Origin of the sequence: Streptomyces sp. NPDC005262, from assembly GCF_042872425.1 — a bacterium.
GTDB lineage: Bacteria > Actinomycetota > Actinomycetes > Streptomycetales > Streptomycetaceae > Streptomyces.
On the sequence record NZ_JBIAKK010000001.1, the window covers coordinates 687925 to 914442 of the forward strand.

The following is a 226518-nucleotide window of genomic DNA, read 5'->3' on the forward strand; positions in this document are numbered from 1 at the left end:
GATGCTTCGCCCCGGGGCCCTCCATACGGGAGAGGGGCCCCCGGACGAGCCTGCGGCGGAGCCCTCGGCCCGGCCCCCGGGAGGACCCTCGCCAGGGTCTTCGTCACAGGAATCGCCGCTCGCGGGGCCACCTCCCGTACCCTCGATCCCATGTCGCTCTACGCCGCGTACGCCGGCAACCTCGACGCGCGGCTGATGACCCGCCGCGCACCGCATTCCCCGCTGCGCGGCACCGGCTGGCTCAACGGCTGGCGGCTGACCTTCGGCGGGGAGCAGATGGGCTGGGAAGGCGCGCTCGCCACGGTGGTGGAGGCGCCGCGTTCCCAGGTCTTCGTGGCGCTGTACGACCTGGCGCCGATGGACGAGGACTCCATGGACCGGTGGGAGGGTGTCGGCCTCGACATCTACCGGCGGATGCGGGTGCGGGTGCACACCCTGGACGGCGAGGAGCCGGCCTGGATGTACGTGCTGAACGCGTACGAGGGCGGGCTGCCGTCCGCCCGGTACCTGGGCGAGCTGGCGGACGCCGCCGAGTCGGCGGGCGCGCCGCACGACTACGTGATGGAGCTGCGCAAGCGCCCCTGCTGAGCCGCACACTTCCCCATGTTTTGTGTGAAAGTACGAAGAGGCGTGTGCAGACTCTCCGCATAGGCATCTACGCGCGTAGGGATTCACCGGCTACGCTCATCCGCGTGAACGCATCTGTTATTCCGGACAACATCCAGGGCGACCCGCACGCCGCCGCTGCCGACGCCGCCGCCCGACTGCGCGAGCTGACCGGCGCCGAGACCCACGACGTCGCGCTCGTGATGGGTTCCGGCTGGGCACCTGCGGGCGACGCGCTCGGCGCGCCGGAGGCCGAGTTCCCGGTGACCGAACTGCCCGGCTTCCCGGCGCCGGCCGTCGAGGGCCACGGTGGCACGATCCGCTCGTACCGGATCGGCGACAAGCGCGCCCTGGTCTTCCTCGGCCGCACGCACTTCTACGAGGGCCGTGGCGTCGCCGCCGTCGCGCACGGCGTGCGCACCGCCGTCGCCGCGGGCTGCAAGACCGTCGTCCTGACGAACGGCTGCGGCGGGCTGCGCGAGGGCATGCGCCCCGGGCAGCCGGTCCTGATCAGCGACCACATCAACCTGACCGCGGCCTCGCCGATCATCGGCGCCAACTTCGTCGACCTGACCGACCTGTACTCGCCGCGGCTGCGCGCGCTGTGCAAGGAGATCGACGAGACGCTCGAAGAGGGCGTGTACGTGCAGTTCCCCGGCCCGCACTACGAGACTCCGGCCGAGATCAACATGGTGCGGGTCATGGGCGGCGACCTGGTGGGCATGTCGACCGTGCTCGAAGCGATCGCCGCGCGGGAGGCGGGGGCCGAGGTGCTGGGTATTTCGCTCGTCACGAACCTCGCCGCCGGGTTGAGCGGGGAGCCGCTGAACCATGAAGAGGTGCTGCAGGCGGGGCGGGACTCGGCGACCCGGATGGGGTCCTTGCTGGCGCGGGTCCTGGACCGCATCTGAGCGGGCTTCACGCCTGCGGCGGGCGGTTCCCCCTACCCGCCCCTTGCCGAACCGGGGCCAGGCCCCGGGCCCCGCGCCTCGAACGCCGGCGAGGCCGAAAGGTCGGCCCGTCCGGCGATTGAGGAACGGGGGACCGGGGGCAGCTCCCCCGTAACCCACCCCACCCCCGAAAGGCGGACACCGTGCAGCAGGACCTCATCGCGCAGGCCAGGACCTGGCTCGCCGAGGACCCCGACCCCGAGACCCGCGACGAGCTCGCCAAGCTCATCGACACCGAGGACCTCGACGCGCTCGCGGCACGGTTCGCCGGCACGCTGCAGTTCGGTACCGCCGGGCTCCGTGGTGAGCTGGGGGCCGGCCCGATGCGGATGAACCGGTCCGTCGTCATCCGCGCCGCCGCCGGGCTCGCCGCCTATCTCAAGGCGCAGGGGCGGACCGGCGGCCTGGTCGTCATCGGGTACGACGCCCGCTACAAGTCCGCCGACTTCGCCCGCGACACCGCGGCCGTGATGACGGGCGCGGGCCTGCGGGCGGCGGTGCTCCCCCGCCCGCTGCCCACCCCCGTCCTGGCGTACGCCATAAGGCATCTGGGTGCCGTCGCCGGCGTCGAGGTGACCGCCAGTCACAACCCGCCGCGCGACAACGGCTACAAGGTCTACCTCGGCGACGGCTCGCAGATCGTGCCCCCGGCGGACGGCGAGATCGCCGACGCGATCGCCGCGGTCGGCCCGCTGGCCGGCGTCGACCGGCCGGAGAGCGGCTGGGAGATCCTCGGCGACGAGGTCCTGGACGCCTATCTGGCCCGTACGGACGTGGTCCTCGCCGCCGGGTCCCCGCGCACCGCCCAGGTCGTGTACACGGCGATGCACGGCGTCGGCACGTCCGTCCTGGCCGCAGCCTTCGCCCGCGCCGGCTTCCCCGCCCCCGTGCTCGTCACCGAGCAGGCGGAGCCCGACCCGGCCTTCCCCACCGTGGCCTTCCCCAACCCGGAAGAGCCCGGCGCGATGGACCTCGCCTTCGCCACCGCCCGGCGCGCGAACCCGGACCTCGTCATCGCCAACGACCCGGACGCCGACCGCTGCGCCGTGGCCGTGCCGGACGCCGCCGCGGACGGCGGCTGGCGCATGCTGCGCGGCGACGAGGTCGGCGCGCTGCTCGCCGCGCATCTGGTCGCCCGGGGTGCCACCGGTGTCTTCGCCGAGTCGATCGTGTCGTCGTCGCTGCTCGGCCGGATCGCCGAGAAGGCGGGCAACGGCTACCAGGAGACGCTGACCGGTTTCAAGTGGATCGCCCGCGTCGACGGCCTGCGGTACGGGTACGAGGAGGCGCTCGGCTACTGCGTCGACCCCGACGGCGTACGCGACAAGGACGGCGTCACGGCCGCTCTGCTCGTCGCCGAGCTGGCCTCCGTGCTCAAGGAGGAGGGCCGTACGCTCCTCGATCTCCTCGACGACATCGCGGTCGAGCACGGGCTGCACGCGACCGACCAGCTGTCGGTCCGGGTGGAGGACCTGTCGGTCATCGCGGACGCCATGCGGCGGCTGCGCGACACCCCGCCGACCGCACTCGCGGGTCTCGCCGTCACCTCGGCCGAGGACCTGTCGGAGGGTACGGAGCAGCTGCCGCCCACCGACGGGCTGCGCTACCAGCTCGATGGGGCCCGGGTGATCGTCCGCCCGAGCGGCACCGAGCCCAAGCTGAAGTGCTATCTGGAGGTCGTGGTGCCGGTCGGTTCGGCGGACGAGCTGCCCGACGCCCGCGCGAAGGGCGCCGAGCTGCTCGCCGGGATCAAGCGGGACCTGTCGGCGGCCGCCGGGATCTGAGCGGAACCGGACACCGTCATTCACGCATGCGGTACGTGAAGCCGGTGTCCGGTCCCACGCAGGTGCCCGGCGTATACCGGCCGAGTCCGAGGACAACACCCCCACACCTTCGAGGTGTTGGGGGTGATCGGGGCCGGAGCGCGGCAGCGGCCGCGCAGCCTGCGCCCTCAGCCGACCGCGAACAACACCACGAGCGCCACCGCGCCCACGACCGCCGGCGCGATCACCTCGTACGCCCATCGGACGACGACCGCCCCGGCGCCGTCGGCGCCGCCGTCCCCGGCCCGCTCGGCCATCTCCCGCAGGTCCCGCACCGTCTGGTCGGCCCCGGCGATCCGCGCCTTCGTGTCCCGCACATCCGCGTGCACGGACGTGCGCCGGTACGGATCGTCCTGCGCCTTCTGCGTCTGCTGCCGCGCCGCCTTCTTCCGCTGCCGCAGCGACACAGGCACCGCCCACAGCTGGAACTTCGTGCCGTCCTGCGTGAACAGTTCGCTGGAGTACCCGGCCCGCACATCCGCGACCGCCGTCCACGGCGCCGTGATCGTACGGAACGGGTTACGGATCCGGATGCGCCGGTCGTTCACGAACACCACCGGCCGCAGCGTGAACGCCACGATCAACGGCACGGCCGTCAGCAGCCCGGCGAGCGCCAGCCACGGCACCCGGCCGGAACCCCGGTACACGGCGTCGCCGCCGATCCACCCGACGAGCAGGAGCAGCAGCACACCGCCCACCAGCCCGGCGGGCGACCGGAACGTCCGGTCGGCGTAGGTCGGCTCGGCTGGGGGCGTGGGGCTCGTCATGGGCCCGATTCTGCCTGATGCGCGTAGGGCCCGCCGGAGCGGCCACCCGCCCACCGGTCCGGCACCCTCGCAAACCCGGAATGGGGGTCCCCCTGTACAGGCCGCTACGCGCGTAGATATGCTCATGTGGTGACCATGCCCACGACTGCACCCTCCACCACGGCCGAACGCGTGGGAGGTACCCCCCTCTCCGACGTGACCGCGTCCGACAGCGCGCTGCGCCGCTTCCTGCACGGGCTGCCCGGCGTCGACGCCGTCGGCCTCGAAGCGCGCGCGGCGTCCCTCGGCACCCGTTCGATCAAGACGACGGCCAAGGCATACGCGATCGACCTCGCCATCTCGATGATCGACCTGACGACGCTGGAAGGCGCGGACACCCCGGGCAAGGTCCGGGCTCTCGCCGCCAAGGCCGTCAACCCCGACCCGACCGACCGCACGACCCCGCACACCGCCGCGGTCTGCGTCTACCCCGACATGGCGGCGACGGCCGCCGTCGCCCTGGCCGGTTCCGGCGTGAAGGTGGCGTCCGTCGCGACGGCCTTCCCGGCCGGGCGCGCCGCGCTCGACATCAAGCTCGCGGACGTCCGCGACGCCGTGGCCGCCGGGGCCGACGAGATCGACATGGTGATCGACCGGGGCGCGTTCCTCTCCGGCCGCTATCTCAAGGTGTACGAGGAGATCCTCGCCGTGAAGGCCGAGTGCGCCCGTGCCGACGGCACCGACGCCCGCCTCAAGGTCATCTTCGAGACCGGCGAGCTGTCCACGTACGACAACATCCGCCGCGCCTCCTGGCTCGGGATGCTGGCGGGCGCGGACTTCATCAAGACGTCGACCGGCAAGGTCGGCACGAACGCCACGCCCGCGAACACGCTGCTGATGCTGGAGGCCGTGCGCGACTTCCGGGAGCAGACGGGTGTGCAGATCGGCGTGAAGCCGGCCGGCGGCATCCGCACCTCGAAGGACGCGATCAAGTTCCTCGTCCTGGTCAACGAGACCGTCGGCGAGGACTGGCTGGACAACCACTGGTTCCGCTTCGGCGCCTCCAGCCTGCTGAACGATCTGCTGATGCAGCGTCAGAAGCTCAGCACCGGCCGTTACTCCGGCCCCGATTACGTGACGGTGGACTGATCCCCATGGCATCTGCATTCGAGTACGCACCCGCCCCCGAGTCGCGGTCGGTCGTCGACATCGCTCCCTCGTACGGGCTGTTCATCGACGGTGAGTTCACCGACGCGGCCGACGGCAAGGTCTTCAAGACGGTCTCCCCGTCGTCCGAGGAGGTCCTCTCCGAGGTCGCGCAGGCCGGCGCCGCGGATGTCGACCGGGCCGTGAAGGCGGCCCGCAAGGCATTCGAGAAGTGGTCGGCGCTGCCCGGCTCCGAGCGCGCCAAGTACCTCTTCCGGATCGCCCGGATCATCCAGGAGCGCAGCCGCGAGCTCGCCGTTCTCGAAACCCTCGACAACGGCAAGCCGATCAAGGAGACCCGCGACGCGGATCTGCCCCTGGTCGCGGCACACTTCTTCTACTACGCGGGCTGGGCCGACAAGCTCGACCACGCCGGCTACGGACCGAACCCCCGGCCGCTCGGCGTCGCGGGCCAGGTCATCCCGTGGAACTTCCCGCTGCTGATGCTGGCCTGGAAGATCGCCCCGGCGCTCGCCACCGGCAACACGGTCGTCCTGAAGCCCGCCGAGACGACCCCGCTCTCCGCGCTGTTCTTCGCGGACATCTGCCGCCAGGCGGGCCTGCCCAAGGGTGTCGTGAACATCCTCACCGGGTACGGGGACGCGGGCGCGGCCCTCGTCGAGCACCCTGACGTGGACAAGGTCGCCTTCACCGGCTCGACCGCGGTCGGCAAGGCCATCGCCCGCCAGGTCGCGGGCACCGACAAGAAGGTCACCCTGGAGCTGGGCGGCAAGGGCGCGAACATCGTCTTCGACGACGCCCCGATCGACCAGGCCGTCGAGGGCATCGTCACCGGCATCTTCTTCAACCAGGGCCAGGTCTGCTGCGCGGGTTCGCGCCTCCTCGTCCAGGAGTCGATCCAGGACGAGCTGCTGGACTCCCTGAAGCGCCGGCTGTCCACGCTGCGCCTCGGCGACCCGCTGGACAAGAACACCGACATCGGCGCGATCAACTCCGAGGAGCAGCTCTCCCGGATCACGGCCCTGGTCGAGACGGGCGAGGCGGAGGGCGCCGAACGCTGGTCCGCCCCCTGTGACCTCCCGTCGTCCGGTTACTGGTTCGCCCCGACGCTGTTCACGAACGTCACCCAGGCGCACACCATCGCCCGCGACGAGATCTTCGGCCCGGTGCTGTCCGTGCTGTCGTTCCGTACGCCGGACGAGGCGGTCGCCAAGGCCAACAACAGCCAGTACGGCCTGTCGGCCGGCATCTGGACGGAGAAGGGCTCCCGCATCCTCGCGGTGGCGAACAAGCTCCGGGCGGGCGTCGTCTGGGCCAACACGTTCAACAAGTTCGACCCGACCTCGCCGTTCGGCGGCTACAAGGAGTCGGGCTTCGGCCGCGAAGGCGGCCGTCATGGCCTGGAGGCGTACCTCGCCCCGTCGAGCCCGGAGGGCGAGCGTCGATGAATGCAGCTGAGCACACTGACCGACTGAGCGTCTTCAAGACCTACAAGCTGTACGTCGGGGGCAAGTTCCCCCGCTCCGAGAGCGGCCGGGTGTACGAGGTGACGGACTCCAAGGGCAAGTGGCTGGCGAACGCCCCGCAGTCGTCCCGCAAGGACGCGCGTGACGCGGTCGTGGCCGCCCGCAAGGCGTTCGGCGGATGGTCGGGCGCGACGGCGTACAACCGCGGCCAGATCCTCTACCGCATCGCGGAGATGCTGGAGGGCCGCAGGGGCCAGTTCGTACGCGAAGTGGCGGATGCGGAAGGGCTGTCGAAGTCCAAGGCGGCGGCCGTCGTGGACGCGGCCGTCGACCGCTGGGTCTGGTATGCGGGGTGGACCGACAAGATCGGCCAGATCGTGGGCGGGGCGAACCCGGTCGCGGGCCCCTTCTTCAACCTGTCCACGCCCGAGCCGACCGGCGTGGTCGCGGTCGTGGCCCCGCAGGAGTCGTCGTTCCTGGGCCTGGTCTCGGTCGTCGCCCCGGTGATCGCGACCGGCAACACGGCCGTCGTCATCGCGTCCGCCGACGCCCCGCTGCCGGCGCTGTCCCTGGGCGAGGTGCTGGCCACCTCCGACCTGCCGGGCGGTGTGGTGAACATCCTGTCCGGGAGGACGGCGGAGCTCGCGGCCCCGCTCGCGGCCCACCAGGACGTCAACGCGATCGACCTGACCGGCGCCGACGCCGAACTGGCGAAGGAACTGGAGATCGCGGCGGCGGACAACCTGAAGCGAGTTCTCCGCCCGTCCGTCTCCCGCCCCGGGAAGGAGACGCAGGACGCCGCTCATCCACAGGCTGTGGACGGAGACTGGTCGGCCGACCCGGGCACCCACCGCCTGACGGCCTTCCTGGAGACCAAGACGGTCTGGCACCCCACGGGCGCTCTCGGCGTGTCGGGTTCGTCCTACTGACCGACGCGGCTGCGGCCCGCCCCTCCGGAACACTGCGGAAGGGGCGGGCCGCAGCCCTGTGCGCCGGGATCAGCCGTGCAGCAGTCCGGTGACCTGCCCCACCACCGGCAGGTCCTTCAGCGCGCCACCACTGGTCAGCGGATCGGTGGCGACGCCCGTGGAGAGCGGCTTGAAGTCGGCGACCTGCGTGCCCACCCCGTTCGCCAACGGGTCCACGCCCGTGTTGGCCAGCGGATCGAGCTGCAACTGCGTGATGGGCGAGACCGCGTGACCGAGCGCCCCGGTCGCGCCGCCGGTCGCCCCGCGGACCGCACCGAGACCGCTGTCGGCGCCCGAAGCCGGCGCGACGGGCAGCGGCGCAGCCTGCGCCGCCGCACCCCCCGCACCGAGCGCGGCGCCCACCGCGGTGACGGTCAGACCTGCGCGCAGCAGCGCACGGCGCCGGGACCTGGAAAGTGCATGTCGTGCCATGGAGTTCCCACCTGATCGAACCGATCGAGTAATCATCTGGGCACTCAGCGTAGTTGAGGTGTGATGCTGGATACCAACAAGGGCACCGGGGGGGTCCCTGCGCGGGGCGATGCCTCACACTGGTGTCCCGTGAGTCCCCAACCGATCCCGACCCGCGTCGTGCTGCTCGCGGGCCCCTCCGGCTCCGGCAAGTCCTCCCTCGCCGCCCGCACCGACCTTCCGGTGCTACGCCTGGACGACTTCTACAAGGAGGGCGACGACCCCACGCTGCCGCTGGTCCCGGGCAGTTCGGACATCGACTGGGACTCCGCACAGTCCTGGGACGCGGACGCGGCGGTCACCGCCATCACGGAGCTGTGCCGCACGGGACGTACGAAAGTCCCGGTGTACGACATCTCCACCAGTTCCCGGGTGGACCACGAGGCGCTCCACATCGAGCGCACGCCGCTGTTCGTGGCCGAGGGCATATTCGCGGCGGAGATAGTCGAGCGGTGCCAGGACCTGGGTGTCCTGGCGGACGCCCTGTGCCTGCGCGGCCGCCCGACGACGACGTTCCGCCGCAGGCTGCTGCGGGATCTGCGCGAGGGCCGGAAGTCGGTGCCGTTCCTGCTGCGGCGGGGATGGCGCCTGATGCGGGCGGAACGACGGATCGTGGCGCGCCAGACGGCGCTCGGCGCGTATCCCTGCGGGAAGCAGGAGGCACTGGGACGACTGGCCGCGGCAGCCGCCGGCCGCTGCCGCCGGGCCCCGGCGGCACGTGGCGTGGCCTGAGGGCTCACCGCGGTACTTCACACGTCCCGCAGCCTGAGTGCCAGCCCGCCTCCGAGCAGCGCGGCCACCGTCCATCCGGCGAGCACCCCCAGCCCGGCCCACGGGCCGATGGGCAGCGTGTCGAGATCGACGGTGGCCTGGACGGCGAGGCCCGCCGTCATCGGGGCGATCTGCTGCAGGTGCCGGTGCCAGTCCGGGTCGGTGACCAGTTGCGTGAGAATCGGCAGGACGAAGAGCAGGCCGAGCACGACCCCGACTGCCGCCGCCGAGTCCCGGACCGCGGTGGCCGTGCCCAGGCCGAGCAGGGCGATCAGCACCAGGTACAGCACCGACCCGGCTGCCGCGCGCAGCGTCGGACCGTCGGCCAGGGACAACAGCGCCTGGTCCTGCCCCGTCGTGAAACCGTTGCCCGGCAGTATCCGTCCCGCCACCAGCAGGCAGCCGAGCACCGCGACCGTCCCGGCGGCCAGCACCACCCCCATGAGGACCACCGCCTTCGCGGCCAGGACCGTGGACCGGCGCGGTGTCGCCATCACGGTGGTGCGCATCATGCCCGTGCCGTACTCGCCACTGATCATCAGCACGGCCAGGACGGCGACGACCGTCTGTCCGAGGTGGATCCCGGTCAGGCTGAGCCTGACGACGTCCTGATGACAGCCCGTCGACGGGCACTGCGCGGCCGCGGCCGTCGCGGCGCTCACCGCCACCGTGCACACGACGGTGGCAAGGAGCAGCCACCCCGGGGCCGTCACGGTGCGCAGCTTCGTCCACTCCGCGTGCAGGGTCTGTTTCATACGTCCCTCCGCCGCATCATGAACACCGCCGCGCCCAGCGCGACGGCCGTCCACCCGCAGAGCACCGCGAAGCCGCCCCACGGAGGCAGCGGGAAGTAGCCGAAGGCCGGTGTGTAGTCGCTGTCCACCTGCGCGTACTGCGGCATGTTCTGCTGGATGGCGAAGCCCGCCGCCGGGGTGAGACGCAGCAACCACTGCGAAGGGCCGGCCGGCAGGATCGAGGCGGTCGCGAGGATGTACGGCAGGACGATCGCCGCGAAGACCAGAGTGACGGCCCCGGCACTGCGCCGCAGCACGGTGCCCACGGCCATGGCCAGCACCGCGGCGACGGCGAGCAGAGCCGCCGTACCGGCCACCACACGCAGCTCCGTGAGCGTGCCGACCGGGAATTCGAAGCCGCCGGGGCGCACCAGCCACTCACCGGCCAGCACCGCTGCCGCCGCGGCGGGCAGCCCGGCCGCAAAGGTCACGGCACCGAGGACGACGGCCTTCGCCATCAGCGCCCCGCCCCGCCGCGGGCTCGCCATGAGGGTGGTACGGATCAGTCCGCGCCGGTACTCGGCGGTGATGAACGTCGCTCCGACGACGAGCACCAGGATCAGTCCGACGAACGTGCCGACCAGGCTGCGCTCGATGGTCAGCCCGCCCGCGGTCATGGGTCCGCCCACCACCGGTGCGATGTCGCCGGACCCGGTGACGGTGAAGGCTCCGCCGTCCCGGTGGAACGTGCCGTCCGACGCGAAGTCGTCGGCGGGTCCGCCCATCTGTTCACCGTGCCACGTCGCGTCCCCGGACTCCGCGCCGTCGAGAGCGACATGGTCGAAGACGCCGGTCGCCCGGGTGGGCGACCCGCGGTTGCTCAGCCCGCCGAACTTCTGGCTCGTCGACTGCGTGGCGGGCGGCGAGGCGGTGAACAGTCCGGCCTGCACCTGCGACGGCAGTCCGGTCAGCCGCACGGCGCCGATCTCGGTCCAGCGCGCCCCGTCGGACGACCGGTAGCCGGTCAGTGTGTCCCCGGACCGGGTCAGCCGCAGCCATTGCGGGGACGCGGCGGACACGGCGCCGGGGGAACCCGCCGTGTCGTGCATGTAGTTGTGCTGCATCCGCACGCCATGCCCTGCGGTGGCCATGACGGCCGCGTACGCCGACCCCGCCCGGCCGTCCGCCTCCAGGACGATCCCCCCCTTCGCCCACGGCGGCAGCCCGCCCTTCGCGCCGTCCGGGGCCAGCGACGTCATCCGTACGGTGATGCCGCCGTCCCCGGTCAGCGGCCGGTGCACGAAGTAGAACCGGTCCGTCACCGCCTCACCTCCCGGCCCTCTGGGGCCGGTGCAGGGCTGGTTCGGGTCCTCGCAGGTGGGCCGCCCGGTGTGGGCACCGCCGATCAGCCCGATCAGTACGGTCAACAGTGCCGCAGCCGCGAGACCGGCGACCCAGCCCCGCACCGTACGGAACTTGGTCCACTCCGCCCGCAGTTGCTGCGCGAATCCGGCGTGCCCGACCTGTATGCCGGAGCGGTACGAAGCAGGGGCAACGGTCGTCGTGCCGCTCATCGGGCCGGCTCCTCGACCGTCACGGCACGGAACTCGACGGCGTCCCTGGTGAGTTCCATGTACGCCTCCTCCAGCGTGGCGCGGTGCGCGGACACTTCCGAGAACGGCACCCCGCTCTCGCCGAGCAACGTCACGACGTGCTCCGCCGCCAGCCCGGAGACGGTGAGCGTGTCGCGGTCGGTGGCCGCCACCGTGGCTCCCGCGTACGCCAGCGCCGTCATCGCCTCCGACTGTGCCGAGGTCCGCAGCGTGACCCGGTCGCCGGACGCGGTCCCGATCAGCTCGCGCACACTGGTGTCGGCGATGACCCTGCCTCGTCCCACCACCACCAGATGATCGGCGGTGTCCTGCAGTTCGCTCATCAGATGGCTGGACAGCAGCACCGCCCGGCCCTGTGCGGCCAGAGCGCGCTGGAAGTCGCGCATCCACACGATGCCCTCGGGGTCCAGACCGTTGAACGGCTCGTCCAGCATGATCACCGGGGGGTCGCCGAGCAGTGCGGCAGCGATCCCCAGACGCTGCCGCATGCCGAGCGAGAAACCCGCCGTCCGTCGCCCGGCGACCGGACCCAGACCGACCTGCTCGATGACGTCGTCGACCCGCCGCGCGCCCAGGCCCTGCGAGTGGGCCAGCCACAGCAGGTGGTTGCGGGCGGTCCGGCCGGGCTGCAGTGCGGCGGCGTCCAGCAGCGCGCCGATGTGGTTCAGTGGATTCCGCAGTTCCCGGTACGGCTGACCACCGATCAGCGCGGTACCCGCGTCCGCGGTGTCCAGGCCGAGGACGACCCGCATCGTGGTGGACTTGCCGGCTCCGTTGGGCCCGACGAAACCGGTGACCTGTCCCGGCCTGACGGTGAACGTCATCCCGTCCAGCGCGAGGGTCGGCCCGTAGCGCTTGCGCAGGCCGGTGACTTCCACGGTTGCTTCCATGCCCGGCAGACTAGGCAGCACGGTGCCGCGCGGTCGTCACGCCGGACAGCGACCTCCGCCCTCCCTGACACGAGGGATGTCCGGCGCCACGGGTCCCTCACGAGAGGGATGCGAGGCCGCGCACCTGCGGCAAGAATGACCGACGTGGACGAACACCGGCAGAGCGGATGGGCCGAGCGGGGGCGGCGCATCGGTGCCGATCCCCGTACGCCTGCCGTGGCCGGAACGGCCCTGGCGCTGCTCGCGGTGACCGAGTCGTTCGCGCGGACGGCGGACAGCGGCGTCACGGTCCGGTTCGCCCTGTTCCTCGGCCTGCTCGCCCTGGCCACCACACTGCCGTCGGCGTTCCTGCGCCCTGCCGCGGCCGCGGCGTCGGTCACCGGGGCGACCGTGCTGTCCCTGGCCCCGTTCCGCTCCCTGACCGTCGCCGGACTCTGCGCCCAACTGCTCTTCCTGTACCGGCTGGGCCGTGCGGGGTCACCACGGTCGGCGGCTCTCCTCGCCATGCCGTTCCTGCCGCTCGCCCTCGCCCGGCTCGCGCCTTCGCACTCCGAGGCCGGCGTTCTCACCGTGCTGCTGACCTCGATCGCCCCGGTCGCGGCGTGGGCGGGCATCGCCCGCCGGACCCGCGGCGAGGCACTCACCCACAGCGCCGCGCACCGGGCGATGACCAGCACCCTCCTCGAACACACGGCACGCGGTGAACGCGCCCGGATCGCCCGCGAGTTGCACGATGTCGTCGCCCATCACATCTCGATGGTCGCCGTGCAGGCGGAGACGGCCCGGCTGACCACCCCCGGGATGCCCGCCGCCGGTGCGCAGCGGCTGTCGTCGATCGGCGACACCGCGCGGGCCGCGCTGACCGAGATGCGACGGCTGCTCGGCGTGCTGCGCGAGGACACCGGGTCCGACACGGCCGACCGGCAACCGCAGCCGGGCCTGCGACAACTGGTCGACCTGCTCGACGAGGCACGGGACGCGTCCGGGACGGGCACCCGCCTCATCGTCCGCGGCCGGCAGTCGGTGCTCGACCCGGGTGTCGAACTCGCCGCGTACCGCATCGTCCAGGAAGCTCTCACCAACGCCAGGCGGCACGCACCGGGCGCCGCCGTGGATGTGGAACTGCACTACACCGCCGACGGCGTCGCCCTGCGGATCCGCGACAACGGCCCGGGCCCGCCGACTCCGCCCCCGGCCGGCGGACACGGACTGGCCGGCATGCGCGAACGTGCCGCCGCGGTCGGCGGCGAACTGCGTACCGGCCCCGCGCACGGCGGCGGCTTCCTCGTCGAGACCGTACTGCCGACCCGGACGGAGGCCACCGGATGAGCGCCGAACCACAGCCCGCCGTACGGATCGTCGTCGCCGACGACCACCAGGTCGTACGCACGGGCTTCGCCGCCCTGCTGGACACCCAGCCGGACTTCGGAGTGGTCGGCACGGCGTGCGACGGGGCGGAGGCGGTACGGACCTGCGCCGCCCTCCGGCCCGACGTGGTCCTCATGGACGTGCGGATGCCGGGCACGGACGGAATCGAAGCGACAAGACAACTGGCCGCGTCGGTTCCGGACGGCCCCCGCATCCTCATCCTGACCACGTTCGACCTGGACGAGTACGTGTACGACGCCCTGCGCGCCGGAGCCAGCGGCTTCCTGCTCAAGGACGTCACCGCCGAGCGGCTCTTCGACGCGGTACGCGTCATCGCGGCCGGCCAGGCGTTGCTGGCACCGACGGTCACCCGCCGCCTGATCAGCGAATTCGCCGGCCGGTACCGCAAGCCGAACCCCGCACCCCCGGCAGCCCTCGCAGCACTCACCCCCCGGGAGACCGAGGTCCTGCGCCTGGTGGCGGAGGGCCTGTCCAACCCGGAGGTCGCGACGCGCCTGCTGATCACGGAGGAGACGGTGAAGACACACGTCAGCCGAATCCTGACCAAGCTGGCTCTGCGCGACCGGACCCAAGCGGTGGTGACGGCCTACGAATCAGGCCTGGTCGTCCTGGGCTCCCGCGGCTGAGCGCAGCACCTTCGAGCCCGCCGGCCCCATCCGGCCCGTTCCGGCGATCGGACGCCTCTCCGCCCTTCTGCGCTTGAGGACCGGCGTCAGGCGCAGAGCCCGGCAAGGACGCCACCCCCGCGCCCGCCGCCCCGAGAACACCTCAGGGCCGGACAGGACCCCCCGGCCCGTCCGACCCTGCTGTGTTCCCCCGTGAACCCCCGCTTCCCCCGAAGCGGCGGTCCCTCTTTCCCCCGGTTCCCCCCGCTGCCTTCAGGCCACCAGCTCGCCGAAGGACTCCTCCTCGTCACGGCCGAAGCTCAGCACCTCGTCCTCGCGCAGCCGTCGCAGCGACCGCCAGATGCTCGACTTCACCGTGCCGACACTGATGCCGAGGATCGACGCGATCTCCGGGTCCGTGCGCCCCTCGTAGTACCGCAGGACCAGCATCGTGCGCTGGAGTTCCGGCAGCCGCGCCAGCGCCTGCCAGAGCACGGCACGCAGTTCCGTACCGCGCATCGCGTCCGTGTCACCCGCCGTCTCCGGCAGCTCCTCGGTCGGGTATTCGTTCAGCTTGCGCCGACGCCAGGCGCTGATGTGCAGATTGGTCATGGTGCGGCGCAGATACCCGCCGACCGCCGCCTTGTCGCTGATCCGGTCCCATGCCCGGTACGTCGAGAAGAGGGCGCTCTGCAGGAGGTCCTCGGCCTCGAACCGGTCACCGGTCAGGTGGTAGGCGGTTGCGTACAGGGAGGCACGGCGCTCCTGGACGTAGGCCGTGAACGCCGCTTCGGCGTCCGCGGGCTCCGCCAGGGGCTTCCGCTCCCCCGGGCTCTCCCCGTGCACCGCTCCCCCATTGCCCCCCGCAGACGCGTCGACCACCGTCATGTACGACGTGTGCTGACGCCCGGCGCCACGAACACACCCCCGACCCGCGGCGCCGGACTTCTCGGTGCCCCTGCCGACGTCGTGGAGACGCGTGACAACTGCGCTTGAGGTGGTGCTGTGCAGTGCGTTCATCTCGCGCCCCCCGTCGGTGGAGTCCGTCCGTTCCATGTGCCAATGAGCTTGCCCGGGCAGTTTCATGGCGCTGTCCGCCGACTGTCACAGACCTGTCACAGGCCCTCCGACCGGCGTGCCGTCCGAATGAGAGGCCTCCAACGGTCGAACTGAGGCTCTCCCATGGGCCAGAATGACCCCCGTGCCTTTCCTGTTGCTGATCGAGGACGACGACGCCATCCGCACGGCCCTCGAACTCTCGCTGTCACGCCAGGGCCACCGTGTGGCCACCGCGGCTACGGGAGAGGACGGCCTGAAACTGCTGCGCGAGCAGCGGCCGGACCTGGTCGTGCTGGATGTGATGCTGCCCGGCATCGACGGTTTCGAGGTGTGCCGGCGCATCCGGCGCACCGACCAGCTGCCGATCATTCTGCTCACCGCGCGCAGCGACGACATCGACGTCGTCGTCGGACTGGAGTCCGGCGCCGACGACTACGTGGTCAAGCCCGTGCAGGGCCGGGTGTTGGACGCCCGGATCCGTGCGGTGCTGCGCCGCGGCGAGCGCGAGTCCACCGACTCGGCGACGTTCGGCAATGTGGTCATCGACCGTTCCGCGATGACGGTGACCAAGAACGGGGAGGACCTGCAGCTCACGCCGACCGAGCTGCGGCTCCTGCTGGAGCTGAGCCGCAGACCCGGACAGGCCCTGTCGCGGCAGCAGTTGCTGCGGCTGGTGTGGGAGCACGACTACCTCGGAGACTCCCGGCTCGTCGACGCCTGTGTGCAGCGGCTGCGCGCCAAGGTGGAGGACGTTCCGTCCTCGCCGACCCTGATCCGTACCGTGCGGGGCGTGGGCTACCGGCTGGACTCGCCGCAGTGACCGCTGCTGCCAAGCGCAGCCTGCTCGCCGGTCTTCGCTGGACCAGTCTGCGGCTGCGGCTCGTCGTCGTGTTCGCGCTGGTGGCGCTGACCGCCGCGGTGTCCGCGTCGGGGATCGCGTACTGGCTCAACCGCGAGGCCGTGCTGACGCGTACGCAGGACGCGGCGCTCGGGGACTTCCGGCAGGAGATGCAGAACCGGGCGGCGTCGCTGCCGTTGCACCCCACCAAGGACGATCTGCAGAACGCCGCCGTGCAGATGGCGAGCAGCAGTCCCGGCTACAGCGTGCTGCTCGTCGACAAGCGCGACGGCGACAAGCCGATCGTGGGCAACTCCAATCTGGACACGTTCACCCTGGACAACGTGCCGCTCTCGTTGCAGCAGCAGGTCAACCGGAAGCAGCCGGCGGAGGCGGGCAACACGTACCCGTACCACCTGTTCTGGCAGCGCACCTCGATCCGCGGTACGCCGTACCTGGTGGCCGGCACGAGGATCATCGGTGGTGGTCCGACCGGCTACATGCTGAAGTCGCTCGACCAGGAGCGGCAGGATCTCAACTCCCTCGCGTGGTCGCTGGGGATCGCCACCGGACTTGCCCTGGTCGGCTCGGCGCTGCTCGCGCAGGCCGCCGCGACGACGGTGCTGCGGCCGGTGCAGCGGCTCGGTGACGCGGCGCGCAAGCTCGGTGAGGGCAAGCTCGACACCCGGCTCGTGGTCTCCGGCACCGATGAACTCGCCGATCTTTCCCGTACGTTCAACAGAGCCGCGATCTCTCTGGAGAAGAAGGTCGCGGACATGAGCGCTCGGGAGGAGTCCAGTCGCCGGTTCGTGGCCGACATGTCGCACGAACTGCGCACCCCGCTCACCGCGATCACCGCGGTCGCCGAGGTGCTGGAGGACGAGGCCGACAGCCTCGACCCGATGATCGCGCCCGCCGTGCATCTGGTGGTCAGCGAGACCAGGCGGCTGAACGACCTGGTGGAGAACCTGATGGAGGTCACCCGCTTCGACGCGGGTACGGCCCGTCTCGTCCTCGACACGGTCGATGTCGCCGACCAGGTCACCGCCTGCATCGACGCCCGCGCCTGGCTGGACGCGGTGGATCTGGACGCCGAGCGCGGCATGATGGTCCGCCTCGATCCGCGCAGGCTCGATGTGATCCTGGCGAATCTGATCGGCAACGCGCTGAAGCACGGCGGATCGCCGGTACGCGTCGCGGTACGGACCGACGGCGACGAACTCGTCATCGAGGTGCGCGACCACGGCCCCGGCATCCCGGAGGACGTCCTGCCGCACGTCTTCGACCGCTTCTACAAGGCCAGTGCCTCCCGGCCGCGTTCGGAGGGCAGCGGGCTCGGTCTGTCGATCGCCATGGAGAACGCGCACATCCACGGCGGTGATATCACGGCCGCGAACTCGCCGGACGGCGACGGCGCGGTGTTCGTGCTGCGTCTGCCGCGCGATGCCGAGGATCTCACCCGCACCGTGCGGGACCGAGGAGCCGGGGCCGGCGACGAGGAGGGGGACGCGACGTGAGGCGCAGCAACCGTGGTACGCGCCGGGCGCGCCGCGCGGCCGGAGCGGTGGCCGGAGCCGTCGTCTGCGCCGTGCTGGCCGCCGGGTGCGGGATCAGGACCACGTCGGTGCCGGTCGACGCCGGGGCCGCGCCGTCCCGGGTGCCGTGCTCGATGTCCGCGGAGGACGTCAGCACACAGGCGATGCAGGGGATCCCGGTGCAGATCTATCTGATCTGTGCCTCTCAGCTGGTCACGGTGGACCGTTCGGTGCAGATCCACGAGGCGAAGTCCGACCGGATCCGGGTCGCGCAGGCGCTCCTCGACGAGCTTCAGGAGGAGCCGGCCACCGATGAGCGGCAGGCCGGCTTCTCCACGGACGTACCGGCGACCCTGCAGATCAGCGGGGCCCGCGGGGACGATCCGGCGGCCGTGCTACGGCTCAGCGAGCAGCCCGAGGACCTGCCGTCGGAGGCTCTGGCACAGATCGTGTGCACGTACGCGGAGAGCGAGTCGCTGGCCTCGGACGGCACGGTGCTGCTCGGCGGGCCGGGGAATTACGCGCCGCGCGCCTATCTGTGCACCTCGGAGACCAAGGCCCGGCCGGAGGCCGTGCCGACGCTCGGTGCGGCCAAGCTGTCCTGAGCGCCGGATCCCGCGTTGTCGTGTGGTCTTCGAGTCATCCTGGGGCGGGGCGGAACCGATCCTGCCGGTAGCCGCGTCTTGGGGGGCGTGCGTCAAGGTTCGGGCGGCCAAGCCGTCATCCGCTTCCGCGCGGTCGGGGTGTTCCTCCTCCTCGCGCATCTGCTGCTTGTCGGGTGGCTGACTCTGCGCCCGCTGGATGTGCCGTGGATGACGGCCGCCAATCTTCGTCCGTTCGCCGGCATAAGGACCGACCTGTCCCTCGGCCCGGCCGAGGCGGCGCACCGGATCGGTGAGGGGCTGCTGCTGCTGGCGCCGCTGGGGGTGCTGCTGCCCATGGCCGGGGGGCGGCTCCAGGTGTCTCCGTGGGCCTCGCTGGCCCGTACCGTCGCCGCCGGGTCGCTGATCTCGCTGGCGATCGAGCTGGCGCAGACCGGAGTGCCGGGTCAGGTCGTCGATGTCGACTCGCTGCTGCTGAACACCGTGGGGGTGGGGCTCGCCCATCTGCTGGTCGTGCCGGTGTGCCGGAAGCGGCTGCGCCGTCGCGGGCAGGACGGGGTACGACTGGTTCCGCGCCCCAGGGAGGAGACGCCCCAGGGGTCGACCCCGACGATTTCCAGGGTCGGTATCGCCCCGTAGAGCGACGCTTTGCCCCCGTTCGCCGGGCCACCATGGATACATGGGGAGCACGACGGAGCTGCTCCTCGGCAACGGTTCGCGAAGGAGCCCACCATGGCCGCACTTGCCCGCCCCCGTGACGGACGCATGATCGGCGGAGTGTGCGCAGCGCTGGCACGGCGCTTCGGCACGTCCGCGGGGACCATGCGCGTGATCTTCCTCGTCTCGTGTCTGCTGCCCGGCCCGCAGTTCCTGCTCTATCTGGCGCTGTGGCTGCTGCTGCCGGCCGAGAAGGCGTCGGCGGCCACCACCGCCTGGTAGCCCCGGGACATACGTGAGTGGGGCGGACACCCTGACCGGGTGTCCGCCCCACTCACGTATGTGCGAGGGTCAGCCGCCGAGCGGAAGACCGTTGGTCGACAGACCGCTGGTGCTCACACCACCGGCGGGCAGCCCGCCGAGCAGGCCCTTGGCCGGGGCGGCGGCGGCGTTGAGGATCTCGGTCTGGCCGCTGCCGAGGAGCTTCGCGGCCGTGTCCTGAACCGGCAGCGACTGCGTGGCGGTCCCCAGTGCGGAGCCGGCGATCGGCAGGGCGGTCGGCAGAGCGGAGTTCGCGGCGTCGACGGGAAGCGCGGCGGCGGAGGCCGTACCGGCGGCGGCAGCGGCGAAAGCGGCACCGAGAGCGGCGACACCGAGAGTCCTGGCAGCAGACTGCTTCATGTGAAATTCATCCTTGGGGAAGGGGATGCGAGCGGCTCTGCAAAATAGCCAGCACGCCACCGGTCCCGCAAACAAGGCGGACGCAGCAAACGGCCGGGATCTGATCTTCCCGGCCGTTTGTCACATAGGAGTAATTCAGCCCGCGGAAGCGGAAGATGCGCTGGTCGCAGAGGTCTGCTCGAAAAGCCACTCCGACTTCAGCTCGGCGTATCCGGGCTTGATCACGTCATTGATCATCGCCAGACGTTCATCGAAAGGAATGAACGCTGATTTCATCGCATTGACTGTGAACCACTGAATGTCGTCGAGCGTGTATCCGAAGGTCTCGGTCAGCCGCTCGAATTCCTGGCTCATGGTCGTACCGCTCATCAGCCGGTTGTCCGTATTCACGGTGGCCCGGAAGTGCAGCCTGCGCAACAGCCCGATCGGGTGCTCGGCGTACGAGGCGGCGGCGCCGGTCTGGAGGTTGGAGGTCGGGCACATCTCCAGCGGGATGCGCTTGTCCCGTACGTACGAGGCGAGACGGCCGAGCGTCACACTGCCGTCCTCGGCGACCTCGATGTCGTCGATGATGCGGACGCCGTGGCCGAGCCGGTCGGCGCCGCACCACTGGAGCGCCTGCCAGATCGACGGCAGCCCGAAGGCCTCGCCCGCGTGGATGGTGAAGTGGTTGTTCTCGCGCTTGAGGAACTCGAAGGCGTCGAGGTGACGGGTGGGCGGGTAGCCCGCCTCGGCACCCGCGATGTCGAAGCCGACGACGCCCAGATCCCGGTAGCGGTTTGCGAGTTCGGCGATCTCAAGGGCACGGGCGGCGTGCCGCATGGCAGTGAGTAGGGCACCCACCCGGATCCGGTTGCCGTCCAGCCGGGCCCGGCGCTCACCCTCGCGGAAGCCCTCGTTGACCGCCTCGACGACCTCTTCGAGGGTCAGCCCGGCTTCCAGGTGCTGCTCGGGGGCGTACCGCACCTCTGCGTAGACGACGCCGTCCGCGGCGAGGTCCTCGGCGCACTCCGCGGCCACCCGCACCAGGGCCTCACGGGTCTGCATGACGGCGCAGGTGTGGGCGAACGTCTCCAGGTAGCGCTCCAGCGAGCCGGAGTCGGCCGCCTCGCGGAACCAGATGCCGAGCTTGTCCGCTTCGGTCTCGGGAAGGGCCTCGTAGCCCGCGTCACGGGCCAGGTCGATGATCGTGCCGGGACGCAGACCGCCGTCGAGGTGGTCGTGGAGCAGCACCTTGGGGGCACGCCGGATCTGGTCGGGGCCGGGCACATGGAGGGTCGGGCTCATCATCTGGGCACTCTAGCGCCTACGCGCGTAGAGCGTCGCTCGCCGATACGTAACAGTGACCGCGAATACGGGTGGAGTACACCTGTCCTTCTGACACTGTTCTGTCATGGCACAGCGCGCACTCCCCCTGCCTGCTGCGAGGCTGGGACGGGCCGTGAAGACGGCCGGAGCACAACCTGCGGTCAGCGGCGTGGTCCTGCTGCTCCCGGACGGCGAGGCCGATTCGCACCGCCGCCCTTCCCCTCTGTCGTACGCGCTCCAGCTGCCGCTCGCCCGTACCCTGGCCCGCGCCGGCCAGGACGACGGGCTGGCCGCGCATGTCGTGCACTACCGCTGCCGCGGCTGGAACGCCACGGACGCGCAGCTCGCGGCGGACGCCGAGTGGGCGGTGGAGGAGGTCGTACGGCGGTACGGCGACGTCCCCGTCTGTCTGGCCGGACACGGCATGGGCGGCCGTGCGGCGCTGCGCGCCGGCGGCCATCCGGCGGTCAACTCGGTTCTGGCGATGGCCCCTTGGCTGCCCGAGGATCGGTCGTTGGAGCAGGAGCCGGTGAAACATCTGCTGGGCCGCCAGGTGTTGCTCGTCCACGGCACGAACGACGCACGCTCCGACCCCGAGTTGTCGTTCCGCCTGGCCCAGCGCGCCAAGAAGGCCAACCGGAACACCTGCCGCTTCGAGGTCCACTCGGACGGCCACGCCCTGCGCCAGCACCGCGCCGAAGTGGTGGCGCTGGCGGTGGACTTCGTACGGGGATCGCTGTTCGGGCGGACCTACGCCCGCCCGGTCGCCGACGCCCTGGCGGCGCCCCCGCCGCTGGGGCTGCGGATGCCGCTGGCCGCGGGGTTCGGGCGGTCGTTGGGGTCCTAGGGCGCGCGGGACGCCGTGGACACCCGGGACGCGCTGCGTGACGTCGTGCGCACTTCCGCCCGTCAGTCGGGCAGCAGATGCCCCCGGCGCGACAGCAGGAACTGTTTGAACGCCGCCACCGGGGGTGTGTCCGGGTGGCCGTCCAGCCAGGCCACGCCGATCTCGCGGGCCGCACGCGGGGCCGTGACCGTCAGCTCGACGACGCCCGGGCGGGCCACCGCGGGCGGCGGCAGCAGGGCGACGCCGAGGCCGGCGGCCACCAGGCCGCGCAGGGTCTCCGTCTCCTCGCCCTCGAACGCCACGCGGGGCCTGAAGCCCGCCTCCGCGCACAGGTCGTCGGTGATCCGCCGCAGGCCGTATCCCGGCTCCAGGGTCACGAACGCCTCGTCGGCGGCCTCGGCCAGGCGAATACGCCTGCGGGAGGCGAGCCGGTGGTCGTCGGGGACGACCAGGCGCAGCCGCTGCTCGTCGAGACGGCGAGCCACCAGGTCGGGGGCGTCCGGGACGGGTGAGGTGAGGCAGAGGTCCAGGCCGCCGGCCCGGAGCCGCTCGATCATCGCCTCGCCGTAGTTCTGCACGAGTTGGAAGCGCACGCGGGGGTGGTCGGCGCGGAAGGCCCGGATCAGTGCGGGAACGGTCTCCGAGCCCATCGTGTGCAGGAAACCGAAGGCCACCTTGCCGGCGGTCGGGTCGGCGTCGGCCCGTACCGAGTCCGCGGCCCGCTCCACCTCGGTGAGGGCCCGCTCGGCGGAGCCCAGGAAGGTGCGGCCCGCCGGGGTGAGGGAGACGGTACGGCCCCTGCGGGCGAACAGGGCGACGCCCAGGTCCTGTTCCAGCCTGACCATCGCCCGCGACAGCGTGGACTGCGGGACGCCGAGCTCGTGTGCGGCGCGGGTGACGTGCTCGTGGCGGGCCACCGCCTCGAAGTACGCGAGCCGCGGCGCGAGGACTGCGCGAATGTCTTCTTCGTAACTACTCGGTGACAGCCGAGGCTGTGAGCTGCGTTCATGCACCATGGGATTGATTATGGCTAGTTCGTGCATTGGACGCATGAATCAGAACGATCTACTTTCGAGATATGTCTCCTGCCAGTACCCAGGCGTCCACCCTCACGCTGGACGCCGCAGCCCCGTCATCGCCCGTCGTCCCCGCTGCCGCCGCCGTTCCGGACCGGCTGGAGCCCGGCGGCCCCGGCTACCGCCGGATGAGCTTCGCGCTCTTCGCCGCGGGTGTCGCGACGTTCGCACTCCTCTACTCCACCCAGGCGCTGCTGCCCGCCGTCTCCGCCGGTTTCGGCGCCACGGCCGGCCAGGCCAGCTGGACGGTCTCCGCGGCGACGGGTGCGCTGGCGCTGTGTGTACTGCCGATGAGTGCGCTCTCCGAGCGGTTCGGACGGCGGCAGCTGATGACCGCGTCGCTGACGGTCGCCGTACTGGTGGGTCTGCTCGTGCCGTTCGCCCCCTCGCTCGGCTGGCTGATCGCGCTGCGCGCCGTCCAGGGCGCGGCCCTGGCCGGGCTGCCCGCCTCCGCGATGGCGTACCTGGCCGAGGAGGTACGGCCGAAGGCGCTGGTGGCCGCGATCGGACTGTTCGTGGCGGGCAACAGCATCGGCGGCATGAGCGGCCGCATCCTCACCGGCTGGATCGCCCAGCTGTGGGGCTGGCGGGCGGCGCTCGGCGCGGTCGGGCTGCTGGCCGTGGCCTGCGCGGTCGTCTTCCACTTCATGATCCCGAGGGCCCGTCACTTCACGCCGGGCACGCTGAACCCGAAGGCCCTGGCGAAGACGGTGGGCGGACACCTCGCCGATCCGCTGCTGCGCAGGCTGTACGCGATCGGCGCCCTGTTCATGACGGTGTTCGGCGCGGTCTACACGGTGATCGGCTACCGGCTGATCGGCGAGCCGTTCAACCTCCCGCAGGGCGTCATCGGCTCGATCTTCCTGGTCTACCTCGTCGGTACGGTGTCGTCGGCCGCGGCCGGGCGGCTCGTCTCCCGGCTCGGCCGCCGGGGCGCGCTCTACCTGGCCGTCTCCACCACGGCCACCGGTCTGCTGCTCTCGCTCGCCGACCAGCTGGCCGCCGTACTGCTCGGCCTGGTCCTGATCACGGCGGGCTTCTTCGCCGGGCACGCGGTCGCCTCGTCGTCCGTGAGCCGGACCGCGACGAAGGGCCGGGCGCAGGCGTCGGCGCTCTACCAGTCCGCGTACTACCTGGGCTCCAGTGCGGGCGGCACGCTCGGCGCGATCGCCTTCCACGCCGGTGGCTGGGCGGGCACGGTGTCGATGGGACTGCTCGCGGTCCTCGGCGTCGTCTCGATCACGCTGTACGGGTCGCGGGTCGCCCGCGCCGAGCGACGCCGGCTCGTACCGGTGGCGTCCGTACAGAACTGAGACATAGGGCGCACAACCATCCACTCCCCGACGCGCGTCTAGCAGGCGGAACCACCGCACTGCGCGCGAAGGGGAGTTGGCGTACATGGGAGTCGTAAGGAACATACGGGGAGTCCGGATACGGCGCGCGGTCGCGCTGTCCGTCGCCGGACTGATGGCAGCACCGGCGCTCGTCCTCGGATCGGGCGCCTCCGCGCAGGCCGCATCCTGCACCACGTCCACCGGGCCGTACCAGAAGCAGGTCGAGAAATACCTGCACCGGACGGTCGACGGCAAGCAGTCGGCGGCCGACTGCAAGGCGATCCAGTCGTTCCAGCGCACCTACGGGATCACCCCGGACATCGGGTACGCGGGACCGATCACCTGGCGGACGATGCAGACGCTGACCGCCCAGAAGGCGGCCGGCAAGAACCCCAACAAGGCCGGGAAGTGCCCCACCAACAAGGGGCGCATCGCGTGTGTGGACCTGACCCGGCAGCTGAGCTGGATCCAGGACGGCGCCAAGCTGAAGTACGGTCCGGTGCCGATCCGCAGCGGGCGGAACGGATACGAGACCCGCACCGGGGCGAAGAAGGTCTACCTGCGGCACATCAAGCACTGGTCGTCGCTGTACCACGTGTGGATGCCGTACTCGCAGTTCTTCGACGGCGGGCAGGCGTTCCACTCGGTCGGTCTGAAGATGTGGAACCCGCCGGGGTCGCACGGCTGCGTCAACATGCGGGACGTGGACGCCAAGGCGTATTGGAATCTGCTGAAGAACGGCGACGACGTGTACGTGTACGGGCGCAAGCCCGGAACGTGACCGGAACGCGAGCGGCTTCGGCACTTCCACCCCTGTTGTCAGTGGCCTCCTGTAGCTTCCGAAGTGCCGGGTGAGCAGTGACACAACGCAACAGGGGTGGAGCGATGAGTGATCTGACGGCAGCAGCGGACATCGACAGCCGACTGGAGGGACACCGGGTCGAGCTGACCGGTTACTGCTACCGGATGCTCGGCTCGGCCTTCGAGGCGGAGGACGCCGTACAGGACACGATGGTGCGCGCCTGGCGCAACTTCGAGAAGTTCGAGGGTCGTTCCTCGCTGCGCTCCTGGCTGTACCGGATCGCCACCAACGTCTGCCTCGACATGCTGAACGCGGGGAAGAAGCGGGCCCGCCCGGTCGACCTGACGGGCCCGACACCGCTTGCCCGGGCCGCGCTCAACCCGCTGCCGGAGAACACCTGGCTGGAGCCGATGCCGGACGGGCGGATCCTGCCGTCGGCGGCCGATCCGGCGGAGGCCGCGGTGGCACGGGAGTCGGTGCGCCTCGCGTTCGTCGCCGCGCTGCAGCATCTGCCGCCCAAGCAGCGGGCCGTGCTGATCCTGCGCGAGGTGCTGGCCTGGCGGGCGAGCGAGGTCGCCGAGCTGCTCGACACCTCGGTCGCCTCGGTCAACAGCGCCCTGCAGCGGGCCAGGGCGACCCTCGCCGAGACCGGGGGACTGACCGCCGACACCGCGGACCCGCTCGACGAGGAGCAGCGCAAGCTCCTCGAGCGGTACGTGGCTGCGTTCGAGGGCTACGACATGGCGGCGCTGACCGCGCTGCTCCACGAGGACGCCGTGATGACGATGCCCCCGTTCGACCTCTGGCTGCAAGGGCAGCACGACATCACGGGCTTCATGGTCTCCCTCGGCGCGAGCTGCGAGGGCTCCCGACTGGTGGCGACCGCGGCGAACGGCACCCCGGCGTTCGCCCACTACAAGCCGGATCCGGACGGCCCCGGCTTCGTGCCGTGGGCGGTGCAGGTCATCGACATCTCGGACGGTGCGATCACCGGAGTGCACTGCTTCCTGGACACACCCCGCTGGTTCCCGCTCTTCGGTCTGCCCGACCACCTCGACGCAGGTGCGGCGTGAGGCACGGCATACGGCTGCGGCACGCGCTGGTGGCGGGCTGGGTGGTGCTGGCGGTCGGCGGCTGGGGGGCCACGCAGTGGCTGGGGGAACCCGTCGCCACCGAGGGACCCGGCCCGTCCCGTCCCCCTGCCTCCGGCGCCGAACCGGGACCTCAGCCGGAGCACGCCTGCGACGCCCACGCGGTGGCGACAGCGATGCCGGCACCGCGCCCCACGGCCCCGGCAGCCCCGCTGCTGGTCGTCTGCGCGCGGACCCACTGACCCGGAGGAACGGGACCCGGCACCTCAGCTCCGCTCCCCCGGAGTCACGACATCGCCGAGCCCCACCAGATCCAGCAGCGCCTGCAGTTCGGGCGGCGCCCTGCGCAGCCGCAGCTGTCTGCCACCGGCGCGGCGCGCGACGAGCCCCAGCCGGACCACTGCCTCGACCAGGGCCAGATCCGCCTGTATGACCCCGCCCACGTCGCAGTCCACCCCGGCACCCGGGTCACGGATCACGCCCTCGGCGTCGTACAGCAACGACTCCAGCTCGGCGCAGAGTGCCGGCACGGCGGCGCGTGTGACACGGCCGGTGACGACGAGAACGATCGAGGGCGTGGCTTCCACGTCAGGAAGACCGGCCGGGCAGCCGGAACTCATCGCTGAGCGGTCCCGCTCCCGGTGACGCTTCTCAGCCGGCGGGGAGGACCCCGGTGTCCTGGCCGTGGCCCGGCACGGGTCGGCACCGAGTGCGCCCACGGCGGTCACGGGGCCGACGGCGAGTGCGTCCACGGCGGTCCCCTCCTGGCGGGGCGTCACCGGGTCCAGCATGCCGAACGGGACCGGCGGCAGTCCACCGGTCCCGTTCACCCGTACGGGAAATCCCCAGGTCAGGCGATACGTTCCCGCACCACGGGGGTGGCGGTGAAGTCCGTGCCGGCCGGGTCGATGTCGAACGACCCGGGCAGGGCCTTCAGCGCGTACTCGAACTTCTCCGGGGTGTCCGTGTGCAGCGTCAGCAGCCGCTGGCCCTTGGTCACCGTGTCGCCCGGCTTGGCGTGCATTTCGATGCCCGCGCCCGCCTGCACCGGGTCCTCCTTGCGGGCCCGGCCCGCGCCGAGGCGCCAGGCGGCGACGCCGATGTCGTACGCGTCGAGACGGGTCAGTACGCCGGAGGTGTGGGCCGCCACCACGTGCTGCTCGCGGGCGACCGGGAGCGTGGCGTCCGGGTCGCCACCCTGGGCGGAGATCATCCGGCGCCAGACGTCCATCGCGGAGCCGTCGGCCAGGGCCTTCTCCGGGTCGGCGTCCTTGAGTCCGGCCGCGTCGAGCATCTCGCGGGCCAGGGCGAGGGTGAGGTCGATGACGTCCTTGGGGCCGCCGCCGGCCAGGACCTCGACCGACTCGCGGACCTCCAGGGCGTTGCCCGCGGTCAGGCCGAGCGGGGTGGCCATGTCGGTGAGGAGCGCGACCGTCCGTACGCCGCTGTCGGTGCCCAGCGCGACCATGGTGGAGGCCAGTTCACGGGCGTCCTCGATGGTCTTCATGAAGGCGCCGGAGCCGACCTTGACGTCCAGGACGAGCGCGCCGGTGCCCTCGGCGATCTTCTTGGACATGATCGAGCTCGCGATCAGCGGGATGGCCTCGACGGTGCCGGTGACATCGCGGAGCGCGTACAACTTCTTGTCGGCCGGGGCCAGACCGTCACCGGCGGCGCAGATCACGGCGCCGGTGGTGTCCAGGACGTCGAGCATCTCGGCGTTCGAGAGGTGGGCACGCCAGCCGGGGATGGACTCCAGCTTGTCGAGGGTGCCGCCGGTGTGGCCGAGACCGCGGCCGCTGAGCTGCGGCACAGCGGCTCCACAGGCCGCGACCAGCGGAGCCAGCGGCAGGGTGATCTTGTCGCCGACACCGCCGGTGGAGTGCTTGTCGGTGGTGGGGCGGGAGAGCGAGTCGAAGTTCATCCGCTCACCCGAGGCGATCATGGCGGCGGTCCAGCGGGCGATCTCCGTACGGTTCATACCGTTCAGCAGGATCGCCATGGCCAGTGCGGACATCTGCTCGTCGGCGACCTCGCCGCGGGTGTAGGCGTCGATGACCCAGTCGATCTGCTCTGGGGTCAGCTCGCCCCGGTCGCGCTTGGTGCGGATGACGGAGATGGCGTCCATGTCCTGGGAGTCCTTCCGGCCGGTACGTACGCAGGAGTCCCGAATGACTCTACGCGCATAGAGGGTGGATACGGGTGTGGCCCTCCCAGCGGACGGGAGGGCCACAGCAGTTCTACTTCAGATGGTCCGGACCGAAGGCCTGCGGCAGCATCTCGTCGAGCGTGCGGAGGCCGTCCGGGGTCTCCAGGACGAGCTCCGGTCCGCCGAACTCGAACAGCAGCTGCCGGCACCTGCCGCACGGGACCAGGATCGCGCCCGTCCCGTCGACACAGGTGAAGTGGGTCAGACGGCCGCCGCCGGTGGCGTTGAGCTGCGAGACCAGGCCGCACTCGGCGCACAGGCTCAGTCCGTACGAGGCGTTCTCGACGTTGCAGCCGACCACCGTGCGGCCGTCGTCGACGCGCGCCGCGACACCTACCGGGTAGCCCGAGTAGGGGGCGTACGCCCGGGACATGGCGTCCCGGGCGGCGACGCGCAGCGCGTCCCAGTCGACGTCGGCGGCCGCGGTCACTTGCCCTGCCCCTTGCGGTACCGCATGCCGTCCGCCTTCGGCATCCGCAGCCTCTGTGCGGAGAGCGAGAGGACGAGCAGCGTGACGACGTACGGGGTGGCGCTCACGAACTCGGTGGGCACCGTGTCCGTGGCGAGGTACCAGACCAGTACGGCAGCGGCGATGACGGCGCTGATCCCGCCCTGGACGAAGCTCTTGCGGTAGAGCTTCCAGGCGGCCAGCACGGCCAGCACGACGAACAGCAGGAGCAGCAGCGCATGGACGGACTCGCCGCCGTTGCGCAGCTGGAGCGCGTCGGCGAAGCCGAACAGGCCCGCGCCCATGGCGAGCCCGCCGGGCCGCCAGTTGCCGAAGATCATCGCGGCGAGACCGATGTATCCGCGGCCGCCGGTCTGGCCCTCGTTGTAGATGTGCGAGGTCACCAGGGAGAGGAAGGCACCGCCGAGTCCGGCCATGCCGCCCGAGATGATCACCGCGATGTACTTGTAGCGGTAGACGTTCACGCCGAGCGACTCGGCGGCGACCGGGTTCTCGCCGCAGGAGCGCAGCCGCAGTCCGAACGACGTCTTCCACAGGACGAAGAACGTCCCGACGAAGAGGATCACGGCCAGGATCGTCAGCAGCGACACATTGGTGACCAGACCGCCGATGATCCCGGCCAGGTCGGAGACGAAGAACCAGTGGTGCTTCTCGATCGAGTGCAGCCAGTCCGACAGGCCGGGGATCGTCACCGAGGTGATCTCGTCGGCCGGTGGCGACTGCTTGGGGCTGCCGCCCTTGGCCGCCGCCTCGCCCGTGTTGAACCAGAGCTTGGCGAAGTAGGTGGTGAACCCGACCGCCAGGATGTTGATGGCGATACCGGAGATGATGTGGTCGACGCCGAAGGTGACGGTCGCGACGGCGTGCAGCAGCCCGCCGACCATGCCGCCGATGACGCCGGCCAGCACGCCCAGCCAGGGGTTGGTCTGCCAGCCGGCCCAGGCACCGAAGAAGGTGCCGAGGATCATCATGCCTTCGAGGCCGATGTTGACCACACCGGCCCGCTCGGCCCACAGGCCGCCGAGACCGGCGAGCCCGATCGGCACGGCCATCGCGAGCGTCGCGCTGATCTGCCCTGCCGAGGTGACGTCCTCGGCGCCGGTGACGGCGCGTACCGCGGACAGCGCGAGCAGCGCGCCCGCGACGATCAGCAGGACGACGGGGAAGGACAGGCGGGTGCGGCCGCCCTTGCCACCGGAGACCCTGGGGGCCGCGGGCGGCGGGGTGGAAGTCGCCGTGGCGGTCACGCCGACACCTCCTGCTGGTCGGAGTTACGGGCGGCCTGTGCGGCGAGTTCCGCGCCGACCTTGCTCTGCTGGCGCTTGAGTCCGTAGCGGCGGACGACTTCGTACGCGATGACGACGCACAGGACGATGACGCCCTGGATGACGCCGACGATCTCCTTGTCGTACCCCTCGAACTCGAGCTTTCCGGTGCCGCGCTCCAGGAAGCCCCAGAGCAGCGCGCCGAGCGCGATGCCGACGGGGTGGTTGCGGCCCAGGAGTGCGATGGCGATACCGGTGAAGCCGATACCGATGGGGAAGTCGCCGCTGTACTCGTAGCTGTCGTTGAGGAGCGTCGGCATGCCGATCAGGCCGGCCACCGCGCCGGAGATCAGCATCGAGGTGACGACCATCTTCTTGACGTTGACACCACTGGCCTCGGCCGCGGAGTCGGACTGGCCGACCGTCCGCAGATCGAAGCCGAACCGGGTGCGCGAGAGCGTGAACCAGTAGGCGACGCCCGCGACGATCGCGATCACGATGAAGCCCCAGACGGGCGTCGGGGTGGTCGGGAACTCGAAGAAGTGCGAGGACTCCGGGAGCGGCTTGGTGGAGATCTTCGTGCCGGCCTCGTCGAGGTGACCGAGGCGGCCCTGCTGGAGCAGATAGCCGATGATCGCGGTCGCGATGGAGTTCAGCATGATCGTCGAAACGACCTCGCTGACACCCCGGGTGACCTTGAGGACACCGGCGATCCCGGCCCACATCGCGCCCACGATCATCGCTGTGAGGATGATCAGCGGGATCTGGAGGGCGCCCGGCAGCGTCAGCGCGCCGCCGAGGGCTGCGGCGAAGAAGGCGGCGAGGCGGTACTGGCCGTCCACGCCGATGTTGAACAGGTTCATCCGGAAGCCGACGGCCACCGCGAGACCCGCGAGGTAGTACGTCGTCGCCTTGTTCAGGATGTAGACCTGGCTGTCCGACTTCACCCCGTAGTCGAACATGATGCCGAACGCGCTGAACGGTTCCTTGCCGGTGAGGGCCAGCACGAGGGCGGTCACCAGGAACGCGACCACGATCGCGAGTACCGGGGCCGCGATCCCCAGGAGCAGCCGCTCCTTGTCGAACTTCTTCATCGGTCCTCTCCCCCGTCCCGGGGGTCGGTGTCGGCGGTGTCCGGACCGGACTCCGCATCCGTACCGGACTCGGCCGGCGCTTCGAGATGGCCCCTGGCCGCTCCCGTCATCGCCGAGCCCAGCTCCTCCGGAGTGATGGTCGCCGGATCGGCGTCCGCGACCAGCCGGCCGCGGTACATGACACGCAGGGTGTCGGAGAGCCCGATCAGCTCGTCCAGGTCGGCGGAGATCAGCAGCACCGCCAGACCCTCGCGACGCGCCTCGCGGATCTGGTCCCAGATCTGCGCCTGCGCCCCGACGTCCACACCCCGGGTGGGATGCGCGGCGATCAGCAGCTTCGGGGAGTGGCTCATCTCGCGGCCGACGATCAGCTTCTGCTGGTTGCCGCCGGAGAGCGAGGCCGCGGTGACCTCGATGCCGGGCGTTCGGACGTCGTACTCGCGCACGATCCGCTCGGTGTCGGCACGCGCGGCCTTGAGGTCGAGGAACGCGCCCCTGCTGTTGGGCTTCTCGGTGACGTGGCCGAGGATCCTGTTCTCCCACAGCGGGGCCTCGAGCAGCAGCCCGTGCCGGTGGCGGTCCTCCGGAATGACGGCCATGCCGTCCTCGCGGCGCTTGCGCGTGGGCGTACGGGAGATGTCGGCGCCGTCCAGGGTGAGCACCCCGTGGTCCGGCGAGCGCATGCCCATGATGGCGTCCACCAGCTCGGACTGGCCGTTGCCCTCGACGCCCGCGATGCCGAGGACCTCGCCCTTGTGGATGGTGAACGTGATGCCGTCGAGCACGGCACGCACCACTCCGTCCGGGTCGGTGGCGGTCAGACGCAGGTCGTCGACGGTGAGCATCGGCGTGTCGGTGACGGTCGACTCGCGGGTCTCCGGCGACGGCAGCTCGCTGCCGACCATCAGCTCGGCGAGCTGCTTGGTCGTCGTGTTCGCCGGGTCGGCGGTGCCCACCGTCGTACCGCGCCGGATCACCGTGATCTCGTCGGCGACGGAGAGGACCTCGCCGAGCTTGTGCGAGATGAAGATGACCGTCAGGCCCTCGGCCTTGAGCTCGCGCAGGTTGTCGAAGAGTGCGTCGACCTCCTGCGGTACGAGAACGGCGGTCGGCTCGTCGAGGATCAGGGTGCGGGCGCCGCGGTAGAGGACCTTGAGGATCTCCACGCGCTGGCGGTCGGCGACCCCGAGGTCCTCGACCATGGCGTCCGGCCGGACGCCGAGGCCGTACGCGTCGGAGATCTCCTTGATCCTGGCGCGGGCCCGGTCGCCGATCCCGTACAGCTTCTCGGAGCCGAGGACGACGTTCTCGAGGACGGTGAGGTAGTCGGCGAGCATGAAGTGCTGGTGCACCATGCCGATGCCGCGGGCGATGGCGTCGCCCGGGTTGTGGAACGAGACCTGCTCGCCGTCCACCGCGATGGTGCCCTCGTCCGGCTTCTGCATGCCGTACAGGATCTTCATCAGAGTGGACTTGCCGGCACCGTTCTCGCCGACGAGAGCGTGGACGGTGCCGCGGCGCACGGTGATGTCGATGTCGTGGTTGGCCACGACCCCGGGGAATCGCTTGGTGATACCGCGGAGCTCCACGGCATGAGGACTGCTGGACGCGTTGATGACGCACTCTCCTTGACAGGAGCGGAGGGCGGAGGCGGTGGGAGCGAGAAAAGGTACCGCGCCCGGGCGACGCTACGCGCGTAGCGCCACCGAATCGTTGGCCACCCGACAGCAGGTGGCGGACCGTGTGCGCACGGCTACGGAAAGGCGGGGCCCGGGCGCGTACGCGAAATCGGGGCCCGGGCGAGCAACCGAAGCAGCTCCCGCCGGGCCCCGATCAACAGAACGATCAGAGCGTGGTCTTGACCGTGATCGTGCCGTCGACGATCTTCTTCTTCGCCTCGTCGAGCTTCGCCTGGATGTCCGTGAGGTGGTCACCCGTGGTGGTCAGCGACACGCCGCCCTTGGCCAGGGAGTACGTCTGGACACCGGTCAGCGGCTTGCCGTCCTTGACGGACTTGACCAGGTCGTAGACACCGGCGTCGACGTTCTTGACGACCGAGGTCAGGATCGAGTCCTTGTACTTCGACAGCGCCGGGTCCAGAGCCTGGTCGGAGTCGACGCCGATGGCCCAGGCGCCCTTCTGACCCGCGACGGCCTCGATCGTGCCGGCACCCGAACCGCCCGCGGCGGCGAAGATGACGTCCGCACCCTTGTCGAGCATGCCCTTGGCGGCGGCCTTGCCCTTGTCGGGGCTGCCGAAGCCGGACAGGTCCGAACCGGTGGACAGGTACTGGATCTGCACCTTGGCCTTCGGGTTCGTGTCCAGGACACCCTGCTGGTAACCGGCGGCGAACTTCTTGATCAGCGGAAGGTCCACACCGCCGATGAAGCCGACCTGGCCGTCCTTCGACTTCAGCGCGGCCGCGACACCGGCGAGGTACGAGCCCTGCTCCTCGGTGAAGACGATGGAGGCGACGTTCTTGGCGTCGGAGACCGAGTCGACCAGACCGAAGTTCACCTTCGGGTACTTCGGGGCGATCTTGTCGACCGCGTCCTTGTACGCGAAGCCGATCGCGATGACCGGGTTGTAGCCGCCCTCGGCGAGCGACTCCAGACGCTGCTCGCGGTCGGCCGGGGTCTCACCGTTCTTGGCGGTGAGCTCCTTCGTCTCGGCGTTGAACTCGGCCTTGGCCTTGTCCAGACCACGTGCGGCGGAGTCGTTGAACGAGTTGTCGCCCCGGCCGCCCACGTCGAAGGCCATGCCGATCTTCATCTGGCCCTTGTCGGAGCTGGTGCTCTCGTCGGAGGACTCGCCACACGCGGTGGCGGTGAGCGCGAGAGCCGCAGTGATGGCACACGCAGCGGTGATCTTGGATACCCGGCGCAAGGGAAGGCTCCTTCAAACCTGACCGAAGCGCCTCTTCCGGCGCTGGTTTCGCCGCGATCGTAACGCGCGTAGATGTCAGATAAAGCCCTGTACGGAAGCCGTTATCGGATCGTCGCGAACCGGGGGTGACCTGTCCGGTTACGAACGGTTGCCGTCGAGCAAAGCCGCGGCGGTGAACAGCTCCACGCCAACGGTGATCGCCTCCTCGTCCGCATCGAAGTCTCCACGGTGCAGGTCCAGGCGCCGAGTGTCCCCCGGCGTACGCACTCCGAGCCGTGCCATGGCCCCCGGAACGTGCTCCAGATACCAGGAGAAGTCCTCCCCGCCGAGGCTCTGCTCGGTGTCCTCGATCGCATACGGTCCGCGGCGCACGGCCATGGCGGCGGCCAGCAGCTCGGTCGTCCCCGGGTCGTTCACGACCGGCGGGACCCCACGGACGTAGTTGATCACGGACTTGGCCCTATGCATTCCGGCCACCTCGTCGATGGCGGCATGGACCAGATCCGGCGCCTCGCGCCACGCCGCCAGATCCAGGCAGCGGACGGTCCCGGACAGTTCGGCGTGCTGCGGGATCACATTGCACGTGTGCCCGGCCACCAGCCGCCCCCAGGTGAGCGCGAGCCCCCAGCGGGCGTCGACCCGGCGGGCGAGCAGCGCGGGCACCTCGGTGGCCACCTTCGCGGCGGCGGTGACCAGGTCGGTGGTCAGATGCGGACGGGCGGTGTGACCGCCGGGTCCGTCCAGGGTGACCTCCAGCCGGTCGCACGCCGAGGTGATCGGCCCGGCCCGCAGCCCGACCCTCCCCACATCGACCCTCGGGTCGCAGTGCACCCCGATGATCCGCCCGACGCCTTCCAGCACCCCGGCCTCGATCGCATCGGCCGCCCCACCGGGCAGCACCTCCTCGGCCGGCTGGAAGATCAGCCGCACGGGGTGCGGCAGCAGCCCCTGCCGGTCGAGCTCGGCGAGGACGAGTCCGGCGCCGAGGACGGTGGTGGTGTGGATGTCGTGCCCACAGGCGTGCGCCCGGTCGGGAACGGTGGACCGGTAGGGGACACCGGTCTTGGTGTCCGGGATGGGCAGTGCGTCGATGTCCGCGCGCAGGGCGAGCATGGGCCGCGGGTCGCCCGCCCGCCGGTCATCGCCCTCGTCCGAGCTCCGCGCCCCTCCCGATGTGCCCACGTCGCAGATCAGCCCGGTCCCGGTGGAGAGCACCCGGGGTTCGAGCCCGGCCTTCTCCAGCCGGGCCTTGATGGCCGCGGTGGTGCGGAACTCCTGGTTGCCGAGCTCGGGGTGCATGTGCAGATCGCGCCGGAAGGCGATCAGCTCGGCCCGCAGGGGCTCGGGCAGCGTTCCGGGCAGGGCGGCGTCCTCGGGCGGCTCGGGATCGGACTCGCGGGACATCAACTGGTTCACCTGTTGAAGGGTAGGCCCCTTGCCCCCTCAACTGACCACAGATCAACAAAAGTTCAGCCGCATAGAGGAACAAAATACGGCGTCGGAGCGTGTGACGTGAGATGGAGGTGGGTAAACTCACCCGTTTCCCCCGAAGGTGTGCGCGATGCCCCCCGGACGGACCGGACTCCGCACGGCTTACGCTGCGTCGCCGGCCCGCTCGGTCCGAGTGTGCCGTACACCTGGGCGGGGCCGCGGGACGAGGGGCCTCCGGGCGGTAGCACCGGTCGCTGCCGGTCCGCCGTCCCGGGAGCCGCGTGAGGAAGACGGCCGGAGCGACGGAAATGACCGGTCCCGGGAGGCAGCCTGTCCGCTCGCTCCGCGAGCATGCGTTCCCATGCCCCCGATGCGGGCCGCACCGCGGAAATGTATTGCGTCATCGATGAAAAGGATCTCCTCCGGTGGGCGACACCGTGGAGAGTGCCTGCTCGAAAGCGGGTGACTCCGGCCTTTTCGTGGCGCGTTCGCAGGAGACAGCCGGCCGATCGACGCATTCCGCACCGTCCGGCACGAAGCTGGAGAGTGCGTGGGCAGCAGTGCGTCGTCGATGGAGGACAGGGCCGTGCGCCTGGCACGCCCCGCCGGCCGCTACGCCTCCGTGACCGCCGTCGCCCGCCACGGGGCCAGCCGCTGTACGTCGCGCGCCGTCTCCGTGACTCCGCTCAGGAATCCCTGCGCGCGCGGCGAAGCCGTGTCCCGCAGCCATTCCGGGGCGACGTCGCAGACCGCGACCTTGACCTCCGTGCCGACCAGCGCGAGTGGCAGTGTGTGGACAACCGTGGACGGGAAGCTCAGGACCGTGCGGCCGATCGGGCCGCGGCGTGCGATGAGTTCCAGAGGGAGGTCCGGACGGACGATCTCCAGGCCGGTGGCGGCTTCCAGGGCGTGGAGTTTGTCGGCGGACTCCCGGCGGTGGGCGAAGTAGCGGGTCGCGCCGTGGGTCCGGGCCAGGGCGGAGACCGCCTCCAGGTACTGCTCCTGGTCGATGACGCCTGTCTCGACCAGGGATGTACCGACCAGGTCCGAGCCCCGGGTGAGCAGTGGCGGACCGAAGCGGGCACGGGTCCAGGAAAAGGTGTTGGGGGTGACCGTGATGCCGGCCGGAGCCTCGACCGGCATCGCTGTGAATACCTCGACCGTACGGGTCCTCGACGGGGTGAAACGGCGGCGGGCGGTGGCCGTGACCGGAGCCAGGACCAGATCGCGCGCACCGGAGCTGCCCCGCCGGTGCCAGCGCACCAGTCTTTCGCCGCGCGCCAGTTGGGCGACGAACTCCATCGTGGCCGTGCCGTCGTCGACCACCGTGAGGTGGCGGGCGCGGACCATCGTGAGGAGCAGCTGCACATAGCGGGAGAACGGGTCGCCGATCACGATCCGGTCCGCCCTGCGCAGCAGTCCCGTCAGTGCGCGCAGGGTCTTCAGCGGCGCACCCGCGCCGCCGCGCGCCTCCTGCCAGCGCACGGTCGCGCCTTCGTCGCGGGCCAGCTCCGCCATCCGGCGCAGCTGCCCGCGCGACATCGGGTCGACCGGGGAGAGGACGACGACCGTCATGTCCGAGCGGACCAGGTCGTCGCCTCCCTCTGTGTAGGCCCACTCCAGGACGTTCAGGAGCTGGACCGGGCTCTCGACGAAGGCGAGGTTCACCGGTCGGCCCGTCAGACCGCGGCCGGCTCGGCGGCCGGGGCCGCCTCGGCGACGACGCCCGCGACGCGGCGGAGCTTCTTCATCGGGCCGAGCTCGGACTCGTACACCTTCTTGACGCCGTCACCGAGGGAGGCCTCGATCGTACGGATGTCGCGGACGAGACGGGTGAGACCCTGCGGCTCGACCGAGGCGGCCTGGTCGGAGCCCCACATGGCGCGGTCGAGGGTGATGTGACGCTCGACGAACGCGGCGCCGAGGGCGACGGCGGCGAGGGTCGTCTGGAGGCCGGTCTCGTGGCCGCTGTAGCCGATCGGGACGTTGGGGTACTCCTGCTGAAGGGTGTTGATGACGCGCAGGTTCAGCTCCTCCGCCTTCGCGGGGTACGTCGAAGTGGCGTGGCAGAGCAGGATGTTGTCGCTGCCGAGGACCTCGACCGCGTGGCGGATCTGGCGCGGTGTCGACATGCCGGTGGAGAGGATGATCGTGCGGCCGGTGGCGCGCAGCGAGCGGAGCAGCTCGTCATCGGTCAGCGAGGCCGACGCGACCTTGTGGGCGGGGACGTCGAACTTCTCCAGGAAGGCGACGGCCTCGGTGTCCCACGGGGAGGCGAACCAGTCGATGCCGCGCTTGGCGCAGTGGTCGGAGATGGCCTGGTACTCGGCCTCGCCGAACTCGACGCGGTGGCGGTAGTCGATGTACGTCATCCGGCCCCAGGGGGTGTCGCGCTCGATGTCCCACTGGTCGCGCGGGGTGCAGATCTCCGGGGTGCGCTTCTGGAACTTGACGGCGTCGCAGCCGGCTTCGGCGGCCACGTCGATCAGCGCGAGGGCGTTGTCGAGGTCGCCGTTGTGGTTGATGCCGATCTCGCCAGTGATGTAGACGGGCTGGCCGGGGCCGGCGGTGCGGGTGCCGAGGGTGCGCAGACGGGAGGTGCTCATGGGGGTGTTTCCTTACTTGGTGGTGTTGTTGGTGGGGGTGGACTGGTGGTTTGTGAGAGTGGGGCCGAGCAACCAGGCCGCGATTTCGCGGATGGCTCCGAAGCCGCCGGGGGTGGTCGTGACGGCGCGCGCGGCGGCGCGTACCGAGTCGTGGGCGCTGGCGACGGCGACGGGCCAGCCGGCGAGGGCGAAGCAGGGCAGGTCATTGACGTCGTTGCCGACGTAGAGCACCCGCTCGGGCGCGATGCCCTGCTCGTCGCACCACTGCTTGAGCGCGAGGTCCTTGCGGTCGATGCCGTGCAGGACGGGGATCCTGAGCTTGTTGGCGCGGGCGGCGACGACCGGGTTCTGCTCGGTGGACAGGATGAGGAGGTCGAGCCCGGCCTTGCGCAGGGCCGCGATGCCCAGGCCGTCGCCTCGGTGGACGGCGACGATCTCGCGTCCGTCGGCGTCGATGAGGACACGGTCGTCGGTCTGGGTGCCGTCGAAGTCGAGGACGACCGCGTCGATGTCGTCGCGGGTCGGCAGCGGCGACGGGTCGAGGAGCGGCGCGAGGGCGCGGGCGCGGGCCAGGTCGTGCGGGTCGTCGATCTCCAGGACCCGGGCGGGGTCGGTACGGACCAGCGCGGTGTCGCCGAAGAAGCGGTGGCGGTGGGTACGGAACCCGGCGACGTTCATCGCGTACGCCGCGCCGGTCTCCAGCAGGTCCTCGGGGCGGTCCTGCCGCATCTGCCGGACGCCCTTGTCGTGGTTGACACCGTAGGCGTGGTCCTCGACGGCGGTGCCGTCGCGCCATATGAAGCCGTGGAAGGGGGCGACGGTGACGGCCGTGTCGGCGCCTTCGCGGGCGACCGCCGCGGCCACGCCGTCGACGTCCTCGCGGGTGAGGAACGGGCTGGTGCACTGGACCAGCAGCACCACGTCGACGGTGCGGTCGCGCATCGCCTCGTACGCGTCGAGGGCGTGCAGCACGGCGTCCTCGCTGCTCGACCTGTCGCCCGCGATGGCCGCGGGACGCTGCACGCAGTGCAGCCGTTCGGAAGCACCCAGCGCGTCACCCGCGGCCCGTGCGGCAGCGGCGATGGCCGCGTCGTCGGTCGTCACGACCACGTCGGTGACCTCAGTCGATCCGAGACAGGCCTGCACCGCGCGGGCGACCAGCGGTATGCCGCCGACCTGGGCGATGTTCTTGGCAGGGACGCCCTTGGATCCGCCGCGGGCGGGGATCACGGCGAGCACGGTCGGGGTCGGGGTCATCTCTGCTCCTGAAGTGGTGTTCACAGTTCGCCCATCCGCCGGATCACGGGGGCGACCCGCTGGACTCCCTGCCGGTACGCCCCCCGCGCCGCCTCCCGGACGGCGTCGCGGACCGCGCCCCGCACCCCGCCGGTCTCGCGCGGCGCCGCTGCGCCCGGCAACGGGTGACCGTCCGGGGCCAGGTGGTGGCGGGCGAGGATGCCGGGGAGGTAGCCGGGGGCGGTGGCGGGTGTGTAGTACGGAGTCAGGTCGGGAAGGCGGTGCTCGGCCAGCAGCGCGTCGACGCGGGCACGAGCGGTGTCGTACGCCGTGTCGTACGTGCCGTCGGCGGCGACACCCTGGCCGGCCAGCCACTTCTCGTCGGGCTCCGGGTGGGAGCCGCCGTCGAGCCGGTCCCACGAGGTGAGCAGGCCCGAGCCGATGAAGTGGTGGTTGCCGAGGGTCTCGCGGACACCGAGGTCGGTGAGGACCGCGGTCGGGATGCGCCGGTGCAGGGACTCCAGCGCGGCGGTCGAGGAGACCGTGACCAGCAGGTCGGTGCGGTCGAGGACCTCGCCCATGTGCCCGTACACCAGGCTGAAGTTCGGCGGCAGCCCGCCGGGAAGCTTCTCCGCGAGCCGCTGGTACGGAAGTTCTTCGATGTGTGTGGTGTGCTCACCCGGCTTGGAGCGCAGCTTCAGCAGCACCTCGCGGTCGGGGTGCAGCCTGGCGTGCTCGACGAGCCGGCGCAGCAGGTACGTCCGGTCGGCCCGGGAGGCCGGTACGGAGGGCTGGGCTGCGAACACGACCGTGTCGCGGCCCTCCTGCCGCCGGTGCGGCGCGCCGCCGAGGAACGGCAGTGCGGCCTCCGTGACGGCCGAGGCGTCGGCGCCCACTCCCTCGTACACCGCGCGGAAACGCTCCGCGTCGTGCCGGGAGTTGGCGAGGACGACGTCCGCCCCGTGTCGCAGCAGCAGCCCGTCGGCGAGCTTCTCGTAGACGACACCGACATAGCCGGTGACGACGACGGGCCTGGCGGCCAGCCGCAGGGCGGCGAGGCCGTGCAGCATCGCCTGGACGGCGCCGCCGACCAGGGCGAGGACCACCATGTCGTACCCCTCGTTGCGCACGGTGTCCAGGAACTCGACGGCCGTCACCTCGCGCACCCGGCCGGTCTCGATCCCGACGTCGCCGACCTCGGCGAGCTGGCGCGGGGTCGGGGTGGCGCGGCCGCGCAGCAGCAGGCCGCTGATCTCGACCGGCCGGTCCGCTGCCCGGGGCGCGTCCGGGGCCCCGGTGGTCAGGCGGCGCGCGGTGAGCGCGCCCCATTTCCACCGGGTGTCCGAGTCGGCCAGTACGGCTACCCGGAGCGCCGTCGTCTTGCTGGTACGTGGGGGCACGTCCTAGAAGTTAGGAAGGCATTTCGATTGGCGGCCCAACGTGGCGGCAACAGATGGTTAACAGCCCGCCGACTGTTGGCGAATCAGCTCCACAAAAGCCCCGTAATCCACTCGGATTCGGGCCGGTTCACCATTCCGACATTCGTCGTTCACCTGCCGTCCCTCCTGGGGCCAGTGCAAATGACGAGCGCCCCCCTAGCGTGTGAAGGGTGGTTAAGCTCTCCGTAATCGTGCCGTTCTACAACGTGCAGACATACGCTCCCGACACCCTGAGAAGCCTGCGGGCCAACGCCCGCGAGGACTTCGAATTCATCCTCGTCGACGACTGTTCGACCGACGGGACCGCGGACATACTCCGCCGCGCCGAGGACGAGATTCCGGGGGTGGTCGTACGCAGACACAAGCAGAACGGCGGACTGGCCACCGCCCGGAACACCGGTCTGGACGCGGCTCGCGGTGAGTACCTCACCTTCCTCGACGGCGACGACTGGCTCGCACCCGGCTTCTACACCGACCTGCTCGCCCGGACCGAGGCGCTGGGCTGCGACTTCGTCCGTACCGACCATGTCCAGGCCGACGGCAGGACCCGTACGGTCCACCGGGTCCCGCACGGCCGCAGGGGCGAGGTCATGGACCCGCGGGACGCGATCCTGCCCGCCGGGCGCACCACCTCGGTCGACTATCCGTACGCCTGGGCGGGCCTCTACCACCGCCGGCTCCTGGACCGCGGTCTGCTGCACTTCACGGACGGTCTGCGTACCGCCGAGGACCGGCCGTGGATCTGGCGGCTGCACCGCGAGGCGGATTCCTTTGCGGTGCTGGGGCTTCTCGGCATTTTCTACCGGCGTGGCGTCGCCTCGTCACTGACCCAGATCGGCGACGTGCGCCAGCTCGATTTCATCCGCTCATTTGATCAAGTCGTACGGGAAACAGCGACGGACCGCGATGCGCAGGCACTCCTGCCGAAAGCGGTCCGTACCTATTGCGCGATCATTTCGCATCACATGAGTTCGATGGAAAGGTTCGAACCTTCTGTGGCCCGTGCCCTGAAATCGATGAGCGCCGGAGCGCTCAAGCGGATGCCGCAGGACGTGCTGGACGACGCCCTCGACTCGATGGACCTGCAGCGCGCGAGCCTGCTGCGCCGGCTGCGCCGGCGGCCCGTCACCGCCAAGGAGGTGGCGGCCGCATGAGCAGCAGCCGGACCCGTACGACACAGATCTTCTTCGCCTCCACCCTCTACGGCGCGGCCACGCTCACCGCCGCCCTGGACGCGGGCGTCTTCGCGGACGCCGACCGCCGCATCCTGCTCGTCTCCAACAACGCGGCGATCCCGGAGACGACACCCGCCGTCGACGCGATGCCCGGGTTCGACGCGCTGCGCGGCCGGTTCGACGACGTCGTGTCCTGGAACGCGACCATCGCCCCCCACCATCCGAGCGGCTGGGCCCCGCGCCCCGACGACGTACCGCTCTGGGAACGGCATCTGCGCCTCGCCTGGGGCCTCGGCGACGACGACATCGAGCTCGCCATCGAGTCGATCCAGGTCAACCCGGCGATGGCGATCGCCGAGATCTTCACCGGCGTACCGATCGATGTGTACGCGGACGGGCTGATGAGCTACGGCCCGACCAGGAACAAGATCGACCCGCTGATCGGCACCCGGGTGCGGCGACTGCTCCACCTCGACCTCGTGCCGGGGCTGAAGCCGTTGCTGCTCACCGAGTTCGGCGTGACGTCGCAGATCGTGCCGACCGAGGCGTTCCTCAAGGTGCTCGGTGAACTGGGCGACGCCCACGATGTCGCGGCGAACGTGCCGTCCGTGGACGCGCCCGCGCTGCTGCTCGGCCAGTACCTCTCCGCGCTCGGCCTGATCAGCGCGGCGGAGGAGGAGAAGCTGCACCTGCGGATGATGCGGGGCGCGGTCGAGCTCGGCCACACCCGGCTGGTGTTCAAGCCGCATCCGACGGCCCCGGCCCAGTGGTCGCAGGCCATGGAGACGGAGGCGGCCGAACTCGGCGCGGAGCTGACCGTGCTGGACTCGGGGGTGCTGACAGCGCCGGTACTCGCCGAGGTGCTGTACCAGCGGATGCGGCCGGCGCTGGTCGTCGGCTGCTTCTCGACCGCGCTGCTCACGGCGTCCGCGTTCTACGGACTGCCGGTGGCACGGGTCGGTACGGAGACGCTGCTGGAGCGGCTGTCCCCGTTCGAGAACAGCAACCGGGTCCCGGTCACGCTGGTGGACGCGGTGGTACCCGACCTCGGCGACCGGGGCGCGGTCACGGAAGGGGTGGCGGTCGCGCCGGCCGAGTTGAACGAACTGATCACCGCGGTCGGCTTCACGATGCAGCCGAAGATCTATCCGCAGCTGCGGTCGGCCGCGGAGCGGTATCTCTCCGCCCATCTGACGGCCACGACCTGGCGCTATTTCAAGCGCAAGCGGCTGACTTCGCTGGGGCTGCCCGGCGGGGTGCCCGCGCAGTTCGCGTTCCTGCCGCGGAATGCCGCGGTGCGCAGGGTCGCGCGACGGGCGAAGTCGTTGCGGAGGGTCGTGCGACGGTAGGTGGCCGTGCGGCCACCGGAGACGGGGCCGGTCGACCGGGGCCGCTGTCTCCTCGATCGCCGGGCGGGCTTCGGGCCCGCCCGGCGATCGACGGCAAGGCGAAGGGGGCGGGGTGCCCGGTCGGCGCCCCGCCCCCTTCGTCGTGTCGTCAGACGCGCACGCCGCCCTGGATCACTCGGAGGTCCGCGGCGTTCGCCTCGGTGACCTTCCACAGTTCCTGCTGCCGCCCGTGCACGTCGGCCACCGCCGCCGCATGGTCGTCCAGCAGCCCGGCCGCCCGCTCCACGAGCCGCGCCCCGAGGTGCCGGTCATGGACGGAGATACCCCACTCGGGCCGCTCGATGTCGGACAGGAAGTACGCCATCTTCGGGTGCGAGATCAGGCTGATGATCGGCGTCCCGCAGCCGAACGGGATCATGCCCGCGTGCCCGCGCATCCCGATGACCAGCTTGGTCCGGGCGTACGTGGACCGGATCTCGTCGTTCTCGAAGTCGTACATCGGGATCACCGGCAGCGCGATGCCGTGCTCGCGGCGCAGGTCGAACGCGATGCGCTCGTCGTCCAGCGAGTGGGCCGCGCACTGCACCTCGGCGCGCTTGCCGAGCTCCTTCACCGCGGTGGCCATCTCGGCGAGGAAGTGCGCGTAGTCGTGGCCGAAGCGGAGTCCGGACCGGTCGTACGCGGCGTTGATCAGCACCGTGTTCTCGCGCTCCACGGGGTCGGTCCAGCCGTCCACCAGCTGCCGGGTGACCGTGGTCGGGCAGGGCTGGAAGCGGACCTTGTCGTGCAGCGACGTCGGCAGCAGCTCGCGGACCTTCTCGATCGAGCCATGGTTGCGCAGCCCGAAGAACGAGGCGCGCTCCACCAGCTTCCGCAGCGAGGAGAGGAACCGGTCCCGGCCGTGGCCGTACGCCTGGCCGTCGAAGGCGTTGAACCCGACCGCGTACACCATGACGGGTACGTCGATACGCTCCAGCAGTTCGTCGGGGACGTTCCACTGCCAGCCGCTGTTGCCGTTCGGCGCGGTGTCCGGGATGAAGAGTCCGCCGCCGCCGATGACCAGTCCGCGGCGGGCGTTGACCCGTTCCAGTGCGGCCTCGTCGAAGAGCCGGTGGGCGTGGACGGAGTGCCAGCGGGCCGGGCCGGTGTCGCGGCCGAAGGCCAGCCGGACGCTCTCCGGGAGCAGCTTGTCCCCGGCGTTGCCCTGTCGGTCCATGTAGAAGGCGACGTGCGCGAGCTGCTCGGCCGCCGGTCCCTCGACAGGGGCCGCGACGTCCTTGGTGCGCTTGTACATCAGCCGGTTCGCCCGGTGCGTCGGGTCGACGCCGAGCCCTTCGAGGGCGTACTGCGCTGCGGTGGCGTCGTCGCCGTGGATCCAGGCGATCTGGGCGAGGCGGGAGAAGGCGGTCGCGGCCCGGTTGGGGGCGGCGCTTGCCAGCAGGAGCTGGGCGCGGGCCTCCTCGTAGCGCGAGACGCTCATCAGCGCGTGGCCGAGCACCTCGTGCGACCAGGCCTCGTCGACGGGGATCCTGACCCCGCCGAGCAGGTCGGCCGCCTCCTGGTACTCACCGGCACCGATGTGTGCGGCGGCGACCCGGCGGGCGTTCTCGGGGTCGGCGGTGCGCCGGACGTGCGCGGTGCCGTAGTGCACCAGCAGGTCGTGGTGCTTGGCGCCGGGCAGCGCCAGGTACGCGGCGTGGAACTCGGCGTCGGACAGTTCGAATTCGCGCCAGCGGTCCTCGGCCTGGCCGTAGCCGGCCTCGCCGCCCTGCCAGGGCTTGTGCCGACCGGTGAAGTGCAGGATCGCGGTGGTGTCGGGCACCGGCAGGTCGCCGGAGAGCCGCCGCTTGACGAAGTTGTAGCGGGCGTCGAGCTGCACGAAGTCACCGTCGAGCACGGCGTTCAGGATGCCCTGGTCGTGCTTGTCGAGTTCGTACGTGCCCTTGCGGCCGACTTCGTCGATCTTCGCGCAGAAGTCGTCGCTCAGATACTCGCGCTGGATGACCAGCAGACCGCTGTTGAGTTTGTGCTGCCCGTAGAAGAACTGCGGAACCGCGGCAAGCCCGTCGCGCAGCGTCAGCAGTTCGCCCAGATCGCCGAGGACCACCATGTCGGTGTCCAGGGTGATCACGGTGTCGTAGTCGCGCACCCGGAAGACGTCGAGGATGAAGTACGCCTTGCGCACCAGGTAGTTGTCCTGGTCGCCCTTGGCGTACGTGTCGTAGTGCGCGGCGTCGACCCGGCGGAAGTCGATGCGCGGGTGCAGCGCCCGGATCTGTGCGACGGAGGCGGGGCGCAGCCCGTCGTGCAGGACGATGAAGTCCTCGCAGACCGCCGGGTTGGACAGGGCGAGGCTGCGCAGCAGGGCGAGGAAGCCGGGCAGATAGTTCTCGTCCACGAAGCTCGCGAAGGCGACGCGGCGCTTTCCGGTGAGTGTGTTCGCGGGGGCGGGGGCCTGGGGTACGGGCGCGCCGGTCGTGATGGGCGTCGTCGTCATCGCAGTCGGATCCTCATATCGGTGACGCTCTGGGCGCGTTCCATGACCCACGCCTTTTCGCTGGTGTACTCGTGCACGGAGGTGATGGGCATCTTCATCGCGGCGGGCAGCCGGTAGGCGCCGCTCTCGTAGAAGTCGAAGCCGATCAGGTCGAGCTGCGTGCTGACGTCCAGGTAGTCCAGCAGCCACAGCATGTTGAAGCCGCTGGTGGGGATGGCCGGCCAGACATCCGCGCCGACCTTGCCGATGTCGCGGAGCGGCCAGCGCAGCGATTCGTCGCCGAGGTACTTCTGGGCGCCCGGCACCAGCCGGTTACGCAGCGAGTACTTCCAGTCGCCGGAGGTGCCACCGAAGACCAGCCGGGTGTGGACCTTCTGGTCCCAGTTGAACCCGTGCTTGTGGATGGTGGCGTGGATGTCGGTGCGCTTGCCGGTCGCCGACGGGTCGATCTTGTACGAGTTGAAGCGCACGACCAGGTCGTACGCGTCGATCTCGGCGCCCATCGAACCGGTACCGACACGCTGCGAGTTGGCGATCAGGCAGATCGACTTGCCCGCGATGCGGTTACGGAACTCGCCGAGCGTGGTCCATTCGACGCCGCCGAAGGTGGGGTCGCCGATCGGTCCGCGCATCCGGCTCCGGCGCTGCTCGGCGTAGAGCGCGATGAGGTCCGTGAGAGGGGCGACGTCGCCGGTGCCCGCGCTGCCTCGGGGGCTGCCGCCGCTGCCCGCCGCGCCGCTGACCTCCAGCGCGAGGCCGAGGTACTGGGCCAGGGCCTCCTGGATCTCCGGCACCGGCGCGCCGGCCCGGTCCTGGGTCAGAAGTGCGCCGATCAGCCGGGGCCGTGCCTCGTTCCAGGATCCCCGATCGTGCAGCTCCAGTCCCTCGGCCCAGGAATCGGTGACGGAGCCGCCGACGAAGGCCGCGGCCTCGGGGCAGTCACGCTCCAGCCTCCGCAGCAGCTCGCTCTGGCGCTCCGCGCCCACTCGCAGTCCGGCCGTCTTCGCCGCGACCCCGAAGCCGTCCTCGTCGGTGAGGTCCAGGTAGTGCTCGTACGCCTCGACCGCGGCGGTCTCCGCGCCCATCGCCTCCAGGGTCCGGGCCCGCAGCCGCCAGCCCGCCCGGGAGCGCTTGCGCTGGGTGAGCACGGTGTCCGTGATGAGGATCGCGAGCTTCAGCTCGTCCTCGTAACCGCAGTCCAGCGCCTTGTTGCCGACCGCGAGCAGCGGGTCGAGCAGCTTGTCGCCGAGCACCAGAGCGGAGCCCGCACCACCCTTGGCGGTGCGCCGCAGCAGCGGGATCGGGGAGACCGCGGAGGACGTCTGCTCCATGCCGGCGTGGGTGGCCAGCAGATTCCGCAGGGCCTCCGCGAGCGCCGTACGCCGCCGGTCGAGCCCGGCGACCAGCTTCCCGCTGTGCGCGGCGCAGGCGCGCAGGCAGGTCTCCAGTTCCGTCGGCTGGACGGTGGCGAGGTGGGACGTGCCGCCTTCGGGCGGGAGCGAGTCCTCCGCGTCACGCTGCCGTGGCCAACGGGTGCGGGCTTTCGTCATGGCGCTCCAAGCGTCTGGTGCCCGTGGGGGGATGGGGCATATGGAGGGGTGCAGATGTTCGGCAACCGTTTGAGGTTCCGTAGCACGGTAAGAAACCTGAACGGCCGCAAGATGAACTCGCCCTGTCAGCACGGGAAACTGCTCCCCTCTCGTCCGTTTCGGGGCCTCGGAGCGCCCTAACCTGTCCCTTCGCCACTGTGGGAAGGGAAGGCCGTGACCATCACTCCGGAGAATCCGGGCAGGACCCTCGAGCGGGTTCTTGCCGCACCGGCGCCGGTTCCGGCGCCACCGCGCCCGTCGTCACCGCAGCAGCCGGACGGCGCGGACCGCCGGCCGGCGCGATCCAGGCCCCGTCTGCGCGCTCTGGACGGGCTGCGGCTGGTCGCCGCGCTGATGGTCGCCGCGTACCACTACGGCGGCCGGGGCGGCGACATCACCAAGGCGTGGGGGACCTCCGCCGCTTCCCTGTTCCCCACCGCCCACACCTGGTTCGCCTACGGCTGCCTCGGGGTGCAGATCTTCTTCGTCATCAGCGGCTTCGTGATCTGCATGAGCGGCTGGGGGCGGTCGCTGACCTCGTTCTTCGCCTCCCGGGCGGCCAGGCTGCTGCCCGCGTACTGGGCGGCGGTCCTGCTGGTGACACTGGTCTTCGCGCTGCCCGCGGTGGCGTACAACGCGGTCTCTCCCAGCGATGCGCTGGTGAACCTGACCCTGCTGCAGCAGCCACTGGGCGTGGACCGGGTGCTCGGTGTGTGCTGGACGCTGTGGGCGGAGATCCGCTTCTACGCCCTCTTCGCCGTGTGCGTGGTGCTGCCGGGGGCCAGCAGGCGACGGATCGTGCTGTTCTGCGCCGCGTGGACGCTGGCCGCGGCGCTCGGCAAGGCCTCCGGCGAGCCGCTGGCCGATGTGGTCCTGATGCCCGAGTACGCCCCCTTCTTCATCGGCGGCATCGGGCTCTACCTGGTCCACCGCAACCGGCGGGACGCCACGGCCTGGGGCATCGTCGGGGTCAGCTGGCTGCTCGGCCAGCACTTCGCGGTGGACGCGCTGTGGCACCCGGCGGGCCCCCACGACTTCTCGTACCGCTCGTCACTGGTCATCATCGCGATCGTGACCGCCGGCTTCGCCGCGGTCGCCGCGATCGCGCTCGGCGCCCTCGCCCGCTTCGACCGCCCTTGGCTCACAGTCGCGGGAGCGCTGACGTACCCCTTCTATCTCGTCCATGAACATCTGGGGTGGGTGGTGGTGAGCGCGTTGCACCGGCGGCTCGGCATCCCGGCGGCGGTGACGGCGGTGCTCACGGTGGCGCTGATGCTGGCGCTGGCGTGGCTGCTGCACCGGTACGTGGAGCGGTGGTGCACCCCGCTGCTGCGCCGGTCCCTGAGCGGCGGGTCGGGCCGCCCGGCCTGACCACGGATCAGCGCACCCCGTACGGTGCCTCGATCCCTGCGACGATCAGCCGCAGGCCGTCCTCGAACCGTTCCTCGTAGTGGGCCGCGGGCTTCGTCACCCTCTGCCCGCTGCCCGGCACGGCGGACTTCCAGCTGGTGGCGCAGTTCAAGGAGGGCGAGCCGGACACCTCCGTCGAGGGTGTACGCACTCTGGTCGCCGCCCGTACCCATCTCGACGTGGACGACATCACCGAGGTGCGCTCGGCGCATATCTGGCACCGCTCGGCCTCGGCTCCGGGCGCGGTTGGGTTCCCGTGTTCGAGGCCGTGGAAGGGCGAGCGCGGGGGTCCGCCGGGAGATCCCCGGCGAGGAGTACGTACGCGCCCTCATGCTCCCGCAGCGCAAGATCCGCAACGTGGGCGACGGCGCGTGGCACCGGTGAACCGGCCCGCCCGCCTCACACGCTGCTGAGCGAGAGCTTCGCCGCGAAACCGAGGAACAGCACACCGGCAGCCGAAGTCGCGCCCGCCGACAGCCGCTTGCGGCGGCGGAACGCGGCGGACAGCCGGGTGCCGCCGAATATCAGCGTCGACAGGTAGAGGAAGCTGGCGATCTGCAGCAGTGTGCCCAGCAGCAGGAAGGACAGCGCCGGATAGGCGTACCCGGGGTCGACGAACTGCACGAAGAAGGAGATCAGGAACAGGATCGCCTTCGGGTTGAAGAGGCTCACCACCAGCGCCCGCCGGTACGGCCGCTCCACCGTCCCGGCCGCCGTCTTCGCCCCGTCCGGTCCGGCCGCGTCGTCGGTCAGCTCGGCGATCTGCCGGTGCCGCTCGCGCCACATGGACACCGCGGCCCGCAGCATGCCGATCGCCAGCCAGGTCAGATAGCCCGCGCCCGCGTACTTGACGATGGCGAAGAGCACCGGCGTGGTCTGCAGCAGGGAGGCGGCGCCGAGCGCGGACAGTGTCATCAGCACCGTGTCACCGGTCCACACACCGGCCGCCGCCACATACCCGGTCCGCACACCGCGGCGGGCGGCGACGGAGAGCACGTACAGCGAATTCGGCCCCGGCAGCAGAACGATGAGAACAAGGCCGACGAGGTAGGTCGGAAGATCAGTGACACCCAGCATGAGAACGAGTGTCGCACGCGGGTACGACACTCCCCTCGGCCGATGTTCCCGCCCGGTGACCGTGCCGACGGATCAGAACGCGTCCGTCGGCACGTACGTCCCCCACACCTCCCGCAGCGCGTTGCACACCTCGCCGACCGTCGCCCGCGCAGCCAGTGCGTCCTTCATCGGGTAGAGGACGTTGTCCGTCCCCTCGGCCGCCTTCTTCAGCCGGCCCAACGCCTCGTCGACCGCGCCCTGGTCGCGCTCGGCGCGCAGCTTCGCCAGCCGGGCCGCCTGCTGGGCCTCGATCGCCGGGTCTACGCGGAGCGGCTCGTACGGCTCCTCCTCGTCGAGCTGGAAGCGGTTGACGCCGACGACGACGCGCTCCCCGCTGTCCGTCTCCTGGGCGATCCGGTAGGCGCTGCGCTCGATCTCGCTCTTCTGGAAGCCGCGCTCGATCGCGTTGACCGCCCCACCCATGTCCTCGACCTTGAGCATCAGGTCCCTGGCCTCGGCTTCGACGGCATCGGTCATCGATTCGACGACGTACGAACCGGCGAACGGGTCGACGGTGGCCGTGACGTCCGTCTCGTACGCCAGGACCTGCTGGGTGCGCAGGGCCAGCCGCGCGGACTTGTCGGTCGGCAGCGCGATCGCCTCGTCGAACGAGTTGGTGTGCAGCGACTGCGTACCGCCGAGAACCGCGCCGAGCCCCTGGACGGCGACGCGCACCAGGTTGACCTCGGGCTGCTGGGCGGTCAGCTGGACGCCCGCGGTCTGGGTGTGGAAGCGCAGCATCAGCGACTTGGGGTTCTTCGCACCGAACTCCTCCCTCATCACCCGGGCCCAGATCCGGCGGGCGGCACGGAACTTGGCGACCTCTTCGAGGATCGTCGTACGGGCGACGAAGAAGAAGGAGAGACGTGGGGCGAAGTCGTCGACGTCCATGCCGGCCGCGACGGCCGTACGGACGTACTCAATGCCGTCCGCGAGAGTGAACGCGATCTCCTGCGCGGGCGAGGCACCGGCCTCCGCCATGTGGTAGCCGGAGATCGAGATGGTGTTCCACTTCGGGATCTCGGCCTTGCAGTACTTGAAGATGTCGGCGATCAGCCGCAGCGAGGGCTTGGGCGGGAAGATGTACGTGCCGCGGGCGATGTACTCCTTCAGGACATCGTTCTGGATGGTGCCGGTAAGCCGGTCGGCCGGAACACCCTGCTCCTCGCCGACCAGCTGGTACATCAGGAGGAGCAGCGCGGCGGGCGCGTTGATCGTCATCGAGGTGGAGACCTTGTCGAGCGGGATCCCGCCGAACAGGACCCGCATGTCCTCGACCGAGTCGATAGCCACCCCGACCTTGCCGACCTCTCCCGACGCGATCGGCGCGTCGGAGTCATGGCCCATCTGGGTGGGCAGGTCGAAGGCGACGGACAGGCCCATCGTGCCGTTGGCGATCAGCTGCTTGTAGCGGGCGTTCGATTCGGAGGCCGTGCCGAACCCGGCGTACTGACGCATCGTCCACGGCCGGCCGGTGTACATCGACGGGTAGACACCACGGGTGAAGGGGTAGGCGCCCGGCTCGCCCAGTTTGTCGTCGGCGTTCCACCCGTCGAGTGCGTCCGGCCCGTACACCGGCTCGATGGGCAGTCCCGACTCCGACTCGCGCGTCATCTGCTGTGCCTCCCGCTGGAGCTACTTACTGGTAACCAACGACCCTCGCGACGGACTGTAGCGGCGGGCGTGCGACCCATGGAGAGGCACGGGCTGGGACCTTGCTCACAAGGTGCGTCCTACGGCCTTCCCCACCGCACTCACCATCATGCGCGGGCTTTGGCAACCGAGCAGAGCGGGAATTCGTCCCAACAGGTACCGAAGGAGGCAGGGGGCCGACGATGACACACAGAACCGGGCACGGTGCAGGGACGATTGGCCGGACAGCAAGGCGCCCGGGCGGTGCAGCGGTGGCTGCCGTCGCCCTCGTCGCTCTGACGGTCACCACCGCGGGCTGCAAGGCGCAGCCCGCCAACGGGTCCCCGGCGGCCACGTCGTCACCGCCCAGGACCTCCGCACCGGCGAGCGACGACGCCAAGCCCGCCGAGACCGCATCGAAGCCGGCGGCCTCACCGACACCGTCCGCCACGCCGAAGCCCGACCCGCAGGGGAAGACGCTGATGGCGACCGGCTCCCAGGGCAAGCAGGTACGGGAACTGCAGGCCCGGCTCCGTCAGATCGGCCACTTCGACCGCACCCCCACCGGTTACTACGGCACCCTCACCGTCGCCGCCGTGCAGTCCTTCCAGGGCAAGCGCGGACTGTCCCGTACGGGCAGGACGGACACGCTCACCTGGCAGAAGCTGCTCGGCATGACCCGGAAGCCGACGGCCGCCGAGCTGAACCCGCCGGCCTCCCGCCCCGTCGCCGAGCCCGACAAGCGCTGCCTCACCGGCCGGGTGCTCTGCATCAGCAAGAACAGCCGGACCCTGTCCTGGATGATCGACGGCCATGTCGTCTCGACGATGGACGTACGGTTCGGCTCGCAGTACACGCCGACCCGCGAGGGCACCTTCTCCATCTACTGGAAGTCCCGGCACCATGTGTCGACGATCTACCACACGGCCATGCCGTACGCGATGTTCTTCAGCGGCGGCCAAGCCGTGCACTACTCGGCGGACTTCGCGGCCCGAGGCTACAGCGGCGCCTCCCACGGGTGTGTGAACGTCCGTGACGAGGGGAAGATCGCCGCACTCTTCGACCAGGTCCGCACCGGCGACAAGGTCGTCATCTACTGGTGAGGACGAAGAGGGGAAGGGGGCGCGGGCGGGACCGGGGGAACGTGTCCCGCCCGCGCCAGGTGCGCTGAGCCGAAGGTACGGGGGGAACCCCGGCTCTGTGCGCTGCCGATGACCAGTCGGCTCACTCTGTACTGCGCCGACGGCTCGGAAAATGTCACACCCGGTGGCAGCGGAGCGGCCGGCGCGGCTCAGCGAGTCGACGCAGTGGTGCCCGGGGCGGCCGCGAGCGCGGGGGCCGACGGCGTCGCAGCGGCGGGTTTGAACCAGAGCGACCGGACCGCGTCCGGGCCGTCGTCGCCCGTGTCCTCGCCGGTTCCGCTGCCGTCGCCGCTGCCCTGTTGCGCGTAACCGCCGTCTCCGTCGGGCCGCTCCAGGACGCGCTTGCAGAACCGGCCCAGGTTGCCGGCGCCCCTGGCCATCACTACGAGGCGGCGCCTGCGGTCGGCGTCGAGGTCGCCGTCGCGGTAGTCGCGGCAGGCCCTGACGGTCCGGTCCAGCCATTTGCCGGACGTCCCGTCCCGGCCGCCGCCGGAGGTGCTGTCGCGGGAGGTCCCGTCACCGGAACGGGGGGCGGCGTCGACGTCTTCCCCTTGGCCGTCGCCGTCCGTGCCGCCCCGGCCGTCCGCGTCGTTCGCACCGTCGTCGCCCTTGCGGGTTCCGTCGCCGGAGGCGGACGGGCCGGCGAGGTCCGGGGAGGTGGCCGGGCCCGGGGAAGCCGGCGGCGGGACGGGCGTCTCGTCGGTCGTGGGCCCGGATCCCAGCTCCCCCGGGGAGGCGGGCGCCGATACGGAGGAGGCGGGCAACGGGTCGGCGTGCCCGCCGAACGGACCCGGGAGCACGCCCGTGCCCGCGGCGACGGCGACCCCGCCGAGGGCGAAGCCCGCGAGGGAAGCGGCAAGACCGAAGTGGAGGGACCGTCGCCAGCGCCGCGGACGCACGCCACCGCCTGCGGGGCCGAAGAACGACGAGGAGGACCGGGCAGAGGAGGCGGGTCCGATACGGATCGCTCCGAGCGTCTCGGGCGGTCCGGGATGCACACCTCGTCCTGGCTGCCCCATCTGCTCCGGCCGCCCCGGCTCGCTGCTCTGCGTGGCGTACCCCGCCGCCTGCGCCGCCTGTGTCTCGGACCGTCCCCGCGTACGGGCGGCACGCGGCACTGCACGGAAGGCGGCCAGCGCGGCGGCCTCACCCGGCAGTTCGCCGTCGGCCGGACGGGCTCCACGGGCGGCGGCCAGCGCGGCCATGAGCCGTGCGGCCTCGGTACGCGCGTGACTGCCGACGGGATCGACCGGTTCGCCGCGGAGCAATCTCTCCGCCGCGTCCTTGTCAAGCCATTCGTACTGTTCGTCGGCCATCACATGTTCCTCTGCGTCCACGGACGCGAATGCGTCACACCGGCGGACGCCGTCAGTCCGGTGCGCGAGACGCGCTGCGCGGGTACGGCATCGAGCTCCACCGCCTTTCCTGCCGCGCTCCCGTGCGGGTGGGAAACGCCGCGCCCGTCGCCGTTCGTGCCGGTCTCGCCGCTGTCGGCGTGGAGCAGTTCCGCCAGCCGTTTCAGCCCGCGGTGCGCAGCCGTACGAACCGCCCCCGGCCGCTTGCCGAGCGTCTGCGCCGCACTCTTCGCGTCCAGGCCGACCACCACACGCAGCACCACGGCCTCGGCCTGGTCCTGCGGCAGCTGGGCGATGAGGGACATGGTGCGGCCGGTGGCCAGGGCCTCCATCGCCTCGTCGGCGGTGTCGGACTCGGCCGGTTTCTCGGACAGCTCCGTCTCGTCGCCACCGACCGCGGGGCGCCTGCCACGCATCCGCAGATGATCGAGGGCGCGGTTACGGGCTATGCGCGCCGCCCACCCCCGGAACCGGTCGGCGTCGCCGCTGAACCGGTCGAGGTCCCGCGCTATCTGCAGCCAGGACTCGGACGCCACGTCCTCGGCGTCCGGCTCACCCACCAACGTCCGTATGTAGCCCAGCAGCCGCGGCTGCACTGCGCGGTACACAGTACGGAAGGCGTCTTCGTCCCCGTCCTGTGCCGCGAGCACCGCGGCGGTCAGCTCCGCGTCGTCCCCCAGCACTCCCTCAACCCGCCCTGCTGTCCTGAATCGCAGCTGGTCACCACTGCCGCGCCACCCTGCGCGACTCAGCACGCTACGTCCTTCGCGGGGGTCGCGTCCATGACTTGTACAACCCGCAACCTTTCACGGACACCGAGCGGTGTGACAGAAAACGCAGTCGCGGCGCTGAGATGAGTACGGGGTCGCCATGCGGCCCTGCGGAAGACGACCGGGGCCTCTCCTGTGGGGGGTGGCGGCCCCGGTCGTCCTCGTCAACTTCGCGAGTACGTACGGCACTCCGTCGCCCGAGCGGGATCGATCACGCCGGCCCGCGCCCACGCACCCGCCGCGACGTCGCCGCGCGGAGCACCCGCTGCCCCTCGGTCGAGACGCCGAGCGCCTGGCGCAGCCCCGCCCCCGCGGGGGAAGCCCCCGCGGTCTCCGCCAGCATCTCCAGGATCCGGATCTGCCGGCGCACCTCCCCGGCGACCAGCGGCCCGGCCCCCGTCGGACCGTCCTGGCGGCAGCGCCGCAGCAGATCGTCCCCGGCAGCGGGCATCGCGTCCTGTCCGAGGTGGACCTGCAGGGCCAGGAGCGAGCAGGCGTCCGCCCAGGCCCGCAGCCCCGGATCCGTCCGCTCCGCAGGCGCTTCACTGAGCAGCTTCCGCATCGCCGGCACCGTCCCGTCCGACCCGGACGGCACGTCGTTCAGCGCCGCGCGGGCCTCGGCCAGACGGTCCGCCCATTCGTCGCCGTCGGCGCAGCCCGCCCAGAGGGGACGCAGGGGGTCGGGGTCGGCGCCCTCCGCCGGCTGCGGCAGGCAACGGTCGAGGCAGGCGATCCCGCTCGCGACCAGTGCCCGCTCGTCCGCGGCGGCGATCAGTTCCAGCAGGCTCATCGGCTTCTCCCCCGTCGGCCTGTCCCCGTACGGGTGCACGGGGACGCGGCGCTTGCCGCTGCCGCATACCGCTTACAGCGTCGAATGGCTCGAAATCGTCACTGTTGGAGTCCGAAATCGCACCCTCCAACGGGGGTTCGTCCACCACCGGCCCTCAGCCGGTTCGTCCTCAGCTGAGTGGATACACGCCCAGTGCCGCCCGCTCGCCCTGCATCCGGGTCAGTTTGCGCACGAAGAGGATCGCGAAGACCGCCGCCACGATGCCGAACGCATCGGCAGCCAGCATCCGGCCGGCCGCGTCCATGACCTCCTGCGCCTCCTCCGCCTTCATGTACTGCTGGGAGGCGTACCGGGAGAAGACCGACGAGCAGACCCAGGCCCCCCACCACAGATTGACCGGAGTCGTGGAAACCGAGCGCCAGCTGCCGTCGGTGTGGGTCTGTGCGCTCGCGGTCCAGATGCCACCCGCGATCCGACGCGGCAGCACCAGGTTGGCGACCGGGACGAACCAGGCGCCGACCGCCCATCCGGGCTTCATCTGCTGCATGCTCGCGTCGAACACCTCGGCGTTCAGCCGTACCCGCCGGAACCAGAGGATGAAGACGACGCCGGTGGCCAGCATCACCAGGAGTTGGAGGACCCCTGAGGCCGCGTACAGGTTGTCGGCACGATCCGCCTCGCCGTCGTCGAGCGTCGCGAGGCCGCTGTCCAGCGCATCGCCGAGCAGACTGCGGATGTTCAGCCCCGCGAGCACGGCGAGCAGGTCGGCCGCGGCGGAGACCACGAGCAGGATGACGACGGCCTTCGCGAGCCCGTCGGGTGAGCGCAACTGCTGCTGCGGCGACGCGAAGGGCGGAGCCGCAGGCATCGGCGCCGAGGCCTCGGCCGGCCCGGCGCAGAGGATGCAGAGCCCCTGCGCGGTGACCGGCGGTCTGATACGGCAGGTTGAGCACAGCATGAAGTGGACCCCCCAGAATTCTGATCTTTCCGCAAGAACGCGCGTCTCTCCCCCGGAGCGCACGGCAAGCGGAATGTAGCCCCGGCCCCCCGTGATGTCCATCGGTATCCGGTACGGCCCGCTCAGCCCGTCTTGTCGATCGTCCCGGCGAGTGCCTGGAACTGATTCCAGGTCAGCGCCGGTTTCCGCGGATCCCAGAGTTTCTGGGCCGTGGCCCGCAGTGGCATCCGGATCCCCGCCGCCACCTGGGCCGGGGTCTGCGCCCGCGGCAGGTCGCCCCAGACCGCGAACCGGCCGCCCAGGATCTGACCCGAGTAGCGGGCCGGCACCGGCCGGGTGCCGCGCAGGACGAGCGGCGTCCACTGCTCGTAGATCCGCTTCCCCGTCGGATAGACGAACTGATTGGGCTGGCCGAGCACGTAGTAGAGGAACTCGTCGTTGAGGTTCACCACCCGGCGGCCCTCGTTCAGGTACTCCTCCGGCGGCCGGGCGCCGTACTCCTTGCCCGTCCAGTACTCGACCTCGATGTCCTTGTCGGCCCGGACGATTCCGTCGCGGAAGAAGCCGTCGTTCCAGGCCTTGGGCTGCAGACCGTGCGGGCGCACCACCGCCGCCCGGTCGTTGAGCCATCCGGTGGCGAGGTCCTTGATGCCTGCCGCCGAGCCGTACTTCAGCTGGGCGGCGCGCTGCAGCTGCGGGTACGAGACGGCGGGGTCCTGGACCGTCAGCGCGCGGTATTCGTCGCCGCCGAGATGCCAGTACCTGCCACCGAAGAGCTCCGCGAACTCGCCGATCAGCTGGTCGATGAGTTTTGCCGAGTCGGGACGGGAGATGTCGATCGACCCGGTCGATCGCACGCCCGCCGTGTTGCTCAGCTGGAGTTCGGGGTGGGCACGCAGGACGGCGCCGAGATGGCCCGGGGAGTCGATCTCGGGCACGACATCGATGTGCAGCCGGCCGGCGAGGGCGAGGATCTGGCGGACCTCCGCCTTGGTGAGATGTTCGGGCGACACGATCTCGGGGTGGGTGTCGGACTCGATCCGGAATGCCTGGTCGTCGGAGAAGTGCAGACCCAGCTGGTTGAGCTTGAGGTCGGCCATCTCGCGCAGCCGGTCCTCGATCCAGCCCACGCTGTAGTACTTGCGCGCGATGTCCAGGTTGAGCCCGCGCTGCGGCCGGTCGGGGCGGTCGCGCACCTCCCCCTCGGGCATGGTGCCGTCCGCGCGCAGCGACTGTTTGAGGGTGCGGGTTCCGTAGAAGACACCCGCCTGGTCAGGGCCGGTGATGGTGACCCGTCCGTCGTGGGTCTTCAGGGTGTACGACTCGGGGGCGCCCTTGCCGGAAGTTCCGAGGGCCAGCTCGACATCGCCCGCACGGGCGGGGACGGCGCCCCGGTAACGGATCTTCAGCTCCTCGGCGAGCAGCTGCGCCTCGTCCGCGAGCGCCCCGCTGCCGCCGCCGATCACGACGGAGCTGTCCGGCCCCGGCTTCCAGCCGGGGCCCCGGGCGGCGATGTGTTCGCGTACGGCGGGGATGGTGCGGGGTGCGGTGGAGAGCGGGTAGCTACGGGTCGGCGAAGGGGACGTGTGCGACGGCGTGCTGGCCACGGCCGTCCCACCCTGGCGTCCGGTGTCGGACACGTCCGGCCAGACGACGAAGGTGATCGTCACCGCGGCCGCCGCGGTGAGGGCGGCGCCGGCCACGAGCGCACCGCGTGAGGGCGACATCGGTCAGAAACCTCCGGTATAGGGGTCAATCGGGTAAAAGAATGGAGATAGCCGGGCATTCTCCTCGGGGATTCGTCCATCGGGCATTCCGAAACTCTCACTTCCGGGTGATATTCGCGCATCCGTCGGACGGCCGTTACCCAGCCTCGCTAGCGTTGGATCACATTCATCTCTCCCTCACCCCGCATCCCCTGGTCTCTCCCGTTCCGCCACCCCAGGGCCACAGATGCCGATGATCCGAGGAGCCCACGCTGTCCAGGCCCAGCGAGTCCCACGCCGGCCTCCCCGAACCACCGCCGCAACACGATGTCCGGCCCGCCGTGCCCGTCCAGAACAGCCGTCCGGCCCCGGCCCGCTTCAGCGCCCCGTCCCGCGGCCTGGACCGGTTCAACACCGCATCACTCGCCGCCGCCGAAGCGGCCCTGCTCGGTTGCTTCGGCAGTCACCGCTGGGCACAGCGACTGGCCGCCCACCGCCCGTATCCCGATCTGGGCGCATTGCTCGCCGCAGCCGACGAGGCGGGATACGACCTGGCCCCGGCCGATCTCGCGGAGGCGCTCGCCGCCGAGGACTCCCCTGGATTGCATCACGCCGCGCACCCGTCCGCACATCTCGCGCTGAGCGCCGCGCATGCCGCGTACGAGTGCCGCTTCGGCCATGTCTTCGTGATCTGCCTGGACGCCTTCCTGCCTTCCGAGCACCCGGACCAGGTTCTGGCCGGCATCCGGGCCAGGCTGGGCCACGAGCCGGACGAGGAGCGGGTGGTCACGGCGGACGAGATGCGCAGACTGGCGCGGGGCCGCATCATCGAGCTGATGACGGACAAGGACCCGGCGGACACGCCCTGAAGGCCGGACACTCCTGGGGTCTTTCGTGTGCGTGCCGGACCCTGCGAGCCCAGCATGATCCGAACGAGCGGCCCTAGCCCGTCCGTGCCTGTTTGATTGCCACTTTGATCACACCAGAGGCCCCCGCGCGAACGAACCGACAAACCGTCGCTACGATGGCCGGGGCCGGTGGACCGTACCCGGCCGGGTCAGACCGACAGTCAAGCCGGCCGACCCCAATCCCCGCTCCCGGAGGGTTCTTCCGTGCCGGCTGGAACGCTGTACCGCGGCCGGGAAGGCATGTGGTCCTGGGTGGCTCATCGAGTCACCGGTGTCCTCATTTTCTTCTTCCTGTTCGTACACGTCCTGGACACCGCTCTCGTCCGCGTCTCCCCCGAGGCCTACGACGACGTCGTGGCCACGTACAAGACGCCGATCGTCGCGCTCCTCGAATACGGCCTGGTGGCCGCAATTCTCTTCCACGCGCTGAACGGTCTCCGCATCGTCGCCGTGGACTTCTGGGCCAAGGGCCCGCGCTACCAGAAGCAGATGCTCTGGTCCGCCGTGGGTATCTGGGTCGTGCTGATGGTCGGGGCCCTGTACCCCGTCCTCGGCCACGCCGTACGCGAAGTCTTCGGGAGCTGAGGCCAATGTCCACCGAGTCCTCCGCCGCGATCGGCTCCGTCGAAGGCGTCAGCCTCTACGACGTCGACCATCCGGCCCCGGTCATCGAGCCCCCGCGTAAGCGGACGGGCAAGAGCCCCAAGGCTTCGCGCACCAACTTCGAGATGTACGCCTGGCTCTTCATGCGCCTGTCGGGCATCGTTCTTGTCGTCCTGGTCATCGGCCACCTGCTGATCCAGCTCGTGCTGGACGGTGGCGTCTCCAAGATCGGCTTCGCCTTCGTGGCGGGCCGCTGGGCCTCGCCGTTCTGGCAGGTCTGGGACCTGGCGATGCTGTGGCTGGCCATGCTCCACGGCGCCAACGGCCTCCGTACGGTCATCAACGACTACGCCGAACGGGACAACACCCGCTTCTGGCTGAAGATGCTCCTGTACACCGCCACGGTGTTCACCGTCCTGCTGGGCACGCTGGTGATCTTCACCTTCGACCCGAACATCCGCTAGGCGCCGGGCCAGAGGGACCAGAGGAAATCATGCAGATCCACAAGTACGACACCGTCATCGTCGGCGCCGGCGGCGCCGGCATGCGCGCGGCCATCGAGTCGACGAAGCGCAGCCGTACCGCCGTGCTCACGAAGCTGTACCCGACCCGCTCCCACACGGGCGCCGCGCAGGGCGGCATGGCCGCCGCGCTCGCCAACGTGGAGGAGGACAACTGGGAGTGGCACACCTTCGACACCATCAAGGGTGGCGACTACCTGGTCGACCAGGACGCCGCCGAGATCCTGGCGAAGGAGGCCATCGACTCCGTTCTCGACCTGGAGAAGATGGGCCTGCCGTTCAACCGCACGCCCGAGGGCAAGATCGACCAGCGTCGCTTCGGCGGCCACAGCCGTAACCACGGCGAGGCCCCGGTCCGCCGGTCCTGCTACGCCTCGGACCGCACCGGCCACATGATCCTCCAGACGCTGTACCAGAACTGCGTCAAGGAGGGCGTGGAGTTCTTCAACGAGTTCTACGTCCTTGACCTGCTGCTGCAGGAGGACCCCGAGACCGGGCTGAAGAAGTCCGCGGGCGTCGTCGCGTACGAGCTGGCGACCGGCGAGATCCATATCTTCCAGGCGAAGGCGATCATCTTCGCCTCCGGCGGCACCGGCAAGTTCTTCAAGGTGACGTCGAACGCCCACACCCTGACCGGTGACGGCCAGGCCGCCGCGTACCGCCGCGGTCTGCCGCTGGAGGACATGGAGTTCTTCCAGTTCCACCCGACGGGCATCTGGCGCATGGGCATCCTGCTGACGGAGGGCGCCCGTGGTGAGGGCGGCATCCTCCGCAACAAGGACGGCGAGCGCTTCATGGAGAAGTACGCGCCCGTCATGAAGGACCTCGCGTCCCGTGACGTCGTGTCCCGCTCCATCTACACGGAGATCCGTGAGGGCCGCGGCTGCGGACCCGAGGGCGACCACGTCTACCTCGACCTCACGCACCTGCCGCCGGAGCAGCTGGACGCGAAGCTCCCGGACATCACCGAGTTCGCGCGTACGTACCTCGGCATCGAGCCCTACACGGACCCGATCCCGATCCAGCCGACCGCGCACTACGCCATGGGCGGCATCCCGACCAACGTCCAGGGCGAGGTGCTGGCCGACAACACCACCGTCGTCCCGGGCCTGTACGCCGCCGGCGAGGTCGCGTGCGTCTCCGTGCACGGCGCCAACCGTCTGGGCACCAACTCGCTGCTCGACATCAACGTCTTCGGACGCCGGTCGGGCATCGCCGCCGCCGAGTACTCCGCGAAGAACGACTTCGTCGAGCTTCCCGAGAACCCGGCGCAGCTGGTCGTCGACCAGGTCGAACGACTGCGCAATTCGACGGGCTCCGAGCGGGTCGCGACGCTCCGTCTGGAGCTGCAGGAGTGCATGGACGCCAATGTGATGGTGTTCCGTACCGAGCAGACCATCAAGACGGCCGTCGACAAGATCGCCGAGCTGCGCAGGCGCTACCTGAACGTGTCCATCCAGGACAAGGGCAAGCGGTTCAACACGGACCTCCTGGAGGCCATCGAGCTGGGCAACCTGCTCGACCTGGCCGAGGTCATGGCGACCTCCGCGCTGGCCCGCAAGGAGTCCCGCGGCGGTCACTACCGCGAGGACTACCCGAACCGCGACGACGTCAACTTCATGCGCCACACCATGGCGTACCGCGAGGTCGCCGACGATGGCACCGAGTCGATCCGGCTCGACTACAAGCCGGTCGTCCAGACCCGCTACCAGCCGATGGAGCGTAAGTACTGATGGCAACCCCGACTCTGGACAAGGTGGAGGCGGAGTCCGCCGCCTCCCCGTACATCACGGTCACCTTCCGGATCCGCCGCTTCAACCCCGAGGTCTCCGACGAGGCCCAGTGGCAGGACTTCCAGATCGAGATCGACCCGAAGGAGCGTGTTCTCGACGCCCTTCACAAGATCAAGTGGGACATCGACGGGACGCTGACGTTCCGCCGCTCCTGCGCGCACGGCATCTGCGGCTCCGACGCGATGCGGATCAACGGCAAGAACAGGCTCGCCTGCAAGACGCTGATCAAGGACATCAACCCGGAGAAGCCGATCACGGTCGAGGCCATAAAGGGCCTCACGGTCCTCAAGGACCTCGTGGTCGACATGGACCCGTTCTTCCAGGCCTACCGTGATGTCATGCCGTTCCTCATCACCAAGGGGAACGAGCCGACGCGCGAGCGTCTGCAGTCCGCCGAGGACCGCGAGCGGTTCGACGACACCACCAAGTGCATCCTGTGCGCCGCGTGCACCTCGTCGTGCCCGGTGTTCTGGAACGACGGCCAGTACTTCGGCCCGGCGGCGATCGTCAACGCGCACCGTTTCATCTTCGACTCGCGTGACGAGGGCGGCGAGCAGCGCCTGGAGATCCTCAACGACCGTGATGGTGTGTGGCGTTGCCGCACCACCTTCAACTGCACGGACGCGTGCCCGCGTGGCATCGAGGTCACCAAGGCGATCCAGGAAGTGAAGCGCGCCCTGATCACGCGCCGCTTCTGACCGTTCGGCTGCACCAGTTGCACTGGAGGCCCCGCTTTTCCGCGCCAACGCCGCGGGAAGCGGGGTCTCTTGCTGCGCTCCTCGAGGCTTGACGGTACGGTCGTGCGGAACCGGACACCGGTTCGCCGCCCCCGGCGCAGCAAGGCGCGGGGCGCGCAAGCTTGATCGAGAGCGGGGAACGTTGAGCGATCCGAATCCGTACGCGGACGACTCAGACAAGTGGGGACCTCCCCAGCAGCCGGGCAATCCGCCCACCGTCCCGGACGCCCAGGGGTACGGCTACCCGGGTGCGGGCACGCCGAGCGCGGGCACGCCGACGTACGGCTACCCACAGCAGCTGCCCGATTCCGCGGCCCAGCAGGGCCCCGGATACGGCTACCCGAACGCGAACCAGCCGGCCGTCCAGCCGCCCCTGCCCGGTTACGGCTTCCCGCCGCAGCAGGGTGCGGGTCCCGGCGGCGGTGCGCCGATGCTGTCGTTCGGTGACATCACCGTCATGAACGACTCGATCGTGACCCCGTCCGGCACGATGCCACTCAAGGGCGCGGTGTGGACGGCCACCGACATGTCGCGCACCGAGGAGAAGATCCCGACGGTCGCGATCGTGCTCGCGATCGTCTTCGCCCTGCTCTGCCTGATCGGGCTGCTCTTCCTCCTGATGAAGGAGAAGAAGACGACCGGCTTCATCCAGGTCTCGGTGACCAGCGGCGGCCGGCATCATTCCACGATGATCGCGGCGACCGGCCCGGAGACCTTCCAGATGGTGATGGCCCAGATCAACACGGCGCGTTCGATGAGCATCTGACGGTCGGTACGGAGACGAACGGGGGGCGGGGCCGGGCACCGGCAACGCCCCTGCCGGCGTCGCGACGCGGAGCCGTTCAGGCGGCGTGGGCGCCGGCGGCACTCAGTCCCACCGTGCGTCGTCCCGGTCCTCCGCGACGACCATGATGCGCCGCAACATGTCGTTGAGCAGGGTGCGTTCGTCCCGGTCGAGGACACCGAGCAGCCGGTACTCCTCATGGCCGAGGAAGTCCATCGCGCCGAGCCAGGTCGAGCGGCCCTCCTCGGTGAGTTCCACGTTGACCCGTCGCCGGTCCGTGGTCGACGGCGTACGACGCACGAAGCCGCGCCGCTCGAGCGCGTCCAGCCGGCCGGTGACGGAGGCGGGGGCCAGGTCGAGGTCGGCGGCGAGCTCGGAGGGGGCCGCCCTCCCGCCGCGTCCGGCGAGCTTGTGGAGCGTGTCGAACTCCTGGCGGTCCAGGTCGAAGTCGATCAGGGACTGTTCGCGCACCCGGCGCAGATGGACCGAGAGCTTCTTCATGCGGGTCACCGCACCCTCGACATCGGGATCGAGGTCGGGAAGCACAGGCTTCCACCGCTCCACATGTCCGTCGGTCCAGTCGCTTCGCTCCATGAGGAAAGGGTACGCCCGGAGCCTCGATTACTTCGGAGTCAGATATTTCGTTGACGAAAAGTTCGGTGCCGAAATAGATTCCTGCGCATGCCGCATCCCCTGCGCACGCGCGCCTTCCGCCTGCTCTTCATCGGACGCACCCTCTCCCTCCTCGGCGACGCCGCCATCCCCACCGCACTCTCGCTCGCGGTCTACCTGGCCACCGGCTCGACCGCCGCCCTCGCCCTGGTCCTGGCGTGCGCGATGGTGCCCAAGCTGATCCTGCTGCCGCTCGGGGGCGTGGTCGGCGACCGCTTCAACGCCCGTACGGTCGCACTCACCACCGATCTCGTACGGTGCGCGACCCAGCTCTTCGTCGGGCTGGAGCTGCTCGGCGGCGCGCCCCGGCTTTGGCAGATCGCCGTCGCCGAGGCGATCGGCGGGGCGGCGAGCGCGTTCGCCATGCCGACCTCGTCGCCGCTGATCATCGGAACCGTGGAGGCCCCGGCCCTCCTGGGCGCCAACTCCCTGATGGCCGTCGTGAACAGTGCGACCCGGGTGGCCGGACCCGCGCTCGGCGGAACTCTGATCCTCACCGCGGGTCCGGGCTGGGCCTTCGTGCTGGACGCCGCGAGCTTCGCGGTGAGCGCCGCGCTGCTGTCCGCCATCAAGGTCCGGCACGTGCCGATCCCGCACCGATCGGTGTTCAGCGACCTCAAGGAGGGCTGGAGCGAGGTCCGCGGCCGCGACTGGTACTGGACGAGCCTGATCGCGCACGCGGTCTGGAACGGCGCGGCGGCCGTGCTGATGACCCTGGGCCCGGCCCTCGCCGTACGGGAGATGGGCGGCAAGACCGTCTGGATCGCCCTGCTCCAGACCGGCGCGATCGGCCTGCTGCTCGGCTCGCTGCTGGCCGGCCGCGCCCGCCCGCGCCGCCCGGTCCTGGTCGCCAACCTGGGACTCGCCACCTACGCGCTCCCGCTCGGTCTTCTCGCGGCGGGTGCGCCGGCTGCGCTGACCATCGCCGCCTACGGCATCGCACTGGCGGGGCTCGGCTTCCTCGGCCCGGTCTGGGACACCGCGGTCCAGTCCGCCGTGCCCGCGCACGCGCTGGCCCGCGTGACGTCGTACGACTGGCTGCTGTCCCTCGCCGCGATGCCGCTCGGCTACGCCCTGGCCCCGCTCGCCGCCTCGGCCTGGGGGGCCGAAGTCCCGCTCTCCGTCGCCGCGGTGGCGGTCGGCACAGCCTGTCTGGCCACCGCGGCGGTACCGGGCGTACGGCGCTTCAAGGCGTCGGCCGCGAAGTCCGGGACCGCACGGAAGGACCACCCCGGAGTACCCGCTTGAACATGTTCAAATACAGGTCTACAGTCCATGACACCAGCTTTTGAACGCGTTCAAGGGAGGGTGGGGCATGGACCTCACTGTTGTCGCGTACGTCATCTACCTGCTGATCAGCGTGGCGCTCACCGTCTGGGTCGCCCGCACACTGAGCCGAAACGGCAAGGTCTTCCTCGCCGACGTCCTGCACGGAAACGAGAAGCTCGCCGACGCCGTCAACCACCTGCTGGTGGTCGGCTTCTACCTGGTCAACCTGGGCTTCGTCACCCTCTACCTGAAGAGCTCCGACGCGGTCGCCGACGCCCGCGGGCTCTTCGAGGCGCTCTCGGTGAAGGTCGGCGTCGTCCTGCTCGTCCTCGGAGTGATGCACCTCGGAAACGTCTACGTCCTCAACAAGATCCGCCGCCGCGGGCTGATGGAGCGCGGGCAGACCCCGCCCGTACCGCCGCAGGGCTGGACGGGCCCCACCGGCCAGGGCCCGTGGGCCGCACCCGCCACCGGCCGGTGACCGGGCAGGCCACGGCCCCGTTCGACGGGCGCCCGACGCCCGTCGAGCGGCTCACCGTGCTCTACGACGCGCAGTGCTCGCTCTGCGTCCATCTGCGCCACTGGCTGATGAAGCAGCGTCAGCTCGTCCCGCTCGATCTCGTCCCGGCGGCCTCCGAGGAGGCGCGGCGCCGTTTCCCCGGACTCGACCACGCAGGGACGCTCGCCGAGATCACCGTCATCGGCGACCGGGGGCAGATCTACCGCGGGACCTCCGCCTGGATCGTCTGTCTCTGGGCGCTGGCCGAACACCGGCCGAAGGCCCACTGGCTGGCCACTCCGGCGGGCCTGCCGTTCGCCCGGGCGTCGGTGCTGGCCGCCGCGAAGTACCGGTCGATGACGGCCGCACCGTGCGGGTCCGGGGACGAGGCCTGCCAGGTCCCGGACCTCGAAGGCTAGGCGCACATCCCCTGGTCCGGGCGGATACCCTCGGGGGCGTGGTGAAGGAAGTGAAGGACGTGAAGGAAGTCAAGGCTCCCAAGAGCGAGCAGACCCGCACACTCATCCTCGAAACTGCGCTCCGGCTCTTCGAGGAACGCGGTTACGACAAGACGACGATGCGGGCCATCGCGCAGGAGGCCGGGGTTTCCGTCGGAAACGCCTACTACTACTTCGCCGGCAAGGAACACCTCGTCCAGGGCTTCTACGACCGGCTCGCCGCCGAGCACGAGGCGGCGGTCCAGCCGGTCCTGGCCGGTGACAAGGATCTGGCCGTACGCATCCGGGGGGTGCTGCTCAGCTGGCTCGACGTGGCCGAGCCGTACCACCGCTTCGCCGCCCAGTTCTTCAAGAACGCCGCCGACCCGGAAAGCCCCCTCTCCCCGTTTTCGAAGGAGTCGGTCGCAGCCCGGGAGGCGGCGATCTCCATCCATGAACGGTGTCTGGCCGGCTCCAGCACCAAGACCGACCCCGACATGGCGGAAGAACTGCCGCAGTTGATGTGGCTGATACAGATGGGTCTGGTGCTGTTCTGGGTGTACGACCGGACGGAGGGCGCCGAGCGCAGCCGCCGTCTCGTCGAACGCACCGCCCCGATCGGCGCACGAGCGATCGCGCTCTCCCGGTTCCGGGTGCTGCGACCGCTCGTGCGTCAGGTCCACGACGTACTGACGGAGTTCCTGCCCGGGACGGCCGGGTGACCGGCGGCGGATCCCGGGGCAGCCCTTAGATCCAGTCGAGTTCCCACAGCCGCCAGATGCCTGTGCCGTCCGACAGGTACTGGGAGCCGGAGACCTCGGTCGTGCTGACGACGTAATCCTTCTTCTGCCACAGCGGTACGAGCGGCACGTCCTCGCCGACCAGGGCCTGAAGGTCCCTGAAGTCCCCCGCGGTGCGGCTGCGGTCGCTGTACTGCAGCGTGGCCGAGATCAGCTGGTCCATCTTCTTGCTGGTGTAGCCGTTGTGAAGGCTGGTGTCGCGGCCGACGAGGGGCTGGCTGAAGGTGTCGGGGTCCGGATAGTCGGGCAGCCATCCGACGGTGTACGCGTCGTACTTGCCCGCCGCGTACCCCTTCTGGAACGCCTGCCATTCCACCGCCTTGACCGAGACCTTGAACAGTCCGTCCGCCTCCAGCTGGCGGCGCAGCTCGGCGGTCTCCTTGGTGTACGCGTCGTCGGCGCGGTAGGCGAAGTTGATGTGAAGCGGGATCTGTACCCCGGCCTCCTCCATCAGCTTCCTGGCACGCGCCGGGTCGGGCGTCGGGTAGTCGTCGAAGAACGGCGTGCTGTGCCCGATGTAGCCCTGCGGGATCAGCGAGTAGAGCGGCTCGACGGTGCCCTTGTAGACGTCGGTCACCAGCGGTCCGCGGTCGATGATCGACGCGATGGCCTGCCGGACCTTCTTGTTGGCGAGCGGTGCCCCGGGGCGCACGTTGAAGACCATGTTGCGGATCTCGGCGCTGTCCGCCTCGGTGATGTGCATGTCGGGGTCGCCGGGGTTGAGGTCGGCGAGCGTGGCGGGCGGCAGCTGCCGGTGCGTCACGTCGACCTGCCCGGACTTCCAGGCCGCCAGGAGATCGTCCGACTGCTTGTAGTAGCGGACGTCGACCGGGACTCCGGTCTCCTTCAGTGCGCCCTTGTACTTGGGGTTCGGGACCAGTTCGGCCTTGGTGCCCGGCTCGTACGACTTCAGGATGTACGGCCCCGAGCCGTCGGCCGAGTTCCCGGTGCGGAGCTTGTCCGCCGGGTACTGGTCGCGGTCGACGATCGAACCGGCCCCGGTGGCGAGCTTCTGCGGGAAGGTCGCGTCGCGCGAGGAGAGGTTGAAGGTGATCGTGCGGCCTTCGGACACCACGTTCTTCAGGCTGGGGAACAGCACCGAGGGGCCGACGTCCGTCTTGATCTTCATCATGCGCTCGATGGAGTACTCGACATCGGCGGCGGTGACCTTCCGGCCACTGGCGAAGGTCAGATCGTCGCGCAGCTTGCACTGGTACGTCTGCAGCTTCTGACCGATGAACCCACAGCTCTCGGCGGCGTCCGGCTCCGGGACGATCGCCCCGGACTTGAACGTCATGAGGGACTGGTAGACGTTGCTGTACATCGCCCAGGAACCGGCGTCGTAGGCACCGGCGGGGTCGAGCGAGGTCACCTCGTCCGTCGTGCCGACCGTGATCGGATCCTTGTTCACCTCGTCCGAGGGAAGCAACTGCCAGGCGCCGACGCCTGCGATGACCAAAACCGCGAGAATCGCGAGAATCCGTACCCGGATCGACCGCATTGCCGTGCTCTCCCTTACCAGCCCCACCCGGGCAGATGTGCTCAGAAACGCACATCACCACATGCGCGAACCCAGCCAATCACACGATTTTCACATCTGGAAGAGGGAATCCGCACCTCTTAGCCATTTCTTTGGCAGTTGAAACCTCTGATGAGTCGAACGGCCGAAAAAGATGGAGATGCTGTGTGGTTGTGCCGCGCACCCGCCGATGCGGTCCCGCGGCACATCGGTGCGGTGCGGCTGTGCGGTGGCGCGCCGGTGAGGCTCCGTCCGCGACTACGCCTGCCGGGAGGCGAGCTGTACGACGGTGATGTCGGAGGGGGCACCGACCCGCACCGGCGGCCCCCAGGCACCCGCGCCCCGTGAGACGTACAACTGGGTGTCGCCGTAGCGTTCGAGCCCGGCGACCGTGGGGTTGGCCAGTTCGGCAAGGTAGTTGCCCGGCCAGAGCTGGCCGCCATGGGTGTGGCCGGAGAGCTGGAGGTCCACCCCGTGCGCGACCGCGTCGTCGATGACGACGGGCTGGTGGGCGAGGAGGACGGAGGCGCGGGTACGGTCCCGGTCACCGAGGGCTCGCTCGAAATCAGGCCCCTGCCCCTCGCTCTCCCCGGCGACGTCGTTGACCCCGGCCAGATCGAATCCGTCTATCTCGACCCGCGCGTTCTCCAGCGGGTGAAGCCCCAATTCCCTTACGTGATCGACCCATTGGGCCGCACCGGAGAAGTACTCGTGATTGCCGGTGACGAAGAAAGCCCCATGACGGGCGGTCAGGCCCGCCAGCGGTTCGGCAGCCGGGCCGAGGTCGGCGACGGTTCCGTCGACGAGATCGCCGACGACAGCGATCAGATCGGGCTGGGTCCGGTTGATCGTGTCGACGATCCGCTGGGTGTGGGGGCGGCCCAGGATGGGCCCGAGGTGGATGTCGCTGACGACGGCGATCCGGAAACCGTGCGCGGACCGGGGCAGCTTGGCCAGCGGGACGGTGACCCGCTTGACGCGCGGACCGCGGAGCACGCCGTAGGTCCCGTATCCGACGGTCCCGAGTCCGGCGACGGCGGCGGCGCCGCCTACGGCCCGCGCCACGAACAGACGACGGGACGGGTGGACGGCCACGGACGGCGGGGCGGGGGCTTCGACGACGAGGGTGGCCGGGGGTGCAGGGGTCCCACTCGCGGGCGCTTCAGCCGGAGATGAGCCCATTTCAGCCGCATCGCTCCCGGCCCTGCCGGCCGTACCGCCATCCGCCGCGCGGCGCGCGAGCACCCACCGCAGAACCGGCCGCACCGCCTCGCCGACCAGCAGAGCGAGCGTCAGATACAGGAGCGCCGCCAGCCAGAGGAAGCCCGGCCAGGCCAGCGTCTGCTGCAGCCGGAACGGTGCGCCCGCGCGCCCGGCGACCAGAGCACCGATGCTCAGCAGCGGCAGCAGCCAGGCCGCCACGGTGCCCGCCCGGCGCAGCGCGCTGCCCGGCGTCGTCGTGTCACCGACAAGCCGACGCCACACATAGCGGTGCACGCCGACCAGCAGCGCGAGGACCGCGATCGCCACCGGAACGAAGACCACTGCCACTTGCGCTCCCCCTGGGTTCCGCACGTCTGTGTTTCGTACGCCTATGTCCGGTTGCCGTGCGGCCGGTTATGCACGTTCGCGTCGCAGAGCCCTGAGTCCGCGCAACCCGATCACGCCGACCGCCGTCCCCAGAAGAAAGGACGTGATGGCGAGCAGCAGATGCACCCAGAAGTACGCAGTCGGGTCACCCGCGTCGTCGAAGGCAAGTCCACTGCCGTCTTTCCAGAGATTCTTGGCGAAAGTGACCCAAATGCACCAGCTCCACAGCCCGAAGGCGAGCAGGAACCAGGAGACGGGCCGGGTGAGCTTCATGAATCCAGTATCGCCACCGGGCTCCGGCCGGGGCGCTCGGGGTGGGCTGTCCTGGCGGTCCGGTTGGCCGGTCCGGCGGTCCACATCCCCCTGCACATCATCTGCCTGTACGTTTCCGACCGTGCCTGCTCTGAAAAAGACCGTGTTGACGGTCACCTCTGCCGTCCTGCTGTCCACGTTTGTCGTCGACCCCGCGTCGGCGGTCAGCAAGGACACCACCGACGATCCGAAGCCGACCGCCCCGATGTCGAAGGTCGGTGGCAAGCGGCTCGGCCTCGTCGGCACCCAGGTCGATCTGGGGCCCGACGCCCCGGTGCTGCCGAAGGACCTCACCGGACGGTCCTGGATCGTCGCGGACGCGGAGAGCGGCGAGGTGCTCGCCTCGCACAACCCGCACTGGCGGCTGCCCCCGGCTTCCACGCTGAAGATGCTGTTCGCGGACACGGTCATGGACGCGCCTGAGCTCCAGCCGAAGACCTTGAAGCACAAGGTGACGAACCAGGATCTCGCCGATGTCGGTGAGGGCAGCAGCCTGGTCGGGGTCAAGGAGAAGCTGACGTACACGGTCCACGACCTGTGGCTCGGCGTCTTCCTGCGCTCCGGCAACGACGCGGTGCATGTGCTGTCCTCGATGTACGGCGGCGTCCCCAAGACCGTCGCCGCCATGCAGGAGCACGCCGACGAGTTGCAGGCCCTCGACACACACGTCGTGTCGCCCGACGGCTACGACGCCCCCCGCCAGGTCTCCAGCGCGTACGACCTCACGCTGTTCGCCCGCAGCGGACTGCAGAAGGAGGACTTCCGCGAGTACTGCTCGACCGCCACGGCCGAGTTCCCCGGCGAGAAGAAGGCCGGCAAGAAGCGCGAGGCCTTCCAGATCCAGAACACCAACCGGCTCCTCACCGGTGACGTCGGCGTCGAGCCGTACAAGGGCATCGCGGGCGTCAAGAACGGCTACACCACTCACGCGGGCAACACCTTCACCGGTGTCGCCGAACGCAACGGCAAGGTGCTGCTCGTCACCGTCATGAACCCGAAGTCCAAAGAGAGCCACGCCGTCTACAAGGAGGCCGCGAGCCTGCTCGACTGGGGCTTCGAAGCGGCCGGCAAGGTGACCCCGGTCGGCGAACTGGTCCCCCCGAAGTCCGCGGAGACCGGAACGGGCAAGGGCATGGAATCGGGCGGCGGACAGAGCACGACCGGCGCCAACGGCGCGACGAACGAGGTCAAGCACGGCTCGGGCACCACCAGGGCGGCCGCGGCCGGTGCGGGCTCCGGCGGGGTCGGGATCGCCCTCGGGATCATCGGCGGAGTCCTGGTGCTGCTGGCCGGCGGGGTGTTCCTGGTCAACCGGCGCTGGCCGCTGCCGGACCTGGTGCGCCGCCTTCCTCGCCGCTGACGTCCCCGGCGCCCTCCTTCGTGTGCGGCCTGCTCGGCGTCGCCGTCCAGGCGGCGCAGAACAGCAGCAGTTTCGCGGTGAGGTTGATCCACAGCAGGAGGGCGACCGGCACGCCGAAGGCGCCGTACATGCTCTTCGACGCGACGCTCTTCATATAACTGCCGAGCAGCAGCTTGAGAAGTTCGAAGCCGATCGCGCCGATCACCGCGGCCGTCACCAGCCGGCGGTGCGGCGGCTCGACGCCGGGCAGCAGCGTCAGCAGATAGAGCAGCAGCAGGAAGTCGGCCAGGGCCGCCACCCCCAGGGCGGCGACCTGCAGCAGCACCCCGCCGGCCCCCTGGTCGGAGATGCCCACCAGGCGGGCGGTCCAGCCGACCGCGGTGGAGCCGGCCGTGGAGGCGGCGAGGGTGACGAGCGCCGCCCCGCCGAGGCCGACCAGCAGTCCGGCGTCCTTGAGCTTACGGACGACCGGATTGCCCTCGTCCACGTCGTCCATCTCCCAGACCGCGCGCAGACAGTCGCGCATCGCACCGATCCAGCCGACACCGGTGAGGAGCAGCAGCACACCCGCGACCAGCCCGACCGTGCCCGCGTGGGCCACCAGACCGGCGATGCCGAGCTGGTCGGAGATGCCGGGCACCTGCTCGGCGACCTTGTCCTCGATCTTGTGCAGCTGCTCGGTGGAGAGCATCGCCGCGCCGACCGCCGCGCCGACCGCGATCAGCGGGAAGAGCGCCAGGAAGCTGATGAAGGTGATCGCAGCGGCGAGCCTGGCCCAGTGGACCCGGTCGAGCGTTTCGTACGAGCGCCAGGCGTGCGTCGTCATCAACCACGAGACGGGTGGCCCGATGACGGGGAGTTTCTTCAGCCAGTCCATGACGTGCGCGTACCCTCCTGGGCGCGAAAAACCGGTGGGCGGTCCTCGCTGCACTCTTCCGGTCGGCGGCGGACGGTTCGCATCCTGAATGGATGACGTCCTTTCAAACACCCATTTCGGTGAGTGTTGTAACAAATCCCTCAAAGGTGTTTTCCCTGGCGATACGGTCACCACCATGTCCGTCGACACCGTGTCCCTGACCGGCTGGGGCCGCACCGCCCCGACGACCGCACTGCGGTTCCGCCCACGTACGTACGAGGAGGCGGCGGTCGCGGTACGCGGCTGCGGACCCCGGGGTTCCATCGCCCGTGGCCTCGGCCGGGCCCATGGCGACGCGGCGCAGAACGCGGGCGGCTCCGTACTCGACATGACCGCGCTGAACCGGATCCGTACCATCGACGCCGCGGCCGGCCTGGTGGTGTGCGACGCGGGCGTGAGCCTGCACCGGCTGATGGAAGTGCTGCTGCCGCTCGGCTGGTTCGTGCCGGTGACCCCCGGGACCCGCTACGTCACGGTGGGCGGCGCCATCGGCGCCGACATCCACGGCAGGAACCAGCACCTCTCCGGCTCCTTCTCCCGACACGTACGGGCCATGGAGGTGCTCACCGCCGACGGCACGATCCGGACGGTGCGGCCCGGCACCGACCTCTTCGACGCGACCGCGGGAGGCCTGGGACTGACCGGGGTGATCCTTTCGGCCACGCTCCGGTTCCACCCCGTCGCGACGTCATTCATGTCGGTCGACACCGAACGGACCGTCGACCTGGACGACTTGATGGCCCGGCTCACCGCCTCCGACCACCGCTACCGCTACTCGGCCGCCTGGATCGACCTCCTCGCCCGCGGCCGGGCGACCGGGCGCTCCGTACTCACCCGCGGGGAGCACGCACCCCTGCATGTGCTCCCGGCGCGCGACCGGCGCACGCCGCTCATGTTCCGCCCCGGCCGGCTGCCCGCGGCGCCTGCGTTCGTACCGGACGGACTGCTCGGCCGTACCTCGGTCGCCCTGTTCAACGAGCTCTGGTACCGCAGAGCCCCCAAGTTCCGCACCGGTGAACTCCAGAAGCTGTCCACGTACTTCCACTTGCTGGACGCCGTACCGCACTGGAACCGGGTCTACGGCCGCGGCGGATTCGTGCGGTACCAGTTCGTCGTCGGACACGGACAGGAGGAAGCGTTGCGCCGCATCGTCCGGCTGATCTCGCAGCGCCGCTGCCCGTCGTTCCTCGCCGTGCTCAAGCGCTTCGGGGACGGTGATCCGGGCTGGCTGTCCTTCCCGATGCCGGGCTGGACGCTCGCCCTCGATCTGCCTGCCGCCCTGCCGGGCCTGGCCCGCTTCCTCGACGGGCTGGACGACGAGGTGGCGGCGGCGGGCGGCCGCGTCTGCCTGGCGAAGGACTCCAGGCTGCGCCCCGAGACGTTGGCCGCCATGTATCCGCGACTGCCCGAATTCCGGGCGCTGCGCGCGGAGGTGGACCCGAGCGGGGCGTTCCGCTCGGACCTGTCCCGCCGCCTCGCGCTCTGAGCCCGTGCTACGCCCGCCGGCTCTCCTCCCCCCGCCTCTCACCAACTCGCGGTCCGCCGCCCCCGCTAGGAGTGTTTTCATGAAGGACGCCTTCGGTGCCCCGCAGTCCCTGCTCCTGCTCGGTGGCACGTCCCGGATCGGGCTGGCGACCGCGCGCCGTCTGATCGCCCGCCGCACCCGCACGGTCTGGCTGGCCGGACGCCCCTCGCCCGGACTGGAGTCGGCCGCGGCGGAACTGCGCGCTCTGGGCGCGTACGTCCGTACCGTCGACTTCGACGCCCTGGACTCCGAGTCCCACGAGACCGCCCTCGGCAAGATCTTCACCGAGGGCGACATCGACATGGTGCTGCTCGCGTTCGGCATCCTCGGGGACCAGGAGCGCGACGAGGAGGAACCGCTCTCCGCGGTACGGGTCGCCCAGACCAACTACACGGGGGCCGTGTCCGCCGGTCTGGTGTGCGCCGGCGCACTCCAGGCACAGGGGCACGGATCGCTGGTGGTGCTGTCCTCGGTGGCGGGCGAGCGGGCCCGCCGTGCCGACTTCATCTACGGATCGAGCAAGGCGGGACTGGACGCGTTCGCCCAGGGGCTGGGCGACGCCCTGCACGGCACCGGGGTGCACGTGATGGTCGTACGCCCCGGCTCCGTACGGTCGGGGACGACGGCGGGGACGGCCGGGGCACCGCTCGCGACGAGCCCGGAGGTGGTCGCCGACGCGATCGTGACGGGGCTGCGGCGGCGCTCGGAGACGGTGTGGGTACCGGGGGCCCTGCGGATCGTGATGTCGGCGCTGCGCCATGTGCCGCGGCCGCTGTTCCGGCGTCTTCCGGTCTGAGCGGCACCGTCAAGCGGCGCGGCGGACCGCGGCAGCGCGGTCCGCCGGCACCAGCGGCGTCAGGGCCGCAGGGACGGCGCGTCCACGGAGCAGCCGCCCTGCGCGGGTACCGCGGGAGCAGAGCCCCCCGCCCCGAACGGGAATTCGTTGATCTTGCGCCAGACGGCGTCCGGACCCTGCTCGTACAGCGCGAAGGAGCCGCAGGTCCAGGACGCCTCGTAGTCGGAGAGCTCCGCGTACGCCCGGTCCATCGCCTCCTCGGCGATGTCGTGCGCCACGGTCACATGCGGGTGGTACGGGAACTGCAGGTCGCGCATCAGCGGGCCGGACGCGTCCCGCACCCGCTTCTGCAGCCAGGCACACGCCGACGCGCCCTCGACGACCTGGACGTAGACGACCGGTGACAGGGGGCGGAAGGTCCCCGTCCCGGACAGCCTCATCGGAAAGGGGCGGCCGCCGGTCGCGATCTGGGCAAGATGCCGTTCGACCGCGGGCAGGTCGGCCGCCTCGGCCTCGGTCGGCGGGAGAAGGGTGACGTGGGTGGGAATGCCGTACGCGGCAGGGTCCCCGAAGCTCGCGCGCCGCTCCTGGAGCAGGCTGCCGTAGGGCTCCGGGACCGCGATCGAAACGCCGAGCGTTACGGTCCCCACGTCGTTCTCCTCAATCTTCGAAGGTCGATGGCCGGCTTCGCGCCGTCACCGGAGTCGGTCTCCCGTCGCCAGTGTGCCGCCTGCGGCCACTGTCCCGCCAGGGTCCTTGGACTCAGTGCTTCGCGGGCAGAAAGCCCATCCGGTCGTAGGTCAGCGCCAGGGTCTCGGCGGCCACCGCCCGGGCTTTCTCCGCACCCTTGGCCAGGATCGAGTCCAGCGACTCGGGGTCGTCGAGATATTCCTGGGTGCGGGTCCGGAACGGTGTGACGAACTCGACCATGACCTCTGCGAGGTCGGTCTTCAACGCACCGTAGCCCTTGCCCTCGTACTTCTGCTCCAGATCCGCGATACCGGACCCGGTGAGGGTGGAGTAGATGGTCAGGAGGTTGCTGACGCCCGGCTTCCCGGTGCGGTCGAAGCGGATGACCGTGTCCGTGTCGGTGACCGCGCTCTTGACCTTCTTGGCCGTGGCCTTCGGCTCGTCGAGGAGGTTGATCAGCCCCTTCGGGGTGGCCGCCGACTTGCTCATCTTGGACGACGGGTCCTGAAGGTCGAAGATCTTCGCCGTCTCCTTGAGGATGTACGGGTCCGGGACGGTGAAGGTGTCACCGAACCGGGCGTTGAAGCGCTCGGCGAGGTCGCGGGTGAGCTCGATGTGCTGACGCTGGTCCTCGCCGACCGGGACCTGGTTGGCCTGGTACAGCAAGATGTCCGCGACCTGGAGGACCGGGTAGGTGAAGAGGCCGACGGTGGCGCGGTCGGCGCCCTGCTTCGCGGACTTGTCCTTGAACTGCGTCATCCGGGACGCCTCGCCGAAGCCCGTGAGGCAGTTCATCACCCAGCCGAGCTGGGCGTGCTCGGGGACATGGCTCTGGACGAAGAGCGTGCAGCGTTCCGGGTCGAGCCCGGCGGCGAGCAGCTGCGCGGCGGCGAGGCGGGTGTTCGCACGAAGCTCGACGGGGTCCTGCGGAACGGTGATCGCATGCAGGTCCACGACCATGTAAAAGGCGTCGTGGGACTCCTGCAGCGCCACCCACTGGCGGACCGCACCGAGGTAGTTGCCGAGGTGGAACGAGCCTGCGGTGGGCTGGATTCCGGAGAGCACGCGGGGGCGTTCAGAGGCCATGAAACTCATTGTCTCAGGTACGGAACCGATCTCCGGCAGCCGGTGTATGAAAGGTGTGAGGACGCAGGAGGGGGCCCTGCAGAGGGGCTGGGAGGGGGGTCGCGCCGTCGACGGCGGGGGTACGGACCGCGCTCCCGGGCGTGCCGAGGGGCAGGTCGAGGGGCGGGCCGGGCAGCAGGCCGGGACTCGGGCCGCAGCGGCGGCGAGAGCACCTGCCGAGGCCGAGGCTGCGGTGATCGCTCGTGTGCGCGCCGGGGAGGCGGAGGCATACGCGCAGCTCGTGCGCGCCCACACGGGCGGATCCGGCGGTGGCGGCGCTCGCGGAGGAGCGGCGGACGCTGCTGACGGCCGCGCTCGACGAGCTGCGGGCCAAGAATCCGGCGCGGCTGGTCAAGCTGTTCACGGAGCTCGGACTGATGGGGAAGACGAACAACCAGGACGCCTGTGCGAGGTTGTTCCCACAGGCCTGGGACAACAAGAAGAGGTCCGCCCCGATGGACCCGCTGGCCGGCCTCGCATCGGAACCGGAGACTTCCCCGTCCGCTGCGCCGCCGGCTTCTGCGGACACCGCCAGGGCCGCCGGCGCCGCCGGCCGCTTCGACGACGGCGTGTGGTGGGCCGTACCCGGGCTGGTGGCGGGGCGGCGCTCGCTCTGGCCCTGCGACACCTGGCAGCCCGGAAGCGCGGTGACAGCGGAGGAGGCGGAGGCTGGGGCGGCCGCGAGAGCGGCCCACGGCAGGAGCTCCTGGACCTCTGACTGCGGTATCTCACGGGCGCGCCATGGATTGAAGGTTTCCTCCCCGGAGATCCGACCGACGATACAAAGTGGGCACCACCCCGGCCCACGCCGCACGACGAACGGAGATCCCGTGTCGACCACGGAAACCGCCATCGCCTCCGCCGAGGCGCACAGCGCGCACAACTACCACCCGCTTCCGGTCGTCGTCGCCTCGGCGGAAGGCGCTTGGATGACCGATGTCGAAGGCCGGCGCTACCTCGACATGCTCGCCGGTTACTCGGCGCTCAACTTCGGCCACGGCAACCGACGCCTGATCGAGGCGGCCAAGGCACAGCTGGACCGGGTGACCCTGACCTCGCGCGCCTTCCATCACGACCGGTTCGCCGACTTCTGTGCGCAGCTCGCCGAGTTGTGCGGCATGGAGATGGTGCTGCCCATGAACACCGGGGCGGAAGCCGTGGAGACCGCGGTGAAGACCGCCCGCAAGTGGGGTTACCGGGTGAAGGGCGTCCCGGACGGCATGGCGAAGATCATCGTCGCGTCGAACAACTTCCACGGCCGGACGACGACCGTCATCAGCTTCTCCACGGACCAGGAGGCGCGGATGGACTTCGGCCCGTACACGCCGGGGTTCGAGATCGTGCCGTACGGGGACCTGACCGCGCTGCGTGCGGCGATGACGGACAACACCGTGGCGGTGCTGCTGGAGCCGATCCAGGGCGAGGCCGGGGTGCTGGTACCGCCGCCCGGCTACCTCCCGCGGGTGCGTGAGCTGACCCGCGAGCGGGATGTGCTCTTCATCGCGGACGAGATCCAGTCGGGTCTGGGCCGGACGGGCAAGACCTTCGCCTGTGAGCACGAGGGCGTCGTGCCGGACATGTATGTCCTCGGCAAGGCGCTGGGCGGCGGTGTGGTGCCGGTGTCGGCCGTGGTCTCGTCGGCCGCGGTGCTCGGGGTGTACCGGCCGGGTGAGCATGGCTCGACGTTCGGCGGCAACCCTCTCGCCTGCGCGGTCGCGCTGGAGGTCATCGCGATGCTGCGCACCGGCGAGTTCCAGCAGCGGGCCGCAGAGCTGGGCGACCACCTCCACCAGGAGCTGGGGCTGCTGGTGGGTGGCGGCGCGGTGGAGACGGTGCGGGGCCGCGGGCTGTGGGCGGGAATCGACATCGCCCCGGGTCATGGCACGGGGCGGGAGATCTCCGAGAAGCTGATGGACCGCCGGGTACTGGTCAAGGACACCCACGGTTCGACGATCCGGATCGCCCCGCCCCTGGTGATCAGCAAGGAGGACCTGGACTGGGGCCTGGAGCAACTGCGGGAGGTGCTGCGCGGCTGACGCCGCCGGACCGGTGGGGCCGGCCCGGCCCGCCCCACCGGTGTCGCTACAGGATGACGTGGGGCAGGAAGCGTGCGTACTCGTCGGTCACCGGACCCGCCGATTCCCGGATGCCGAGCCCCGCGGACTCGTCCTCGACGACCCAGGCGCCCAGCACGACCCGGTTGCCGTCGAAGTCCGGCAGCGGGGCCAGCTCCTGGTAGCAGCAAGGCTCGTCCCGTATCACCACGGGGCTTCCCGGCTCATGGATGGTGACACCGGCGCCCTCACGGCCGAGCAGCGGCTTGGCGACATAGCCGTTGCCACCACCGCCGGTCCCGTCCCCGGCCAGTTCGCGAGGACCGTCGAGATAGGAGGGCAGCAGATTCGGGTGACCCGGATAGAGCTCCCAGAGGATGGCCAGCAGCGCCTTGTTGGAGAGGAGCATCTTCCAGGCGGGCTCGATCCAGCAGGTGGTGCCCGTGCCGCCGCCGTTGTCGAGGGTGTCCAGGACATGGGGGCCGAAACGATCGGTCGCCAGCCACTCCCACGGGTAGAGCTTGAAGCAGCTACGGATGAAGCGGAGCCGATCGTCGACGAACCGTCCGGTCAGCCGGTCCCAGCCGATCTTTTCCACGGACAGCGCCTCCGTGTCGATCCCGGCCTGTTGGGCGGTCTCGCGGAGATACGCGACCGTCATCAGATCCTCACCGAGTTCGTCCCCCTCGGAGTGGGCGAAATGCAGCGGTCCCGGTGGCAGCAGTGCGGCCTGTCGCTTCCATGCCGCGACGAGACGTTCATGAAGGGAGTTCCACTGGTCGGCGTCCGGGAAGCGGTCTTCCATCCAGAACCACTGGGCACTGGCCGCCTCCACGAGTGAGGTAGGGGTGTCGGCGTTGTACTCCAGCATCTTCGCCGGACCGGTTCCGTCGTAGCGCAGGTCGAACCGGCCGTACAGTGACGGCAGTTCGGCGCGGCGCTGCCACGACTCGGTGATCAGAGCGGCCAGTCGCCGGTCGGTGATGCCGAGGTCGGCGAAGCGGTCGTGCTCGACGATGTGCGCGGCGGCGGCCAGGCACATCGTGTGCAGTTCCTCGACCACGTCCTCCAGCGCCTCGACCTCGGGGAGCGAGAAGACGTAGTACGCGCTCTCGTCCCAGTAGGGGCGCAGCGATCCGTCGGGGTAACGGGTCAGCGGATAGACGATCCCCTGCTCCTCGACGGTCTCCTGCCAACGGGGTCGCGGTTCGGTGGTGCGGCGTTCCATGACCGGTCAGCCGCCGCCCGTACCGGAGCAGCCGAAGCCGCCGCGATCGACGGCGGACTTGTCGAAACTACCGCCCTGGACCTTGCCGCCCTTGGAGCTGCCGCCGTAGTAGTAAGTGCCGTGACCGCTGCTGCTCTTGCACTCGTAACTGGGCAGCTTGGAGTGGGTCACCGGGTCCACACACCGCTTGTCCGGCTCCGATCCGCACGAGGTGATCGCCGCCGCGAGAACCCCCATGGAACCGAGCACCACCGTGCTCGACCTCACCCTGCGCTTGGCCATGCTTCCGTCTCCCCCATGGTTCCGTTACAGCCGTAGGACCGTCCGTCAGATTAGATGGCCGCCCGGGAAGGCGGGAACCGGGTGCGGTGCGGACCGCCCCGTGGAGTCCTCATGTGCTTTTTGGGCTGATCTGCACACCCGGTTTCGCGGTGTGCTCCGGTACGGCCTCCGTTCTCCAGGCCGTTGCCGCACGGGCCGGCGCGGGGCCGGAAAGACACGGATGCCGGCGTCGGGGCGCGCGGATGGCGGGTGCGCGCGAGGGCGCCGGCCGGGGGTCCGGTTACTACGACAGCACCCGGCAGAGTGCTTCCAGAGCGCCCGCCCAGGCGCTGTCGGTCGGGGCGCCGTAGCTGATGACCAGCGCGTCGTTTCCCGCCTCGGCGTCCGCGTGCCGGAAGCGGGACATGCCTTCCAGGGCCAGTCCCTGAAAGGCCGCGGCCTGGATCACCGATCGCTCGCTGCCGTCCGGGAGTTCGAGGACGGCGTGCAGACCGGCGGCGATCCCGCTGATCCGCAGCGCGGGGGCCTGTTCCGCCAGCGCCGCGACGAGCTGGTCCCGGCGCCGTCGGTAGCGCAGCCGCATCGAGCGCACATGACGGTCGTACGCGCCGGACCCGATGAACTCCGCGAGCGTCAGCTGGTCCGGCGCGCTCGACACCCAGTCGATTTCGCCCTTCGCCTCGGCCACCTCCTTCACGAGTTCCTGCGGCAGCACCATCCAGGCCAGTCGCAGCCCCGGCGCCAGGGACTTGCTGGTCGTCCCCATGTAGACGACCCGTTCCGGGTCGAGGCCCTGGAGGGCGCCGACCGGCTGCCGGTCGTAGCGGAACTCGCCGTCGTAGTCGTCCTCCAGGATCAGACCGCCCGCACCCCGCGCCCAGTCCACGGCCGCGGCCCGCCGGTCGGGATGGAGCGGCACCCCTGTCGGGAACTGGTGCGCGGGAGTCATCAGCACCGCACCCACCCCGCGCATCCCGGTCAGCTCCCCGGTCCGGCAACCGAGTCCGTCGAGCGGCAGGCAGGGCGTGCGCAGGCCGGCGTCCGCGAGCAGATTCCAGTGCGCGTCCAGTCCGTACGACTCGACAGCCACCTCCCGCACCCGCCGCTTCCGCAGCACCTTCCCCATCAGCATCAGCCCGTGGAGAAAGCCGGAACAGATCACGATCCGCTCCGGGGCCGCGTACACCCCGCGGGCCCGCGCCAGATAGTCGGCCAGGACGGTGCGCAGCTCGATGCGCCCGCGTGGATCGCCGTACCCGAAGGCGTCGTTGGGCGCGGCGGTCAGGGCGCGCCGGGCCGCCTTGAGCCAGTCGGCGCGCGGGAACGTCGACAGGTCGGGCGAGCCGGGCATCAGGCTGTAGGCGGGACCACGCCGCACCGGCCGGGAGCGCGGGGCCGTCGCAACCGGTCGACGTGGCTCGGCCCGCTGCGCGACCCGGGTGCCCGAACCCTGCCGGGCGGTGAGCCAGCCCTCGGCGACCAGCTCGGCGTAGGCGTCGGCCACGGTGTTCCGGGCGATCCCCAGGTCGGCGGCGAGCGTGCGGGACGAGGGCAGCCGGGTCCCGGGCGTCAGCCGCCCGGTCCGTACCGCCTCCCGCAGCGCGCTCATCAACCCGGCCCGCAGCCCCGCCGCGCCTGCCGGGTCGATGTGCAGGTCGGCTCCCAAAGCGGCCCATGAATCCGTCATGGAAATGGACCATACTCCTGCGCCATCTGCACCGTAGCGTGGTACCCATGACAACGAACGAGCACAACCACCCGACCTCCGACTACGCCCCCGAGCACAGCCCCCGCCTGCAGTGGGCCGAGCTCGCCCCCGATGTCTTCAAGGCCATGGTCCGGCTGGAGACAGCATCAAGTAAGGGCCTGGACCCGATCCTCGCCGAGCTGGTGAAGATCCGTTCCTCGCAGCTCAATCACTGCGCGTTCTGCCTCGACATGCACACCAAGGACGCGCTCGCGGCGGGCGAGTCGATCGAGCGGATCGTCCAGCTCAGCGCCTGGGAGGAGTCGCGGCACTTCTACACGGAGAGGGAGATCGCGGCGATCGAGCTGACGGAGGCCGTGACGGTCCTGACCGACGGTTTCGTGCCGGACGACGTGTACGAGAGGGCCGCAAAACACTTCGACGAGGCCGAGTTGGCCCAGCTGATCGCTGCCATCACGGTGATCAACGCCTGGAACCGGTTCTCCGTGGCCACCCGCATGGTCCCCGGCCACTACACTCCCAGCGACACGAAGCACTGACCGGACCGCGTAGCGTCGCCGCCCCGCCGCCGCACCGCCCCTCCGCCGCCTCGCCCCTCCCGGGAGCCCCGCGATGACCGTCTCCGTCTTCCGCGACCTGCACCACGGCCGCACCCCAGGAGACCCGCTGGTCCTCCCCGGTCCATGGGACGCCGCGAGCGCCCGTGTCTTCGCCGACGCCGGTTTCCCGGCGCTCGCCACGCCGAGCGCCGGGGTCGCGGCCTCGCTCGGGTACGAGGACGGAGCGACACCGGCCGCCGAGATGTTCGCGGCCGTGGCCCGGATCGTGCGCGCCGTTCCCGTACCCGTCTCGGCGGACATCGAGGCCGGTTACGGGCTGTCGCCGAAGGAACTCGTGAGGCGGCTCCTCGACACCGGTGCGGTCGGCTGCAACCTTGAGGACTCGGCCGACGGCGTCCTGATGGACCCGCAGCGGCAGGCGGACCGGCTGGCGGAGGTACGCGGCGTCGCGGGCGATCAGCTCTTCGTCAACGCTCGCGTCGACACGTACGTGCGCGGCGTCCCGGACGGCACCGACCCGGAGACGGAGACGATCGCCCGCGCCCGGCTGTATGCGGCAGCCGGTGCGGACTGCCTCTACCCGATCGCCGCACCGCCCGAGTCCCTTCCCCGTCTGGCCGCCGCCATCCCGGCGCCGCTCAACGTCTTCGCCCTGCCGGACGGCCCGACCCCGCGCCGGCTCGGCGAACTGGGCGCCGCCCGCATCACGTTCGGCCCCGGGCTGCAGCGCCAGTCCATGGCAGCCGTCCGCAGGATCGCCGACCGGTTGCACGCGCTCTAGCCGCCCGCGCACCGAGCCCGCCAGGACCTAGCCGTGGGCCTGTCTGCCTCCGAAGGCAGCAAGGGTCCGTTCCAGCATCGGCATGGCCCGCACCACGTTGCGGGAGCGGATCAGGGCGTCCCATGCGGGTTCGAACTTCTTCCAGCCGCCGGCGTACGCCAAGTGCCTCAGCCGCTCGTGCGTGCCCGGCTGTGCGGCCGCGCCGCGCCAGATGTTCGACCAGCGGTAGAAGTCCCGGTACGCACGCCAGTAGCCGTCCTCCAGCTGACGCGGGGTCATCCCCTTCGGACGGTGGACGACATGGCGGGTGTCGTAGAGATCCCAGTCCCGGTGGACGATCCGGTCCTCGGCCTCCATCTGCTTCCACAGGCCGGTGGACGGATACGGCGTCATGATGTGAAAGGTGGCCGTCTCGATGCCCTGCTCGACGGCCCACTCCACCGTCCGGTCGAAGACGTCCGGGCCGTCGTGGTCGAGACCGAAGACAAAACTGGCATTGACCATGACCCCGGCGTCATGGAGCCGGCGGACGGCGGCCGCGTAGTCCTTGCCGATGTTCTGGTCCTTGCGGCGTTCGGCGAGATTCGCGCTGTTGACGGTCTCGAAGCCGACGAAGAGGCTCCGCAGCCCCGCGTCCACGGCCCGCTCCAGCAGGTCGGGCTGGAGGACGGACTTCACGGTGCCGGCCGCCTGCCAGAGCCGCCCCGTTCCGGCCATCCCGTCGAAGAGCGCCTCGGCGAAGCGCCGGTTGCCGAGCAGATGATCGTCGAGGAAGTACAGGTGCTTGCCGGGCAGCCGCTCGATCTCGGCAAGAGCGTCGTCCACGGCCTGCGTGTAGAAGGACTTCCCGCCCTCGAAGAACGCGTCCTTGTAGCAGAAGTCGCAGTGGTGCGGGCAGCCGCGCGAGACGACGATCGAGTTGGGCACCAGGTACAGGTTCCGCTTGATCAGGTCCCGTCGTACGGGTGGCAGTCCGGCCAGGGTGCGCAGCCTGGAGTCGTACCGACGGCCCGGCGCACCGTCCCGGAACTCCTTCAGGAACAGCGGCCAGGTGTCCTCCCCCGGCCCGGTGAAGATCGTGTCCGCGTGCGCCGACGCCTCGTCCGGGAGCGAGGTCACGTGGAGGCCGCCCATGGCGACGTGGACACCCCGGGCGCGGAAGTGGTCGGCTATCTCGTAGCTGCGCCGGGCGGAGGTGATGTACGGCTGGACGACCAGCAGATCGGGGCTGTCGAGCGCCTCGATGTCGACCCGTTCGACATGCTCGTCGAGGAGCGTCACCTCATCGTCCGGATCCAGGTAGCCGGCGAGGGTCGCCAGGCCGAGCGGCGGGAAGAGCGAGTACTTGATCGGCCGGAAGAGCGGGCTGGTCGCCTCGGTCAGGGCCGGAAGAATCATCGTCACGCGCATGACAGCCCAGACGGCGCAAGCCGTATCCGCAGTTCCCGCTCACGGACGTTCCCGCCGGCGGCCCGGTGCGAACGCGGCCGCCCCCGGCAGCGAGTGCTGCCGGGGGCGGTGAGGTACGCGCCAGGAGGCGTACGGATCAGATCAGACCGAGCTCGCGAACCGCGTCGCGCTCCTCGGCGAGCTCCTGCACCGACGCGTCGATACGCGCACGGGAGAACTCGTTGATGTCCAGGCCCTGGACGATCTCGTACTTGCCGTCCTTCGTGGTGACCGGGAAGGACGAGATGAGGCCCTCGGGCACACCGTAGGAGCCGTCCGACGGGATACCCATCGAGGTCCAGTCGCCGGGGGCGGTGCCGTTGACCCAGGTGTACACGTGGTCGATGGCGGCGTTGGCGGCCGAGGCGGCCGAGGACGCGCCACGGGCCTCGATGATCGCGGCGCCGCGCTTGGCAACGGTCGGGATGAAGGTGTCGGCCAGCCACGCCTCGTCGTTGACGAGCTCGGCGGCGTTCTTGCCGGCCACCTCCGCGTGGAAGATGTCCGGGTACTGGGTCGCCGAGTGGTTGCCCCAGATCGTCAGCTTCTTGATGTCGGACACGGCGGCGCCGGTCTTGGCGGCCAGCTGCGAGATCGCGCGGTTGTGGTCCAGGCGGGTCATCGCGGTGAAGCGCTCGGCCGGTACGTCCGGGGCGGCGGCCTGCGCGATGAGCGCGTTGGTGTTGGCCGGGTTGCCGACGACGAGGACCTTGATGTCGTCCGCGGCGTTGTCGTTGATGGCCTTGCCCTGCGGCTTGAAGATGCCGCCGTTGGCGGAGAGCAGGTCGCCGCGCTCCATGCCCTTCGTACGGGGGCGGGCGCCGACGAGCAGAGCGACGTTCGCACCGGCGAAGCCGACGTTGGCGTCGTCCGTGATCTCGATGTTGCGCAGCAGCGGGAAGGCGCAGTCGTCGAGCTCCATCGCGGTGCCCTCGGCGGCCTTCAGGCCCTGCGGGATCTCCAGGAGACGCAGGTTGACCGGCACGTCCGGGCCGAGCAGGTGGCCGGAGGCGATGCGGAAGAGCAGCGCGTAGCCGATCTGGCCGGCTGCGCCGGTCACGGTGACATTCACGGGAGTGCGGGTCATGGCGATCTCCGTTAGACAGCTGGCGGTGGGGGTCCCTGCCCCTGGTGCTGGACATCCCTGAATCTTGATGTGAAGAGATATCCAGCGATCAGGCTATCCGACCCGGAACCTCCCGGCCGCCCGGCCCCCTGTGGCACCGCACACAACCGGTCACGCACCGCTCACCGCGACCGTGTCTCGTCCGGCGGCGACGGTGCACTCCTTCGTCCCGGACGCGCGCGCAGACCCTGGCCTCCGCGGCCTTCCTGCCGGCGATCACGGGGGTGTACGCGTCCGTGTGCGTGCCGGCGCCACCGCGTGGTGCTGCCCCGCGGCCCCTCCTGCGGTGACGGAGAGAGCGCACCGAATCATTCGAGAGTCCGGCTCGCACCGTCGCGCGCCCCCTCTCCTGCCCTGCCCTGCGTTGCGCCGGCCTGCCGCCGTTGCGCGGCGATCACACCGTGCCGGAATGGTCACTTCCGTGCCACAGGCCACAGGGTTTCCTTGAACCGTCGTTCCCCGTCGACAAGGCTTGATCCAGGTCGGGGCAAGGCCGCTCAAGTCACCACTTTCCGGAGCTTTTTCGCTCCCGTGGGCCCCGGCCGCAGGTGTCCGTCCCTTATCGGGGGAGGGGGCGGACACCGCCTGCGGGACGGAAGGCCGCCGGGCCGAGCTCCGGCAGAACTCGGGCAGAACTCAGCGCGATGCCATCTCCTGCTGGAGGCTGACGTCCAGCGCGTCCAGGAACTGTTCCGTGGTCAGCCAGGGGGCGTCCTCGGAGATCAGCAGCGCCAGATCCTTCGTCATCCGGCCTCCCTCGACGGTCTCGACGCAGACTCGCTCCAGCGCCTCGGCGAACGCGATGACCTCGGGCGTGCCGTCCAGCTTGCCGCGGTGCGCGAGACCGCGGGTCCAGGCGAAGACCGACGCGATCGGGTTGGTCGATGTCGCCTCGCCCTGCTGGTGCCGGCGGTAGTGACGGGTGACCGTGCCGTGCGCGGCCTCGGCCTCGACGGTCCTGCCGTCGGGTGACATGAGGACCGACGTCATCAGGCCGAGCGAGCCGAATCCCTGCGCGACGGTGTCGGACTGGACGTCGCCGTCGTAGTTCTTGCACGCCCAGACGTAGCCGCCCTCCCACTTGAGCGCCGAGGCGACCATGTCGTCGATCAGACGGTGCTCGTAGGTGAGTCCGGCCTTCGCGAACTCCGCGGCGAACTCGGCGTCGAAGACCTCCTGGAAGACGTCCTTGAAACGACCGTCGTACTTCTTGAGGATCGTGTTCTTCGTGGACATGTACACCGGGTACCCCCGGTCCAGACCGTAGCGGAACGAGGTGCGCGCGAAGTCGCGGATCGACTCGTCGTGGTTGTACATCGACAGTGCGACACCGGCGTCCGGGAACTCGTGTACCTCGACCTCGACCGGCTCGGAGCCGTCCTTCGGGGTGAACGTCATGGTGAGCGTGCCCGGCCCCGGGATCTTCAGGTCGGTGGCACGGTACTGGTCGCCGAAGGCGTGACGGCCGACGACGACGGGCTTGGTCCAGCCCGGGACGAGACGGGGCACGTTCTCCATGATGATCGGCTCGCGGAAGACGACGCCGCCGAGGATGTTGCGGATCGTGCCGTTCGGCGAGCGGTACATGGCCTTCAGGCCGAACTCCTCGACCCGGCCCTCGTCCGGCGTGATCGTGGCGCACTTGACCCCGACGCCGTACTGCTTGATGGCGTGGGCGGCGTCGACCGTGACCTGGTCGTCGGTGGCGTCGCGGTGCTCGATGCCCAGATCGAAGTACTTCAGCTCGACATCGAGGTACGGGAGGATCAGCCGGCCCTTGATGAAGGACCAGATGATGCGGGTCATCTCGTCACCGTCGAGCTCGACGACGGGGTTGACCACCTTGATCTTGACCATGGAGTGGAACGCCCCTTCCGTGGTTCGGTAAATTATCTCGACGCCAAGATACTCGACATCGAGATAAATGGCCACGGTCTGCTGCGCAAACGACGCGGCCCCCTCGCACCCGGGGTGGGTGCGAGGGGGCCGGTTCGGCGCTACGAGGAGTACGTGGCTTCCTGGACGCACCCGGCGCCGGATGTACTCGGCGCCGTACGGGGGTCAGCGGATCGTGAAGCGGACCGCGTGTTCCAGGAACGGTACGTCCAGCCACGGCTTGGGCTGCGCCACGAGTGCGAGCAGCACGATCAGAACGCCCAGCAGTCCGTACGTCACCAGGTCGGTGAACCGGGAACGGACCGCCAGCATGCCCACCGAGGGAACCACGCAGCGCAGCACGGCTCCACCGATGAGGGCGACGCCGATCAGTATCGTGCCGATCCTGAAAGCCTGCCCGAAGGGGTTGACGGCAACGATCAGCAGGCCGATCCCGGCGGTGCAGAGCACGGCGAGCAGTGGCCACTGGCGGGCCGGGGCGGGCGCGTCCCCGGACGCCGCCCTGCCGCCGCCCTCGGGGCGCGCGGTGTCCCGGGTGAACGAGGGGAACCGCCGCGACGGGCGGGGCTCGACACGCGGGCCGTCGCCGGGAGCCGAGTCGCCGTCAGCGGGATCGCCGCCGGGGCCGACGCCCGCGTCTTCGGCCGTCACCTCGGCAGCGGTTTCGCCGTCCGCGGCTTCGCCGTCCGTGGCCTCTTCACCCGCAGGCCCGGCGTCCGGTCCCTCGGCACCGGCTCCCTCGACCGCAGCGCCCACACCCTCGCCAGGCACGTCCTCGGCACGCTCATCCGCACCGCGCGCGTCTCCGCCCGGCGGCACCGGAATCGCCCGGTCCGCCGCGGCGGCCGGGTCGGCCGGACTCGTACCAGCACCCATGGGGTTCCTTCCGGATCAGGTCGGTCGGCTCAGTCGGCGGATACGGAAGTCGCGGCAGCCGCATCGCGCTCGGCCGCCTCGACCACGTTGACGAGCAGCTGGGCACGGGTCATCGGGCCGACACCGCCCGGGTTCGGGGAGATCCACGCGGCGACCTCGGCCACCCCGGGGTGCACATCGCCGACGATCTTCCCCTCCTCGTCCCGGCTGACGCCCACGTCGAGCACGGCCGCGCCCGGCTTCACGTACTCGGGCCTGATGATGTGCGGCGAACCCGCGGCGGCGACGATGATGTCGGCCTGCTTGATCTGGGCGGCGAGGTCACGCGTGCCGGTGTGGCACTGGGTGACGGTGGCGTTCTCGGACTTACGGGTCAGCAGCAGCGGGATCGAACGGCCGATGGTGACACCGCGGCCGACGACGACGACGTGCGCCCCGTTGATCTCGACGTCGTGGTGGCGGAGCAGCTGGACGACGCCCTGCGGGGTGCACGGCAGCGGGCCCGTCTCGTTCAGGACGAGCCGGCCGAGGTTCATCGGGTGCAGACCGTCGGCGTCCTTGGCCGGGTCCATCAGTTCCAGGACACGGTTGGTGTCGATGCCCTTGGGGAGAGGGAGCTGCACGATGTATCCCGTGCAGTCGGGGTCGGCGTTGAGCTCCCGTACGACGTCCTCGATCTCCTCCTGGGTGGCGGTGTCGGGGAGTTCGCGCTGGATGGAGCCGATGCCGACCTGAGCGCAGTCGCGGTGCTTGCCGTTGACGTACCACCTGCTGCCCGGGTCGTCCCCGACGAGCAGGGTTCCCAGGCCAGGGGTGATGCCCTGTGCCTTGAGGGCCGCCACGCGGACGGTCAGATCGGACTTGATCGCGGCTGCGGTGGCCTTGCCATCGAGAATCTGGGCAGTCATAGTGCCCATCCTCGCGGATGACCCCACCCGCATACCAATTCTGGGTCGCCACAGTGGCCATCAGATTGCGCTTGCACAACACATACGGCAATCGACTGGACAAAAAGCCGACGTCAAGACCACGATGAGCCGCGCAGTACCGCGGGCAGTGTCGGGGGGACAGACCGTTCTGATTGCGCATGATTCCTCCGTCCGGACCGCATCGTCCCCACACTTTCGCAACGGAGGAATTTCGCCATGAGCAACGGCGACCCGAACAACCCCTACGGTCAGCAGCCGGGCGGGCAGCCGGGCTACGGCTACCCCCAGCAGGCCCCGCAGGGCGGGCAGCCGGGCTACGGCTACCCCCAGCAGGCCCCGCAGGGTGTTCCACAGCAGGGTTACGGCTACCCCGCGGCACCGCCCGTCCAGGCCGGTTACGGCATCCCGGGCGCCCCGCAGGAGATGCCGGGAGGCGTGAAGGCAGCCCGCGTCATGCTCTACGTGATCGCCGGCCTACAGGTCATCGGCGCGATTGTCTTCGCGATCGCTGCTGTGGCCGTGAACGCCGCCAAGAACGACGCGTCGCTCAAGGAAGATGTCCAGTTCCAGCAGCTCGCCGACTACTCGGGCAACGCCCTGTGGGCCATTGTGGCCTTCGCGGTGCTGTGGGGCGTCTTCGCCGTGTTCCTCGCCGTGAAGTTCGGCAAGGGCACCAACGGCATCCGCATCACGGCCATGGTCTTCGGTGTGATTACCGCGATCCTCGGTATCTACCCGTTCATCATCTTCGGCCTCGTCCACACGGTTCTCGCCGTCCTGATCATCGTCTTCGTAGCGAAGCAGGACGGTGGCGCCTGGTTCAACCGCCAGCAGCAGCCGCAGTACTGATCCGCTCAGGACAGGCACCGGCAACGGCCGGCATGTCGAACAGCGCAGAGGGCGCCCCCGGAGACCAGCTCCGGGGGCGCCCTCTGCGTTCATGCCGCTCAGTGGAAGAAGTGCCGCGTACCCGTGAAGTACATCGTCACGCCCGCCTTCTTCGCGGCCTCGACGACCAGCTCGTCACGGACCGAACCGCCGGGCTGGGCCACGGCCTTGATGCCGGCAGCGGTCAGGATCTCCAGACCGTCCGGGAACGGGAAGAACGCGTCCGAAGCGGCGTACGCACCGCGCGCACGCTCCTCGCCGGCCCGCTCGACGGCGAGCTTCGCGGAGTCGACGCGGTTGACCTGGCCCATGCCGACGCCGACCGAGGCGCCGCCCTTGGCGAGCAGGATCGCGTTGGACTTGACCGCGCGGCAGGCCTTCCAGGCGAACGCGAGCTCGGCGAGCTCGTCCTCGGAGAGCGCCTCACCGGTGGCGAGGGTCCAGTTGGCCGGGTCGTCGCCGTCGGCCTGGAGCCGGTCGGTGACCTGGAGCAGCGCGCCGCCGTCGATCGGCTTGACCTCGACCGTGGACGTCGGGGCGTCGGGGCAGCGCAGCACGCGGATGTTCTTCTTGCGGGCGAGGATCTCGACCGCGCCGTCCTCGTACGCCGGGGCGACGATGACCTCGGTGAAGATCTCCGCGACCTGCTCGGCCATGGCGACGGTCACCGGACGGTTTACGGCGATGACACCGCCGAAGGCCGACAGCGGGTCGCAGGCGTGCGCGTTGCGGTGCGCCTCGGCGACGTCGTCGGCGATCGCGATGCCGCACGGGTTGGCGTGCTTGATGATCGCGACGCACGGCTCGGCGTGGTCGTACGCGGCACGGCGCGCGGCATCCGTGTCGGTGTAGTTGTTGTACGACATCTCCTTGCCGTGCAGCTGCTCCGCCTCGGCCAGGCCGCCGGTACCGGACGTGTAGAGCGCGGCGGGCTGGTGCGGGTTCTCGCCGTACCGCAAGACGTTGCTGCGCTCGTACGTCGCACCGAAGAAGTCGGGGAAGCCCGTGTCGTCGGCGGCGGCGTAGTCGTCCGCGAACCAGGAGGCGACGGCCACGTCGTACGCGGCCGTGTGCTGGAACGCCTCGGCGGCGAGCCGCTTGCGGGTCGTCAGGTCGAAGCCGCCCGCCTTGACCGCGGCGAGGACGTCGGCGTACCGGTCAGGGCTCGTGACGACGGCCACGGACGGGTGGTTCTTGGCCGCGGCGCGGACCATCGACGGGCCGCCGATGTCGATCTGCTCCACGCACTCGTCGGCGGAGGCGCCGGAGGCGACGGTCTCCTTGAACGGGTACAGGTTGACGACGACGAGGTCGAAGGGCTCGACACCGAGTTCGGCGAGCTGCTCGCGGTGGGCGTCCAGGCGCAGGTCGGCGAGGATGCCGGCGTGTACGCGCGGGTGCAGCGTCTTGACGCGGCCGTCGAGGCACTCGGGGAAGCCGGTGAGCTCCTCGACCTTGGTGACCGGCACGCCGGCGGCGGCGATCCTCCCGGCGGTCGAGCCGGTGGAGACGAGCTCGACGCCCGCCTCGTGCAGACCGCGGGCGAGGTCTTCGAGCCCCGTCTTGTCGTAGACGCTGACCAGGGCGCGGCGGATGGGCTTATTCACCGACATGACCGAGATGAACCTTTCGTCCCTCAATGCGATAGCCGTTATGGGCGAGCCGCCCCACGACCTCGACGAGCAGCTTGCGCTCGACTTCCTTGATGCGTTCGTGGAGAGCGGCTTCGCCCTCCGGCGTGTCCTCTTCGGTCACCTCGACCACGCCCTGCGCGATGATCGGACCGGTGTCGACGCCGTCGTCGACGAAGTGGACGGTGCACCCGGTGACCTTCGCGCCGTACGCGAGGGCGTCACGCACCCCGTGGGCACCGGGAAAGCTGGGGAGCAGGGCGGGGTGGGTGTTGACGAACCGGCCGCCGAACTCGGCGAGGAACCGCTTGCCCACGATCTTCATGAAGCCCGCGGACACCACGAGGTCCGGGCGGTGCGCGGCGGTGGCGGCGGCGAGCGCCGCGTCCCACTCCTCGCGGGTGGCGTAGTCCCTGACCTTGCAGACGAAGGTCGGCAGCCCGGCGCGCTCCGCCCGTTCCAGACCGACGATGCCGTCGCGGTCGGCGCCGACCGCGACGACCTGGGCGCCGAAGCCCGCAGGGTCGTCGCCGATCGCATCGAGCAGGGCTTGGAGGTTCGTACCGGAACCGGAGACCAGCACGACCAGGCGGGCCGGACCGGCGGGAGGGGGCGGGGAGGCCACGGCTGGGCCCTTTCTCGCGTGGTGAAGCAGAGCGACGCTGTTTGTAGGGTCGTTATTTGTAGGGTCGTACGAAAGAATCGCGCCCCTTGATACGGGGAACTCTACGAAGGAGCCGACCGCCAGCAACGATACCGGCACATCGGGGGACCCCCACTGGACGGGGGTGAGGGGCCGGATCACAGGGGAGATCCAAGGGAGATCGAGGGAGAGATCGCAGAGGGAGTGGGTCCGGGCGGAAGATATCGGCCTCCGGCGTCGTGCTCCCAGCTTTCGGCCCCTCCTGGCCGGGAGGTAGCGTCAGGGGACAGCGACCGTCCGTCAGGGCGGAAATGACGAGATGGGGAAGACGTTCACCATATGCCGGACCGACGCCGCCGCACCGCCTTCCGCCACCCGCTGCCCGAGCGGACCTCACTGCTGCTGCGGGAACGCCAGTCCCCGACGGGCTCCTCCTCGTCCTCGGATCCTTCGGATTCGTCGGACTCCTCGAACAAGAAGGACGACAACCCCTTCGCCCCCCCGCCGGAGAACCGCCCCGACCAGCCGTGGCGGCCGCGCCGCCCGTCGCCCGGCTCCAACGGGAGCGGGGACGAGGGTGCGAACGGGAACGGTGAGGGGTCGCCCGACGGCGGCTCCTCCGACGACCGGCCGGTCTGGGGCAGCCAGTGGAGCAACCACCAGCCGGGCCGCCAGAGCGGCGGTTTCGGCGGTCGTCCGGGCGGCCAGGGCGGCCCGAACGGTCCAGGCGGTCAGGGCGGCCCCGAGGGCGGTCCCGGCGGGCTGCGCTGGGATCCGACCGACCCCGCCCAGCGGCGCGCCCGCTACGCACTGCTGGCCGGCATGTGGGCCTTCTTCTTCGCGATCTTCGACTTCCCGGAGATCGCTCTGCTGCTCGGCGCACTCGCCGTGTACTGGTCGATCAGCTCGCTGCGCGCCAAGCCGAGGACCGCAACGGCGACGGAGAGCGCCGACAGGACCGCCGGTGCGCGTTCCGGTTCCGGTTCCGCTCCGGCCGGGGGGCCGGCTCCCGGAGCCGGGACCGCCGCCCCGTACGCACAGGGCCAGGGCAAGCCGCAGACGACGGCTGCGGTCAGCGGTCTCGTCACGGCGCTGCTCGCGCTCTCGATCGTCGCGATGACGTTCACGGTGCAGCTGGTCTACCGCGACTACTACACCTGCGTGAACGACGCCCTCACCAAGTCCGGACAGCTGGCCTGCAACGACCTGCTGCCGAAGCCGCTGGAGCCGTTCTTCGGCGTCAAGAACTAGCACTTTCCGGACTGTTCGCCGGCCCGGCCTCCGGAGGCCGGGCCGGCGGCGTCCCCGGGACCTTGGGGAGCGCTACCCAGGGGGAACCCCCGGATGCCCAGGGGGAATCCCCGGCCGTCCGCTCGTGCCACGGGTCGGTCGGCAGAAAGTCGTACGGCACGGCGCCCGCATCCTCCTGGTACCAGGACGCCGCCCCGGGCACGGGCCCGGACGGCGAAGGCGGTGACACGGATCCGGAACCGGCCCCGGCCGGGGGTCCGGTTTCCGCGCCCGTTCCGGTGCCGGGTCCTGACTCCGACGCCTCGGCCGCATCCTCGCCCCCACGCCTGCGCCACCACCGCGGACCGCTCCGGCGCCGCTCCGCAGCCTCCACATCGGCCAGGAAGTCGAGCACCGACCTGACCTCCCCTCCCCCGCTCCCGTCGTCGGCGTACTGCCGCAGCCGCCAAGCCCGTAGCAGCAGTGCCCCGGGGACACCGATCAGCGCCGTCCACGCCGGCGCCGCCGCCCCCGTGAGCCACCAGGCCGGGCCGAACTCGGCCAGCGCCCCGGTACCCATCGGTCCGCCCGCAGCGGCGGTCAGCGCCGCCGTCCCGACACCGCATCCCACCGCCGCCAGGGCAGCTGTCAGCGCGGTCTCCCACAGACCGCATGCCTCCCCGTCACGCCCGGCGAACCGAGCGATCGCCACCCCGGCCGCGACCGGAACCGCCGCGGCCGCCCAGTTCAGGAGCGTCCCGGGGCCGTGGGCCGGTACCGCCGCCAGCAGGGGGAAGTCCGGCAGCGCCGGTCGCCCGGTGAAGGCGAGCGGGGTGACCGTGGACGCCGTACCCAGTGCGAAGCCGGGCCCGAGCCCGTAGGCAGCTCCCCACACCGCCGCGTTCGGCACGAGCGCCATCGCCAGCAGCAGCACCGCGGACCGGCCCGCCCAGTCGCCGGAGAGCCCCAGGAACGATGCCTGTACCTGCTCCGCGTGCCACACCAGTGACGCCGCGACCAGCAGCGCGCCGCCGCCCAGCAGCACCGCCGTCCCGGCCGCCGCCGCCCGGAACACCGCCTCCGCCCGCTCCGCGAACCGGGTCCGCGCCATCGCCTCGTGCAGTCGTACCGGCGCCCAGGACGGTGGCGCGATCGGACGCCCGGCCGCCGTCCACACGCCCGCTCCCGCCGCACCCGCCACCGCGGGAACCAGCGGGAACAGGAGCGAGGACGGCCGCGCACCCATCGAGCCGCTCTTCGCATAGAACGCGACAACCGTCGCGACCAGCAGATAGCCGCCGGTCACCAGACAGAAGACGCTCCCGGCCGAGGGTGGGGTCGGCCCCTCGTCGTCGGGCTCCATCACATCGCAGGCGGCCCGATGCACCAGCCACATCAGCACAGCGGTGAGCAGTAGCGGGACCACACCGACGGGGGCGGGGGCGCCGCTGAGGGTGTCGGTTCTGACGAGTACGGCGCCGTGCGCCAGCAGCCAGATCCCCGCTGCGGCATGCAAGGCGCCGCCGGGGCCGCTGTCGGAGGCCGGGGAGCTGATCCACACCATCATGACGAGCACGGCCAGCGAGCCGAGCCCGAGCCCCCCGGCAAGCATGCCCCGAAGAAAGGCGGAGACCAGCACGGCGGACCGGCCCCGCTCAGCCGACAACGACGGGGTGCGTTCGGTCATTTGGGTCACATCGCAATGCTCCCAACGACACGCACTTTTTTCGTGTAACGGGCGGATAGCCGCCGTGTCGCTCAATATACGTTTATGTACTTATTGGCCCTATTCGGGTCCGCCAGGGGACCTTCATGACTCACGGCGCCACCGATGCGGCCGCCCCCTCACCGCTGCCCTCCTCCTAGGAGCTACGCAGTCTCCGGCCGCCCGAACCCAAGCCACCGGGAGCACCACCATGGCCCCGACCGACCCCGGCACCACCCGGGACCAGCCCATCCCACCCGTCTCCTCCGCCCCCACAGCCCCCACAGCCCCCACGGACTCGAATTCGACCGGCCCGACCCCCGCCGATGCATTCGATGACCTCTACGTCGGCCTCGCCACCGCCCTCTTCCGGCAGACATATCTGCTGACCGGTCACCCGGACCTCGCCAAGGAGTCCGTCGAGCGGGCCTTCGAGCAGGCCTGGCAGCGCTGGCCCGAGGTGGCGGTCGACCGGGACCCGGCCGGCTGGGTGCGGGCGGCCGCGTACGAGTACGCGATGTCGCCCTGGCACCGGCTGCGCCGCGCCTACCGCCACCCGGACCGGCAGTCGGCAGCCGATCCCGGCTCACGAGCCCTGCTCGACGCGCTGCTCGACCTGCCGCCGGCGTACCGGCGCACCCTTCTGCTCCACGACGGTGTCGGCCTGGGTCTGCCGGACACCGCAGCGGAGACGGAGGCGAGCACCGCGGCGGCGGCGGGCAGGCTGGTGACCGCGCGGGCCGCGGTCACCGAGCGGATGCCCGAGCCGGCGACCCCGCTCTCGCCCGACGAGGAGTCCGCGCTGCTGCACGAACAGCTGGGCACGCTCGCCCTCGCCCAGCCCGTGGCCCCGCTGCTCACTCCCCATGCGGTCCGCACCAGCAGCGAGAACAAGGCCAGACTCTGGACACAGGCGGCCATCGCCCTCACGGCAGTGCTCGTCGGCCTGGCGGCGGTCACCATGGTGACCGCTCCGCCGCGGTACGAGAAGCCGCCCTCGCCCGCCGAGCAGGTCGGGGGCGTGCCGCCCCGCGGTGGTCCGCAGCGGCTGACGACGCAGGACCTGGAGATGCAGAGGAAGCTCGACGAAGAGCTCGTTCACGGCCCCGCGCGGCTCGTCCCGCAACTACGGTGACCGACCCTGCGTCACGCCTGGATCGAAACGGATCGAAACGGCGCGGGCCCGTACCCCCGAAAGGGGATACGGGCCCGCGCAGTGGACGCGATCAGCGATACAGCTGATCGGCTGCGACGCAGCTGTCAGGCACCGAGGATCTCGCGCGCCAGCTTGGCGGTCTCGGTCGGCGTCTTGCCGACCTTGACGCCGGCGGCCTCGAGGGCCTCCTTCTTCGCCTGGGCGGTGCCGGAGGAGCCGGAGACGATGGCGCCGGCGTGGCCCATGGTCTTGCCCTCGGGGGCGGTGAAGCCCGCGACGTAACCGACGACCGGCTTGGTGACGTTCTTCGCGATGAAGTCCGCCGCGCGCTCCTCGGCGTCGCCACCGATCTCGCCGATCATGACGATCAGGTCGGTCTCGGGGTCGGCCTCGAACGCCTCGAGGGCGTCGATGTGCGTCGTGCCGATGACCGGGTCGCCACCGATGCCGACGGCGGACGAGAAGCCGATGTCACGGAGCTCGTACATCATCTGGTAGGTCAGCGTGCCGGACTTCGACACGAGACCGATGCGGCCGGGCTTGGTGATGTCGCCCGGGATGATGCCGGCGTTGGACTGGCCGGGGGTGATCAGGCCGGGGCAGTTCGGGCCGATGATCCGGGTCTTGTTGCCCTTCGAGCCGGCGTACGCCCAGAAGGCGGCCGAGTCGTGGACGGCGATGCCCTCGGTGATCACGACGGCGAGGGGGATCTCGGCGTCGATCGCCTCGACGACGGCGGCCTTGGCGAAGGCCGGCGGCACGAAGAGGACGGACACGTTCGCGCCCGTCTTCTCCATCGCCTCGGCGACGGAGCCGAAGACCGGTACCTCGGTGCCGTCGAAGTCGACGGTCGTGCCGGCCTTGCGCGGGTTCACGCCACCGACGATGTTGGTGCCGTCGGCGAGCATGAGCTTGGTGTGCTTCATGCCGGTGGCACCGGTCATCCCCTGGACGATGACCTTGCTGTCCTTGGTGAGGAAGATAGCCATGGTATTGGAGTCCCTCGTCCTTACTTCGCAGCCGCGGCGAGCTCAGCGGCCTTGTCGGCCGCGCCGTCCATGGTGTCCACGCGCTGCACGAGCGGGTGGTTGGCGTCGGAAAGGATCTTGCGACCCAGCTCCGCGTTGTTGCCGTCGAGGCGCACGACCAGCGGCTTGGTGACCTCTTCGCCCTTCGACTTCAGGAGCGCCAGAGCCTGGACGATGCCGTTGGCGACCTCGTCACACGCGGTGATGCCACCGAAGACGTTGACGAAGACGGACTTGACGTCCGGGTCGCCGAGGATGATCTCGAGGCCGTTCGCCATGACCTCGGCGGAGGCACCGCCACCGATGTCGAGGAAGTTGGCGGGCTTCACGTTGCCGTGGTGCTCACCGGCGTACGCGACGACGTCCAGCGTCGACATGACCAGACCGGCACCGTTACCGATGATGCCGACCTCGCCGTCGAGCTTGACGTAGTTGAGGTTCTTGGCCTTGGCGGCAGCCTCGAGCGGGTTGGCCGCGGCCTTGTCCTCGAGTGCCTCGTGGCCGGGCTGACGGAAGTCGGCGTTCTCGTCGAGAGACACCTTGCCGTCCAGCGCCAGGACGTCGCCGGAGGCGACCTTGGCGAGCGGGTTGACCTCGACGAGGAGCGCGTCCTCGGCGACGAAGGTGTCCCACAGCGTCACCATGACCTCGGCGACCTTCTCGGCCACCTCGGCCGGGAACTTCGCCTGGGCGACGATCTCGCGGGCCTTCTCGATCGTGACTCCGGTGTTGGAGTCGACCGGGACCTTCGCGAGGGCCTCGGGGGTATTCTCCGCGACCTCCTCGATGTCCATGCCACCCTGCACCGAGGCCATGGCCAGGAAGGTGCGGTTGGTGCGGTCGAGGAGGTACGAGACGTAGTACTCCTCAAGAATCTCCGGCGCGGTCTCGGCGATCATCACCTTGTGGACCGTGTGGCCCTTGATGTCCATGCCGAGGATGTCGGTCGCACGGGCGACCGCCTCGTCGGGGGTGGCGGCCAGCTTGACGCCGCCGGCCTTGCCGCGGCCGCCGACCTTCACCTGCGCCTTGACGACAGACTTGCCGCCCAGCCGCTCGGTCGCCTCGCGGGCTGCCTCAGGCGTGTCAATGACTTCACCGGCCAGCACCGGTACACCGTGCTTGGCGAAGAGGTCCCTCGCCTGGTACTCGAACAGGTCCACGCGCGTCCGTCCCTTTTCAGTGGTCTCGCGGTTCGTTTTCTGCGTGGGCGTGCCGCGAGGGGCAACGTGACTGCTCTGTCACAAGGAAGGCGCACACGGTGTCCGGTTACGCGGCATGTCCATCTCGCAGGTTATCCCCGAGCTCCACAGGACCCTAAATCGCAGCTCACACCTGGGCGGTGATTACGGTCACAGATCATGCTGGTAGCCGCGTCGCAGTGGACAAAACGGCACGTGAGCGGTGGTGAGGAGAGGCGACCCGGGGCCGGGCGGTGCCCGTGGTCCGGACGGAGTGGTCCGAACACGACGGGGAACCGCCCGGCGACGGGCCGGGGACTGCCCTCAGAGGTCCGAGAGGTCTCAGATCCCCTGGGCCGGGTACTGCGGAGCGGTGGAGGACGGCACCACGTCGGTGACGAAGTCGGGGGCGATCGATGTCAGACCCTGCACACCGTGCGCCGCGTCGTCCACGGCCGGGCGCGTGTCACCGCCCGCCGTGCCCACGACGCCGCCCGCGAACGGCTGCACCCGCGCGCCGACGCCCTGCGCCAGCGGCATCACCTGGGTCGCGACGCCCTGTGCGAACGGGGCGACCGCGTCACCGGTCAGCCCTTGAGCCAACGGCTGCACCCCGGAGACCACACCCCCCGCGAACGGCTGCACGTCGGAGACGACCGCCCCGGCGAACGGCTCCACCTCGGAGACGACGCTCCCGGCGAACGGCTGCACGTCGGAGACGACACCTCCGGCGAACGGTTGCACCGCACCGACCGCGCCGTACGTCAGCGGCTGGACCTCGGCCGTGACGCCGTGCCCGAAGGGCAGGGCGGCCTCCCCGACGACGCCGTCGGCGAACGGAGCGACCTCGGAGACCACTCCCTGAACCAGGGTGCCGATGTCTCCGAGCGCCTGGTCGACGACCGGCAGCACCGCGGAGACCGCCTCGACGGCGATGGGCGGGAGCACGGCGTCGGAGGTCTGAGCGACGACCGGTCCGGCTTGGGCGAGAGCGCCCTGGGTGGTGCCCTGGACAGTGCCCTGCGCGGTGGTCGCGGTGCCGGCGGCGGCGCTCTGCACGTAGCCGGGGATCTGCTCGATCGGACCGAAGAGGTAGTCGATCGGCGCGTCGGGCGCGGCCGGGACATCGTGGCCGGGAAGGCTCTGCAGATCCTGCAGGTCCTGCAGGGCGCCTGTGCCGGACAGACCGGACAGATTCTGCACGGTCCGTGCGTCCTGGACGTCCACGCCGTCGGCGCGGTCGACGGAGCCCGTGAGCTTGCCTGTCACGCCGGCGACCTGGCGCTCGAGACCTCCCTTCACGCGGTCGACCTGCCCGGCGGCCTTGGCGCCGGGGCCGGACGTCGCCTGCGTGACCACGGCCCCGGCAGCTGCCTTCGCGTCGGCGGTCTCCGTCCGCACGGTGTCCTTGAGCTCCGCGACGCCGTCGACCGCGTCGGCCGCGTTGTCGGGGGTGGAGAGCGGAACGGAGACAGGCAGCTCGTCCGCACTGGCTACGGCGGTCCCGAGGGCCCACATTCCGGTTGCCGTGGCGGCGACCGCTATGGAACGGCGGATGTTCTGGTGCATGTGTGTCAGATCCTTCGAATACGTTTCGACGGTCCGGAGTCGTCCGGACAGCGGGCAGACCTGTTCCGCCCCCGCGCGGCAGGTCGAGGCGGGGGAACGGCCTGCCCTAGCCGGGGAATTCGAGGATGTCGCCGGACCGGTCGCTCATCGGGGCGGCGGTCGCCGGAAGACCGGCACCACGTACGAGCCCGAAGGAGGCACCGCCCGCGAACGGAACCGCGTGCTGCTCGCCGCCGCGTGGCCCATGGGCCTCGGTGATGGAGGGGTGTACGAAGCCACCGCGGGGATCGAGGGGCGCCCGCTCGGGAGCCGGCCCGTACGCGGGTACCCGGCTCTCCGTCCCGCTCGCGGAGGTGCCGCTCAGCAGGTCGGCGAAGTTCCGGCCCTGGCCGGCCTCGGAGGTGTACCCGCAGACCGGGCGCGGTGCGGCTGCGGCAGCGCGCGCGGCGCCGACACCGGTGGAACCGTGGCCCGGGCGCCCATCGGCAGGGGGCTCGACGGCTGTGAGGGGAAGCAGCAGCCGGGCGGGCAGCGCCCACATGTCCGGGAGCACTCCGGCAGCGCTGTCGACGGCTGTGCCGACGCCCTCGACCACCTCACCGACCGGCCGGGCGAGATGCCGGACGGTGTTCCGCGTCGTCCTGACGACCGACCGGGCACCGGCAACGGCGACGGACGTCGCGGAGTCGGTGGAATCGGAGGTCGTGGCGGAGGTGCTGGAGGTGAAGGAGACGGCGGACACGGAGGCACTGGAAGCCGTGGAGGCACTGCGAGCCGCGGAGGCACGGGGAGACAAAGTGACGGAAGCGGCGGTGACGGAAGCGGCCTTCGGCCCGGCGTGCGTTTCAGCAGCCGGAGCGCCCGACGGCTCTGCGGTCGGAACGTGTGTCCGCGCCGGGGCGGAGGCGTCCGGGATCCCCGTCGCCGGTTCGGCGTTCGCCACGTCCACGGGCTCGGCTGCCGCATCGGCGGCTCTGCCCTGCGCCCCTGCCCCGTGCACAACTGCCTTCCCGGCGACGGGAAGCGACGGAACGGGTGCCTGCGCCGCATGTGCCTCGGCTCCGAAGACGACGCCGAGGGCCAGCAGTCCGCCGAGGAACAGCACCACCTGCAGCGCGCGCCGGCCGACCGGCCCGCGCACCGGGCGCGGGTCGGCGACAGAACGAACAGCTGCAGCGGTCACGCCGGAGTGAGCCCTCCCAGATGACGCGGAGTGCGGAACGCAGTCCTCCGCGGACGACGGGACGATGCTTGCACGACCCTCCCGGGTTGACGCAAGTCCCTTGTTACTGATGGGTCTCCTTGTCCGGTATGGGCAGTGGTCTCTTCTCCAGTGCCGCGGCCATCACCTCCGGGAAGAGATCCGGGGTGCACGCGAACGCCGGCGCGCCCAGTGCGCCGAGCGCCGCCGCGTGTTCACGGTCGTAGGCGGGCGCACCCTCGTCGGACAGGGCGAGCAGTGTCACGAACTGCACACCGGAAGCCTTCATCGCGGCGACGCGCTTCAGCATCTCGTTGCGGATACCACCCTCGTAGAGGTCGCTGATGAGGACGACGACCGTCTCGGCCGGGCGGGTGATCCTGGACTGGCAGTAGGCGAGTGCCCGGTTGATGTCGGTGCCACCGCCGAGCTGGGTACCGAAGAGCACGTCGACGGGGTCGTCGAGCTGGTCCGTGAGGTCGACGACGGCCGTGTCGAAGACGACGAGCCTGGTCCGCAGCGTCCGCATGGAGGCGAGCACCGCGCCGAAGACGGAGGCGTAGACGACGGACGCGGCCATCGATCCCGACTGGTCGATGCAGAGGATGACGTCCTTCTTCACCGCCTGCGCGGCCCGCCCGTAGCCGATGAGCCGTTCGGGGACGACCGTGCCGGCTCCGTCCCCGCCGGGTAGCGGCAGGTAGTTCTTGAGGTTGGCCCGGATGGTGCGGTCCCAGTCGATGTCACGGTGACGGGGCCTGTTGATCTTCGCCGAGCGGTCGAGCGCGCCGGTCAGCGTGGCCCTCGTGCGGGTGGCGAGCCGCTTCTCCAGATCGTCGACGACCTTGCGTACGACGGCTCGTGCCGTCTCCTTCGTCGTCTCGGGCATGGCTTTGTTGAGCGAGAGCAGCGTTCCGACGAGGTGGACGTCCGCCTCGACGGCCTCCAGCATCTCCGGCTCCAACAGCAGTGCGGACAGACCCAGCCGGTCGATCGCATCGCGCTGCATGACCTGGACGACGGAGCTGGGGAAGTACGTACGAATGTCTCCGAGCCAGCGGGCGACGGAGGGGGCGGAGCCGCCGAGCCCGGCCGAGCGGTCGCTCCCGCCCCGGCCGCCGGGCCTGCCCCCGCCGCCGTACAGCGCGTTCAGCGCGCCGTCCATCGCGGCGTCCCGTCCGGTGAGGGTGCAGCCTGTGGTCTCGGCGCTGTCCCCGCCGAGCACCATGCGCCAGCGCCGCAGCCGTTCGCCGTCCCCCGCGCCGCGTCCGGCCGCTGCCCCGGTCCTCGATGTGTCCGTGGCCGTCGTCATCCTGTTGCCCCCAGCGGTTCCATTGCGTTGTCGACGGCGTCCGCGACGGCACCCTCGGCGTCCTCGGCGTCCAGCCCCAGCAGCAGCCGCAGTACGGGCACCACCGCGTCCGCCCGTTCCTCGTCGAGGGCGGGGCCGAAACCGGGGGCTGTCGTGCCGGTGACGGTCCCGGCCGGCCCGCCGGTGGCCGGGCCCCGGCGTACGAGCTCGCCCAGCGTGCGCCGTACTCCCGGTTCGTAGGCCGAGAAAGTGCGGCGCAGCAGCGGCAGTACATCGGTGAACGTGTCCGCGGGGACGCCGGCCAGCCAGGCGTCGACCAGGCCGAGCAGCCGCTCGTCGTGGACGAGGAGCATGCCGCCCCCGGCGGCCCCGCCGACGAAGCCCTCGATCCACGCCGCTGCGTCGGCCGGGGGCGTGCCGGGCGACAGGGCGAGACCCATCAGCCGGGCCGCGTCGTCCTCTTCGAGTCGCCCCTCGTCGAGCAGCAGCCGGGCCGCCCGGCCCCGGATGATGCCGGCGACGGTGTCCCGGGCGGCCAGCTTGTGCAACACGGCCGTCCAGCGCTCGCGGAGCCCGTCCGCCGGTACCGCACCGGCGAGGAGCCCGATCGCGGTATGCACCCCGTCCACCTGGCGGCGCAGTTCGGCGGCGCCGTCGGCGTCGAGTCCGGTGCAGGCGGGCGTCAGTCCGACGCAGATCCGCTCGGCGAGCCCGGCGGCGACCTCGGCGAGCGCCGCCGTGTCCGTGGACCGTACGTCGCCGTACCGCAGGGTCCGGGCCAGGGCGGGCAGCGCGTCGGCGAGGTGGCCGACGTCGGCGTCGAGGGCGGCCCGGTCGGCGAGCGCCCGCATCACGACGGGCAGTGCGTCGGGCAGTTCGGCGAGGAGGCAGCGCTCGGCGAGCGCGGTGACCTCGGCGAGCGCGGTCGCCGACCCGGCCTCCGATTCCGCTTTGGCGGTCGCCGCGGTGAGCACGGTCGTCCCCCAGGTCCCGGCCTCGGCGACCTGTACGTACAGCTCGGGCTCCCAGCGCAGCCGCCAGCTCTCCCGGAATGTGCCGGTGCTCCCCCGGCCGGCAGCCGGTTCGCCCCAGCCGACAGCGAGGAGCTGGAGCCGGTGCAGCAGGCGGCTGCGGGCCGCGTCGGTGTCCTTGCGGAGATCGAGCTCCAACTCGCGCTCCAGCGCCTCCGGTTTGAGCCGCAGCGTGCGCTGGAGCCGGGCGAGGTCGCGCTGCAACGGCACTGCGGGGGCGGTGTCCGGCACCTCTCCGAGCGTCTCACCGACGATGAGCCGGTCCTGTACGAGTGCGAGCGGCACATCGGAGCCCTCGCACATCACGGCCCGGATCGCGTCGGTCGTCTCGCCCAGCCCGGCGAGCGGCCGGCCGCGCAGGGCCGCGAGCGTCCCGGCGAGCCGCACGGCCTCGATGACATGGGCGGACGACACGAACCGGTCCTCGTCGCGCAGGAGTCCGGCGACCTTGGTCATCCACCGTTCGATCGGGCGGTCGGGGGCGCCGAAGAGGTGCCCGTACCAACCGGGCGAGTCGATCCCCGCCCCGTAACCGCTGTGCCGGGCGAGCCGTCGATGGGTCCAGGGCACCCAGGTCAGCTCGGTCTTGACCTTGGGCAGCCCCTTGAGGAGGGCCCTGTCGGCGGTGACGGTCGTCCCAGCTCCCAGCGCGGGCACATGCCAGGCTCCGCAGACGACGGCCACATCGTCCCCGAACTCCTTTCGCGCGGCGCGTAGTTGCATCCGCATGTACGCCTCCCGGACGGCGTCGCGGGGGTGCCCACCGTCCCCGTACACCTCGCGCAGCGCCGTCATCGCCTCGCCGAGCGCGACGAACGGGGCCCGTGGGTCGGCGAGCCGCCCGTCCGGTGCGCGGTGCTCGACGACGTCCTCCCACCAGCGCTCGGGGTCGTCGTACCCGGCGGCCTCGGCGAGGACCCTGATGGGGTCGACCGGAGACGCGGCCACCGCCCCGACGGCATCACCGTCACCCGCTCGCCCCTCATCCTGGTCGTGGTCCGTATCCGGGGCCGGGGCGTCCGTCATGGCCAGGGAGTGCGCCGCGGGCAGGTCGATGAAGCGGACCGGCACGTCGTGGCGGAGCGCCCAGCGGATCGCGACCCACTCGGGCGAGAACTCGGCGAGCGGCCAGAACGCCGCCCGGCCCGGGTCGTCCACCGCATGGGCGAGCAGCGCCACCGGCGGCCGCATCCGCTCGTCGGCGGCGAGCGGCAGCAGTGCGTCACCCTCGGGCGGCCCCTCGACGAGGACGGCCCGGGGCCCGGCGGCGTCCAGCGCGGCACGGACCGCGCGGGCCGAGACGGGACCGTGGTGCCGGATCCCGAGCAGCAGCGGCCCGGCGGCGGGCGCGGCCCCGGTCACGCGGAGACCTCGCGGCAGGCGCGGTAGAAGTCCTTCCAGCCGTCCCGCTCGCGGACCACCGTCTCCAGGTACTCCTGCCAGACCACCCGGTCCGCCGCTGGGTCCCGGACGACGGCGCCGAGGATGCCGGCCGCGACATCGCCGGGGCGCAGCACCCCGTCGCCGAAGTGGGCGGCGAGCGCCAGGCCGTTGGTGACGACTGAGATGGCCTCGGCCGTCGACAGCGTGCCGGAAGGGGACTTGAGCTTGGTGCGGCCGTCGGTCGTGACACCGTCGCGCAGTTCACGGAAGACCGTGACCACCCGGCGGATCTCGGCCATGCCGTCGGGGGCGGCGGGCAGGTCGAGCGAGCGCCCGATCTGGTCGACGCGCCGGGACACGATGTCGACCTCGGCGTCGGGCGTGGCAGGCAGCGGCAGCACGACCGTGTTGAACCGGCGGCGCAGGGCACTGGACAGTTCGTTGACCCCGCGGTCGCGGTCGTTGGCCGTCGCGATGACGTTGAACCCGCGGACGGCCTGGACCTCCTGGCCCAGCTCGGGGAGCGGAAGCGTCTTCTCCGACAGGATCGTGATGAGCGAGTCCTGCACGTCGGCGGGGATACGGGTGAGTTCCTCGATCCGCGCGGTCATGCCCTCGGACATCGCACGCATCAGCGGACTGGGCACCAGTGCGTCGCGGCTTGGCCCGTGCGCCAGCAACTGCGCGTAGTTCCACCCGTACCGTACGGCTTCCTCGGGCGTGCCCGCCGTGCCCTGGACCAGCAGCGTCGAGTCGCCGCTGACGGCGGCCGCCAGATGCTCGGAGACCCATGTCTTGGCGGTGCCCGGAACCCCGAGGAGCAGCAGGGCGCGATCGGTGGCGAGCGTCGTCACGGCGACCTCGACGAGGCGGCGCGGGCCCACGTATTTGGGTGTGATCACTGTCCCGTCCGGCAGGACGCCGCCGAGCAGATAGGTGGCCACGGCCCAGGGCGACAGCTTCCAACGCTCGGGCCGCGGGCGGTCGTCGGCGGCCGCGAGCGCCTTCAGCTCGTCGGCGAAAGCGTCCTCGGCGTGCGGGCGCAGAGCCTCTGCGCGAACGCCGGCGGTGGTTTCGGACACGGTCATGGATCCCCCTCCAGATCGGTCGACCGGATGTGGTTCCCACCGTGCACCATGCCACTGACAGTCGACCGCTCCCACAGCCTTTCCGCAGGTCGGGGCGATTGTCAGTGCCGCGTCCTACCGTCGTTGCCATGCTGCAAACTCACGGGGGAGAACCCTTGCGCACCGCTGCTCCGGTGGTGCGCTGGACGGTGGAGCAGGTCCTGGCCCTGGCTCCTGACGAGCCGTCACGCAAGGCCGGCGGCAAACTCGGTTCGGCCGGCCCGTGGTCCGGCGCGGGCTGCGACGGATCGGGTGCGGTGTGGGGCCTGTGCAAGGGGAGCGGGAGCAAGCCGTACCGGGCGGTGGTCGATACGACAGGCCCCGCGTACAGGTGCAGCTGCCCCAGCCGGAAGTTCCCGTGCAAGCACGCGCTGGGGCTGCTGCTGCTCTGGGCGTCGGACGAGGCGGCCCTCGGGCGGGCGGAGGTGCCGGACTGGGCCGGGGAGTGGCTGGACGGCCGTCGCGGACGGGCGGCGCAGAAGACCGAGCCGGCCGGGGACGGCGCGGGCCCGGCCGACCCGGCGGCCGCCAGGCGGCGAGCCGAGCGCCGGGCCGAGCGGATCACCGGCGGTGCGCAGGAGTTGGAGCAGCGGCTGACGGATCTGCTGCGCGGAGGCCTGGCGGCGGCCGATCAGTCTGGGTACGGGCTGTGGGAGGAGACGGCGGCCCGCATGGTGGACGCCCAGGCGCCGGGACTGGCGGGCCGGGTCAGGGAGTTGGGGACGATCCCGGCGTCCGGTCCCGGCTGGCCGGTGCGACTGCTCGAGGAGTGTGCGCTGCTGCATCTGCTGGACACCGCGTGGCTGGGTATCGACCGGCTGCCGGAGCCGCTGGCGGCGACGGTCCGCACGCGGGTGGGGCTGACCGCCTCCGCCGATGGCCCACCGGTCCGCGACCACTGGCTGGTCCTCGCCCAGTACGACACCCCGGACGGCAAGATCGTCACGCGCCGGATCTGGCTGTACGGAAGGGACTCGGGCCGCACCGCACTGCTGCTGTCCTTCGGGGCGGCCGGACGCTCCCCGGGCCAAGCCCTGCCGGTGGGCGTCTCCATCGACGCCGAGCTCACGCCGTACCGGGGGGCCGGGCAGCTGAGGGCGGACCTGGGCGGACAGTTCGGTGCGCCGGTACCGACCGGCACTCCCCCGCCCGGCTCCACGGCGACGGCCGCGGTCGCCGCGTACGGACGTGCCCTGCGGAACGACCCCTGGCTGGAATCCTGGCCGGTCACCCTGCGCGGGGTCATACCGGTGCCGTCGGGCGACGGCTGGCAGCTGGTGGACGCTGCAGGCGATACGGCCCTGCCCGTCGCCCCGTCGGCACTGTCCCGGCCGGGTCTGTGGAAGCTCGTGGCGATCTCCGGAGGCGCTCCGGTCACGGTCTTCGGCGAATGCGGCCACCGCGGCTTCGACCCGCTCGCGGCCTGGGCCTACAGCTCCGACGACGGTGCGGCCGAGACCGTGCCGCTCATCTGACCCTGGAGGAGGACCGATGCCCGGTACAGAACCGATGCCCAGTACGACCACCGCTTGGGAAGAGCTCGTCACATCGGCGCTGCTCGGCACCGACCGCCGACCGCTCGCGGCGGCAGCCGGGCCGGGGCCGGTCGCGCTGCTGGACGCGGCGGCGCTGCACACGGTGCGACGCAGAGCCGGACTGCGGCCCGCGGCCGCAGCCGCCCGGCCCGGGACGGCGCCCGCCGACCCGCGGCCGGCCCTGCCGCCCGCCGCGCGCCGAAGGCTCGCCCAGCTGCTCGCCGACCGGTCGTCGTCGAGCGGTGCGGGCGGCCGGCGCGGCGCTGCGCCCGATCTCACGGAGCTGATCCCGCAGTGGCTGGCCGCCGCCGGCCTGCGCGGTTTCCGGGCCCCGGCGTCGCTGCTGCCACCCCTGCTGGACGCGGCCCGGGCCCGTACCGACCTGCGGCCGCAGGCTCTGGCGTTCGCCGGGCCGCGCGGGCTGTGGCTGGCCGGGCTGAACCCCGAGTGGAAGTTCGCGCTGCGCGGCTCGTCGGGAAGCTCGCTGCTGCCCGAGGTGACCGACGCCGATGCGGTGCACCGGCTGTGGGAGGAGGGTCTGTTCGCCGAGCGCGTCGCCCTCCTCGGGGCCGTACGGGCGCACGATCCGGGTGCTGCGCTCGCGCTGCTGACCAGCACGTGGCCGACGGAGCGCGCCGAGGACCGGCTGATGTTCCTGGACTCGTTGCGCGCCGGGCTGTCCGCTGCGGACGAACCCTTCCTGGAGCAGGCCCTCTCCGACCGCAGCCGCAATGTACGCGCGACGGCCGCCGAGCTGCTGTCCGCACTCCCGGAGTCGGCGCTGGCCGGGCGGATGGCGGCCCGCGCCTCCTCGTGCGTGAACCCTGACCTGGCAGCGGGCGCCGCGACCGTCGCCGTGGAGGCCCCGCACGAATGCGACGCCGCGATGCAGCGCGACGGCATGGTGGCGGTGCCGCCGTCCGGACGGGGCGAACGATCATGGTGGCTCGGCCAGCTGGTGGAGGCGACCCCGCTGTCCGTCTGGCCGGCGCGGTTCGGCGGGCGTACGGCGCAGGAGATCGTCGCCCTGCCCGTCGCCGACGGCTGGGGCGAGGAGCTGCACGCCGCCTGGTGCCGGGCTGCGGTGCGTCAGCGCGACCCGCAGTGGGCGCGCGCACTGCTCGGCGCCCCTTCGCTCCCCCCGTCGAACGGGCCCGGTACGGCGTCGCTCGCGGAGCGGTCGAAGCTCCTCGCCACGCTGCCCGGCGCGGGACGGGCCGCGTGGGTGGCCGATTTCGTCGCCGCGCACGGCCTGTCGGAGGCGTTCCAGCTCCTGGGCGTCTGTCCGGTCCCCTGGGCGGAGCCGCTCGGCAGATCGGTCGTCGACGCGCTCGACATCGCCCGCGACGCCGGTAGTTACCCATGGAGCTTCAGCGGCGTCATGGGGCTGGCCGAGCGCTGCCTGAATCCGGCGGAGGCGGACCGCCTGGAGGTCCTCACGACCACCCCGGACGAGCCGGAAGACGCGTCACCGGGCGCGGCCGGCTACTGGTCGGAGGCGTTCCGGCGCCTCGTCTCCACGCTGCGGCTGCGCGCGGCGATGGATGCGGAACTGGGGGCGGAGACGGTATAGGCGGGCCTGGGGGCCGGTGCGTCCAGGAGGGCGGCCGGTCTGCGCGTGGCGCGCGGGCCCCGAACTTCTCCCCGGGACACAGGGCCGCCGGACCGCGTGCCGCTGGGGACGCGACAGGCGGGCCGGGGCGGGCGTCGACCCGGCCGGGGCGGGCCGGACCGCCCTCTGCCGGGGTCAGGCTTCTGCGGGCTGGCGGACGTTCGCATTCACCCAGTCGACGATCGATGCCGTCGTCGCTCCCGGGGTGAAGATCGCCGCGACGCCCTGCTCCTTCAGCGGCGCGATGTCCGCCTCCGGAATGATGCCGCCGCCGAACACCTTGATGTCCTCCGCGTCGCGCTCCTTGAGCAGCTCGATCACCTTGGCGAAGAGCGTGTTGTGCGCGCCGGAGAGGATCGAGAGGCCGATCGCGTCGGCGTCCTCCTGGATCGCGGTGTCCACGATCTGCTCGGGCGTCTGGTGCAGCCCGGTGTAGATGACCTCCATACCGGCGTCGCGCAGCGCCCGCGCGATCACCTTGGCGCCGCGGTCATGGCCGTCGAGGCCCGGCTTGGCCACCACCACACGGATCGGACCGGTCACACCCATCACTGCCTCCACATGCGTCTCCCGTGCCTGAAAGGGCCAGGGATGTGAACGAACGTTATCGACAGCATCCCGCAACCCGCCGTTTCGCGGTGGACCGGGAGGGGGAAATCACACCTGGGACATGTTCGCCAGGCTCCGTTACCGCATCACGCGGCACACCCGCGCGCGGGACGGACGCCGGGGGAGCCGCTACGAGGCCGCCGTACCACCGCGCCGCCAGCCGCACGGCACGGCGGTACGGCACCAGGGGCCCGACCAGCCCCCGCACACACCTCTGCCACGGCGCCCATGAGGGCATACGGGGACCGGAGCCGCCTCCCCGTGCGCCGAGCAGGAGGTCGGCCATGAGGGTCATGAAGGTCCTGCCTTTCCTTCCATCGATGCTGCGCGAGCCGTGTCTGCGCCGCACCTGGCTGTCATCGGCGCTGCTGAGGGCAACCGCACTGGAGCTGATCGTGCTCGCCGGGCATGTCCTCCTCTACCCCGCGGGCATCACCAGCGAGCGACGGGACCCCGCGCACCCGTCCGAGCCGCCCGTCGAGCCGTCCAGCGCACCGGCCGGTACCCCGGTCCTTCCCGTCGAGAGCCCCGACCGGCCGCCCGTCGTCCTGCTCCACGGGTTCATCGACAACCGCTCCGTCTTCGTCCTGCTGCGCCGCTCCCTCACCCGGCACGGCTGGCACCATCTGGAGTCCCTCAACTACTCGCCGTTGACCTGCGACATCCGTACCGCCGCCGAGCTGCTCGGCCGGCACGTCGAGGAGATCTGCGACCGCACCGGGCACCATGAGGTCGACATCGTCGGGCACAGCCTCGGTGGCCTGATAGCCCGTTATTACGTGCAGCGACTCGGTGGTGACCGACGGGTCCGCACCCTGGTCACCCTCGGCACCCCGCACGGCGGCACGGCCGTCGCCCCGATGGCCAGTGCACATCCGATCGTGCGCCAGATGCGCGGCGGTTCCGCCCCGATAGAGGAGCTGCGCCGGCCCGCGCCCGGCTGCCGGACCCGGTTCGTGAGTTTCTGGAGCGAGCTGGACCAGGTGATCGTCCCGGCCGAGGCGGCCTGCATCGACCATCCGGATCTCGACGCCCGGAACGTACGCGTCAGTGGGATCGGCCACCTCGCACTGCCGGTCCACCCGGCGGTCGCCGCCGGGATCCGCCAGGCGCTCGAGTCCCCGGAAGCGGCCCCCGGACTCGCGGGTACCGCGTCGGTGGCCTGAGCAGGACCGGAATCCTCACCGCGCAAGGCCGCCACGCCGCGATGAGAGCGACGAGGGTCGTTCATCCGCGCCCTGGGCCGCCCGGGCAGGGCTCATAAATAGAACGCGTTTCGAACATAGAGCCAAAGCTCTGTGCACAGTCCGTCGAAAGGCGGCCGATTGCCCGTTTCCTGAGCGGCTAAAACCTGACGAAGATTGTCGCCGTCGCATACCGGCGGGTACAGTCGCGGCCACTGCTTTCCCCCTGGGATCCCCCACCGGACCCAGACCCAAGGTCCTGCTGCCGAGGCGAGAGAGAAGTTGGTGAACGACCAGCACCCCCACGCCGGGTATGTCGGTTACGACAGCCACTCCACGGGCAGCTTCGACAACGACCCGCTCTTCGGCTCCCTCCCGGGCAGCTACGACGGCACGTACGACACCACCGGCTACAGCAGTGGTTACGACGGCGGTTACGACGCCGGACAGGCCGGATACAGCGGCCATTACGACTCGAGTCAGTGGGACACCGGCGCGCATCAGACCGCCGCGTACGACCCCTATGCCGCCTACGGGACCCAGCAGCCGCAGCAGTACGCCACGACCGCGACCTGGATGCCGGATGCCGGCGGCATTCCCGCACAGGGCGGCGCCCCGGATTCGTCGGGCCAGTGGGGCACCAACGGCTGGTATCAGGACGGCCAGTGGGCGACAGCCGGGACGGCCGCCTACGACACCGGTGCGTACGACGCCACCGCCTGGAACACCGGCGCCACGCCCGAGCACGATCAGCAAACCGCGCAGACCACGCACAGCGCGCACGAGTCGTACGAACCCGAACAGACTGCCCACGGCGCCCAGGAGTCGTACGAGGCGCATGAGTCGTACGAGACGGACGCGGACCAGGGCTCCTACGATCCGTACGAGCCCTACCGCACCGCCGAGTTCAGCCTGCCCGACACGGACCCGGCCGGCGCCACCGACATCGTCGACGACAGTGACGGCAACGACAGCGATGGCCTCGACACGGACCGCGCGGCAGGCCGCAGCGACGACGCCGCCCGTCCCGTGAGCCGCCCCAGCACCCGTGGTGGCAGCCGCAGTCGGCGTCGCAGCCCCGCGAAGCGTTCCGCACTCCTCACCGTCGCCGTTCCGTCCGCCTGCGTGATGAGCGTCGCCGGTATCGCCGCCGCCTCCGTCGGCGGGCTCGGCAGCGGCGAGGAGAAGGACGACACCATGTCGATGGCGGCCGCCGACCCCGGCACCGTCAAGCCGGTCGCCGCCAACAACAAGCTGGACACCCAGCTCGCCAACCTCAGCGCCGACGCGGAGAACTTCGCCGACCGCGCCAGCCGTACCCAGGAGCGCATCGACCTGAAGGAGCGGCAGGCGGCCGAGAAGAAGAAGCGCGAGGAAGAGGCCGCACGCAAGGAGGCTCTGCGGCCCAAGTTCCTCCTCCCGGTCGCACAGCACGGCCTCAGCGCCTACTTCGGCCAGGCAGGCGTCAACTGGATGTCCGTGCACACGGGCATCGACTTCCCCGTCTCGTACGGCACTCCGGTGATGGCCGCGACGGACGGCACCGTACGCACCCAGTGGAACAGCGCCTACGGGAACATGGCCATCGTCACCATGGCCGACGGCACCGAGACCTGGTACTGCCACCTCAGCAGCACCAAGATCCGCTCGGGCCCGGTCAAGGCCGGTGAGGTCATCGCGTTCTCCGGAAACTCCGGTAACTCCACGGGCCCGCACCTGCACTTCGAGGTCCGGCCCGGTGGCGGCGCGGCCATAGACCCGCTGCCCTGGCTCCGCAGCCACGGCCTCGACCCGACCTGAGCGGCCGCAAGGATCCACGGCGAGAGGTGACAGGCGCTCCACCGCCCCGCCACCACCGCCGTCACTGCCCCCAGGGGCGTCCTGCCTAGAGCTTCTCCACCGGCGCGTACCGCAGCAGCAGCTTCTTCGGCCGTTCGTCCCCGAAGTCGACCGTCGCCTTCGCCTGGTCGCCGATCCCCTCGACCGCCGTCACCGTGCCGAGCCCGAACTGGTCGTGCGTGACCCGGTCCCCGGCCACCAGCGTGATCGTCGGCTTGTCCGAGGTGCGCCTGGTCGCGAAGCCCGAGGGGCCCGAGCGTGAGCGCGACGAGGACAGCGACGACGTGATCCCCGACGTCGGTCCGGCCGGGGCCGCCATCGGTCCGGTCCGCTTCCATTGCAGATGCTGGTCCGGAATCTCCTCGAGGAACCGCGACGGCGGGTTGTACGACGGCTGCCCCCACGCACTGCGCATCGCCGCCCGGGTCAGATAGAGCCGCTCACGGGCCCGGGTGATCCCGACGTAGGCGAGGCGCCGCTCCTCCTCCAGCTCCTTGACCTGTCCCAGCGCACGCATGTGCGGGAAGACGCCGTCCTCCATCCCGGTCAGGAACACCACCGGGAATTCGAGGCCCTTCGCGGTGTGCAGCGTCATCAGCGTGATGACGCCGGAGCCGTCCGTGTCCTCGTCGGGGATCTGGTCGGAGTCGGCGACGAGCGCGACCTTCTCCAGGAATTCGGCGAGCGTGCCCGCACTCGCGCCTTCCCCTGTGTCGGACTCTCCCCGCTCCTGCTCGAACTCGAGCGCGACGGCGGCGAGTTCCTGAAGGTTCTCGATGCGGGTCTCGTCCTGCGGGTCGGTGGAAGCCTGGAGTTCCGCGAGGTAGCCGGTCCGCTCCAGGACCGCCTCCAGCACCACGGCGGGGCCGGCGCCCGACTCGACGATCGTGCGCAGCTCCTCCATCAGCGTGTTGAACCGCTTGACTGCGTTGGCCGAGCGGGCCGCCATGCCGTACGCCTCGTCGACGCGGCGCAGCGCCTGCGGGAACGTGATCTTCTCGCGCAGCGACAGGGCGTCGATCATCGCCTCGGCGCGGTCGCCGATGCCGCGCTTCGGCACGTTCAGGATGCGGCGCAGCGGGACGGTGTCCTCGGGGTTGGCGAGGACCCGGAGGTAGGCCAGGATGTCCCGGACCTCCTTGCGCTCGTAGAAGCGCACGCCGCCGACGACCTTGTAGGGCAGGCCGACGCGGATGAAGATCTCTTCGAAGACGCGGGACTGCGCGTTCGTCCGGTAGAAGATGGCGACATCGCCCGCCTTCGCGTCGCCCGCGTCGGTCAGCCGGTCGATCTCGTCGGCGACGAACTGTGCCTCGTCGTGCTCGGTGTCGGCGACATAGCCGGTGATCCGGGCGCCCTCGCCCGCGTTCGTCCAGAGGTTCTTGGGGCGGCGGCTCTCGTTGCGTTCGATGACCGCGTTGGCCGCGGAGAGGATCGTCTGCGTGGAGCGGTAGTTCTGCTCCAGCAGGATCGTCGTCGCGTTCGGGTAGTCCTCCTCGAACTGGAGGATGTTGCGGATGGTCGCGCCACGGAAGGCGTAGATCGACTGGTCCGCGTCACCCACGACGCACAGCTCGGCGGGGGCGTCGGCCGGTCCGGCCGGGCCCACCAGTTCGCGTACGAGCGTGTACTGCGCGTGGTTGGTGTCCTGGTACTCGTCGACGAGGACGTGCCGGAAGCGGCGGCGGTAGTGCTCGGCGACGTCGGGGAACGCCTGGAGCAGATGGACCGTCGTCATGATGATGTCGTCGAAGTCCAGTGCGTTGGCCTCGCGCAGCCGGGACTGGTACATCGCGTAGGCCTGGGCGAGCGTCTTCTCGAAGCCGTCCGCGGCCTGCCCGGCGAAGGTCTCCTCGTCGATCAGCTCGTTCTTCAGGTTCGAGACCTTCGCCGTGAACGACTTCGGCGGGAAGCGCTTCGGATCGAGGTCCAGATCGCGGCAGACCAGAGCCATCAGCCGCTTGGAGTCGGCGGCGTCGTAGATCGAGAACGACGAGGTGAAGCCGAGCTTCTTCGACTCGCGGCGCAGGATCCGTACGCACGCGCTGTGGAACGTCATGACCCACATGGCGTTGGCGCGCGGTCCGACGAGCTGTTCGACGCGCTCCTTCATCTCGCCCGCGGCCTTGTTGGTGAAGGTGATCGCCAGGATCTGGCCGGGGTGCACCCCGCGCTCGGCCAGCAGATGGGCGATGCGGTGGGTGAGCACCCGGGTCTTGCCGGATCCGGCCCCGGCGACGATGAGCAGCGGCGACCCTGCGTGCACGACGGCGGCGCGCTGCTCGGTGTTCAACCCGTCGAGCAGGGCGGCGGCGTCGATGACGGGGCGGTGGGCGCCGTCCCGGTAGTACGCGTCCCTGGGCGGCGGGGGCGCGTCGAACACGCCCGCGAAGAGGTCCTCCGGCACCGCCTCGGGTGCGGAGTCCTCGGGGGGCGGCGGGGGCTCTTCCTCCGAGTGCTGGAGGCCGGCCAGGAAGCTGTCGTCAAAGAGGCTGCTCATCGCTTGACGAGTCTAGGCCGCCGCACCGACACCGTGCGGCCGCATGGCGAACCGCACCCGGCGCACGGGCACATACGGAGACCGCGCACCCACACCGCGTAAGCGAAGAGAGGGGCGCCCGGCCCGCACGCCCGTCCCTGTCGCCAAGGTCACGAAAATGTATCGGGCATATCGAACATCAACCTTCACAGCAGCACCACGGGTTGGCTAGCGTGCTCGGTCGGGCGGCCCGTACCCCCTGAGGCGAACCACGCCGAGCGGGCTCCCACGCCGAATCCGGCCTGCCCTCACGGGAGTTCGGAACCGGGGACCCACACGCACCACCGGGGTGAATCGGTCCATATCTCTACATACGGACCGTAGGGCAGCCTTCCGTTCCGCCCGAACCCGACAGCTAACCCGGTAGGCGGTCCACGGAAGGAGATGCCGGCCTTGGCGTCGCATCGCAAACCGCGCACCCGGGTGCGCTCCACCACGCCCGCCGTCGGGCTCACGACGGCCGCCCTGGCAGGTGTGACGCTGCTCTCCACACAGAGCGCCACGGCCGCCCCGGCCTCGCCGAAGCCCAGCATCGAGGACGTACAGAAGAAGGTCGACGACCTCTACCGGCAGGCGGGTACCGCGACCCAGCAGTACAACCAGGCGAAGGAGGCCTCCGCCGCACAGCGGGGCAAGGTCGACGCGCTGCTGGACGAGGTCGCAAAGCGTGCCGACAAGCTGAACGATGCGCGCAGGGAGCTCGGCAACTACGCGGCGGCGCAGTACCGCACCGGCTCCATCGCACCGAGCGCCACCTTCTTCCTGGCCGATGACCCGCAGTCGTACTTCGACGAGAACCAGCTGATGGCCCGGATGGCGGGCCGGCAGCAGAAGGCGGTCACGGACTTCCGTACGCAGCAGGCCGCGACGTCGAAGAAGCGCGCCGAGGCGGCGAAGAGCCTGGAGACGCTCACCGAGTCGCAGGCCACGCTGCGGACCAGCAAGGAGAACGTCCAGAAGAAGCTGGGCGAGGCCCGCGTGATGCTGTCGAAGCTGACGGCCGAGGAGAAGGCGCGGCTCGCGGCGCTGGAGCGCAAGAAAGAGGCGGAGGCCAAGCGCAAGGCCGAGGAGCTGGCCCGTCAGCAGGCAGCCGCCAAGGCCGAGGCGGACCGCAAGGCCGAGGAGGCCGCGCAGCAGGCCGGATCCGGCGGCGACACGGGAACGGGCGCCGGCACGGGGACCGGCTCGGACAGCAGCGCCACCACGAAGGCCGACAAGGTCCTCGCCTTCGCCCGAGCCCAGATAGGCAAGCCGTACGTCTGGGGCGCGACGGGTCCCTCGTCGTACGACTGCTCGGGGCTGACCCAGGCCGCCTGGAAGGCGGCGGGCGTCGACATCCCCCGCACCACCTGGGACCAGGTGGAGATCGGCACGCGGATCGCGACGGCGGATCTGCAGCCGGGCGACCTCGTCTTCTTCTACGACGACATCAGCCACGTCGGCATCTACAAGGGCGACGGCATGATGATCCACGCTCCGAAGCCGGGCGCGAACGTCCGCGAGGAGTCGATCTACTACATGCCCATCTACGGCAGCGTGCGGCCCGCGTAGCCGCGGCCCCGGACAGCGACGAGCCCCCGCCGGAAGGATCCGGCGGGGGCTCGCGCCATGAGGGACAGGGACCGGCCCGGGCGGCAGCGGCCGGCTCAGGTCCAGAGCGTCGCGATGAAGATGTTGGCGACCGTCAGCCCGCCGACCGCCGCGAAGACGCCCTTCTCGACCTTCTCCTCGTCCCGCTTGACGTACACCAGCGCGAGGATCACGACCAGGACCGCCAGCTTCACACCGATCTTGATGTTGTTGACCGGCTGGTCGTCCGCCTGGTTGAGCCCGACCAGTGCGATGCCGGTGACCAGCATGGTCAGCGCACCGTGCAGCATCGCCGGGACGAAGCGGGCCGTCCCCGCACCCATCGCCTTCATCTGGGTCAGGAAGCCGCCCAGGAGTGCGGCGATACCGATGATGTGCAGCGCGACGAAGACATTGATGAGTACGTCCATGGGGCCGCAGCCTAGCCGGGGCCGCAGCACGGCCCTCCGGCGAGGTGGGGGCTCCTAGACGTTTCACTTGCATCTGTACCAATTGCCTTACTCTGGTGCGTTTTCTCCGATCACTTGATGACATCGCCTCGCCAAATTCGGGCAATAGCCGTCATTACGACTCTTCGGCGTGCCCCGGGTTTAGCGTCCCTATCCAGGTGACCGGCTTCTCCGACGCTCCGCACCCGGGCGGCGGTCCGGTCACCCCGCCGAAGAGTCCGGCGGCGCGCGGCTCCCCCTGCCGGCGTCGCCGTCGGACCTCCGCGGGCCCGCCGGTAGGCCCCGACGGGCAGTCGACAGCGAGGAGCCCCGCCCCCGTGGCAGCGCATCGGAAACCCAAGCAGCGCCCGTGTACCGGCTCTGCTGCCCGCACCGCAGCCACCCTCGCGTTCGCCGGGGCCGCAACCGCCGCCGCCCTGCCGGGTGCCGCACACGCCGACCCGCAGCTCACCCCCGCCCAGGTCAAGGCCAAGGTGGACCGGCTCTACCACGAGGCGGAGGTCGCCATCGAGCAGTACAACGGCGCGAAGGAGAAGGCGACCGCCACCGCCAGGTCCCTGGGCGCGCTGCGCGACGAGGCCGCCCGCAGGACCGAGCGCCTCAACGCCTCCCGCAACGCACTCGGTTCGCTCGCCGCCGCGCAGTACCGCACCGGAGGCATCGACCCCGCCGTACAGCTGGCGCTCTCCTCCGACCCCGACGACTACCTGCAACGGGCCTCGTACGTGGACCGCATCGCCGACCGGCAGGCCACCGAGGTCTCCAAGGTGCAGCGGCAGGTCACCGAGATCGCCCAGCTGCGCGCCGAGGCGAAGGAGGAACTGGCGGCACTGGGCACCCGCCAGGCCGAATTGAAGAAGCACCGCACGACGGTCAGGGCCAAACTGGCCGACGCCCAGCGGCTCCTGGACACCCTGTCGCCCGCGCAGCGCGCCGCGTACGAGCAGTGGGACACCGCACGCTCCGCCGCCGGCCACGCCGATCGCAGCAACCGGCGCGCCGGCGCCGCGCAGGCGGCCCCCCACGCCCGCGCCGCGGAGGCCGTCGCGTTCGCCTACGGGGCGCTGGGCAAGCCGTACGTCTGGGGAGCGACCGGTCCGGCCTCGTTCGACTGCTCCGGGCTGACCCAGGCCGCCTGGCGCTCCGCCGGCGTCTCGCTCCCGCGCACCACGTACACGCAGATCGACGCCGGACAGCGGATCTCCCGTTCCGAACTCGCCCCCGGCGACCTGGTGTTCTTCTACTCCGGCGTCAGCCATGTCGGCCTGTACATCGGCGACGGCCTGATGATCCACGCGCCGCACCCCGGAGCGCCCGTCCGCATCGCGCCGATCGACGAAATGCCCTTCGCCGGGGCGACCCGGGTGGCATAGGCTCCCGGCTGCCGCAGCCCCGAGTCCCACCGGACCGGTCGAAGGAGATTCGCACATGCCCATGGACGCAGACGTCCAGAGCCACGCCCGTACGCTCGCCCTGCGCTCCCCCGACCATCTGCGGATCGGCCCGTTCACCGTCCGCCACAACCCCGGCTGGCAGCTGAAGTACGCCAATTACGCGATCCCGGACCAGGGGGCCGAGCCGACGGCGGCCGATGTGCAGGCGCTGATCGCCGCGTTCCGCGAACGGGACCGGATGCCGCGTCTGGAGTATCTGCCCGGTGGGGCACCCGCGGTCGAACCCGCACTGCTCGCTGCCGGTTTCACCGTCGAGAACCGGGCCCCGATCCTGGCCTGCACCCCCGGCGACCTCCTGCCGCCGAAGCCGGTGGACACCCTCGTCATCGCCGAACCTGCCACCGACGCGGAGTTCGACGCCGCCGCCCGCGTACAGCACCACGGCTACGGCGGGACGGGCGAGCCCGAGGGCGGCGAGGCGGCCTGGCTGCGTGACGCGGCGGCGGGCGGTGGCGTGGCGGCCCTCGCCACCGTGGACGGCGTCCCGGCGGGCGCCGGCGGCTGCTCGGTCCCCGTCGACGGCCTCACCGAACTGGCCGGTCTCGCCGTCGCCGACGCGTTCCGCCGCCGGGGCATCGGCGCCGCGCTCTCCGCGCATCTGACCGCGACCGCGTTCGCGCGGGGCTGCCGGGTGGTGTGGCTGGAGCCGGGCGACGCCGACGTGGAACGGATCTATGCGGGCATCGGATACCGCAGGATCGGCGAGAAGCTGAACATCTCGCTCGACCCCGCCTGAAAACCTCCGGCACCTCGGCCCGCCGGAACGCTTCCGGTGCCCCGGCCCGCCGGAACGCTTCCGGAGTTCAGACCAGCCGTCGGGCCGTCGCCCACCGCGTCAGCTCGTGCCGGTTCGACAGCTGGAGTTTCCGCAGCACCGCCGAGACGTGCGACTCGACCGTCTTCACCGAGATGAACAGCTGCTTGGCGATCTCCTTGTACGCATAGCCGCGGGCGATCAGCCGCAGCACCTCACGCTCGCGCTGCGTCAGCCGGTCCAGGTCCTCGTCGACCGGCGGCGCGTCCGTCGAGGCGAACGCGTCGAGGACGAAGCCGGCCAGTCTGGGCGAGAACACGGCGTCGCCCTCCTGGACCCGGAAGACCGAGTCGATCAGGTCGGTGCCGGTGATCGTCTTGGTGACGTAGCCGCGGGCGCCGCCGCGGATGACGCCGATGACATCCTCGGCGGCGTCCGAGACGGACAGCGCCAGGAAGCGCACCGGGTTCTCGACCGCACCCATCAGCGGGGCGCAGCGACGCAGCACCTCGACGCCGCCGCCGCCCGGCAGGTGGACGTCGAGGAGGACGACCTCGGGGCGGGTCGCCGTGATGACGGTGACCGCCTGGTCGACGTCGGCGGCCTCGCCGACGACCTCGACGCCGGTCTCCTCGGTCCGGCCGATCTCGGCCTGCACCCCGGTGCGGAACATCCGGTGATCGTCGACGAGCACGACCCGTACCCGGCGCTCCGGGCCCCCGGTTGCCTCAGTGGTCTCCGTCATCGCTCGCCCTCTCCATCTCCAGCTCGACTTCCGTGCCCCCGCCGGGCACCGAACGCAGCCGCGCCGTACCACCGTTGCGCTGCATCCGGCCGATGATTGATTCTCTTACGCCCATTCTGTCCGCCGGTACGGAATCCGGATCGAACCCCGGTCCCCGGTCCCGTACCGAGACGAAGACCGTACGGCCCTCGACCTCCGCGTAGACCTGCACGGCGCCGCCCTCGCCACCGTACTTCGCGGCGTTGACCATCGCCTCGCGTGCGGCCTGCATCTGGGCGGCGAGCTTCTCGTCGAGCGGGCAGTCGCCGACGACGACGACCTCCAGCGGGACGCCGTGCTTGTCCTCGACCTCGGCGGCGGCGCGCTTGACCGCTTCGGCGAGGGTCTCCGGTTCGTCGCCCTCGTCCTTGCCGGTGCCCTGGGGGTTGTACAGCCAGTTGCGCAGTTCTCGTTCCTGGGCACGGGCCAGCCTGCGGACCTCGCCGGGGTCCTCGGCGTTGCGCTGGATCAGGGTGAGGGTGTGCAGGACGGAGTCATGGACATGGGCGGCGACCTCGGCCCGCTCCTGGGCCCTGATACGCATCAGGCGTTCCTCGGAGAGGTCCTGGGTCATGCGTACGAGATAGGGACCGGCCAGCAGCGCGATACCGGTGAGGACGGCGATCGCCGCGGTGAGGACATTGCCGAGCTGAGCCGCGGAGCCGCGTACCACCATGAAGCCGGCGAGACCCAGGCCGACCAGGGCGACCCCGGCCAGCCCGCGGGCCAGATGCAGCACCCGGCGGCGGCTGCCCACCTCCATCCAGCGGGCCCGCCGGGCGTTGTCGGCCTGCCGCCACACCAGGACGGAGCCCGCACCGATCAGCAGCGTCGGCCAGATGTAACGGTCGGCCTTGCTGCCCATGTCGACGTTGCCGACGAAGACGACAGCGCCGATCAGCAGCGCTATGAGGGCGAAGACCTGCCCCTTGTCGGGCTTGCGGAGCCGGCGCCGGCCGTCCGCTCCGGTCTCGAAGACGGAGCGCGGCGCCTCGACCCCACCGACACCGAGCGGGACGACGATCCAGAACACGGCGTACAGCAGCGCGCCGAGGCCGTCCGCGAAGAAAAGGCCGAGGAAGACGAACCGCACCCAGGCGACGGGCAGCCCGAGATGCCCGGCGAGTCCGCGCGCGACGCCGCCCAGCATCCGCCCGTCGGCGCTGCGGTACAGCTTGCGCAGCGGTGGCTCCTCAGGGTCGGCGCTGAGGGAGCTTGCGGCTCGGGGCGTGGCGGCTGGCATGCTCCGATCGTCACATGCCGGGGTGGGCGGCGGCATCAGGGTCGGCCCCCCACTCGACCCTGAGACGGCCGGTCGTGCGGAGTCCCGAAGACCTCCCTTCAGGGTCCGGCGCGGCCAATATCAGGGATCGGCCAGGGTCGGCGCGGGTGCCGCGGGAGCGCACGGCCCGTCACCATGGAGCCATGACCGTTCCCCAGGACGCCGCCCCCGGCGTCGCGCCGCCCCCCGCACCCGGTCCGCAGCTGCAGCGCACCTCGCGGCAGAAAGTGGTGGCCGGGGTGTGCGGTGGGCTCGGCCGGTACTGCGACGTGGACCCGGTGATCTTCCGGATCGTGCTCGGTGTCCTGTCGGTGACCGGTGGCCTGGGCCTGATCTTCTACGGCTTCGCGTGGCTGCTGATCCCATTGGAGGGCGAGGAGGAGAACGAGGCGCGCAGGCTGCTGTCGGGCCGGGTCGAGGGGGCGTCGCTGATCGCCGTGCTGTTCGCGCTGATCGGCTGCGGGCTCTTCCTCTCCATGCTGGGCAACGGCGGCACGCTGGCGTTCTCCGCGATGCTGACGCTCGCGGTGATCGGCTGTTTCGTCTGGACGCAGGGCCGGAGGACCGCGGCCCCCCAGGACCCGCTGCACCCGGCGGCCGCACAGGCGGCGGCGGACGCACCACCGGAGGTGAAGGCGCCACCGTCGCCGGCCGGCCCCTCCTGGTGGCGGGATCCGATCATCAAGGACGGCACCTCGGGGCCGGTGGGCGCCGGCTATCTGTGGGGGCCGGCGGACACGGTGCTCGACGAGGGCACGGTACGGCCCCGCAGGGCCGTGGCGGACGCGCCGTTCCGCACGCCCGAACGGGCACGGGCGGACCGGGGGCCGCACTCGATCGGCGGCCTGGTCTTTCTGTTCGCGCTGATCGCGGGTGGTCTGTCCACGGGCCTCAGCTGGGAGACCCATCCGCTCGGCACGAGCCTGCAGTTCGGTCTGGCCGCGGCGCTCGCCGTGTTCGGTGCCGGCATGGTGGTCAGCACGTTCCTCGGCCGGACCGGGTTCGGCACGCTGCTGCTGGCGATGATCACCGCGGTGCTGCTGGCGGGCGCAACCTCGCTGCCGCATGACATCAGCACCAAGTGGGTGCGCGAGGAGTGGCGTCCGGCCTCGGTCGCCGCGGTACAGCCGCGGTACGAACTGGGCTCCGGGGTCGGCACGCTCGACCTCACCAGGGTGCCGGTCCCGAAGGGCGACACGGTCAGCACCCGGGTACGGGTCGGCGCCGGCCGGGCGGTCGTCGTGGTACCGGAGGCGGTGACGGTCCGGGTACGGGCGGAGGCCGGAGTCGGGGACATCCGGCTGCCGGGCGATGCACCGGGCGACGTGGACATCAGGCCGGCGCAGAACGAGCACCGGACGATCGCTCCGCAGGCCGGCGTCACCCCGGCCGGCACGGTCGAGCTGGATCTGGAAGTCGGTATCGGACAGGTGGAGGTCACTCGTGCTGCGTCATGAGATCCGGCCGGGGCGCGCGGTGGCGGGCGTCGCGATGCTCGCCCTGGCGGCCGGCTACGCGGCGGACGCGGCGGGCAGCTGGGACGCCCCTTGGACCTTCTTCTTCCCGGTGTTCTTCGGCGGCCTCTGGCTGGCCGCCACCACGACGTGGGTGAGCTACCGGATGCGGCGCCGCCGCGACGCGAAGAAGGCGTCCACGGAGAACGACGCTGCGCCGCCGAGCACGAGCGGCAGCCAAGCCATGAGGTAGGCCAGGTCGTTGCCGAAGTAGTACGGATCGGCCTGCCAGCTCACGGTCAGCCACAGGCTCAGCGAGATCAGTGCCCCGCCGAGTGCGGCGAGCCGCGCCCACAGCCCGATCAGGGTGCCGATGCCGACGGCGAGTTCACCGAAGGCGATGGCGTACCCGAACGCTCCGGGGTTCTTCAGCGAGAGGTCGACGAGGGCCGGGATCGCGGACGAGTCACGTACCGCGTGCATCATCTCGCCGACGGAGCCCGACCCGGAGGCACGGAAGAAGGTACTGTCCGTCAGTTTGTCGAGCGCGGCATAGATGAAGGTGACGCCGAGAAATATGCGCAGCGGCAGCAGCGCATGCTCCCGGGCCAGCTCCCGCAGACTCCTCGTCTCACCCAGACCACGTGTATTCGTGCCGTACCCATGCATAATGACCCCGCCTTCCGTCGACCCGTTACCAGACCATACGTACGCGGTGAACGCGCTGCTCACCAGCCCTACGGTTCGATCGGACGCAATCGGCGGCGATCCGCCCGGCCGTTCAGTCCGTGACGTCGATCTCGACCCGATTCGTCTCCACCCCGGCGGCCGTCACGACCTGTACGTCCACCAGTCCCGGTTCGACCTCCACCGGCACCGGCACGGTCAGCACCGTGTCCGCCGGGTTGGCGAAGCCGCCTGCCACCGGGACCAGCGGGACATGGACGTGGACCCGGCCGATCCGGACGACCACCCGGGCCAGCCGGTCCGGCGCCCCGGCGCCGGGCGGTACGAAACCTGCACCGCGGATCTCGATGTCGTCGCCGGTACGGATCGGCGCGTCCAGATCCCCGGGTTCCCGGGCCCGTACGACGGACAGCACGACCGGGCGCCCGCCCTCCGTGTACTTGCCGGCGAAGTACGTCGCCGCGGAGACGGCCACCAGCAGGGCCAGCCCCCAGGGCAGATCGGGCAGTTGCTCGGGCCGGCGGGCCAGCCGGACCACGGCGAACAGTACGGCGACGGCGTTCACCAGCACGTACTGAACGTCGGTGAAACTGCCCCGCCCGGAGTCGTCGGTGAGGAGATCGGCGGCGCGCGGCCGGTCGGCGCGCAGCTTCTGCAGACGCCCGGCAAGGGCGCGTACGGTCACCACCCGGCGCACGACCACGGCAATGGCGCACACCAGCGCCAGCGCGGTGAGCACTCCGGCGCCACGCGCCAGCTCCAGACCGTCGATCAGCGCGTCGCGCTCCGCATGACCGGAGGCGCCCGCCAGCTGGAGGGCGAGGACGAGTACGGAGAAGACGGCGAGCAGTACCCAGGCCACGGCGACCGCACGGGAGGTGGAGAGCCGGTTGTCCTCGCCGATCAGCGGGGCGAGGACGCCGCCGCGAGCCCGGTGGAATCGGGCGGCGCCGGTCAGCAGCCCGGCGGTGACGAGCGCGGCCACCAGACCGGCGGTACGGGCCGTCGACCAGCCCGCACCGATGGCGGTGCCGGCCTCGCCGATGGCGAGCAGGGCGACGCCACCCCAGACGACGGCCAGAGTGCGCACCCATACCTGGTGAAGCCAGGCGTCGCCCGCCTCGCGGCTGCGCTCGGCGACCGTACGGGCCGACTCGGTCAGCTCGTCGGAGACCCACTGGCGGGTCGCGGACGCGGACCGGGCGATGCCGGTCGGCAGCCCCTGGCCCGCGGCGAGTTCGTCCCGCTTCGCCAGGAAGGCGGCCACCGCGCGCCGGTGTCCCTCGCGCGCTCCGTGCGGGCAGTCGCCGCACGTACAGCCACCTCCGTGAGTGCCTTGTCGTGCCTCGTCCAACGCCACGGAGAACGCCGCCCTTTCCCGCCCACGTACTGCCAACTGACCACCGATTGCTGCGAATTGTGCCGTACGGGACGGCCCGGGACCGCATCGGGGCCGCCGGGACGCGCGGATCGTCAGAATGTTCGGGAGATCCTCTTCCACAGCGGCTGGTAGTTGATCCAGGCCACCAGGTCGCTGCCGAGCTGTTCGCGGGTGGCCACCGCCTCCCGGTGCTCGATCAGAACCGGCTTCCCGGCCGCCCGCGCGGTCAACTGCACCTGGCAGGAACGCTCCATCGTGATGAACCACCAGGCTGCCGCGTCCACCGAGTCGCCGACCGTCAGCAGCCCGTGGTTGCGCAGGATGATCGCCTTGCGGGCGCCGAGCGCGGCCGCGATCCGCCGCCCTTCCTCCTCGTCGACGACGACCCCGGTGTAGGCCTGGTAGACCGCGTGGTCCTCGTAGAAGGCGCAGGACTCCTGGGTGATCGGCTCGATGAACTCACCGAGCGCGGACAGTGCCCGCCCGTGCAGGGAGTGCGTGTGCGCGACGGCGACGACGTCCGGGCGGGCCCGGTGCACCTGGGCATGGACGGCGAACGCCGCCTGGTTGACGTGGTGGCGGCCTTCGACGACCTGCCCGTCACCGTTGACCAGGATCAGTTCGTTCGGCAGGAGCCCGTCGAAGGGGGCGCCGAACGGGTTGACCCAGAAGCAGCCGGTGTACTCGGGGTCCCGCGCGGTGATGTGACCGGAGACGCCGTCCTCGTACCCGTACGCCGCGAACAGCCGCAGCGCCCCGGCCAGCCGCTCCTTGCGGTACGCGCGTTCCTCCTCGACCGACTGATGGACGGGCGGCATCGCGAACTGCAGCTGTTCCACGGGTATCGGTGCGGGCTCGGGCATGGCGACTCCTCGGGGCTCCCAGGGCGTACGGGACCGGAAGTTACCGCCGGTCGCCGCAGGTGGCCAGAGCGATCACGCACCGATTCGGGAACGGTCAGGCGCTCAGCACGAGGTAGGCGAGGGTGAAGTCCCCGCGGTAGCCGCCGTAGTAGCCGGTACGGCGGGCGTCGACCTCGGCGATCACCTCGTCGTACAGCGGGTGCCCGGGGTTCTCCAGCGCCCAGCGCTCACCCCGCCCGATCGGCCCGTTCGACTCGAAAAGGTCCCATTCGCGCTGGTCGGCGACGGTCACCTGGAGTGCGCGCAGCCCGACGGACTCGGCGAGCCTGATCAATTCGAGCAGCGAACCGAAGTCGCCGGGTTCGGCACCGATGCCGGCGAGTGCGGCGGGGGACGGCTCCCGCAGCCAGATCCCGTCGCCGTACAGCACCCGCCCGCCGGGCCGGACGGCGGCACGCAGGGCCTTCAGCGCCTCGGCGGTCGAGCCGGGCCAGGCATGGGCGGACCCTATGGACACGGCGAGGTCGTATCCGCTCTCGGTCCACTCGGTGGCGGGCGTCGCGTGGAACCGTACGCGCTCCGCGAGCCCCCGCTCCTCGGCGAGCGTCCGCCCGCGCGCCACGGCGTCGGGATCGGTCTCCACACCGTCGCCGGTGCTGCCGGGAGCCGATGTCACCAGGCGCATCAGCAGTTCGCCCCAGCCGCTGCCGATGTCCACGATGCGCGCGCCGGGGGCGGGCGCACAGGCCGAGATCAACTGCGCGGCGTGCTCCTCGGAGAGCGGGGTGTTCCAGGTCAGTCGGTAGTTGTGCGGCGCGGAGATGATCGGGCGGATCTGTTCGGAAGACATGGTCGCGGAGCCTCGCACGGACGTGCAGGCGGTGCAATCGGTTTCTCGGCCGGTACGACGATGCCGCCGCTCAGACGAATGAGCGGCGGCATCACGTCGACCCTGCGGGGAGGGCTACTCCCACTCGATGGTGCCCGGCGGCTTGCTCGTCACGTCGAGCACGACGCGGTTGACGTCGGCGACCTCGTTCGTGATGCGGGTGGAGATCTTCGCCAGGACCTCGTACGGCAGGCGCGACCAGTCGGCCGTCATGGCGTCCTCGGAGGAGACCGGGCGCAGGACGATCGGGTGGCCGTAGGTGCGGCCGTCGCCCTGGACGCCGACCGATCGGACATCGGCAAGGAGGACCACGGGGCACTGCCAGATGTCACGGTCGAGTCCGGCCGCGGTCAGCTCCTCCCGGGCGATGGCGTCGGCCTCGCGCAGCAGGTCGAGCCGGTCCTTGGTGACCTCGCCGACGATCCGGATACCGAGACCGGGGCCGGGGAACGGCTGGCGCTGGACGATCTCCTCCGGCAGGCCGAGTTCCTGGCCGACCATCCGGACCTCGTCCTTGAACAGCTGGCGCAGCGGCTCGACGAGCTTGAACTCGATGTCGTCGGGGAGACCGCCCACGTTGTGGTGGGACTTGATGTTGGCGGTGCCGGTGCCGCCGCCGGACTCCACGACGTCCGGGTAGAGCGTGCCCTGCACGAGGAACGCGACGTCCTCGCCGGCCGCGCCCGCCTCGGCGACGAGCTCGGCCTGGGCCTGCTCGAAGACGCGGATGAACTCGCGGCCGATGATCTTTCGCTTCTGCTCGGGGTCGGAGACCCCGGCCAGCGCCTTGAGGAACCGCTCCTCGGCGTCGACGACCTTCAGCTGGACGCCCGTGGCGGCCACGAAGTCCTTCTCGACCTGCTCGGTCTCGCCCTTGCGCATCAGACCGTGGTCGACGTACACGCAGGTGAGCTGGGAGCCGATGGCCTTCTGCACGAGGGCGGCGGCGACCGCGGAGTCCACGCCGCCGGAGAGGCCGCAGATAGCGCGCTTGGTGCCGACCTGCTCGCGGATCAGGGCGATCTGCTCCTCGACCACGTTGGTCGTGGTCCAGGTCGGCTCGATGCCGGCGCCGCGGTAGAGGAAGTGCTCCAGGACCTGCTGGCCGTGCGTGGAGTGCAGCACCTCCGGGTGGTACTGGACGCCGTACAGCTTCTTCTCGTCGTTCTCGAAGGCGGCGACCGGCACGACGTCCGTGGACGCGGTGACGGTGAAGCCCTCGGGGGCGGCGGAGCAGGCGTCGCCGTGCGACATCCACACCGACTGCTCGGCGGGCGTGCCCTCGAAGAGTGTGGAGCCGGTCTTGGAGACGGTCAGCGGGGTGCGGCCGTACTCGCGGGCACCGTTGTCGTCGACGGTGCCGCCGAGCGTGGTGGCCATCAGCTGGAAGCCGTAGCACATGCCGAAGACCGGGACCCCGGCCTCGAACAGCGAGCGGTCGAGGCTGGGCGCGCCCTCCGCGTACACCGAGGAGGGGCCGCCGGACAGGATGATCGCCCGGGGGTTCTTGGCCAGCATCTCGGCCACCGGCATGGTCGACGGGACGATCTCGCTGTAGACCCGGGCCTCACGGACGCGTCGGGCGATGAGCTGGGCGTACTGCGCGCCGAAGTCGACAACAAGGACCACGTCGGGTGCGGTGTCGGGGGCGGCGGGGGGTGCTGCTGGCACGGGGCGGCCTTCCGGCGGTGAAGGGGGGTCGGTCCTCCCGATTCTACCGGGGTTGCGAGGGAGACCCTGCTCGCGTCCGAGGGGACGGGGTCGCCGGCCGCCGTCACCACGGCGTCTCACCATCCGGGCGCCGCGTTGGACCACCGGCGGGGGCGGGTCCATACTGGCCTCATGCGTCAGCACACGACCTACGTCTTTACCTATGGCACCCGGCCCGCCGGCTGCCATGGTCGTGCTGCTTGAGCCACTGACAAGCAACGTTCCAGGCGCCCCGGGCCGACAGGCCCGGGGCGTTCTGGCATTCCGGGTCCGATCGCTCCGGGGGGCCGCACCCCACCAGGACACCAGGAGTCATGGAATGAACAGCACCGCCGTCGCCGCGAACAAGCTCGCCGAGAAGCCCCTCACCGAGAAGACCGGTGCGCACACCGACGAGGCCGCCGCTCTGATCGCCGGAGCCCGGGAGCGCATCGATTCGCTGGACGACCGGATCATCGGGCTCGTACAGGAACGGATGGCCGTCTCGGCGGTCATCCAGGAGGCCCGGGTCACCTCCGGCGGCCGCCGGGTCAATCTCTCCCGCGAGATGGAGATCCTCGGCCAGTACCGGGACGCGCTCGGCAAGCCCGGCACCTCGCTCGCCATGACGCTGCTGGAGCTGTGCCGCGGCCGCGTGTGAGTGAGGCAGTCGCACCGGCCGCGGGGCTGTACGGGCGTATCTGCGTTCGGGCCGACTCTCACCCGTACGGCGCGTGACCGGGCGCACGGTGACTTCGTTGGTCCCGGTGTCCGTGCCAGCCAGGGGCGGCTTTCGAAGAAACCACGCGTGGCTCCGCTGGAGCGTGTGGCGTACTGCAGGTACGCCGTGGGACCGCGCTCCAGCGTGCGTGACCGGTCGGCAGGGGACAGCAGCCCGGTCACCCCAAGAACGGTCGGCTCCGGGGACGCCCGGAGCCGACCGTATCCGGTCGAAGCAGCCATTATCGGGCTCAGCCCGGCCGACACGGCACAAAGCGGGGCAAGACTCCCCTCGTATCGCACCACCCCTGACCTGGGTCGACGCCACTTCTGTGCCTCCGCACGCCGGGGGGGCGGACCCGGTGCACCTCACTCCGCGGCGCTCCCCCCGGTGCCGCTTCCAGGTGCCGGCGCCGCCCCGACACCGGCGCTGATCGGCAAGGGCCCCATGGACCGGTTCGCGGCCCACGGGGCCCTCGGTCATGTCGTGATCCTCTCGTGGCTACCGGCTCCTGAACGCGCAGCGAGACCGTCGCGCCGACAGGGCGACGGCGGCGCACCACAGGTGCCGGAGGGGCCGAAGAGGCAGGCGTGACGGGCATCACATAAGGATTCTGTGAGTATCCGGACAACCATTAGCCCGGACCAATGGTCATGCATGCAGAACACCGGCCCCACCCGTGACCCCACAACGCGGAAGGCCCTGTCCCTGCACCCGTGCCGCACCCCGGTGCGATGTTCGTCGTGCGGCGCCGCAGGAACGGTGACGCCGCCGCGTAACGGGCGACATCACCGGTAGGCGTGAGGGGCTGCACTCGGAGGGGGGTGCAGCCCCTTTCCGCTGCCCTGCTTCTCCCCTACTTGTCTGCGCTCTTCCTCGGCGGGACCGCGGGCAGGCCCAGGAACGGCAGTTTCAGCGCGCCGAAGGCCTCCTTCGGCACCGCCGGCGCCTTCGGTTCGACCGCGGCCAGCCGCTCGTACGCCTCGCCCTGCGCCGGACGCGGGTCCGCCTCGCCCTTGTTGGGCCAGAACGACATGGCTCGCTCGGCCTGCGCGGTGATGGTCAGCGACGGGTTGACACCGAGGTTCGCGGAGACCGCCGAGCCGTCGACGACCGAGATGCCCGGGTGCCCGTACAGCCGGTGGTACGCGTCGATGACCCCTTCCTCGGCGCCGGCACCGATCGGGCAGCCACCGAGGAAGTGCGCGGTGAGCGGGGTGCCCATGAGTTCGCCGACGTTCGACCCGGCGAAGCCGTTGATCTCCTCGGCGAGCAGGGAGGCGCTGCGCGTGGCCTCCTCGATCTGGGTCGGGTTGGGTGCGCCGTGCCCTTGGCGGGCGGTGAGCAGGCCCTTCCCGATGCCGCCCGGCTTGCGGTACGTCGTCAGGGAGTTGTCCAGCGACTGCATGACGAGGCCGATGATGGTCCGCTCCGACCAGCGCCGGTTGGAGAGCGACCGCACGGCGAGGGCCGGGTGCCTGGCCATGTTGCCGAGCCAGCCCAGCACCCGGCGGCCGCCGTACGGCACCTGCAGGATCGACATCGCGCCCATGGCGTTGGAGCCCTTGCCGTAGCGGACCGGCTCGATGTGGGTGTTCTCGTCGGGGTGGATCGACGAGGTGATGGCGACGCCCTGGGTGAAGTCGGCCTTCTCGGTGCCGTGCTTCTTGCGGTAGCGGCGGTCGCTGGTCTGCGAGCCGACGAGCGCCTCGGAGTTGGTACGGGTCAGCTCGCCGAGCCGCGACGACAGCCGGGGCAGCAGCTCCTGGTCCTTCATCGCGTGGAGCAGGGTCTGGGTGCCGTACGTGCCCGCCGCGACGACCACCTTGCGGGCGCGCAGCAGCGTCGGCCTGCCCTTCCTGCGGCGGTCCGTCGGGACGGTGGTGACGTGGTAACCACCCTCCGGGTCGTCCGTGATCGCGACCACCGAGGTCATCGGGTGGATGACCGCTCCGGCCTTCTCGGCAAGGTGGAGGTAGTTCTCGTTGAGGGTGTTCTTCGCGCCGTGACGGCAGCCCGTCATGCATTCGCCGCACTCGGTGCAGGCCTTGCGGGCGGGCCCCGCTCCCCCGAAGTACGGGTCGGCGACCGTTTCACCGGGCTTCGCCCTCGCCGTACCGTCGGCGTCCTTGCCGTCGCCGAAGAAGACGCCGACCGGGGCGAGATGGAAGGTGTCGCCGACCCCCATGGCCTGCGCGGTCGCCTTCAGATGGACGTCGGACGGGGTCATCGTCGGGTTGAGCCGGACTCCGAGCATCCGCTTGGCCTGGTCGTAGTACGGCGCCAGCTCGTCCTGCCAGTCGGTGATGGCGGCCCACTGCCGGTCCTCGAAGAACGGTGCCGGGGGTACGTACAGCGTGTTGGCGTAGTTGAGCGAGCCGCCGCCGACACCCGCCCCGGCGAGCACCATCACATTGCCGAGCAGATGCACACGCTGGATGCCGAAGAGCCCGAGTGCGGGGGCCCACAGGTAGTTCTTGATGTCCCAGGAGTTCTTGGGGAGGGTTCCGGGGGTGAAGCGGCGGCCTGCCTCCAGGACCCCGACCCGGTACCCCTTCTCGGTCAGCCGCAGGGCCGACACCGCACCGCCGAAGCCCGAGCCGACGACGAGGACGTCGTAGTCGTACGCCGCGTCGTCATCGGTCTCGCCGGCCGGTTCGGCCTGATTCTGGGCAGGGCTGTCCTGGGACATGGCTCTCCTCGGTACGAAAAGGGCAGAAGGTGCCGCGGTGTTACGGGGGTCAGCGCAGGCGGAACGCCTTCATCGCCTTCAGGCTGCGGCTCATGAACGCCGCGTACTTCTCGTCGTCCATCCCGAAGGAGGGGGCGAGCGGGATCAGCCTCTGCTGGGCGACGGTCTGGGCCTCGGTGTACTTGAGGATGCCCTCGGAGCCGTGCCGCCGGCCGAGACCGGAGTCCTTCATACCGCCCATCGGGGACTGCACGCTGCCGTACGCGGGGGCGTACCCCTCGTTGATGTTGACCGTGCCGGTGCGGAGCCGGGCGGCGACCTGGTGACCGCGCTTGGAGTCCTTGGTCCAGACGCTGGAGTTCAGGCCGTACGGGGTGGCGTTGGCGAGGGCGACGACCTCGTCCTCGTCGGAGAAGCGGTAGACGGAGACGACCGGGCCGAAGGTCTCCTGGGTGCAGACGGCCATCGGCGCCTCGACGCCGTCGAGGATGGTCGGCTCGTAGAACAGCGGGCCGATGTCGGGGCGGGCGACACCGCCGGCGACGAGCGTGGCGCCCTTCTCGACGGCCTCCGCGACATGCTGGGTGACGGTCTCCAGCTGGCGCTCGCCGACCAGCGAACCCATGTCGGCGCCGTAGGCGAGGGAGTTGCCGAGCCGCATGGCCTTCGTGCGGGCGGCGAACCGCTCCACGAAGTCGTCGGCGACCGACTCGTGGACGTAGAGCCGCTCGATGGAGATGCAGAGCTGTCCGGCGGAGGAGAAGCAGGCGCGGACGGCGCCGGCGGCGGCCTTCTCCACGTCGGCGTCCTCGAGGACCAGCATGGCGTTCTTGCCGCCGAGCTCCAGCGAGACGCCGACCAGACGGGCGGCGGCGCCCTGGGCGACCTCGCGTCCGGTGCGGGTGGAGCCGGTGAACGAGACGTAGTCGGCGTGCTTGACGACCTCGGGCCCGACGACCGGTCCGTCACCGAGGACGACCTGGAACACCTCGGCGGGCAGCCCGGCCTCGATCAGCAGGTCACGGGCCCAGAGCGCGGTCAGCGCGGTCTCCGTGTCGGGCTTCATCACGAGGGCGTTCCCGGAGACGAACGCGGGCAGCGCATCGCCGACGGAGAGCTCGAACGGGTAGTTCCACGGTGCGATCTGACCGATGACACCGCGCGGCTGGCGCAGTTCGGTGACCTTGGTCAGCGTGGGTACGACACCGGTGTGCCGCTTCGGCTTCAGGTACGAGGCCGCCCTGCGCCCGTAGTGCCGGGCGGAGACGGCGACCGCCTGCACCTCCTCGTGGGCGTGCAGCCGCGCCTTGCCGGTCTCCAGCTGGATGAGGTCGAGGACCTCCGCCTGCCGCTGGAGCACGAGGTCGTGGAAGCGGAGGAGGACGGCGGCCCTGGTCCGGACAGGGGTGGCGGCCCAGGCGGGCTGGGCGGCGCGGGCCCGCTCGAAGGCGGTCGCGACGTCCTCGGGCGTGGCCTCGGGCAGGTCGGCCAGCTTCGCCCCGGTGAACGGGGTGTGGTTGGCGGTACGGCCGGAGCCGACGACACCACGGGTCAGCTGGGCGACCACCTCGGGTGTCACCACATCGGCGGCCGTGCGCACACCCGCGGGGGTGGCGGCCACGGGGTTGGTACCGAGGGGGGCGGCAGATGCCTGCGAATCCGTCGAGTCCGTCATGAGGGCGAGGGTATGTCCAGCCCACCGCTTTGGGTACCCGTCGGTAATAGGTTTTCACACTCCCCACAAACGAGCCAGTGATCACTGGCAACAAAGCCCCTGATCAGGGAGCTACTGCGGTTTGTGGCCGGTGGAATCCCTCGGGTCTCAGCCGGCGTCGGCCGGTGCGCGCCAGCTGCGCACCATCGTGTCGAACCGCTCCCGGGTGGTGTCCCAGTCGTCGGACGGACCCGTCATGTACAACGCGTACTCCGGGCCGCCCTCCCCCGCGTAGTACATCTGGTCGATCGCGTGGCGCGGGCCCGGGTGGTCCTTGGACTCGGTCCAGGTGAACTCCCAGAGGGAGCCGGGCCGATCGCGGTAGTAGTTGGAGTGCAGGGTCTTGCGCTCGTACCCGGGCAGCCGCCCGGTGAGGTCCTTCTCCAGGTTGAGCATGTGCATGTACGAGTTCTCGAAGTCGGGCTCCGGGTCGACGCTGATCCGGATGTAGTGGTTGCCGTCGTCCGGGGTGTAGTCGACGTTCTGGCCGTCCGCCCGGCGCTTCCAGCCGTCGGGGACGACCAGGCTGAACCCCTCGGGGTCGTCCTCCCGGTGCCAGCCGTCGGGCACGACCGCGGTGGACGGTGCGCTCTTCGATGCCTCGGCCGAAGGCCTCGGCGAAGTGCTGCTGCCGGGCGCCGAACCGCTGCGGGTGGAATCCGGCCCCGAGTTGTCGCCGTACTTCATCGCGGCCAGCCCGGCACCACCTCCGACCAGTGCGGCAAGGGCGACGACCAGGATCGCCGTACGCCAACGGCCGCGGCTGCGGCGGGTCACCGGCGTGGCGGTGAACTGCGGGACGGCGGCGCGCGATTCCGCTCCGGAGCCGACCGGGCCGTCCTGGCCCATCGAGCGGAGGGCTTCCTCGGACACCCGCTGGGTCGGGACGTAGGCCTGCGCCGCCCGGGGCTCGCGGCCCTCCATCGCCTGCAGCAGCATCCGCTCCGTCTCGGCCGCCGACGGCCGGTCCGCCGGGTCCTTACGGAGCAGTGCGGTGATCACCGGTGCGAGCGCCCCGGCCCGGGCGGGCGGCGGCGGCTCCTCGGTGACGACGGCCTGCATGGTGGAGATCGGGGACGTACGACGGAACGGCGAACACCCCTCGACCGCGGTGTAGAGCGTGGCGCCGAGGGACCAGAGGTCGGACGCGGGGCCGGGGTCGCCGCCCCGCACCCGCTCGGGCGCCAGATAGTCGATGGAGCCGACCAGTTCACCGGTCCTCGTGATCGTCGAGTCGCCCTCTATCGCGGCGATCCCGAAGTCGGTGAGCAGTACCTGCCCGTCACGGGCGAGGAGTACGTTGCCGGGCTTCACGTCACGGTGCAGCACACCGGCGCTGTGCGCGGCGCGCAGGGCACTCAGGACATGGAGGCCGATCCTGGCCGCCTCGCGCGGCGCGATCTCGCCGCTCTCCTTGGCGGCGTCGGCGAGTGACGGCCCGTCGACGTACTGCATGACGATCCAGGGCCGGTTGTCGTACTCGACCACGTCATGGACGGTGACGACGCCGGGGTGGGTGATGCGGGCCGCCGCCCGGGCCTCCTTCTGGGTACGGGCATGCAGCACGACCCGGTCGGCCTCCGCGACGTACAGCCCGGCGGTCAACTCCTTGACAGCTACCGTGCGGTGCAGCACCTCGTCGTGGGCACGCCACACCTTGCCCATGCCTCCGCGCCCGAGGACCTCACCGAGCCGGTATCTTCCGGCCAGTACCAGCCCCGCGCCCGTTCCTTGTGATCGGTCCACTTGTCCCCGCCCCGTTTCCTTCGGCTGCCAGGTTACGGAGAGGAGGTACGGCCACGGAACCTCGCATCGCTCACGAGACCTCACTGTGATGCTTGTCGCCCGGCCGACCGCGTCCCTGCCGGCGATTCAGGAGGTCACGCGGTAGGAGGAGATGGCCTGTTCGTAGATGGCCGTCACCTTGTCACGCTCGCTGTCCGGACCGAGCACCTGGAGCACGTGGTAGCGGCCGTCGACGATCATCGCGAGGTTGCGGACGTACACCTCGCGTCCGGTGTCGTCCTGCCAGGTGAACTGCCCCTCCGCCATGGCCTGTCGGCCGACGTCGATACGACGCAGCCCCGTCGCCGAGGACCAGCTGGAGTCCCGGAAGGGCTGCAACTCCCGCTCCTTGTCGCGCTGGTAGACCAGTGGATCACCACCGTTGGCCCGCACGGTGTCGCGCCCCGGCACGACCAGCAGACTGAACCCGTCGCTGCCGTAGCGTATCTGCCGGTCCGCGTCGATTGGGCTGCGCTGCCAGCCCTTCAGCACGCCGACCTCGAAGCCCTCCTCGTCCTTGCGCAGGGTGTATCCGGGGGCGAGCGCGACGGCGGAGCGGCTGGTCTGCGGCTTCTCGGTGCCGGGCGGCGGCGACGACCGGGGTGACTGCGACGGCGACTTCTGGTCGGACGTGCCGGGGGCGCCGGTGTCCGTGGCGGCCGGTCCCGATCCCTTTGAGTCGGCTCCGGTGCCGGCCTTGGGCATGAACATAACGGCGTACGCGATGGCCGCGGCCAGGGCCAGCAGGATCAGCACGAGCAGCAGCCGCCCGAGCCGCCGCGGCGCGCGCCCGTCACCCTGCCGCGGACGGGGCGAGGTGCGCAATGCCTTGGGCCCCTTGGGCTCACGCGGAGCCCTGGGCGCCCTCTCGGCCCGTGGCCGCTCATACCGGTCGGCTCTCTCCCTCGTCTGGCGGTGGCGGCCGTGCGCCGGGGCGCTGCCCAGGCGGCCGCGGCGCTTGCGGACCAGCTCGCCCCGGCGGCGTACGACGGGCAGCCGGGTCTCGTCGACGGACGGCAGGGGCACGACGTCGAGGCCGGCCTCGGGCTCGGGCGCCGACCGTACGAGAGAGCGCAGCCAGCCGCGCAACTCCTCGAAGTCCGGGCGCTCGGTGGGGTCCTGGCGCAGCAGCGACTCGACGACGGGGCGCAGCGGACCGCACTCCTCGGCGAAGGCGGGCGGCTCGCCGCAGACCATCTGGACGAGCTCGGCCGCGTTCTCCTCGGGGTACGGGGCATGGCCCTGGACGGCGCGGTAGAGCAGGGCGCCGAGCGCCCAGAGGTCGGTGGCGGGGCCGATGGGCGGTGCCAACTGCCAGTTCTCGTGGACCGGTCCTGCCTGCTCGGGCGCCCAGCGCTCGGTGACGGCACCGACGACGGCGATCCGGGTCTGCCGGGCGCGCTCGGCGGCCAGGGTGGTGGCAGGGCCGCGGTAGGCGGAACTCCCCCGGTCACCGGCGACGATGTCGTCCCATCGGCCGGAGGTGGCCTGCTGCGGCTGCTGGTGCCGGCGTTCCACTGCGGAGGTGGTGCCGTGGCGCCGGGCGTCGGCGCGCAGGGCGTCCTCGTTGGAGCCTCCGGCGGGAACGGGGCGCCCGAAGTCGGCGCCGTCGCCCCAGGTGCCGGTCAGGTGCATCCGCCGGCCGGGCGGCCCCTGCCCACGGTGACCGCCGTTGCCGTCGTCGCCGCTGTCCGGGATGCCGTACTCGTTGTCGTCCTCGTCGTCGCCCTCGTCGTCGTACGGGTCGTCGGCGGTGGGGCCCCAGCCGTCCGTCGGCTGTACCGGCCCGGTGTCGGGCCGTCCGGAGCGCTGGACGGGGACGATGCCGGTCTCCTCCGCTTCCTCCGCCCTACTCGTCCCGGCCTGTCGCCGCTCCTCGCTGACGCGCGCGGCGGCGCGGGTACCTGCCCGGTAGGCGGCGATGGCTCCGGCGCGTGCGGCCCGCAACTCCGCGGCGCTGACCGCACCGTGAACGTCGGGATTCGGCGGCCGTCGTACGGCTTCCAGCTCACCGGCGGGGTGGCGCGAGGCCGGCAGCCCGACCGGGTCGACGGAGTCGACCGGATGACCGACAGCCTCGCCCGGCCCGGCGATCCCGGCCGGACCGGCGGGCGGCAGCGACGCGACGGGCGGAACGTACGGACCGGTCGGGCCCGACTCGACCGCGGGCCGCCCGTACGCGTCCTCGTCGTCGGGCTGCGGCGTCGGCACGTACCCGCACAGCGCCTCCTCCGCGGCCCCGGCCGCCAGGCCGGTCAGCACGACGCGTCCGTCGTCGCAGATCAGCACCGTACGGACGGTGATGTTCCGGTGGGTCCAGCCGTGCGCGTGCAGCACCCGCAGGGCCGTCAGCACATCGGAGCCGATCTCGGCGGCCCGGTACGGATTCAGCGGCCGCTCGGCGAGCAGCGCGGCCAGCGGGCGGGCGGCGACCAGTTCACTCACGATCCAGAGCGACCCGTCCTCGGCGAACACATCGAAGACCTGGTCGAGCCTCGGATGGTCGGGCACCTGGGCGGCGGCCTGGGCGGCCTCTATCGCGCGCCGGACCGCGGGGTCCGTGGACCGGCGCACCGCACGTCCGGTGGTCCGACGGGCCGTCGAGGGCAGCCCGTCGGCGTCGAGCACCTCGGCGTCCACGACCTCCGGCAACGGCAGCTGGCGCACCAGGACTTCCTGGCCGCTGGCCGTGTCGAACGCCCGGGTCTCGACCAGTTCGTACTCGTCCGACGGAGGCAGCGGCAGGCGGTAGCGGTCGGCAAGCACCCGACCCGCATAGTCGTCCACGACGCCTCCCCAGAGCGCGCTGTCCCCCCGGCCACGAACCCCGTACCAACCCGTCAATTGCGGTCACTTACCGTGCAATTGACCTCTGCATTCGGCTGCGTACGGTTCTCAAGCTCTCACAATACGTGGCAAGTGCCGACCGTGCCGCAGGGTCGCCGCAACCCGGTTCTCAGTCCTTGGGCTTGAACGTGGCGAAGGCCGTCTCGCGCAGCGTCCGGCACTCCTTCGCGTTCCACTCGCTCGCCTTGCAGCTGATCATGATCGAGTAGCCGTGCGTGTCGTCGGCCCGGAAACCGCGGTTCAGCACCCGGACCCGCTGGCCCTGCTGCGTACGCTCGAACTCCCAGTCGGCGACGGTCGGGTAGCCGTTGAACTCGACCTTCCTTATCCCGAGGTGCCGGTAACCGTCGCTGCTGGCCGCGACGGCGCCCCTCGCGGCGTTCCAGGCGGCGGCGGCGTCCGTCCCGGGAGAACTGTTGTAGTCGATCTGGACGCGCGGGAATCCACCGCCGACGGCGTAGATCTGACCCGAGTTACTGCCCGCGATCTTGTAGCGCGTGAAGTTCTTGGGCATCGCCATCGTGAAGTGGAACTGCTTGTTGGTGACCGTCCTGTACCCGTCGGGCAGCGCGTCGCCGGCCTTCGAACTCCCGGTCCCGGAGTCGTCCGACCCCTTGCCCGAGTCGTCGTCCTCGTTCTTGCCCTTGCCCTTGCCCTTGCCCTTGCCCTGATCGCCGCTCGGGTCCTGGCCCTGGTCCTTGCCGCTTGCGTCGCCCTTGTCCGTGTCCGCGGAGACGCCGCCTGCCGAGGCGGAGGTGCCGCCCTTGGTGGAACCGCTGCTCCCGTTGCCCTTGTCGTCCCCGCCGAGCGTGAGCGCGAGGACCGTGCCGAGCACGGCGAGCACGATGACGACCGCGATGATCGCCAGAGTGCGGCGGGGCACCACGTCCGTGATGGAAGCCCGGACCGGCGCGCTCGACGATCCGCCCGGGCGCTGCGGGGGTACACCACCGACGGCGGAGGCCGGCGAAGCCGTGGTCCGGTCCGGAGCCGAAGGAGCGCTCCCCGGCGCGGTCGGGGCGGCGGGAGTGGACGTCGAGGTGGCAACAGCCACACCCGCACCGGCGCCGGGCGCCGCCTTCGCGTTCCGCACGGAGCGCAACGCGCCGCGCAGGCGGTCACGCGCGCCCTCCCCGGCCTCCCCGAGCTTCGACGCCCCCTTGGTGCGAGGGGCGGCGACGCGGCCGGGCAGCGCCATCACCTGGGTGGAATCGGCCGGCGGCGGCACCACAGGGGCGGGCTTGTCGGCTGCGTGGATCACATCGTTGAGCAGGGCCCGCGCGCCCGCGTCGTCGAGTCGCTGCTCCGGGTCCCTGGCGAGCAGGCCGTAGATGACCTCCTCCAGCGGCCCCGCGTTCTTCGGCGGGTCGAGCGGCTCGGTCATCACCGCGGTCAGCGTCGCGATCGCCGACCCCTTGTCGTACGGCGGGGAACCCTCGACGCTCGCGTACAGCAGTCCGCCGAGCGACCACAGGTCGGCGGGTGGTCCGGGCTTGTGACCGCGGGCGCGTTCCGGCGAGATGTACGAGGGGGCACCGACGAGCATGCCCGTCGAGGTGACGGACGGGTCGCCCTCGACCTGCGCGATGCCGAAGTCGGTCAGGACGACCCGGCCGTCCTCGGAGATCAGCACGTTGGACGGCTTCACATCGCGGTGCAGAATGCCCTCGCGGTGCGCCAGACGCAGCACGTCGAGGATGGCGAGCCCGACCTCGGCCGCGCGCCTCGGCGTCAGCACACCGTCCTCGCGCACCACCTCGGCAAGCGACTTGCCCTCGATGAGTTCCATCACGATCCACGGCCGGTCGTCCTCGTCGACCACGTCGTAGACCGTCACCGCGCCGTTGTTGCGGATCCTGGCGATCGCCTTCGCCTCGCGCAAGGTGCGAGTGATCAGTCGGCGCTTCTCGTCGTCGTCGATGGCCGACGGGAACCGCAGCTCCTTTACCGCCACCGTGCGGCCCAGCGTCTCGTCGACGGCACGCCAGACCGTGCCCATACCGCCCCGGCCCAGCACCTCCCCGAGCCGGTACCTACCCGCAAGGAGACGTCCATCCGTGTCCCGTTGGGGCTCCCGTGCCTGCTCCGCCTCCGACATGCGTCCCCTCTGCGATCAACCCGCCCTGGCAGAGCGTTCATTGTCCCTCACCCCGGGACCGGTCATGGTGCCGGGTCCGTGGTCCGTCATGATGTGGCCGGAGGAAGGGACTCCCTGCCATGCCGATAATCAGGTCGCTGCTCATCACCCCATTGGTGATAACGCTGCTCGGCCTCGGAACGGCGAGCCTGCCCAGCGAACCACATCTGACTCCCGCAGCCTCCTACCTTCCCCGGCTCGTCGCCCAGGGCGGCGCCCCGACTGCGGCCCTTCTGGCCCATCGCGCCTCCACCGCCCCGTACGACACCTACCGTTCGACAGACCCCGGCATCCGGCTGCAGGACCGGTTCCGGGCAGGCAGCATCACGAAGACCTTCGTCGCCACGGTCGTCCTCCAACTCGCCCGGGAGAACAGGCTGCGGCTGTCGGACACCGTGGACCGGCATCTGGCGGGACTGGTCCACGGAAAAGGCAACGACGGACGCCGCATCACCCTGCGCGCCCTGCTCACCCACACCAGCGGCCTGTACAGCTACACGGCCGACACGGACGCCCATCCCGTCACCGCCACCGCCGCCGTGCGTGCGTCCGTCGCGCACCGCCCCACGAACACCACCGGCGGTTTCGCCTACTCCAACACCAATTACGTCCTGCTCGGCCTCGTCGTCCAGCACGTCACCGGACACAGCTACGCCACCGAGATCCGCCGCCGCATCATCAACCCCCTCCATCTCACCGGCACGTCGCTCCCCGGCGCCCGCACCGTGCTGCCCGCACCGCACGGTCGCGGCTACTCGCGTGATCCGGCCGACGGCAGCCTCCGCGATGTCACCGACCTCGACCCGCGCACCGCGGGCGCCGCGGGCGAGCTCATCTCCACACTCGCCGATCTGAACCGCTTCTACGCTGCCCTGCTGGGCGGGCGCCTGCTCCCGCCCGCCCAGCTGAACACCCTGCTGGACACCGGTGCGACGGACGGGATCTATGGCATGGGCATCTATCCGCAGAAGCTCTCCTGCGGCACCACCGTCTGGGGCCATAACGGCCATATAGCGGGCAGTTACGTCCGCACGGCCGCCACCCGCGACGGCCGGCACACCCTGACGTTCCGCATCAACACGGACAACCTGTCCGATGCGACGCTCGAACCGGCCCTCCTCGAAGCCGAGTTCTGCCGACCTCACCAAGGGCCGTCCGGTACGTCACGGCCGGGCCGCGGACCGGCTCAGACCGGCACTATGTCCGGTGCGCCGAGCCGCGCCGCGTCCGCCGTCTGGTCGTCCGGCTGACGCTGCGACTCCCGCTCCGCCTGCACCCGCTTCTCGTAGTGCTCCACCTCCCGCTCGATCTGGCTCTTGTTCCACCCCAGCACCGACCCCATCAGCTCGGCGCAGAGCCTCGCGCTGCGGGTGCCCCGGTCGAAGGTCTCGATGGAGATCCGGGTCCGCCGCGTCAGCACGTCGTCGAGATGGCGGGCCCCCTCGTGCGAGGCGGCGTAGACGATCTCGGCCTTCAGGTAGTCGTCCGCCGCGGGCAGCGGCTCGCCGAGCGAGGGGTCGGCGACGATCAGTTCGAGGATCTCCTCGGTCATGGATCCGAACCGGTTCAACAGATGCTCCACTCGGGCGACATGGAGCCCGGTGCGGGCCGCTGTCCTCGCCCGCGCGTTCCACAGGGCCCGGTATCCCTCCGCGCCCAGCAGCGGGATGTCCTCCGTGACACAGTCCGCCACCCGCTGGTCTAGGCCGTGGACCGCCTCGTCGACGGCGTCCTTCGCCATCACCCGGTACGTCGTGTATTTGCCGCCCGCGACGACCACGAGCCCCGGCAGCGGATGCGCCACCGTGTGCTCGCGAGAGAGCTTGCTGGTCGCGTCCGACTCACCGGCCAGCAGGGGGCGCAGCCCGGCATAGACACCCTGAACGTCGTCCCTGGTCAGAGGGGTGTTCAGGACCGCGTTGACATGTTCGAGCAAGTAGTCGATATCGGCGCTGGACGCCGCCGGATGGGCCTTGTCCAGGTCCCAGTCGGTGTCCGTCGTCCCGACGATCCAGTGGCGGCCCCACGGGATCACGAACAGCACGGACTTCTCGGTCCGCAGGATCAGACCGGTCGAGGAGTGGATGCGGTCCTTCGGGACGACCAGATGGATGCCCTTGGACGCCCGGACATGGAACTGTCCGCGCTCGCCTATCAGCGCCTGGGTGTCGTCCGTCCACACCCCGGTGGCATTGACCACCTGTTTGGCCCTGACCTCGTACTCCCCGCCCGCCTCGACGTCCTCCACCCGCGCGCCGACGACCCGCTCACCCTCCCGCAGGAAGCCGATCACCCGCGCCCGGTTCGCCACGTGCGCCCCGTAGCTGGCTGCGGTGCGCACCAGTGTCGCCACATAGCGGGCGTCGTCCATCTGGGCGTCGTAGTACTGCAACGCTCCGACCAGTGCGTCCTTCTTGAGCGCGGGCGCGACCTGCAGGGCGCGACGGCGGGAGAGGTGCCGGTGCACGGGCAGCCCGCGACCGTGTCCCGACGACACCGACATCGCGTCGTACAGCGCGACACCCGAACCGGCGTAGAGCCGCTCCCAGCCCTTGTGCTGCAGCGGATAGAGGAACGGCACGGGCTTCACCAGATGCGGGGCCAGCCGCTCCAGCAGCAGCCCACGCTCCTTCAGCGCCTCCCGTACGAGCGCGAAGTCCAGCATCTCCAGATAGCGCAGCCCGCCGTGGATCAGCTTGCTCGACCTGCTCGACGTGCCGGAAGCCCAGTCGCGCGCCTCGACCAGCCCGGTCGAGAGTCCTCTCGTGGCCGCATCCAGCGCCGTCCCGGCGCCGACCACGCCCGCTCCCACGACCAGCACGTCCAGTTCGCGCTCGGCCAGCGCGGCGAGCGCCTCGGCACGCTCCGCGGGTCCCAGTGTCGCTGTCCTCACTGCTGCCTCCCGGTAGATCGGGGTGGTCCGGCACAGGGATGCGGTCCGACCGCGGGGTCGGGTGCCCGTGCCCATCACTCGATTCTGTCCGCGGTCCGCCACTTCAGCCACCGCCTGTGGACAACACCCGGTCGACTAGAGCCGCACAATGCGACATATAGGTCATATTTACGCCTAGTGTGACATTGCACTGTCCTCAGCGGTTGCGCTTTCTGCCTTCATGGTCTTAGGGAAGGACGGCCACCCACATGCCCGCAGACCTCGCCATCATCGGACTCGGTCACCTCGGCCTGCCCCTCGCCCAGGCCGCCGTCGCCGCCGGCATCCAAACCGTCGGCTACGACACCGACCCCCGCCCGTTCGCCGAGCTCTCCGCCGGCCGCACACCCGTCGAAGGCTCGCTCTCCGCCTCGGAGATCCGCCGGATGCTCTCGGGGGGCTTCCGGCCCACCGCCGACCCGGCCGAGCTCGGCCGGGTCCGTACCGCCGTGATCTGCGCGCCCACCCCCCTCGGCGCCGACCGCACCCTCGACCTCACCGCCGTCGGCGACGCCGCCCGAGCCCTCGCCGCCCGGCTGCGCCCGCACACCACCGTCCTGCTCGAATCGGCCGTGCCCCCCGGCACCACCGAGAACTTCGTGCGCCCCCTCCTCGAAGAGGGATCGGGGCTGCGCGCCGGCCGCGACTTCCACCTCGCGTGCTCCCCCAGCCGCCTCGACCCCGGCAACCGCACCCACGTCTACAGCAACACCCCCAAGGTCATCGGTGGACTCACTCCGGCCTGCACCGAATCGGCCGCCACCTTCTACGGCCGGCTCACCGACAAGGTCGTACGGGCCCGCGGGCCGCGCGAGGCGGAGATGACGAAGGTCCTGGAGACCAACTTCCGGCACGTCAACATCGCGCTGGTCAACGAGATGGCGGTGCTCTGCCACGACCTCGGCGTCGACCTCTGGGACGTCATCCGGTGCGCCGAGACCAAGCCGTTCGGCTTCCAGACGTTCCGTCCGGGTCCCGGCGTCGGCGGTCACTGCCCCCCGGTCGACCCGGGCTTCCTCCCGTACAGCAGCCGTACCCCCGGCCACCCGCTGCGCATGGTCTCGCTCGCCCAGGAGATCAACGACCGGATGCCGAGCTACGTGATCCAGCGCTGCGCCACCCTGCTGAACGAACACGGCAAGTCCGTCCGTGGCGCCCGGATCCTGCTCCTCGGCGTCACCTACAAGCCGGATCTCGCCGACCAGGAGGCCTCCCCCGCCCGGGAGATCGCCAACCGGCTGATGGACATGGGTGCGCAGATCGGCTACCACGACCCGCACGTCCTGGACTGGCGCGTCCGCGAACTGCCGGTGCCGCGCGCGGACTCGTTGTACGAAGCTGCGTCGAGCGCGGACCTGACGGTTCTGCTCCAGCACCACCGTACGTACGACCTCCAGGGCCTCGCCGTGAAGGCCCAACTCCTCCTGGACACCCGGGGAGCCACCCCGGCAGGAGCGGCGCACCGACTGTGAGGGCGGCGGTCCCCCCAGGGATTTCGGTGGGCGGTGTCGGAGACGGCTGCTAGCCTGCGGCGTCACTTCTCGCACAGTCGTGCGCTTCCGTCCCAGGGGGGATCCAGCACCATGAGTCAGCCCGCGCCACCGCCGAACCAGCCGCAGCAGCAGCCGCACGACGCCCAGCCCGGCGGCGGCAACCCGTTCGCCGGTCAGCAGCCCGCCCAGCCCGGCGGCGGCACCCCGTTCGCCGGTCAGCAGCCCGCCCAGCCCGGCGTCCCCACCGGCAACCCGTTCGCCGGTCAGCAGCCCGCCCAGCCCGGCCAGTTCGGCGGCGTGCCGTTCACCCCGGCGGCTCCCGCCCGCAACAACGTGGCCCTCGGCCTGCTCGCCGCGGTCGTCGCCGCCCTCGTCGCCGCCGGCATCTACGGCGGGATCATCGGCGCCACCAAGCACGAGATCGGCTACGCGGCCGTGGGTGTCGGTTTCCTCGTCGGCCTCGCCGCGGGCAAGGTCGGCGGCCGCAACCCCGTGCTGCCGGTCCTCAGCGCGGTGCTCGCGCTGGTCTCCGTCTACTTCGGCCAGCTGCTCGGTGTGGCCATGATCAACAAGTCGGACAGTGTGCCCCTGTCCGAGGTCTTCCTCGATCACTTCAGCGAGCTGAACTCCCTGTGGAAGGCCGACATCGACCCGATCGCCTTCCTCTTCTTCGCTCTCGCCGCGTTCGCCGCGTTCTCCGGCGCCAAGAAGGCCGCAGGCTGATCCGGCTCATACGGGAGGGCCCGAACCGCTCATGCGGTCCGGGCCCTCCCGTATGTCCGAGAGAAATCAGCGGCGGTGCTGCGAGTCCGCCACCGTCACCTCGACGCGCTGGAATTCCTTGAGGTCGCTGTACCCCGTCGTCGCCATCGCCCGGCGCAGTGCACCGAAGATGTTCATCGAGCCGTCAGGGGTGTGCGAGGGGCCGGTGAGGACCTCCTCCGTCGTGCCGACGGAGCCCAGGTCCACCAGCTTGCCGCGCGGCACGTCCTCGTGGACCGCCTCCATGCCCCAGTGGCGTCCACGACCGGGCGCGTCCGTCGCACGGGCCAGCGGGGAGCCCATCATCACGGCGTCGGCACCGCAGGCGATGGCCTTCGGCAGGTCGCCTGACCAGCCGACGCCGCCGTCCGCGATCACGTGCACGTACCGCCCACCGGACTCGTCCATGTAGTCGCGGCGGGCCCCGGCCACATCGGCGACCGCGGTCGCCATCGGGACCTGGATACCGAAGACGTTGCGCGTGGTGTGCGCGGCGCCGCCGCCGAAGCCGACGAGGACACCGGCCGCGCCGGTACGCATCAGGTGCAGGGCCGCGGTGTAGGTGGCACAGCCGCCGACGATCACCGGGACGTCCAGCTCGTAGATGAACTGCTTGAGGTTGAGCGGCTCGGCCGCACCCGAGACGTGCTCGGCGGAGACCGTCGTACCGCGGATGACGAAGATGTCGACACCGGCGTCGACGACGGCCTTGGAGAACTGCGCGGTGCGCTGCGGCGAGAGCGCGGCGGCGGTGACGACACCGGAGTCGCGCACCTCCTTGATGCGCTGCCCGATCAGCTCCTCCTGGATCGGCGCGGCGTAGATCTCCTGGAGGCGGCGGGTCGCCGACTCCACGGGCATCTCGGCGATCTCGTCGAGGAGCGGCTGCGGGTCGGCGTGCCGGGTCCACAGGCCTTCGAGGTTGAGGACACCGAGACCACCCAGCTCACCGATCCGGATCGCGGTCTGCGGGGAGACCACGGAGTCCATCGGAGCGGCCAGGAACGGCAGCTCGAACCGGTAGGCGTCGATCTGCCAGGCGATCGAGACCTCCTTCGGGTCGCGGGTGCGACGGCTCGGCACGACGGCGATGTCGTCGAAGGCGTACGCCCGGCGGCCGCGCTTGCCGCGCCCGATCTCGATCTCAGTCACGATGGTGTGGCCTTTCAGTTCCCTAGGCGTACTGTCTGCGTTTCCCAGTATCCCCGACACACAGGTGAGGGGCGGTCCCAGTACGCGCGGACCGCCCCTCACCTGTTCTGTTGCGTTACTTCCTGCTGTAGTTCGGCGCTTCGACCGTCATCTGGATGTCGTGCGGGTGGCTCTCCTTGAGCCCCGCCGACGTGATCCGGACGAACCGGCCGTTGGCCTGGAGCTCCGGGACGGTGCGGCCGCCGACATAGAACATCGACTGGCGCAGACCGCCGGTGAGCTGGTGGACGACCGCGGAGAGCGGGCCGCGGTACGGGACCTGGCCCTCGATGCCCTCGGGGACCAGCTTCTCGTCGGAGGCGACGCCCTCCTGGAAGTAGCGGTCCTTGGAGAACGACTTGCGGTCGCCACGCGTCTGCATCGCGGCGAGCGAACCCATGCCGCGATACGACTTGAACTGCTTGCCGTTGATGAAGAGCAGCTCGCCCGGGGACTCCTCGCAGCCCGCCAGCAGCGAGCCGAGCATCACGGTGTCCGCACCGGCCACCAGCGCCTTGGCGATGTCTCCGGAGTACTGCAGGCCGCCGTCGCCGATGACCGGGACACCGGCCGCCTTGGCGGCGAGCGACGCCTCGTAGATCGCGGTGACCTGCGGAACGCCGATGCCGGCGACCACGCGGGTGGTGCAGATGGAGCCGGGGCCGACGCCCACCTTGATGCCGTCGACGCCCGCGTCGATCAGCGCCTGGGCGCCGTCACGGGTGGCGATGTTGCCGCCGATGACGTCGACACCCGACGCGTTCGACTTGATCTTGGCGACCATGTCGGAGACGAGACGGGAGTGGCCGTGCGCGGTGTCGACGACGATGAAGTCGACGCCCGCCTCGACGAGTGCCTGGGCGCGCTCGAAGGCGTCGCCCGCGACGCCGACGGCGGCTCCGACCAGCAGCCGGCCTTCCTTGTCCTTCGCGGCGTTCGGGTACTTCTCCGCCTTGACGAAGTCCTTGACGGTGATGAGGCCCTTGAGGACCCCGGTGTCGTCGACCAGCGGAAGCTTCTCGATCTTGTGGCGGCGCAGCAGCTCCATGGCGTCCACGCCGGAGATGCCGACCTTGCCGGTGACGAGCGGCATGGGCGTCATGACCTCGCGCACCTGGCGCGAACGGTCCGCCTCGAAGGCCATGTCACGGTTGGTGACGATGCCGAGGAGCTTGCCCGCCCCGTCGGTCACCGGCACGCCACTGATGCGGAACTTGGCGCACAGCTCGTCGGCGTCGCGCAGGGTCGCGTCCGGGTGCACCGTGATCGGGTCGGTGACCATGCCGGACTCGGAACGCTTCACCAGGTCGACCTGGTTGGCCTGGTCCGCGATGGAGAGATTGCGGTGCAGCACACCGGCGCCACCCTGGCGGGCCATGGCGATGGCCATGCGGGCCTCGGTGACCTTGTCCATCGCGGCGGACAGCAGCGGGATGTTCACCCGCACGTTCTTCGAGATGTACGAGGAAGTGTCGATCTGATCGGGCGCCATGTCGGACGCGCCGGGCAGCAGCAGCACGTCGTCGTATGTCAGCCCGAGCGTCGCGAATTTCTCGGGCACTCCGTCGACGTTTGCAGTCATGACACCTTCCCCAAATGGCCTTGATCGGTGCGGATGTCCATGCTAACGGCCTCCGGGGGTGTCTCATTCCACGAGCAAGATCACCTAGAGGTTCTGTAGCTTCGTACGGAACTCCGTTCCGGGGTGAAGCCGGTGTCACTCACTGCTCGGCGAGGGCCCGCAATCTGCTCAGCGCGCGGTGCTGGGCGACCCGGACGGCGCCCGGCGACATGCCGAGCATCTGCCCGGTCTCCTCGGCGGTCAGACCGACGGCGACCCGCAGAACCAGCAGCTCACGCTGGTTCTCCGGGAGGTTGGCGAGGAGCTTCTTGGCCCAGGCGGCATCGCTGCTGAGAAGCGCGCGCTCCTCGGGCCCGAGCGAATCGTCCGGCCGCTCCGGCATCTCGTCGGAGGGAACGGCGGTCGATCCCGGGTGCCGCATGGCGGCGCGCTGGAGATCGGCGACCTTGTGGCCGGCGATGGCGAAGACAAAGGCTTCGAAGGGTCTGCCGGTGTCCTTGTAGCGCGGCAACGCCATCAGCACCGCGACACAGACCTCCTGCGCCAGGTCCTCCACGAAGTGGCGGGCATCACCGGGCAGCCGGTTCAGCCGGGACCTGCAGTAGCGCAGCGCGAGGGGATGGACATGGGCCAGCAGATCATGGGTGGCCTGCGCGTCTCCGTCGACGGCACGGTGCACCAGAGCACCGATCACCGTCGTCTCGTCGTCGCGCATCGGACCATGGTGCCTCGGTGCCGCTTCTTCCGTGGCACCGCGTCCGTAGTTGTGCACCGAAGCGTTATGAGCGGGTGCGCCGGAAGTCATGTCCTGCGCCCTCCCCTTCCGCTCGACCGAATCGTTCCCGAGGAACTCCACATCTCAAGGATGCGGCATCGGCCGGGAAGCGTCACATACCGCGGGGGCCCGGCTCCCGATCTGCGGCCCGGCGCCCCCGTCCCCCCGTCCGCCGGAGGGCGGACGGGGACACCCCCTACCGGCCATCGCCGGTCATCAGCGCACCAGGCCCCAGCGGAAGCCGAGCGCCACGGCGTGCGCCCGGTCCGAGGCGCCGAGCTTCTTGAAAAGCCGCCGGGCGTGCGTCTTCACCGTGTCCTCCGAGAGGAAGAGCTCGCGCCCGATCTCCGCGTTGGAACGGCCGTGGCTCATCCCTTCGAGCACCTGGATCTCACGCGCGGTGAGCGTCGGCGCCGCACCCATCTCGGCCGACCGCAGCCGACGCGGGGCGAGCCGCCACGTCGGATCGGCCAGCGCCTGGGTGACGGTCGCCCGCAGCTCCGCGCGGGAGGCGTCCTTGTGCAGATAGCCGCGGGCCCCGGCGGCGACCGCTAGCGCGACACCGTCCAGGTCCTCGGCGACGGTCAGCATGATGATCCGCGCCCCGGGGTCTGCGGAGAGCAGCCGCCGGACCGTCTCCACACCTCCCAGACCGGGCATGCGTACGTCCATCAGAATGAGATCCGAACGGTCGGCACCCCAGCGGCGGAGAACTTCCTCGCCGTTGGCCGCCGTCGTCACACGCTCGACGCCGGGCACGGTCGCGACCGCGCGACGGAGCGCTTCTCGGGCAAGCGGGGAGTCGTCGCAGACGAGGACGGATGTCATGACCGTCCTCCGCAGCTGATGCGCGTCACCTTGAGCCTCCAGGCTGATACAAGTCGTCACCTGTGCGGTTGACACTCTCGGACATCTGCCCGATCGCTTTTTTCGTCAACCGCCTCCGCCCTCTCAACGATGGTCACTCGAAAGAGTTACGGGTCCGACGACCAGGTTCGGCACTCTACGTGAGGAGTCGCACACGGAGGAGAGCCGCGCGGATTGTCCAGTCGTCAATCGAAGCTTCACCTGAAGGTATGCCCCATTTAGCGGGTTTTCTTCCCTTTTGCTGGTGTCTGTGGATAGATTCGCAATCAGTCATATTTACATCTACTTACACCGTAGATGTACGGTCATGAGCACGGTCACCGACGAACGACTACCGCGTAGCCGACTCAGCATGGTTTCGAGGGGACAAGCAATGGCAGATTTCTCCCGCCTTCCCGGACCAAACGCCGATCTGTGGGACTGGCAGCTGCTGGCGGCCTGCCGTGGGGTCGACAGCTCGCTGTTCTTCCACCCGGAGGGTGAGCGCGGAGCGGCCCGGAGCGCCCGCGAGAACTCGGCGAAAGAGGTCTGTATGCGATGCCCGGTACGCGCCGAGTGCGCAGCGCACGCCCTGGCCGTACGTGAGCCCTACGGAGTGTGGGGCGGGCTGACCGAGGACGAGCGCGAAGAGCTCATGGGACGGGCCCGCAACCGACTGATCGCGACAGCAGGGGCGCCTTCGGGGTTGACCGCCTCCTCGGGGCACGGCTGACCCGCGAACCGCGCGAAACAATCGAAGAAACGTTCCTGCACTCCCTAGCGGGCGGCCGCCAGGGAAAGCTGGTCCAGCGTGGCCGCGACGGCCGGGACCTGCGCCAGATCCGGGAGCGTGAGCGCGACGATCTCACGCTCGACCGCCGGCTCCACCGTCACGGTGCGGGCCCCTTTGGGACGTACCGATTCGATCGCCAGCTCCGGCAGCACGGCCACCCCCAGGCCGGCGCCGACCAGGCCGATCACCGCCGGGTAGTCGTCGGTGGCGAAGTCGATCCGGGGGGTGAAACCGGATTCCTCGCAGACCTCCACCAGTTGACGACGGCAGCGCGGGCAGCCCGCGATCCAGGACTCGTCGGCCAGTTCACCGATCCCCACCGCATCCGCGCCGGACAGCCGGTGCCCCTCGGGGACGAGGCCGATCAGCCGGTCGGTGAGCAGCGGACGTACGACCAGGTCGTCCCATTCGGCGCCCGAGGTGCCGTAGCGGAACGCCAGCGCGATGTCGCAGTCCCCCTCCCGGAGCATCTCGACCGAGCGCGGCGGCTCGGCCTCGACCAGGGAGACCCTCGTACCGGGGTGGGCGGCGCGGAGGGCGGCGAGGGCACCGGGAACCAGCGTGGAGCTGCCACTGGGGAACGAGACCAGCCGGACCCGGCCGGCCCGCAGCCCGGCGATCGCGGCGATCTCCTCCTCGGCGGCGGTCAGCCCGGCGAGGATGCCGGAGGCGTGACGTACGAGCGCCTCACCTGCCTGTGTGAGCCGCATCTCGCGACCCGTGCGGATCAGCAGCGGGGTACCCGCGGAGGACTCCAGAGCCTTCATCTGCTGGCTGACCGCGGGCTGGGTGCAACCCAGTTCCCGCGCGGCGGCGGAGAACGAACCGGTGGCGGCCACGGCGCGCAGGACACGGAGATGACGGGCTTCGATCACCTCTCAACCATAAGGCCCTCTTGGGGAGGAAGCCAATAACCGGCCTGTGACTTTGAGGCGGGGTGGTTACCGTTGCTCCCTATGAAGCCGATGAAACTGCTGACCGTGAACGTGGGACGTCCCAAGGCGGTCGCCCACACCGACGCCCCCGGCGGCGTCACCGGGATCGACAAACGGCCGGCCGACGGCCCGGTACGGGTCACCGATCCCGGACCCAAGGGCACCGGCGGCAGCGGAGTGGCCGGGGACGCGGTCTGCGATCTGCGCCATCACGGCGGCACCGACCAGGCCGTGTACGCGTTCGCCCGCGAGGACCTCGACGCCTGGGAGAGCTCGCTCGGCCGCACGCTGGCCAACGGCGCGTTCGGCGAGAACCTGACGGTCTCCGGACTGGACGTGAGCGGCGCGAAGATCGGCGAGCGCTGGCGGATAGGCCCCGACCTGGTGCTGGAGGTGACGTCCGGCCGCATTCCGTGCCGTACGTTCGCCGGTCACCTCGACGAGAGCCGCTGGGTCAAGCGGTTCACGCAGGCGGCCGCTCCGGGTGCTTACCTGCGCGTGATCGAGCCGGGCGAGATCCGGGCCGGGGACCCGGTCGAGATCGTGCACCGGCCGGACCACGACGTCACCGTGCAGCTGGAGTTCCTGGCCGCGACGACGCGCCGGGAGCTGCTGCCGGAGCTGCTCCCGGCCCGGGACGCGCTCCATCCCCGGTCGCTGCGCTCCGCTCTGAAGTACGTGGAGTCGGCGGCCACGGGCGAGTGATCCCCGCGGTGGGCGTGGCACTAACGTGCCGCGTATGACGACTGCACTGATTACGGGCGCCACCGCGGGGATCGGGGCCGCCTTCGCACGGCGGCTCGCGGCCGATGGACACAACCTGGTGCTGGTGGCGCGCAACACCGAGCGGCTCCGGGAGCAGGCCACCGAACTGCACGACCTGCATGGCATCGAGGCCGAGGTGCTGACCGCCGACCTGTCCGAGGACGACGGGATCGCCTCTGTCGAGGCGCGACTGACGGATCGTCGGCAATCCGTCGATCTACTGGTCAACAACGCCGGGTTCGGCAACAAGGGCCGTTATCTGGAGGTGTCGATGGCCGATGAGCTGAAGATGCTGAAGGTGCACTGCGAGGCGGTGCTGCGGCTGACCTCGGCGGCCGCGGCCGGAATGAAGGAGCGCGGGCGGGGCGGGGTCGTCAATGTGGCCTCGGTGGCGGCGTTCGTACCGCGCGGGACGTACGGCGCGTCCAAGGCGTGGGTCGTGCAGTTCACCCAGGGCGCGGCAAAGGATCTCGCCGGGTCGGGGGTGCGGCTGATGGCGCTCTGCCCCGGCTTCGTACGGACCGAGTTCCATGAGCGGGCCGGAATGGGGACCGGCAACATCCCGGGCTGGATGTGGCTCGACGCGGACAAGTTGGTGGCGACGGCGCTGGCGGATCTGGCGCGCGGCAAGTCGGTCTCGATCCCGGACGCGCGGTACAAGACGTTGATGGGGCTGGTGAAGGTGGCGCCGCGCGGCCTGCTCGGCGGGGTCACCTCCAAGACGGGCCGCAAGTACGGACCGCAGTGAGCGGGTTCTTATCGGATGCGGCGGCCCGCACAGGCGCCGAGGTCTGGCGCGGGGGGCTTCGTCCTGTTGCCGAACCGGTCCTCGCCGCCGTCGTTCTCGATGACGGCACGGGCGGCGAGGGCGGGACCGCTCCACCCGAACCGTCACGAACCCCGTGTCCCAATAAAATGGAACCATCCCATCCAGGCTCGTGAGACCGGGAGACGCCATGAGATTCGTACAAGTAATCGACTGCAAGACGGAGCGGTTCGATGACATGGACCGTCTCATGGACGAGTGGGTCGAACAGACCAAGGGCTCCCGGACCGCCACTCACAGCCTGATCGGCAAGGACCGCTCCGACGGGTCCCACTACGTGGAGATCGTCGAATTCCCGTCGTACGAAGACGCGGTGGCGAACTCCAAGCTGCCGGAGACCGACCGGATCTTCCAGGAAATGGTGGCGCTCTGCGACGGGACGCCCACCTTCACCGATCTCGACGTGATCCGCGACGAACAGTTGAACCAGACACTGTCCCGCCGGTTCTTCCACGAGATCGCCGTCGGCGGCAACCTGGACGCCATCGACGAGGTGTTCGCGGTCGACTACGCCGACCACGACATCGCCAAGGAAGAGGACACCGTGATCGGATCCGGCAACCTCCGGAACGATCTCATCGGATGGCGGGCCGCCTTCGACTTCTCCTTCGACCTGGACCGGCAGATCTGCGAGGGCGACGACGTCGTGACGCTGTGGACCTGGACCGGCACCCACAAGGGCGACTTCATGGGCATCCCACCGACGGGCAGGCAGTGCATCATGACCGGCACCACGATCTTCCGGTTCAGGGACGGCAGGATCCAGGAGGGCTGGTGGCACGAAGACGTCATGGGCCTGATGCGCCAGCTCGGCGCGCTCGACTGAACCGCGCTCGACCGGGCACCGAGGAAGACCGAAGGCCCCCTGTTCCCGCCGCTGAGCGGCGGGAACAGGGGGCCTTCTACGGCTGTACGCCGGTTCGGCCACGCGTCAGTGCGAGTGACCGTGACCGCCGTGACCGGCCTCGGCCTCTTCCTCGGCCGGCTTCTCGACGACCAGGGTCTCGGTCGTGAGCAGCAGCGACGCGATGGACGCGGCGTTCTCCAGCGCGGAGCGGGTGACCTTGACCGGGTCGATGACGCCGGCCTTCACCAGGTCGCCGTACTCGCCGGTCGCGGCGTTGAAGCCCTGGCCCTTGTCGAGCTCGGCGACCTTCGAGGTGATGACGTAACCCTCGAGGCCCGCGTTCTCGGCGATCCAGCGCAGCGGCTCGACGGCGGCGCGGCGCACGACCGCGACACCGGTGGCCTCGTCGCCGGTCTTGTCGAGGTTGCCCTCGAGGACCTTGACGGCGTGGACCAGAGCGGAGCCACCACCGGAGACGATGCCCTCCTCGACCGCGGCGCGGGTCGCGGAGATGGCGTCCTCCAGACGGTGCTTCTTCTCCTTGAGCTCCACCTCGGTGGCGGCGCCGACGCGGATCACGCACACGCCGCCGGCCAGCTTCGCAAGGCGCTCCTGGAGCTTCTCGCGGTCCCAGTCGGAGTCCGTGGAGTCGATCTCGGCCTTGATCTGGTTGATACGGCCCTTGACGTCGCCGGGCTCGCCGCCGCCGTCCACGATGGTCGTGTCGTCCTTGGAGACGGTCACGCGGCGCGCCGTGCCCAGCACGTCCAGACCGGCCTGGTCGAGCTTGAGGCCGACCTCCTCGGCGATGACGGTCGCACCGGTGAGGGTGGCGATGTCACCGAGCATGGCCTTGCGGCGGTCACCGAAGCCCGGGGCCTTCACCGCGACGGCGTTGAAGGTGCCACGGATCTTGTTGACGACCAGGGTCGACAGGGCCTCGCCCTCGACGTCCTCGGCGATGATCAGCAGCGGCTTGGAGCCACCGGCCTGGATGACCTTCTCCAGCAGCGGGAGCAGCTCCTGGATCGAGCCGATCTTGCCCTGGTGGATCAGGATGTACGGGTCGTCGAGGACGGCCTCCATACGCTCCTGGTCGGTCACCATGTACGGGGACAGGTAACCCTTGTCGAAGGCCATGCCCTCGGTGAACTCGAGGTCCAGACCGAAGGTGTTGGACTCCTCGACGGTGATGACACCGTCCTTGCCGACCTTGTCCATCGCGTCCGCGATGAGCTCGCCGACCTGCGAGTCCTGCGCGGAGAGCGCGGCCACGGCGGCGATGTCGGACTTGTCGTCGATCGGCCGGGCGGTCGCGAGGAGCTCCTCGGACACGGCCTTGACCGCGGCGTCGATGCCCTTCTTCAGGGCGGCCGGGGAAGCACCTGCGGCAACGTTGCGCAGGCCCTCGCGGACGAGCGCCTGGGCGAGCACGGTGGCGGTGGTGGTGCCGTCACCCGCTACGTCGTTGGTCTTGGTCGCCACCTCCTTCACCAGCTGGGCACCGAGGTTCTCGTACGGGTCGTCGAGCTCGACCTCGCGCGCGATGGTGACACCGTCGTTGGTGATGGTGGGAGCGCCGAACTTCTTGTCGATGACGACGTTGCGGCCCTTGGGGCCGATCGTCACCTTCACCGTGTCGGCAAGCTTGTTGACGCCACGCTCAAGGGCGCGACGGGCGTCCTCGTCGAACTTCAGAATCTTCGCCATGGGAGCTGAGCTGTCCTCTCGAACGAACTGCGCCCCCGACCGCCGGCTAGTTATTTCGCAGGGGGCCAGGGGCGCAGAACATAAGCAAACGTGGGTGAATTACTTCTCGACGATCGCGAGCACGTCGCGGGCCGAGAGGACGAGGTACTCCTCGCCGTTGTACTTCACCTCGGTGCCGCCGTACTTGCTGTAGAGCACGATGTCACCGGTGTTGACGTCGAGCGGAAGACGCTCGCCGTTCTCGAAGCGACCCGGGCCCACGGCCAGGACGACGCCCTCCTGGGGCTTCTCCTTGGCGGTGTCCGGGATGACCAGGCCAGAGGCCGTGGTCTGCTCGGCGTCGAGCGGCTGGACCACAATGCGGTCCTCAAGCGGCTTGATGGCAACCTTGGAGCTGGTGGTCGTCACGATCCGGCCTCCCCCTTCGGAGATCTCGGGGTTAACTGCGGGGTTAACTGTCTGGGGTGGCGACCAGGTGGATCCGTCGTCGCGGGTGCCGGACCTGCCAGTCGCGCAGTACTGCTGGCACTCTCCACTGGGGAGTGCCAGAGCCGAGACTATGACCGCGATTAGCACTCGGTCAAGCGGAGTGCCAATTACGTGCGGTCGTGGCGCGGCAGCCCAGGCCAAGGCCCCGCGGTGCGGGGGCCGGAGCATGCACCCTCGGCGAGGCCCGCGGGGTGACGTTCAATGGCGCGCGAAGCCCGCGGGCACGCGGCTACCGCCGCTCGCACCCGTCGCCGGAGTCCATGACGTCGGGGTCCACGGCGTCGTACGATTCCGGCCGGTCCGACCACCGGTGCCGCTGCCTCGGCGGCGGCGACGGCCGGGAGTCCACGGACTCCTGCGGCTGGTCCCGCCGCCCGCAGGCGGTGCCGGCCCACGACCCGGGTGCCCCGTGATCACCCCGCGCACCCGCCTTCGGCACCGACTCCGACATCCCCCCGGGCCCCGCCGCCGGTGCGCGGTGCGGGCCCTGCACCTTCTGCGCGGCCTTCCGGCCCAGTCGTTCGATCGGGTCGACCGACTGCGCACACCCGGCGGTGGCGGTCAGCAGAGCACCGGCCGCCAGCAGTCCGGCGAGCAGCCGCCGCGCCCGGCTCATACATGGCCCCCCGGCCGTGTCACGGCGTACCCCTGGTCCGAAATGGTCTTCATGACCGCGGGGCGAACCTCGCATCCCGGCCTCCACCGCAGGTCATCCCGCATGCGACGGATCGAGCCCGGCCTCCGGCCCGTCATGGCAAATTCTTCCTTTTGTCGTAAGACCACATGATCTCGGATACTGGCAGCAGCCAATCGATCACTCGGCCCGACACCGCCGCCGGACCCCGGGCGGTCCCCCGGCTGGCTCACAATGGGCCGGTGAACGCCTTCGCCCCGACCGGCCCGACAGACCCGCGCGACCCGAGCGACCCGAGCACCCCGTCCGGTGCCGCCGACCCGCTCACCGACCCGCTCGCCGCCTTCACCGCACTGCGCGCCCCGGAGGGCACGGCGCTCCTGACCGAGCTGCGGTCCTACGACCCCGCCCAGGAGCTCGCCACCGCGACCCGGCTGCGCCGCAGCCACCCGGCCGCGCTGGTTTCGGCGGCGCTGGGGCAGGCACGGCTGCGGCAGCGGGCGGTGGCGAAGTTCGGTGCCGAGGACGCGTACCGGATGTTCTTCACGCCGAACGGTGTCGAGCAGGCGACCCGTACGTCGGTCGCCACGTACCGGGCCGGCCGGTTCGCCGCAGCCGGCGTCCGCAGCGTCGCCGACCTCTGCTGCGGGATCGGTGGTGACGCCATCGCGCTCGCCCGCGCGGGCATCTCCGTCCTCGCCGTGGACCGTGACCCGCTGACCGCCGAGGTGGCCCGCGCCAACGCCGCCGCGCTCGGGCTGGACGCCCTGATCAAGGTGCGGTGCGCCGATGTCACCGAGATCGACACCGCCGCGTACGACGCCGTCTTCGTCGACCCGGCCCGGCGCGGCGGACGCGGCAGGATCTTCGACCCGGAGGCGTACTCCCCGCCGCTCTCCTGGGCGACCGGCGCCGCGCTGAAGGCCCCTGTCGCCGCGCTGAAGATCGCCCCCGGCATCCCGCACGAGGCGGTCCCGGCCCGGGCGGAGGCCGAGTGGATCTCGGACGGCGGCGATGTGAAGGAGGCGGTGCTCTGGTTCGGCGAGGGATTCACGGCCGGTTCGTACCGCGCCACGCTGCTCCCGGCCGGCGCGACCCTGTCGGCTCCGGCCGCGCTGCCCGCTCCGCCCGTCGGCCCGGTCGGCCGCTATCTGTACGAGCCGGACGGTGCCGTCATCCGTGCGCATCTGGTCGCCGACATCGTGGAGCGCTCGGGCGGCCGGCTGATCGACGAGACGATCGCGTACGTCACGAGCGACGAGCCGTACAACTCCCCGTACACCTCCGCGTACGAGATCACCGACCGGCTGCCGTTCAACATGAAGAAGCTGAAGGCGCTGCTGCGGGAGCGGAAGGTCGGCGTCCTGACCGTCAAGAAGCGGGGCTCGGCCGTCGAACCGGAGGAGCTGCGCCGCAAGATGAAGCTCCAGGGCCCGAACGCCGCGACCGTGTTCCTGACCCGGGTCGCCGGAGCGCCGACCATGCTGATCGGCCACCCCGTGCGGCCGGAGTCGCCCTAGGCCAGGTCGGTCAGGTCTTCCGCGTACACCTGGGAGAGCGGCTGCGGGCCCACGTACTGCTGACAGTTGCACTGCCCGGCTTCGAAGCGGACCGGCTTCTTGCTCTCGTCCCAGGCCGTCGGCACCTCGATCCGCTCATGGCACTTGCCCTGCTTGTCGTGCTTCGCAAGGTGGTGCGTGCAGCCGCAGACCGGCTCCGGCGGCCGGTTCGCCGCCTCGACGGCCAGGCGTTCCTGCTTGCTCGCCTCCAGCAGTTCCAGCTTGCGGGTGTGCCGGTTGCGCAGCGCCGTACGGACGTTGTCGACCGCCCATCCGAAGCCGCCGGTCCAGAAGATGATGAGCACCCACCAGTACCACTCCATGTGACACCCTCCCCCTGTGCAGATCCTGCTACGCGGCCAGGATAGGGGCGTAGGCGGCGGTGGGCGCCGACGACGACGGAGAACGACGGCTCGGACCCGCTCGCCCCGACGAGCACCCGACCGCGGTGCACGAACGCCTTGGTGACGCCGATCGGACCGAGCGGCCGGCCGATCGTCCGGAGGCCCACGGACGACAGGTGGGACGGGCGGGGTCGGTCGACAGCGGGGAGCCCCGCCCGTCCCGGTCCGGGTCAGTCGTACTGCTCGCTGTCCAGGTAGTCGTCGTACGCGTCGGGCTCGCCGGCCGAGCCGATGCACTCGGGGTCGTGGACGGCCTCCGCCACGTCGGGATCGTGCTCCGGCTCACCGCTGTAGTCGTACTGATCGGACATGGCGCCTCCTCTCTCGACGGGCACCCGATGCGCCCGGTCGCACGGTCAACGAGGCCGCCGAACCACCCGGTGCGCCCGCGCGATCGGACTGACTCCATGCGGATGACCGGGGCCACCTCAGTGGCGTACAGCTCGAGCTGCTGATCGACCGGGTGCGGCGGCGGACCGGCCGGGTCGGTCACGGCCCGGTACGTCAGGCGTTGAGCAGCGCCTGGATGTCGAGCTTCCTCATACCGAGCATGGCCTTCATGGCCCGGTCCGCCTTGACCCGGTCCGGGTCGGAGAGCGCCTCGGACAGCCCGCGCGGGACGATCTGCCAGGACAGCCCGTACCTGTCCTTGAGCCAGCCGCACTGGCCCTCCTCGCCGCCGTCGGTGAGCTTGGCCCACAACTCGTCGACCTCCGCCTGCGACTCGCAGTCGACGGAGAGCGAGATCGCTTCGGTGAAGGGGAACTGCGGGCCGCCGTTGAGCGCGACGTACTCCTGGCCCGCCAGCCGGAATTCGACGGTCATGACCCCGCCCGGCTCGCCCGGCGACGCCTCCGTGTAGTACGTGACGCCCAGCACCTTCGAGTCCCCTCCGAAGATGGAGACGTAGTGGTTCGCGGCCTCCTCGGCCTGGTTGTCGAACCACAGGAAGGTCTTGATCTTCTGCATGGCCTGCTCCTCGGCGACTCGTACGGGGGATGGTTGTGCAAGGTAGACCCTGCCGCCGCCCGGAACTCATCGCGGAGCGCCGCCCTCCTCCGCCTCCTTCTCCGCCCGCGCCAGCAGCAGCGCCCGCTCGCGTGCGTTACGGGTCAGCCCCGCCGCCCGTACGAATTCCGCCCGCGCCTCGTCCGCGCGCCCCAGCCGTGCCAGCAGATCGCCGCGCACGCTCGGCAGCAGGTGGTACGCCGCCAGCGCCGGGTCACCGGTCAGCGCATCGACCAGTGCGAGCCCGGCCTCGGGGCCCTCGGCCATCGACACCGCGACGGCGCGGTTCAGTTCCACCACCGGTGACGGGGCCGCCTTGGCCAGCAGGCCGTAGAGCGTGGCGATGACCGCCCAGTCCGTCTCCTCGTACGTCACCGCGTGGGCGTGGCACGCTGCGACGGCGGCCTGCAGGGCGTACGGGCCGGGGGCCCCGCCCAGCGCGTTCGCCCGCTCCAGGGCCGCGTACCCGCGCCGGATCAGCAACCGGTCCCAGCGGGACCGGTTCTGGTCCGCGAGCAGGACGGGCTCGCCGCCCGGGCCGGTCCTGGCCGCGGTGCGGGACGCCTGGAGCTCCAGCAGGGCTGCCAGGCCGTGCACTTCGGGTTCCTGCCCCATCAGCCCGGCGAGCACCCTGGCCAGCCGCAGCGCGTCCTCGCAGAGCCCCGGGCGCAGCCAGTCGTCGCCCGCGGTGGCCGCGTACCCCTCGTTGAAGATCAGGTAGATCACTTCGAGCACGGAGCCGAGCCGGGCCGCGCGGTCGGCGCCGTACGGCACTTCGAAGGGGACGCCGGCCCGTCCCAGGGTGCGTTTCGCACGGACGATGCGCTGGGCGACGGTCGGCTCGGACACCAGGAACGCCCGGGCGATCTCGTCGGTGGTGAGGCCGCCGAGCAGCCGCAGGGTGAGCGCGATACGGGCTTCGGTCGACAGCACGGGGTGGCAGGCGGTGAAGATCAGCCGCAGCAGGTCGTCGTCGATGTCGTCGGTGCCGGCGATGTCGTCCGGCCCGGGCGGCCGCACGTCCTCCAGCGTCCGCCCGACCTCGGCGAGCTTGCGGGCGTACGTCTCCTTGCGGCGGACCAGATCGATCGCGCGGTGCTTGGCGGTGGCCGTCAGCCAGGCGCCCGGCCGGTCCGGGACACCCGACTCAGGCCACTGCTCCAGCGCCGCGACCAGGGCGTCCTGCGCGAGTTCCTCGGCGATGCCCACGTCCCGCACGATGCGGGCGACACCGGCGATGATCCGCGCGGACTCGATCCTGAACACGGCCTCGACCGCCGCGGTCGCGCTTGCTTCCGTCACGGCCACCCATCAGAGCAGCCGACCGGAGGCGGAGCAAGCGCGGCCGGGCCGGGGCCGGGAGCGCGTACTCGCTCAGCCCTCGGCGATCTCGCGGACCTCGGCGGTGACCGTCCAGTTGTCCGGGTGGATCTCCAGGAACCGCTTGGTCCACTCCAGGGCCTCGGGCCTGTCCTTGCACTGCATGATGGCGTAGCCGCCGACGACTTCCTTGGTCTCGGTGAACGGCCCGTCGGTGTAGCTCAGCTTGCCGTCCTCCCAGCGGACCCTCGTCCCCTGCGAGGTGGGGGCGAGCCCCGCGGTGTCCAGCATGACCCCGGCCTTGGTGATCTCCTCGAACAGCGCCCCCATGCGCGCCTCGAACTCGGGGTCGGGGGTCTGGGCGGGCAGGTTCTGCTCATCGATGCGGATCATCGACAGGAAGCGCGGCATGGTGACTCCTCGGTACGGGAGGGCGGGGGCTTTCCCTGCCTCTCACCCTTGCGTCGAACGGGAGACGCCGCAATCGACGCACCTCCGGAAGATTCTTTCGGCCCTTATCGCAGGGACGCCCAGAGCCTGCTCGCGGCGGGCTCCTGCGCCACCACCCGGTTGAGGTCGGTCGGGGCCGCGACGACAGGCATGGTGACCGTGGTCAGCCCGGTCGCGGGGACGGCGCCCAGGCTCTGCGCCAGGCCCCTCAGCTCGCCGAGCGAGTCGAGGCCGGTGTCCGTGGTCAGACTGCCGGTGACCGCGTCCGCCATCGAGTACAGGCCGGCCGGGTCGGTCAGCAGATCGGTCTTCCCGGCCTCCTCCAGCAGCGCCTCGACCAGCTGTTGCTGGAGCTTGATCCGGCCCAGGTCGCTGCCGTCGCCGATGCCGTGGCGGGTGCGGGCGAAGGCCAGGGCCTGGGTGCCGTCGAGCCGGTGCGTGCCCGCGTCGAGGTGGAGATGGCTCCTGTCGTCGTCGATGTCCTGCGTCGTGGTGACGGTCACCCCGCCCAGCGCGTCGACGAGACCGGCGAAGCCGGCGAAGTCGATCTCGATGTAGTGGTCCATCCGGACGCCGGTGAGCTGCTCCACCGTCTTGACCGCGCAGACGGGGCCGCCGACCGCGTACGCGCTGTTGAACATCGCGTGGTACGTCGTCGGAGTGGCGCCGCCCGAAGGGGTCGGACACGAGGGACGCGTCACCAGGGTGTCGCGCGGAATGCTGACGACGGTGGCCTTCGTACGGTCGGCGTCGACATGGACGACCATCGCCGTGTCGGAGCGGGCGCCCGTGCTGTCACCGCCGCCGAGCGCGGAGTTCTCGCTGCCGCTGCGCGAGTCCGACCCGAGAACCAGGATGTTCAGCGCACCGGTCGGCAGCGGGGATGCGGAGGCCGACGGCGACGCCGAGGGGGCCGCGGTCGGGACGGTGACGGGCGCCCTGGCGGGGCGGTCGTCGCCCAGCGCGCTGTCGATGTCCACGCTGCGGATGTTCTGGTTCAGATGCCAGTACGCCCACCCCACCCCGGCCGCGGCGAGCACCAGGATGCAGCCCATCACCGCCGCTGCCGCCTCGATCCGACGGGAACGGCGTCTCTTGTCTCCGGTCACGCCGAGGAACGTAAGTCCGAACTATTACGCCCGGAACCCTTGTTCGGTTTTCTTTCGGGAAATCTCAGGATCCGTTGAGTTTTCTCATGTCCGACCGATATCCCGCCCGGTGTCCGGACCGGCGACCTCGAACCGCCAGCGGTGCACCGCACGGGTGATCAACTCCGGCTCGGGCTCGGGAAGTTCGGGCAGCACGTCGCCGTACGCCGCCTCCCACCAGGTGATGACCAGCACCCGGTCCTGCGGCGCGCACAGCAACTCGTACCGCAGCGGCTCGTACGCCAGCTGACCCGTGCGCGCCCGCGCCCACTCCAGCAGCTCGGCGCCCCGGCCGGCCACGGCCCGGGCCTCCCACATGAGGGCGACGGTCATGAGTAGAGGTTGTCCTTGCTGACCTCGTGCACGTGATCGTGGTCGTGGTGCTGCGCACTGCCCGGCACATGCGTGTCCGTCACCGGCAGCGATGAGTCCGCCGAGAGTTCCAGGTCCGACGCCGACCGGTTGCGGGCCACCATCTCGGCACCCAGCGCCGCGACCATCGCACCGTTGTCCGTGCACAGCCCCGGCCGCGGCACCCGCAGCCGGATCCCGGCCCGTTCGCACCGCTCCTGGGCCAGCGCCCGCAGCCGCGAGTTGGCCGCGACCCCGCCGCCGATCATCAGGTGGTCGACGCCCTCGTCCTTGCACGCCCGGACGGCCTTGCGGGTGAGCACATCCACCACGGCCTCCTGGAAGGACGCCGCCACATCCCGCACCGGCACCTCCTCGTCCGCGGCCCGCTTCGCCTCGACCCAGCGGGCGACGGATGTCTTCAGGCCGGAGAAGGAGAAGTCGTACGCGGGGTCGCGCGAGCCGCTCAGTCCGCGCGGGAACGCGATGGCCTTCGGGTCGCCCTCCTTCGCCAGCCGGTCGATGACCGGCCCGCCGGGGAAGCCGAGGTTCAGCACCCGGGCGATCTTGTCGAAGGCCTCGCCCGCCGCGTCATCGATGGTCGCGCCCATCGGCCGTACGTCGTTGGTGATGTCCGGAGCGAGCAGCAGCGACGAGTGTCCGCCGCTGACCAGCAGCGCCATCGTCGGCTCGGGCAGCGGGCCGTGCTCCAGCTGGTCGACGCAGATGTGCGAGGCGAGGTGGTTCACGCCGTACAGCGGCTTGTTCAGCGCGTACGCGTACGCCTTCGCCGCCGATACGCCGACGAGCAGCGCGCCCGCGAGCCCGGGACCGGCCGTGACGGCGATGCCGTCGAGGTCGCGGGCGCTGATGCCGGCTTCCTTCAGGGCGCGTTCGATGGTGGGGACCATCGACTCCAGGTGGGCGCGGGAGGCGATCTCCGGGACGACGCCGCCGAAGCGGGCGTGGGTGTCGACGCTGGACGCGACGGCGTCGGCGAGCAGCGTCGTACCGCGGACGATACCGACGCCGGTCTCGTCGCAGGAGGTCTCGATGCCGAGTACGAGCGGTTCGTCAGCCATCAGTCAGTCTCTGTCTCTTGTACGGGCTCTTGTGCGGGCTCTTGCACCGTCAGGCGCATGACGAGCGCGTCGACATTGCCCGGCTGGTAGTAGCCGCGGCGGAAGCCGATCGGTTCGAAGCCGAAGCGTTCGTACAGCTTCTGCGCGCGGGTGTTGTCGACCCGGACCTCGAGCAGCACCTCGGCGCACTCGAAGGCCGTGGCGTGCTTCAGCAGGTCGGTGAGGAGTTCCGAGCCGAGGCCGCCGCCCCAGTGGTCGCGGGTGACGCCGATCGTCTGGACGTCGGCGAGGTCACCGGCCGCGGCGAGTCCCGCGTACCCGACGATCCGGCCGGTGACCGGGGACTCGGCGACGACGTAGCGCCGGGTCGCCTGCGGTCCGCGGGCGTGCGCCAGCTCGGACCAGAACATGCCGGCCGACCAGGCGTCCTCCGGGAACAGCTCGTGTTCGAGCTCCAGCACCGGATCGATGTCCCACCAGCGCATTTCACGCAGTACGGCAGTCGGGGGCGTCACTTCGGGGTGACCACCTTGTAGTTCTTCGGGACCTGGGCGTCGGGCCTGCGCAGATACAGCGGCTGCGGCGGCAGCAGCTGCCCTCCCGCGGCGAGACGCTCGGCGGCCAGGGCTGCGAGCGCACCCGCGGAGACGTGCTCAGGGCCGCGGGCGTCCGGGAACGCGTCGGGGTAGAGCGCCGCGCCCGCCCCGACCACCGGAAGACCGGCGAGCTGTCCGGCGATGTCGGCGGGCCGGTCGACGGCGGGTTCACCGGTGCGGGTACGCGGGTCCTCGTACCGCGCCCAGTAGACCTCCTTGCGGCGGGCGTCCGTCGCGACGGCGAACGGCCCCTCCAGACCGCTGCGCCCGGCGGCGTACGCGAGGGCGTCCAGCGTGCACAGCCCGTACACCGGCACGGAGAGCACCGAGCCGAACGTCGCGGCCGTCACCAGCCCGACCCGCAGGCCCGTGTACGGCCCCGGGCCGACGCCCACGACCACCCCGGTCACGGCGTCGAGTCCCGTCCCGGCCTCGCCGAGGACCCGGTCGACAGCGGGCAGCAGCAGCTCCCCGTGCCGTCGGGCGTCGACCTGACTCGACTCGGCGACGACGGCGGTCCCGTCGTGCAGGGCAACGGTGACGGCGGGGGTGGCGGTATCCACAGCGAGCAAGAGCACGCAAACAGCCTACGGCTCCGGCGACGGCACCACGGCTCCCCGTACGGAGTCCCGTTCCCACCGGTCGCTGCTGCTACCGTCACCCGGTGTACGCGGGTACGACGTAAACGCTTGTACGACATGCGACATACGAAGCGCTTGCGTGACAGACGACAGCGAAAGGGGCGCGCACGGTGGCAAGGGGCAGCTCGGGAATCGTGGCCGGGCTCACTGCGGCGGCACTCGCCGCGGTCGGCTTCCTGGCCTACCAGGCATCGGCGAACGTCCCCGAGACACTCGCCGCCCCCAGTCCGAAGGCGACCAGCACCGCCCCGCCCGCCGGCCACGCCGCCGGGCACAAGGACAAGAAGCACCCCCTCGCGGTCCCCACCGACTCCGGCACCGGGGCGCGGGTCGTGTACGCGCTGGACGACCGGCGGGTGTGGCTGGTCAACGCGAAGGGGAAGATGATCCGGTCCTTCGCGGTCATGCCGAGTTCCGTGAACCCGCGGCCCGGGTCGTACAAGGTGCGTTCACGCACGGGCGTCATCAAGGGCTCGGACGGCGTGCCGATCGAGCACGTGGTGCTGTTCGCGATGGCCGACGGCGGCGTGCCCGTCGGGTTCAGTGCGGCGCAGGACGGCTCCATGGAGAGCCCGGACCCGAAGCTGAGGACCGGCGGGGTACGGATGAAGCGGGCGGACGGCAACGCCATGTGGGCGTTCGCGACGGTCGGCGCCAAGGTGGTCGTGGTCCCGTAACGCCCGGGCGGAAGCCGGCTGCGCGCCGTCGCGCGCGGAAACCCGCTACGCGGCGTCGCGCTCCTCGGACGCCGACGGCTCCCCTGGCTCCTGCCGTTCCTCGGACGGCGGGGTGGAGACCGCGGTGGCCGCGGCGCAGGCCGCCAGCAGATCCTTCATCGACACCGCGGACGGCACTGGCGGCTGCGGCTGCGCTTCACGCTCGGGCGTCGGCATGGATGCCTCCTGGCACTCCGGTGGAAGGCGCGGTTAGGTAGACCTAACCTGCTCTCGGCATCCATGTGACCACGCCCGGCCCGCCCCGCGCAACAATATGCCGACACCCTGTCGGAAAACTGTCGGAGCGGGGTCAGTGCGCCGCCTCCAGCTCCGCCCGCAGCCCGGACCAGCGCGCGCCGATCCCGAGCAACGTCACCGAGCGCCGTTCGTCGTCCGTGTCGCCGACCGCACGGTGGATCACCACGTGCAGCCGGTCGTCCGACAGTTCCTCGACCTTGCCGTCGCCCCACTCCACGACCACCACCGACTCCGGCAGCGACACGTCGAGGTCCAGGTCCTCCATCTCGTCGAGACCGCCGCCAAGCCGGTACGCGTCGACATGGACAAGTGCCGGGCCGGTGCCCAGCGGCGGGTGGACGCGGGCGATCACGAAGGTGGGAGAGGTCACGGCGCCGCGCACCCCGAGCCCCTCACCGAGGCCCCTGGTCAGCGTCGTCTTCCCGGCGCCGAGCTCACCGCTGAGCATCACGAGGTCGCCGGGGCGCAGCAGGCCGGCGATCCGGCGGCCAAGGGCCTGCATCTGTTCGGGAGAGGTGACGTCGAGGCGGGCGGTGACCGGGGTTTCCCCGGCCGGGGCTGCTCCGGCCTGCGTCTCCCCGGGCACGGCGTGTGCGACCGGGGCGTTCGCGGCGTCAGCCGCCAGGCTGTTGTGCGGTGCTTCCATGCCCGCCAACGTTAGCCGCTGCGGGTACGGCTCCGATCCGGACCAGCAGGTCCGCCATCCGGTCCGTCACCGTTTCCGGGTGCTCCAGCATCACCAGATGTCCGGCGTCCGGCACGATGACCAGCTCCGCTTCCGGCAGCTCGACGGCGATGGCCTCGCTGTGCGAGCTGGGCGTCACCAGGTCCTTGTCGCCCGCCAGGATCAGCACCGGGATGTCACGGAACGCGGGCAGCGCGCCACTCTTGTCGTGCTCGGTGAAGGCCGGGTAGAACTCCGCGACCACGTCGATCGGGGTGGACTCGATCAGCCGCTCGGCGAACCTCTCGACCGCCGGATCCACGTCCCGTGAACCGAACGAGTACCGCTTGATGAGCCCGGCGAAGAGATCGGCGGTCGCCCGTCTGCCCCGCTCCACCAGCTCCGCCTGCGAGCCGAGCGCCTTCAGCACCCCGGGCAGTACCCGTCGCACGGCGTTCACGCCCGCGATCGGCAGCCCGAAGTTGACCTCCCCGAGCTTCCCGCTCGACGTGCCGACGAACGCCACGGCGGCGACCCGGTCCCGGATCAGCTGCGGGTACTGATCGGCGAGCGCCATGATCGTCATGCCGCCCATGGAATGCCCGACCAGCAGGAGCCGGCCCTCGGGGGCGGCCGCGTCGATGACCGCCTTCAGGTCGCGGCCGAGCTGGTCGATGCCGACCGTCACACCCTCGGCCTGGGCCCGGCCGCGCTCGGAGCGGCCGTGGCTGCGCTGGTCCCAGTGCACGGTGCGAACCAGGCCGCGCAGCGCCGCCCGCTGGAAGTGCCAGGAGTCCTGGCTGAGGCAGTAGCCGTGGCTGAAGACGACGGTGACGGGCCCGGGAGTCTTGCGGCCGAAGAGCCGGCGCCGCCGCGGTCCGGTCCCGGCGGCCCCGGCACCGGCCCCCGGTCGGGTGCCCGCGCCCGTACCACCGTCCGGTTCGACCTCGTCGGTCTCGTAATACAGCTCGGTGCCGTCGTCGGCGGTGGCCCGGCCGGGCATGCCGCGGAGCGACCCGTACGGCCCCGAGGCGTCCAGCGCCAGCCTGGCCCTCCTGCGCATGCCCCGGCCGACAGTCATCCGCTCGACCGCGACGCCGGCCGCCGCACCGGCCGCGATCACGCCTATGGCGGCTCCGGCAATGCCTGCCCGGCGCCAGCCGACCGCCACAACGGCCGCCGTCGCCATCGCGTCCCCCGCACTGCTCTCGCTCACCGTGCCGTGCTCCTCGTCGATCGTTGTCCGTCAGGTCTGGTCAGGAGATGCAGGACGTGCCGGATCGGGCTGGATCAGGTCGGATCGGGCGGGGTCTCGTTCTCGTCGGCCGGGCTCTCGTTCACATAGACGCGCGGTACCCGCCCGCCGATGCGGGTGACGATCTCGTACGCGATCGTGCCGGCCGCCTCCGCCCAGTCCTCGGCGCTCGGCTCGCCCCGGTCCCCCGGGCCGAACAGCACCGCGTCGCTGCCCACCTCCACGACGTCCCCACCGAGGTCGACGACGAACTGGTCCATCGCCACCCGGCCCGCGACCCGCCGCAGGGCGCCGCCGACGAGGACCGGGCCGCGCCCGGAGGCGTGGCGCGGGATGCCGTCCGCGTAGCCGAGCGGGATCAGGCCGAGCGTCGTCTCGGCGGACGTCGTGTAGTGGTGCCCGTAGCTGACACCGTGACCCTCCGGCACCTGCTTGACCAGGGCGACCGACGCGGCGAGCGTCATCACCGGGCGCAGCCCGAAGTCCGCCGGGGTGCCGAGCTCGGGGCTGGGCGAGATGCCGTACATGGCGATCCCGGTCCGTACGAGGTCGAAGTGCGACTCGGGGACCGTCAGCGTCGCCGGAGAGTTCGCCATGTGCCGTACCTCGGGTTCGACGCCCGCCTTCTCCGCGTACGCCAGCATGTCCCGGTACACGCCCAGCTGGGCGGCGATCGACGGGTGGCCGGGCTCGTCGGCGCAGGCGAAGTGGGACCAGAGACCGGTGATCCGGACCGTGCCCGCCTGCTCGGCGGTGCGGGCGGCGGCCACCAGCTCCGGCCAGTCGGAGGGCTGGCAGCCGTTGCGCCCGAGGCCTGTGTCCGCCTTGAGCTGGATGCGAGCCGTGCGGCCGGCCTCCTCGGCCGCGGCGACGACCTCGCGCAGCGCCCACATACCGCTCACCGACACATCGATGTCGGCCTCGATCGCCTCGCGCCAGGGGCCGCCCGGCGTCCACAGCCAGCACATCACCCGGCCGCCGAGCCCGGCGGCGCGCAGGGCCAGTGCCTCGTGCGGTGTCGCGGTGCCGAGCCAGGTCGCCCCGGCTTCGAGCGCGGCCCTGGCACAGGGCACCGCCCCGTGCCCGTACGCGTCGGACTTGACGACGGCCATGAGTTGCGCGCCGGCCGCCCGGGCACGCAGCGCGCGCACGTTGGCGCGCAGTGCGGCGAGGTCGATCTCGGCACGGGCTCTCAAGGACGCTGTCTCGTTCATCGCGCCCAGTCTCTCAGAGGCGTACGACAGGGCCCTCAGGTACCGGGCCCGAGGCGCGTCAAGGGCGTCCGGACCACGCACGACGCCGCCGACGTCACCGGTGGCGCAGCTCATGTTCGACATGGTCGACAAGGACCGGGACATGACTGTGCGGGACGTCCTTCACCGCGGTGACCAGGGTCACCGGCCCGCCCGCGCGGACCAGTTCCACCAGCTCGTCCACCGCCGCCGTGTGCACGGGGTCGGCGAGCTCGGCACGGTAGCGGTCGACGAAGTCGTCGTAGCGGGTGCCGGTACGGTCCTCGTGGTACCAGGAGCGGAGTTCGTTCGACGGGGTGAGGTCCTTGAGCCACCGGTCGATCCTCGCCCGGTCCTTGGCGACGCCGCGGGGCCAGAGCCGGTCGACGAGGACACGGGTCCCGTCACCGTCCTCCTGTGGGTCGTAGACCCGGCGTACCCGTACGGAACTGCTGCCCACGGTCGACCACTCCTCACCGGCTCCGATCTGCGGTTCCCTGCCTGCTGGTGCTCAGGATCGCTCAGGCCCGTACGTCCCGCCACGCCGCGGGGATCGCGTCCGCGACGTCCTGCGCGGCGACCGGTCCGCCGTCCGAGGCGTGCCGGGCCGCCAGACCGTGCAGATGGGCACCGACGGACGCGGCGTCGCGCGGGCCGAGGCCGGCGGCCAGCAGGGATCCCGTCAGCCCGGAGAGGACGTCGCCGCTGCCCGCCGTGGCCAGCCAGGGGGTGCCGGTCGGATTGACCCGTACGGGAGTGTGCTCGGCGTCGGTGGCGACCAGCGTCGTCGACCCCTTGAGCAGCACGGTGGAGCGGTAACGCGCGGCGAGTTCCCGTACGGCGGCGAGCCGTCCCTCCTCGACCTCCTCGCGCGGGACGCCGAGCAGCGCGGCAGCCTCCCCGGCGTGCGGGGTGAGCAGCGTCGGAGCGGTGCGCGACCGCACGACGGAGGCGTCGAGCAGCCGCAGCCCGTCCGCGTCCACCAGCACCGGGACATCGGCGGCCAGCACGTCGGCGACCGCCGACACGGCCGCCGTACCGTCACCGAGCCCGGGGCCGACGACCCATGCCTGCACCCGCCCCGCCTTCGACGGCGGCCCCGAGTGGACCAGGGTCTCGGGGTGCCGGGCGATCACGGCGTCGGCGCCCGGGCCGACGTACCGCACCGCCCCCGCACCGCCCCGCAGCGCCCCGCCGACGGCGAGCACCGCCGCCCCCGGATACCGGGCGGACCCGGCGACGATGCCGACGACCCCGCGCCGGTACTTGTCGCTCTCACTGGCGGGAACGGGCAGCAGCGCGGCGACGTCCGCGTACTGCAGCGCCTCCAGATCGGGCACGGCGGGCAGCTCGTCGTCGAGCCCGATGTCGACGAGGCGCAGCGCGCCCGCCCGGTCGGCGGCCGGGTCGATGAGCAGCCCCGGCTTGTACGTGCCGAAGGTGACCGTCGCATCGGCCCGCACAGCGTCGCCGAGCACCTCGCCGGTGTCCGCCTCGACACCGCTGGGCAGATCGACGGCGACGATCGGCGCCCCGGTCGCCTCGAGGACTCGCACCAGCGCGGCCGCACCCTCACGCAGCCCACCACGGCCGCCGATGCCGGTGATGCCGTCGACGACGAGATCGACACGGCCGATCAGGTCCGTGCTCACCCGGTCGGCGCCGTCCACCCGCCCGCCCGCCGCGCGGAGCGCCGCGACCCCGCCCTCGTGGGCCCGGTCCGGCGCGGTCAGCAGGGCGCGGACGCCCGCGCCGCGCCGGGCCAGCCGGGCCCCCGCGTACAGCGCGTCGCCGCCGTTGTCGCCGCTGCCGACGAGCAGGACGACCCGGGACCCGTACACCCGGCCGCTCCGCCGCAGCAGATCGGCGCAGGCCGCCGCGAGACCCGCGGCGGCCCGCTGCATCAGGGCGCCGTCGGGCAGCCGTGCCATCAGGGCGCGCTCGGCGGCCCGTACGGTCTCCACGCTGTACGCAGTTCGCATACGGTCAACCCTCCGCGATCACCACGGCCGACGCCACCCCCGCGTCATGGCTCAACGAGACGTGCCAGTGCTTCACGCCCAGCTCGGCCGCGCGCGCCGCGACCGTGCCGACGACGCGCAGCCGGGGCTGCCCGCTGTCCTCGACGAACACCTCGGCATCCGTCCACAGCAGGTTGCCGGGCGCCCCCAGCGCCTTGGCGATGGCCTCCTTGGCGGCGAACCTGGCGGCCAGCGAGGCGATCCCGCGCCGCTCGCCGCTGGGCAGCAGCAACTCGCTCTCCAGGAACAGCCGCTGAGCCAGATGCGGCGTACGCTCCAGTGCCGCGTCGAACCGTTCGATCTCCGCCACATCGATCCCGACCCCGATGATCACGCGCTCACTCACTCATTCATTGGTTCACTCGACCGTCACGGACTTCGCCAGATTGCGCGGCTGGTCCACCTCGTTGCCGCGGGCGGTGGCCAGTTCGCAGGCGAAGACCTGCAACGGCACGGTTGCCACCAGTGGCTGAAGCAGCGTAGGCGTAGCGGGGATCCAGATCAGGTGGTCGGCGTACGGAACGACCGCTTCGTCGCCCTCCTCCGCGATGACGACGGTGCGTGCGCCACGGGCCCGGATCTCCTGGATGTTCGACACGATCTTCTCGTGGAGCACCGACCGGCTGCGCGGCGACGGCACGACCACGACGACCGGCAGATCGTTCTCGATGAGCGCGATCGGTCCGTGCTTGAGCTCACCGGCCGCGAAGCCCTCGGCATGCATGTACGCGAGTTCCTTGAGCTTCAACGCGCCTTCGAGGGCTACCGGGTATCCCACGTGGCGCCCCAGGAAGAGCACGGTGTCCTGGCTGGCCAGCGAGCGGGCCAGCTCGCGCACCGGCTCCATGGTCTCCAGGACCCGTTCGACCTGCCCCGGGACCTCGGAGAGCTGCCGGACGACGGTCCGGATCTCGTCGCCCCACTTCGTGCCGCGGGTCTGGCCGAGGTAGAGGGCGACGAGATAGCAGGCGACGAGCTGCGTCAGGAACGCCTTGGTCGAGGCGACGGCGACCTCCGGTCCGGCGTGCGTGTACAGCACCGCGTCGGACTCACGCGGAATGGTCGAACCGTTCGTATTGCAGATGGCGAGGACCTTCGCCCCCTGCTCGCGGGCGTGCCGCAGAGCCATCAGCGTGTCCATCGTCTCCCCGGACTGGGAGATCGCGATGACGAGGGTGCGCTGGTCGAGGATCGGGTCGCGGTAGCGGAACTCGCTGGCGAGCTCCGTCTCGCAGGGCAGCCGGGTCCAGTGCTCGATGGCGTACTTCGCGATCATCCCGGCGTGGAACGCGGTCCCGCAGGCGACGATGACGACCTTGTCGACCTCCCGGAGCACGTGCGGCGGGATGCGCACCTCGTCGAGGTGGAGCGAGCCCGCACGGTCGATCCGGCCCAGCAGGGTGTCGGCGACGGCCTTCGGCTGCTCGGAGATCTCCTTGAGCATGAAGTAGTCGAAGCCGCTTTTCTCGGCCGCGGAAGCGTCCCAGTCCACGTGGTACTTGCGGACATCGGCGGGCTGTCCGTCGAAGTCGGTGACCGTGACGGACTCCCGCCGCAGCTCGACGACCTGATCCTGCCCCAGCTCGATCGCGGACCGGGTGTGCGCGATGAACGCGGCCACATCGGAGGCCAGAAACGCCTCCCCCTCCCCGACCCCGACCACCAGCGGCGAGTTCCGCCGGGCCCCCACCACCACGTCCGGCTCATCGGCATGCACGGCCACCAGGGTGAACGCCCCTTCGAGCTGCCGGCAGACCTGCCGCATCGCCTCCGCCGGATCGCCGCTCGACGAGTACGCCTCGGCGAGCAGATGGGCGACGACCTCGGTGTCGGTCTCGGACGCCAGATCGTGGCCGCGCTCGGCAAGTTCGGCGCGCAGCGCGGCGAAGTTCTCGATGATGCCGTTGTGCACGACGGCGACGCGCCCCGCGTTGTCGAGATGCGGGTGGGCATTGGCATCGGTGGGAGCGCCGTGGGTGGCCCAACGGGTGTGCCCGATGCCGGTGGTCCCGGCCGGAAGAGGCCGCTCCACCAGTGCCTTCTCCAGATTGACGAGCTTCCCGGCCTTCTTCACGGAGGCCAGCCCGCCGTCCGCGAGAACGGCGATGCCCGCGGAGTCGTATCCCCGGTATTCCAGGCGCTTGAGCCCGGCGACAACAACATCAAGCGCGGACTGCCCACCGACGTACCCGACGATTCCACACATAACGATCCTTTCGTGGTCGCCCTCCCCTCGCTTGGCATCGTCGCAGAAGGGGCGCTGGGCGGCCGGGATCCGTCGGGGGAGTCGCGGCAATCCTCTGCGAGCCGCATCCCCAGGCCCGCTCCCCCTCCTGCGCCAACGCCGAAGCGCCGCGATCCGCCGGCCGCTCGGGCGCGGGCCTCGCACCCGGCACCGCCGATCCGGTACGCCTCGCCCGGCGGCGGTCTTTGGCGGAGAGGTGGACGGCGGCGGCCCCGGCGGAGGTCAGTGCCGGGATGTCGGCGGGGCGCACCCCGCCGCCAGCCATCACCTGCACCCCGGGCGCGGCGGCGACCATCGCGGCGATCGTCGTCAGCCCCTCGGCCGCGGTGGGGGCACCGCCCGAGGTGAGAACCCGGGTGAAACGGGAGCTGATGGTGAAGGCCGGAGTCTGAGGCGGCCCGGTCTCGGTCGCCACCCGTGTGCTCCGGTGCTACGTGCCCTGTGTGGCGCAGTACCGGAGCGCGCCCTCCGAGGCCGGCCCCCGCTCCCCGGTCACCCGGGGATCCACACCCCACGTGACCGACCCCACCCCCCACTCCGTCAAAACTCCCGCAACAATGAACACGTGATCACTTCGCCGCCACGGAGCACCCAGCGACGCGCCGAGCACGCTTCGACGCCGTACGTCGACCTGTCGCGCGCCGAATGGAGTGCCCTGCGCGACAAGACACCGCTGCCGCTGACCGCCGCCGAGGTCGAGCAGCTGCGCGGGCTCGGGGACGTCATCGACCTCGACGAGGTGCGGGACGTCTACCTGCCGCTCTCCCGGCTCCTGAACCTCTACGTCCAGGCCACCTCCGGCCTGCGCGGCGCCCTCAACACCTTCCTCGGGGACGCGGGCAACGGCCACGGAGCGCAGCGCGGCACACCTTTCGTCATAGGGGTCGCGGGCAGTGTCGCCGTCGGCAAGTCCACCAGTGCCCGTATCCTCCAGGCGCTGCTGGCCCGCTGGCCCGAGCATCCTCGCGTCGAGCTGGTGACCACGGACGGGTTCCTGCTGCCGATGAAGGAGCTCCAGGCGCGCGGGCTGATGTCGCGCAAGGGGTTCCCGGAGTCGTACGACCGACGCGCCCTGACCCGTTTCGTCGCCGACATCAAGGCCGGCAAGGACGAGGTGACGGCGCCCGTCTACTCGCACCTGATCTACGACATCGTGCCGGGCGAGCGGCTCACGGTACGCCGCCCCGACATCCTGATCGTCGAAGGCCTCAACGTGCTGCAGCCCGCGCTGCCCGGCAAGGACGGCCGCACCAGGGTCGGGCTCGCCGACTACTTCGACTTCAGTGTGTACGTGGACGCGCGGGCCGAGGACATCGAGACCTGGTATCTCAACCGCTTCCGCAAGCTGCGCGAGACCGCGTTCCAGAACCCGTTCTCGTACTTCCGTAAGTACACACAGGTCTCCGAGGAGGAGGCCATGGAGTACGCCCGCACGATGTGGCGGACCATCAACAAGCCCAACCTGCTGGAAAATGTGGCCCCCACCCGGGGCCGTGCCACCCTGGTGCTGCGCAAGGGCCCGGATCACAAGGTCCAGCGTCTGTCACTGCGCAAACTCTGACAACCCGACCTCCCCGGAGTACCCGCGTGCTGCACCTGCGCCTGATCGTCCCCGCCGACCGTACGGACGAGGTGCTGCATCTCGTCGAGCACACCGTCGGCGCCACGCATCTGGTGGTACTGCCCAAGGCCGCCCGTGACCCGGCGGGCGACGTGGTGCTGTTCGATGTGGCGCGCGAGGCGGGCGACGAGCTGATCAGCGCCCTGCGCGCACTCGGTGTCGACGAGTCCGGATCGATCACCGTCGAGCACTCGGACCTGACGCTCTCCTCCCTCGCCGACCGGGCCAAGGAGGAGGCGCCGGGCGAGGGTGTGGACGCCGTGCTGTGGGAGAAGCTGACGGACGCGACCCACGAGGAGTCGACGTTCAGCGTCACCTATGCGGCATTTCTCGCGGTCGCGACGATGCTCGCCGCCTGCGGTGTGATGCTCGACAACGCGATCCTGATCGTAGGAGCGATGGCCGTGGGCCCGGAGTTCGGACCGCTGGCCGGTATCTCCACGGCGCTGGTGCAGCGCGCCCCGCGTCTGGCGTGGCGTTCGCTGTGGACGCTGATCGCCGGGTTCGCCGTCGCGATAGTGGTGACGGTCGGATTCGCCTGGATGATGAACGCCTTCGGGCTGTTCACGGAGGCGATGATCGAGGCGGCCCGGCCCAACACGGCGTTCATCTGGAAGCCGGACTGGATGTCGTTCGTGGTGGCCTTCCTGGCGGGCATCGCCGGGACGCTCTCCCTCACCTCGACGAAGTCCGGGGCGCTGATCGGCGTCGCGATCTCGGTGACGACCGTGCCGGCGGCGGCCAATGCGGCGGTGGCGTTCAGCTACCGGGACTACGGGCAGATGTGGGGCTCGGTGGGCCAGCTGATGGCGAACCTCGCCGGGATCGTGCTCGCGGGGACGCTGACACTGCTGCTCCAGAAGGCGCTGTGGGCGGTCCGGCGCCGTCGGACCGCCGCCGTCCCGAGCGCGGGCCAGGCCTGAGAGAAGCGCCCGAGGGGCCCGATGCGTGTATCGGGCCCCTCGGGCGTTCGGTGACAGCGGGACGACGCGCTACCCGAGCGCGGACTTCACCACATCGGCCAGCCGCCCGGCGACGGACCGCGCCTGCTCGATGTCGGCCGCTTCGACCATGACCCGGACCAGGGGCTCGGTGCCCGACTGGCGCAGCAGCACGCGGCCGGTGTCGCCCAGCTCGCGCTCCGCCTCGTCGATCGCGGCCGCCAGCTCCGGCGACGTCTCCACCCGGGACTTGTCGACGTCCGGGACGTTGATCAGGATCTGCGGGAGCCGCTGCATGACCCCGGCGAGCTCGGCGAGCGTGCGGCCGGTGGCGACGACCCGGGCCGCCAGCAGCAGGCCGGTCAGCGTGCCGTCACCGGTCGTGGCGTGGTCGAGGACGATGACGTGGCCGGACTGCTCGCCGCCCAGCGCGAAGCCCTCGGCCTTCATCGACTCCAGTACGTACCGGTCGCCGACGGCGGTCTGGACGACGTGTATGCCCTCGCGCTCCATGGCGATCTTGAAGCCGAGGTTGGACATGACCGTTCCGACCACGGTGTCCTTGCGCAGCTGTCCGGCCTCGCGCATGGCGAGGGCGAGCACGGCCAGGATCTGGTCGCCGTCGACCTCCTCGCCCGACGCGTCCACGGCGAGGCAGCGGTCGGCGTCACCGTCGTGCGCGATACCGAAGTCGGCGCCGTGCTCGACGACGGCGGCCTTCAGCAGGTCCAGATGGGTGGACCCGCAGCCGGCGTTGATGTTCAGACCGTCGGGGGCCGCACCGATCGTGATCACCTCGGCGCCGGCCCGCGCGAAGGCCTCGGGCGAGACCCGGGCGGCCGCGCCGTGCGCCTCGTCGAGGACGATCTTCAGCCCGTCGAGCCGGTTCGGCAGGACCGCGACCAGGTGCGCCACATACCGGTCGAAGCCCTCCGCGTACTCCGTGACACGGCCCACACCGGCACCGGTCGGACGCTCCCACGGCGCACCGGTGCGGTGCTGCTCGTACAGGGTCTCGATCCGGTCCTCGAGCTCGTCGGAGAGCTTGTGGCCCCCGCGGGCGATGAACTTGACCCCGTTGTCCGGCATGGCGTTGTGGCTGGCGGAGAGCATCACGCCGAGGTCGGCGCCCAGCGCGCCGGTGAGGTACGCCACCGCGGGGGTGGGCAGCACACCGACGCGCAGGACGTCCACGCCGGCGCTCGCCAGACCGGCCACGACAGCGGCCTCCAGGAACTCTCCGGACGCGCGTGGGTCACGGCCCACCACGGCTGTCGCCCGCCGCCCACCGTCGAGGGTGCCCGTCTCAGCAAGCACATGCGCCGCAGCGACCGACAGACCGAGCGCGAGCTCGGCCGTCAGATCCGCATTGGCGACACCGCGTACACCGTCCGTGCCGAAGAGTCGTCCCACTGGTGTCCTCCGAAGATGCTCCGAAACCGAACCGCAAAAACAAAACAAGCCATCACAAGTCAAAACGACTCAGGGCAAGACGCAAGGCGAGACGCGTGGCGACGCGAGAGGTGATGCCGACCAGGGCGGGCCTATGAACGTCTCATGCCGTTATACGCCCGAAGGCGTCTATAGACGAACGCCCCGGAAGCACGAGAAGTGCCGCCGGGGCGAACGTATAAAACAGCTGAGCAGGCGGATTAGCGCTTGCTGTACTGCGGGGCCTTACGGGCCTTCTTGAGACCGGCCTTCTTGCGCTCGACCGCACGGTCGTCGCGGGAGAGGAAGCCGGCCTTCTTCAGCGGGGCGCGGTTGTTGTCCACGTCCGCCTCGTTCAGCGCACGGGCGACACCGAGGCGCAGGGCGCCGGCCTGACCCGAGACGCCGCCACCCGAGATGCGGGCGATGACGTCGTAGCGGTTGTCGAGCTCGAGCACCTTGAAGGGCTCGTTGACTTCCTGCTGGTGCACCTTGTTGGGGAAGTAGTCCTCAAGGGTGCGACCGTTGATCTTCCACTTGCCGGTGCCCGGAACGATCCGGACGCGGGCGATGGCGTTCTTCCGACGGCCAAGGCCGGCGGCGGGCTGCGGGTCGCCGAAGCGGGACGCCAGCGACTCGCTGGTGTACTCGCCCTCGACGGGAACCTCCGACTCGAAGGTGGTCACCTCGGCGAAGACCTCTTCGCCCTCGGTGCCCTCGACGGGGTTCTCAACAGTGGTCTCGGCCACGATTCTCCTCAGATCTTTCTTTACGTCTTAGGGGGAGGCCGGAACTACTGCGCGACCTGGGTGATCTCGAACGGGACCGGCTGCTGAGCAGCGTGCGGGTGCTGGTCGCCCGCGTAGACCTTGAGCTTCGAGAGCATCTGACGGCCCAGGGTGTTCTTGGGGATCATGCCCTTGATGGCCTTCTCGATGGCCTTCTCCGGGTTCTTGGAGAGCAGCTCGTCGTAACGCACGGAGCGCAGACCACCCGGGAACCCGGAGTGGCGGTACGCCATCTTCTGGGTCTTCTTGTTGCCGGAGAGGTGAACCTTCTCGGCGTTGATGATGATGACGAAGTCGCCCATGTCCATGTGGGGGGCGTAGATCGCCTTGTGCTTGCCTCGGAGGAGGTTCGCCGCCGTGGTGGCCAGGCGACCCAGGACGATGTCCTCGGCGTCGATGATGTGCCACTGGCGAGTGACATCGCCGGGCTTGGGGCTGTACGTACGCACTTCGTAGCCTTCGCTTCTTCAGTGGATGAGGTCCAGACACATGGCACCCCTGAAGCGATCATGCAGCTGGGGCCCACAATGCCGGGAACGCTGCCCGTATGCGAGCCACTGGTAACTGCTCCAGAGAACCTACGTAAGGGCTCTTCGCGTGAGAACGACGAAGCCGATACGTATAACAACCCCCGACAGTACCCGCACCGCCCGGGACGGGTCAAAACGCGCCGGCCCTACCGTTCCCGCTCGACCCTGCGCTCGTCCCACACCGGCTCCGTGGTCTCGCGCACCACCCCGTCCGAACCGAACACCAGATAGCGGTCGAACGACTTCGCGAACCACCGGTCGTGCGTGACGGCCATCACGGTCCCGTCGTACGCCTCGAGCCCGTCCTGCAGCGCCTCCGCCGACTCCAGGTCGAGGTTGTCCGTCGGCTCGTCCAGCAGCAGAGCGGTGGTCCCCGCCAGCTCCAGCAGCAGGATCTGGAACCGCGCCTGCTGCCCGCCGGACAGCTTCTCGAAGGGCTGGTCCCCCTGCCGCTCCAGCTCGTACCGGCGCAGCACGGACATGGCCCCGCCCCGGTCCTTCGCGTGCTCGGTCCACAGGATCTCGACGAGTGTGTGCCCCATCAGCTCCGGATGGGCGTGCGTCTGCGCGAAGTGCCCGGGCACGACCCGTGCGCCCAGCTTCCACTCGCCCGTGTGCGCCACCGGCTCCCCGGCCAGCAGCCGCAGGAAGTGCGATTTGCCCGACCCGTTCGAGCCGAGGACGGCGACGCGTTCCCCGTAGAAGATCTCCAGGTCGAACGGTTTCATCAGCCCGGTCAGCTCGAGCCCCTTGCAGGTCACGGCCCGCACCCCGGTCCGGCCACCGCGCAGCCGCATCTTGATGTCCTGCTCGCGCGGCGGCTCCGGCGGCGGCCCCGCGTCCTCGAACTTCTTGAAGCGGGTCTGCATGGCCCGGTAGCGCGACGCCATGTCGGGGCTGATCGCCGCCTGCTGCCGCAGCCGGTGGACCAGCGCCTTCAGCCGGGCGTGCTCCTCCTCCCAGCGCCGCAGCAGCTCCTCGAACCGCGCGAACCGGTCCTTGCGGGCCTGGTGGTACGTATCGAAGCCGGCGCCGTGCACCCACACATCGCTGCCCGCCGGGCTGGGCTCCACGCTGACGATCTTCTCGGCGGCCCGGGACAGCAGCTCCCGGTCGTGGGAGACGAAGAGCACCGTCTTCCGCGTCTCCTTGAGCTTCGACTCCAGCCAGCGCTTGCCGGGGACGTCGAGGTAGTTGTCCGGCTCGTCGAGCAGCAGCACCTCGTCCGGACCGCGCAGCAGCGCCTCCAGCACGAGCCGCTTCTGCTCACCTCCGCTGAGCGTCCGCACCTCACGCCACTGCGCCTTCTCGTACGGAACACCGAGCGCGGCCATGGTGCACATGTCCCAGACGGTCTCGGCCTCGTATCCGCGGGCCTCCGCCCAGTCACTGAGGGCCTGCGCGTACCTCATCTGCGCGGCCTCGTCGTCGACGGTGAGGATCAGCTCCTCGGCCCTGTCGACCGCCTGCGCGGCCTCGCGGATACGCGGCTGGGCGACGGATACGAGCAGATCCCTGACCGTACGGTCGTCCCGGACCGAGCCCACGAACTGCGGCATCACCCCCAGGCCGCCGCTCACCGACACAGTGCCGCCGTGCGGCTGGAGCTCCCCGGACAGGAGTCGCAGCAGCGTCGTCTTCCCGGCGCCGTTCGCCCCGACGAGGGCGACGACGGCCCCGTCCGCGACCCGGAACGAAGCATCGCCGAGCAGCACCCGCCCGTCCGGTAGGTAGTACTCCAGATGGCCCGCTTCAAGATGTCCCATGCACAGCATTGTCACGGCCCGCGAAGCTCTGGCCCAACCGGTTTACGTTCCGTCTAGGATTCGCCGCATGAGCTTTGGGCAAGGGGGACCCTCCTGGGGGCCCGGGGGCAATCAGACTCCGGACTGGGCAGCGCTGGCCGAGGCATCCGCCGCGCGGAGCCGTCGTAAGAAGTGGCTGCTGATCGGCGGCGGCGCGCTCGCCACCGCCGCGGTCGCGGCAATCGTCGCCACAGCCGTCATCTCGACCAACAACAACGGCAACTCCACCGGCTCGGACACGAGCGCCGGCCAACTGCCGGGACCCGCCGATCTGCCGACCGACTCGGCCGCGCCAGAGCCGTCCTTCTCCACGGTGGCGCCGCCGCCCCCGCCGGACCCGAAGGACTACGTCTCCGACGTGAAGAAGGACAAGGCGCCGCTCACCATCGACTCCTTCTACCCGGGCAAGAAGCTGACGATGGGCGACCGCGTGTACGCCAAGGGCGCCACGCACCGCACCACGAACTGCGCGGCGACCACGCAGGGCGCACTCGGCTCGATCCTCACGAGCAACGGTTGCGACCAGGTCATCCGTGCCACGTACAGCAGGGCAGGGGTCGCCGTGACCGTCGGCGTCGCGGTCTTCGAGACGGAGGCACAGGCGAAGAAGTCCGCGCAGCAGGCGTCCGGCGGCCTGGCGTCGCTGAGCGGCGCGGGCGTGCCGACGTTCTGCCGCGGCGGTTCGATCTGCCGTCGTACCACCAACTGGTACGGCCGCTACGCCTACTTCACCATCGGCGGTTTCACGAACGGCAAGAACGTCTCCAAGGCCGACAAGAACGTCTTCACCGTCGGCGACGACCTACGGAACTTCACGTTCCGTCAGATACGGCACCGTGGCGAGGTCCAGGCCTCCGCCGCGGCCACCGCGTCGACCGGCTGATCCGGTCCCGAAGACGTCGTGCGCCTCCCCTTCCTGCTCACGCTGCCCCGGGTACTGCGCCACAGCGCCACGATCGGGGCGGACCTGCCGCCGGACGAGGCCGTGGTCGTCGACCCGCCGGACGCACCGCTGCGGGCGGCACTGACGGCGGCCACCACGGGCGACCACGGCCCCGCCCGTGACCTCCTCGCCGCGACCCGCGCGCACGCCCAGTGGGAGCTGAGGGACGGGTACGTCACGCGTCTCGCCGAGGCCGCGCTCCACAACCCCGGCTGGCTCAACGCGTGGCTGGACGCGGCGCCGGAGGATCCGGACGCGGCCCTGGTCAAGGCCGAGCTCTGTATCGATCAGGCCTGGGAGATACGTACGGCGGCCCGCGCCCAGCATGTCTCGCGCGACCAGTTCCAGGCCTTCTTCGCGCTCCTGGAGGACGCGGCCCCGGTGATCGGCGCGGCGGCCGAACTCAACCCGGCCGACCCGGTCCCCTGGCGCATCGCCCTCACCCACGCACTCGGCAGCCAGGCCCCGCGTGACGTCTTCGACGACTACTGGGCCGAGGCCGTCGCCCGCGATCCGCACCACTACGGCTGCCACGCCGCGGCCCTGCAGTACCTGTGCGCGAAGTGGCACGGTTCGCACGAGGAGATGTTCGCCTTCGCCGAGAGCGCGGCCGACACCGCCCCGCCCGGTTCGAAGCTGCACGCGCTGCCCCTGTCGGCGGCGCTGGAGTACGAGGTCCTCACCACCGGCCCGACGGCCCCCTCCGCGGGCCCCGACCCGTTCGCGCCCCGCGTGGCGGCCGCGGTCACCCGCGCTCTGGCCCTCTCCGCCGAATACGCCACGGGCAGCCGCGAGGCCGCCGGCTTCCGCAACCAGCTGGCTCTGATGCTGCTGCGCCAGGACCGCTGGCACGACGCCCTCGACACGTTCCGCGCCATCGGCACCGCCGCCACCAAGTACCCCTGGGCCTACTTCGGCGACGACCCGCGTCAGGAGTTCCTCGAGACCCGCTCCGGCGTCCGCATCCATGTCGCGACCAGGACCCCGTTCTTCGCCCGCCCCTCGAACCCCCACTCCGTACCGGCCACCGGCTGGACGGCGGACGCCCCCTGCGCGCTCGCGATAGCGGCCGCCCGCCCGGAGGAAGTGGCGCAGGCCGCGCTGATGTGCGGCATCTCCCTGCGTACGGCCCCGGCATCGGCGACGCACACCTACATCGAGGCCGTCCCCGACCTCAAGCCGGCCAAACGCTCGGTCCTGTCCACGGAGGACCGGCTGACGACGGCGGCCGACAACTTCACCACCGGTGAGAAGTGGCCCACGCTGGTGCTGCGCCGCACCCCCGAGCGCTGCGGCTTCACCGTGTTCCACAAGGGCAGACCGCTGGCAGCGCACGAGTGGAACACCACGTCCCCGGCTCCCGACCACACCACGGTCACCGCCACGGCCGCCACGCTGTCCCGGCTCTACGCCGTCGCGGACCCTCGCCCGCTGACCCACATCCTCCGCTCCACCGGCAATCCGCCCCGGCACCAGTCCGACCTGCTGGCCGCCCTGGCCCTCCCCCCGCTCCCCGCGGACTTCGGCACCCGCCCGGAGATCCTGGACACCCTCCCCGGCGCCCGGGTCCTCAGCCGTCGCGGACTGCTCGCCGGGATGCGCGACACGATGACGACGGAGGACGGCAGCCACCCACCGGCCCCCGGCACCTACGAACCCCGCCCGGCCCGCTGGTGGCTGCTTCGCGTCCTGGGCCTGCCGCTGTTCACGGCGGCCGCGGCCTACGCCTGGTGGACCCCGGGCATCGGCCCGGTCCGGTCGACGCTGTCGACGCTCACCGCTCTGTTCCTGGCGGGACAGCTCACAGCAGCATGGCGCCGACGGCGGGCACATGCGGGGACGACGACGTCCCGCTGAGGCCGGTCCGCGTCAGCAGCACCCGCGTCCCGGCAGCGACCGTACATTGCGCGCCTCCTTGTTGCGCGCGGCAAGCAACTCATCGGCCGGGTAGGCGACTTCCTCCAGCGTCAGGCCGTGCGGCCGCACGACATGCACTCCCGGATCCCGCACCCCGGCAGCCAGCACCTGGGCGGGCCACGGGTCGGGGCGGCGCCCGTCACCCACGAACAGCATCGCCCCCACCAGCGCACGCACCATGTTGTGGCAGAAGGCATCGGCCTGCACGGTCCCCGTGACGACCCCGGTCTCCGCGTCCCGTAGCCAACTCAGCTTCTGCAGCGTACGGATGGTCGTCGCGCCCTCGCGCTTCTTGCAGTAGGCGGCGAAGTCGTGCTCCCCGAGCATCCGGGCCGACGCCGCATTCATCGCGTCCACATCCAACGGCCGGTCGTGCCAAAGCACATGACCACGCGTCAGCGGATCGGTCCCACCTGGCCGGTCGGAGATCCGGTATGCGTACCGCCGCCACAACGCGGAGAAGCGCGCGTTGAACCCCACCGGAGCCTCGGCCACCCGCCAGATCCGCACGTCGGGTGCCATCCGCCCGGCCATCCGCCGCAGCAGCAGTTCGCCGTGCTCGGCCCACACCTCGGCCGGCAGGTCGACATGCGCGACCTGGCCACGGGCGTGCACCCCGGCGTCGGTGCGCCCGGCGACCGTCAGGTCGTACGTCCGCGACGACCTCGTCACGGTCCGCAGCGCGTCCTCGATCTCCCCCTGCACCGTGCGCCGGGCGGTCTGCTTCGCCCAGCCGGAGAAATCCTTGCCGTCGTACGCAAGGTCCAGCCGTACCCGCACGAACCCGGGCTCTACTTCGTCACTCACCCAACGATCCTCTCAAGCCTGAACATACGGAACGGGCCCGCCACCGCCCCGAAGGGTGGTGCGGGCCCGTCCAGTGGTCTCAGAACGCTCAGGCGTCCTTGGACTCCTCCGCCGGAGCGGCGTCCTCGGTGGACTCGGCCGGGGCCGCGTCCTTCTTGAGGGAGTCTTCCTTGACCGCACGCTTGGTCGCGGCCTCGGCCTCACCGGTGGCCTGCTGCGCCACGGTCAGCGCCTCGACCAGCTCGATGACGGCCATCGGGGCGTTGTCGCCACGACGGTTGCCGATCTTGGTGATGCGCGTGTAACCACCGGGGCGGTTCTCGTAGCGCGGGGCGATCTCGGTGAAGAGCGTGTGCACGATGCCCTTGTCCGTGATCGACTGCAGAACGAGGCGACGGTTGTGGATGTCGCCCTTCTTCGCCTTGGTGATGAAACGCTCGGCGACCGGACGCAGGCGGCGGGCCTTGGCCTCGGTCGTCGTGATGCGGCCGTGCTCGAACAGCGACTTCGCGAGGTTGTTGAGAAGAAGCTTCTCGTGCGCGGCGCTGCCGCCCAGACGGGCACCCTTTGCGGGACGCGGCATGGTGTTTCTCCTTGTGTGCTGCACCGGCCGTATCAGGTACCGGTGTCAGTTCCCGTGAAGCGGCCGCCTCACGGAAGATCATGGGCCGTCGGGGCTCATCGAGCCCGTCCGGCGATCGAGGCCGGAGCCTCACCCCGGTCGGGGCGCCCGGAAATCCGGACGCACCGACCGGAGGCGTACTAGTACTGCTCGGTCTCGACGAAGCCCGCGTCCGCGTCGTCGTCGGCGCCGAAGGCGTCGGCAGCGGCGGTCGGGTCGAATCCGGGCGGGCTGTCCTTGAGCGCCAGGCCCATACCGGCCAGCTTCGCCTTGACCTCGTCGATCGACTTCGCACCGAAGTTGCGGATGTCGAGCAGGTCGGCCTCGGAACGAGCGACGAGCTCACCCACGGAGTGGATGCCCTCACGCTTGAGGCAGTTGTACGAACGGACCGTGAGCTCGAGCTCCTCGATCGGCAGCGCCAGATCGGCGGCGAGCGCGGCGTCCGTCGGGGACGGGCCCATGTCGATGCCCTCGGCATCGATGTTGAGCTCGCGCGCCAGGCCGAACAGCTCGACCAGGGTCTTACCGGCCGACGCCATGGCGTCACGGGGACGCATGGCCTGCTTGGTCTCGACGTCGACGATCAGCTTGTCGAAGTCGGTGCGCTGCTCGACACGGGTCGCCTCGACCTTGTACGTGACCTTGAGCACCGGCGAGTAGATGGAGTCGACCGGGATACGGCCGATCTCCTGGCCCGCCTGCTTGTTCTGGACGGCGGAGACGTAGCCGCGACCGCGCTCGACGGTCAGCTCCATCTCCAGCTTGCCCTTGCTGTTCAGCGTGGCCAGGACCAGGTCCGGGTTGTGGACCTCGACACCGGCCGGCGGGGCGATGTCAGCAGCGGTGACCAGGCCGGGACCCTGCTTGCGCAGGTACATCACGACCGGCTCGTCGTGCTCCGAGGAGACGACCAGCTGCTTGATGTTGAGGATGAGGTCGGTGACGTCCTCCTTGACGCCCGGCACGGTGGTGAACTCGTGCAGGACACCGTCGATCCGGATGCTGGTGACAGCAGCGCCGGGGATCGAGGAGAGGAGCGTACGGCGGAGAGAGTTACCGAGGGTGTAGCCGAAGCCCGGCTCCAGCGGCTCGATCACGAACCGGGAGCGGAACTCGTCAACGACCTCTTCGGTCAGCGAGGGACGCTGAGCGATAAGCATGCTTGGATCCTTCAGTCGTGGGCGCCCACTATTTGACGCCCCCAGATACTGACAAGGGTACGGGCGGCACGACCCGAAAGAGCCGTACCGCCCGGACCCACGAGCTCTCCTACTTGGAGTAGAGCTCGACGATCAGCTGCTCCTGCACCTGGGTGTCGATCACCTGGCGCTCGGGCAGGGAGTGCACGAGGATCCGCATCGTCGACGGCACGGCTTCGAGCCATGCCGGAACGGTGCGCTCGCCGGCCTCGGCCTGGGCCACCTGGAAGGGGGTCAGGGCCTTGGACTTCTGGCGGACCTCGATGACGTCGTTCGCGGCGACGCGGGCCGACGGAATGTCGGTCTTCGTGCCGTTCACGGCGATGTGTCCGTGACGCACCAGCTGACGGGCGTGGTCGCGGGACTTGGCGAAGCCGGCCCGGTAGACCACGTTGTCGAGGCGGGTCTCAAGGATGCGCAGAAGGTTCTCACCGGTCTTGCCGGACTTCTGGTTCGCTTCCTTGTAGTAGTTCACGAACTGCTTTTCAAGGACACCGTAGATCCGCGAGCACTTCTGCTTCTCACGAAGCTGAAGAAGGTACTCGCTGTCCTTGGTGCGCCCGCGTCCGTGCTCACCCGGGGGGTAAGGACGGATCTCGATCGGGCACTTCGCGCTCTCGCACTTGCTGCCCTTAAGGAACAGCTTCTGCTTCTCCCGACGGCAACGCTTGCAGTCGGCCCCGGTGTATCGCGCCATTTTCCAGTTGTCTCCGTTGCTTCAGTGCGTCAGACGCGACGGCGCTTGGGCGGCCGGCATCCGTTGTGCGGAGTGGGGGTGACGTCCTGGATCGAACCGACCTCGAGGCCCGTGGCCTGGAGGGAGCGGATCGCGGTCTCGCGGCCGGAGCCCGGACCCTTCACGAAGACGTCGACCTTGCGCATGCCGTGCTCCTGCGCGCGGCGGGCGGCCGACTCGGCGGCCATCTGCGCGGCGAAGGGGGTGGACTTGCGCGAGCCCTTGAAGCCGACGTGTCCGGCGGAGGCCCAGGAGATCACGTTGCCCGCGGGGTCCGTGATCGAGACGATCGTGTTGTTGAACGTGCTCTTGATGTGCGCGTGGCCGTGAGCGACGTTCTTCTTTTCCTTGCGACGCACCTTCTTGGCTGCGCCCTGACGACCCTTGGGGGGCATGTCTTGACTCCAGATGGAGAGGGGAGGTGATCGGTCCTACAGCGAAGACCGCTGGATGCTGCAACGGCCCGGGGATCCGGACTGCCGCAGTGCGTCCGCTGAGGACTACTTCTTGCCCGGCTTCTTCTTACCGGCGATCGCGCGACGCGGGCCCTTGCGGGTACGAGCGTTCGTGCTGGTGCGCTGGCCGTGGACCGGAAGGCCACGACGGTGACGCAGACCCTGGTAGGAGCCGATCTCGACCTTGCGGCGGATGTCGGCCTGGATCTCGCGGCGGAGGTCACCCTCGGTGCGGAGGTTGGCGTCCACGTACTCGCGGATCTTGACCAGGTCCTCTTCGGCCAGGTCACGAACGCGGGTGTTCGGGTTCACACCCGTGGTGGCAAGGATCTCCTTGGACCGGGTGCGCCCGATACCGAAGACGTAGGTGAGGGCGACCTCCACGCGCTTTTCGCGCGGGATGTCAACACCTGAAACGCGTGCCATTCAATGGCTCCAGTTGTTATTTCGGGGGTCTTCCGCAGTGCCACTCCCGACCGCCGACCGCTCCGTGGAAGGAGAGGTGGTACGTCCGGGTCTCCGGCCCCCGCCGGAGGTGTCGTCAGCCGTGGCTTGGACGGGCTCTGCGTATGTACGTATTACGTGCGTCGCGCGAAGTACTGCGAGATGCAGGGGGTCGTGCGTCAGCCCTGGCGCTGCTTGTGGCGCAGGTTGTCGCAAATGACCATGACCCGACCGTGACGGCGGATCACCTTGCACTTGTCGCAGATCTTCTTGACGCTCGGCTTGACCTTCATGGGATGTCAGGTTCTCCGGGTCAGTGCCACCGCCCTGCCGAAACAGGGCGTGAGCAAGATCTACTTGTATCGGTAGACGATCCGGCCACGCGTCAGGTCGTACGGAGAGAGCTCCACCACGACCCGGTCGTCCGGGAGGATTCGGATGTAGTGCATCCGCATCTTGCCGGAGATGTGCGCGAGGACCTTGTGACCGTTCTGGAGTTCCACCTTGAACATGGCGTTCGGGAGGGACTCGATCACGGTGCCCTCAATTTCGATGGCACCTTGCTTCTTGGCCACGCTTCGCCTTTCGAATCGGCTACCTTGATCGACCCTCTGCCCCGTATGTGGACACACGGATGCACGAGAGCCGACGAGTCAGTCTACGTCAGCGGACCCCAAAAGACGAATCCGTCAAGTTTGCCCACCAGAGTAGATCCTTAGACCTGCCGGGACACGGGTTCTCGGCCCAGCGGGTCCGGCGCGGCTTCGAAGCCGGACCCTCCTCCACGCAGCCCTCGCGGGCTCGGCGCCGGGGCGCCTCACAGGCTTCGGCCGGCTGCGCCGGACTCCGTCCGCCGGCTGAGCGATCAGCCCAGCGGGTCCGGCGCGGCCTCGACGCCGTACTGCGCGAGCTTCGCGCGGCCGCAGTCGGGGGCCGTCAGGACCAGGGGGCCCTCCTCGGTGAGGGCGATCGAGTGCTCCCAGTGGGAGGACCACGTGCCGTCCGTCGTGATGACCGTCCAGTCGTCCTGGAGTACCTCGGTCTGCGCCGTACCGAGCGAGACCATCGGCTCGATCGCCAGGCAGACTCCGGGCACGAGCTTGATGCCCTTGCCGCGCTTGCGCGCGACATAGTTCAGCAGGTGCGGGTCCATGTGCATCTCGGTGCCGATGCCGTGGCCACCGTAGTCCTCGATGATCCCGTACTTGCCGGTGGCCGGGCGGGGCTGGCGGCGGATATAGGACTCGATCGCCTTCGAGATGTCGACGAGGCGGTTGTTCACCTTCATCGCGGCGATCCCGGCCCACATGGACTCCTCGGTCACCCGGGAGAGCTCGATGAGCTCCGGAGCGTGACCGGTGCCGACGAACGCGGTGTACGCGGCGTCGCCGTGCCAGCCGTCGACGATCGCGCCGGCGTCGATGGAGATGATGTCGCCGTCCTTGAGGACGGTCTTGTCGTCCGGGATGCCGTGGACGACGACCTCGTTGACCGAGGTGCAGATGGTCGCGGGGAACCCGCCGTACCCGAGGAAGTTCGACTTCGCACCGTGGTCGGCGATCACCTTGCGCGCGACCTGGTCCAGGTCCTGGGTGGTGGCACCGGGCACCGCCGCTTCCCGCGTGGCCGCGTGAATGGCAGCGACCACCAGCCCTGCCTCACGCATCTTCGCGATCTGCTCAGGGGTCTTGATCTGCACCATTACGCGGCGCCTCTCTGCATCGGACGGGTATCGAAGGGTGACGGGTGCTGCGGCGTACTCCACGATACGGCGCGAACAGAGCCGGCCGCGGCGCCCAAGGACGCCGCGGCCGGCTGTACAGCTACTACGAGTGCTTCCTCAGTCCTCGCCGGACTTGTCGAGGGCCTCCATCGCCCGCTCGGTCACGTCCGTGACCTTGCCGAGCGCGGAGATCGTGACCACCAGGCCCTGGGACCGGTAGTAGTCGATGATCGGCTCGGTCTGCGTGTGGTAGACCTCGAGCCGGGTACGAACCGTGTCCTCGGTGTCGTCGTCGCGCTGGTACAGCTCGCCGCCGCAGATGTCGCAGACACCCTCGGTCTTCGGCTGGTTGTACGTGACGTGGAAGACGTGCGAACCGTCGTTCCGGCAGATGCGGCGGCCGGCAATGCGCTTGACCACCTCGTCCTCGGGGACCTCCAGGTCCAGGACCGCGTCCAGCTTGGTGTCCTCGTCCTTGAGCATCGCGTCAAGGGCCTCGGCCTGTCCCACGTTGCGGGGGAAGCCGTCGAGGAGGAAGCCGTTCGCGGCGTCCGGCTGGGCCATGCGGTCCTTGGCCATCCCGATGGTGACCTCGTCCGGCACCAGCTGGCCTGCGTCCATGTAGGCGCGGGCCTGCTTGCCAAGGTCAGTGCCCTGGCTGATGTTGGCGCGGAAGAGGTCGCCCGTGGAGATCTGCGGAATCGACAGGTTCTTGGCAAGGTACGCAGCCTGCGTTCCCTTGCCGGCACCGGGCGGCCCGACGAGGACGATTCGCATCAGCGGAGGAACCCTTCGTAATTGCGCTGCTGGAGCTGACTCTCAATCTGCTTCACGGTCTCCAGACCCACACCCACGATGATGAGGATGCTCGTCCCGCCGAACGGGAAGTTCTGGTTAGCGCCACCGAAGCCTGCCAACGCCATCGTCGGCACCAGAGCGATCAGACCCAGGTACAGCGAGCCCGGCCAAGTAATCCTGTTGAGCACGTAGCTCAGGTACTCGGCAGTAGGTCGACCAGCCCGGATACCCGGGATGAAGCCACCATACTTCTTCATGTTGTCGGCGACTTCCTCGGGGTTGAACGAAATCGCCACATAGAAGAAGGCGAAGAAGACGATCAACAGGAAGTACGCCGTGATGTAGTACGGGTGGTCGCCCTTGACGAAGTGATCCTTGATCCATGTGGCCCAGCCCGCCGTGGAGTTGGAGAACTGGACGATCAGGGCCGGGATGTAGAGCAGCGAAGAAGCGAAGATGACGGGAATCACACCCGCCTGATTCACCTTCAGCGGGATGTACGTGGACGTACCCCCGTAGGACCTGCGGCCGATCATGCGCTTCGCGTACTGCACCGGAATCCGGCGCTGGGCCTGCTCGACGAAGACCACGAGGGCCACCATCACGAAGCCGACCAGGATGACGGTGCCGAACTCGATCCAGCCATCGGCCAGCTTGCCGCTCTGCTTGATGGCCCACAGGGCGCCGGGGAAGCTGGCGGCGATCGAGATGAACATCAGGATCGACATGCCGTTGCCGATACCGCGGTCGGTGATGAGCTCACCGAGCCACATGACGGCTGCGGTGCCCGCGGTCATCGTGACCACCATGACGATGGTCGTGAAGATGGAGTGGTTCGGGACGATCTGGTCGGCGACCGGGCAGCCGCTGAACAGCGCGCCGCTGGTGGCGGTGGCCACCAGGCCGGTGCCCTGGAGGATGGCGAGCGCGACGGTCAGATAACGCGTGTACTGCGTGATCTTGGCCTGGCCGGACTGCCCCTCCTTCTTGAGCGCCTCGAGTCGGGGAATGACCACGGTCAGCAGCTGAAGAATGATGCTGGCCGTGATGTACGGCATGATGCCGAGCGCGAAGATCGTGATCTGCAGCAGTGCACCACCGCTGAACATGTTCACCAGGCCGAAGAGGCTGTTGTTGCCCTTACTTGCCTGGTCAACACAGGTCTGGACGTTCTCGTAGCTCACTCCCGGTACCGGGATGTGCGCCCCGAGCCGGTAGAGCACGATGATGCCGAGCGTGAAGAGCAGCTTCTTGCGCAGGTCGGGCGTCTTGAACGCCCGGGCGAACGCGGTGAGCACGGTGCCTCCTGCGACCCCCGCGCAGAGCGAGAGGTGACGGTCTTGAGGATCGACGAATACGTAACAGTCAAAGATTCCCGGGCGTGTGCCCAGGGGTTACCACAGCAACAGTGCTGGCCACCTTACCGGCGACCATGCCCCCCTAGGAACGACCAACCGGGGATGCCCCAAATAAGAGGCATCCCCGGTCGGATGTTCAGGCCATCGAGTTGTCCGAGTTGTCTCAGACGAGCTCAGTGACGGTGCCGCCGGCGGCGGCAATCTTCTCCTTGGCGGAGCCGGAGACGGCGTCAACCGAAACCTGCAGCGCCACGGAGATCTCGCCCTGTCCGAGGACCTTGACGAGGTGGTTGTTGCGCACCGCACCCTTGGCGACCAGGTCGGCCACGGTGACCTCTCCACCCTCGGGGTAGAGCGTCGCGAGCTTGTCCAGGTTCACGACCTGGTACTCGGTGCGGAACGGGTTCTTGAAGCCCTTGAGCTTCGGGAGACGCATGTGGAGGGGCATCTGGCCACCCTCGAAGCGCTCCGGAACCTGGTAGCGGGCCTTCGTGCCCTTGGTACCACGGCCAGCGGTCTTACCCTTGGACGCCTCACCACGACCCACACGGGTCTTGGCGGTCTTGGCGCCCGGGGCAGGCCGGAGGTCGTGGGCCTTCAGCGGGTTGTTCTCCGCCATGTCAGTCGACCTCCTCAACCGTCACGAGGTGGCGGACGGTGTGCACCATTCCGCGGAACTCGGGGCGGTCCTCCTTGACAACCACGTCGTGCAGGCGCTTGAGCCCGAGCGAACGAAGGGTGTCGCGGTGGTTCTGCTTGCTACCGATGTACGACTTCGTCTGCGTGATCTTGAGGCGAGCCATTACGCACCCGCTCCCGCACGTGCACGAAGCAGAGCCGCGGGGGCGACGTCCTCGAGGGGCAGACCACGGCGAGCCGCGATCTCCTCGGGACGCTGCAGGCCCTTGAGGGCCGCCACGGTCGCGTGCACGATGTTGATCGCGTTGTCGGAGCCGAGCGACTTCGACAGGATGTCGTGAACGCCGGCGCACTCCAGAACGGCGCGCACCGGGCCACCGGCGATAACACCGGTACCGGGGGAAGCAGGCTTCAGCAGGACGACGCCCGCAGCCTTCTCGCCCTGGATCGGGTGAGGAATGGTGCCCTGGATACGCGGAACCTTGAAGAAGTTCTTCTTGGCTTCTTCCACGCCCTTGGCAATGGCCGCGGGAACTTCCTTGGCCTTGCCGTAACCGACACCGACGGTGCCGTCACCATCGCCCACCACGACCAGCGCGGTGAAGCTGAAGCGACGACCACCCTTCACAACCTTGGCGACGCGGTTGATCGCGACAACGCGCTCAACGTACGCGGTCTTCTCGGCGGCAGCTGCGCCGCCGTCACGGCCCTTCCGGTCCCGCCGCTCGCCGCCACCGGCACCGCTTCCGCGGCGCTGGGGTCCAGCCATTGGATTTACCTCTCTCTGTTACGTCCGCTGTGCGTAGGAACCGGGGCTTAGAACTTCAGCCCGGCTTCACGGGCGGCGTCAGCCAGAGCGGCAATCCGCCCGGCGTACTGGTTGCCACCGCGGTCAAACACGACGGCCTCGACGCCTGCAGCCTTGGCACGCTCGGCGACCAGGGCGCCGACCTGCTTGGCCTGGGCGCTCTTGTCACCCTCGCCACCACGGATGGACACGTCCAGGGTCGACGCCGACGCGAGCGTGTGGCCCGCGATGTCGTCGATCACCTGAGCGACCATGTGGCGGTTGGAACGCGTCACGACCAAGCGGGGACGCTCCGGCGAACCGGAGATGTGCTTGCGGACGCGAATGTGGCGACGCTTGAGGGCAGCGCGCTTGTACGCGTCACCCTTGGCGATCTTTACGCCGTATGCCATGGCTACTTACCAGCCTTTCCGACCTTGCGGCGGATGACCTCGCCGGCGTACTTGACGCCCTTGGCCTTGTACGGGTCAGGCTTCCGCAGCTTGCGGATCTTGGCCGCGGTCTCGCCGACCTTCTGCTTGTCGATGCCCTCGACGGAGAACTTCGTGGGGGACTCCACCTTGAAGGTGATGCCCTCCGGGGCCTCGATCAGGATCGGGTGGCTGTAGCCCAGGGCGAACTCCAGGTTGGAGCCCTTCGCCTGGACTCGGTAACCGACACCACTGATCTCGAGCGCCTTGGTGTATCCCTGGGTCACACCGGTGATCATGTTCGCCACCAGCGTGCGGGACAGGCCGTGAAGGGCCTTGTTCTGACGCTCGTCGTTCGGGCGGACGACGTTCAGGACGCCGTCCTCACCCTTGGTGACCTCGATCGGCGACGCAACGGTGTGCGAGAGGGTGCCCTTGGGGCCCTTCACCGCGACCGTGCGGCCATCGATGGTGACGTCCACACCGGCGGGAACCTGGATGGGGAGCTTGCCGATTCGCGACATGAGCTATTCCTCCGTTCCCGACTACCAGACGTAGGCGAGGACTTCCCCACCTACGCCCTTCTTCTGAGCCTGCTGGCCGGTCAGGAGACCGTGGGACGTGGAGATGATCGCCACGCCCAGGCCGCCGAGGACCTTCGGCAGGTTGGTGGACTTTGCGTATACACGCAGACCCGGCTTCGAGATTCGCTTGATGCCGGCGATCGAGCGCTCGCGGTTCGGGCCGAACTTCAGCTCGAGGACGAGGTTCTTGCCGACCTCGGCGTCCTCGACCTTCCAGCCGGTGATGAAGCCCTCCTGCTGGAGGATCTCCGCGATGTGCGACTTGATCTTGCTGTGCGGCATCACGACGGAGTCGTGGTACGCCGAGTTCGCGTTACGCAGACGCGTGAGCATGTCTGCGATGGGATCAGTCATGGTCATGAATTGGCCTTCGGCCTCTCTCGCCGGGGTTTCCTGTATGCGCCATCCCTCTCCCCACTCAGTGGCGGGACGGGTGCGGTGCGGGGACCTACGGCGTAGTAAGTCGGTCTTGGGCGGCAGGCGCCCAACCCCACAAGCCTACGGCATGTGAGGCCGGGCTCCTGCCGACCAGATGCTTACCGAGAGCTTCCGTCAATTCCCAACGCCCGGAGGGCGAAGAAGAATTACCAGGAACTCTTGGTCACGCCCGGCAGCTCGCCACGGTGAGCCATCTCACGAAGGCACACGCGGCACAGGCCGAACTTGCGGTAGACGGAGTGGGGCCGGCCGCAGCGCTGGCAGCGGGTGTACCCGCGAACGCCGAACTTCGGCTTACGGGCGGCCTTAGCGATCAGAGCCTTCTTCGCCACGGTCAGTTCTCCTTGAACGGGAAGCCGAGGTGACGAAGGAGGGCACGACCCTCGTCGTCATTGGTCGCCGTGGTGACCACGGTGATGTCCATGCCCCGGACCCGGTCGATCTTGTCCTGGTCGATCTCGTGGAACATGACCTGCTCCGTGAGACCGAAGGTGTAGTTGCCACGGCCGTCGAACTGCTTCGGCGACAGGCCACGGAAGTCACGGATACGCGGCAGCGCGAGCGACAGCGTACGGTCCAGGAACTCCCACATCCGGTCACCACGAAGGGTGACGTGGCAGCCGATCGGCTGACCCTCACGCAGCTTGAACTGCGCGATGGACTTGCGGGCCTTGGTGACGGCCGGCTTCTGGCCGGTGATCGTGGTGAGGTCGCGCACGGCGCCATCGATCAGCTTGGAGTCGCGGGCGGCGTCGCCCACACCCATGTTGACCACGATCTTGACCAGACCGGGAACCTGCATGACGTTCTCGTACGAGAACTCCTCACGCAGCTTGCCGGCGATTTCCTCGCGGTAGCGCGTCTTCAGACGCGGCGCAGTGGTGGCAGTCATCAGATGTCCTCACCGGTCCGCTTGGCAACGCGGATCTTGTTGCCCTCGTCGTCAAAGCGGTAGCCGACGCGGGTGACGACCTTGTTGCCGTCCTTCTCCACGACCAGCTGCACGTTGCTGACGTGAATCGGGGCCTCGGTGGTCACGATGCCGCCGGTCTGCGAACCGCGAGCCGTCTGACCGGCCTTGGTGTGCTTCTTGACCCGGTTGACACCCTCGACGAGGACGCGGTCCTGAGCGGGGTAGGCCACGATGACCTTGCCCTGCTTGCCCTTGTCCTTACCGGTGATGACCTGAACCAGGTCGCCCTTCTTGATCTTCATGCTTACAGCACCTCCGGCGCGAGCGAGATGATCTTCATGAACTTCTTCTCGCGCAGCTCACGGCCCACCGGGCCGAAGATACGGGTGCCGCGGGGGTCGCCGTCGTTCTTCAGAATGACGGCGGCGTTCTCGTCGAAGCGGATGTACGAGCCATCCTGACGACGACGCTCCTTGACGGTGCGAACGATGACGGCCTTGACGACGTCACCCTTCTTCACGTTGCCACCGGGGATCGCGTCCTTGACGGTGGCGACGATGACGTCACCGATGCCCGCGTAGCGGCGACCCGAACCACCGAGAACACGGATGGTGAGGATTTCCTTCGCACCCGTGTTGTCGGCGACGCGAAGTCGCGACTCCTGCTGGATCACGTCTATCTCCTGATCGTCTGCCGGTTCCCGGCGGGGTTCGAACCTGATCGGGTGCGAACCCCACCGAGCCTGGCGGAACTTGCCTGAGGGGAGTGCCCCTCAGGAATTACTTGGCCTTCTCGAGGATCTCGACGACGCGCCACCGCTTCGAGGCGGACAGCGGCCGGGTCTCCATGAGGAGGACACGGTCGCCGACGCCGGCGGCGTTCTGCTCGTCGTGCGCCTTGAGCTTGTTCGTACGGCGGATGACCTTGCCGTACAGCGCGTGCTTGACACGGTCCTCGACAGCGACGACGACGGTCTTGTCCATCTTGTCGCTGACGACCAGACCCTCACGGGTCTTGCGGAAACCGCGGTCGGTGTTCGTCTCAGTCACAGTCTTCTCGCTCATCAGGCGCTCTCCACCGTCTCGATGCCCAGCTCGCGCTCGCGCATCAGGGTGTAGATCCGGGCGATGTCCTTACGGACGGACTTGAGCCGGCCGTGGTTCTCGAGCTGACCGGTCGCCGCCTGGAAGCGGAGATTGAACAGCTCTTCCTTGGCCTCGCGGAGCTTGTTGAGGAGCTCCTCGTTGCCCAGCTCGCGCAGCTCGGACGCCTTGGTACCGGCCGACATCACGACTCACCTGCCTCGCGCCGAACGATCCGGCACTTCATCGGAAGCTTGTGAGCAGCGCGGGTAAGCGCCTCACGAGCAATCTTCTCGTTCGGGTAGGACAGCTCGAACATCACCCGACCGGGCTTGACGTTCGCGATCCACCACTCGGGAGAACCCTTACCGGAACCCATGCGGGTCTCGGCAGGCTTCTTCGTCAGGGGGCGGTCCGGGTAGATGTTGATCCAGACCTTGCCGCCACGCTTGATGTGGCGGGTCATCGCGATACGAGCTGCCTCGATCTGGCGGTTCGTCACATACGCCGGGGTCAGCGCCTGGATGCCGTACTCGCCGAACGCAACCTGCGTGCCACCCTTGGACATACCGCTGCGCTTCGGGTGGTGCTGCTTGCGGTGCTTGACCCTACGGGGGATCAGCATTTCGGTCAGGCCTCCGTTCCGGTGCTCTCAGCCGGAGCAGCGGCGGCGGGAGCCTCGGCCTTGGGGGCCTCGGCTGCCGGCGCGGACTGCTGCGGCTTGCGACCGCGACCGCCACGCTCGCCACCGCGGCCACCACGGCCGGCCGGGCGGTCAGCGCCGCCACGGGCCGGGCGGTTGCCAGCGCGGGCAGCAGCGTTCTCGGCGCGGACCTCGGCGATGTTCTTGACGTCGCCCTTGTAGATCCAGACCTTCACACCGATGCGGCCGAAGGTCGTCTTGGCCTCGAAGAAGCCGTAGTCGACGTTCGCACGGAGCGTGTGCAGGGGCACACGGCCCTCGCGGTAGAACTCCGAGCGGGACATCTCGGCGCCGCCGAGGCGGCCACCGCACTGGATCTTGATGCCCTTGGCGCCGGCCTTCATCGAGCTCTGCATGCTCTTACGCATGGCACGACGGAAGGAGACGCGGGAGGAGAGCTGCTCGGCGACGGCCTGGGCCACCAGCTGAGCGTCCACCTCGGGGTTCTTGACCTCGAGGATGTTCAGCTGGACCTGCTTGCCGGTCAGCTTCTCCAGCTCGCCACGGATGCGGTCGGCCTCGGCGCCACGGCGACCGATGACGATGCCCGGGCGGGCGGTGTGGATGTCAACGCGGACGCGGTCGCGGGTGCGCTCGATCTCAACCTTCGAGATGCCGGCCCGCTCCATGCCCTTCGTCATCATGCGACGAATGGCGACGTCTTCCTTGACGTAGTCCTTGTACAGCTTGTCGGCGTACCAACGGGACTTGAAGTCCGTGGTAATGCCGAGCCGGAACCCGTGCGGGTTTACCTTCTGGCCCATTACCGGGTTCCTTCCTTGCTGCTGACGACCACGGTGATGTGGCTGGTCCGCTTACGGATCCGGTAGGCACGGCCCTGAGCACGCGGACGGAACCGCTTCAGGGTCGGGCCCTCGTCCACGTACGCCTCGCTGATGACCAGCGAAGAGGCGTCGGTGTGGTCGTAGTTGTGTGCAGCGTTGGCGATGGCGCTGTCAAGCACCTTGCCAACCGGCACGCTCGCGGCCTGCGGGGCGAAACGCAGGACCGCCTGAGCCTCCGTGGCATCCATGCCACGGATGAGGTCCACCACGCGGCGGGCCTTCATGGGCGTGACGCGGATGTACCGCGCCTGGGCCCTGGCTTCCATGGTTGTCCCTTCGGTGTAAGTCATAGTCAGTCACCCCGCGTTAGCGGCGCTTCGACTTCCGGTCGTCCTTGACGTGGCCGCGGAAGGTGCGAGTCGGCGAGAACTCGCCGAGCTTGTGGCCGACCATCGACTCGGTGACGAACACCGGGACGTGAATCTTGCCGTTGTGCACCGCGATGGTGTGACCCAGCATGGCCGGGACGACCATCGAGCGACGGGACCAGGTCTTGATGACGTTCTTGGTGCCTGCCTCGTTCTGTACGTCCACCTTCTTGATGAGGTGGCCGTCGACGAAGGGCCCCTTCTTGAGACTGCGCGGCATCTAAACCCGCTCCTAGCGCTTCTTGTTCGTCTTGCGGCGGCGGACGATGTACTTGCTCGATGCCTTCTTCGGCGAGCGAGTACGACCCTCCTTCTGACCCCACGGCGAGACCGGGTGGCGACCACCGGAGGTCTTGCCTTCACCACCACCGTGCGGGTGGTCAACCGGGTTCATCGCGACACCGCGGACGGTCGGGCGAACGCCCTTCCAGCGCATGCGGCCGGCCTTGCCCCAGTTGATGTTCGACTGCTCGGCGTTGCCGACCTCGCCGATCGTGGCGCGGCAGCGGGCGTCGACCAGGCGGATTTCACCCGACGGCATACGAAGGTGGGCCATGGTGCCCTCCTTCGCCAGCAGCTGCACGGAGGCACCCGCGGAACGGGCGAACTTCGCGCCGCCGCCGGGCCGCAGCTCGATGGCGTGGATGGTCGTACCGACCGGGATGTTGCGCAGCGCCAGGTTGTTACCGGGCTTGATGTCGGCGGCCGGGCCGTTCTCGACACGGTCGCCCTGCGACAGTCCACGCGGCGCGATGATGTAGCGCTTCTCGCCGTCCGCGTAGTGCAGGAGCGCGATGCGCGCGGTGCGGTTCGGGTCGTACTCGATGTGCGCGACCTTGGCCGGCACGCCGTCCTTGTCGTGACGACGGAAGTCGATCACTCGGTAGGCGCGCTTGTGGCCACCGCCCTGGTGGCGAACGGTCACACGACCGGCGTTGTTACGGCCGCCCTTGCTGTGCAGGGGGCGGACCAGCGACTTCTCCGGCGTGGACCGCGTGATCTCGACAAAGTCGGCGACGCTGGAGCCACGACGGCCCGGGGTCGTCGGCTTGTACTTGCGGATACCCATTTCTCAGTCCTCGTCCGATTTCGGACGATCCAGACCGCCCTTAGGCGGTCGGACCGCCGAAGATGTCGATACGGTCGCCCTCGGCGAGGGTCACGATGGCGCGCTTCGTGTCGGCGCGCTTGCCGAAACCGGTCTTGGTGCGCTTGCGCTTACCCTGCCGGTTGATCGTGTTGACCCCGGTGACCTTGACCGAGAAGACCGCTTCCACGGCCTGCTTGATCTGGGTCTTGTTGGAGCCGGGCGCGACGATGAACGTGTACTTGTTCTCGTCGAGCAGCGCGTAGCTCTTCTCGGAAACGACCGGCTTGACGAGAACGTCGCGCGGGTCCGTGAAGGTCTTGCTGGTTACGGTCGCCTCGCTCATCAGGCGTCGCTCCCTTCGGTCTCATCGGCCTTGGGGCCAGACACGAAGGACTCGAAAGCGGCCTGGGTGAAGACCACGTCGTCGGAGACGATCACGTCGTACGTGTTGAGCTGGCCCGGCTCCAGGATGTGCACCTGGGGCAGGTTGCGGGCGGACAGCCACGCGGCCTCGTCGGCGCGGTCGACGACCAGGAGCAGGTTCTTGCGCTCCGAGATCTTGCCGAACAGCGTCTTGGCGGCCTTCGTGGAGACTGCACCGTCGACCACGCCGGTGACGACGTGGATACGGGAGTGGCGTGCCCGGTCGGAGAGGGCACCGCGCAGGGCGGCGGCCTTCATCTTCTTCGGGGTGCGCTGCGAGTAGTCACGCGGCTGCGGGCCGTGGACGACGCCACCGCCGACGAACTGCGGCGCACGGGTCGAACCCTGGCGGGCGCGGCCGGTGCCCTTCTGGCGGTACGGCTTGCGGCCACCACCACGGACTTCGCCGCGACGCTTGGTCTTGTGCGTGCCCTGACGGGCAGCAGCCAGCTGAGCGACAACGACCTGGTGGATCAGCGGAACGCTGGTCTTCGCGTCGAAGATCTCCGCGGGGAGCTCGACGGTACCGGCCTTGTCGCCTGCCGGCGAAAGGATGTCAATGGTGCTCATTACCTCAAGCCCCCTTGGCCGCGGTACGGACCAGGACGAGGCCGCCGTTCGGACCGGGGACTGCGCCCTTGATGAGGAGCAGACCCTTCTCCGCGTCAACCGCGTGGATGGTCAGGTTCTGGGTGGTGACGCGCTCGTTGCCCATGCGACCCGCCATGCGCATGCCCTTGAAGACACGGCCGGGGGTGGCACAGCCACCGATGGAGCCGGGCATGCGGTGCACACGGTGGGCACCGTGGGACGCCTTGCCACCCTTGAAGTTGTGGCGCTTCATCACACCGGCGAAGCCCTTGCCCTTGCTCTTGCCCGTGACGTCAACCTTGACGCCGGACTCGAACACTGCGGCAGTGACCTCCTGGCCCAGCGTGTACTCGCTGGCGTCAGGGGTGCGGAGCTCCACCAGGTGGCGGCGCGGGGTCACGTCGGCCTTGGCGAAGTGGCCCTTGAGGGGCTTGTTCACCTTGCGCGGGTCGATCTCGCCGAAGGCGATCTGGACCGACTCGTAGCCGTCGCTGTCGTTGGTGCGGACCTGGGTGACGACGCAGGGCCCGGCCTTGACGACGGTCACCGGGACAACCCGGTTGTTCTCGTCCCAGACCTGGGTCATGCCGAGCTTCTCGCCCAGGACGCCCTTAATGTTCTTAGCCATCTCGCGCGTCACCTCAGAGCTTGATCTCGATGTCGACGCCGGCCGGCAGGTCGAGACGCATCAGCGAGTCAACCGTCTTCGGCGTGGGGTCGAGAATGTCGATGAGGCGCTTGTGCGTGCGCATCTCGAAGTGCTCGCGCGAGTCCTTGTACTTGTGCGGCGACTTGATGACGCAGTACACGTTCTTCTCAGTGGGCAGCGGCACCGGGCCTGCGACCGACGCACCAGTGCGGGTCACCGTCTCGACGATCTTCTTCGCCGAGGAGTCGATGACCTCGTGGTCGTAGGCCTTGAGCCGGATGCGGATCTTCTGTCCCGCCATGGCTACTAGTAGTCCTGTCTCTCGAAACGCTCTGGAACCCGAGGGCTCTCGTAACTCCACCTCCGACCCACGCGGTCGGGCGTGTCGCATCCCCTCTACGCAGAACTCCCGGAGGAATTCCCAACCAAGGGGGTGCGGGCCGTAGGACCGCGGAACCGGGGGCGGAACACCCACCGGGTGCCTGGTCGGCGCCCCACTGTCACTTCCCGGAAGATTCCCGTACGTCCGGCCCGCATGGGGCCGACGAGTACTGTGGGACTCGCTTCCGGTCCTCCCGGCGGGAGGCGTGCAGCATTGACACTCAACCGAGCAACCTGGTCAGTGTGCCATATGCGGCACGGCGCTGGCCAATCGGGCGGAGGATCTTACCCCCCGTGGCCGACTGGTCAAACGCGGCCGGACGTCACCGGGGAGCTGCGGCGATGCCGACAGGTCCGGACACGGCCATTCGGGGCCGGCCCGCCACCGTGACCAACAGCACGCAGGACGCCGGTCACCGGATCCGCTCCGGCCTGCCGCAGGGCCGCTGGAATACTCCGGTCATGAATACGATCATCAAGCCGGCCTGGACGCTGCGCCCGGCGGAACCGGCGGACCTCGAGGCCATGACCGAACTCCGGGCCCTCGTCATGCGCCCGGATCTGGAACGCCTAGGCCGGTACGACGAACATCGCGTACGGCAACGGCTGCGGGACATCTTCGCGCCCGAGCACACCTCGGTCATCCTTGCGGACGGCGAGTTCGCCGGCTGCGTCACCATGCGTCCGGTCGAGAACGGCTGGTGGGTGGAGAACTTCTACCTGTCCCCCGTTCTCCATGGCCAGGGGATCGGCTCAGCCGTCCTGCGAGCTCTGCTGGAGCGCGCCGACGCGGACGGGGCGGACGTCCGCCTCGACGTCCTGCAGGGCAGCGCGGCCCGTCGGCTGTACGAACGTCACGGGTTCACGCTGGAGCACGAGGACCCGATCGATGTCTATCTGGTGCGCCGCTCCGGCGTGTAGCCGCGACACGCGCCGTCGCCGCCCCGATCGCCGTCTAATCTGCCGCGGGAAGCGGCACCCGACCCGCCGCTCGGACGTGATGAGCGGACGGAGTGCGGCGCGTGACGGATCGATCCAGCCTTGAGTGCGGCAGTGGCGGGGTACGGCGGCGCAGCGTCGTCCGGGCCGCCGCCGCGGCCGCCCTGACGGGAGTCGGCGCCTGTTCCGTACCGGTTCCGCGGCGCAGCGGCCCCATGGCGGACCCGGCCCCCGGCCTCCCGGTCGCCGACGCCCGGCCGGCCCTGATGATGCAGATCCTCGCCCACCCGGACGACGACCTGTACTTCATGAACCCGGACACCCAGCAGGCCCTGACAGCCGGGACACCGCTGGTCTGTGTGTACCTCACCGCCGGTGAGGCCGTCGGCCTCAACAGGATCCCCGGTCGGGCGCGGCCCGCCCCCGACCGGGCCGCGTACTCCTCGGCCCGGCACCAGGGGCTGCGCCAGAGCTACGCGGCCCAGCTCGGGCTGCCGATGTTCACCCGCTGGCACAAGTCCGTCCTCGGTCTGGCCGGCGGGCACCGGGCGGAGCTCAACACCCTGCAGGGCGGCGGCCGGCGGGTCGAGCTGATCTTCCTCAATACGGCGATGCACATCGGCCGCAGCCGGCTCGGGCTGCCCAGCCTCTGGCACGACCGGGCGCTGACCCTGCGCACCGTCGTCGCCGCCGACTCACCGTTGGAGCGGGTGGGCGCGTACACGTACGACGGACTGGTCGATGTCCTCGTCGGGCTGCTCGACCGGTACCGGCCGACCGTCGTCCACACACTCGACCCGGACCCGGACATCCAGCACAGCACCGAGGCCGTCCGCCGGCAGGACATCGAGCAGCCCGGCTACTCCGACCATGCCGACCACACCGCGGCCGCCTCGTTCGCCTGGGCGGCGCTGATCCGGTGGGTGGCCCGCGCGACCGAGGACGGCGGGGGCGTGCCGCGGTTCGTCACCACCGCGTTCCGTGGCTACTACAACCGGCACTGGCCGAAGAACCTGCCGGGCGGGGTGCTGAAGGAGAAGGCCGCGCACCTGGTCCCGTACGGCGGCGAGGCCGACTGGCGGTGCGGGAACCGGGCGGGCTGCGGCGACTACAACGTCGGCGGCGACCATCCCCTGACCAACAGGAAGGGCTGGGTCCGCTCCACCCGGTACCGCTATCCCGGCCCCCGCCCCGCTGTCACCGCCGAACCGGACGGGCGGCTCGCCGTCTACGGGGTGCTGGGGCTGCGAGTGGCGCGGTGGCGCGAGAGCGCGCCCGGCAGCGGGGCCTGGGACGGGCCGGAAGATCTCGGCGGCGGGCCCTTCGCACCGGTACTGGGCCAGGCCGTGACGGCGGACGGCAGGCTGTTCCTGTTCGGGCTGCGCTTCGTGGCGCTCGCCGGACACGGGGCGGAGAACGAACGGGAGATCGCGCTCCTGGAGCAGAGCTCCCGGGGCGGCGGCTTCCGTGCCTGGCGCGGACTGGGCAACCCGGAACCGGCCCCGGACCGGGGCCGCCGGATCGGCGTCCCATTGGCGGTGACCGCACCCGACGGGCGGGTCCATCTCTTCGTACGGAACGCGGACAAGGGCGTGAGCACACGGGTGCGGGACGCGTCCGGCCGGTGGGGCGAGTGGATGGACCTGGGCGGCGGCGAGGTCCAGGACGGGCTGAGCGCCGTGGTGGACGGACACGGCCTTGTCCATGTGTACGGGGCCGGTCGTCACGCGGTGCACCACTGGACGCAGGAGACTCCCGGAGCGCGGCTGACCGCCCGACGGGAGATCGAGGGGGTGCCGGTGCCGGGTGACGGGCCCGCCGCTCTGATCACGACGGACGGTCCCGTCCAACTGCTGTACCGGGCAGCGGCGCGGGCCCGGCTGACGGCCGTCACCGGGAGGACGGTGGTGGAGCGGACGGACTTCGACGGGTACGGGCCGGTGAGTGTCGCCGACCCGCCGCTCGGGCCGGTGCTGCTGGGCCGCACCGAGGAGGGCCGGCTCCAACTGCGTACCGGCGGACGACTGTCCGTACGGATGCAGGGGCCGGTGGCGCTCGACGGTCCCGCGCTGTACGTCGCGGGCCTGGGACGCCCGGCGGTGGTCGGCCTGGGACCGGACGCCGTCCCCTGGCTCTGGCATCCGTGACCATGCGCACCGGGGAATGCCGAAGGGCCCCGGTCCACCGCTTGCGCGGCGGGCCGGGGCCCTCCTTGGTGCTCTGTGCGGAGCAACCAGGTCAGACAGTCAGGTAATTACTTGACGATCTTGGTGACCTGGCCGGCGCCCACGGTCCGGCCACCCTCACGGATGGCGAACTTCAGGCCCTCTTCCATGGCGACCGGCTGGATCAGCACGACGTTCATGACGGTGTTGTCGCCCGGCATGACCATCTCGGTGCCCTCGGGAAGGGTCACAACGCCCGTCACGTCCGTGGTACGGAAGTAGAACTGCGGGCGGTAGTTGTTGAAGAAGGGGGTGTGACGGCCACCCTCGTCCTTCGACAGGATGTAGGCCTGGGCCTCGAACTCGGTGTGCGGCGTGACCGAACCGGGCTTGATGATGACCTGGCCGCGCTCGACGTCCTCGCGCTTGATGCCACGGAGGAGCAGACCGACGTTCTCACCGGCCTGGCCCTCGTCGAGCAGCTTGCGGAACATCTCGATGCCGGTGACCGTGGTGGTGGTCTTCTCCTGCTTGATACCGACGATGTCGACGGTCTCGTTGACCTTCAGGACACCACGCTCGATACGACCGGTGACGACGGTGCCACGACCGGTGATCGTGAAGACGTCCTCGATCGGCATCAGGAACGGCTTGTCGACGTCACGCTCGGGCTGCGGGATCGCCTCGTCGACGGCGGCCATCAGGTTCAGGACCGACTGGCCCCACTCCTTGTCGCCCTCGAGCGCCTTGAGCGCCGAGACCTTGACGACCGGCAGGTCGTCGCCCGGGAACTCGTACTCGGAGAGGAGCTCACGGACCTCGAGCTCGACGAGCTCCAGGATCTCCTCGTCGTCCACCATGTCGGCCTTGTTCAGGGCGACGACGATGTACGGAACGCCGACCTGGCGGGCCAGGAGCACGTGCTCCTTGGTCTGCGGCATCGGGCCGTCGGTGGCGGCGACCACGAGGATGGCGCCGTCCATCTGCGCCGCACCCGTGATCATGTTCTTGATGTAGTCGGCGTGACCCGGGCAGTCGACGTGCGCGTAGTGACGCGACTCCGTCTGGTACTCGACGTGCGCGATCGAGATCGTGATACCGCGCTGGCGCTCCTCAGGAGCCTTGTCGATCTGGTCGAAGGCCGAGGCCTCGTTCAGGTCCGGGTACGCGTCGTGCAGCACCTTGGTAATGGCGGCCGTGAGGGTCGTCTTACCGTGGTCAATGTGACCGATGGTGCCGATGTTGACGTGCGGCTTAGTCCGCTCGAACTTCGCCTTCGCCACTGGGTCCTCCTGTGGAGTGGTTCTGTACGCCTTGCTTCATCGGCGCCAGGTGATCTTTGCTGGGATGCCGGGGCCGGGGGCATTCACCGCATTGCTTGCGCTCTGCGACGAATGCCCCACCAGGCTCCGGTGACAAGCCTAAAGCGTGAGCTCGGGAGAGTTACTCGCCCTTGGCCTTCGCGATGATCTCCTCGGCGACGTTCCGCGGAACCTCGGCGTAGGAGTCGAACTGCATCGAGTAGCTTGCGCGACCCGAGGTCTTGCTGCGGAGGTCTCCGACGTAGCCGAACATCTCCGAGAGCGGCACGAGGCCCTTCACGACGCGAGCGCCGCTGCGCTCCTCCATGGCCTGGATCTGGCCACGGCGGGAGTTGAGGTCACCGATGACGTCGCCCATGTAGTCCTCGGGCGTGGTGACCTCGACGGCCATCATCGGCTCGAGGAGCACGGGGGACGCCTTGCGGGCACCCTCCTTGAACGCCTGCGAACCGGCGATCTTGAAGGCGAGCTCCGAGGAGTCGACCTCGTGGTAACCACCGTCGAGAAGGGTGACGCGGACGCCGACCATCTCGTAACCGGCCAGGATGCCGAACTGCATGGCTTCCTGAGCACCCGCGTCCACCGAGGGGATGTACTCACGGGGGATGCGGCCACCGGTGACCTTGTTGACGAACTCGTAGGACGCGTCGCCACCCTCGATGGGCTCAAGGGCGATCTGCACCTTCGCGAACTGGCCGGTACCACCAGTCTGCTTCTTGTGCGTGTAGTCGATGCGCTCGACGGCCTTGCGGATCGTCTCGCGGTACGCGACCTGCGGCTTGCCGACGTTCGCCTCGACGCGGAACTCGCGCTTCATGCGGTCGACGAGCACCTCGAGGTGAAGCTCGCCCATACCACCGATGATGGTCTGGCCGGTCTCCTCGTCGGAGTGCACCTGGAAGGACGGGTCCTCCTCGGAGAGGCGCTGGATGGCGACACCCAGCTTCTCCTGGTCGCCCTTGGACTTGGGCTCGATGGCGACCTGGATGACCGGCGCCGGGAAGTCCATGGACTCCAGGATCACCGGGTTCTTGTCGTCACACAGCGTCTCACCGGTGGTGGTCTGCTTCAGGCCCATGACGGCGATGATGTCACCGGCGCCCACCGACGCGATCTCCTCACGCTTGTTCGCGTGCATGCGGTAGATCTTGCCGATGCGCTCCTTCTTGCCCTTGACCGAGTTCAGCACCGCGGTGCCGGCCTCGAGGCGACCGGAGTAGATCCGGACGAAGGTGAGCTTGCCGAGGTGCGGGTCGCTAGCGATCTTGAACGCCAGGCCGGAGAACGGCTCGTCGTCCGAGGGCTTGCGCTTGACGACAACCTCGGGGTCCTTGACGTCGTGGCCCTCGATGGCCTCGACGTCCAGGGGGGAAGGCAGGTAGCGGACGACCGCGTCGAGCAGGGGCTGGACGCCCTTGTTCTTGAACGCCGTGCCACAGAACACCGGGGTGACGGTGACGGAGCCCGCGCCGCCCTTCGATGCGAGGGTGATCCGACGGATCGCCTCGTGCAGCTGCTCCTCGGTGGGCTCGACACCCTCCAGGTACAGCTCCATCATCTGGTCGTCGTTCTCGGAAACGGCCTCGAGCAGCTTGCCGCGCCACTCCTGAGCCGCCTCGATGTGGGTGTCCGGGATGTCGACGGTGTCGTACATCTCACCCTTGACGGCCTCTTCCGGCCACACGAAGGCCTTCATCGACACGAGGTCGACGACGCCCTTGAAGTCGGCTTCGGCACCGATGGGGAGCTGCATGACGAGCGGGACCGCACCGAGGCGGTCGACGATCATGTCGACGCAGCGGTGGAACTCGGCACCCGTGCGGTCGAGCTTGTTGACGAAGCAGATACGCGGCACGCCGTAGCGGTCCGCCTGACGCCAAACGGTCTCGGACTGCGGCTCGACGCCGGCGACACCGTCGAACACGGTGACAGCGCCGTCGAGGACGCGGAGCGAACGCTCCACCTCGACGGTGAAGTCGACGTGACCCGGGGTGTCGATGATGTTGATGGTGTGGTCAACATCGTTGAGCGGCCAGTGACAGGTCGTCGCGGCGGACGTGATCGTGATGCCGCGCTCCTGCTCCTGCTCCATCCAGTCCATCGTGGCAGCGCCGTCGTGGACTTCACCGATCTTGTACGAAACACCGGTGTAGAACAGGATCCGCTCAGTGGTGGTCGTCTTGCCCGCGTCGATGTGGGCCATGATCCCGATGTTGCGGACCTTGGCCAGGTCAAGCGAAGTGGTGGCCATAAGGCTCAATCTTCTCTCGGTCTCGATGTGGGTAGCGACTACCAGCGGTAGTGCGCGAAGGCCTTGTTGGACTCGGCCATCTTGTGGGTGTCCTCGCGCTTCTTGACGGCAGCGCCAAGACCGTTGGAGGCGTCGAGCAGCTCGTTCATGAGGCGCTCGGTCATCGTCTTCTCGCGGCGGGCGCGGGAGTAACCCACGACCCAGCGAAGTGCGAGGGTGGCGGCGCGACCGGGCTTGACCTCGATCGGCACCTGGTAGGTGGCGCCACCGACACGGCGGGACTTGACCTCGAGCGAGGGCTTGACGTTCTCAAGCGCGCGCTTCAGCGTGATGACCGGGTCGTTGCCGGTCTTCTCGCGGAGGCCTTCCATGGCGCCGTACACGATCCGCTCGGCAGTGGAACGCTTGCCGTTGAGCAGGATCTTGTTGATCAGCGAGGTGACAAGAGGAGAACCATAGACCGGGTCGATGATGACCGGGCGCTTCGGGGCGGGGCCCTTACGAGGCATTCTTACTTCTCCTTCTTGGCGCCGTAGCGGCTGCGGGCCTGCTTGCGGTTCTTGACACCCTGGGTGTCGAGCGAGCCGCGGATGATCTTGTAACGAACACCCGGCAGGTCCTTCACACGGCCACCACGCACGAGCACGATGGAGTGCTCCTGCAGGTTGTGTCCCTCACCCGGGATGTAGGCCGTGACCTCGATGCCGGAGGTCAGACGCACACGCGCGACCTTACGGAGTGCCGAGTTCGGCTTCTTCGGGGTGGTCGTGAACACACGCGTGCAGACGCCGCGGCGCTGGGGCGAACCCTCGAGCGCGGGCGTCTTGTTCTTCTCGACCTTGTCCTGCCGGCCCTTCCGGACCAGCTGCTGGATCGTAGGCACTACTTCTCCGGTTTCTGTGTGCCGTTCGTGAAACTAACCTGGAACGTCACCGACCCACGCGGTCGGGTGTGTCGAATGCTGCAGGCTTCTGCCCTGGGGCAGAAGAGGCGCAGATTGCGGTGGCCAAAGACAGGCTCGCCATGCGGTTGAGGACACGCACACGAGCCCAGGCACACCCCAGGCACAAGGTCTGAGCGTACCTACCTCACGGACTCCGGTCAAAACAAATGCTGTCCACGACGAAACGCTGCGCGTGACATTGCCGACAGTACCGCTGTTCCGGCATCGGCGGGCAACGCCGCAGGGCGGTCACCCCGTACGAAACGGGGTGACCGCCCTGCGGACGGGACATGCGCCTTACTGGTTGTACGGACCGTAGTCGTAGTCCTCCAGCGGAACGGCCTGGCCGGAGCCCGTGCCGAACGGCGAGTAGTCGATGTCGTCGTAGCCGACGGCCGAGTACATCGCGGCCTTGGCCTCCTCGGTCGGCTCGACCCGGATGTTGCGGTAGCGGGACAGACCCGTACCGGCCGGGATGAGCTTACCGATGATGACGTTCTCCTTGAGACCGATCAGGGAGTCCGACTTGGCGTTGATCGCCGCGTCGGTCAGAACCCTGGTCGTCTCCTGGAAGGACGCCGCCGACAGCCACGACTCGGTGGCGAGCGAGGCCTTGGTGATACCCATCAGCTGCGGACGGCCGGAGGCGGGGTGACCGCCCTCGGTGACCACACGACGGTTCTCGGTCTCGAACTTCGAGCGCTCGACGAGCTCGCCCGGCAGCAGCTCCGCGTCGCCGGACTCGATGATCGTCACCCGGCGCAGCATCTGCCGGATGATGATCTCGATGTGCTTGTCGTGGATCGACACGCCCTGCGAGTTGTAGACCTTCTGGACCTCGCCGACCAGGTGGACCTGGACCGCGCGCTGACCGAGGATCCGCAGCACGTCGTGCGGGTTGGTGGCACCCACGGTGAGCTTCTGGCCCACCTCGACGTGGTCGCCCTCGCCCACCAGCAGACGGGCACGCTTCGAGATCGGGAACGGCGTCTCGTCGCTGCCGTCGTCCGGGGTGACGACGATCTTCTTGGTCTTCTCGGTCTCCTCGATACGGACGCGGCCGGCCGCCTCCGAGATCGGGGCGACACCCTTGGGCGTACGGGCTTCGAAGAGCTCGACGACTCGGGGCAGACCCTGGGTGATGTCGTCACCGGCCACACCACCGGTGTGGAAGGTACGCATCGTCAGCTGGGTACCGGGCTCACCGATGGACTGGGCGGCGATGATGCCGACCGCCTCACCGATGTCGACCAGCTTGCCGGTGGCGAGTGAGCGTCCGTAGCAGAAGGCACAGGTGCCGACCGCGGACTCACAGGTCAGGACCGAACGGGTCTTGACCTCCTCGACGCCGGCGCCCACCAGGGCGTCGATCAGGACGTCACCGAGGTCGACGTTGGCAGGCGCGATGACCTTGCCGTCGACGACGACGTCCTCGGCGAGCATGCGGGCGTAGACCGAGGTCTCGACGTCCTCCGTCTTGCGGAGCACACCGTCCGCACCCTTGACGGCGATCTTCAGCTTGAGGCCACGGTCGGTGCCGCAGTCCTCCTCGCGAATGATCACGTCCTGCGAGACGTCCACCAGACGACGGGTCAGGTAACCCGAGTCGGCGGTACGCAGGGCGGTGTCCGCCAGACCCTTACGGGCACCGTGCGTGGAGATGAAGTACTCCAGAACGGTCAGGCCCTCACGGAACGACGCCTTGATGGGACGCGGGATCGTCTCGTTCTTCGCGTTCGACACCAGACCACGCATACCCGCGATCTGACGCATCTGCATCATGTTTCCTCGGGCACCCGAGTCGACCATCATGAAGATGGGGTTCGTCTTCGGGAAGTTCGCGTTCATCGCCTCGGCAACCTCGTTGGTCGCCTTGGTCCAGATCGCGATGAGCTCCTGCGTGCGCTCGTCCTTGGTGATCAGACCGCGCTCGTACTGCTTCTGGACCTTCTCGTCCTGAGCCTCGTAACCCGCGACGATGGCCTTCTTGGCCTCGGGCACGACGACGTCGGAGATGGCCACGGTCACACCGGAACGGGTCGCCCAGTGGAAACCGGCCGCCTTCAGGTTGTCGAGCGTCGCCGCCACGATGACCTTGGGGTAGCGCTCGGCCAGGTCGTTGACGATCTCGGAGAGCTGCTTCTTGCCCACCGAGTAGTCGACGAACGGGTAGTCCTCGGGCAGCAGCTCGTTGAAGAGCGCACGGCCCAGGGAGGTACGCAGCCGGAACGTGTCGCCCTGCTGGTACTCCTGCTCACCCTCCTCGGCAACCGGCGGCACCCAGCCACGCGGCGGGATGGTGCCCACCGGGAAGCGGATGTCGACCTTGGCCTGGAGCGAGAGCTCGCGGGCGTCGAAGGCCATGATTGCCTCGGCCGTGGAGCCGAAGGAACGGCCCTGTCCGACGACCTTGCGCTCCTCCTCGTCCGTGGTGAGGAAGAACAGGCCCAGCACCATGTCCTGGGTCGGCATGGTGACGGGACGACCGTCGGCCGGCTTCAGGATGTTGTTCGAGGACAGCATCAGGATGCGGGCCTCGGCCTGCGCCTCCGCGGAGAGCGGCAGGTGCACGGCCATCTGGTCACCGTCGAAGTCCGCGTTGAACGCGGTGCAGACGAGGGGGTGGATCTGGATGGCCTTGCCCTCGACCAGCTGCGGCTCGAAGGCCTGGATGCCGAGGCGGTGCAGGGTCGGTGCACGGTTCAGCAGCACCGGGTGCTCGGCGATGACCTCTTCGAGGACGTCGTACACCACGGTGCGGCCGCGCTCGACCATGCGCTTGGCCGACTTGATGTTCTGCGCGTGGTTCAGGTCGACCAGGCGCTTCATCACGAACGGCTTGAAGAGCTCCAGCGCCATGGCCTTCGGCAGACCGCACTGGTGCAGCTTCAGCTGCGGACCGACGACGATCACGGAACGCGCGGAGTAGTCCACACGCTTACCGAGAAGGTTCTGACGGAAACGACCCTGCTTGCCCTTGAGCATGTCGCTCAGGGACTTCAGCGGGCGGTTACCCGGACCGGTGACCGGGCGACCACGGCGGCCGTTGTCGAACAGCGCGTCGACGGCCTCCTGCAGCATCCGCTTCTCGTTGTTCACGATGATCTCGGGGGCACCGAGGTCAAGGAGACGCTTGAGGCGGTTGTTGCGGTTGATCACACGGCGGTACAGGTCGTTCAGGTCGGAGGTCGCGAAGCGGCCACCGTCCAGCTGCACCATCGGACGCAGGTCCGGCGGGATGACCGGCACGCAGTCGAGCACCATGCCCTTGGGGCTGTTGCTGGTCTGCAGGAACGCGGAGACGACCTTGAGGCGCTTGAGCGCGCGGGTCTTCTTCTGGCCCTTGCCGGTACGGATGATCTCGCGGAGGCGCTCGGCCTCCTCGTTGAGGTCGAAGGACTCCAGGCGCTTCTGCAGGGCAGCGGCACCCATGGAGCCGTCGAAGTACGTGCCGAAGCGGTCACGCAGTTCGCGGTAGAGCAGCTCGTCGCCCTCGAGGTCCTGGACCTTGAGGTTCTTGAAGCGGTTCCACACCTCGTCGAGACGGTCGATCTCGCGCTGCGCACGGTCGCGCAGCTGCTTCATCTCACGCTCGGCACCTTCGCGCACCTTGCGGCGCACGTCGGCCTTGGCACCCTCGGCCTCGAGCTCGGCCAGGTCGGTCTCGAGCTTCTTGGCGCGAGCCTCCAGGTCGGAGTCGCGACGGTTCTCGACCTGCTGACGCTCGACGGAGACGTGCGCCTCCAGCGAGGGCAGGTCACGCGTACGGCGCTCCTCGTCCACGAACGTGATCATGTACGCGGCGAAGTAGATGACCTTTTCGAGGTCCTTCGGCGCGAGATCAAGCAGGTAGCCGAGGCGCGACGGGACGCCCTTGAAGTACCAGATGTGAGTGACGGGAGCGGCAAGCTCGATGTGGCCCATGCGCTCACGACGCACCTTGGCGCGCGTGACCTCCACGCCACAACGCTCACAAATGATGCCCTTGAAGCGGACACGCTTGTACTTGCCGCAGTAGCACTCCCAGTCCCGGGTCGGACCGAAGATCTTCTCGCAGAAGAGTCCGTCCTTTTCGGGCTTGAGCGTGCGGTAGTTGATGGTCTCCGGCTTCTTCACTTCGCCGTGCGACCAGGTCCGGATGTCGTCCGCGGTGGCAAGGCCGATCCGCAGCTCGTCGAAGAAGTTGACGTCGAGCACTTGTCGTCAATCCCTCTTTCGGGGTCGAGTCTCAATCAATGGTCTGAACGGGTCCGGGGCAGGGCCGGGGCCTCATGAGCGAGGCCCCGGCCAGACCCGTCAGACCTCTTCGACGCTGCTCGGCTCGCGCCGGGACAGGTCGATACCGAGCTCCTCCGCCGCGCGGAAGACGTCCTCGTCCGTGTCACGCATCTCGATGGACATGCCGTCCGAGGAGAGCACCTCCACGTTGAGGCAGAGCGACTGCATCTCCTTGATGAGCACCTTGAAGGACTCGGGGATGCCCGGCTCGGGGATGTTCTCGCCCTTGACGATGGCCTCGTAGACCTTCACGCGGCCGGTCACGTCGTCGGACTTGATCGTCAGCAGCTCCTGGAGGGCGTAAGCGGCGCCATATGCCTCCAGCGCCCACACCTCCATCTCACCGAAGCGCTGTCCACCGAACTGAGCCTTACCACCCAGCGGCTGCTGGGTGATCATGGAGTACGGGCCCGTCGACCGAGCGTGCAGCTTGTCGTCGACGAGGTGGTGGAGCTTGAGGATGTACATGTACCCGACCGAAACCGGGTCCGGGAACGGCTCGCCGGAGCGGCCGTCGAACAGCTGGGCCTTGCCGGAGGGCTGCACCAGGCGGTCGCCGTCGCGGTTCGGGATCGTGGCCTCGAAGAGACCGGAGATCTCGTCCTCGCGCGCACCGTCGAAGACAGGCGTGGCGACGTTGGTGCCGGGGGCGACCTGGTCGGCGCCGATGGCCTGCAGGCGCTTGGCCCACTCGTCACCGAGGCCGGAGACGTCCCAGCCACGGCTGGCGAGCCAGCCGAGGTGGATCTCCAGGACCTGTCCCGGGTTCATTCGGGACGGGACACCCAGCGGGTTGAGGATGATGTCGACCGGGGTGCCGTCCTCCAGGAACGGCATGTCCTCGATCGGGAGGATCTTCGAGATGACGCCCTTGTTGCCGTGACGGCCGGCGAGCTTGTCACCATCGGTGATCTTGCGCTTCTGCGCGACGTAGACGCGGACCAGCTGGTTCACGCCCGGCGGCAGCTCGTCGCCCTCTTCGCGGTCGAAGACGCGGACGCCGATGACCTTGCCGATCTCGCCATGCGGGACCTTCAGCGAGGTGTCGCGCACCTCGCGCGCCTTCTCACCGAAGATCGCGCGGAGCAGGCGCTCCTCGGGGGTCAGCTCGGTCTCACCCTTGGGCGTGACCTTGCCGACGAGGATGTCACCGGCGACGACCTCGGCACCGATACGGATGATGCCGCGCTCGTCGAGGTCGGCGAGGACCTCTTCGGAGACGTTCGGGATGTCCCGGGTGATCTCCTCCGGGCCGAGCTTGGTGTCACGGGCGTCGACCTCGTGCTCCTCGATGTGGATCGAGGAGAGGACGTCGTCCTGCACGAGGCGCTGCGACAGGATGATCGCGTCCTCGTAGTTGTGACCCTCCCACGGCATGAACGCCACGAGCAGGTTCTTGCCGAGCGCCATCTCACCGTTCTCGGTGGCCGGCCCGTCGGCGAGGACCTGGCCCTCGACGACCCGGTCGCCCTCGGAGACGACGACCTTCTGGTTGACCGAGGTGCCCTGGTTGGAGCGCGAGAACTTGGCGATGCGGTACGTGGTGTACGTGCCGTCGTCGTTGGTGACGGTGATGTAGTCCGCGGAGACCTCCTGGACGACACCGTCCTTCTCGGCCTTCAGGACGTCACCGGCGTCGGTGGCGCAGCGGTACTCCATGCCCGTGCCGACGAGCGGGGCCTCCGACTTGATCAGCGGCACCGCCTGACGCATCATGTTCGCGCCCATGAGGGCACGGTTGGCGTCGTCGTGCTCCAGGAACGGGATCATCGCGGTGGCGACGGACACCATCTGGCGCGGCGAGACGTCCATGTAGTCGACGTCGTCGCCCGGGATGTAGTCGACCTCTCCGCCACGACGGCGGACCAGGACGCGGGGCTCGGTGAACCGCATGTCCTCGGAGAGCGTCGCGTTCGCCTGGGCGATCACGAAGCGGTCTTCCTCGTCGGCGGTGATGTAGTCGACCTCGTCGGTGACCTGGCCGTCGACGACCTTGCGGTACGGCGTCTCGATGAAGCCGAACGCGTTGACCCGTCCGTACGAGGCGAGCGAACCGATCAGACCGATGTTCGGGCCTTCAGGGGTCTCGATCGGGCACATGCGTCCGTAGTGGGACGGGTGCACGTCACGGACCTCGAAGCCGGCCCGCTCACGGGAGAGACCACCCGGGCCAAGAGCCGACAGACGGCGCTTGTGGGTGAGACCCGACAGCGGGTTGTTCTGGTCCATGAACTGCGACAGCTGGCTGGTGCCGAAGAACTCCTTGATGGAGGCGACGACCGGCCGGATGTTGATCAGGGTCTGCGGCGTGATCGCCTCGACGTCCTGAGTCGTCATGCGCTCACGCACGACGCGCTCCATACGGGCCAGACCCGTACGGACCTGGTTCTGGATGAGCTCGCCGACGTTACGCAGACGACGGTTGCCGAAGTGGTCGATGTCGTCGGTCTCGACGACGATCGAACGACCGGACTCACCGACCGTCTCGGTCTCCCCGGCGTGCAGCTTGACCAGGTACTTGATGGTCGCGATGACGTCGTCGGAGGTGAGCACGCCGGCGTCCAGCGGCTCTTCGGCGCCGAGCTTCTTGTTCACCTTGTAGCGGCCGACCTTCGCGAGGTCGTAGCGCTTCGGGTTGAAGTAGAGGTTCTCGAGCAGCGTCTGAGCAGCCTCGCGGGTGGGCGGCTCGCCCGGGCGCAGCTTGCGGTAGATGTCGAGCAGCGCGTCGTCCTGGCCCTGGGTGTGGTCCTTCTCCAGGGTGGCGCGCATGGACTCGTACTCGCCGAACTCCTCGAGGATCTGCTCGGTGGTCCAACCGAGAGCCTTCAGGAGGACGGTCACGGACTGCTTGCGCTTGCGGTCGATGCGGACACCGACCATGTCGCGCTTGTCGATCTCCATCTCCAGCCAGGCACCCCGGGACGGGATGATCTTGGCGGAGAAGATGTCCTTGTCGGACGTCTTGTCGATCGAGGAGTCGAAGTAGACACCCGGCGAGCGCACGAGCTGCGACACGACGACACGCTCGGTGCCGTTGATGACGAAGGTGCCCTTGTTGGTCATGAGCGGGAAGTCGCCCATGAAGACCGTCTGGGACTTGATCTCGCCGGTCTCGTTGTTGGTGAACTCGGCCGTGACGAAGAGCGGGGCGGCGAACGTGAAGTCGCGCTCCTTGCACTCGTCGATCGAGTTCTTCGGGGGCTCGAAGCGGTGGTCGCGGAACGTAAGCGACATCGACCCGGAGAAGTCCTCGATCGGTGAAATCTCCTCGAAGATCTCCTCCAGGCCGGACTTGGTGGGGACGTCTTGTCCACTGTCCAGAGCAGCCTCGACGCGAGCCTTCCAGGCGGCATTGCCGAGGAGCCAGTCAAAGCTCTCGGTCTGCAGCGCGAGGAGGTTCGGAACCTCGAGGGGCTCCTTGATCTTTGCAAAAGAGATGCGCAGCGGGGCGGTGCTGGCACCGTTGTTCGTATTCGCGGTCGAGGCGTTGCGCGAGGCGGCCAAGAGGGGGTCCTTCCGAGGGCTCGGACTCACTACGCGCGTACCGGTCCCAAGTTGGACACGGTGACAAATTCCCAGGTCAGGGACGATCGGTCATCGGTGTTCAAGCATTGGGCATGCCCCTGGTGACGGGCAGGAGGCAGCTAACAGGCAGCGCAAAGGGTCAGTGTAGCCAAACGGCACACTGATGTCCAGTCCGGGTTCTCAGAGACCCTCGAAGCTCGCAACAGCTGTTCTCAACACCTATGAATCGCCCTCGCGCGGATGCGCTCTTCTTTACTGCCCTCTTCGCCAACGATCCATGCATCGGATCCGGATCGAGTGACGACGCGTCCTGAGAATTGCGCGCCGCGTGCGGTTCGTCAAGGCCCCCCTGCCGGAGAGAGCCCCGAGACCCTCGTCCGCAGCCCCTCAGCACCGGCCGCAAGCCCCCGTCGGAGGCGTACGGCGAAGATCACGATACTCGTCAGCCACGGAAGAGCAAGGCGAGCGCCTCGGGTACGCCGAAGGGCGACCACCCGGATGGGTGATCGCCCTTCGCGATGTGACATCCGTGCCGTACGGCACGAGCAGTCCAGACGAGTCAGAGGACTCGCAGGGTCACTTGACCTCGACCGAGGCGCCAGCGGCCTTGAGGGACTCGGCAGCCTTCTCGGCGGCCTCCTTCGCGACCTTCTCGAGGACCGGCTTCGGGGTGCCGTCGACGAGGTCCTTGGCCTCCTTCAGGCCCAGGGAGGTCAGCTCACGCACGACCTTGATGACCTGGATCTTCTTCTCGCCGGCGCCGGTGAGGATGACGTCGAACTCGTCCTGCTCCTCGACGGCCTCGGCGGCGGCGGCAGCGCCACCGGCGGCGGCAACGGCGACCGGAGCGGCAGCCTTGACGTCGAACTTCTCCTCGAACGCCTTGACGAACTCGGAGAGCTCGATGAGGGTCAGGGTCTCGAACTGCTCGAGCAGCTCGTCCTGGGACAGCTTCGCCATGATGGCGTCCTTCCACTAAGTCGGCAGGTGCCGGGTGTATATGAAGGCGGGCGTACGGGCCCGCTGCGAGCCGTGGAGCGGAGTGTTACTCCGCCACCTCGGCGTCGGCGGGAGCCGGCGTACCGGCACCGCCCTGCTCGACCTTGGCGCGAAGGGCGTCCGCGGTGCGGACGAACTCCGACAGGGGGGCCTGGAAAGTCGCCGCGGCCTTGGCCATCGACGCCTTGATTCCACCGGCCACCTTGGCGAGCAGAACCTCGCGGGACTCGAGGTCCGCAAGCTTCTTGATCTCATCGGCGGACAGCGCCTTACCGTCAAGGACACCGCCCTTGATGATGAGGTTCGGGTTGTCCTTGGCGAAGTCACGAAGACCCTTCGCCGACTCCACCGGGTCACCGGTGACGAAGGCAACCGCCGTCGGGCCTGCGAACAGGTCGTCCAGCGTGTCGATCCCGGCCTCGTTGGCCGCAATCTTGGTCAGCGTGTTCTTCACCACGGCGTACTGGGCGTTCTCACCGAGCGAACGGCGCAGCTGCTTGAGCTGTGCCACGGTGAGACCCCGGTACTCGGTCAGCACAGCGGCGTTCGAGCTGCGGAACTGGTCCGCGAGCTCGGCTACCGCGGCAGCCTTGTCGGGCCTTGCCATGAGCGTCGGCCTCCTTCCGGGTGATGAGGACCGCTCAGAAGGGGCCGGGAAAGACGAAACGCCCCGGCACAAGTGCCAGGGCGCAGCTCGACCGGACAGAAGTCCGGGAGCGTTCCACAGTCACCTGCGCAGGTCGTCCGCACTCGACGGATCCTTCGGTCACTGTCCCCTCTTGCGAGAGCACAGCAACGACCAGCGGTCTTTGGCTTCTGTAGGAGAGTACGCGACGGGGGTCGCGCCGAGCAAATCCGTCCCGGTTCGGGCGGTGCGGGAGGTTTAAGACGCGCCCGCAGCGCCGTGCCTGCTGCTGCTCCAGAAGCTTCTGGAAGTCGACGGTGTCGGAGGCCGGGGGCTCCTCGACCGTGACGTCGGTGCCGTAGTCGCTGTAGAACACCGTGGAGTTCAGCTCGCCGGTCTTCATCCGGCCGCGCTCGGTCTTCTTCAGCAGCAGCTCGTCCTTGTCGACCCAGATGTCGACCTTCTCCGTCGTGATGCCGGCGTCGCTCAGCTGCTTCTTGAGCTCGGCGAGCTGTTCGCCGTCGATGGCGGAGTTCTTGGTGCTCAGCTCGGCGACGTCGACCGTGCCGGAGTAGTGGGTCGTGGCGACGCCCCGTACGTCCTCCTGGCCGACCTTCTTCACGTCCCCCGAGGCCAGCAGCGCCCGCACTCCCTGGCCGGGGGTGCTGCTCTGCAGCTGGTCCTTCATCACGTCGCCGGAGGCCCATGGTGCCGCCGGTGTACGTGATCTCCATGCTGCCCGTCATGCCGTCGGACCAGTCCATGGCACCGGTCTGCTTCATGGACATCGTCGTGCCCATCACCGTGCTGCCCTCGATCCTGGCGGAGCTGGCACCGCTGGTCTTCTTCTGCACACTGCGCAGCGCCGCGATCGGGTCGGCCCTGACGACGCCACCGGCGCCACTGCCGGTGTCGTCCCCTCCCCCGCAGGCCGCCACCGATGTCAGCGCCACCAGCACCGCAGCCGACAGACACACGCGTCGCACGGTCATCGTCGTCATCGTCTTCTCCACCCTCGCTCCGTACGGTCGCCTCACGCCGACGCACGGCGCGGACGGCCACATCTGCGTACGAGAACGAGGACGGGCCCCGCACCTCGAAAGGTTGCGGGGCCCGCCCATGTCACACGAGACGCGGCTTTCGTACGAGCGCGGAGGCTCAGACGGCGGCCGGGTCCTCCTCGACGAGGAGGTTACGGGTGCGGTTGGCGTCCAGCGGGATGCCGGGGCCCATCGTGGTGGCCAGGGTGGCCTTCTTGATGTAGCGGCCCTTGGCGGCGGACGGCTTCAGACGGAGGATCTCCTCCAGCGCTGCGGCGTAGTTCTCGACCAGCTTCGTGTCATCGAAAGAGACCTTGCCGATGATGAAGTGCAGGTTCGAGTGCTTGTCGACGCGGAACTCGATCTTGCCGCCCTTGATGTCGTTGACAGCCTTCGCGACATCGGGGGTGACCGTACCGGTCTTCGGGTTCGGCATCAGGCCACGCGGACCGAGCACGCGGCCGAGGCGGCCGACCTTGCCCATAAGGTCCGGAGTGGCGACGACGGCGTCGAAGTCCAGACGGCCCTTCGCCACCTCGTCGATGAGCTCGTCGGCGCCGACGATGTCGGCGCCCGCGGCTTCCGCGGCCGCAGCACGGTCACCGGTCGCGAAGACCAGGACCCGGGCGGTCTTGCCGGTGCCGTGCGGGAGGTTCACGGTGCCACGGACCATCTGGTCGGCCTTGCGCGGGTCTACACCCAGGCAGAACGCGACCTCGACGGTGCCGTCGAACTTGGTGCTGGCGGTGTCCTTGGCGAGACGGACGGCCTCGAGGGGGGCGTAGTTGCGCTCCCGGTCGATCTTGGCGTCCGCAGCGCGGAGGTTCTTGCTGCGCTTCACTGCTGCTCCTGTGGTTTCAGGTATGGAGGCGTGGTGCGGGCCAGCGCTTGGCCCTACCACTGAGGGACTACGGGGCTGATCAGCCCTCGACCGTGATGCCCATGGAACGGGCGGTGCCGGCGATGATCTTCGACGCGGCGTCCAGGTCGTTGGCGTTCAGGTCGGGCAGCTTGACCGTGGCGATCTCGCGGACCTGGGCGCTCGTGAGCTTCGCGACCTTGGTCTTGTGCGGCTCGCCGGAGCCCTTGTCCACACCTGCGGCCTTGAGGATGAGCTTGGCAGCCGGCGGGGTCTTCGTCACGAAGGTGAAGGAGCGGTCTTCGTAGACCGTGATCTCCACCGGCACGACCATGCCACGCTGCGACTCGGTCGCGGCGTTGTAGGCCTTGCAGAACTCCATGATGTTGACGCCGTGCTGGCCGAGCGCGGGGCCGACCGGCGGGGCCGGGTTGGCCGCACCGGCGTTGATCTGGAGCTTGATAAGCCCCGTGACCTTCTTCTTCTTGGGAGGCATTGCTCTCTCCGGGTCCTAGTGAGAGTTTTTCGCCGTCATCCGGATCATCCGGATGCAGGCATACCGCACAACGATAACGGGTATAGCTGCGCGACCAAAAACCGAGCAGGTCAGAAAGGCTGTAGAGCCCCTCTGACCTGCTCGGTAGGCATGTGTCCAGAAGTCGGCGAAAACCGTCAGTTCTTCTGGATCTGGTCGAAGCTGAGCTCGACCGGGGTCTCGCGACCGAAGATCTCGACGAGGCCCTTGACCTTCTTCGAGTCGGCGTTGATCTCGTTGATCGTCGCCTGCAGCGTCGCGAACGGGCCGTCGGTGACGGTGACCGAGTCGCCCACCTCGAAGTCCAGCACCTGGACCTCGACCTTGCGGGAGGGAACCGGCTTGCCCTCGGCCTCGGCGGCCTCGCGGGCGGCCTTCTCCTCGGCCTCCGGGGCGAGCATCTTGACGATCTCGTCCAGGGTCAGCGGGTACGGGTCGTAGGCGTTGCCCACGAAGCCGGTGACACCGGGAGTGTTGCGCACGACGCCCCAGGACTCGTTCGTCAGGTCCATGCGCACCAGGACGTAACCCGGGAGCTTGTTCTGACGGACGTTCTTGCGCTCGCCGTTCTTGATCTGGACGATCTCTTCCTCGGGCACTTCGGCCTGGTAGATGAAGTCCTCGACGTTGAGCGAGACGGCGCGCTGCTCCAGGTTGGCCTTCACACGCTTCTCGTAACCGGCGTACGTGTGGATGACGTACCACTCGCCGGGGAGACCGCGGAGCTCGTCACGCAGAGCGGTGACGGCGTCGACCGGAGCGGCCGGCTCGGCCTCTTCCTCGGTCTCTTCGTCGCCCTCGGCGGCCTCGTCCTCGCCGGACTCCTCGTCGGAGTCGGCCGCGGCGGCCTCGTCCTCGACGTGCACGGCGGCCTGCTCGGCGGGCTCACCCGCGGCGTCGGCGTCGGCAGCTTCGGCCTGGTCCGGCTCCACAGCGTCAGCCGCCTCGACGATCTCGGCCTCGTCCTCGGCGGACTCGAAGGCGCCCGCCGTCGGCTCGACGGCGTCGTTCAGGTTCGGGTCAGACACGGTGGCTGCTTCTTCCTGGATACAAATGGGTGGAACATGCGAAAGGGGCGCCCATGAGGCGCCCTCCGCGGGATCAGCCGAAGACGTACTTGATGGCCCGCTGGAATCCGAAGTCAATCACGGTCACAAGACCAATCATGACGACCACGAAAACAATCACCACGGACGTGTACGTCGTCAGCTGATTGCGAGTCGGCCAGACAACCTTGCGCAACTCGGCGATGATCTGGCGGTAGAACAGCGCGAGACGACCCATGGGGCCCTTCTTTCCACGCTTGCCGCCCTTCCGAGTCCTCTTCTTGGACTCGGGTACTTCATCCTCAGCATCAGGCATGTCGATGGAGCCCACGGCGTCCGTCACGCTTCTCACCTGATTCCGGGTCATGGCCGTGCCGCGCCCGGTGGAGCCGCACGGCGGTGCATTGAAGTACGTACATGCGCACACATCCTGGCGAAGGAGTGTGTAGCAGGGCCGGAGGGACTTGAACCCCCAACCGCTGGTTTTGGAGACCAGTGCTCTACCAATTGAGCTACGACCCTTTGTGGTTTCCACCAACCTACCGCATCTCCCCCGATGCTCCGGGTGCAGGAACGGTGCGGCTGGTGAAGGCCAACGACAGGTGAGTGTACGTGCTCAGCGGCCCGGCGTCGAACAGATCGCTCCGGACAACTCCTGTCCGGTTCTTGTCCGCATGCTGTCCAGGTGCTGTCCGGTCCCTGAAACCCCTGTGCCGTCCGGGATTGCGGTCTGGGAGCATGGGCCCATGAGCGCTGCAACTTCTCCCTCCGAGCGCCGGGTCTCCGCCCGCATCGGTGCAATCTCCGAGTCCGCCACTCTGGCCGTCGACGCCAAGGCCAAGGCCCTCAAGGCCGCCGGCCGCCCAGTGATCGGCTTCGGTGCCGGTGAGCCCGACTTCCCGACCCCCGGCTACATCGTCGACGCCGCGGTCGAGGCCTGCCGCAACCCGAAGTACCACCGCTACACCCCGGCGGGCGGGCTCCCCGAGCTCAAGGCCGCCATTGCAGAGAAGACGCTGCGCGACTCCGGGTACCAGGTCGACGCCTCCCAGATCCTGGTGACCAACGGCGGCAAGCAGGCCATCTACGAGGCGTTCGCCGCGATCCTCGACCCGGGCGACGAGGTCATCGTCCCGGCGCCGTACTGGACCACCTACCCCGAGTCGATCCGTCTCGCCGGCGGCGTCCCGGTGGACGTCGTGGCCGACGAGACCACCGGCTACCGAGTCTCCGTCGAGCAGCTGGAGGCGGCGCGCACCGAGCGTACGAAGGTCGTGCTGTTCGTCTCCCCGTCGAACCCGACCGGTGCGGTCTACAGCGAGGCCGACGCCAAGGCCATCGGCGAGTGGGCCGTCGAGCACGGACTGTGGGTGCTCACCGACGAGATCTACGAGCACCTGGTCTACGGCAGCGCGACGTTCACCTCGCTGCCCGCGCTCGTGCCCGAGCTCCGCGAGAAGTGCATCGTGGTCAACGGCGTCGCCAAGACGTACGCGATGACCGGCTGGCGCGTGGGCTGGCTGATCGGCCCCAAGGACGTCGTCAAGGCCGCGACCAACCTGCAGTCGCACGCCACGTCCAACGTCTCGAACGTCGCCCAGGTCGCCGCGCTGGCCGCCGTCTCCGGGAACCTGGACGCGGTCGCCGAGATGCGGACCGCCTTCGACCGCCGCCGGCAGACCATCGTGCGGATGCTCAACGAGATCGACGGCGTGCTGTGCCCGGAGCCCGAGGGCGCGTTCTACGCGTACCCGTCGGTGAAGGCGCTGCTCGGCAAGGAGATCCGCGGCAAGCGCCCGGCCACCTCGGTCGAGCTGGCGGCGCTGATCCTGGACGAGGCCGAGGTCGCGGTCGTCCCGGGCGAGGCCTTCGGTACCCCGGGCTACCTGCGGCTGTCCTACGCACTCGGCGACGAGGACCTCGTCGAGGGCGTGTCTCGGCTCCAGAAGCTGCTGGGCGAGGCGAAGGACTGACCTCCGCGCCGTTGCTCAGGTGCCCCCCGGCCTAGGCCGGGGGGCACCTTTTTGTGCACGCTTTCGATCGAGCTGTCGTACGAGCTCGCGTTCGAGGATCAACTCGATGGGGAATCCCGCTACCGCGACAGCCCAGGAGTGCGGCAGGATCTTCGAATGGAGCGTGACGTACGGCTGTTGCCCAAGGCCCATCTGCACTTGCATTTCACCGGGTCGATGCGGCCCACGACGCTGCTCGAACTCGCCGACAAGTACGGCGTACGACTGCCCGAGGCACTGACCGGCGGCGAGCCGCCCAGACTGCGGGCGACGGACGAGCGCGGCTGGTTCCGCTTCCAGCGGCTCTACGACATCGCCCGGTCCTGCCTGCGGTCACCCGAGGACATCCAGCGGCTGGTGCGCGAGACGGCCCAGGAGGACGTCGCGGACGGCTCCGGCTGGCTGGAGATCCAGGTCGACCCCACCTCGTACGCCCCGCTGCTCGGCGGGCTCATCCCGGCGATCGAGATCATCCTGGACGCGGTGGACTCCGCGGCGCGCGAGACCGGGCTCGGGATCCGCGTGGTGATCGCGGCGAACCGGATGAAGCACCCGCTGGACGCGCGGACGCTGGCCCGGCTCGCGGTGCGGTACGCGGACCGTGGTGTCGTCGGCTTCGGGCTCTCCAACGACGAGCGGCGCGGGATGGCGCGCGACTTCGACCGAGCCTTCTCCATCGCCAGGGAGGGCGGGCTGCTGGCGGCTCCGCACGGCGGCGAACTGGCCGGCCCGTCGAGCGTGCGGGACTGCCTGGACGACCTCGACGCGGCCCGGATCGGCCACGGCGTCCGGGCCGCCGAGGACCCGCGGCTGCTGCGCGAGCTGGCTGAGCGCGGGGTGACCTGCGAGGTGTGCCCGGCGTCGAACGTCGCCCTGGGCGTCTACGAGAAGCCTGCGGACGTACCCCTGCGCACCCTGTTCGAAGCCGGCG

Annotated in this window: 214 protein-coding genes, 1 tRNA gene, 2 pseudogenes and 1 riboswitch (1 of these 218 only partly in view); of the genes and pseudogenes, 68 read left to right on the forward strand and 149 right to left on the reverse strand. The window is 70.0% G+C overall.

Translation table 11 applies throughout. From position 1 onward, the window contains the following. The first annotated feature begins 150 nt into the window (after positions 1-150). The 3 genes from ACFYP5_RS03005 (at position 151) to ACFYP5_RS03015 (ending at position 3340) form a co-directional block, all read left to right on the forward strand. A complete protein-coding gene (locus ACFYP5_RS03005) occupies positions 151-588 on the forward strand; it encodes a gamma-glutamylcyclotransferase (RefSeq protein WP_030914674.1) in 438 nt (145 codons plus the stop codon). Between the two features lie 104 nt (positions 589-692). Continuing rightward, on the forward strand, positions 693-1517 hold the full coding sequence (locus ACFYP5_RS03010; RefSeq protein ID WP_389029756.1) for a purine-nucleoside phosphorylase: 825 nt from the start codon (positions 693-695) through the stop codon (positions 1515-1517). Positions 1518-1699: 182 nt separating this feature from the next. After that, entirely contained in the window at positions 1700-3340 is a 1641-nt protein-coding gene (locus tag ACFYP5_RS03015) for a phospho-sugar mutase (protein WP_389029759.1), read from the forward strand. 167 nt (positions 3341-3507) lie between these two features. On the opposite strand, the gene ACFYP5_RS03020 is transcribed toward ACFYP5_RS03015, so the two are convergent. Then, the gene (locus ACFYP5_RS03020) at positions 3508-4146 is read right to left on the reverse strand and encodes a PH domain-containing protein (protein WP_389029762.1); all 639 of its coding nucleotides are present in this window, start codon (positions 4144-4146) and stop codon (positions 3508-3510) included. A 135-nt stretch (positions 4147-4281) separates the two neighbouring features. Here ACFYP5_RS03020 and deoC point away from each other — a divergent pair, with 135 nt between their 5' ends. From deoC to ACFYP5_RS03035, 3 genes are read left to right on the forward strand one after another with little or no spacing between them, the layout of a single operon-like run. After that, entirely contained in the window at positions 4282-5274 is a 993-nt protein-coding gene (gene deoC, locus ACFYP5_RS03025) for a deoxyribose-phosphate aldolase (RefSeq protein ID WP_389030718.1), read from the forward strand. 5 nt (positions 5275-5279) lie between these two features. Continuing rightward, on the forward strand, positions 5280-6740 hold the full coding sequence (locus ACFYP5_RS03030; RefSeq protein ID WP_389029764.1) for an aldehyde dehydrogenase family protein: 1461 nt from the start codon (positions 5280-5282) through the stop codon (positions 6738-6740). Next, complete coding sequence (locus ACFYP5_RS03035; protein ID WP_389029767.1) at positions 6737-7687, forward strand: aldehyde dehydrogenase family protein; 951 nt, start codon at positions 6737-6739, stop codon at positions 7685-7687. The genes ACFYP5_RS03030 and ACFYP5_RS03035 overlap by 4 nt, the downstream gene beginning before the upstream one ends. Before the next feature lie 69 nt (positions 7688-7756). Here the strand turns inward: ACFYP5_RS03035 and ACFYP5_RS03040 are convergent, their stop codons facing one another. Continuing rightward, entirely contained in the window at positions 7757-8158 is a 402-nt protein-coding gene (locus ACFYP5_RS03040; RefSeq protein ID WP_389029770.1) for a hypothetical protein, read from the reverse strand. Between the two features lie 63 nt (positions 8159-8221). On the opposite strand from ACFYP5_RS03040, the gene ACFYP5_RS03045 reads away from it, so the two are divergent. Then, a complete protein-coding gene (locus ACFYP5_RS03045; RefSeq protein WP_389029772.1) occupies positions 8222-8929 on the forward strand; it encodes a uridine kinase in 708 nt (235 codons plus the stop codon). A gap of 17 nt (positions 8930-8946) precedes the next feature. Here the strand turns inward: ACFYP5_RS03045 and ACFYP5_RS03050 are convergent, their stop codons facing one another. Genes ACFYP5_RS03050 through ACFYP5_RS03060 form a run of 3 tightly spaced genes read right to left on the reverse strand, consistent with a single transcriptional unit; the run spans position 8947 to position 12205 of the window. Then, the gene (locus ACFYP5_RS03050; RefSeq protein WP_389029775.1) at positions 8947-9723 is read right to left on the reverse strand and encodes an ABC transporter permease; all 777 of its coding nucleotides are present in this window, start codon (positions 9721-9723) and stop codon (positions 8947-8949) included. Further along, entirely contained in the window at positions 9720-11276 is a 1557-nt protein-coding gene (locus ACFYP5_RS03055; RefSeq protein WP_389029778.1) for an ABC transporter permease subunit, read from the reverse strand. The genes ACFYP5_RS03050 and ACFYP5_RS03055 overlap by 4 nt, the downstream gene beginning before the upstream one ends. Further along, the gene (locus tag ACFYP5_RS03060) at positions 11273-12205 is read right to left on the reverse strand and encodes an ABC transporter ATP-binding protein (protein WP_389029781.1); all 933 of its coding nucleotides are present in this window, start codon (positions 12203-12205) and stop codon (positions 11273-11275) included. Before ACFYP5_RS03060 ends, ACFYP5_RS03055 begins: the two co-directional genes overlap by 4 nt. 144 nt (positions 12206-12349) lie before the next feature. Between ACFYP5_RS03060 and ACFYP5_RS03065 the strand changes: the two genes are divergently transcribed. Together ACFYP5_RS03065 and ACFYP5_RS03070 are read left to right on the forward strand one after the other, a co-directional pair. After that, positions 12350-13534 carry a sensor histidine kinase gene (locus tag ACFYP5_RS03065; protein WP_389029783.1) on the forward strand — a complete coding sequence of 395 codons (1185 nt, stop codon included), beginning with the start codon at positions 12350-12352 and terminating at the stop codon, positions 13532-13534. Beyond that, a complete protein-coding gene (locus tag ACFYP5_RS03070; protein WP_389029786.1) occupies positions 13531-14220 on the forward strand; it encodes a response regulator in 690 nt (229 codons plus the stop codon). Before ACFYP5_RS03065 ends, ACFYP5_RS03070 begins: the two co-directional genes overlap by 4 nt. A gap of 252 nt (positions 14221-14472) precedes the next feature. Here ACFYP5_RS03070 and ACFYP5_RS03075 read toward each other — a convergent pair whose 3' ends face one another. Further along, positions 14473-15219, reverse strand: coding sequence for a SigE family RNA polymerase sigma factor (locus tag ACFYP5_RS03075; protein ID WP_389030721.1), 747 nt, complete (start codon positions 15217-15219; stop codon positions 14473-14475). Positions 15220-15400: 181 nt separating this feature from the next. Between ACFYP5_RS03075 and afsQ1 the strand changes: the two genes are divergently transcribed. The 5 genes from afsQ1 to ACFYP5_RS03100 all read left to right on the forward strand — a co-directional run bounded on the left by afsQ1 (position 15401) and on the right by ACFYP5_RS03100 (position 19172). Continuing rightward, positions 15401-16078: a two-component system response regulator AfsQ1 gene (gene afsQ1 / locus ACFYP5_RS03080; RefSeq protein WP_176902165.1), complete on the forward strand. Its 678-nt coding sequence runs from the start codon at positions 15401-15403 to the stop codon at positions 16076-16078. Further along, positions 16075-17613 (forward strand): ATP-binding protein, encoded by a 1539-nt coding sequence (locus ACFYP5_RS03085; RefSeq protein ID WP_389029789.1) that lies wholly within the window; start codon positions 16075-16077, stop codon positions 17611-17613. The genes afsQ1 and ACFYP5_RS03085 overlap by 4 nt, the downstream gene beginning before the upstream one ends. Beyond that, positions 17610-18236 (forward strand): GerMN domain-containing protein, encoded by a 627-nt coding sequence (locus ACFYP5_RS03090; protein WP_389029792.1) that lies wholly within the window; start codon positions 17610-17612, stop codon positions 18234-18236. The genes ACFYP5_RS03085 and ACFYP5_RS03090 overlap by 4 nt, the downstream gene beginning before the upstream one ends. Positions 18237-18323: 87 nt before the next feature. Beyond that, positions 18324-18872 (forward strand): VanZ family protein, encoded by a 549-nt coding sequence (locus ACFYP5_RS03095; protein WP_389029795.1) that lies wholly within the window; start codon positions 18324-18326, stop codon positions 18870-18872. 93 nt (positions 18873-18965) lie between these two features. Next, the gene (locus tag ACFYP5_RS03100; RefSeq protein WP_030914632.1) at positions 18966-19172 is read left to right on the forward strand and encodes a PspC domain-containing protein; all 207 of its coding nucleotides are present in this window, start codon (positions 18966-18968) and stop codon (positions 19170-19172) included. 69 nt (positions 19173-19241) lie between these two features. Here the strand turns inward: ACFYP5_RS03100 and ACFYP5_RS03105 are convergent, their stop codons facing one another. Both ACFYP5_RS03105 and ACFYP5_RS03110 read right to left on the reverse strand, forming a co-directional pair. Next, complete coding sequence (locus ACFYP5_RS03105) at positions 19242-19571, reverse strand: hypothetical protein (RefSeq protein ID WP_389029797.1); 330 nt, start codon at positions 19569-19571, stop codon at positions 19242-19244. Positions 19572-19706: 135 nt separating this feature from the next. After that, entirely contained in the window at positions 19707-20861 is a 1155-nt protein-coding gene (locus tag ACFYP5_RS03110; RefSeq protein ID WP_383108035.1) for an adenosine deaminase, read from the reverse strand. A gap of 103 nt (positions 20862-20964) precedes the next feature. Here ACFYP5_RS03110 and ACFYP5_RS03115 point away from each other — a divergent pair, with 103 nt between their 5' ends. Then, on the forward strand, positions 20965-21726 hold the full coding sequence (locus ACFYP5_RS03115; RefSeq protein ID WP_389029799.1) for an alpha/beta hydrolase: 762 nt from the start codon (positions 20965-20967) through the stop codon (positions 21724-21726). 62 nt (positions 21727-21788) lie between these two features. Here ACFYP5_RS03115 and ACFYP5_RS03120 read toward each other — a convergent pair whose 3' ends face one another. Next, positions 21789-22742, reverse strand: coding sequence for a LysR family transcriptional regulator (locus tag ACFYP5_RS03120; protein ID WP_389029802.1), 954 nt, complete (start codon positions 22740-22742; stop codon positions 21789-21791). A gap of 62 nt (positions 22743-22804) precedes the next feature. Here ACFYP5_RS03120 and ACFYP5_RS03125 point away from each other — a divergent pair, with 62 nt between their 5' ends. From ACFYP5_RS03125 to ACFYP5_RS03140, 4 genes are all read left to right on the forward strand, one after another. Beyond that, positions 22805-24115, forward strand: a complete 1311-nt coding sequence (locus ACFYP5_RS03125) for an MFS transporter (RefSeq protein WP_389029804.1) — start codon at positions 22805-22807, stop codon at positions 24113-24115. Positions 24116-24200: 85 nt separating this feature from the next. After that, on the forward strand, positions 24201-24917 hold the full coding sequence (locus ACFYP5_RS03130; protein WP_389029807.1) for a L,D-transpeptidase family protein: 717 nt from the start codon (positions 24201-24203) through the stop codon (positions 24915-24917). Positions 24918-24994: 77 nt separating this feature from the next. Next, positions 24995-26011 carry a sigma-70 family RNA polymerase sigma factor gene (locus ACFYP5_RS03135; protein WP_389029809.1) on the forward strand — a complete coding sequence of 339 codons (1017 nt, stop codon included), beginning with the start codon at positions 24995-24997 and terminating at the stop codon, positions 26009-26011. Beyond that, on the forward strand, positions 26008-26271 hold the full coding sequence (locus ACFYP5_RS03140; protein ID WP_389029812.1) for a hypothetical protein: 264 nt from the start codon (positions 26008-26010) through the stop codon (positions 26269-26271). The genes ACFYP5_RS03135 and ACFYP5_RS03140 overlap by 4 nt, the downstream gene beginning before the upstream one ends. A gap of 24 nt (positions 26272-26295) precedes the next feature. On the opposite strand, the gene ACFYP5_RS03145 is transcribed toward ACFYP5_RS03140, so the two are convergent. The 12 genes from ACFYP5_RS03145 to ACFYP5_RS03200 form a co-directional block, all read right to left on the reverse strand. Continuing rightward, the gene (locus tag ACFYP5_RS03145) at positions 26296-26859 is read right to left on the reverse strand and encodes an STAS domain-containing protein (RefSeq protein ID WP_389029815.1); all 564 of its coding nucleotides are present in this window, start codon (positions 26857-26859) and stop codon (positions 26296-26298) included. Between the two features lie 20 nt (positions 26860-26879). Then, complete coding sequence (locus ACFYP5_RS03150) at positions 26880-28157, reverse strand: thymidine phosphorylase (RefSeq protein ID WP_389029818.1); 1278 nt, start codon at positions 28155-28157, stop codon at positions 26880-26882. A gap of 112 nt (positions 28158-28269) precedes the next feature. Continuing rightward, positions 28270-28668, reverse strand: coding sequence for a cytidine deaminase (locus tag ACFYP5_RS03155; protein WP_389029820.1), 399 nt, complete (start codon positions 28666-28668; stop codon positions 28270-28272). Then, positions 28665-29954, reverse strand: coding sequence for an ABC transporter permease (locus tag ACFYP5_RS03160; RefSeq protein ID WP_389029822.1), 1290 nt, complete (start codon positions 29952-29954; stop codon positions 28665-28667). Before ACFYP5_RS03160 ends, ACFYP5_RS03155 begins: the two co-directional genes overlap by 4 nt. Continuing rightward, on the reverse strand, positions 29951-31066 hold the full coding sequence (locus ACFYP5_RS03165) for an ABC transporter permease (RefSeq protein ID WP_389029825.1): 1116 nt from the start codon (positions 31064-31066) through the stop codon (positions 29951-29953). Before ACFYP5_RS03165 ends, ACFYP5_RS03160 begins: the two co-directional genes overlap by 4 nt. Beyond that, the gene (locus ACFYP5_RS03170) at positions 31063-32655 is read right to left on the reverse strand and encodes an ABC transporter ATP-binding protein (protein ID WP_389029828.1); all 1593 of its coding nucleotides are present in this window, start codon (positions 32653-32655) and stop codon (positions 31063-31065) included. Before ACFYP5_RS03170 ends, ACFYP5_RS03165 begins: the two co-directional genes overlap by 4 nt. A 256-nt stretch (positions 32656-32911) precedes the next feature. Then, positions 32912-33952, reverse strand: coding sequence for a BMP family protein (locus tag ACFYP5_RS03175; RefSeq protein ID WP_389029831.1), 1041 nt, complete (start codon positions 33950-33952; stop codon positions 32912-32914). A gap of 138 nt (positions 33953-34090) precedes the next feature. Further along, positions 34091-35356, reverse strand: a complete 1266-nt coding sequence (locus ACFYP5_RS03180) for an amidohydrolase (protein WP_389030724.1) — start codon at positions 35354-35356, stop codon at positions 34091-34093. Positions 35357-35995: 639 nt separating this feature from the next. Then, the gene (locus tag ACFYP5_RS03185; protein ID WP_389029834.1) at positions 35996-37051 is read right to left on the reverse strand and encodes a hypothetical protein; all 1056 of its coding nucleotides are present in this window, start codon (positions 37049-37051) and stop codon (positions 35996-35998) included. 11 nt (positions 37052-37062) lie between these two features. After that, on the reverse strand, positions 37063-37989 hold the full coding sequence (locus ACFYP5_RS03190; RefSeq protein ID WP_389029837.1) for an N-acetylneuraminate synthase family protein: 927 nt from the start codon (positions 37987-37989) through the stop codon (positions 37063-37065). Positions 37990-38001: 12 nt separating this feature from the next. Then, the gene (locus tag ACFYP5_RS03195; protein ID WP_389029840.1) at positions 38002-39246 is read right to left on the reverse strand and encodes a cytidylyltransferase domain-containing protein; all 1245 of its coding nucleotides are present in this window, start codon (positions 39244-39246) and stop codon (positions 38002-38004) included. Between the two features lie 20 nt (positions 39247-39266). Beyond that, the gene (locus tag ACFYP5_RS03200) at positions 39267-40625 is read right to left on the reverse strand and encodes a DUF6716 putative glycosyltransferase (RefSeq protein ID WP_389029843.1); all 1359 of its coding nucleotides are present in this window, start codon (positions 40623-40625) and stop codon (positions 39267-39269) included. A gap of 209 nt (positions 40626-40834) precedes the next feature. On the opposite strand from ACFYP5_RS03200, the gene ACFYP5_RS03205 reads away from it, so the two are divergent. After that, positions 40835-41818, forward strand: a complete 984-nt coding sequence (locus ACFYP5_RS03205; protein ID WP_389029846.1) for a glycosyltransferase family 2 protein — start codon at positions 40835-40837, stop codon at positions 41816-41818. Further along, on the forward strand, positions 41815-43188 hold the full coding sequence (locus ACFYP5_RS03210; protein ID WP_389029849.1) for a polysialyltransferase family glycosyltransferase: 1374 nt from the start codon (positions 41815-41817) through the stop codon (positions 43186-43188). The genes ACFYP5_RS03205 and ACFYP5_RS03210 overlap by 4 nt, the downstream gene beginning before the upstream one ends. A 148-nt stretch (positions 43189-43336) precedes the next feature. On the opposite strand, the gene ACFYP5_RS03215 is transcribed toward ACFYP5_RS03210, so the two are convergent. Next, entirely contained in the window at positions 43337-45685 is a 2349-nt protein-coding gene (locus ACFYP5_RS03215) for a glycosyltransferase (protein ID WP_389029852.1), read from the reverse strand. Then, positions 45682-47235 (reverse strand): hypothetical protein, encoded by a 1554-nt coding sequence (locus ACFYP5_RS03220; RefSeq protein ID WP_389029855.1) that lies wholly within the window; start codon positions 47233-47235, stop codon positions 45682-45684. Before ACFYP5_RS03220 ends, ACFYP5_RS03215 begins: the two co-directional genes overlap by 4 nt. A gap of 213 nt (positions 47236-47448) precedes the next feature. On the opposite strand from ACFYP5_RS03220, the gene ACFYP5_RS03225 reads away from it, so the two are divergent. Continuing rightward, positions 47449-48645, forward strand: a complete 1197-nt coding sequence (locus tag ACFYP5_RS03225; protein ID WP_389029858.1) for an acyltransferase family protein — start codon at positions 47449-47451, stop codon at positions 48643-48645. A gap of 7 nt (positions 48646-48652) precedes the next feature. Here ACFYP5_RS03225 and ACFYP5_RS03230 read toward each other — a convergent pair whose 3' ends face one another. The 3 genes from ACFYP5_RS03230 to ACFYP5_RS03240 all read right to left on the reverse strand — a co-directional run bounded on the left by ACFYP5_RS03230 (position 48653) and on the right by ACFYP5_RS03240 (position 51414). Then, positions 48653-48814 carry a hypothetical protein gene (locus tag ACFYP5_RS03230; RefSeq protein ID WP_389029860.1) on the reverse strand — a complete coding sequence of 54 codons (162 nt, stop codon included), beginning with the start codon at positions 48812-48814 and terminating at the stop codon, positions 48653-48655. 269 nt (positions 48815-49083) lie between these two features. Then, positions 49084-49761: a leucine efflux protein LeuE gene (gene leuE / locus ACFYP5_RS03235; protein ID WP_389029863.1), complete on the reverse strand. Its 678-nt coding sequence runs from the start codon at positions 49759-49761 to the stop codon at positions 49084-49086. A 72-nt stretch (positions 49762-49833) separates the two neighbouring features. After that, positions 49834-51414: a methylmalonyl-CoA mutase gene (locus ACFYP5_RS03240; RefSeq protein WP_389029866.1), complete on the reverse strand. Its 1581-nt coding sequence runs from the start codon at positions 51412-51414 to the stop codon at positions 49834-49836. A 221-nt stretch (positions 51415-51635) separates the two neighbouring features. On the opposite strand from ACFYP5_RS03240, the gene ACFYP5_RS03245 reads away from it, so the two are divergent. Further along, on the forward strand, positions 51636-52535 hold the full coding sequence (locus ACFYP5_RS03245; RefSeq protein WP_389029869.1) for a L,D-transpeptidase family protein: 900 nt from the start codon (positions 51636-51638) through the stop codon (positions 52533-52535). A 188-nt stretch (positions 52536-52723) separates the two neighbouring features. On the opposite strand, the gene ACFYP5_RS03250 is transcribed toward ACFYP5_RS03245, so the two are convergent. The 5 genes from ACFYP5_RS03250 to ACFYP5_RS03270 all read right to left on the reverse strand — a co-directional run bounded on the left by ACFYP5_RS03250 (position 52724) and on the right by ACFYP5_RS03270 (position 58174). Then, positions 52724-53890: a hypothetical protein gene (locus tag ACFYP5_RS03250; protein ID WP_389029870.1), complete on the reverse strand. Its 1167-nt coding sequence runs from the start codon at positions 53888-53890 to the stop codon at positions 52724-52726. Beyond that, on the reverse strand, positions 53890-54612 hold the full coding sequence (locus ACFYP5_RS03255) for an RNA polymerase sigma factor (protein WP_389030727.1): 723 nt from the start codon (positions 54610-54612) through the stop codon (positions 53890-53892). Before ACFYP5_RS03255 ends, ACFYP5_RS03250 begins: the two co-directional genes overlap by 1 nt. 298 nt (positions 54613-54910) lie before the next feature. Further along, the gene (locus ACFYP5_RS03260) at positions 54911-55489 is read right to left on the reverse strand and encodes a hypothetical protein (protein WP_389029873.1); all 579 of its coding nucleotides are present in this window, start codon (positions 55487-55489) and stop codon (positions 54911-54913) included. 169 nt (positions 55490-55658) lie between these two features. Continuing rightward, positions 55659-56357: a DUF4328 domain-containing protein gene (locus ACFYP5_RS03265; RefSeq protein WP_389029876.1), complete on the reverse strand. Its 699-nt coding sequence runs from the start codon at positions 56355-56357 to the stop codon at positions 55659-55661. Between the two features lie 212 nt (positions 56358-56569). Beyond that, positions 56570-58174, reverse strand: a complete 1605-nt coding sequence (locus ACFYP5_RS03270; RefSeq protein WP_389029879.1) for a family 20 glycosylhydrolase — start codon at positions 58172-58174, stop codon at positions 56570-56572. 320 nt (positions 58175-58494) lie between these two features. Between ACFYP5_RS03270 and ACFYP5_RS03275 the strand changes: the two genes are divergently transcribed. The 6 genes from ACFYP5_RS03275 to ACFYP5_RS03300 all read left to right on the forward strand — a co-directional run bounded on the left by ACFYP5_RS03275 (position 58495) and on the right by ACFYP5_RS03300 (position 63481). Beyond that, positions 58495-59022, forward strand: coding sequence for a 2-oxo-4-hydroxy-4-carboxy-5-ureidoimidazoline decarboxylase (locus ACFYP5_RS03275; protein WP_389029882.1), 528 nt, complete (start codon positions 58495-58497; stop codon positions 59020-59022). Positions 59023-59265: 243 nt separating this feature from the next. Continuing rightward, positions 59266-59646, forward strand: coding sequence for a succinate dehydrogenase, cytochrome b556 subunit (sdhC, locus tag ACFYP5_RS03280; protein WP_078852596.1), 381 nt, complete (start codon positions 59266-59268; stop codon positions 59644-59646). A gap of 5 nt (positions 59647-59651) precedes the next feature. After that, positions 59652-60128 carry a succinate dehydrogenase hydrophobic membrane anchor subunit gene (locus ACFYP5_RS03285; protein ID WP_030914525.1) on the forward strand — a complete coding sequence of 159 codons (477 nt, stop codon included), beginning with the start codon at positions 59652-59654 and terminating at the stop codon, positions 60126-60128. 29 nt (positions 60129-60157) lie between these two features. Further along, positions 60158-61918 carry a succinate dehydrogenase flavoprotein subunit gene (sdhA, locus tag ACFYP5_RS03290; protein ID WP_389029885.1) on the forward strand — a complete coding sequence of 587 codons (1761 nt, stop codon included), beginning with the start codon at positions 60158-60160 and terminating at the stop codon, positions 61916-61918. Beyond that, entirely contained in the window at positions 61918-62676 is a 759-nt protein-coding gene (locus ACFYP5_RS03295; protein WP_389029888.1) for a succinate dehydrogenase iron-sulfur subunit, read from the forward strand. The genes sdhA and ACFYP5_RS03295 overlap by 1 nt, the downstream gene beginning before the upstream one ends. 181 nt (positions 62677-62857) lie before the next feature. Beyond that, complete coding sequence (locus ACFYP5_RS03300) at positions 62858-63481, forward strand: hypothetical protein (RefSeq protein WP_389029890.1); 624 nt, start codon at positions 62858-62860, stop codon at positions 63479-63481. Positions 63482-63583: 102 nt separating this feature from the next. On the opposite strand, the gene ACFYP5_RS03305 is transcribed toward ACFYP5_RS03300, so the two are convergent. After that, the gene (locus ACFYP5_RS03305) at positions 63584-64093 is read right to left on the reverse strand and encodes a MarR family winged helix-turn-helix transcriptional regulator (RefSeq protein ID WP_389029893.1); all 510 of its coding nucleotides are present in this window, start codon (positions 64091-64093) and stop codon (positions 63584-63586) included. 87 nt (positions 64094-64180) lie between these two features. Between ACFYP5_RS03305 and ACFYP5_RS03310 the strand changes: the two genes are divergently transcribed. From ACFYP5_RS03310 to ACFYP5_RS03325, 4 genes are all read left to right on the forward strand, one after another. Next, positions 64181-65419 (forward strand): MFS transporter, encoded by a 1239-nt coding sequence (locus ACFYP5_RS03310; RefSeq protein ID WP_389029896.1) that lies wholly within the window; start codon positions 64181-64183, stop codon positions 65417-65419. A gap of 67 nt (positions 65420-65486) precedes the next feature. Further along, positions 65487-65921, forward strand: a complete 435-nt coding sequence (locus ACFYP5_RS03315; protein WP_389029899.1) for a hypothetical protein — start codon at positions 65487-65489, stop codon at positions 65919-65921. Beyond that, complete coding sequence (locus tag ACFYP5_RS03320) at positions 65918-66358, forward strand: thiol-disulfide oxidoreductase DCC family protein (protein WP_389030730.1); 441 nt, start codon at positions 65918-65920, stop codon at positions 66356-66358. The genes ACFYP5_RS03315 and ACFYP5_RS03320 overlap by 4 nt, the downstream gene beginning before the upstream one ends. A gap of 38 nt (positions 66359-66396) precedes the next feature. Next, positions 66397-67098 (forward strand): TetR family transcriptional regulator, encoded by a 702-nt coding sequence (locus ACFYP5_RS03325; RefSeq protein ID WP_389029902.1) that lies wholly within the window; start codon positions 66397-66399, stop codon positions 67096-67098. Positions 67099-67123: 25 nt separating this feature from the next. Here ACFYP5_RS03325 and ACFYP5_RS03330 read toward each other — a convergent pair whose 3' ends face one another. The 3 genes from ACFYP5_RS03330 to ACFYP5_RS03340 all read right to left on the reverse strand — a co-directional run bounded on the left by ACFYP5_RS03330 (position 67124) and on the right by ACFYP5_RS03340 (position 70558). Then, positions 67124-68677: an ABC transporter substrate-binding protein gene (locus ACFYP5_RS03330; protein ID WP_389029904.1), complete on the reverse strand. Its 1554-nt coding sequence runs from the start codon at positions 68675-68677 to the stop codon at positions 67124-67126. A gap of 276 nt (positions 68678-68953) precedes the next feature. Then, positions 68954-70240 (reverse strand): metallophosphoesterase, encoded by a 1287-nt coding sequence (locus ACFYP5_RS03335; RefSeq protein WP_389030733.1) that lies wholly within the window; start codon positions 70238-70240, stop codon positions 68954-68956. A 72-nt stretch (positions 70241-70312) separates the two neighbouring features. Then, entirely contained in the window at positions 70313-70558 is a 246-nt protein-coding gene (locus ACFYP5_RS03340) for an SCO4848 family membrane protein (protein WP_389029907.1), read from the reverse strand. Here ACFYP5_RS03340 and ACFYP5_RS03345 point away from each other — a divergent pair. Then, complete coding sequence (locus ACFYP5_RS03345; RefSeq protein WP_389029910.1) at positions 70497-71957, forward strand: serine hydrolase; 1461 nt, start codon at positions 70497-70499, stop codon at positions 71955-71957. The genes ACFYP5_RS03340 and ACFYP5_RS03345 overlap by 62 nt on opposite strands. Here the strand turns inward: ACFYP5_RS03345 and ACFYP5_RS03350 are convergent. After that, entirely contained in the window at positions 71905-72834 is a 930-nt protein-coding gene (locus tag ACFYP5_RS03350; protein WP_389029912.1) for a YihY/virulence factor BrkB family protein, read from the reverse strand. The genes ACFYP5_RS03345 and ACFYP5_RS03350 overlap by 53 nt on opposite strands. Before the next feature lie 175 nt (positions 72835-73009). On the opposite strand from ACFYP5_RS03350, the gene ACFYP5_RS03355 reads away from it, so the two are divergent. Together ACFYP5_RS03355 and ACFYP5_RS03360 are read left to right on the forward strand one after the other, a co-directional pair. Further along, positions 73010-74359 (forward strand): FAD-binding protein, encoded by a 1350-nt coding sequence (locus ACFYP5_RS03355; RefSeq protein ID WP_389029915.1) that lies wholly within the window; start codon positions 73010-73012, stop codon positions 74357-74359. Positions 74360-74438: 79 nt separating this feature from the next. Next, a complete protein-coding gene (locus ACFYP5_RS03360) occupies positions 74439-75194 on the forward strand; it encodes a decaprenylphospho-beta-D-erythro-pentofuranosid-2-ulose 2-reductase (RefSeq protein ID WP_389029918.1) in 756 nt (251 codons plus the stop codon). Positions 75195-75253: 59 nt separating this feature from the next. Here ACFYP5_RS03360 and ACFYP5_RS03365 read toward each other — a convergent pair whose 3' ends face one another. Then, positions 75254-75844, reverse strand: a complete 591-nt coding sequence (locus ACFYP5_RS03365) for a 2'-5' RNA ligase family protein (RefSeq protein ID WP_389029921.1) — start codon at positions 75842-75844, stop codon at positions 75254-75256. A gap of 112 nt (positions 75845-75956) precedes the next feature. Continuing rightward, positions 75957-76970, reverse strand: coding sequence for a tryptophan--tRNA ligase (gene trpS / locus ACFYP5_RS03370; protein ID WP_389029924.1), 1014 nt, complete (start codon positions 76968-76970; stop codon positions 75957-75959). Between the two features lie 869 nt (positions 76971-77839). Between trpS and rocD the strand changes: the two genes are divergently transcribed. After that, the gene (gene rocD / locus ACFYP5_RS03375; RefSeq protein WP_389030735.1) at positions 77840-79045 is read left to right on the forward strand and encodes an ornithine--oxo-acid transaminase; all 1206 of its coding nucleotides are present in this window, start codon (positions 77840-77842) and stop codon (positions 79043-79045) included. A 46-nt stretch (positions 79046-79091) separates the two neighbouring features. Here rocD and ACFYP5_RS03380 read toward each other — a convergent pair whose 3' ends face one another. The 3 genes from ACFYP5_RS03380 to ACFYP5_RS03390 all read right to left on the reverse strand — a co-directional run bounded on the left by ACFYP5_RS03380 (position 79092) and on the right by ACFYP5_RS03390 (position 82260). Then, entirely contained in the window at positions 79092-80291 is a 1200-nt protein-coding gene (locus ACFYP5_RS03380; RefSeq protein WP_389029927.1) for a glutathionylspermidine synthase family protein, read from the reverse strand. A 6-nt stretch (positions 80292-80297) separates the two neighbouring features. Further along, complete coding sequence (locus tag ACFYP5_RS03385) at positions 80298-80573, reverse strand: hypothetical protein (RefSeq protein ID WP_030914471.1); 276 nt, start codon at positions 80571-80573, stop codon at positions 80298-80300. A 283-nt stretch (positions 80574-80856) separates the two neighbouring features. After that, positions 80857-82260, reverse strand: a complete 1404-nt coding sequence (locus ACFYP5_RS03390; RefSeq protein ID WP_389029929.1) for a PLP-dependent aminotransferase family protein — start codon at positions 82258-82260, stop codon at positions 80857-80859. Between the two features lie 47 nt (positions 82261-82307). Between ACFYP5_RS03390 and ACFYP5_RS03395 the strand changes: the two genes are divergently transcribed. Together ACFYP5_RS03395 and ACFYP5_RS03400 are read left to right on the forward strand one after the other, a co-directional pair. After that, positions 82308-82820 carry a carboxymuconolactone decarboxylase family protein gene (locus ACFYP5_RS03395; RefSeq protein WP_389029932.1) on the forward strand — a complete coding sequence of 171 codons (513 nt, stop codon included), beginning with the start codon at positions 82308-82310 and terminating at the stop codon, positions 82818-82820. A gap of 73 nt (positions 82821-82893) precedes the next feature. Then, positions 82894-83622, forward strand: a complete 729-nt coding sequence (locus ACFYP5_RS03400; RefSeq protein WP_389029935.1) for an isocitrate lyase/phosphoenolpyruvate mutase family protein — start codon at positions 82894-82896, stop codon at positions 83620-83622. Positions 83623-83649: 27 nt separating this feature from the next. Here ACFYP5_RS03400 and ACFYP5_RS03405 read toward each other — a convergent pair whose 3' ends face one another. From ACFYP5_RS03405 to ACFYP5_RS03425, 5 genes are all read right to left on the reverse strand, one after another. Continuing rightward, positions 83650-85032 (reverse strand): B12-binding domain-containing radical SAM protein, encoded by a 1383-nt coding sequence (locus tag ACFYP5_RS03405; RefSeq protein ID WP_389029937.1) that lies wholly within the window; start codon positions 85030-85032, stop codon positions 83650-83652. Between the two features lie 136 nt (positions 85033-85168). Continuing rightward, positions 85169-86158 carry a malate dehydrogenase gene (locus ACFYP5_RS03410; RefSeq protein ID WP_389029939.1) on the reverse strand — a complete coding sequence of 330 codons (990 nt, stop codon included), beginning with the start codon at positions 86156-86158 and terminating at the stop codon, positions 85169-85171. Positions 86159-86833: 675 nt separating this feature from the next. After that, a complete protein-coding gene (locus ACFYP5_RS03415) occupies positions 86834-88054 on the reverse strand; it encodes an NADP-dependent isocitrate dehydrogenase (RefSeq protein ID WP_389030738.1) in 1221 nt (406 codons plus the stop codon). Positions 88055-88258: 204 nt separating this feature from the next. Beyond that, positions 88259-88969, reverse strand: coding sequence for a DUF3017 domain-containing protein (locus ACFYP5_RS03420; protein WP_389029941.1), 711 nt, complete (start codon positions 88967-88969; stop codon positions 88259-88261). 29 nt (positions 88970-88998) lie between these two features. Then, positions 88999-89877: a bifunctional methylenetetrahydrofolate dehydrogenase/methenyltetrahydrofolate cyclohydrolase gene (locus tag ACFYP5_RS03425; protein ID WP_389029943.1), complete on the reverse strand. Its 879-nt coding sequence runs from the start codon at positions 89875-89877 to the stop codon at positions 88999-89001. Positions 89878-90114: 237 nt separating this feature from the next. On the opposite strand from ACFYP5_RS03425, the gene ACFYP5_RS03430 reads away from it, so the two are divergent. Next, entirely contained in the window at positions 90115-90747 is a 633-nt protein-coding gene (locus tag ACFYP5_RS03430) for a hypothetical protein (protein WP_389029945.1), read from the forward strand. A 98-nt stretch (positions 90748-90845) separates the two neighbouring features. Here ACFYP5_RS03430 and purH read toward each other — a convergent pair whose 3' ends face one another. Together purH and purN are read right to left on the reverse strand one after the other, a co-directional pair. Then, entirely contained in the window at positions 90846-92399 is a 1554-nt protein-coding gene (gene purH, locus ACFYP5_RS03435) for a bifunctional phosphoribosylaminoimidazolecarboxamide formyltransferase/IMP cyclohydrolase (RefSeq protein WP_389029947.1), read from the reverse strand. After that, positions 92386-93042: a phosphoribosylglycinamide formyltransferase gene (purN, locus tag ACFYP5_RS03440; protein ID WP_389029949.1), complete on the reverse strand. Its 657-nt coding sequence runs from the start codon at positions 93040-93042 to the stop codon at positions 92386-92388. The genes purH and purN overlap by 14 nt, the downstream gene beginning before the upstream one ends. Before the next feature lie 357 nt (positions 93043-93399). On the opposite strand from purN, the gene ACFYP5_RS03445 reads away from it, so the two are divergent. Further along, positions 93400-94311: a hypothetical protein gene (locus tag ACFYP5_RS03445; RefSeq protein ID WP_389029951.1), complete on the forward strand. Its 912-nt coding sequence runs from the start codon at positions 93400-93402 to the stop codon at positions 94309-94311. Here the strand turns inward: ACFYP5_RS03445 and ACFYP5_RS03450 are convergent. Beyond that, a complete protein-coding gene (locus ACFYP5_RS03450; protein WP_389029953.1) occupies positions 94301-95977 on the reverse strand; it encodes a DUF6350 family protein in 1677 nt (558 codons plus the stop codon). The genes ACFYP5_RS03445 and ACFYP5_RS03450 overlap by 11 nt on opposite strands. Positions 95978-96206: 229 nt before the next feature. On the opposite strand from ACFYP5_RS03450, the gene ACFYP5_RS03455 reads away from it, so the two are divergent. Continuing rightward, entirely contained in the window at positions 96207-97130 is a 924-nt protein-coding gene (locus ACFYP5_RS03455; RefSeq protein ID WP_389029956.1) for a DNA-directed RNA polymerase sigma-70 factor, read from the forward strand. A 125-nt stretch (positions 97131-97255) separates the two neighbouring features. Here ACFYP5_RS03455 and sucD read toward each other — a convergent pair whose 3' ends face one another. From sucD to ACFYP5_RS03490, 7 genes are all read right to left on the reverse strand, one after another. Further along, positions 97256-98140: a succinate--CoA ligase subunit alpha gene (gene sucD / locus ACFYP5_RS03460; protein WP_030914424.1), complete on the reverse strand. Its 885-nt coding sequence runs from the start codon at positions 98138-98140 to the stop codon at positions 97256-97258. 20 nt (positions 98141-98160) lie between these two features. Beyond that, positions 98161-99342 (reverse strand): ADP-forming succinate--CoA ligase subunit beta, encoded by a 1182-nt coding sequence (sucC, locus tag ACFYP5_RS03465; RefSeq protein WP_389029959.1) that lies wholly within the window; start codon positions 99340-99342, stop codon positions 98161-98163. A 360-nt stretch (positions 99343-99702) separates the two neighbouring features. Then, positions 99703-100929, reverse strand: a complete 1227-nt coding sequence (locus tag ACFYP5_RS03470; protein ID WP_389029962.1) for a hypothetical protein — start codon at positions 100927-100929, stop codon at positions 99703-99705. 106 nt (positions 100930-101035) lie between these two features. Further along, entirely contained in the window at positions 101036-102112 is a 1077-nt protein-coding gene (locus tag ACFYP5_RS03475) for a hypothetical protein (protein WP_389029964.1), read from the reverse strand. 103 nt (positions 102113-102215) lie between these two features. After that, on the reverse strand, positions 102216-103442 hold the full coding sequence (locus ACFYP5_RS03480; protein ID WP_389029967.1) for a VWA domain-containing protein: 1227 nt from the start codon (positions 103440-103442) through the stop codon (positions 102216-102218). Then, positions 103439-105835: a DUF5682 family protein gene (locus ACFYP5_RS03485; protein ID WP_389029970.1), complete on the reverse strand. Its 2397-nt coding sequence runs from the start codon at positions 105833-105835 to the stop codon at positions 103439-103441. The genes ACFYP5_RS03480 and ACFYP5_RS03485 overlap by 4 nt, the downstream gene beginning before the upstream one ends. Next, a complete protein-coding gene (locus tag ACFYP5_RS03490; protein WP_356664472.1) occupies positions 105832-106944 on the reverse strand; it encodes an AAA family ATPase in 1113 nt (370 codons plus the stop codon). The genes ACFYP5_RS03485 and ACFYP5_RS03490 overlap by 4 nt, the downstream gene beginning before the upstream one ends. 128 nt (positions 106945-107072) lie before the next feature. Here ACFYP5_RS03490 and ACFYP5_RS03495 point away from each other — a divergent pair, with 128 nt between their 5' ends. Both ACFYP5_RS03495 and ACFYP5_RS03500 read left to right on the forward strand, forming a co-directional pair. Continuing rightward, positions 107073-108458: an SWIM zinc finger family protein gene (locus ACFYP5_RS03495; protein WP_389029973.1), complete on the forward strand. Its 1386-nt coding sequence runs from the start codon at positions 107073-107075 to the stop codon at positions 108456-108458. 16 nt (positions 108459-108474) lie between these two features. Further along, complete coding sequence (locus ACFYP5_RS03500) at positions 108475-110091, forward strand: DUF5691 domain-containing protein (protein WP_389029976.1); 1617 nt, start codon at positions 108475-108477, stop codon at positions 110089-110091. 174 nt (positions 110092-110265) lie between these two features. Here ACFYP5_RS03500 and ACFYP5_RS03505 read toward each other — a convergent pair whose 3' ends face one another. Then, positions 110266-110679 carry a cobalamin B12-binding domain-containing protein gene (locus tag ACFYP5_RS03505; protein ID WP_030914396.1) on the reverse strand — a complete coding sequence of 138 codons (414 nt, stop codon included), beginning with the start codon at positions 110677-110679 and terminating at the stop codon, positions 110266-110268. A gap of 353 nt (positions 110680-111032) precedes the next feature. Between ACFYP5_RS03505 and ACFYP5_RS03510 the strand changes: the two genes are divergently transcribed. Then, positions 111033-111905, forward strand: coding sequence for an esterase/lipase family protein (locus ACFYP5_RS03510; RefSeq protein ID WP_389030741.1), 873 nt, complete (start codon positions 111033-111035; stop codon positions 111903-111905). 303 nt (positions 111906-112208) lie between these two features. After that, positions 112209-113723 carry a M23 family metallopeptidase gene (locus ACFYP5_RS03515; protein ID WP_389029979.1) on the forward strand — a complete coding sequence of 505 codons (1515 nt, stop codon included), beginning with the start codon at positions 112209-112211 and terminating at the stop codon, positions 113721-113723. Between the two features lie 85 nt (positions 113724-113808). Here ACFYP5_RS03515 and pcrA read toward each other — a convergent pair whose 3' ends face one another. After that, on the reverse strand, positions 113809-116262 hold the full coding sequence (gene pcrA, locus ACFYP5_RS03520; protein WP_389029982.1) for a DNA helicase PcrA: 2454 nt from the start codon (positions 116260-116262) through the stop codon (positions 113809-113811). Between the two features lie 258 nt (positions 116263-116520). After that, positions 116521-116687: riboswitch (cyclic di-AMP (ydaO/yuaA leader) on the forward strand. Between pcrA and ACFYP5_RS03525 the strand changes: the two genes are divergently transcribed. Next, positions 116686-117852, forward strand: coding sequence for an NlpC/P60 family protein (locus ACFYP5_RS03525; protein WP_389029985.1), 1167 nt, complete (start codon positions 116686-116688; stop codon positions 117850-117852). (Overlaps the previous riboswitch by 2 nt.) Before the next feature lie 95 nt (positions 117853-117947). Here ACFYP5_RS03525 and ACFYP5_RS03530 read toward each other — a convergent pair whose 3' ends face one another. After that, positions 117948-118301 carry a hypothetical protein gene (locus tag ACFYP5_RS03530; protein ID WP_030968979.1) on the reverse strand — a complete coding sequence of 118 codons (354 nt, stop codon included), beginning with the start codon at positions 118299-118301 and terminating at the stop codon, positions 117948-117950. Positions 118302-118657: 356 nt separating this feature from the next. Here ACFYP5_RS03530 and ACFYP5_RS03535 point away from each other — a divergent pair, with 356 nt between their 5' ends. Both ACFYP5_RS03535 and ACFYP5_RS03540 read left to right on the forward strand, forming a co-directional pair. Further along, positions 118658-119713: an NlpC/P60 family protein gene (locus tag ACFYP5_RS03535; protein WP_389029987.1), complete on the forward strand. Its 1056-nt coding sequence runs from the start codon at positions 118658-118660 to the stop codon at positions 119711-119713. A 55-nt stretch (positions 119714-119768) separates the two neighbouring features. Then, positions 119769-120530 carry a GNAT family N-acetyltransferase gene (locus tag ACFYP5_RS03540; RefSeq protein ID WP_389029990.1) on the forward strand — a complete coding sequence of 254 codons (762 nt, stop codon included), beginning with the start codon at positions 119769-119771 and terminating at the stop codon, positions 120528-120530. Between the two features lie 67 nt (positions 120531-120597). Here the strand turns inward: ACFYP5_RS03540 and ACFYP5_RS03545 are convergent, their stop codons facing one another. Next, positions 120598-121293, reverse strand: a complete 696-nt coding sequence (locus ACFYP5_RS03545; RefSeq protein WP_389029992.1) for a LuxR C-terminal-related transcriptional regulator — start codon at positions 121291-121293, stop codon at positions 120598-120600. After that, on the reverse strand, positions 121277-122575 hold the full coding sequence (locus ACFYP5_RS03550) for a PspC domain-containing protein (RefSeq protein WP_389029995.1): 1299 nt from the start codon (positions 122573-122575) through the stop codon (positions 121277-121279). Before ACFYP5_RS03550 ends, ACFYP5_RS03545 begins: the two co-directional genes overlap by 17 nt. A gap of 182 nt (positions 122576-122757) precedes the next feature. Between ACFYP5_RS03550 and ACFYP5_RS03555 the strand changes: the two genes are divergently transcribed. Continuing rightward, positions 122758-124071 (forward strand): PspC domain-containing protein, encoded by a 1314-nt coding sequence (locus tag ACFYP5_RS03555; RefSeq protein WP_389029997.1) that lies wholly within the window; start codon positions 122758-122760, stop codon positions 124069-124071. A gap of 156 nt (positions 124072-124227) precedes the next feature. On the opposite strand, the gene ACFYP5_RS03560 is transcribed toward ACFYP5_RS03555, so the two are convergent. The 5 genes from ACFYP5_RS03560 to guaA all read right to left on the reverse strand — a co-directional run bounded on the left by ACFYP5_RS03560 (position 124228) and on the right by guaA (position 129559). Beyond that, complete coding sequence (locus ACFYP5_RS03560; RefSeq protein WP_389030000.1) at positions 124228-124737, reverse strand: DoxX family protein; 510 nt, start codon at positions 124735-124737, stop codon at positions 124228-124230. Positions 124738-124849: 112 nt separating this feature from the next. Next, positions 124850-126115 carry a hypothetical protein gene (locus ACFYP5_RS03565; RefSeq protein WP_389030002.1) on the reverse strand — a complete coding sequence of 422 codons (1266 nt, stop codon included), beginning with the start codon at positions 126113-126115 and terminating at the stop codon, positions 124850-124852. A 113-nt stretch (positions 126116-126228) separates the two neighbouring features. After that, positions 126229-126999 carry a class II aldolase/adducin family protein gene (locus ACFYP5_RS03570; protein WP_389030004.1) on the reverse strand — a complete coding sequence of 257 codons (771 nt, stop codon included), beginning with the start codon at positions 126997-126999 and terminating at the stop codon, positions 126229-126231. 94 nt (positions 127000-127093) lie between these two features. After that, the gene (locus tag ACFYP5_RS03575) at positions 127094-127849 is read right to left on the reverse strand and encodes an SAM-dependent methyltransferase (protein WP_389030007.1); all 756 of its coding nucleotides are present in this window, start codon (positions 127847-127849) and stop codon (positions 127094-127096) included. A 114-nt stretch (positions 127850-127963) separates the two neighbouring features. Further along, complete coding sequence (gene guaA / locus ACFYP5_RS03580; RefSeq protein ID WP_389030009.1) at positions 127964-129559, reverse strand: glutamine-hydrolyzing GMP synthase; 1596 nt, start codon at positions 129557-129559, stop codon at positions 127964-127966. Positions 129560-129917: 358 nt separating this feature from the next. Between guaA and ACFYP5_RS03585 the strand changes: the two genes are divergently transcribed. Then, positions 129918-130238, forward strand: a complete 321-nt coding sequence (locus ACFYP5_RS03585; RefSeq protein WP_389030012.1) for a chorismate mutase — start codon at positions 129918-129920, stop codon at positions 130236-130238. Between the two features lie 916 nt (positions 130239-131154). Here the strand turns inward: ACFYP5_RS03585 and ACFYP5_RS03590 are convergent. The 5 genes from ACFYP5_RS03590 to ACFYP5_RS03610 form a co-directional block, all read right to left on the reverse strand. Further along, the gene (locus tag ACFYP5_RS03590; RefSeq protein ID WP_389030015.1) at positions 131155-132990 is read right to left on the reverse strand and encodes a GMC oxidoreductase; all 1836 of its coding nucleotides are present in this window, start codon (positions 132988-132990) and stop codon (positions 131155-131157) included. Between the two features lie 49 nt (positions 132991-133039). Continuing rightward, entirely contained in the window at positions 133040-134665 is a 1626-nt protein-coding gene (locus ACFYP5_RS03595) for a succinic semialdehyde dehydrogenase (RefSeq protein ID WP_389030018.1), read from the reverse strand. Between the two features lie 147 nt (positions 134666-134812). Then, entirely contained in the window at positions 134813-136450 is a 1638-nt protein-coding gene (locus ACFYP5_RS03600) for a protein kinase (protein ID WP_389030021.1), read from the reverse strand. 126 nt (positions 136451-136576) lie between these two features. Continuing rightward, positions 136577-139276 carry a protein kinase gene (locus ACFYP5_RS03605; RefSeq protein ID WP_389030024.1) on the reverse strand — a complete coding sequence of 900 codons (2700 nt, stop codon included), beginning with the start codon at positions 139274-139276 and terminating at the stop codon, positions 136577-136579. Positions 139277-139445: 169 nt separating this feature from the next. Next, positions 139446-141434 (reverse strand): serine/threonine-protein kinase, encoded by a 1989-nt coding sequence (locus ACFYP5_RS03610; protein ID WP_389030027.1) that lies wholly within the window; start codon positions 141432-141434, stop codon positions 139446-139448. 119 nt (positions 141435-141553) lie between these two features. Between ACFYP5_RS03610 and ACFYP5_RS03615 the strand changes: the two genes are divergently transcribed. Continuing rightward, positions 141554-142723: a serine hydrolase domain-containing protein gene (locus ACFYP5_RS03615; RefSeq protein ID WP_389030029.1), complete on the forward strand. Its 1170-nt coding sequence runs from the start codon at positions 141554-141556 to the stop codon at positions 142721-142723. Here the strand turns inward: ACFYP5_RS03615 and ACFYP5_RS03620 are convergent. Then, complete coding sequence (locus tag ACFYP5_RS03620; protein ID WP_389030032.1) at positions 142660-144366, reverse strand: glycerol-3-phosphate dehydrogenase/oxidase; 1707 nt, start codon at positions 144364-144366, stop codon at positions 142660-142662. The two genes, ACFYP5_RS03615 and ACFYP5_RS03620, sit on opposite strands and share 64 nt — an antisense overlap. 248 nt (positions 144367-144614) lie before the next feature. On the opposite strand from ACFYP5_RS03620, the gene ACFYP5_RS03625 reads away from it, so the two are divergent. Together ACFYP5_RS03625 and ACFYP5_RS03630 are read left to right on the forward strand one after the other, a co-directional pair. Beyond that, a complete protein-coding gene (locus tag ACFYP5_RS03625) occupies positions 144615-145877 on the forward strand; it encodes a nucleotide sugar dehydrogenase (RefSeq protein WP_389030035.1) in 1263 nt (420 codons plus the stop codon). Positions 145878-145988: 111 nt separating this feature from the next. After that, complete coding sequence (locus ACFYP5_RS03630; RefSeq protein WP_389030038.1) at positions 145989-146621, forward strand: hypothetical protein; 633 nt, start codon at positions 145989-145991, stop codon at positions 146619-146621. A gap of 66 nt (positions 146622-146687) precedes the next feature. On the opposite strand, the gene ACFYP5_RS03635 is transcribed toward ACFYP5_RS03630, so the two are convergent. From ACFYP5_RS03635 to ACFYP5_RS03650, 4 genes are all read right to left on the reverse strand, one after another. Further along, positions 146688-147812, reverse strand: coding sequence for a GuaB3 family IMP dehydrogenase-related protein (locus ACFYP5_RS03635; protein WP_030914322.1), 1125 nt, complete (start codon positions 147810-147812; stop codon positions 146688-146690). 115 nt (positions 147813-147927) lie between these two features. Then, complete coding sequence (guaB, locus tag ACFYP5_RS03640) at positions 147928-149433, reverse strand: IMP dehydrogenase (protein WP_389030040.1); 1506 nt, start codon at positions 149431-149433, stop codon at positions 147928-147930. A gap of 139 nt (positions 149434-149572) precedes the next feature. Continuing rightward, positions 149573-150148, reverse strand: a complete 576-nt coding sequence (locus tag ACFYP5_RS03645; protein WP_030084428.1) for a sigma-70 family RNA polymerase sigma factor — start codon at positions 150146-150148, stop codon at positions 149573-149575. 276 nt (positions 150149-150424) lie between these two features. Continuing rightward, complete coding sequence (locus tag ACFYP5_RS03650; RefSeq protein WP_003948568.1) at positions 150425-151036, reverse strand: response regulator transcription factor; 612 nt, start codon at positions 151034-151036, stop codon at positions 150425-150427. 412 nt (positions 151037-151448) lie between these two features. Between ACFYP5_RS03650 and ACFYP5_RS03655 the strand changes: the two genes are divergently transcribed. Next, positions 151449-151787: a WhiB family transcriptional regulator gene (locus ACFYP5_RS03655; protein WP_030914313.1), complete on the forward strand. Its 339-nt coding sequence runs from the start codon at positions 151449-151451 to the stop codon at positions 151785-151787. A 44-nt stretch (positions 151788-151831) separates the two neighbouring features. Here ACFYP5_RS03655 and ACFYP5_RS03660 read toward each other — a convergent pair whose 3' ends face one another. Further along, entirely contained in the window at positions 151832-152722 is an 891-nt protein-coding gene (locus ACFYP5_RS03660) for a LysR family transcriptional regulator (RefSeq protein WP_389030043.1), read from the reverse strand. Positions 152723-152812: 90 nt separating this feature from the next. Here ACFYP5_RS03660 and ACFYP5_RS03665 point away from each other — a divergent pair, with 90 nt between their 5' ends. From ACFYP5_RS03665 to ACFYP5_RS03675, 3 genes are all read left to right on the forward strand, one after another. Next, complete coding sequence (locus tag ACFYP5_RS03665) at positions 152813-153487, forward strand: MOSC domain-containing protein (RefSeq protein ID WP_389030744.1); 675 nt, start codon at positions 152813-152815, stop codon at positions 153485-153487. A 34-nt stretch (positions 153488-153521) separates the two neighbouring features. Continuing rightward, on the forward strand, positions 153522-154295 hold the full coding sequence (locus ACFYP5_RS03670; RefSeq protein ID WP_389030046.1) for an SDR family NAD(P)-dependent oxidoreductase: 774 nt from the start codon (positions 153522-153524) through the stop codon (positions 154293-154295). 208 nt (positions 154296-154503) lie between these two features. Then, positions 154504-155199 (forward strand): ester cyclase, encoded by a 696-nt coding sequence (locus ACFYP5_RS03675; protein WP_389030049.1) that lies wholly within the window; start codon positions 154504-154506, stop codon positions 155197-155199. Positions 155200-155304: 105 nt separating this feature from the next. Here ACFYP5_RS03675 and groL read toward each other — a convergent pair whose 3' ends face one another. From groL to ACFYP5_RS03690, 3 genes are all read right to left on the reverse strand, one after another. After that, positions 155305-156930, reverse strand: a complete 1626-nt coding sequence (gene groL, locus ACFYP5_RS03680; RefSeq protein ID WP_389030052.1) for a chaperonin GroEL — start codon at positions 156928-156930, stop codon at positions 155305-155307. A gap of 99 nt (positions 156931-157029) precedes the next feature. Further along, a complete protein-coding gene (groES, locus tag ACFYP5_RS03685) occupies positions 157030-157338 on the reverse strand; it encodes a co-chaperone GroES (protein WP_030914297.1) in 309 nt (102 codons plus the stop codon). Positions 157339-157648: 310 nt separating this feature from the next. Beyond that, complete coding sequence (locus ACFYP5_RS03690; RefSeq protein ID WP_389030055.1) at positions 157649-158035, reverse strand: hypothetical protein; 387 nt, start codon at positions 158033-158035, stop codon at positions 157649-157651. 167 nt (positions 158036-158202) lie between these two features. On the opposite strand from ACFYP5_RS03690, the gene ACFYP5_RS03695 reads away from it, so the two are divergent. Next, the gene (locus ACFYP5_RS03695; protein WP_389030058.1) at positions 158203-159573 is read left to right on the forward strand and encodes a methyltransferase domain-containing protein; all 1371 of its coding nucleotides are present in this window, start codon (positions 158203-158205) and stop codon (positions 159571-159573) included. Here the strand turns inward: ACFYP5_RS03695 and ACFYP5_RS03700 are convergent. From ACFYP5_RS03700 to tsaB, 10 genes are all read right to left on the reverse strand, one after another. Next, positions 159570-159935: a hypothetical protein gene (locus ACFYP5_RS03700; protein WP_030979626.1), complete on the reverse strand. Its 366-nt coding sequence runs from the start codon at positions 159933-159935 to the stop codon at positions 159570-159572. The genes ACFYP5_RS03695 and ACFYP5_RS03700 overlap by 4 nt on opposite strands. A 251-nt stretch (positions 159936-160186) precedes the next feature. Next, complete coding sequence (locus tag ACFYP5_RS03705; RefSeq protein WP_389030061.1) at positions 160187-160327, reverse strand: hypothetical protein; 141 nt, start codon at positions 160325-160327, stop codon at positions 160187-160189. 193 nt (positions 160328-160520) lie between these two features. After that, positions 160521-160985, reverse strand: a complete 465-nt coding sequence (locus ACFYP5_RS03710) for a VOC family protein (RefSeq protein ID WP_389030063.1) — start codon at positions 160983-160985, stop codon at positions 160521-160523. 66 nt (positions 160986-161051) lie between these two features. After that, positions 161052-162332, reverse strand: coding sequence for an RNA polymerase sigma factor (locus ACFYP5_RS03715; protein WP_389030066.1), 1281 nt, complete (start codon positions 162330-162332; stop codon positions 161052-161054). 66 nt (positions 162333-162398) lie between these two features. Continuing rightward, complete coding sequence (locus tag ACFYP5_RS03720) at positions 162399-162755, reverse strand: YciI family protein (RefSeq protein WP_389030069.1); 357 nt, start codon at positions 162753-162755, stop codon at positions 162399-162401. A 104-nt stretch (positions 162756-162859) separates the two neighbouring features. Further along, entirely contained in the window at positions 162860-163849 is a 990-nt protein-coding gene (locus ACFYP5_RS03725) for an LCP family protein (RefSeq protein WP_389030747.1), read from the reverse strand. Positions 163850-163987: 138 nt separating this feature from the next. Further along, positions 163988-164275, reverse strand: coding sequence for a hypothetical protein (locus ACFYP5_RS03730; RefSeq protein ID WP_389030072.1), 288 nt, complete (start codon positions 164273-164275; stop codon positions 163988-163990). Beyond that, positions 164272-165375, reverse strand: coding sequence for a tRNA (adenosine(37)-N6)-threonylcarbamoyltransferase complex transferase subunit TsaD (gene tsaD / locus ACFYP5_RS03735; protein WP_389030075.1), 1104 nt, complete (start codon positions 165373-165375; stop codon positions 164272-164274). Before tsaD ends, ACFYP5_RS03730 begins: the two co-directional genes overlap by 4 nt. Continuing rightward, on the reverse strand, positions 165375-165890 hold the full coding sequence (rimI, locus tag ACFYP5_RS03740) for a ribosomal protein S18-alanine N-acetyltransferase (protein WP_389030077.1): 516 nt from the start codon (positions 165888-165890) through the stop codon (positions 165375-165377). The genes tsaD and rimI overlap by 1 nt, the downstream gene beginning before the upstream one ends. After that, a complete protein-coding gene (gene tsaB / locus ACFYP5_RS03745; RefSeq protein WP_389030080.1) occupies positions 165887-166549 on the reverse strand; it encodes a tRNA (adenosine(37)-N6)-threonylcarbamoyltransferase complex dimerization subunit type 1 TsaB in 663 nt (220 codons plus the stop codon). The genes rimI and tsaB overlap by 4 nt, the downstream gene beginning before the upstream one ends. Before the next feature lie 197 nt (positions 166550-166746). Here tsaB and ACFYP5_RS03750 point away from each other — a divergent pair, with 197 nt between their 5' ends. Next, a complete protein-coding gene (locus tag ACFYP5_RS03750; RefSeq protein WP_389030749.1) occupies positions 166747-167289 on the forward strand; it encodes a hypothetical protein in 543 nt (180 codons plus the stop codon). 45 nt (positions 167290-167334) lie between these two features. Here ACFYP5_RS03750 and ACFYP5_RS03755 read toward each other — a convergent pair whose 3' ends face one another. The 9 genes and pseudogenes from ACFYP5_RS03755 to ACFYP5_RS03795 form a co-directional block, all read right to left on the reverse strand. Then, the gene (locus ACFYP5_RS03755) at positions 167335-167505 is read right to left on the reverse strand and encodes a hypothetical protein (protein WP_389030083.1); all 171 of its coding nucleotides are present in this window, start codon (positions 167503-167505) and stop codon (positions 167335-167337) included. A gap of 133 nt (positions 167506-167638) precedes the next feature. After that, positions 167639-168232: a tRNA (adenosine(37)-N6)-threonylcarbamoyltransferase complex ATPase subunit type 1 TsaE gene (gene tsaE, locus ACFYP5_RS03760; protein WP_389030086.1), complete on the reverse strand. Its 594-nt coding sequence runs from the start codon at positions 168230-168232 to the stop codon at positions 167639-167641. Further along, complete coding sequence (locus tag ACFYP5_RS03765) at positions 168201-169466, reverse strand: alpha/beta fold hydrolase (protein ID WP_389030089.1); 1266 nt, start codon at positions 169464-169466, stop codon at positions 168201-168203. The genes tsaE and ACFYP5_RS03765 overlap by 32 nt, the downstream gene beginning before the upstream one ends. A 74-nt stretch (positions 169467-169540) precedes the next feature. Then, positions 169541-170719 carry an alanine racemase gene (gene alr, locus ACFYP5_RS03770; RefSeq protein ID WP_389030092.1) on the reverse strand — a complete coding sequence of 393 codons (1179 nt, stop codon included), beginning with the start codon at positions 170717-170719 and terminating at the stop codon, positions 169541-169543. 94 nt (positions 170720-170813) lie between these two features. After that, the gene (locus ACFYP5_RS03775; protein WP_389030095.1) at positions 170814-171197 is read right to left on the reverse strand and encodes a DUF488 domain-containing protein; all 384 of its coding nucleotides are present in this window, start codon (positions 171195-171197) and stop codon (positions 170814-170816) included. 61 nt (positions 171198-171258) lie between these two features. Next, complete coding sequence (locus ACFYP5_RS03780) at positions 171259-172719, reverse strand: NAD(P)H-hydrate dehydratase (protein ID WP_389030098.1); 1461 nt, start codon at positions 172717-172719, stop codon at positions 171259-171261. A 4-nt stretch (positions 172720-172723) separates the two neighbouring features. Then, positions 172724-173092: a holo-ACP synthase gene (locus ACFYP5_RS03785; protein ID WP_389030752.1), complete on the reverse strand. Its 369-nt coding sequence runs from the start codon at positions 173090-173092 to the stop codon at positions 172724-172726. Between the two features lie 24 nt (positions 173093-173116). Then, positions 173117-174964 (reverse strand): glutamine--fructose-6-phosphate transaminase (isomerizing), encoded by a 1848-nt coding sequence (gene glmS, locus ACFYP5_RS03790; RefSeq protein ID WP_389030101.1) that lies wholly within the window; start codon positions 174962-174964, stop codon positions 173117-173119. A 184-nt stretch (positions 174965-175148) separates the two neighbouring features. After that, positions 175149-175361 (reverse strand): annotated as a pseudogene (locus ACFYP5_RS03795) (copper homeostasis protein CutC); the annotation flags it as partial. Between the two features lie 207 nt (positions 175362-175568). Between ACFYP5_RS03795 and coaA the strand changes: the two are divergent. Then, complete coding sequence (gene coaA, locus ACFYP5_RS03800) at positions 175569-176564, forward strand: type I pantothenate kinase (protein WP_030914205.1); 996 nt, start codon at positions 175569-175571, stop codon at positions 176562-176564. Positions 176565-176590: 26 nt separating this feature from the next. After that, positions 176591-177547 (forward strand): DUF389 domain-containing protein, encoded by a 957-nt coding sequence (locus tag ACFYP5_RS03805; protein WP_389030105.1) that lies wholly within the window; start codon positions 176591-176593, stop codon positions 177545-177547. A 69-nt stretch (positions 177548-177616) separates the two neighbouring features. Here the strand turns inward: ACFYP5_RS03805 and glmM are convergent, their stop codons facing one another. From glmM to ACFYP5_RS03825, 4 genes are all read right to left on the reverse strand, one after another. Then, positions 177617-178978, reverse strand: a complete 1362-nt coding sequence (gene glmM, locus ACFYP5_RS03810) for a phosphoglucosamine mutase (RefSeq protein WP_389030108.1) — start codon at positions 178976-178978, stop codon at positions 177617-177619. 239 nt (positions 178979-179217) lie between these two features. After that, the gene (rpsI, locus tag ACFYP5_RS03815; protein ID WP_030914197.1) at positions 179218-179745 is read right to left on the reverse strand and encodes a 30S ribosomal protein S9; all 528 of its coding nucleotides are present in this window, start codon (positions 179743-179745) and stop codon (positions 179218-179220) included. Between the two features lie 44 nt (positions 179746-179789). Then, a complete protein-coding gene (gene rplM, locus ACFYP5_RS03820; protein ID WP_030979660.1) occupies positions 179790-180233 on the reverse strand; it encodes a 50S ribosomal protein L13 in 444 nt (147 codons plus the stop codon). 227 nt (positions 180234-180460) lie between these two features. After that, positions 180461-182089, reverse strand: coding sequence for an ABC-F family ATP-binding cassette domain-containing protein (locus tag ACFYP5_RS03825; protein ID WP_389030754.1), 1629 nt, complete (start codon positions 182087-182089; stop codon positions 180461-180463). Between the two features lie 58 nt (positions 182090-182147). On the opposite strand from ACFYP5_RS03825, the gene ACFYP5_RS03830 reads away from it, so the two are divergent. Next, positions 182148-183002 carry a hypothetical protein gene (locus ACFYP5_RS03830; RefSeq protein WP_389030111.1) on the forward strand — a complete coding sequence of 285 codons (855 nt, stop codon included), beginning with the start codon at positions 182148-182150 and terminating at the stop codon, positions 183000-183002. 18 nt (positions 183003-183020) lie between these two features. Beyond that, a complete protein-coding gene (locus ACFYP5_RS03835; protein WP_389030114.1) occupies positions 183021-184919 on the forward strand; it encodes a hypothetical protein in 1899 nt (632 codons plus the stop codon). 12 nt (positions 184920-184931) lie between these two features. Here the strand turns inward: ACFYP5_RS03835 and truA are convergent, their stop codons facing one another. The 32 genes from truA to rpsJ form a co-directional block, all read right to left on the reverse strand. Continuing rightward, positions 184932-185786: a tRNA pseudouridine(38-40) synthase TruA gene (truA, locus tag ACFYP5_RS03840; protein ID WP_389030117.1), complete on the reverse strand. Its 855-nt coding sequence runs from the start codon at positions 185784-185786 to the stop codon at positions 184932-184934. Positions 185787-185874: 88 nt separating this feature from the next. Further along, the gene (gene rplQ / locus ACFYP5_RS03845) at positions 185875-186369 is read right to left on the reverse strand and encodes a 50S ribosomal protein L17 (RefSeq protein ID WP_030914180.1); all 495 of its coding nucleotides are present in this window, start codon (positions 186367-186369) and stop codon (positions 185875-185877) included. Between the two features lie 179 nt (positions 186370-186548). Further along, on the reverse strand, positions 186549-187571 hold the full coding sequence (locus ACFYP5_RS03850; protein ID WP_030914177.1) for a DNA-directed RNA polymerase subunit alpha: 1023 nt from the start codon (positions 187569-187571) through the stop codon (positions 186549-186551). Positions 187572-187680: 109 nt separating this feature from the next. Then, entirely contained in the window at positions 187681-188307 is a 627-nt protein-coding gene (gene rpsD, locus ACFYP5_RS03855; protein ID WP_030914174.1) for a 30S ribosomal protein S4, read from the reverse strand. 29 nt (positions 188308-188336) lie between these two features. Next, positions 188337-188741, reverse strand: a complete 405-nt coding sequence (gene rpsK / locus ACFYP5_RS03860; RefSeq protein ID WP_006376016.1) for a 30S ribosomal protein S11 — start codon at positions 188739-188741, stop codon at positions 188337-188339. Between the two features lie 105 nt (positions 188742-188846). Beyond that, on the reverse strand, positions 188847-189227 hold the full coding sequence (gene rpsM / locus ACFYP5_RS03865) for a 30S ribosomal protein S13 (protein ID WP_389030120.1): 381 nt from the start codon (positions 189225-189227) through the stop codon (positions 188847-188849). A gap of 197 nt (positions 189228-189424) precedes the next feature. Next, positions 189425-189538 (reverse strand): 50S ribosomal protein L36, encoded by a 114-nt coding sequence (rpmJ, locus tag ACFYP5_RS03870; protein WP_003956441.1) that lies wholly within the window; start codon positions 189536-189538, stop codon positions 189425-189427. A gap of 60 nt (positions 189539-189598) precedes the next feature. Further along, on the reverse strand, positions 189599-189820 hold the full coding sequence (infA, locus tag ACFYP5_RS03875) for a translation initiation factor IF-1 (RefSeq protein ID WP_003956442.1): 222 nt from the start codon (positions 189818-189820) through the stop codon (positions 189599-189601). 290 nt (positions 189821-190110) lie between these two features. Continuing rightward, on the reverse strand, positions 190111-190947 hold the full coding sequence (gene map / locus ACFYP5_RS03880) for a type I methionyl aminopeptidase (protein WP_389030123.1): 837 nt from the start codon (positions 190945-190947) through the stop codon (positions 190111-190113). A 138-nt stretch (positions 190948-191085) separates the two neighbouring features. Beyond that, positions 191086-191745: an adenylate kinase gene (locus ACFYP5_RS03885; RefSeq protein WP_389030125.1), complete on the reverse strand. Its 660-nt coding sequence runs from the start codon at positions 191743-191745 to the stop codon at positions 191086-191088. Continuing rightward, on the reverse strand, positions 191745-193064 hold the full coding sequence (secY, locus tag ACFYP5_RS03890) for a preprotein translocase subunit SecY (RefSeq protein WP_030914158.1): 1320 nt from the start codon (positions 193062-193064) through the stop codon (positions 191745-191747). Before secY ends, ACFYP5_RS03885 begins: the two co-directional genes overlap by 1 nt. Positions 193065-193287: 223 nt before the next feature. Further along, positions 193288-193743, reverse strand: coding sequence for a 50S ribosomal protein L15 (rplO, locus tag ACFYP5_RS03895; RefSeq protein WP_037688017.1), 456 nt, complete (start codon positions 193741-193743; stop codon positions 193288-193290). 1 nt (position 193744) lies between these two features. Further along, positions 193745-193927 carry a 50S ribosomal protein L30 gene (gene rpmD, locus ACFYP5_RS03900; RefSeq protein ID WP_018550611.1) on the reverse strand — a complete coding sequence of 61 codons (183 nt, stop codon included), beginning with the start codon at positions 193925-193927 and terminating at the stop codon, positions 193745-193747. Beyond that, positions 193927-194532, reverse strand: coding sequence for a 30S ribosomal protein S5 (rpsE, locus tag ACFYP5_RS03905; RefSeq protein WP_030914151.1), 606 nt, complete (start codon positions 194530-194532; stop codon positions 193927-193929). Before rpsE ends, rpmD begins: the two co-directional genes overlap by 1 nt. A gap of 47 nt (positions 194533-194579) precedes the next feature. Next, positions 194580-194963 (reverse strand): 50S ribosomal protein L18, encoded by a 384-nt coding sequence (gene rplR, locus ACFYP5_RS03910; RefSeq protein WP_030914149.1) that lies wholly within the window; start codon positions 194961-194963, stop codon positions 194580-194582. A gap of 2 nt (positions 194964-194965) precedes the next feature. Beyond that, positions 194966-195505, reverse strand: a complete 540-nt coding sequence (gene rplF, locus ACFYP5_RS03915; protein ID WP_030914145.1) for a 50S ribosomal protein L6 — start codon at positions 195503-195505, stop codon at positions 194966-194968. Positions 195506-195526: 21 nt separating this feature from the next. Continuing rightward, positions 195527-195925, reverse strand: a complete 399-nt coding sequence (gene rpsH, locus ACFYP5_RS03920) for a 30S ribosomal protein S8 (protein WP_005313538.1) — start codon at positions 195923-195925, stop codon at positions 195527-195529. Positions 195926-196149: 224 nt separating this feature from the next. Continuing rightward, complete coding sequence (locus ACFYP5_RS03925) at positions 196150-196335, reverse strand: type Z 30S ribosomal protein S14 (RefSeq protein WP_003948630.1); 186 nt, start codon at positions 196333-196335, stop codon at positions 196150-196152. Positions 196336-196337: 2 nt separating this feature from the next. Next, positions 196338-196895 carry a 50S ribosomal protein L5 gene (rplE, locus tag ACFYP5_RS03930; protein ID WP_006126888.1) on the reverse strand — a complete coding sequence of 186 codons (558 nt, stop codon included), beginning with the start codon at positions 196893-196895 and terminating at the stop codon, positions 196338-196340. Further along, positions 196895-197218, reverse strand: a complete 324-nt coding sequence (rplX, locus tag ACFYP5_RS03935; protein WP_003966949.1) for a 50S ribosomal protein L24 — start codon at positions 197216-197218, stop codon at positions 196895-196897. Before rplX ends, rplE begins: the two co-directional genes overlap by 1 nt. Before the next feature lie 2 nt (positions 197219-197220). Beyond that, positions 197221-197589 carry a 50S ribosomal protein L14 gene (rplN, locus tag ACFYP5_RS03940; protein WP_003966950.1) on the reverse strand — a complete coding sequence of 123 codons (369 nt, stop codon included), beginning with the start codon at positions 197587-197589 and terminating at the stop codon, positions 197221-197223. 106 nt (positions 197590-197695) lie between these two features. After that, a complete protein-coding gene (gene rpsQ / locus ACFYP5_RS03945) occupies positions 197696-197980 on the reverse strand; it encodes a 30S ribosomal protein S17 (protein ID WP_030914142.1) in 285 nt (94 codons plus the stop codon). Then, entirely contained in the window at positions 197980-198204 is a 225-nt protein-coding gene (gene rpmC / locus ACFYP5_RS03950) for a 50S ribosomal protein L29 (RefSeq protein WP_015035581.1), read from the reverse strand. Before rpmC ends, rpsQ begins: the two co-directional genes overlap by 1 nt. Continuing rightward, a complete protein-coding gene (rplP, locus tag ACFYP5_RS03955; RefSeq protein ID WP_014047785.1) occupies positions 198204-198623 on the reverse strand; it encodes a 50S ribosomal protein L16 in 420 nt (139 codons plus the stop codon). The genes rpmC and rplP overlap by 1 nt, the downstream gene beginning before the upstream one ends. Positions 198624-198628: 5 nt before the next feature. Further along, on the reverse strand, positions 198629-199465 hold the full coding sequence (rpsC, locus tag ACFYP5_RS03960) for a 30S ribosomal protein S3 (RefSeq protein WP_030914139.1): 837 nt from the start codon (positions 199463-199465) through the stop codon (positions 198629-198631). Beyond that, positions 199465-199812 carry a 50S ribosomal protein L22 gene (gene rplV / locus ACFYP5_RS03965; RefSeq protein WP_004571827.1) on the reverse strand — a complete coding sequence of 116 codons (348 nt, stop codon included), beginning with the start codon at positions 199810-199812 and terminating at the stop codon, positions 199465-199467. Before rplV ends, rpsC begins: the two co-directional genes overlap by 1 nt. A 40-nt stretch (positions 199813-199852) precedes the next feature. Then, positions 199853-200134 (reverse strand): 30S ribosomal protein S19, encoded by a 282-nt coding sequence (gene rpsS / locus ACFYP5_RS03970; RefSeq protein ID WP_389030128.1) that lies wholly within the window; start codon positions 200132-200134, stop codon positions 199853-199855. Between the two features lie 12 nt (positions 200135-200146). Further along, entirely contained in the window at positions 200147-200983 is an 837-nt protein-coding gene (gene rplB / locus ACFYP5_RS03975; protein ID WP_030914137.1) for a 50S ribosomal protein L2, read from the reverse strand. 40 nt (positions 200984-201023) lie between these two features. Further along, on the reverse strand, positions 201024-201347 hold the full coding sequence (gene rplW / locus ACFYP5_RS03980) for a 50S ribosomal protein L23 (RefSeq protein WP_030914135.1): 324 nt from the start codon (positions 201345-201347) through the stop codon (positions 201024-201026). After that, positions 201347-201997, reverse strand: a complete 651-nt coding sequence (gene rplD, locus ACFYP5_RS03985; RefSeq protein WP_030914133.1) for a 50S ribosomal protein L4 — start codon at positions 201995-201997, stop codon at positions 201347-201349. Before rplD ends, rplW begins: the two co-directional genes overlap by 1 nt. A 4-nt stretch (positions 201998-202001) precedes the next feature. Next, positions 202002-202646 carry a 50S ribosomal protein L3 gene (gene rplC / locus ACFYP5_RS03990; protein ID WP_030914132.1) on the reverse strand — a complete coding sequence of 215 codons (645 nt, stop codon included), beginning with the start codon at positions 202644-202646 and terminating at the stop codon, positions 202002-202004. Between the two features lie 13 nt (positions 202647-202659). Beyond that, positions 202660-202968: a 30S ribosomal protein S10 gene (gene rpsJ, locus ACFYP5_RS03995; RefSeq protein WP_003948644.1), complete on the reverse strand. Its 309-nt coding sequence runs from the start codon at positions 202966-202968 to the stop codon at positions 202660-202662. Positions 202969-203510: 542 nt separating this feature from the next. Between rpsJ and ACFYP5_RS04000 the strand changes: the two genes are divergently transcribed. Next, complete coding sequence (locus ACFYP5_RS04000) at positions 203511-203969, forward strand: GNAT family N-acetyltransferase (protein WP_389030130.1); 459 nt, start codon at positions 203511-203513, stop codon at positions 203967-203969. 233 nt (positions 203970-204202) lie between these two features. Further along, complete coding sequence (locus ACFYP5_RS04005) at positions 204203-206134, forward strand: PIG-L family deacetylase (protein WP_389030757.1); 1932 nt, start codon at positions 204203-204205, stop codon at positions 206132-206134. 107 nt (positions 206135-206241) lie between these two features. On the opposite strand, the gene tuf is transcribed toward ACFYP5_RS04005, so the two are convergent. From tuf to ACFYP5_RS04075, 14 genes and pseudogenes are all read right to left on the reverse strand, one after another. Then, complete coding sequence (gene tuf / locus ACFYP5_RS04010; RefSeq protein ID WP_030914124.1) at positions 206242-207435, reverse strand: elongation factor Tu; 1194 nt, start codon at positions 207433-207435, stop codon at positions 206242-206244. 160 nt (positions 207436-207595) lie between these two features. Next, positions 207596-209725, reverse strand: a complete 2130-nt coding sequence (gene fusA / locus ACFYP5_RS04015; RefSeq protein ID WP_030914122.1) for an elongation factor G — start codon at positions 209723-209725, stop codon at positions 207596-207598. A 38-nt stretch (positions 209726-209763) separates the two neighbouring features. Next, positions 209764-210234, reverse strand: a complete 471-nt coding sequence (gene rpsG / locus ACFYP5_RS04020; protein WP_030977935.1) for a 30S ribosomal protein S7 — start codon at positions 210232-210234, stop codon at positions 209764-209766. Positions 210235-210236: 2 nt separating this feature from the next. Next, the gene (gene rpsL / locus ACFYP5_RS04025; RefSeq protein ID WP_003948652.1) at positions 210237-210608 is read right to left on the reverse strand and encodes a 30S ribosomal protein S12; all 372 of its coding nucleotides are present in this window, start codon (positions 210606-210608) and stop codon (positions 210237-210239) included. Positions 210609-210965: 357 nt separating this feature from the next. Beyond that, complete coding sequence (locus tag ACFYP5_RS04030; protein ID WP_030914114.1) at positions 210966-214865, reverse strand: DNA-directed RNA polymerase subunit beta'; 3900 nt, start codon at positions 214863-214865, stop codon at positions 210966-210968. A 99-nt stretch (positions 214866-214964) separates the two neighbouring features. Further along, complete coding sequence (gene rpoB, locus ACFYP5_RS04035) at positions 214965-218450, reverse strand: DNA-directed RNA polymerase subunit beta (RefSeq protein ID WP_389030135.1); 3486 nt, start codon at positions 218448-218450, stop codon at positions 214965-214967. 597 nt (positions 218451-219047) lie between these two features. Further along, positions 219048-219431 (reverse strand): 50S ribosomal protein L7/L12, encoded by a 384-nt coding sequence (gene rplL, locus ACFYP5_RS04040; protein WP_030914109.1) that lies wholly within the window; start codon positions 219429-219431, stop codon positions 219048-219050. Between the two features lie 85 nt (positions 219432-219516). Further along, positions 219517-220077, reverse strand: a complete 561-nt coding sequence (rplJ, locus tag ACFYP5_RS04045) for a 50S ribosomal protein L10 (RefSeq protein WP_030914107.1) — start codon at positions 220075-220077, stop codon at positions 219517-219519. A 307-nt stretch (positions 220078-220384) separates the two neighbouring features. Next, a pseudogene (locus tag ACFYP5_RS04050) lies at positions 220385-221096 on the reverse strand (hypothetical protein); the annotation flags it as partial. A 157-nt stretch (positions 221097-221253) separates the two neighbouring features. Further along, positions 221254-221976: a 50S ribosomal protein L1 gene (gene rplA / locus ACFYP5_RS04055; RefSeq protein ID WP_267003026.1), complete on the reverse strand. Its 723-nt coding sequence runs from the start codon at positions 221974-221976 to the stop codon at positions 221254-221256. Between the two features lie 79 nt (positions 221977-222055). Further along, the gene (gene rplK / locus ACFYP5_RS04060) at positions 222056-222490 is read right to left on the reverse strand and encodes a 50S ribosomal protein L11 (protein WP_030914099.1); all 435 of its coding nucleotides are present in this window, start codon (positions 222488-222490) and stop codon (positions 222056-222058) included. A 176-nt stretch (positions 222491-222666) separates the two neighbouring features. Continuing rightward, positions 222667-223557, reverse strand: coding sequence for a transcription termination/antitermination protein NusG (nusG, locus tag ACFYP5_RS04065; protein WP_389030138.1), 891 nt, complete (start codon positions 223555-223557; stop codon positions 222667-222669). A gap of 73 nt (positions 223558-223630) precedes the next feature. Continuing rightward, entirely contained in the window at positions 223631-223918 is a 288-nt protein-coding gene (secE, locus tag ACFYP5_RS04070) for a preprotein translocase subunit SecE (protein ID WP_389030141.1), read from the reverse strand. Between the two features lie 106 nt (positions 223919-224024). Further along, positions 224025-224097 (reverse strand) — tRNA-Trp (locus tag ACFYP5_RS04075). A 224-nt stretch (positions 224098-224321) separates the two neighbouring features. Here ACFYP5_RS04075 and ACFYP5_RS04080 point away from each other — a divergent pair. Continuing rightward, entirely contained in the window at positions 224322-225548 is a 1227-nt protein-coding gene (locus ACFYP5_RS04080) for a pyridoxal phosphate-dependent aminotransferase (protein WP_389030144.1), read from the forward strand. Between the two features lie 156 nt (positions 225549-225704). Then, positions 225705-226518 carry the 5' portion of an adenosine deaminase gene (locus ACFYP5_RS04085; protein WP_389030147.1) on the forward strand. 209 nt of this gene lie beyond the right edge of the window, so 814 of the gene's 1023 nt are visible here — the first part of the coding sequence; it begins with the start codon at positions 225705-225707; its stop codon lies off the right edge, out of view.

Coding starts and splice junctions, on each gene's coding strand:
- ACFYP5_RS03005 (WP_030914674.1), top strand. CDS start 151: ATGTCGCTCTACGCCGCGTACGCCGGCAACCTCGACGCGCGGCTGATG.
- ACFYP5_RS03020 (WP_389029762.1), bottom strand. CDS start 4,146: ATGACGAGCCCCACGCCCCCAGCCGAGCCGACCTACGCCGACCGGACG.
- deoC (WP_389030718.1), top strand. CDS start 4,282: ATGCCCACGACTGCACCCTCCACCACGGCCGAACGCGTGGGAGGTACC.
- ACFYP5_RS03030 (WP_389029764.1), top strand. CDS start 5,280: ATGGCATCTGCATTCGAGTACGCACCCGCCCCCGAGTCGCGGTCGGTC.
- ACFYP5_RS03035 (WP_389029767.1), top strand. CDS start 6,737: ATGAATGCAGCTGAGCACACTGACCGACTGAGCGTCTTCAAGACCTAC.
- ACFYP5_RS03040 (WP_389029770.1), bottom strand. CDS start 8,158: ATGGCACGACATGCACTTTCCAGGTCCCGGCGCCGTGCGCTGCTGCGC.
- ACFYP5_RS03045 (WP_389029772.1), top strand. CDS start 8,222: ATGCTGGATACCAACAAGGGCACCGGGGGGGTCCCTGCGCGGGGCGAT.
- ACFYP5_RS03050 (WP_389029775.1), bottom strand. CDS start 9,723: ATGAAACAGACCCTGCACGCGGAGTGGACGAAGCTGCGCACCGTGACG.
- ACFYP5_RS03055 (WP_389029778.1), bottom strand. CDS start 11,276: ATGAGCGGCACGACGACCGTTGCCCCTGCTTCGTACCGCTCCGGCATA.
- ACFYP5_RS03060 (WP_389029781.1), bottom strand. CDS start 12,205: ATGGAAGCAACCGTGGAAGTCACCGGCCTGCGCAAGCGCTACGGGCCG.
- ACFYP5_RS03070 (WP_389029786.1), top strand. CDS start 13,531: ATGAGCGCCGAACCACAGCCCGCCGTACGGATCGTCGTCGCCGACGAC.
- ACFYP5_RS03075 (WP_389030721.1), bottom strand. CDS start 15,219: ATGAACGCACTGCACAGCACCACCTCAAGCGCAGTTGTCACGCGTCTC.
- ACFYP5_RS03100 (WP_030914632.1), top strand. CDS start 18,966: ATGGCCGCACTTGCCCGCCCCCGTGACGGACGCATGATCGGCGGAGTG.
- ACFYP5_RS03105 (WP_389029797.1), bottom strand. CDS start 19,571: ATGAAGCAGTCTGCTGCCAGGACTCTCGGTGTCGCCGCTCTCGGTGCC.
- ACFYP5_RS03110 (WP_383108035.1), bottom strand. CDS start 20,861: ATGATGAGCCCGACCCTCCATGTGCCCGGCCCCGACCAGATCCGGCGT.
- ACFYP5_RS03115 (WP_389029799.1), top strand. CDS start 20,965: ATGGCACAGCGCGCACTCCCCCTGCCTGCTGCGAGGCTGGGACGGGCC.
- ACFYP5_RS03120 (WP_389029802.1), bottom strand. CDS start 22,742: ATGGTGCATGAACGCAGCTCACAGCCTCGGCTGTCACCGAGTAGTTAC.
- ACFYP5_RS03125 (WP_389029804.1), top strand. CDS start 22,805: ATGTCTCCTGCCAGTACCCAGGCGTCCACCCTCACGCTGGACGCCGCA.
- ACFYP5_RS03130 (WP_389029807.1), top strand. CDS start 24,201: ATGGGAGTCGTAAGGAACATACGGGGAGTCCGGATACGGCGCGCGGTC.
- ACFYP5_RS03150 (WP_389029818.1), bottom strand. CDS start 28,157: ATGGACGCCATCTCCGTCATCCGCACCAAGCGCGACCGGGGCGAGCTG.
- ACFYP5_RS03165 (WP_389029825.1), bottom strand. CDS start 31,066: ATGAAGAAGTTCGACAAGGAGCGGCTGCTCCTGGGGATCGCGGCCCCG.
- ACFYP5_RS03180 (WP_389030724.1), bottom strand. CDS start 35,356: ATGTCCCGCGAGTCCGATCCCGAGCCGCCCGAGGACGCCGCCCTGCCC.
- ACFYP5_RS03190 (WP_389029837.1), bottom strand. CDS start 37,989: ATGAGCACCTCCCGTCTGCGCACCCTCGGCACCCGCACCGCCGGCCCC.
- ACFYP5_RS03195 (WP_389029840.1), bottom strand. CDS start 39,246: ATGACCCCGACCCCGACCGTGCTCGCCGTGATCCCCGCCCGCGGCGGA.
- ACFYP5_RS03210 (WP_389029849.1), top strand. CDS start 41,815: ATGAGCAGCAGCCGGACCCGTACGACACAGATCTTCTTCGCCTCCACC.
- ACFYP5_RS03215 (WP_389029852.1), bottom strand. CDS start 45,685: ATGACGACGACGCCCATCACGACCGGCGCGCCCGTACCCCAGGCCCCC.
- ACFYP5_RS03220 (WP_389029855.1), bottom strand. CDS start 47,235: ATGACGAAAGCCCGCACCCGTTGGCCACGGCAGCGTGACGCGGAGGAC.
- leuE (WP_389029863.1), bottom strand. CDS start 49,761: ATGCTGGGTGTCACTGATCTTCCGACCTACCTCGTCGGCCTTGTTCTC.
- ACFYP5_RS03240 (WP_389029866.1), bottom strand. CDS start 51,414: ATGACGCGCGAGTCGGAGTCGGGACTGCCCATCGAGCCGGTGTACGGG.
- ACFYP5_RS03245 (WP_389029869.1), top strand. CDS start 51,636: ATGACACACAGAACCGGGCACGGTGCAGGGACGATTGGCCGGACAGCA.
- ACFYP5_RS03250 (WP_389029870.1), bottom strand. CDS start 53,890: ATGGCCGACGAACAGTACGAATGGCTTGACAAGGACGCGGCGGAGAGA.
- ACFYP5_RS03260 (WP_389029873.1), bottom strand. CDS start 55,489: ATGAGCCTGCTGGAACTGATCGCCGCCGCGGACGAGCGGGCACTGGTC.
- ACFYP5_RS03265 (WP_389029876.1), bottom strand. CDS start 56,357: ATGCCTGCGGCTCCGCCCTTCGCGTCGCCGCAGCAGCAGTTGCGCTCA.
- ACFYP5_RS03270 (WP_389029879.1), bottom strand. CDS start 58,174: ATGTCGCCCTCACGCGGTGCGCTCGTGGCCGGCGCCGCCCTCACCGCG.
- ACFYP5_RS03285 (WP_030914525.1), top strand. CDS start 59,652: ATGTCCACCGAGTCCTCCGCCGCGATCGGCTCCGTCGAAGGCGTCAGC.
- sdhA (WP_389029885.1), top strand. CDS start 60,158: ATGCAGATCCACAAGTACGACACCGTCATCGTCGGCGCCGGCGGCGCC.
- ACFYP5_RS03295 (WP_389029888.1), top strand. CDS start 61,918: ATGGCAACCCCGACTCTGGACAAGGTGGAGGCGGAGTCCGCCGCCTCC.
- ACFYP5_RS03305 (WP_389029893.1), bottom strand. CDS start 64,093: ATGGAGCGAAGCGACTGGACCGACGGACATGTGGAGCGGTGGAAGCCT.
- ACFYP5_RS03310 (WP_389029896.1), top strand. CDS start 64,181: ATGCCGCATCCCCTGCGCACGCGCGCCTTCCGCCTGCTCTTCATCGGA.
- ACFYP5_RS03315 (WP_389029899.1), top strand. CDS start 65,487: ATGGACCTCACTGTTGTCGCGTACGTCATCTACCTGCTGATCAGCGTG.
- ACFYP5_RS03330 (WP_389029904.1), bottom strand. CDS start 68,677: ATGCGGTCGATCCGGGTACGGATTCTCGCGATTCTCGCGGTTTTGGTC.
- ACFYP5_RS03345 (WP_389029910.1), top strand. CDS start 70,497: ATGCACCAGCTCCACAGCCCGAAGGCGAGCAGGAACCAGGAGACGGGC.
- ACFYP5_RS03340 (WP_389029907.1), bottom strand. CDS start 70,558: ATGAAGCTCACCCGGCCCGTCTCCTGGTTCCTGCTCGCCTTCGGGCTG.
- ACFYP5_RS03350 (WP_389029912.1), bottom strand. CDS start 72,834: ATGGACTGGCTGAAGAAACTCCCCGTCATCGGGCCACCCGTCTCGTGG.
- ACFYP5_RS03355 (WP_389029915.1), top strand. CDS start 73,010: ATGTCCGTCGACACCGTGTCCCTGACCGGCTGGGGCCGCACCGCCCCG.
- ACFYP5_RS03360 (WP_389029918.1), top strand. CDS start 74,439: ATGAAGGACGCCTTCGGTGCCCCGCAGTCCCTGCTCCTGCTCGGTGGC.
- trpS (WP_389029924.1), bottom strand. CDS start 76,970: ATGGCCTCTGAACGCCCCCGCGTGCTCTCCGGAATCCAGCCCACCGCA.
- ACFYP5_RS03380 (WP_389029927.1), bottom strand. CDS start 80,291: ATGGAACGCCGCACCACCGAACCGCGACCCCGTTGGCAGGAGACCGTC.
- ACFYP5_RS03385 (WP_030914471.1), bottom strand. CDS start 80,573: ATGGCCAAGCGCAGGGTGAGGTCGAGCACGGTGGTGCTCGGTTCCATG.
- ACFYP5_RS03390 (WP_389029929.1), bottom strand. CDS start 82,260: ATGACGGATTCATGGGCCGCTTTGGGAGCCGACCTGCACATCGACCCG.
- ACFYP5_RS03395 (WP_389029932.1), top strand. CDS start 82,308: ATGACAACGAACGAGCACAACCACCCGACCTCCGACTACGCCCCCGAG.
- ACFYP5_RS03400 (WP_389029935.1), top strand. CDS start 82,894: ATGACCGTCTCCGTCTTCCGCGACCTGCACCACGGCCGCACCCCAGGA.
- ACFYP5_RS03405 (WP_389029937.1), bottom strand. CDS start 85,032: ATGCGCGTGACGATGATTCTTCCGGCCCTGACCGAGGCGACCAGCCCG.
- ACFYP5_RS03410 (WP_389029939.1), bottom strand. CDS start 86,158: ATGACCCGCACTCCCGTGAATGTCACCGTGACCGGCGCAGCCGGCCAG.
- ACFYP5_RS03415 (WP_389030738.1), bottom strand. CDS start 88,054: ATGGTCAAGATCAAGGTGGTCAACCCCGTCGTCGAGCTCGACGGTGAC.
- ACFYP5_RS03420 (WP_389029941.1), bottom strand. CDS start 88,969: ATGGGTGCTGGTACGAGTCCGGCCGACCCGGCCGCCGCGGCGGACCGG.
- ACFYP5_RS03425 (WP_389029943.1), bottom strand. CDS start 89,877: ATGACTGCCCAGATTCTCGATGGCAAGGCCACCGCAGCCGCGATCAAG.
- ACFYP5_RS03430 (WP_389029945.1), top strand. CDS start 90,115: ATGAGCAACGGCGACCCGAACAACCCCTACGGTCAGCAGCCGGGCGGG.
- purH (WP_389029947.1), bottom strand. CDS start 92,399: ATGTCGGTGAATAAGCCCATCCGCCGCGCCCTGGTCAGCGTCTACGAC.
- ACFYP5_RS03445 (WP_389029951.1), top strand. CDS start 93,400: ATGCCGGACCGACGCCGCCGCACCGCCTTCCGCCACCCGCTGCCCGAG.
- ACFYP5_RS03450 (WP_389029953.1), bottom strand. CDS start 95,977: ATGACCGAACGCACCCCGTCGTTGTCGGCTGAGCGGGGCCGGTCCGCC.
- ACFYP5_RS03455 (WP_389029956.1), top strand. CDS start 96,207: ATGGCCCCGACCGACCCCGGCACCACCCGGGACCAGCCCATCCCACCC.
- sucD (WP_030914424.1), bottom strand. CDS start 98,140: ATGGCTATCTTCCTCACCAAGGACAGCAAGGTCATCGTCCAGGGGATG.
- ACFYP5_RS03470 (WP_389029962.1), bottom strand. CDS start 100,929: ATGCACCAGAACATCCGCCGTTCCATAGCGGTCGCCGCCACGGCAACC.
- ACFYP5_RS03480 (WP_389029967.1), bottom strand. CDS start 103,442: ATGACGACGGCCACGGACACATCGAGGACCGGGGCAGCGGCCGGACGC.
- ACFYP5_RS03490 (WP_356664472.1), bottom strand. CDS start 106,944: ATGACCGTGTCCGAAACCACCGCCGGCGTTCGCGCAGAGGCTCTGCGC.
- ACFYP5_RS03495 (WP_389029973.1), top strand. CDS start 107,073: ATGCTGCAAACTCACGGGGGAGAACCCTTGCGCACCGCTGCTCCGGTG.
- ACFYP5_RS03500 (WP_389029976.1), top strand. CDS start 108,475: ATGCCCGGTACAGAACCGATGCCCAGTACGACCACCGCTTGGGAAGAG.
- ACFYP5_RS03505 (WP_030914396.1), bottom strand. CDS start 110,679: ATGGGTGTGACCGGTCCGATCCGTGTGGTGGTGGCCAAGCCGGGCCTC.
- ACFYP5_RS03510 (WP_389030741.1), top strand. CDS start 111,033: ATGAAGGTCCTGCCTTTCCTTCCATCGATGCTGCGCGAGCCGTGTCTG.
- pcrA (WP_389029982.1), bottom strand. CDS start 116,262: ATGAGCAGCCTCTTTGACGACAGCTTCCTGGCCGGCCTCCAGCACTCG.
- ACFYP5_RS03525 (WP_389029985.1), top strand. CDS start 116,686: ATGCCGGCCTTGGCGTCGCATCGCAAACCGCGCACCCGGGTGCGCTCC.
- ACFYP5_RS03530 (WP_030968979.1), bottom strand. CDS start 118,301: ATGGACGTACTCATCAATGTCTTCGTCGCGCTGCACATCATCGGTATC.
- ACFYP5_RS03540 (WP_389029990.1), top strand. CDS start 119,769: ATGCCCATGGACGCAGACGTCCAGAGCCACGCCCGTACGCTCGCCCTG.
- ACFYP5_RS03545 (WP_389029992.1), bottom strand. CDS start 121,293: ATGACGGAGACCACTGAGGCAACCGGGGGCCCGGAGCGCCGGGTACGG.
- ACFYP5_RS03550 (WP_389029995.1), bottom strand. CDS start 122,575: ATGCCAGCCGCCACGCCCCGAGCCGCAAGCTCCCTCAGCGCCGACCCT.
- ACFYP5_RS03555 (WP_389029997.1), top strand. CDS start 122,758: ATGACCGTTCCCCAGGACGCCGCCCCCGGCGTCGCGCCGCCCCCCGCA.
- ACFYP5_RS03560 (WP_389030000.1), bottom strand. CDS start 124,737: ATGCATGGGTACGGCACGAATACACGTGGTCTGGGTGAGACGAGGAGT.
- ACFYP5_RS03570 (WP_389030004.1), bottom strand. CDS start 126,999: ATGCCCGAGCCCGCACCGATACCCGTGGAACAGCTGCAGTTCGCGATG.
- ACFYP5_RS03575 (WP_389030007.1), bottom strand. CDS start 127,849: ATGTCTTCCGAACAGATCCGCCCGATCATCTCCGCGCCGCACAACTAC.
- ACFYP5_RS03585 (WP_389030012.1), top strand. CDS start 129,918: ATGAACAGCACCGCCGTCGCCGCGAACAAGCTCGCCGAGAAGCCCCTC.
- ACFYP5_RS03590 (WP_389030015.1), bottom strand. CDS start 132,990: ATGTCCCAGGACAGCCCTGCCCAGAATCAGGCCGAACCGGCCGGCGAG.
- ACFYP5_RS03595 (WP_389030018.1), bottom strand. CDS start 134,665: ATGACGGACTCGACGGATTCGCAGGCATCTGCCGCCCCCCTCGGTACC.
- ACFYP5_RS03610 (WP_389030027.1), bottom strand. CDS start 141,434: ATGTCGGAGGCGGAGCAGGCACGGGAGCCCCAACGGGACACGGATGGA.
- ACFYP5_RS03615 (WP_389030029.1), top strand. CDS start 141,554: ATGCCGATAATCAGGTCGCTGCTCATCACCCCATTGGTGATAACGCTG.
- ACFYP5_RS03625 (WP_389030035.1), top strand. CDS start 144,615: ATGCCCGCAGACCTCGCCATCATCGGACTCGGTCACCTCGGCCTGCCC.
- ACFYP5_RS03630 (WP_389030038.1), top strand. CDS start 145,989: ATGAGTCAGCCCGCGCCACCGCCGAACCAGCCGCAGCAGCAGCCGCAC.
- guaB (WP_389030040.1), bottom strand. CDS start 149,433: ATGACTGCAAACGTCGACGGAGTGCCCGAGAAATTCGCGACGCTCGGG.
- ACFYP5_RS03645 (WP_030084428.1), bottom strand. CDS start 150,148: ATGCGCGACGACGAGACGACGGTGATCGGTGCTCTGGTGCACCGTGCC.
- ACFYP5_RS03650 (WP_003948568.1), bottom strand. CDS start 151,036: ATGACATCCGTCCTCGTCTGCGACGACTCCCCGCTTGCCCGAGAAGCG.
- ACFYP5_RS03655 (WP_030914313.1), top strand. CDS start 151,449: ATGGCAGATTTCTCCCGCCTTCCCGGACCAAACGCCGATCTGTGGGAC.
- ACFYP5_RS03665 (WP_389030744.1), top strand. CDS start 152,813: ATGAAACTGCTGACCGTGAACGTGGGACGTCCCAAGGCGGTCGCCCAC.
- ACFYP5_RS03670 (WP_389030046.1), top strand. CDS start 153,522: ATGACGACTGCACTGATTACGGGCGCCACCGCGGGGATCGGGGCCGCC.
- ACFYP5_RS03675 (WP_389030049.1), top strand. CDS start 154,504: ATGAGATTCGTACAAGTAATCGACTGCAAGACGGAGCGGTTCGATGAC.
- groL (WP_389030052.1), bottom strand. CDS start 156,930: ATGGCGAAGATTCTGAAGTTCGACGAGGACGCCCGTCGCGCCCTTGAG.
- ACFYP5_RS03690 (WP_389030055.1), bottom strand. CDS start 158,035: ATGAGCCGGGCGCGGCGGCTGCTCGCCGGACTGCTGGCGGCCGGTGCT.
- ACFYP5_RS03695 (WP_389030058.1), top strand. CDS start 158,203: ATGATCTCGGATACTGGCAGCAGCCAATCGATCACTCGGCCCGACACC.
- ACFYP5_RS03700 (WP_030979626.1), bottom strand. CDS start 159,935: ATGGAGTGGTACTGGTGGGTGCTCATCATCTTCTGGACCGGCGGCTTC.
- ACFYP5_RS03705 (WP_389030061.1), bottom strand. CDS start 160,327: ATGTCCGATCAGTACGACTACAGCGGTGAGCCGGAGCACGATCCCGAC.
- ACFYP5_RS03710 (WP_389030063.1), bottom strand. CDS start 160,985: ATGCAGAAGATCAAGACCTTCCTGTGGTTCGACAACCAGGCCGAGGAG.
- ACFYP5_RS03720 (WP_389030069.1), bottom strand. CDS start 162,755: ATGCCGCGCTTCCTGTCGATGATCCGCATCGATGAGCAGAACCTGCCC.
- ACFYP5_RS03725 (WP_389030747.1), bottom strand. CDS start 163,849: ATGGGCTGCATCCTGGTGCTCGCCGCGGCCGGGGTGGGGTGGGCGTAC.
- ACFYP5_RS03730 (WP_389030072.1), bottom strand. CDS start 164,275: ATGACCGTCGCCCTCATGTGGGAGGCCCGGGCCGTGGCCGGCCGGGGC.
- tsaD (WP_389030075.1), bottom strand. CDS start 165,375: ATGGCTGACGAACCGCTCGTACTCGGCATCGAGACCTCCTGCGACGAG.
- ACFYP5_RS03755 (WP_389030083.1), bottom strand. CDS start 167,505: ATGCCGACGCCCGAGCGTGAAGCGCAGCCGCAGCCGCCAGTGCCGTCC.
- tsaE (WP_389030086.1), bottom strand. CDS start 168,232: ATGGAAGCACCGCACAACAGCCTGGCGGCTGACGCCGCGAACGCCCCG.
- alr (WP_389030092.1), bottom strand. CDS start 170,719: ATGAACGAGACAGCGTCCTTGAGAGCCCGTGCCGAGATCGACCTCGCC.
- ACFYP5_RS03780 (WP_389030098.1), bottom strand. CDS start 172,719: ATGCGAACTGCGTACAGCGTGGAGACCGTACGGGCCGCCGAGCGCGCC.
- glmS (WP_389030101.1), bottom strand. CDS start 174,964: ATGTGTGGAATCGTCGGGTACGTCGGTGGGCAGTCCGCGCTTGATGTT.
- ACFYP5_RS03825 (WP_389030754.1), bottom strand. CDS start 182,089: ATGCTGTGCATGGGACATCTTGAAGCGGGCCATCTGGAGTACTACCTA.
- ACFYP5_RS03830 (WP_389030111.1), top strand. CDS start 182,148: ATGAGCTTTGGGCAAGGGGGACCCTCCTGGGGGCCCGGGGGCAATCAG.
- rplQ (WP_030914180.1), bottom strand. CDS start 186,369: ATGCCGCGTCCCGCAAAGGGTGCCCGTCTGGGCGGCAGCGCCGCGCAC.
- ACFYP5_RS03850 (WP_030914177.1), bottom strand. CDS start 187,571: ATGCTTATCGCTCAGCGTCCCTCGCTGACCGAAGAGGTCGTTGACGAG.
- rpsD (WP_030914174.1), bottom strand. CDS start 188,307: ATGGCGCGATACACCGGGGCCGACTGCAAGCGTTGCCGTCGGGAGAAG.
- rpsK (WP_006376016.1), bottom strand. CDS start 188,741: ATGCCCCCCAAGGGTCGTCAGGGCGCAGCCAAGAAGGTGCGTCGCAAG.
- rpsM (WP_389030120.1), bottom strand. CDS start 189,227: ATGGCACGCGTTTCAGGTGTTGACATCCCGCGCGAAAAGCGCGTGGAG.
- rpmJ (WP_003956441.1), bottom strand. CDS start 189,538: ATGAAGGTCAAGCCGAGCGTCAAGAAGATCTGCGACAAGTGCAAGGTG.
- map (WP_389030123.1), bottom strand. CDS start 190,947: ATGGTGCAGATCAAGACCCCTGAGCAGATCGCGAAGATGCGTGAGGCA.
- ACFYP5_RS03885 (WP_389030125.1), bottom strand. CDS start 191,745: ATGCGAATCGTCCTCGTCGGGCCGCCCGGTGCCGGCAAGGGAACGCAG.
- rplO (WP_037688017.1), bottom strand. CDS start 193,743: ATGGCGGAGAACAACCCGCTGAAGGCCCACGACCTCCGGCCTGCCCCG.
- rpmD (WP_018550611.1), bottom strand. CDS start 193,927: ATGGCTCGCCTCAAGATCACGCAGACGAAGTCGTACATCGGTAGCAAG.
- rpsE (WP_030914151.1), bottom strand. CDS start 194,532: ATGGCTGGACCCCAGCGCCGCGGAAGCGGTGCCGGTGGCGGCGAGCGG.
- rplR (WP_030914149.1), bottom strand. CDS start 194,963: ATGGCATACGGCGTAAAGATCGCCAAGGGTGACGCGTACAAGCGCGCT.
- rplF (WP_030914145.1), bottom strand. CDS start 195,505: ATGTCGCGAATCGGCAAGCTCCCCATCCAGGTTCCCGCCGGTGTGGAC.
- rpsH (WP_005313538.1), bottom strand. CDS start 195,925: ATGACCATGACTGATCCCATCGCAGACATGCTCACGCGTCTGCGTAAC.
- rplE (WP_006126888.1), bottom strand. CDS start 196,895: ATGACTGCCACCACTGCGCCGCGTCTGAAGACGCGCTACCGCGAGGAA.
- rplX (WP_003966949.1), bottom strand. CDS start 197,218: ATGAAGATCAAGAAGGGCGACCTGGTTCAGGTCATCACCGGTAAGGAC.
- rpsQ (WP_030914142.1), bottom strand. CDS start 197,980: ATGAGCGAGAAGACTGTGACTGAGACGAACACCGACCGCGGTTTCCGC.
- rpmC (WP_015035581.1), bottom strand. CDS start 198,204: ATGTCGGCCGGTACCAAGGCGTCCGAGCTGCGCGAGCTGGGCAACGAG.
- rplP (WP_014047785.1), bottom strand. CDS start 198,623: ATGCTGATCCCCCGTAGGGTCAAGCACCGCAAGCAGCACCACCCGAAG.
- rpsC (WP_030914139.1), bottom strand. CDS start 199,465: ATGGGCCAGAAGGTAAACCCGCACGGGTTCCGGCTCGGCATTACCACG.
- rplV (WP_004571827.1), bottom strand. CDS start 199,812: ATGGAAGCCAGGGCCCAGGCGCGGTACATCCGCGTCACGCCCATGAAG.
- rpsS (WP_389030128.1), bottom strand. CDS start 200,134: ATGCCGCGCAGTCTCAAGAAGGGGCCCTTCGTCGACGGCCACCTCATC.
- rplB (WP_030914137.1), bottom strand. CDS start 200,983: ATGGGTATCCGCAAGTACAAGCCGACGACCCCGGGCCGTCGTGGCTCC.
- rplW (WP_030914135.1), bottom strand. CDS start 201,347: ATGAGCGAGGCGACCGTAACCAGCAAGACCTTCACGGACCCGCGCGAC.
- rplD (WP_030914133.1), bottom strand. CDS start 201,997: ATGAGCACCATTGACATCCTTTCGCCGGCAGGCGACAAGGCCGGTACC.
- rplC (WP_030914132.1), bottom strand. CDS start 202,646: ATGGCTAAGAACATTAAGGGCGTCCTGGGCGAGAAGCTCGGCATGACC.
- rpsJ (WP_003948644.1), bottom strand. CDS start 202,968: ATGGCGGGACAGAAGATCCGCATCCGGCTCAAGGCCTACGACCACGAG.
- ACFYP5_RS04000 (WP_389030130.1), top strand. CDS start 203,511: ATGAATACGATCATCAAGCCGGCCTGGACGCTGCGCCCGGCGGAACCG.
- ACFYP5_RS04005 (WP_389030757.1), top strand. CDS start 204,203: ATGGCGGACCCGGCCCCCGGCCTCCCGGTCGCCGACGCCCGGCCGGCC.
- fusA (WP_030914122.1), bottom strand. CDS start 209,725: ATGGCCACCACTTCGCTTGACCTGGCCAAGGTCCGCAACATCGGGATC.
- rpsG (WP_030977935.1), bottom strand. CDS start 210,234: ATGCCTCGTAAGGGCCCCGCCCCGAAGCGCCCGGTCATCATCGACCCG.
- rplL (WP_030914109.1), bottom strand. CDS start 219,431: ATGGCGAAGCTGTCCCAGGACGAGCTGCTCGAGCAGTTCGAGACCCTG.
- rplJ (WP_030914107.1), bottom strand. CDS start 220,077: ATGGCAAGGCCCGACAAGGCTGCCGCGGTAGCCGAGCTCGCGGACCAG.
- rplK (WP_030914099.1), bottom strand. CDS start 222,490: ATGCCTCCCAAGAAGAAGAAGGTCACGGGGCTTATCAAGCTCCAGATC.
- ACFYP5_RS04080 (WP_389030144.1), top strand. CDS start 224,322: ATGAGCGCTGCAACTTCTCCCTCCGAGCGCCGGGTCTCCGCCCGCATC.